The sequence below is a fragment of the Ruegeria sp. CE9 genome (assembly GCF_056537425.1).
This window is the reverse complement of the sequence record NZ_JBQFRO010000011.1, coordinates 1-184,975: the sequence shown is the minus strand read 5'-3', so window position 1 is coordinate 184,975 and position 184,975 is coordinate 1. Positions and strand designations below refer to the sequence as shown.

The 184,975-nt window shown below is 57.0% G+C and carries 157 protein-coding genes, 2 tRNA genes and 1 pseudogene; 73 read left to right on the top strand and 87 right to left on the bottom strand.

The features are described from left to right. Window positions 1-358: 358 nt before the first annotated feature. From katG to ACR0B3_RS18990, 3 genes are all read right to left on the bottom strand, one after another. Complete coding sequence (gene katG / locus ACR0B3_RS19000; RefSeq protein WP_480810417.1) at window positions 359-2,560, bottom strand: catalase/peroxidase HPI; 2,202 nt, start codon at window positions 2,558-2,560, stop codon at window positions 359-361. A gap of 336 nt (window positions 2,561-2,896) precedes the next feature. Further along, the gene (locus ACR0B3_RS18995; protein ID WP_480810416.1) at window positions 2,897-3,880 is read right to left on the bottom strand and encodes a glycosyltransferase; all 984 of its coding nucleotides are present in this window, start codon (window positions 3,878-3,880) and stop codon (window positions 2,897-2,899) included. A gap of 46 nt (window positions 3,881-3,926) precedes the next feature. Beyond that, window positions 3,927-4,784: an SDR family oxidoreductase gene (locus ACR0B3_RS18990; protein WP_480810415.1), complete on the bottom strand. Its 858-nt coding sequence runs from the start codon at window positions 4,782-4,784 to the stop codon at window positions 3,927-3,929. Window positions 4,785-4,871: 87 nt separating this feature from the next. On the opposite strand from ACR0B3_RS18990, the gene ACR0B3_RS18985 reads away from it, so the two are divergent. Continuing rightward, the gene (locus ACR0B3_RS18985) at window positions 4,872-5,504 is read left to right on the top strand and encodes a class I SAM-dependent DNA methyltransferase (protein ID WP_480810414.1); all 633 of its coding nucleotides are present in this window, start codon (window positions 4,872-4,874) and stop codon (window positions 5,502-5,504) included. Between the two features lie 27 nt (window positions 5,505-5,531). Here the strand turns inward: ACR0B3_RS18985 and ACR0B3_RS18980 are convergent, their stop codons facing one another. Both ACR0B3_RS18980 and ACR0B3_RS18975 read right to left on the bottom strand, forming a co-directional pair. Continuing rightward, complete coding sequence (locus tag ACR0B3_RS18980) at window positions 5,532-6,518, bottom strand: sterol desaturase family protein (protein WP_480810413.1); 987 nt, start codon at window positions 6,516-6,518, stop codon at window positions 5,532-5,534. Between the two features lie 25 nt (window positions 6,519-6,543). After that, complete coding sequence (locus tag ACR0B3_RS18975) at window positions 6,544-7,299, bottom strand: class II aldolase and adducin N-terminal domain-containing protein (RefSeq protein WP_480810412.1); 756 nt, start codon at window positions 7,297-7,299, stop codon at window positions 6,544-6,546. Window positions 7,300-7,417: 118 nt separating this feature from the next. Here ACR0B3_RS18975 and ACR0B3_RS18970 point away from each other — a divergent pair, with 118 nt between their 5' ends. From ACR0B3_RS18970 to ACR0B3_RS18950, 5 genes are all read left to right on the top strand, one after another. Continuing rightward, window positions 7,418-8,293, top strand: a complete 876-nt coding sequence (locus tag ACR0B3_RS18970; protein ID WP_480810411.1) for a LysR family transcriptional regulator — start codon at window positions 7,418-7,420, stop codon at window positions 8,291-8,293. A gap of 148 nt (window positions 8,294-8,441) precedes the next feature. Beyond that, the gene (ade, locus tag ACR0B3_RS18965) at window positions 8,442-10,244 is read left to right on the top strand and encodes an adenine deaminase (RefSeq protein WP_480810410.1); all 1,803 of its coding nucleotides are present in this window, start codon (window positions 8,442-8,444) and stop codon (window positions 10,242-10,244) included. After that, entirely contained in the window at window positions 10,241-11,704 is a 1,464-nt protein-coding gene (locus ACR0B3_RS18960) for an AMP nucleosidase (RefSeq protein ID WP_480810409.1), read from the top strand. Before ade ends, ACR0B3_RS18960 begins: the two co-directional genes overlap by 4 nt. A 130-nt stretch (window positions 11,705-11,834) precedes the next feature. Further along, window positions 11,835-12,122 carry an HU family DNA-binding protein gene (locus ACR0B3_RS18955; RefSeq protein WP_170684908.1) on the top strand — a complete coding sequence of 96 codons (288 nt, stop codon included), beginning with the start codon at window positions 11,835-11,837 and terminating at the stop codon, window positions 12,120-12,122. Window positions 12,123-12,233: 111 nt separating this feature from the next. Beyond that, window positions 12,234-13,121, top strand: coding sequence for a DMT family transporter (locus tag ACR0B3_RS18950; protein WP_480810408.1), 888 nt, complete (start codon window positions 12,234-12,236; stop codon window positions 13,119-13,121). Here ACR0B3_RS18950 and ACR0B3_RS18945 read toward each other — a convergent pair. After that, window positions 13,097-13,618 carry a glutathione peroxidase gene (locus ACR0B3_RS18945; protein ID WP_480810407.1) on the bottom strand — a complete coding sequence of 174 codons (522 nt, stop codon included), beginning with the start codon at window positions 13,616-13,618 and terminating at the stop codon, window positions 13,097-13,099. The genes ACR0B3_RS18950 and ACR0B3_RS18945 overlap by 25 nt on opposite strands. A gap of 143 nt (window positions 13,619-13,761) precedes the next feature. Here ACR0B3_RS18945 and msrB point away from each other — a divergent pair, with 143 nt between their 5' ends. Next, complete coding sequence (msrB, locus tag ACR0B3_RS18940) at window positions 13,762-14,208, top strand: peptide-methionine (R)-S-oxide reductase MsrB (RefSeq protein WP_480810406.1); 447 nt, start codon at window positions 13,762-13,764, stop codon at window positions 14,206-14,208. Then, window positions 14,208-14,720 carry a peptide-methionine (S)-S-oxide reductase MsrA gene (gene msrA / locus ACR0B3_RS18935; RefSeq protein ID WP_480810405.1) on the top strand — a complete coding sequence of 171 codons (513 nt, stop codon included), beginning with the start codon at window positions 14,208-14,210 and terminating at the stop codon, window positions 14,718-14,720. The genes msrB and msrA (ACR0B3_RS18935) overlap by 1 nt, the downstream gene beginning before the upstream one ends. Before the next feature lie 22 nt (window positions 14,721-14,742). Here the strand turns inward: msrA (ACR0B3_RS18935) and ACR0B3_RS18930 are convergent, their stop codons facing one another. The 8 genes from ACR0B3_RS18930 to ACR0B3_RS18895 form a co-directional block, all read right to left on the bottom strand. Continuing rightward, entirely contained in the window at window positions 14,743-16,746 is a 2,004-nt protein-coding gene (locus ACR0B3_RS18930) for a hydantoinase/oxoprolinase family protein (RefSeq protein ID WP_480810404.1), read from the bottom strand. Between the two features lie 62 nt (window positions 16,747-16,808). Further along, the gene (gene queG, locus ACR0B3_RS18925; RefSeq protein ID WP_480810403.1) at window positions 16,809-17,846 is read right to left on the bottom strand and encodes a tRNA epoxyqueuosine(34) reductase QueG; all 1,038 of its coding nucleotides are present in this window, start codon (window positions 17,844-17,846) and stop codon (window positions 16,809-16,811) included. 76 nt (window positions 17,847-17,922) lie between these two features. Further along, window positions 17,923-18,588, bottom strand: coding sequence for an FtsZ-binding protein FzlA (gene fzlA / locus ACR0B3_RS18920; RefSeq protein WP_170684896.1), 666 nt, complete (start codon window positions 18,586-18,588; stop codon window positions 17,923-17,925). Window positions 18,589-18,648: 60 nt separating this feature from the next. Then, entirely contained in the window at window positions 18,649-19,389 is a 741-nt protein-coding gene (mtgA, locus tag ACR0B3_RS18915) for a monofunctional biosynthetic peptidoglycan transglycosylase (RefSeq protein ID WP_480810402.1), read from the bottom strand. A gap of 38 nt (window positions 19,390-19,427) precedes the next feature. Continuing rightward, window positions 19,428-20,378 (bottom strand): Hint domain-containing protein, encoded by a 951-nt coding sequence (locus tag ACR0B3_RS18910; RefSeq protein ID WP_480810401.1) that lies wholly within the window; start codon window positions 20,376-20,378, stop codon window positions 19,428-19,430. A gap of 186 nt (window positions 20,379-20,564) precedes the next feature. Next, window positions 20,565-25,097, bottom strand: coding sequence for a glutamate synthase large subunit (gltB, locus tag ACR0B3_RS18905; protein WP_480810400.1), 4,533 nt, complete (start codon window positions 25,095-25,097; stop codon window positions 20,565-20,567). Next, entirely contained in the window at window positions 25,094-25,528 is a 435-nt protein-coding gene (locus ACR0B3_RS18900) for a GFA family protein (protein ID WP_480810399.1), read from the bottom strand. Before ACR0B3_RS18900 ends, gltB begins: the two co-directional genes overlap by 4 nt. Window positions 25,529-25,555: 27 nt before the next feature. After that, window positions 25,556-26,989 carry an NAD(P)-dependent oxidoreductase gene (locus tag ACR0B3_RS18895; RefSeq protein WP_480810398.1) on the bottom strand — a complete coding sequence of 478 codons (1,434 nt, stop codon included), beginning with the start codon at window positions 26,987-26,989 and terminating at the stop codon, window positions 25,556-25,558. A 228-nt stretch (window positions 26,990-27,217) separates the two neighbouring features. Here ACR0B3_RS18895 and ACR0B3_RS18890 point away from each other — a divergent pair, with 228 nt between their 5' ends. Continuing rightward, complete coding sequence (locus tag ACR0B3_RS18890; RefSeq protein ID WP_480810397.1) at window positions 27,218-28,021, top strand: undecaprenyl-diphosphate phosphatase; 804 nt, start codon at window positions 27,218-27,220, stop codon at window positions 28,019-28,021. Here ACR0B3_RS18890 and ACR0B3_RS18885 read toward each other — a convergent pair whose 3' ends face one another. Beyond that, entirely contained in the window at window positions 28,022-29,005 is a 984-nt protein-coding gene (locus ACR0B3_RS18885; protein WP_480810396.1) for a complex I NDUFA9 subunit family protein, read from the bottom strand. Between the two features lie 197 nt (window positions 29,006-29,202). On the opposite strand from ACR0B3_RS18885, the gene ACR0B3_RS18880 reads away from it, so the two are divergent. Together ACR0B3_RS18880 and hmgA are read left to right on the top strand one after the other, a co-directional pair. After that, window positions 29,203-29,289: transfer RNA gene (locus tag ACR0B3_RS18880), tRNA-Leu, on the top strand. A 346-nt stretch (window positions 29,290-29,635) separates the two neighbouring features. Then, window positions 29,636-30,997: a homogentisate 1,2-dioxygenase gene (gene hmgA, locus ACR0B3_RS18875; protein WP_480810395.1), complete on the top strand. Its 1,362-nt coding sequence runs from the start codon at window positions 29,636-29,638 to the stop codon at window positions 30,995-30,997. 77 nt (window positions 30,998-31,074) lie between these two features. Here the strand turns inward: hmgA and ACR0B3_RS18870 are convergent. Continuing rightward, window positions 31,075-31,151 (bottom strand) — tRNA-Arg (locus tag ACR0B3_RS18870). Window positions 31,152-31,266: 115 nt separating this feature from the next. Here ACR0B3_RS18870 and ACR0B3_RS18865 point away from each other — a divergent pair. Both ACR0B3_RS18865 and ACR0B3_RS18860 read left to right on the top strand, forming a co-directional pair. Then, window positions 31,267-32,292 (top strand): LacI family DNA-binding transcriptional regulator, encoded by a 1,026-nt coding sequence (locus ACR0B3_RS18865; RefSeq protein ID WP_170722870.1) that lies wholly within the window; start codon window positions 31,267-31,269, stop codon window positions 32,290-32,292. Window positions 32,293-32,297: 5 nt separating this feature from the next. Further along, window positions 32,298-33,512, top strand: a complete 1,215-nt coding sequence (locus tag ACR0B3_RS18860; protein ID WP_480810394.1) for a winged helix-turn-helix domain-containing protein — start codon at window positions 32,298-32,300, stop codon at window positions 33,510-33,512. A gap of 3 nt (window positions 33,513-33,515) precedes the next feature. On the opposite strand, the gene ACR0B3_RS18855 is transcribed toward ACR0B3_RS18860, so the two are convergent. Further along, complete coding sequence (locus ACR0B3_RS18855; RefSeq protein WP_480810393.1) at window positions 33,516-34,418, bottom strand: helix-turn-helix transcriptional regulator; 903 nt, start codon at window positions 34,416-34,418, stop codon at window positions 33,516-33,518. Window positions 34,419-34,578: 160 nt separating this feature from the next. Beyond that, window positions 34,579-35,013 carry a homoprotocatechuate degradation operon regulator HpaR gene (gene hpaR / locus ACR0B3_RS18850; protein WP_480810392.1) on the bottom strand — a complete coding sequence of 145 codons (435 nt, stop codon included), beginning with the start codon at window positions 35,011-35,013 and terminating at the stop codon, window positions 34,579-34,581. Between the two features lie 129 nt (window positions 35,014-35,142). Between hpaR and ACR0B3_RS18845 the strand changes: the two genes are divergently transcribed. Beyond that, window positions 35,143-36,552 carry a pyridoxal phosphate-dependent decarboxylase family protein gene (locus ACR0B3_RS18845; RefSeq protein ID WP_480810391.1) on the top strand — a complete coding sequence of 470 codons (1,410 nt, stop codon included), beginning with the start codon at window positions 35,143-35,145 and terminating at the stop codon, window positions 36,550-36,552. Here ACR0B3_RS18845 and ACR0B3_RS18840 read toward each other — a convergent pair. Beyond that, window positions 36,549-37,691 carry a DUF3095 domain-containing protein gene (locus ACR0B3_RS18840; RefSeq protein WP_480810390.1) on the bottom strand — a complete coding sequence of 381 codons (1,143 nt, stop codon included), beginning with the start codon at window positions 37,689-37,691 and terminating at the stop codon, window positions 36,549-36,551. The two genes, ACR0B3_RS18845 and ACR0B3_RS18840, sit on opposite strands and share 4 nt — an antisense overlap. Window positions 37,692-37,835: 144 nt before the next feature. Between ACR0B3_RS18840 and ACR0B3_RS18835 the strand changes: the two genes are divergently transcribed. From ACR0B3_RS18835 to ACR0B3_RS18825, 3 genes are all read left to right on the top strand, one after another. Continuing rightward, window positions 37,836-39,008, top strand: coding sequence for an MFS transporter (locus ACR0B3_RS18835; protein WP_480810389.1), 1,173 nt, complete (start codon window positions 37,836-37,838; stop codon window positions 39,006-39,008). Window positions 39,009-39,023: 15 nt separating this feature from the next. Continuing rightward, window positions 39,024-40,058, top strand: coding sequence for a glycosyltransferase family 4 protein (locus tag ACR0B3_RS18830; RefSeq protein ID WP_170722856.1), 1,035 nt, complete (start codon window positions 39,024-39,026; stop codon window positions 40,056-40,058). A 112-nt stretch (window positions 40,059-40,170) separates the two neighbouring features. Then, a complete protein-coding gene (locus tag ACR0B3_RS18825; protein WP_480685220.1) occupies window positions 40,171-41,193 on the top strand; it encodes an aspartate-semialdehyde dehydrogenase in 1,023 nt (340 codons plus the stop codon). 92 nt (window positions 41,194-41,285) lie between these two features. On the opposite strand, the gene ACR0B3_RS18820 is transcribed toward ACR0B3_RS18825, so the two are convergent. The 3 genes from ACR0B3_RS18820 to ACR0B3_RS18810 form a co-directional block, all read right to left on the bottom strand. After that, window positions 41,286-42,860, bottom strand: coding sequence for a hypothetical protein (locus tag ACR0B3_RS18820; protein WP_480810388.1), 1,575 nt, complete (start codon window positions 42,858-42,860; stop codon window positions 41,286-41,288). Between the two features lie 164 nt (window positions 42,861-43,024). Continuing rightward, on the bottom strand, window positions 43,025-43,561 hold the full coding sequence (locus ACR0B3_RS18815; RefSeq protein ID WP_480810387.1) for an SRPBCC family protein: 537 nt from the start codon (window positions 43,559-43,561) through the stop codon (window positions 43,025-43,027). Between the two features lie 103 nt (window positions 43,562-43,664). Then, the gene (locus ACR0B3_RS18810; protein WP_170722841.1) at window positions 43,665-44,315 is read right to left on the bottom strand and encodes a carbonic anhydrase; all 651 of its coding nucleotides are present in this window, start codon (window positions 44,313-44,315) and stop codon (window positions 43,665-43,667) included. 142 nt (window positions 44,316-44,457) lie between these two features. Between ACR0B3_RS18810 and ACR0B3_RS18805 the strand changes: the two genes are divergently transcribed. From ACR0B3_RS18805 to ACR0B3_RS18795, 3 genes are all read left to right on the top strand, one after another. Then, window positions 44,458-44,847: a hypothetical protein gene (locus ACR0B3_RS18805; RefSeq protein WP_170722838.1), complete on the top strand. Its 390-nt coding sequence runs from the start codon at window positions 44,458-44,460 to the stop codon at window positions 44,845-44,847. A 64-nt stretch (window positions 44,848-44,911) separates the two neighbouring features. Then, window positions 44,912-46,294, top strand: coding sequence for a leucyl aminopeptidase family protein (locus tag ACR0B3_RS18800; protein WP_480810386.1), 1,383 nt, complete (start codon window positions 44,912-44,914; stop codon window positions 46,292-46,294). Beyond that, window positions 46,291-47,028, top strand: a complete 738-nt coding sequence (locus tag ACR0B3_RS18795) for a C40 family peptidase (RefSeq protein WP_480810385.1) — start codon at window positions 46,291-46,293, stop codon at window positions 47,026-47,028. The genes ACR0B3_RS18800 and ACR0B3_RS18795 overlap by 4 nt, the downstream gene beginning before the upstream one ends. Here ACR0B3_RS18795 and ACR0B3_RS18790 read toward each other — a convergent pair. The 10 genes from ACR0B3_RS18790 to ACR0B3_RS18745 all read right to left on the bottom strand — a co-directional run bounded on the left by ACR0B3_RS18790 (window position 47,025) and on the right by ACR0B3_RS18745 (window position 57,889). After that, entirely contained in the window at window positions 47,025-47,375 is a 351-nt protein-coding gene (locus ACR0B3_RS18790; RefSeq protein WP_170684839.1) for a DUF2794 domain-containing protein, read from the bottom strand. The two genes, ACR0B3_RS18795 and ACR0B3_RS18790, sit on opposite strands and share 4 nt — an antisense overlap. A 78-nt stretch (window positions 47,376-47,453) precedes the next feature. Further along, window positions 47,454-49,118, bottom strand: coding sequence for an ABC transporter permease (locus ACR0B3_RS18785; RefSeq protein ID WP_480810384.1), 1,665 nt, complete (start codon window positions 49,116-49,118; stop codon window positions 47,454-47,456). 104 nt (window positions 49,119-49,222) lie between these two features. After that, window positions 49,223-50,419: a phenylacetate--CoA ligase family protein gene (locus ACR0B3_RS18780; RefSeq protein ID WP_480810383.1), complete on the bottom strand. Its 1,197-nt coding sequence runs from the start codon at window positions 50,417-50,419 to the stop codon at window positions 49,223-49,225. A 19-nt stretch (window positions 50,420-50,438) separates the two neighbouring features. After that, entirely contained in the window at window positions 50,439-51,272 is an 834-nt protein-coding gene (locus ACR0B3_RS18775) for an ABC transporter ATP-binding protein (protein WP_170684833.1), read from the bottom strand. Window positions 51,273-51,343: 71 nt separating this feature from the next. Further along, window positions 51,344-52,627: an ABC transporter substrate-binding protein gene (locus ACR0B3_RS18770; RefSeq protein WP_480810382.1), complete on the bottom strand. Its 1,284-nt coding sequence runs from the start codon at window positions 52,625-52,627 to the stop codon at window positions 51,344-51,346. A gap of 75 nt (window positions 52,628-52,702) precedes the next feature. Next, complete coding sequence (locus tag ACR0B3_RS18765) at window positions 52,703-53,779, bottom strand: branched-chain amino acid ABC transporter permease (RefSeq protein ID WP_170684829.1); 1,077 nt, start codon at window positions 53,777-53,779, stop codon at window positions 52,703-52,705. Window positions 53,780-53,782: 3 nt separating this feature from the next. Then, on the bottom strand, window positions 53,783-54,040 hold the full coding sequence (locus ACR0B3_RS18760; protein WP_480810381.1) for a hypothetical protein: 258 nt from the start codon (window positions 54,038-54,040) through the stop codon (window positions 53,783-53,785). A 3-nt stretch (window positions 54,041-54,043) separates the two neighbouring features. Continuing rightward, window positions 54,044-55,030 (bottom strand): branched-chain amino acid ABC transporter permease, encoded by a 987-nt coding sequence (locus ACR0B3_RS18755; RefSeq protein WP_480810380.1) that lies wholly within the window; start codon window positions 55,028-55,030, stop codon window positions 54,044-54,046. A 29-nt stretch (window positions 55,031-55,059) separates the two neighbouring features. Further along, the gene (locus tag ACR0B3_RS18750) at window positions 55,060-55,878 is read right to left on the bottom strand and encodes an ABC transporter ATP-binding protein (RefSeq protein ID WP_170722814.1); all 819 of its coding nucleotides are present in this window, start codon (window positions 55,876-55,878) and stop codon (window positions 55,060-55,062) included. Between the two features lie 67 nt (window positions 55,879-55,945). After that, window positions 55,946-57,889 carry an AMP-binding protein gene (locus ACR0B3_RS18745; RefSeq protein WP_480810421.1) on the bottom strand — a complete coding sequence of 648 codons (1,944 nt, stop codon included), beginning with the start codon at window positions 57,887-57,889 and terminating at the stop codon, window positions 55,946-55,948. A 378-nt stretch (window positions 57,890-58,267) separates the two neighbouring features. On the opposite strand from ACR0B3_RS18745, the gene ACR0B3_RS18740 reads away from it, so the two are divergent. Beyond that, a complete protein-coding gene (locus ACR0B3_RS18740) occupies window positions 58,268-59,389 on the top strand; it encodes a serine/threonine protein kinase (RefSeq protein ID WP_480810379.1) in 1,122 nt (373 codons plus the stop codon). A 132-nt stretch (window positions 59,390-59,521) separates the two neighbouring features. On the opposite strand, the gene ACR0B3_RS18735 is transcribed toward ACR0B3_RS18740, so the two are convergent. The 4 genes from ACR0B3_RS18735 to ACR0B3_RS18720 form a co-directional block, all read right to left on the bottom strand. After that, the gene (locus tag ACR0B3_RS18735) at window positions 59,522-60,253 is read right to left on the bottom strand and encodes an NAD-dependent epimerase/dehydratase family protein (protein WP_480810378.1); all 732 of its coding nucleotides are present in this window, start codon (window positions 60,251-60,253) and stop codon (window positions 59,522-59,524) included. A gap of 145 nt (window positions 60,254-60,398) precedes the next feature. Continuing rightward, the gene (mutT, locus tag ACR0B3_RS18730; RefSeq protein WP_170684815.1) at window positions 60,399-60,797 is read right to left on the bottom strand and encodes an 8-oxo-dGTP diphosphatase MutT; all 399 of its coding nucleotides are present in this window, start codon (window positions 60,795-60,797) and stop codon (window positions 60,399-60,401) included. 55 nt (window positions 60,798-60,852) lie between these two features. After that, complete coding sequence (gene argJ / locus ACR0B3_RS18725; RefSeq protein ID WP_480810377.1) at window positions 60,853-62,079, bottom strand: bifunctional glutamate N-acetyltransferase/amino-acid acetyltransferase ArgJ; 1,227 nt, start codon at window positions 62,077-62,079, stop codon at window positions 60,853-60,855. 5 nt (window positions 62,080-62,084) lie between these two features. Next, entirely contained in the window at window positions 62,085-62,933 is an 849-nt protein-coding gene (locus ACR0B3_RS18720) for a peptidylprolyl isomerase (RefSeq protein ID WP_480810376.1), read from the bottom strand. A 176-nt stretch (window positions 62,934-63,109) separates the two neighbouring features. Here ACR0B3_RS18720 and secA point away from each other — a divergent pair, with 176 nt between their 5' ends. The 3 genes from secA (at window position 63,110) to ACR0B3_RS18705 (ending at window position 68,418) form a co-directional block, all read left to right on the top strand. Then, on the top strand, window positions 63,110-65,827 hold the full coding sequence (secA, locus tag ACR0B3_RS18715) for a preprotein translocase subunit SecA (protein WP_480810375.1): 2,718 nt from the start codon (window positions 63,110-63,112) through the stop codon (window positions 65,825-65,827). Window positions 65,828-65,927: 100 nt separating this feature from the next. Further along, window positions 65,928-66,845 carry a hypothetical protein gene (locus ACR0B3_RS18710; RefSeq protein ID WP_480810374.1) on the top strand — a complete coding sequence of 306 codons (918 nt, stop codon included), beginning with the start codon at window positions 65,928-65,930 and terminating at the stop codon, window positions 66,843-66,845. A gap of 25 nt (window positions 66,846-66,870) precedes the next feature. Then, window positions 66,871-68,418: a phosphate ABC transporter substrate-binding/OmpA family protein gene (locus ACR0B3_RS18705; protein WP_480810373.1), complete on the top strand. Its 1,548-nt coding sequence runs from the start codon at window positions 66,871-66,873 to the stop codon at window positions 68,416-68,418. A 3-nt stretch (window positions 68,419-68,421) separates the two neighbouring features. Here the strand turns inward: ACR0B3_RS18705 and radC are convergent, their stop codons facing one another. The 3 genes from radC to dnaK all read right to left on the bottom strand — a co-directional run bounded on the left by radC (window position 68,422) and on the right by dnaK (window position 72,466). Further along, entirely contained in the window at window positions 68,422-69,177 is a 756-nt protein-coding gene (gene radC / locus ACR0B3_RS18700) for a RadC family protein (protein ID WP_480810372.1), read from the bottom strand. A 158-nt stretch (window positions 69,178-69,335) separates the two neighbouring features. Then, a complete protein-coding gene (gene dnaJ, locus ACR0B3_RS18695) occupies window positions 69,336-70,484 on the bottom strand; it encodes a molecular chaperone DnaJ (protein ID WP_480810371.1) in 1,149 nt (382 codons plus the stop codon). Between the two features lie 74 nt (window positions 70,485-70,558). Continuing rightward, a complete protein-coding gene (gene dnaK, locus ACR0B3_RS18690; protein ID WP_480810370.1) occupies window positions 70,559-72,466 on the bottom strand; it encodes a molecular chaperone DnaK in 1,908 nt (635 codons plus the stop codon). A 213-nt stretch (window positions 72,467-72,679) separates the two neighbouring features. Here dnaK and ACR0B3_RS18685 point away from each other — a divergent pair, with 213 nt between their 5' ends. After that, complete coding sequence (locus tag ACR0B3_RS18685) at window positions 72,680-73,282, top strand: alpha-ketoglutarate-dependent dioxygenase AlkB family protein (RefSeq protein ID WP_480810369.1); 603 nt, start codon at window positions 72,680-72,682, stop codon at window positions 73,280-73,282. On the opposite strand, the gene ACR0B3_RS18680 is transcribed toward ACR0B3_RS18685, so the two are convergent. Next, the gene (locus tag ACR0B3_RS18680) at window positions 73,279-74,100 is read right to left on the bottom strand and encodes an ABC transporter permease (RefSeq protein WP_480810368.1); all 822 of its coding nucleotides are present in this window, start codon (window positions 74,098-74,100) and stop codon (window positions 73,279-73,281) included. The two genes, ACR0B3_RS18685 and ACR0B3_RS18680, sit on opposite strands and share 4 nt — an antisense overlap. 123 nt (window positions 74,101-74,223) lie before the next feature. Between ACR0B3_RS18680 and cysQ the strand changes: the two genes are divergently transcribed. From cysQ to ACR0B3_RS18650, 6 genes are all read left to right on the top strand, one after another. Beyond that, window positions 74,224-75,021 carry a 3'(2'),5'-bisphosphate nucleotidase CysQ gene (cysQ, locus tag ACR0B3_RS18675; RefSeq protein ID WP_480810367.1) on the top strand — a complete coding sequence of 266 codons (798 nt, stop codon included), beginning with the start codon at window positions 74,224-74,226 and terminating at the stop codon, window positions 75,019-75,021. Beyond that, window positions 75,021-75,821 (top strand): 3-deoxy-manno-octulosonate cytidylyltransferase family protein, encoded by an 801-nt coding sequence (locus ACR0B3_RS18670; RefSeq protein WP_480810366.1) that lies wholly within the window; start codon window positions 75,021-75,023, stop codon window positions 75,819-75,821. The genes cysQ and ACR0B3_RS18670 overlap by 1 nt, the downstream gene beginning before the upstream one ends. An 85-nt stretch (window positions 75,822-75,906) precedes the next feature. Next, window positions 75,907-76,953, top strand: coding sequence for a glycosyltransferase family 2 protein (locus tag ACR0B3_RS18665; protein WP_480810365.1), 1,047 nt, complete (start codon window positions 75,907-75,909; stop codon window positions 76,951-76,953). Window positions 76,954-77,100: 147 nt separating this feature from the next. Continuing rightward, entirely contained in the window at window positions 77,101-78,087 is a 987-nt protein-coding gene (locus ACR0B3_RS18660) for a glycosyltransferase family 2 protein (protein WP_480810364.1), read from the top strand. Continuing rightward, window positions 78,084-79,784: a DUF5927 domain-containing protein gene (locus ACR0B3_RS18655; protein WP_480810363.1), complete on the top strand. Its 1,701-nt coding sequence runs from the start codon at window positions 78,084-78,086 to the stop codon at window positions 79,782-79,784. The genes ACR0B3_RS18660 and ACR0B3_RS18655 overlap by 4 nt, the downstream gene beginning before the upstream one ends. Window positions 79,785-79,790: 6 nt before the next feature. After that, window positions 79,791-81,224, top strand: coding sequence for a nodulation protein NodH (locus ACR0B3_RS18650; protein WP_480810362.1), 1,434 nt, complete (start codon window positions 79,791-79,793; stop codon window positions 81,222-81,224). 7 nt (window positions 81,225-81,231) lie between these two features. Here the strand turns inward: ACR0B3_RS18650 and ACR0B3_RS18645 are convergent, their stop codons facing one another. From ACR0B3_RS18645 to hslO, 8 genes are all read right to left on the bottom strand, one after another. Further along, complete coding sequence (locus tag ACR0B3_RS18645) at window positions 81,232-81,750, bottom strand: L,D-transpeptidase family protein (protein WP_480810361.1); 519 nt, start codon at window positions 81,748-81,750, stop codon at window positions 81,232-81,234. A 62-nt stretch (window positions 81,751-81,812) separates the two neighbouring features. Beyond that, window positions 81,813-82,598 carry an ion transporter gene (locus ACR0B3_RS18640; RefSeq protein WP_480810360.1) on the bottom strand — a complete coding sequence of 262 codons (786 nt, stop codon included), beginning with the start codon at window positions 82,596-82,598 and terminating at the stop codon, window positions 81,813-81,815. 22 nt (window positions 82,599-82,620) lie between these two features. Next, window positions 82,621-83,844: a class I SAM-dependent RNA methyltransferase gene (locus ACR0B3_RS18635; protein WP_480810359.1), complete on the bottom strand. Its 1,224-nt coding sequence runs from the start codon at window positions 83,842-83,844 to the stop codon at window positions 82,621-82,623. 50 nt (window positions 83,845-83,894) lie between these two features. Further along, the gene (locus ACR0B3_RS18630; RefSeq protein WP_480810358.1) at window positions 83,895-85,727 is read right to left on the bottom strand and encodes an ABC transporter ATP-binding protein; all 1,833 of its coding nucleotides are present in this window, start codon (window positions 85,725-85,727) and stop codon (window positions 83,895-83,897) included. Then, a complete protein-coding gene (locus ACR0B3_RS18625; RefSeq protein WP_480810357.1) occupies window positions 85,724-87,562 on the bottom strand; it encodes an ABC transporter ATP-binding protein in 1,839 nt (612 codons plus the stop codon). The genes ACR0B3_RS18630 and ACR0B3_RS18625 overlap by 4 nt, the downstream gene beginning before the upstream one ends. 194 nt (window positions 87,563-87,756) lie before the next feature. Further along, on the bottom strand, window positions 87,757-88,911 hold the full coding sequence (locus ACR0B3_RS18620) for a CCA tRNA nucleotidyltransferase (protein ID WP_480810356.1): 1,155 nt from the start codon (window positions 88,909-88,911) through the stop codon (window positions 87,757-87,759). Further along, window positions 88,908-89,507 carry a CoA pyrophosphatase gene (locus ACR0B3_RS18615; protein ID WP_480810355.1) on the bottom strand — a complete coding sequence of 200 codons (600 nt, stop codon included), beginning with the start codon at window positions 89,505-89,507 and terminating at the stop codon, window positions 88,908-88,910. Before ACR0B3_RS18615 ends, ACR0B3_RS18620 begins: the two co-directional genes overlap by 4 nt. Then, window positions 89,497-90,483 carry an Hsp33 family molecular chaperone HslO gene (gene hslO, locus ACR0B3_RS18610; RefSeq protein WP_480810354.1) on the bottom strand — a complete coding sequence of 329 codons (987 nt, stop codon included), beginning with the start codon at window positions 90,481-90,483 and terminating at the stop codon, window positions 89,497-89,499. Before hslO ends, ACR0B3_RS18615 begins: the two co-directional genes overlap by 11 nt. A 76-nt stretch (window positions 90,484-90,559) precedes the next feature. Here hslO and ACR0B3_RS18605 point away from each other — a divergent pair, with 76 nt between their 5' ends. Next, window positions 90,560-91,003: an NUDIX hydrolase gene (locus tag ACR0B3_RS18605; protein WP_480810353.1), complete on the top strand. Its 444-nt coding sequence runs from the start codon at window positions 90,560-90,562 to the stop codon at window positions 91,001-91,003. Here ACR0B3_RS18605 and ACR0B3_RS18600 read toward each other — a convergent pair. Beyond that, window positions 91,000-92,274: a PP2C family protein-serine/threonine phosphatase gene (locus tag ACR0B3_RS18600; protein WP_480810420.1), complete on the bottom strand. Its 1,275-nt coding sequence runs from the start codon at window positions 92,272-92,274 to the stop codon at window positions 91,000-91,002. The genes ACR0B3_RS18605 and ACR0B3_RS18600 overlap by 4 nt on opposite strands. Window positions 92,275-92,416: 142 nt before the next feature. On the opposite strand from ACR0B3_RS18600, the gene ACR0B3_RS18595 reads away from it, so the two are divergent. Next, window positions 92,417-92,746, top strand: a complete 330-nt coding sequence (locus ACR0B3_RS18595; RefSeq protein WP_480810352.1) for an Hpt domain-containing protein — start codon at window positions 92,417-92,419, stop codon at window positions 92,744-92,746. Here ACR0B3_RS18595 and ilvA read toward each other — a convergent pair. Both ilvA and ACR0B3_RS18585 read right to left on the bottom strand, forming a co-directional pair. Continuing rightward, window positions 92,743-93,969 carry a threonine ammonia-lyase IlvA gene (gene ilvA / locus ACR0B3_RS18590; protein ID WP_480810351.1) on the bottom strand — a complete coding sequence of 409 codons (1,227 nt, stop codon included), beginning with the start codon at window positions 93,967-93,969 and terminating at the stop codon, window positions 92,743-92,745. The genes ACR0B3_RS18595 and ilvA overlap by 4 nt on opposite strands. A gap of 58 nt (window positions 93,970-94,027) precedes the next feature. After that, window positions 94,028-94,795: a hypothetical protein gene (locus ACR0B3_RS18585; RefSeq protein WP_480810350.1), complete on the bottom strand. Its 768-nt coding sequence runs from the start codon at window positions 94,793-94,795 to the stop codon at window positions 94,028-94,030. A gap of 140 nt (window positions 94,796-94,935) precedes the next feature. Between ACR0B3_RS18585 and ACR0B3_RS18580 the strand changes: the two genes are divergently transcribed. From ACR0B3_RS18580 to msrA (ACR0B3_RS18570), 3 genes are all read left to right on the top strand, one after another. Next, window positions 94,936-96,162, top strand: coding sequence for an argininosuccinate synthase (locus ACR0B3_RS18580; RefSeq protein ID WP_170684764.1), 1,227 nt, complete (start codon window positions 94,936-94,938; stop codon window positions 96,160-96,162). Between the two features lie 135 nt (window positions 96,163-96,297). Beyond that, window positions 96,298-96,579 carry an SCP2 sterol-binding domain-containing protein gene (locus ACR0B3_RS18575; protein ID WP_480810349.1) on the top strand — a complete coding sequence of 94 codons (282 nt, stop codon included), beginning with the start codon at window positions 96,298-96,300 and terminating at the stop codon, window positions 96,577-96,579. A gap of 91 nt (window positions 96,580-96,670) precedes the next feature. Continuing rightward, entirely contained in the window at window positions 96,671-97,342 is a 672-nt protein-coding gene (msrA, locus tag ACR0B3_RS18570) for a peptide-methionine (S)-S-oxide reductase MsrA (protein WP_170684760.1), read from the top strand. On the opposite strand, the gene ACR0B3_RS18565 is transcribed toward msrA (ACR0B3_RS18570), so the two are convergent. Both ACR0B3_RS18565 and ACR0B3_RS18560 read right to left on the bottom strand, forming a co-directional pair. Then, entirely contained in the window at window positions 97,339-98,211 is an 873-nt protein-coding gene (locus ACR0B3_RS18565; RefSeq protein ID WP_480810348.1) for a ribokinase, read from the bottom strand. The two genes, msrA (ACR0B3_RS18570) and ACR0B3_RS18565, sit on opposite strands and share 4 nt — an antisense overlap. Window positions 98,212-98,214: 3 nt before the next feature. Then, window positions 98,215-100,470, bottom strand: coding sequence for an NADP-dependent malic enzyme (locus tag ACR0B3_RS18560; protein WP_480810419.1), 2,256 nt, complete (start codon window positions 100,468-100,470; stop codon window positions 98,215-98,217). Between the two features lie 160 nt (window positions 100,471-100,630). Here ACR0B3_RS18560 and mutS point away from each other — a divergent pair, with 160 nt between their 5' ends. Beyond that, on the top strand, window positions 100,631-103,246 hold the full coding sequence (mutS, locus tag ACR0B3_RS18555) for a DNA mismatch repair protein MutS (RefSeq protein WP_480810418.1): 2,616 nt from the start codon (window positions 100,631-100,633) through the stop codon (window positions 103,244-103,246). A 58-nt stretch (window positions 103,247-103,304) separates the two neighbouring features. Here the strand turns inward: mutS and ACR0B3_RS18550 are convergent, their stop codons facing one another. After that, on the bottom strand, window positions 103,305-103,868 hold the full coding sequence (locus ACR0B3_RS18550) for a nucleotide exchange factor GrpE (protein ID WP_480810347.1): 564 nt from the start codon (window positions 103,866-103,868) through the stop codon (window positions 103,305-103,307). Between the two features lie 10 nt (window positions 103,869-103,878). Beyond that, entirely contained in the window at window positions 103,879-104,943 is a 1,065-nt protein-coding gene (gene hrcA / locus ACR0B3_RS18545) for a heat-inducible transcriptional repressor HrcA (protein WP_480810346.1), read from the bottom strand. Between the two features lie 112 nt (window positions 104,944-105,055). Between hrcA and rph the strand changes: the two genes are divergently transcribed. From rph to ACR0B3_RS18525, 4 genes are read left to right on the top strand one after another with little or no spacing between them, the layout of a single operon-like run. Continuing rightward, entirely contained in the window at window positions 105,056-105,769 is a 714-nt protein-coding gene (gene rph / locus ACR0B3_RS18540) for a ribonuclease PH (RefSeq protein ID WP_480810345.1), read from the top strand. Then, a complete protein-coding gene (gene rdgB, locus ACR0B3_RS18535; protein ID WP_480810344.1) occupies window positions 105,766-106,380 on the top strand; it encodes an RdgB/HAM1 family non-canonical purine NTP pyrophosphatase in 615 nt (204 codons plus the stop codon). The genes rph and rdgB overlap by 4 nt, the downstream gene beginning before the upstream one ends. Next, window positions 106,370-107,524, top strand: a complete 1,155-nt coding sequence (gene hemW / locus ACR0B3_RS18530) for a radical SAM family heme chaperone HemW (protein WP_480810343.1) — start codon at window positions 106,370-106,372, stop codon at window positions 107,522-107,524. The genes rdgB and hemW overlap by 11 nt, the downstream gene beginning before the upstream one ends. 3 nt (window positions 107,525-107,527) lie before the next feature. Beyond that, window positions 107,528-107,881: a YbaN family protein gene (locus ACR0B3_RS18525; protein ID WP_170684724.1), complete on the top strand. Its 354-nt coding sequence runs from the start codon at window positions 107,528-107,530 to the stop codon at window positions 107,879-107,881. On the opposite strand, the gene ACR0B3_RS18520 is transcribed toward ACR0B3_RS18525, so the two are convergent. The 7 genes from ACR0B3_RS18520 to ACR0B3_RS18490 form a co-directional block, all read right to left on the bottom strand. Next, on the bottom strand, window positions 107,871-108,764 hold the full coding sequence (locus ACR0B3_RS18520) for a ParB/RepB/Spo0J family partition protein (protein WP_480810342.1): 894 nt from the start codon (window positions 108,762-108,764) through the stop codon (window positions 107,871-107,873). The two genes, ACR0B3_RS18525 and ACR0B3_RS18520, sit on opposite strands and share 11 nt — an antisense overlap. Before the next feature lie 20 nt (window positions 108,765-108,784). Next, on the bottom strand, window positions 108,785-109,588 hold the full coding sequence (locus ACR0B3_RS18515) for a ParA family protein (RefSeq protein WP_480810341.1): 804 nt from the start codon (window positions 109,586-109,588) through the stop codon (window positions 108,785-108,787). After that, complete coding sequence (rsmG, locus tag ACR0B3_RS18510; RefSeq protein ID WP_480810340.1) at window positions 109,581-110,204, bottom strand: 16S rRNA (guanine(527)-N(7))-methyltransferase RsmG; 624 nt, start codon at window positions 110,202-110,204, stop codon at window positions 109,581-109,583. Before rsmG ends, ACR0B3_RS18515 begins: the two co-directional genes overlap by 8 nt. After that, entirely contained in the window at window positions 110,201-112,069 is a 1,869-nt protein-coding gene (gene mnmG, locus ACR0B3_RS18505; RefSeq protein WP_480810339.1) for a tRNA uridine-5-carboxymethylaminomethyl(34) synthesis enzyme MnmG, read from the bottom strand. Before mnmG ends, rsmG begins: the two co-directional genes overlap by 4 nt. Before the next feature lie 12 nt (window positions 112,070-112,081). Beyond that, window positions 112,082-113,368, bottom strand: a complete 1,287-nt coding sequence (mnmE, locus tag ACR0B3_RS18500; RefSeq protein WP_480810338.1) for a tRNA uridine-5-carboxymethylaminomethyl(34) synthesis GTPase MnmE — start codon at window positions 113,366-113,368, stop codon at window positions 112,082-112,084. A gap of 31 nt (window positions 113,369-113,399) precedes the next feature. Beyond that, window positions 113,400-114,671: a transcription termination factor Rho gene (gene rho / locus ACR0B3_RS18495; RefSeq protein ID WP_170684712.1), complete on the bottom strand. Its 1,272-nt coding sequence runs from the start codon at window positions 114,669-114,671 to the stop codon at window positions 113,400-113,402. A gap of 122 nt (window positions 114,672-114,793) precedes the next feature. Continuing rightward, a complete protein-coding gene (locus ACR0B3_RS18490; protein WP_480810337.1) occupies window positions 114,794-115,243 on the bottom strand; it encodes a CopD family protein in 450 nt (149 codons plus the stop codon). Between the two features lie 405 nt (window positions 115,244-115,648). On the opposite strand from ACR0B3_RS18490, the gene ACR0B3_RS18485 reads away from it, so the two are divergent. Genes ACR0B3_RS18485 through dnaQ form a run of 4 tightly spaced genes read left to right on the top strand, consistent with a single transcriptional unit; the run spans window position 115,649 to window position 118,383 of the window. Next, window positions 115,649-116,248, top strand: a complete 600-nt coding sequence (locus ACR0B3_RS18485; protein ID WP_480810336.1) for a Maf family protein — start codon at window positions 115,649-115,651, stop codon at window positions 116,246-116,248. Beyond that, a complete protein-coding gene (locus ACR0B3_RS18480) occupies window positions 116,245-117,078 on the top strand; it encodes a shikimate dehydrogenase (RefSeq protein ID WP_480810335.1) in 834 nt (277 codons plus the stop codon). Before ACR0B3_RS18485 ends, ACR0B3_RS18480 begins: the two co-directional genes overlap by 4 nt. Then, window positions 117,075-117,668, top strand: coding sequence for a dephospho-CoA kinase (gene coaE, locus ACR0B3_RS18475; protein ID WP_480810334.1), 594 nt, complete (start codon window positions 117,075-117,077; stop codon window positions 117,666-117,668). The genes ACR0B3_RS18480 and coaE overlap by 4 nt, the downstream gene beginning before the upstream one ends. Further along, on the top strand, window positions 117,661-118,383 hold the full coding sequence (gene dnaQ / locus ACR0B3_RS18470) for a DNA polymerase III subunit epsilon (protein WP_480810333.1): 723 nt from the start codon (window positions 117,661-117,663) through the stop codon (window positions 118,381-118,383). Before coaE ends, dnaQ begins: the two co-directional genes overlap by 8 nt. Window positions 118,384-118,408: 25 nt before the next feature. On the opposite strand, the gene secB is transcribed toward dnaQ, so the two are convergent. Together secB and ACR0B3_RS18460 are read right to left on the bottom strand one after the other, a co-directional pair. Further along, on the bottom strand, window positions 118,409-118,912 hold the full coding sequence (gene secB, locus ACR0B3_RS18465; protein ID WP_170684700.1) for a protein-export chaperone SecB: 504 nt from the start codon (window positions 118,910-118,912) through the stop codon (window positions 118,409-118,411). 54 nt (window positions 118,913-118,966) lie between these two features. Continuing rightward, window positions 118,967-119,467: an FxsA family protein gene (locus tag ACR0B3_RS18460; RefSeq protein ID WP_480810332.1), complete on the bottom strand. Its 501-nt coding sequence runs from the start codon at window positions 119,465-119,467 to the stop codon at window positions 118,967-118,969. A 108-nt stretch (window positions 119,468-119,575) separates the two neighbouring features. On the opposite strand from ACR0B3_RS18460, the gene ACR0B3_RS18455 reads away from it, so the two are divergent. The 6 genes from ACR0B3_RS18455 (at window position 119,576) to ACR0B3_RS18430 (ending at window position 140,493) form a co-directional block, all read left to right on the top strand. Next, window positions 119,576-120,235 carry a Tim44/TimA family putative adaptor protein gene (locus tag ACR0B3_RS18455; protein ID WP_170684697.1) on the top strand — a complete coding sequence of 220 codons (660 nt, stop codon included), beginning with the start codon at window positions 119,576-119,578 and terminating at the stop codon, window positions 120,233-120,235. Continuing rightward, window positions 120,232-121,272, top strand: a complete 1,041-nt coding sequence (gene mltA / locus ACR0B3_RS18450; RefSeq protein ID WP_480810331.1) for a murein transglycosylase A — start codon at window positions 120,232-120,234, stop codon at window positions 121,270-121,272. Before ACR0B3_RS18455 ends, mltA begins: the two co-directional genes overlap by 4 nt. Further along, window positions 121,272-121,859, top strand: coding sequence for a Smr/MutS family protein (locus ACR0B3_RS18445; RefSeq protein WP_480810330.1), 588 nt, complete (start codon window positions 121,272-121,274; stop codon window positions 121,857-121,859). Before mltA ends, ACR0B3_RS18445 begins: the two co-directional genes overlap by 1 nt. A 311-nt stretch (window positions 121,860-122,170) precedes the next feature. Next, window positions 122,171-130,138 (top strand): SpvB/TcaC N-terminal domain-containing protein, encoded by a 7,968-nt coding sequence (locus tag ACR0B3_RS18440; RefSeq protein WP_480810329.1) that lies wholly within the window; start codon window positions 122,171-122,173, stop codon window positions 130,136-130,138. Between the two features lie 28 nt (window positions 130,139-130,166). Then, window positions 130,167-137,114 carry a neuraminidase-like domain-containing protein gene (locus tag ACR0B3_RS18435; protein WP_480810328.1) on the top strand — a complete coding sequence of 2,316 codons (6,948 nt, stop codon included), beginning with the start codon at window positions 130,167-130,169 and terminating at the stop codon, window positions 137,112-137,114. Window positions 137,115-137,133: 19 nt separating this feature from the next. Then, the gene (locus ACR0B3_RS18430) at window positions 137,134-140,493 is read left to right on the top strand and encodes a Tc toxin subunit A-related protein (RefSeq protein ID WP_480810327.1); all 3,360 of its coding nucleotides are present in this window, start codon (window positions 137,134-137,136) and stop codon (window positions 140,491-140,493) included. 23 nt (window positions 140,494-140,516) lie between these two features. Here ACR0B3_RS18430 and ACR0B3_RS18425 read toward each other — a convergent pair whose 3' ends face one another. Continuing rightward, window positions 140,517-142,046: a sulfatase-like hydrolase/transferase gene (locus ACR0B3_RS18425; protein ID WP_480810326.1), complete on the bottom strand. Its 1,530-nt coding sequence runs from the start codon at window positions 142,044-142,046 to the stop codon at window positions 140,517-140,519. 367 nt (window positions 142,047-142,413) lie between these two features. Here ACR0B3_RS18425 and ACR0B3_RS18420 point away from each other — a divergent pair, with 367 nt between their 5' ends. The 9 genes from ACR0B3_RS18420 to ACR0B3_RS18380 all read left to right on the top strand — a co-directional run bounded on the left by ACR0B3_RS18420 (window position 142,414) and on the right by ACR0B3_RS18380 (window position 153,089). Continuing rightward, on the top strand, window positions 142,414-143,217 hold the full coding sequence (locus ACR0B3_RS18420; RefSeq protein WP_480810325.1) for an inositol monophosphatase family protein: 804 nt from the start codon (window positions 142,414-142,416) through the stop codon (window positions 143,215-143,217). A 4-nt stretch (window positions 143,218-143,221) separates the two neighbouring features. Next, a complete protein-coding gene (locus ACR0B3_RS18415; RefSeq protein ID WP_480810324.1) occupies window positions 143,222-144,922 on the top strand; it encodes a Na/Pi cotransporter family protein in 1,701 nt (566 codons plus the stop codon). Window positions 144,923-144,929: 7 nt separating this feature from the next. After that, window positions 144,930-145,769: an EamA family transporter gene (locus ACR0B3_RS18410; protein ID WP_480810323.1), complete on the top strand. Its 840-nt coding sequence runs from the start codon at window positions 144,930-144,932 to the stop codon at window positions 145,767-145,769. A 178-nt stretch (window positions 145,770-145,947) separates the two neighbouring features. Continuing rightward, window positions 145,948-146,838, top strand: coding sequence for a DeoR/GlpR family DNA-binding transcription regulator (locus tag ACR0B3_RS18405; RefSeq protein WP_480810322.1), 891 nt, complete (start codon window positions 145,948-145,950; stop codon window positions 146,836-146,838). Between the two features lie 23 nt (window positions 146,839-146,861). After that, window positions 146,862-148,901 (top strand): ABC transporter substrate-binding protein, encoded by a 2,040-nt coding sequence (locus ACR0B3_RS18400; protein ID WP_480810321.1) that lies wholly within the window; start codon window positions 146,862-146,864, stop codon window positions 148,899-148,901. Between the two features lie 61 nt (window positions 148,902-148,962). Further along, a complete protein-coding gene (locus tag ACR0B3_RS18395) occupies window positions 148,963-149,967 on the top strand; it encodes an ABC transporter permease (RefSeq protein WP_170684680.1) in 1,005 nt (334 codons plus the stop codon). Between the two features lie 4 nt (window positions 149,968-149,971). Further along, complete coding sequence (locus tag ACR0B3_RS18390) at window positions 149,972-151,102, top strand: ABC transporter permease (RefSeq protein WP_480810320.1); 1,131 nt, start codon at window positions 149,972-149,974, stop codon at window positions 151,100-151,102. Beyond that, the gene (locus ACR0B3_RS18385) at window positions 151,099-152,094 is read left to right on the top strand and encodes an ABC transporter ATP-binding protein (protein WP_170760869.1); all 996 of its coding nucleotides are present in this window, start codon (window positions 151,099-151,101) and stop codon (window positions 152,092-152,094) included. Before ACR0B3_RS18390 ends, ACR0B3_RS18385 begins: the two co-directional genes overlap by 4 nt. Further along, entirely contained in the window at window positions 152,091-153,089 is a 999-nt protein-coding gene (locus ACR0B3_RS18380; RefSeq protein WP_480810319.1) for an ABC transporter ATP-binding protein, read from the top strand. Before ACR0B3_RS18385 ends, ACR0B3_RS18380 begins: the two co-directional genes overlap by 4 nt. 7 nt (window positions 153,090-153,096) lie before the next feature. On the opposite strand, the gene ACR0B3_RS18375 is transcribed toward ACR0B3_RS18380, so the two are convergent. After that, complete coding sequence (locus ACR0B3_RS18375; protein WP_480810318.1) at window positions 153,097-154,194, bottom strand: alpha/beta hydrolase; 1,098 nt, start codon at window positions 154,192-154,194, stop codon at window positions 153,097-153,099. Between the two features lie 97 nt (window positions 154,195-154,291). Then, on the bottom strand, window positions 154,292-155,599 hold the full coding sequence (hslU, locus tag ACR0B3_RS18370; protein WP_480810317.1) for an ATP-dependent protease ATPase subunit HslU: 1,308 nt from the start codon (window positions 155,597-155,599) through the stop codon (window positions 154,292-154,294). Window positions 155,600-155,795: 196 nt separating this feature from the next. Here hslU and ACR0B3_RS18365 point away from each other — a divergent pair, with 196 nt between their 5' ends. Beyond that, complete coding sequence (locus ACR0B3_RS18365) at window positions 155,796-156,197, top strand: DM13 domain-containing protein (protein WP_480810316.1); 402 nt, start codon at window positions 155,796-155,798, stop codon at window positions 156,195-156,197. A 104-nt stretch (window positions 156,198-156,301) separates the two neighbouring features. Beyond that, window positions 156,302-157,543: an MFS transporter gene (locus ACR0B3_RS18360; protein WP_480810315.1), complete on the top strand. Its 1,242-nt coding sequence runs from the start codon at window positions 156,302-156,304 to the stop codon at window positions 157,541-157,543. A gap of 29 nt (window positions 157,544-157,572) precedes the next feature. Here the strand turns inward: ACR0B3_RS18360 and ACR0B3_RS18355 are convergent, their stop codons facing one another. Together ACR0B3_RS18355 and hslV are read right to left on the bottom strand one after the other, a co-directional pair. Continuing rightward, window positions 157,573-157,926: a hypothetical protein gene (locus ACR0B3_RS18355; protein WP_480810314.1), complete on the bottom strand. Its 354-nt coding sequence runs from the start codon at window positions 157,924-157,926 to the stop codon at window positions 157,573-157,575. Next, complete coding sequence (gene hslV / locus ACR0B3_RS18350) at window positions 157,923-158,480, bottom strand: ATP-dependent protease subunit HslV (RefSeq protein ID WP_480810313.1); 558 nt, start codon at window positions 158,478-158,480, stop codon at window positions 157,923-157,925. Before hslV ends, ACR0B3_RS18355 begins: the two co-directional genes overlap by 4 nt. Before the next feature lie 197 nt (window positions 158,481-158,677). Here hslV and ACR0B3_RS18345 point away from each other — a divergent pair, with 197 nt between their 5' ends. Then, on the top strand, window positions 158,678-158,875 hold the full coding sequence (locus tag ACR0B3_RS18345) for a DUF1127 domain-containing protein (protein ID WP_480810312.1): 198 nt from the start codon (window positions 158,678-158,680) through the stop codon (window positions 158,873-158,875). A 55-nt stretch (window positions 158,876-158,930) separates the two neighbouring features. Here the strand turns inward: ACR0B3_RS18345 and ACR0B3_RS18340 are convergent, their stop codons facing one another. Beyond that, window positions 158,931-159,293: a Lin0512 family protein gene (locus ACR0B3_RS18340; protein WP_480810311.1), complete on the bottom strand. Its 363-nt coding sequence runs from the start codon at window positions 159,291-159,293 to the stop codon at window positions 158,931-158,933. Further along, complete coding sequence (locus ACR0B3_RS18335) at window positions 159,290-159,640, bottom strand: Lin0512 family protein (protein WP_170684662.1); 351 nt, start codon at window positions 159,638-159,640, stop codon at window positions 159,290-159,292. The genes ACR0B3_RS18340 and ACR0B3_RS18335 overlap by 4 nt, the downstream gene beginning before the upstream one ends. A gap of 174 nt (window positions 159,641-159,814) precedes the next feature. Between ACR0B3_RS18335 and ACR0B3_RS18330 the strand changes: the two genes are divergently transcribed. Beyond that, complete coding sequence (locus tag ACR0B3_RS18330; RefSeq protein ID WP_480810310.1) at window positions 159,815-160,171, top strand: hypothetical protein; 357 nt, start codon at window positions 159,815-159,817, stop codon at window positions 160,169-160,171. Between the two features lie 84 nt (window positions 160,172-160,255). Here the strand turns inward: ACR0B3_RS18330 and trxA are convergent, their stop codons facing one another. The 8 genes from trxA to regB all read right to left on the bottom strand — a co-directional run bounded on the left by trxA (window position 160,256) and on the right by regB (window position 172,073). Continuing rightward, a complete protein-coding gene (trxA, locus tag ACR0B3_RS18325) occupies window positions 160,256-160,576 on the bottom strand; it encodes a thioredoxin (protein WP_010442999.1) in 321 nt (106 codons plus the stop codon). A gap of 59 nt (window positions 160,577-160,635) precedes the next feature. Continuing rightward, window positions 160,636-163,995 carry a double-strand break repair helicase AddA gene (addA, locus tag ACR0B3_RS18320; RefSeq protein WP_480810309.1) on the bottom strand — a complete coding sequence of 1,120 codons (3,360 nt, stop codon included), beginning with the start codon at window positions 163,993-163,995 and terminating at the stop codon, window positions 160,636-160,638. Then, entirely contained in the window at window positions 163,992-166,919 is a 2,928-nt protein-coding gene (addB, locus tag ACR0B3_RS18315) for a double-strand break repair protein AddB (protein WP_480810308.1), read from the bottom strand. The genes addA and addB overlap by 4 nt, the downstream gene beginning before the upstream one ends. Further along, window positions 166,912-167,598 (bottom strand): nucleotidyltransferase family protein, encoded by a 687-nt coding sequence (locus ACR0B3_RS18310; protein ID WP_480810307.1) that lies wholly within the window; start codon window positions 167,596-167,598, stop codon window positions 166,912-166,914. The genes addB and ACR0B3_RS18310 overlap by 8 nt, the downstream gene beginning before the upstream one ends. Next, window positions 167,595-168,599, bottom strand: a complete 1,005-nt coding sequence (locus ACR0B3_RS18305) for an aminoglycoside phosphotransferase family protein (RefSeq protein WP_480810306.1) — start codon at window positions 168,597-168,599, stop codon at window positions 167,595-167,597. Before ACR0B3_RS18305 ends, ACR0B3_RS18310 begins: the two co-directional genes overlap by 4 nt. Next, the gene (gene tsaE / locus ACR0B3_RS18300) at window positions 168,596-169,066 is read right to left on the bottom strand and encodes a tRNA (adenosine(37)-N6)-threonylcarbamoyltransferase complex ATPase subunit type 1 TsaE (RefSeq protein WP_480810305.1); all 471 of its coding nucleotides are present in this window, start codon (window positions 169,064-169,066) and stop codon (window positions 168,596-168,598) included. The genes ACR0B3_RS18305 and tsaE overlap by 4 nt, the downstream gene beginning before the upstream one ends. Before the next feature lie 41 nt (window positions 169,067-169,107). Continuing rightward, the gene (locus ACR0B3_RS18295) at window positions 169,108-170,616 is read right to left on the bottom strand and encodes a PAS-domain containing protein (protein ID WP_480810304.1); all 1,509 of its coding nucleotides are present in this window, start codon (window positions 170,614-170,616) and stop codon (window positions 169,108-169,110) included. Window positions 170,617-170,681: 65 nt separating this feature from the next. Next, window positions 170,682-172,073, bottom strand: coding sequence for a sensor histidine kinase RegB (gene regB, locus ACR0B3_RS18290; protein WP_170760898.1), 1,392 nt, complete (start codon window positions 172,071-172,073; stop codon window positions 170,682-170,684). Window positions 172,074-172,166: 93 nt separating this feature from the next. On the opposite strand from regB, the gene ACR0B3_RS18285 reads away from it, so the two are divergent. The 3 genes from ACR0B3_RS18285 (at window position 172,167) to ACR0B3_RS18275 (ending at window position 174,323) form a co-directional block, all read left to right on the top strand. Then, entirely contained in the window at window positions 172,167-172,784 is a 618-nt protein-coding gene (locus ACR0B3_RS18285) for an SCO family protein (RefSeq protein WP_480810303.1), read from the top strand. Between the two features lie 87 nt (window positions 172,785-172,871). Beyond that, the gene (locus ACR0B3_RS18280) at window positions 172,872-173,426 is read left to right on the top strand and encodes an ActR/PrrA/RegA family redox response regulator transcription factor (RefSeq protein ID WP_039542641.1); all 555 of its coding nucleotides are present in this window, start codon (window positions 172,872-172,874) and stop codon (window positions 173,424-173,426) included. 129 nt (window positions 173,427-173,555) lie between these two features. Further along, window positions 173,556-174,323, top strand: coding sequence for a sulfotransferase family 2 domain-containing protein (locus tag ACR0B3_RS18275; protein ID WP_480810302.1), 768 nt, complete (start codon window positions 173,556-173,558; stop codon window positions 174,321-174,323). A 105-nt stretch (window positions 174,324-174,428) separates the two neighbouring features. Here the strand turns inward: ACR0B3_RS18275 and ACR0B3_RS18270 are convergent, their stop codons facing one another. The 3 genes from ACR0B3_RS18270 to ACR0B3_RS18260 all read right to left on the bottom strand — a co-directional run bounded on the left by ACR0B3_RS18270 (window position 174,429) and on the right by ACR0B3_RS18260 (window position 176,949). Next, window positions 174,429-175,394 (bottom strand): glycosyltransferase family 2 protein, encoded by a 966-nt coding sequence (locus tag ACR0B3_RS18270; protein ID WP_480810301.1) that lies wholly within the window; start codon window positions 175,392-175,394, stop codon window positions 174,429-174,431. A gap of 62 nt (window positions 175,395-175,456) precedes the next feature. Continuing rightward, window positions 175,457-176,281 carry an FkbM family methyltransferase gene (locus ACR0B3_RS18265; protein WP_480810300.1) on the bottom strand — a complete coding sequence of 275 codons (825 nt, stop codon included), beginning with the start codon at window positions 176,279-176,281 and terminating at the stop codon, window positions 175,457-175,459. 74 nt (window positions 176,282-176,355) lie between these two features. Further along, window positions 176,356-176,949, bottom strand: coding sequence for an HD domain-containing protein (locus ACR0B3_RS18260; RefSeq protein ID WP_480810299.1), 594 nt, complete (start codon window positions 176,947-176,949; stop codon window positions 176,356-176,358). Window positions 176,950-177,155: 206 nt separating this feature from the next. Between ACR0B3_RS18260 and ACR0B3_RS18255 the strand changes: the two genes are divergently transcribed. The 3 genes from ACR0B3_RS18255 (at window position 177,156) to ACR0B3_RS18245 (ending at window position 179,725) form a co-directional block, all read left to right on the top strand. Next, window positions 177,156-177,470: a hypothetical protein gene (locus ACR0B3_RS18255; RefSeq protein ID WP_170684635.1), complete on the top strand. Its 315-nt coding sequence runs from the start codon at window positions 177,156-177,158 to the stop codon at window positions 177,468-177,470. Between the two features lie 103 nt (window positions 177,471-177,573). Then, a complete protein-coding gene (gene ahcY, locus ACR0B3_RS18250; RefSeq protein WP_480810298.1) occupies window positions 177,574-178,962 on the top strand; it encodes an adenosylhomocysteinase in 1,389 nt (462 codons plus the stop codon). A gap of 13 nt (window positions 178,963-178,975) precedes the next feature. After that, window positions 178,976-179,725 carry an extensin-like domain-containing protein gene (locus ACR0B3_RS18245; protein ID WP_480810297.1) on the top strand — a complete coding sequence of 250 codons (750 nt, stop codon included), beginning with the start codon at window positions 178,976-178,978 and terminating at the stop codon, window positions 179,723-179,725. A 4-nt stretch (window positions 179,726-179,729) separates the two neighbouring features. Here the strand turns inward: ACR0B3_RS18245 and ACR0B3_RS18240 are convergent, their stop codons facing one another. Further along, window positions 179,730-180,377, bottom strand: coding sequence for a DUF899 family protein (locus ACR0B3_RS18240; protein WP_480810296.1), 648 nt, complete (start codon window positions 180,375-180,377; stop codon window positions 179,730-179,732). Between the two features lie 191 nt (window positions 180,378-180,568). Between ACR0B3_RS18240 and ACR0B3_RS18235 the strand changes: the two genes are divergently transcribed. Next, on the top strand, window positions 180,569-180,910 hold the full coding sequence (locus tag ACR0B3_RS18235) for a DUF2853 family protein (protein WP_170397892.1): 342 nt from the start codon (window positions 180,569-180,571) through the stop codon (window positions 180,908-180,910). 218 nt (window positions 180,911-181,128) lie between these two features. On the opposite strand, the gene ACR0B3_RS18230 is transcribed toward ACR0B3_RS18235, so the two are convergent. The 4 genes from ACR0B3_RS18230 to tsaD are packed head-to-tail and all read right to left on the bottom strand — an operon-like array spanning window position 181,129 to window position 183,877. Next, the gene (locus ACR0B3_RS18230) at window positions 181,129-181,551 is read right to left on the bottom strand and encodes an EVE domain-containing protein (protein ID WP_480810295.1); all 423 of its coding nucleotides are present in this window, start codon (window positions 181,549-181,551) and stop codon (window positions 181,129-181,131) included. Continuing rightward, complete coding sequence (locus ACR0B3_RS18225) at window positions 181,551-181,820, bottom strand: YciI family protein (protein ID WP_170684625.1); 270 nt, start codon at window positions 181,818-181,820, stop codon at window positions 181,551-181,553. The genes ACR0B3_RS18230 and ACR0B3_RS18225 overlap by 1 nt, the downstream gene beginning before the upstream one ends. Further along, on the bottom strand, window positions 181,821-182,783 hold the full coding sequence (locus tag ACR0B3_RS18220; RefSeq protein WP_480810294.1) for an NAD(P)H-dependent glycerol-3-phosphate dehydrogenase: 963 nt from the start codon (window positions 182,781-182,783) through the stop codon (window positions 181,821-181,823). Continuing rightward, window positions 182,780-183,877 carry a tRNA (adenosine(37)-N6)-threonylcarbamoyltransferase complex transferase subunit TsaD gene (tsaD, locus tag ACR0B3_RS18215; RefSeq protein WP_480810293.1) on the bottom strand — a complete coding sequence of 366 codons (1,098 nt, stop codon included), beginning with the start codon at window positions 183,875-183,877 and terminating at the stop codon, window positions 182,780-182,782. The genes ACR0B3_RS18220 and tsaD overlap by 4 nt, the downstream gene beginning before the upstream one ends. A 97-nt stretch (window positions 183,878-183,974) precedes the next feature. Between tsaD and ACR0B3_RS18210 the strand changes: the two genes are divergently transcribed. Next, window positions 183,975-184,688, top strand: a complete 714-nt coding sequence (locus tag ACR0B3_RS18210; RefSeq protein WP_480810292.1) for a uroporphyrinogen-III synthase — start codon at window positions 183,975-183,977, stop codon at window positions 184,686-184,688. A gap of 54 nt (window positions 184,689-184,742) precedes the next feature. Continuing rightward, a pseudogene (locus ACR0B3_RS18205) lies at window positions 184,743-184,975 on the top strand (hypothetical protein); the annotation flags it as partial.

The following is a 184,975-nucleotide window of genomic DNA, read 5'->3' as shown; positions in this document are numbered from 1 at the left end:
ACCGTCTCTCCGATGCGTCCAACCGTCTCTCCGGTCCGTCTCCACCGCCTCAGCAGCGCCCCAACACCGCCTCAGCAGCGCCGGTGAAGGGGTATTTACGGATTAGGTCTGGGACCTGCAACCCCCAATTTGAAAAAACTTCACATTTCTGGTCAGTTTCTTCCCTTCCTTAATAATAACAACAGGTTAACTTAATAATCCACCGCACGATCCCGCCAACGAAAGGCTTGAAGATAAGGAATAGATAACCTTTCGGCGGAATCGTACCCAATGCTTGGTAGGCACCCCGGTGTCGGGCGAATGAAAACGCCGCCCGAGTCCCCTCGGGCGGCAAAACTCTCTAGCGATGATAGCGGGATTACTTCAGATCGAAACGATCCGCGTTCATCACCTTGTTCCATGCGGAAACGAAATCGCAGACAAATTTACCACCTGCATCGTCCTGACCATAGACTTCGGCCAGTGCCCGCAGCTGGGAGTTTGACCCAAAGACCAGATCCGCGCGGGTACCTGTCCACTTAACGTCACCGCTGGCACGGTCGCGACCCTCATAGACGCCGTCACCGGACGGTTTCCATTCGGTACCCATATCCAACAGGTTTACGAAGAAATCGGTGCTGAGCGTACCAACCCGATCCGTAAGGACACCATGTGACGTGCCGCCAAAGTTTGTACCCAGCACACGCATCCCGCCGACAAGCGCTGTCATCTCAGGCGCGGATAGCGTCAGCAATTGTGCCTTGTCCACCATCAGGGCCTCGACCGGAACCGAGTACTCCTTGTGCAGGTAATTACGGAAACCGTCAGCGATGGGTTCCATCACAGAGAACGAGTCGACATCCGTCTGTTCTTGCGAAGCATCAGTGCGACCGGGAGTGAAGGGCACGTCAACGTCGTGGCCCGCGGCTTTGGCCGCCTGTTCGATAGCCGCAGCGCCACCCAGAACAATGACATCGGCCAAAGAGATCTTCTTGCCACCCGATTGCGCGTTATTGAACGCGGTCTGCACGGCTTCCAGCGCATCCAGCGCCTTGGACAGTTTCAGCGGCTCGTTGACCTCCCAATCCTTCTGCGGGGCCAGGCGAATACGCGCACCGTTGGCACCGCCACGCATGTCCGATCCACGGAAGGTCGAAGCAGAAGCCCAGGCGGTGGAAACAAGCTCTGAGACCGACAACCCGGTTGCAAGGATCTTGGCCTTCAGATCGGCCGCATCCGCATCGTCAATAAGCGCGTGATCGACGGCAGGGACATTGTCTTGCCATATGAGCTCTTCGCTGGGTGCCTCGGCTCCCAGATAACGCGCACGCGGACCCATGTCGCGGTGGGTAAGTTTGAACCAGGCGCGAGCGAAGGCATCGGCGAACTCTTCCGGGTTTTCGTGGAAGCGTTTCGAGATCGGGCCATAGATCGGGTCCATGCGCATCGCCATGTCAGCGGTGGTCATCATGGTCTTGACCTTTTTCGTCGCGTCGTGCGCGGCTGGGGCCATGTCTTCTTCTTTAACGCCCACCGGCTCCCAAATCCACGCACCTGCAGGGCTTTTGGACAGGTTCCAGTCATAGCCAAACAGCAGATCGAAATAGCCGTTATCCCATTTGATGGGGTTCGCGGTCCATGCGCCTTCGATCCCCGAGGTCGTGGTGTCGCCACCCTTGCCCGAGCCGAACTTGTTGATCCAGCCAAAGCCCATATCCTCGATTGGAGCTGCTTCAGGTTCGGGGCCAACCAGGTCGGGATCACCGGCACCATGCGCTTTGCCAAAGGTGTGGCCACCTGCGACCAGAGCCACAGTTTCTTCGTCATTCATCGCCATCCGGCCAAAGGTGTCGCGGATATCCCGGCCTGACGCCAGAATGTCGGGCTGACCATCCGGGCCTTCAGGGTTCACATAGATCAGACCCATCTGAACAGCGGCCAGCGGGTTTTCCAGATCACGTTCGCCTGAATAGCGGCTATGCGGGTTCTCAGTTGGAGCAAGCCATTCGGTCTCGGCCCCCCAATAGATGTCTTCCTCGGGTGCCCAGATGTCTTCGCGACCGCCAGAGAAACCAAAGGTCGTGCCACCCATGGATTCGATCGCGCAGTTGCCCGCCAGAATATACAGGTCGGCCCAGGAAATCTGGTTGCCGTATTTCTGCTTGATCGGCCACAGCAGACGACGCGCCTTGTCGAGGTTGCCGTTATCCGGCCAGCTGTTCAGCGGCGCAAAACGCTGATTGCCAGTCGAAGCACCGCCGCGACCATCGGCTGTCCGATAGGTGCCCGCCGCGTGCCACGCCATACGGATGAACAAGCCGCCATAGTGACCGTAATCCGCAGGCCACCAATCCTGCGAATCCGTCATCAACGCATACAAGTCTTCTTTCAATGCCTTCAGATCGAGCTTCTTGAACTCTTCAGCATAATTGAACGACTCACCCATCGGGTTCGACGCAGGGCTATGCTGGTGCAGAATCGACAGGTTCAACTGGTTCGGCCACCAATCCCGATTGGTCCGGGCCTCGGCGCCATGCATTACCGGGCATTTGCCCATGTTGGGGGTATCACTTCCGTCCATATCGATCTCCAGTCCTGGCTAGATGTGTGCGTCGCGCGGTTAACTTTGAAACATGAAACAGGGGTTGCAAGTGCCTTTATTTCGAACACGGATATGAGCATTTCGCGCGGTCGCGCAGAAGGGCCCTGCATTGAGTGTAAGAAATGGCATTAACGACTCGGTCTTTCTGTTTGGGCTAGATTTAGCAAATCCGAGCCATTCATATAAGTTTTGTTTTTAGATGATATCGATAACTCAAAGCTATTGAATCGGCGCACTAAGGCAACCCGCAAAAAAACCTGCAGCCGCAGCATCATAACTGCGCTTTCTACAACTCGTTAATCTGCCAGCGCAAAATCAGTGACCACTGACTTTCTTATACAGCGCGGATTTATAGCCAAAGGGGATACCCAAAACCCCGACCAACCATCCAGCCGTTCGGGCGATCTGGATCAACCGCCGGTCCGGTTGAAACGGAAACAACAAGATTGACCCCGACAATGCGACCAAACGAAGAGGCGCGCTGAGAAATCCCAAAACGGCCTTGGCGGGTTTCTGATCCAGCTTGCGGCGCATATGGGTGTTAGACTGATCCCGCCCACGGGCGGCTTGGTACCAGAAAGATAAGCGCTCGGGCGGAATGGTCTCATATACAAAGGCGTCGGAAACCCAACCAACCGGCAATCCGGCGGCCACAGCCTCGGCATAGAACTTTGAGTCGGTTCCACCGGTCATCCGCATGGTTTCATCAAACCAAAGACCGGCTTCGCTGAACAGTCGAGTCTCGCCCAGCCAGTTATTGGTCACGATGGTCACGCCGCCGGTATCGTTCAGATTGGCTTTCTTCGCGGCCGCATTCTCTTTGTCGAGGTATCGGTTGCTGATATTGCGCAACATCAGCAGCTGCATCGCCGTTTCCTGCCCCGTTGGCCCTGCCGCACGCAGCGGGGCGCCCAGCAACACTGCGGAACTGTTGCGATACCCGGCGACCAACCGTTCCAGCCAATCGGGCGCGACCACCTCGTCATCATCAACGAAACACAGCAGGTCCGAGCCATCCTGTATCGCTTCACGCGCGGCGCGATTGCGTCCGAATGGGATGCCGGGCTCGGTCTCAAGAACATAGTCAAGACCTGCGCCGTTAGGCAGCACGTCTCCGATAGCCCGAATGGTTTCTTCGCTAAGCGGTTTGCTGTCGTTTTCCACTACAAGGCATCTGACGAAACAATCGGGCGGCAACGCCATCTCGCCCCAACTTTGGATCAACGCAGCCAGCATATCGGGCCGCTGGCGGGTCAGGGTCGAAACGGTAATCTTAAGAGAGGCAGAGCGTTCCTTCATTGAACTCCTTTACATCCCGCGTCGGTTTCTTGACAAGGCAAGGCCGTCACAAGGTGCTGTTTTGATCTGACATCAGTGCCTCAAGCCCGACACGGTAATTCGGATAGAGCAATGTGATTCCCAGCTCATCCTTGATCCGATCATTCCGAACGCGCTTGTTTTCGTTATAGAAGCTGCGTGCCATCGGGGTCAGATCAGCCTCATCAAAGGGAACGGCGGGTGGCAGGGGCAATCCTTGTAACTCGGCCGCATAGCCAATCACATCCTGCGGCGGCACCGGCTCATCATCGCAGACATTATAGATTGCACCTGGATTGGGCTTGGCCATCGACGCCGTCAGAACCTGGGCGATGTCATCCACATGAATGCGCGAGAAAACCTGACCCGGCTTGATGATCCGCCGCAGCCCTCCGCGTTTGAGTTTCGAAAACGGCCCGCGACCCGGGCCATAGATCCCCGCAAGACGGAAGATATGCAGGGGCAGTCCCGGAATGTCGCCCCATTGCTGTTCGGCACGCACACGCCACCGGCCGCGTTCCGCTGTTGGTGTGGCAGGCGTTGTCTCGTCCACCCAATTGCCCTGATGATCTCCGTAGACGGCTGTGGTCGACAGATATCCGACCCATTCGAACTGCTCGGCACGTGCAGCAATATCGTCTCTTAGCTCTGCCAGCACCGGATCGCCCTCAGCGTTCGGCGCGGTCGAAATCAACAGATGTGTCACGCCGTCCAGATCAGGCCGCTCCCCCGGCCAAACACAAGGCTCCACACCGGAGGCGCGGATGGCCTCAAGCTGCTGAGGATCGCGCGTGGTTCCGATGATGCGCCATGCCTTGGGATCAAGTCGCCGCGAGACAGCGCGCGCAGAATAGCCGTGGCCGAAGGAAAAGAGTATCTGAGTCATACTCCTTTGATGATCCGCCCAATCCTGGGATGCAAGCGCCGGATGGACGCACTTGATTCGAATCCTCCGATGCGCATTCATTAATCCATGAGTAAGAAATCACCTGATCTGCACGCGGCTTACGCCCTGAAATCCCCCGAAGAGAACAAGCGCCTCTACGCGGAATGGGCCGGGGATTATGACGATAGCTTTGCGGCGCTCGAGGATTATCAACTCCACATCCATACCGCGCGGGCCTTTGTTGCAGCGGGCGGGCAAGGTCCGGTTTTGGATGTTGGCGCAGGAACAGGGTTATGCGGTGCGATTCTGGCCGGACTGGGTGTCGGTCCGATCGATGCCACCGATATCAGCGCCGAGATGCTGGATCAGGCAATGCGCAAGGATATCTATCGCGACGCGATTGAGGCCGATTTGAATCACGGTCTGCCTGTCCCGCGCGACAGTTATGCAGGCGTGGTTTCATCCGGCACATTCACCCATGGCCATCTGGGACCAGACGTTTTGCCAGCGCTGCTGCGCGTCGCGCGACCTGGCGCGCAATTCGCCCTGTCGATCAATGCCAAACACTTTGAAGCAATGGGATTCGCTGATGCGCTAGAGAGCCTGCAAGGGACGCAGATCAGCAATCTATCGCTGCCAGAGGTGCGCATTTATGGTGATTTGGCCGCTGGACCAAACAAAGATGACATCGCGCTGATTGCATTGTTTGAGAAGAACTGAAACAGACCCTAACACAGATCTTCTTGCTTATGTGTACATTTGCTTTTTGAACTCACGCGTCCGCTTTGTCGCTTCGGCCGTACCATCGTGATAGGTGCCAAACCATTTGTCGAAGGGAATCTCCGAGGTGCCATAGTTGCACTCAAAATACCGGTGATGCAGCTGGTGAAAGAAATCCCCGGCCCGCGCGGCATCTGTCTCGCCTGCTTTCAGCTTTTCGAAACCCGAATGGGACAGCACCGGACTGATCTGCTGAAAATAGACGTGAAACAGCACATGCAGAGGATGCGAAGGCACGATCAGGTGGATGAAGTAGGTCGTGAAGTAAAGCAGGTTTTCATACCAGTGGTTCGATATCCCCGACCATGGCCCAATGTTAACGTTGCGGTGGTGCACTGCATGGACGTGTTTATAAAGCTTAGGATGATGTTCCAATCGGTGCACCCAATAGAAGTGGAGCCCTGACCACATCGGGATCAGCAGCATCCAGATCACAAACCATACGGGCGCAGCCGCCCAGGTTATGACCGGCACAAATCCATTCGCCATCGCCCAGTAGATAAGCCATTGATAGACCGTCGCCACGGTCATCGCGCTGCCCAACGTCCACCAGATATTATCCAGAACCTGATTGCGAAAAGTAAAAGTTCCATTGCTGCGGGTCAGATCACGCCGATCGAATTTTTTGTACATGCCCTGACCTTTGCGCATGTAAAGCCACCAATGCAGCCCACCTGCCACCAGAATCTGAGGCACCATGTTCAGCATCCAAATGCGGAACATCCATCCGGGTGCGAAGCTTTGCATTGCCTCTAATGGAGGCAAGAATGCAAAATACGCGATCAACGCCAGCACCATGCAAAGCGTCAGAGACGTTAGCGGCAACCAAGCCCCTCTGTACCAACTAAGGATCGCGGCAGGCCGTGGTGGCCAGTTAAATAGCGGGTTCAAACCAACCGGGCCTTCGGGGCGATAATTCCAGCGGGCGGCCTCTGCGTCGTTGACATCGGTCATGGCTGATACTCCTCAGCAGGTATAATCAGGTAGCGTAATCCGAACCTTCGGTGTCCAGAACAGCTTTGATCTCTCGCAGATGTGCTTCTGCCTGACCGGGATAATCATCCAGCTCTTGCGCGGTTTTCTCGGCAATCTCATCGGACAGAACGCGGAGAGGTAGCCCGGTTTGGAGTGCACGAATGTAAGTCTCGGCAGCGCGCTCGAAGTAATAGAGCCTATTAAAGGCGACTGCTGGGTTTTCACCGATCACCAGAACCCCGTGATTGCCCATGATCATGACCTTCTTTTTCGGGTCAGAAAGCATCGCAGCGCAGCGTTCGCCTTCGCTTTCAAACGCCAGACCTCCGAACTCTTCATCGATCACGTAGCGGTTGAAGAAGGTCGCTGTGTTCTGATCGATTGGCGGCAGGGTGCTGTCTGCCAGCGAGGCGAGAACTGTCGCAAAGATCGAATGCACGTGCATCACACAGCGTGCATGAGGACAATGACGGTGGATCGATCCGTGCAACCCCCAAGCCGTCGGGTCCGGTGCACCGGGCTGATCCATAACTTTCGGGTCATTGGCATCCAGCAACAGCAGATTGGACGCAGTGATGCGGGCAAAATGCATCTGATTGGCATTCATCAGAAACTTTGTGCCCTCAGTATTCACGGCCAAACTGAAATGGTTGGCTACGCCTTCATGCATATTAAGGCGCTCTGTCCACCGGAAGGTGGCCGCCATATCCACACGTTCTGACCAATGATCAATGTTGGGGCGCAGGTTGGTGACACGCATGCCGGGCTCCTTAGCGAGATGTTCGCGACGTGCGGAAATCGTGCCTGCGCCGCAAAAGTTTGACCAACGAAAAAAACATGCTTAGTTCATTAGTAAAACTAATGATGAGGTTATGCATATGCAGAAACCGCTACCACCGCTTGGTTGGCTGAGAACCTTCGAGGCCGCCGCCCGCCACCTGTCCTTCACGGGTGCGGCGCGAGATTTGAACATGACGCAAAGCGCGGTCAGCCAGCAGATAAAGTCGTTGGAGGGGTATCTGGGTCAGCCCTTGTTTCTGCGCCGACCACGCGCGCTGGAACTAACCGAGGCAGGGATCACATATCTGCCGGTGGTGCGCGAGGCGTTTCGGACATTGGTGCGGGGGACACAGGCCGTCACAGGTGCGCAACAAAACGCGGTTCAGGTGCAAAGCAATATTACCTTTGCCGTTAACTGGCTTGCGCCGCGCCTGACCCGGTTTCGGGAACTGCATCCGGATATACATCTGAACATCTTCACTGAGCTCTGGGAACCTCGTGAAATGGCCGAGGGTGCAGCCGTGGAAATCCGCTATTCGCTACGTCCCGCTGATACGGTGCGCACCGAATTACTGCGGACCGATCACTACTATCCTGTCTGTGCCCCGGAGTTTTCGGTGACGCTGGAAAACCTGCAAGATCAACCCTTGTTCGATTGCTCAAATTTGTTATCGAACTGGGAAAATTGGATTACAGATCAGGCTCTAACTTGGGAGAAACCTCAGGTAACCTATTCGACGACGTATCTGGTCAGCCTGTCCGTTGCAATGGCGGGTGGAGGATTGTGCCTGGCGCATGATGTGATCGCAAAGCGTCTGATCGAAGAGGGCCGACTGATCGCGCCATTCAGCCACCGTGCCGTGATGCCCGAGGCTTATTATTTGCTGCTGTCCCCTCAGGCCGAAGAGACACCAGGAGCTGTGGCGTTCGCCGATTGGCTTCGCGCCGAGATTGAGGTGGATGCGCAGGTCTGAAACAAGCCCTCCCGCCCATCGTCAATGCCCTTTGGGCATCTCCTCTGGTTGGGCGTGGCAGCGCTGGCGCGCTGCGGAGTTTGTGATGATACGGTGACACCTCACCGGTGGGGGTTGCACCTTCTGTCGCATTCGTGAAAGTTGGGCCATGGAATACACGCCCTTCCCAAGTTGGCCCGATACCGCCCCTCGTCTCATTGCAGTTGCAGCTGGCCGTGAGGCTGCTGATATGGTGATCCGTGGCGGCATTTGGGTAAATGTGCATAGCCGCGAAACCTTGCCTGATCATGACGTCGCAATCGCTGCGGGGCGCGTGGCCTTTGTGGGACCGGACGCATCACATTGCATCGGAGCTGAGACGCAGGTCATCGAAGCCAATGGCCGCTATATGATCCCCGGCCTGTGCGACGCGCATATGCACATCGAATCGGGCATGCTGACCCCTGCCGAATTTGCCCGCGCTGTCATCCCGCATGGAACCACGTCCATGTTCACCGACCCGCATGAGATTGCCAATGTGCTTGGCCTTGAAGGCGTGCGCCTCATGCATGACGAGGCGCTAATGCAGCCCGTGAACATCTTCACCCAGATGCCGTCTTGTGCACCCTCGGCACCGGGGCTTGAGACCACAGGCTATGAAATCACCGCCGAAGATGTGGCCGAAGCGATGTCTTGGCCCGGCATTGTCGGGTTGGGTGAGATGATGAATTTTCCCGGTGTCATACATGGCGACCCGAAGATGCTAGCCGAAATCGCGGCCACGCAGAGGGCAGGGAAAACAGTGGGCGGACACTATGCTTCGCCCGTTTTAGGGCCTGATTTTGCGGCATATGTTGCGGGTGGCCCCGCTGATGATCATGAAGGCACCTGCGAGGCCGACGCCATCGCTCGGGTCCGTCAGGGGATGCGGTCGATGATGCGGCTGGGATCGGCTTGGTATGACATCGAAAGCCAGATTACTGCGGTGACTGAAAAAGGGCTGGATCCGCGCAACTTCATCTTGTGCACCGATGACTGCCACTCGGGAACGCTGGTCAACGACGGGCATATGAACCGCGTGGTACGGCATGCGATTGCCTGCGGCTGCGACCCTCTGGTCGCGTTGCAAATGGCGACGATCAACACGGCGACCCATTTTGGCTTGGAGCGCGAGATCGGCTCGATCACTCCCGGTCGGCGTGCTGACATAATCCTGAGTTCAGACCTGGCAGAGCTGCCGATCGAAACCGTGATTGCGCGCGGTCTGATCGTGGCTGAGGGTGGGGCGGTGACAATCGACTGCCCGCATCTGAACTGGCCCGACAAGGCGCGAAATACCGTTCATTTGGGGCATGCGCTGACATCGACTGATTTTGAGATCGCAGCCCCTGCCGGAGCCAATCGTGTTATGGCCAACGTGATCGGCGTGGTTGAAAACCAAGCCCCCACACAAGCGTTGAAATCCGAGCTGCCCATCATCGAGGGGCTTGTCGAGGGCGAAGGCGATGTATGTCAGATCGCATTGGTCGAGCGACACCGCGCTACCGGAGGTGTAACGAATGCCTTTGTTGCGGGCTTCGGCTATCAGGGCAAAATGGCAATGGCCTCAACCGTGGCGCATGACAGCCACCACATGATCGTTGTGGGCACCGACCGCGAACAGATGGCGCTGGCCGCGAACAGGCTGGCTGACGTGGGTGGAGGCATCACGATCTTCCGAGATGGTGAAGAATTAGCCCTGGTGGAACTGCCCATCGCAGGCCTGATGTCCGATAGCCCGGCTGCCGAGGTGGCTGCCAAAGCCGAAGCGATGGTCGAGGCAATGCAAGCCTGTGGCTGTCAGCTTAACAACGCGTATATGCAGCACTCATTGCTGGCACTGGTTGTGATCCCTGAATTGCGGATCTCGGACCTTGGGCTGGTTGACGTACGCACATTTGAAAAGATCGATCTTCTGGAACCCCTTGCATGACAATCATAAGAACTCCTGACGTTCCTTCCCCTCAGACCTTTACCGACCCGGTAGCGGCAGTCGCCCGCCTGGAAGAGCTGTATACACAGGCAACAGATTTCCTGTGCCACCACTTTGCGCAGGCCCTGGAGAACGGGACTCCAACCGAAAGATATCGCGCATTCTATCCGGAAATCCGTATCAAAACATCGTCTTACGCCCAGGTCGACAGCCGCCTAAGCTTTGGACATGTGTCCGAACCGGGTATGCACGCCACAACAGTGACGCGCCCCGATCTGTTCCGGTCTTACCTAACCCAGCAAATCGCGCTGTTGATCAAGAATCACGATCAGCCGGTAACTATCGGAGCCTCGGAAACGCCGATCCCGGTTCATTTTGCCGTGGCCAACAATCCAGATCTCATTGTCCCGCATCAGGGCGCTGCCGGTTTCACGTTACGCGATGCGTTTGATGTGCCGGACTTGAATACAACCAACGATGACATCGTAAATGGCGTGAACGAGCCTGAAAACGAGGCTGGGCCCCTTGCCCTGTTCACCGCGCAGCGCGTGGACTATTCGCTGGCGCGGCTGTCGCATTACACCGCAACAGACCCCGGCCACTTTCAGAACCATGTGTTGTTCACCAACTATCAGTTCTACGTCTCGGAATTTGAAAACTACGCGCGTGCGCAATTGGCCGATCCCGAAAGCGGGTATACCAGCTTTGTCTCGACCGGGAATGTCGAGATCACAGATGCCAAAGCTGCTATGGAAGAGCCGTTGAAGCTGCCGCAAATGCCTACCTACCATCTGAAACGCGCAGATGGCTCAGGGATCACGTTGGTCAACATCGGTGTCGGGCCGTCAAACGCCAAAACAGCCACCGACCACATTGCGGTGCTGCGCCCGCATGCCTGGTTGATGGTCGGGCACTGTGCCGGGCTGCGCAACACACAGGCGCTAGGAGATTTCGTTCTGGCCCATGCCTATCTGCGAGAAGACAAGGTGCTGGATGACGATCTGCCCGTCTGGGTCCCGATCCCCCCATTGGCCGAAGTTCAGGTCGCGCTAGAACAGGCTGTGGCCGAGGTAACCGAGCTGGAAGGTTATGAGCTAAAGCGCATCATGCGCACTGGCACCGTTGCTTCGGTCGACAATCGCAACTGGGAATTGCGCGATCATTCCGGGCCGGTGCAAAGGCTCAGCCAATCGCGTGCGATTGCACTGGATATGGAAAGCGCAACGATAGCGGCCAATGGGTATCGGTTCCGGGTACCTTACGGCACCTTACTGTGTGTCTCGGACAAGCCCTTGCATGGCGAATTAAAGCTTCCCGGCATGGCTTCGGCGTTCTATACCACTCAGGTCAGTCGTCATCTGGCAATCGGAATCCGGGCGATGGAGCATTTGCGCGGCATGCCGCTCGAGCGTTTACACAGCCGGAAATTGCGTTCCTTCGACGAAACGGCCTTTCTCTGAAGCAAAAAAGCAACGAATTCCCCATATTTTTGGGGTTTTTGGTGCTACTATTCGTTGTGTTTGGCCACAATATCCCGTTACAGTTACGCGGTGAGGCCCTATAGATCGGGCACGTTAAGGAGACCAAGAAATGGCAAAGCCTATGACAAAGACTCAGCTGGTGGCTGCTCTCGCTGAGGAAATGGGAAGTGACAAGAAATCCGCAAACTCCGCGCTGGAGGCCATCACCGGCCTGATCACCCGCGAAGTTTCCGCTGGTGGCGCCGTCACCCTGCCCGGCGTTGGCAAAATCTACTGCCGCGAGCGCCCCGAGCGCATGGTGCGCAACCCCGCCACCGGTGAGCAGTTCAAGAAAGAGGCCGACAAGGTGGTCAAAATGACCATCGCGAAAGCTCTGAAAGACAGCGTCAACGGCTAATTCGCCGACGAGACCGCACAAGATCAAAGGGGTCGCCAACGGGCGGCCCCTTTCTCTTGCGGTCGATGCCAAAATCGGAAACAGTCGCCCGAATTCTTTCAGGAGGCCGAAATGGATCTGCGCGCCATCGCCATGGGGCTTGTATTTGCCCTGATATGGTCTTCGGCGTTTTCGTCGGCGCGGATCATAGTTGCGGATGCCTCGCCTCTGTTTTCTCTGGCCTTGCGATTCCTCATATCGGGTTTGCTCGGCGTCGTAATAGCGCGCGCCTTGGGACAAAGCTGGCATCTGTCACGCAATCAGTGGCGCGCCACAATCCTGTTCGGAATATGCCAAAATGCCCTTTATTTGGGTCTGAACTTCTATGCGATGCAAACGGTCGAAGCCTCGGTCGCCGCGATCATCGCATCAACCATGCCGTTGCTGGTTGCATTGGCTGGATGGCTGGCGCTGGGTGAACGGATGCGTCCGCTGGGCATCACGGGCCTGTTCGCTGGTTTTGTCGGAGTCGCCTTGATCATGGGCAGTCGGATCAACGCAGGGGTCGATCTGTTCGGCGTTCTGCTCTGCGGGATTGGGGCCCTGGCTTTGACCTTCGCAACCCTTGCCGTGCGGGGGGCAACGTCGGGTGGCAACTTTATGATGGTTGTCGGGCTTCAAATGCTGATCGGTTCAGCTGTGCTGTTTCTCGCCGCCCCGATATTCGAGACAATCCATATACACCTTACGCTGCCGTTTGTGCTGGCTTTCACCTACACCACATTGTTCCCGGGCCTACTGGCGACCTTCATCTGGTTTCTTTTACTGGATCGAATTGGCGCGACACGTGCAGCAACGTTCCACTTCCTCAACCCTGTGTTCGGCGTTGCCATTGCCGCTTTACTATTGGGGGAAAAACTTGGTCCGCTGGATATGTTGGGGGTCGCAATTACAACTTTGGGCATTCTTGCAGTGCAGCTGTCGCGAGAGCCCGGTCAGCGGAGCAACGCCTCGACCTGATTGATCAGCTTGGGTGCATCCGGTTTGGTTGCGGATCCATAAGTGGCAACAACGGAGCCGTTTGGGTCAATGAGAATCTTGTTGAAGTTCCAACTGGGAACAAATCCCGTTTCAGCCGCAACCGACCGGTAAAACGGGTGCGCGTTTGGTCCTTTGACCTCGGTTAAGTCTGTCATGGGAAGCGTCAGATCGTAGTTGAGCTCACAGAACTCTTTGACCTCGCCTGCCGAGTCCAGCTCTTGATTGAACGAGTTCGAAGGCACCGCCAGCACAACCAACCCACGCTCCTGATATCTCTCGTGCAAATCCTGCAGGGCCGCATATTGCCCGGTGAACCCGCACAGAGACGCAGTGTTAACCACCAGAACGGGCTGCCCGCGCCAGTCTTCCAGCGACAAAACACCACCGTCGATGGACTGGAAATCAGCAGACAACGGTGCAGCCTGAACGGCCTTTCCCAACAAGATCAGAGCAGTCAACAGAGCCATGCGCAACATCTTCTCACCTCCTGTTGTTCTGGATACGCGTTAAGGTGCCTATTGGATCAATCGCACAGACTCGCGATCAGATTGAAATATGATTTTGAATTTCCAATGGATGTGCCCAAATAGTGCACCACAATCCTAACACCGGAGGAGCCATGCCCCGCTATACCAAAGACCCTGAGGTCATTGCTGCCCTGTCGCCAGAAGAGTTCCACGTGACCCAGCGCAGCGGCACCGAACGCCCGGGCACGGGCAAGCTGTTGAACAACAAAGAACCTGGCATCTATGTGGATATCGTGTCGGGCGAGCCATTGTTTGCCTCGACCCACAAATACGAATCCGGTTGTGGCTGGCCCAGCTTTACCAAGCCGATCATCCATGAACATGTTGAAGAGTTCCGCGATACGACTCATGGTATGATCCGCACCGAGGTCCGCTCGAAACACGGGGACAGCCATCTGGGGCACGTATTTCCGGATGGTCCGAGTGAACATGGCGGGCTACGATATTGCATCAACTCGGCGTCGCTGCGGTTCATCCATCGCGATGAGATGGAGGCCGAAGGCTATGGCGAATTTCTGATCCATGTGGAGGATATCTGATGACCGATGAACGCGCCGTTCTGGCCGGAGGTTGCTTTTGGGGCATGCAGGACCTGATCCGCAAACTGCCCGGCGTGTCGCGCACGCGCGTCGGTTATACTGGCGGCGATGTGCCGAACGCCACCTATCGCAACCATGGCACCCATGCCGAAGGGATCGAAATCTGGTTTGATTCCAACCAGATCACCTATCGTGAACTGCTGGAGTTCTTCTTTCAGATCCACGATCCCACCACCCTGAATCGTCAGGGCAATGACCGTGGGATGAGCTATCGTTCAGCCATCTATTACGTGGACGATACTCAGAAACAGGTGGCCGAAGACACGATCGCCGATGTGAATGCCAGCGGTATCTGGCCCGGGAGGGTCGTGACCGAGCTGGAGCCTGTCGGCGATTTCTGGGAAGCCGAGCCCGAGCATCAGGATTACCTTGAGCGGATCCCCAACGGCTATACCTGCCACTTCCCGCGCCCAGACTGGGTTCTGCCCAAACGGTCCAGCGCAGCAGAGTGAATGATCGGGTAGCCCTTCGGGGCTACCCGACCGCCACCCGAGGCCGCCCGCTGGCCTCAACCGTGATCATCGCCTCAACAAATACTTCCTGCGATTCAACCTTGGCGGTGCGGATGTCGCGGTCGACGGTTACGCGAATATCCTCTGCACCAGCGTCCCGAACGGCCCCTTCGGCCTCACCCCGCAGCGCGTTCTCGAGAACCTGCAAAGCAGAGGTGGAATCCGAGAAATCTTGCGGGCCTTCTTCCAGATGCACCCGATATCGGCCCTCAGCCGGTGAGGTCACCGATCCCGTGCGGCGCAAGGTCAGTCGTCCGACAACCGCCCCGATTGCATTGGCGACGCCGGCATGTTCCGGCAGAACCATTTTACAATGCAGCCGCTCACCAACCGCCGGGTAATAGCTGGGGGCCGATGCGCCGAGTCCCACCACATCCACATTCAGCGCCGCATCCAGCGCAAGCAATCCAAGGTGTTTTGCCAGTCCGCGCTGCGTCAAGACATGCCGCGCAAGATCTTTGGCAGGCAGGCCAAAATCGTCGCTTTCCTCGGCAAAAGCAGTCTCTAACAAGGTCAATGCGGTCTGTTCGGTCAATTGGTCGACAATGACCTGAGCCAGAGCTTCAGGAGATTGTGCCAGCCGATCACCCGACCCAACCCGCTTGCGCGCCGTCAGCTCCAAGGCTTTCAGCGCAGCCGCGCGATCCCAATCGTCAAGTCGCCCCAGTACATGGCTGGCATCCGACGGCGTCACGCCCGAGACCTGCACGATCCCGCGATCAACCAGGCGGGTCAGCGCACCATGCTCCATCCTGGTCTGTAGCAGTTTGCTAAGCGAAACGACCCGATCCGCCAACCGATCCAACAAAACAGCTTCACGCGGGCCTACCCCGTCAGCGGGGATCCCAGGGACTCGGCGCGCAAACCGAGTATCGTGTTCACCCACGGTCGTCGCACGCAATTGCTCGTCCAACGCAGCATGAACAATCTCTGGGGCCTCAGCAGCGATCAGCGACACCGGCAGCACCCGGCGCGGCCCAAGGAAAACACCGCCGCCCAAGCCTTCGGTCACCACATGAACCTGACTATCGCCACCCAAGCCATGGGTGCGCATTGCAACGGCCTCAACCATGGTGCGAAATCCGCCCACCTGCGCACCCGCAGGATCGATTGCTGGCTTGCCGTCACGGATCAACGCTACATCGGTTGTTGTGCCGCCAATGTCGGAAACCAAAGCGTTCTCGGCCTCGGTCAACCAACGCGCCCCGACAATCGAAGCCGCAGGACCACTGAGGATTGTCTCAATCGGTCGCTCCCGCGCTTGCTCGGCGCTCATCAGCGCGCCATCGCCTCGCACGACCATCATGGGCGCGGTAATACCCTGAGCTTGCAACTGATCTTGTGCCCGCCCGATCAACCGATCAATCATCCCGATCAACCGCGCATTCAGCACCGCCGTCACGGCCCGTTTTGGCCCGTTCAGCTTGGCCGACAGGTGATGAGAGCACGTCACCGGAACACCTGTACGCTCGGTAATCACACGCGCCACTTCCAGTTCATGCGCCGGATTTCTGGTCGCAAACTGCGCTGCAACCGCGTAACCGGAAATACCTGAATGTAAGGCTAAAAAGGCTTCAAGCGCCTCAATGTCCAGCTCTGCGACCTGCCCTCCGGCGTGGTTGTGCCCCCCTGCCAGAACCAAGGCCGGATCACCTTTCAATGCGTCTTTCAGCCCATGCTTCTCAAGATCACTATCCCGGAACCCGACATAGATAAGCGCGACGCGCCCACCCTGTCCCTCAACCAGCGCGTTCGTGGCCAAGGTGGTCGACAACGACGCCATACCGATCTGGTCAGGGGCGACGCCGGCCGTTTCAAGCACTGCCGAAACCGCTCGGCTGACACCAATCGCAAGGTCCGCCCGCGTGGTCAGGGACTTGGCCGAGGCGATCACCTCGCGCTCATCCCGGATCAGCACCGCATCCGTGTAAGTTCCGCCCGTATCCACCCCCAAAGCCAGCGCCATCGGGTCCTCCATCTGTTCGCCAGAATCGGGTGTAGCGTTTTCTTGCGGCGCGTCCAGCCTGTTTACGACAACCGGGCTGTTGCCCAGCGCGCAGCATCTGCCACGGTCATGTCAGGATCGCCGGTCAATCCCTGCGCAATTGACAGCAACGCCGAATCGCCGGAATTCCCAATCGCGTACAGAACGTTTCGCACAAACCGATCCCGCCCGATCCGTTTTATCGGCGAACCCGAGAATTTTATCCTAAATGCCGCATCATCCAACTGTGCCAGCTCCGCAAGCGGCGGCGCTTTCAACTCGTCCCGCGCAGCATAGCGAACATCGCTGGCCGCCACCGCAAATTTGTTCCAGGGACACGCGGCCAGACAATCATCGCAGCCATAAATTCGATTGCCCATAAGCGCCCGCAACTCTTCGTCCACAGGTCCCTTATGTTCGATGGTCAGATACGAGATACAGCGCCGCGCATCCAACTGATAAGGCGCCGGAAAAGCATCGGTCGGGCAAGAAGTCAAACATGCCCTACACGATCCACAATGGTCAACTTCTGCGCCGTCCACGGGCAGGTCTAATGTAGTAAAAACAGACCCTAAAAAAGCCCAATTCCCCCAATCCTGACTGAGCAGATTAGTGTGTTTGCCTTGCCATCCCAACCCGGCGGCCTGCCCCAGCGCCTTCTCGGGTACAGGGGCGGTGTCCACAAAAACCTTCACCTCACCACCGCCCTCGGCAATCAACCATCGCGCCAGTCGCTTGAGGCGTTTCTTGACCAAATCATGATAGTCCTTGTTCTGCGCATAAACCGAGATCGCCCCCAATTCGGGATGCGCCAAAACCTCTGTCGGATCATGTTCGGGCGTGTAACTCTCGGCCAACATAATCACCGACCGCGCCTCAGGCCACAGCACCGATGGATCGCCGCGCCAATGGCTTCGATCAGCCATCCAACCCATCTGCCCATGAAATCCAGCCTTCAGAAACGCATCCAACCGATCGGGCACCTCAGGCACATCCCACGGACGACACACCCGGCAGGCCACAAACCCTTCGCTCAAGGCCTGCTCCACCAACCGCTCTTTCAACTCTGATCCGCTCTTCATCTGGCCAAAATATCCTCGGGGGTGAATTGGCCCAATAGGCCAAGAGGGGGCAGACAGCCCCCTGCCCCTCAGCCTATCAGAAATCCAGATCAGCGTAATGCGGTGGCGGTCGGAAACCCGGAACCTGATCCGCCAGAATCGACCGGAACGCGGGACGGGACTTTATCTTCGCGTACCAATCCTTCACCGCCGAACTGCGGTTCCAATCCACATCCGAAATATAGTCCAACGCGGACAGGTGCGCCGCAGCCGCAAAGTCGGCCAGCGTCATCTGATCCCCCGCCAGCCAGCGGCGATGGTCCAGCAACCAAGCCATGTAATCCAGATGATACTTAATCGCCTTTGCACCAGCCTTGACGTTTTTGCTGTCCGGATAGCCCTGACCCGTCACCTTCTTGTTCACCCGCTCATACAAGAGATTTGACGTCACCTCGTGATGAAACTTGTCATCAAACCAGCCAACCAGACGTCGAACTTCATATCGCGCCTCGGGCTTCTTGGGCATCAAAGGTGGCTCAGGGCGGGTCTCTTCGATGTATTCACAGATCGCCGCGCTTTCAGCCATGATCTGACCATCCAGCCGCAGCACCGGAACCTTGCCTGCCGGATTGCGACGTAGGAAATCAGGATCCTGTTCCCAATATCGTTCTTCGACCAGTTCAACCTCGATCTTCTTTTCGGCCAGAGACAGGCGAACCTTGCGGCAGTAGGGAGAGAGGGGAACGTGAAACAGACGCGCCATGAACTTCCAATCGAACCAGTAGACTACTCTTCAAGCTTTAGCGCCTGAGGGGATGTGGTTTCAATCCTCGAAACAGTCGGCGCGTCCATCTGCGCGGATGGTAGCCGCCCCATCCAGGATCGAAGCGGCGCGGCGGCGCGTCCGAACCGATGGATCAGTGACTGATCGATTGCGCGGCGAGGGCAGGATTGCAGCCAATCGTGCCGCCTGAACCGGCGACAGTTTTGCCGCGCTTACTCCGTAATATTTCTGCGCCGCTGCCTCGACCCCAAAGACGCCCGAGCCTGTTTCGGCGACGTTCAGATAGATTTCGAGAATGCGTTGTTTGCTCCAGACTATTTCAACGACCGGAGTCATCGTCGTTTCAAGCGCCTTGCGGACCCAACTGCGCCCCTGCCACAAAAACACATTCTTCACCACTTGTTGCGTGATGGTCGAGGCACCGCGACTGCCGCCATCTTCCAGCGCGTCGCGGATCGCTTCAACATCAAATCCCCAATGCAGGCAGAAATTGGCATCCTCGGCAGCGACCACGGACCGCGCCATGATGGGAGATATCTCCTCGATCGCCACCCAGTCACGCTCGACCTTGCCCAGTCGCCGCCATTCCGACCAGATTGTGTGAGTGACCGGCGGATTCACGACCGAATATATCAGCACCAAAGCCAAAAAAACTGCCGCCAGCACCACCACAGCACGCAATGCCCAGCGCCGAATCTGAGCGATGGGGCGTAATGCATTCTTTGATTTAGACGCCTTGTTTTTCTTACCGCGAGACTTGCGCGCTGCTTTTTTTGCCATGGCTTGCTATACGCCGCCCGGGTCGCATTTGAAACGGATTATTTCGACAACATCTGCCCGTCACGCGGACGTACAACCGGGCGCGCGGTCCTTACCGATGCAGCCCCACGGGTTTTGAGCTCAGGGAACAATTCAAGCACCTCTGCCTGCGTTCGCTCTTCGGCGTGACTTACTGCATGCCCTGGATAATAGCTTTCGCTTTTGGCTCCGTTGGCAATCACAATCTCATGCCGTCGGAACAGCAGATGGATGTATTCCACCTCTCCCCCTTCGACCCGTGTCACGGTTTCGCCGTTTACAAGGCAATGCGCGGCAATCAGTACTTCTTCGTGACCAAAAAGATAAGGCGCGCGCCAATCGTCAATCAGCATCCGATGCTGCGGAGACACCAGAAGCGGCTGCGTAAGACCAAAAACCCCGGCTTCAAACCTGATCGGCGCCAGCTTTCCTTCGGCCGCCACAGTTGTCCGGCCAACCCAGAGCAAAGGTTTTGCACCGCTATCGGCCGTCGTGATCAAATCGCCCGGCTTCAGATCCTCAACCAGCCTTGGCCCGTCAGGTGTTTCGATCAACGTGCCGGGTGTAAAGCAGGGCGGACCCAAATCCCCATTGGCTATGTCCACAGACCCAAAGGACGCGCCATCATCGCTGAAATCGGTGACCGACGAGGATACAAAAGTGCCCTGCTGCAGAACCTGCCCGTCAGTGGGTGTAAAAACCTCACGCCCATCTGCGAGGTAGAATGTCACACCGACGTAAGTCACCTCTACACCGCTCGGCAGCTCGATGGTTACGACGTCGTCAAAGTAGGACGCAGTAATGTCTGAACCGTCGACGGAATCACCGTTCAGCCGGTTGATCAGGTCATCGTCGTTCTGATCGACGATATCAAAGACCTCAACGTTCAGCGTGGTTCCAACCACCGTTCCGTTCGCACCCGGGTTCGCCGGGTCGAGCACAAAAAACTGGTCTGTATAGGTCGTGGGCACACCGATACTCCACTTAACTCACATCATTGGGACGGCATCATGCCTGCATTTCCCGAATAAACTATGACCAAAGCTAGGCGTTTTAACCCGCATTGCACAACAATTGGAAACAATAAGTGCGCACAATAGAAAACCCGGCGTGCTGGAAACGACACGCCGGGTCCATGATTCTCGCTGTATCGGGGCCTATTCTGCAGGAACGGCCGCCATTTCAGAGGTTAGAGGATGGCTGAGTTTGTTCAGCATCTCTCTCGGGCAAACTTGAAGGAAGTTGGCCTTTTCCACTTCCCAGTGCTGCAGGATATCAATTCCCTTGCGGCTGTTGGTTTCTTCCACGTGGCGCTCGACCATCGCTTTCAGCTGCGTTTCCCAATGCTCCACTGTCACAGGGCAAGTGACCAATGTCTCCATATTCATCAGCTGTTCGGCTTTGCCTTCGGGATCGTACAGATAGGCCATACCGCCTGTCATACCCGCACCAAAGTTTGCCCCAATGTCACCTAGGATCACGGCCACACCGCCGGTCATGTATTCACATCCGTTCGAACCGCAGCCTTCGATCACCACCTTGGCGCCCGAGTTTCGCACCGCGAACCGCTCACCCGCGCGGCCAGCCGCGAACAGGTGACCGTCGGTTGCGCCATACAGAACGGTATTGCCGATGATGGTGTTGTCATCTGCCTTCAGCGGGCTGACCTGCGGCGGTCGAACGACAATCATGCCGCCCGAAAGACCTTTGCCAACATAATCATTGGCATCACCCGATACCTCAAGCTTAAGGCCCGGAGCCGCAAAGGCCCCCAGCGACTGACCAGCCGAGCCTTGCAGCTTCACGTGCAGATGGTCATTCTGGAACGTGTTTTGCATCCCGAAATTCTGCACGATATGGCTGGAAACACGTGTGCCAACGGTCCGATGCGTGTTCTGCACTGCATAAGACAGCTGCATCTTTTCACCGTCTTTCAGGAATCGGGCTGCATCGCGCACGATTTCAGCGTCCAGTGTATCCTGCACTGCGTTGCGGTCCTTGTCGCGGTTGTAGACGATGTCATGCGCGCCATCGACGGTGATCAGCAGCGGGTTGAGGTCCAGATCATCCAGATGTGCCGAGCCTCGGCTGACCTGAGCCAACAGATCGGCCCGACCGATGATTTCATCCACTGAACGCGCACCGAGGCTGGCCAGCAGCTCGCGTACTTCTTGCGCGTAGAAGGTGATAAGGTTCACCACCTTATCCGCATTGCCGGTGAATTTGGCACGTAAGGACTCGTCCTGCGTGCACACACCAACCGGGCAGGTGTTCGACTGGCACTGACGCACCATGATACAGCCCATCGCGATCAGGGCGGCGGTGCCGATTCCGAATTCCTCGGCCCCCATCATCGCGGCCATGACGATGTCGCGCCCGGTGCGCAAGCCACCATCGGTCCGCAGGGTCACGCGGTCGCGCAGGTTGTTCATCGCCAGAACCTGATGCGCCTCGGTCAGGCCCATCTCCCACGGCAGTCCAGCGTATTTGATACTGGTTGCGGGCGACGCGCCCGTTCCGCCATTGTGACCCGAAATCAGGATAATATCCGCTTTCGCCTTGGCCACACCTGCAGCAATCGTGCCAACGCCCGAAGACGCCACCAGCTTTACCGTCACCTTACAGCGCGGGTTGATCTGTTTCAGGTCATAGATCAGCTGCGCCAAATCCTCGATCGAGTAGATGTCGTGATGCGGTGGCGGTGAGATAAGGGTCACGCCCTTGGTTGAATGCCGCAGACGAGCGATCAGGTCGGTGACCTTCATGCCGGGTAGCTGACCGCCTTCACCGGGTTTCGCACCCTGGGCTACCTTGATCTCAAGCTCTTCACACTGGTTCAGGTACTCGGCGGTCACGCCAAACCGGCCCGAGGCCACCTGTTTGATCTTGGCCGATGGATTGTCACCGTTAGGCTCGGGCACGAAATGCGCCGGATCTTCGCCACCTTCGCCACTGTCGGACTTTGCTCCGATCCGGTTCATCGCCACGTTCAGCGTCTTGTGCGCCTCGGGCGACAGCGCGCCCAGCGACATGCCCGGTGTGACAAAGCGTTTGCGGATAGATGTGATCGATTCGACCTCTTCAATCGGCACCGGCTTACCCATTGGTTTGAAATCCATCAGGTCGCGCAGGTGGATCGGCGGGTTCGACTGCATCTTGGCCGAGTATTGCTTCCACAGCTCATATGAGGCTCTGTTACAGGCCATTTGCATCATATGCATCGAGGTCGCTTCCCACGCGTGAGTCTCACCCGATTTGCGCGATTTGTAGAAACCCCCGATGGGCAACACGTCCAATCCGCTGTCCCAGCCTTTGGCGTGGATCTCTTCCAGCTTGGTTTGAATACCGGTGACGCCGATGCCCGAGATACGGCTGGTCATGCCGGGGAAGTACTCAGCCACCATCGCGCGGCTGAGGCCTACGGCCTCAAAATTCAGGCCACCACGATATGAGGAAATCACCGAAATCCCCATCTTGGCCATGATCTTCAGCAGGCCCTGATCGATGGCTTCGCGGAACCGTGCAACGTTTTCTGTAAGCGTTCCATCCAGCAAGCCGCGATCAATGCGATCTGCAAGAGAATCCTCGGCCAGATAAGCATTAACAACGGTCGCGCCACAGCCGATCAAAACCGCGAAGTAATGTGGATCGACGCATTCTGCGGATCGCACGTTCAGTGAACAGAAGGTGCGCAGCCCCTGGCGCGTCAGGTGCGAGTGCACGGCGCTGGTCGCAAGGATCATCGGCATGGCCACACGACCCTCGCCCGAATTCATATCCGACAACACCAAATGTCCTGCGCCAGAGCGCACGGCCTCTTCCGCTTCGGCTCTAACACGGGCCAAAGCCGCGCTTAGCGCGCCCTGGCCGGGCTCAAAGCTACAATCGATTTCAGCCAGCGGAGATCCCAGATTTTCTACCAGGATGTCCCACTGCGCGTTCCCGACAAATGGGCTTTCCAGAACGATGATCTCGGTCTGGCTGCTGTCTTCGTCCAACACGTTCTTGAGGTTCCCGAAACGCGTCTTCAGCGACATCACGCGGTATTCGCGCAGGCTGTCGATCGGAGGGTTCGTGACCTGGCTAAAGTTCTGACGGAAGAAATGGCTTAGCGGGCGGTATTGCTTGGACAAAACAGCCGACGGGGTGTCATCCCCCATAGACGCCAGCGCCTCTTTGCCATCCTCGGCCATCGGTGCCAGAATTTGTTCCAGTTCCTCAACCGAGTACCCGGCTGCGATCTGCCGCTTTCGCAGCTCTTCACCTTTGAAGATCGGTGCTTCGGACGCGCCGGCCAGCGTTCCGTCCAGATCATTGATCTTACCAACCCACTCGCCAAATGGAAGGGCGCGCGCCAGTTTGTCCTTGATCTGTGTATCGCGGAACAGTTTGCCCTTCTTCATATCCACGGCCAGCATCTGTCCCGGGCCCAAAGCGCCCTTTTCAGTGACCGATGCCTCATCGATCGGAACCATCCCGGCCTCGGATCCGGCAATCACCAATCCGTCCCCGGTTACGACATAGCGCATCGGGCGCAGACCGTTCCGGTCCAGCCCGGCGCAAACCCAACGGCCGTCGGTCATGGCCAGCGCGGCAGGGCCATCCCAAGGTTCCATCACCGAATTGCAGTAGGAATACATGTCACGCCATGCCTGCGGCAGCTCAACCGCCTGCTTGGACCAGCTTTCCGGAACCAGCATGGTCTTTGCCATCGGAGCCGAGCGGCCCGCACGCACCAGAACCTCAAAAACCGAGTCTAATGCAGCGGAATCCGACGATCCGCCTGCGATGATCGGCTTAATATCTTCGGCATAGTCACCAAAGCTGTCCGAGGTCATGCGGATCTCGTGGCTTTTCATCCAGTTGATATTGCCCTTAAGCGTGTTGATCTCGCCGTTATGCGCCAACATGCGGAAGGGCTGCGCCAGCCACCACTGCGGGAAGGTGTTGGTCGAATAACGCTGGTGATAGATCGCAAAAGCGGATTCAAAGCGCTCGTCCATCAGGTCCGGGTAGAAGACCGCCACCTGTTCGGCCAGCATCATGCCTTTGTAGATAATCGACCTGCAAGACAGAGACGCCAGATAAAGCCCGGAAATGCCCGCGGCCAAAGCTGCCTTTTCGATGCGGCGGCGAATAACATACAGCTCACGCTCAAACGTCTCTTCGTCCACACCCTTGGAGTTCGAAATCAGGATCTGCTCGATCTCGGGTCGGGTTGCGTTGGCCTTTTCACCCAGGCAAGTCACATCCACGGGCACATGCCGCCAGCCATAGATGTAATAGCCCATGCGCAGAACTTCGGTTTCCACGATAGTCCGGCACTGTTCCTGCGCGCCAAAATCCGTGCGTGGCAGGAATACCTGACCAACGGCGATCAGTTCGTCCAAATTGGGCTCATGCCCTGTCCGGCGGATCTGGTCGTAGAAGAAACGCACCGGGATCTGAACATGGATGCCCGCGCCATCACCGGTTTTGCCATCGGCATCAACAGCCCCGCGGTGCCAGATCGCTTTTAGCGCATCAATGCCTGCGTCAACCACCTTGCGCGAAGGCTTGCCGTCGACAGACACAACAAGCCCTACCCCACAGGAAGAATGCTCTTCCTGCTCGGAATAGAGACCATTTTCAGCCATCCATTTGCGTTTGGTTTCTTCGGCCTGCACCCAATCGGCATCATATTTGGTCATTGGCTGTCTCCTTCTTCCGGCTGGGCAAACATGGCTTCGACCTGCGTCTTGGTCATCTGCCGGCGCTCACCTTCGAACGCATACCCGCCGGGTTTTTTGTCGATGTAAAGTTCCAGTTGCAGCGGGTGGCCTGTATCTTCGAACAGGCCTGCTGCCATTTGTGTATGCCCATGCATCTCGCCTGGTAGGGTGATCCGGTACCAAAGCGCTGAACCACAATCGGCGCAAAAGGCACGCTCGGCCCAATCGGACGAGGTGTAGGTTTTGACCGGGCCCAAGGCGGCATAGCCGGGCTCGGCCTGAAACGTCACCAGCATAGAGCTGGTCCAGCGGCGGCATTGGTCACAATGGCACGCGCCCAGCGAGTCTTTCGCCGGAGTCGCGGTCACAGTCACTGCGCCGCACATGCATTGACCTTGCAATTCGGGCATCAGACCCTCCTGTCGCTGGGCATTTAGTTACTCGGCTGCAACCACAGCTTTGCTGTTAAAGCGATCGATGATGGCGTCGGCGCAGTCACGACCGTCGCGGATCGCCCAAACCACCAGTGACGCACCACGCACGATGTCACCAATGGCGTAGACGCCCTCCATCTCGGTCTCACCGGTCTGGAAAGCAGCCTTGACGGTCCCCCAGCGGGTCACCGGCAGGTCGGGTTGGCCGAACAGGGTGGGCAGGTCTTCGGGCTCAAATCCCAACGCCTTGATCACCAGATCGGCGTCTTCCACATAGTCGGCGCCTTCGATCACTTCGGGGGCCTGACGGCCCGACGCATCGGGTTGACCCAAACGCATTTTCTGAACCATCACGCCCGAGACCTTATCATCTCCGGTAAAGCCTTTAGGCGCGCTGAGCCACTCGAACACCACGCCTTCTTCTTCGGCGTTCTGGGTTTCACGCTGCGATCCCGGCATGTTGGCGCGGTCGCGACGGTATAGACATTTGACCGAGGTTGCACCCTGACGGATCGATGTACGTACGCAATCCATTGCTGTATCGCCACCGCCGATCACAACAACCTTTTTGCCTTCTGCATTCAGGCGGCCGTTGTCAAAATCTTCGACTGCATCACCAAAGCTTTTGCGGTTCGAAGCGGTTAGGAAATCGATCGCCTTTTCAATACCCGCCAGACCGCTGCCCGGCATGGACAGGTCGCGCGATTTGTAAACGCCCGTGGCGATGATCACCGCATCATGTTTTAAGCGGATTTCCTCAAACTTGGCGGCGTCTACGTCGCAGTTCAGAACGAATTCGACACCACCATCTGCCAGCAGGTCATTGCGGCGCTGAACGATGTCTTTTTCCAGCTTGAAGCCCGGGATACCGTACATCAGCAATCCGCCAGCGCGGTCATAGCGATCATATACCGTGACCTGAATACCAGCCCGCCGCAACATATCTGCCGCAGCCAAGCCGCCCGGACCACCACCAATGATCCCTACGCTTTCGCCGCGTTCAGCACCGGGCTGAACGGGTTTGACCCAACCTTTGTCCCAGGCGGTATCGGTGATGTATTTTTCGATCGTACCAATCGTGACCGTCCCATGGCCCGATTGCTCGATGACGCAATTGCCTTCGCACAACCGGTCCTGCGGGCAAATACGGCCACAGATCTCAGGAAACGTATTGGTCGCCTGACTGGTCGCATAAGCCTCTTCCAGACGTCCGGTGGCGGTCAGGTGCAGCCAGTCCGGGATATTGTTGTGTAGAGGGCAATGCGACTGACAATAAGGCACACCGCACTGGCTGCACCGACTCGCCTGCTCGGCCGCTTTTTCCGCAGCGTAATCGGCGTAGATTTCATCAAAGTCCTCTTTGCGGTCATTTGCGGCACGCTTTTCAGGCATGACGCGATCGATCTGCACAAATTTCAGCATCGGTTGCTTGGCCACGGGTCAGACTCCATGAATTGGCTTGGTCGGGTCTCTTTAAGTGAAGTCATTGAGGATGAAAAGTCAACTGTACTGACCTAAAATTGGAAAATCGCGGGAAAGGGTGTATTTTTTTGAGGTTTTTAACAACTTTTAGTTCCGATTCGGACCTATATGCACACTTCCCTTTACAGCAGCACGCAAATACCCATTGTTATCGACAAAACGACCAAAGCGTTGGCAGAGCAGATGAGCCTTTTTCACTTGATTCTCGTGGCGATGATTCAGGGCGTCACCGAATTCCTGCCTGTCTCATCCTCTGGGCACCTGATCCTGTTACCCAGCCTTACCGGCGCAACCGATCAAGGCTTGGCAATTGATGTTGCGGTACATGTGGGCACGCTTGGCGCGGTTATTTTGTACTTCTGGTCCGATGTGAAACAAGCGCTGGCCGGACTGCCAGAGGTCTTGCGCGGGCAAACTGATACCCCTCAGGCCCGATTGGCACTGGGTTTGGTCATCGCAACAATTCCCACGGTCATTGCGGGCGCGATTTTGTACCTGACAGGGCTTGAGCAATCACTTCGTTCGGTCGCAGTAATAGGCTGGACAATGCTTGGGTTTGGCCTGTTGCTTTATTGGATGGATCAGAACGGCGCGCAGACCAAAGAGGCCAACGACTGGGGCTTCAAGGACGCATTGATCATGGGGCTATGGCAGGTATTGGCCCTAATCCCAGGCACCTCACGCTCGGGGATCACGATCACCGGCGCGCGCCAATTGGGCTATACCCGAGAAGATGGGGCCCGAATTGCGATGCTGATGTCCATTCCAACGATCATAGCTTCCGGCACACTGTTGTCGGTTGACGTGATCCGAGACTCCAACGCGCAATTGGCCAAGGACGGTGCAATCGCCGCAGCGTTTGCCTTTATCGCTGCGCTACTGGCCCTCAGCCTAATGATGCGGCTATTGCGCAGCGTCAGCTTCACACCCTACGTAATCTATCGGGTGATCCTTGGCGCGATTTTGCTGGTGATCGCCTACAGTTGATCAGATCTTCAGGTTTTTGGCCGAATCCTGAATCTCATCATACTGACCAGAGGGCCGGAACTTCCAGAGATACTCTGGCAATATCGATTCCAGAGTCGTCGGTTCGATCCCGAGATCCACAAATCCCTTGGCGTCTTGTGCAACCACGTTGTCACGCCGCAGGTTCTTAAGCTGGTCGCGGGTCAGAATGTGGTTCGGGAACAGCTGGAAACTGACAAATTTGGCGATATCTAACACGCCCGCCATGATCTTCGCCGCCCAGAAAGGCATGCCGATGATGATCCGGCGACGGTGGATTACGTCCAGCATCTGCTGCATCAGCGCACGGAAGGATTTCACTTCTGGCCCGCCAAGCTCGTAAATACCTGCGGGCGCATCGCCCAAAACGCCCTGAACGGCCGCCTGAGCGACATCATCCACGTATACGGGCTGAAACTTCGTATCCGCCCCGACAAGCGGCAGGAACGGGCTCATCCGGGTCATCCCCGCAAAGCGGTTGAAAAACTGGTCTTCGGTTCCGAATATGACCGAAGGGCGCAGGACGATCGCACCCGGCATGTGTTGCAGCACTCCTGACTCGCCCTGCGCTTTGGTGCGCGCATATTCGCTGTCAGAATCCGCATCAGCACCGATGGCTGAGATGTGCACCATACGCTCAACACCCTGCGCGGCCGCCAGCCGGGCAATCCGTTCAGCACCATCGGCCTGCACCGCGTCAAACGCGTTCTTGCCCAGTTCGTTCAGGACACCCACGCAATTCACCACTGCATCGGCACCATGCATCGCAGCAGCGACCGAGGCATCGTCGCGAATGTTGCACAAGATCGGCTCGACCTGTCCAACCGCACCATAAGGTCTGACAAACATCGCCTCATTTGGGCGGCGCACGGCCACGCGGACGCGCCAGCCCTTGGCAGCCATACGTCGTGCGATATATCGGCCAACAAAGCCTGATCCACCGTAAATCGTGACCAGTTTCGACATGATGGCGCTCCTGCTATCTGGTTCTGAGTTGGTCTAGCGCTCAAGCGTCCGTTGAACAAGGCGCAATAACGCCGCGCGGCTCTGAAAATCCAGCGTTTGAAACCGATCTTGGGTGTTGCGTCAAAAAACTTTTAAAATCACCTCGAATCCGGTTGACGCCTTCCGCCAGTCAGCTTAAACGCCCCTCCACGACACCTGCCCAGGTGGCGGAATTGGTAGACGCGCTAGCTTCAGGTGCTAGTGTCCGTATGGACGTGGAGGTTCGAGTCCTCTCCTGGGCACCAAACATCCCCAAAATTTTAGTATCTCTGCAGCGATTGTTCGTAACATTTCGAAGATTTCGAACGCCTGATAAGAGCTGAATACAATTGGTCGAACTACTCCAAGTTTCGACCATAGATTTATTTCGTGGAAATAGTGTATTCGCCCGGAGTCATCGCGGCCAATTGCGCCCATTTCCAAACCTTAGCTTTCTGGACCAAACAGAGCGCCATGTCTTGCCGTCTCTGACTCCTGCAAATTTCACTCATGTTTTTTCCAGATCATCACCCCTCACGCTTGTTAGTTACAAAGTCAACTATTACCAAAGCGCTCAACTTCGATCGCTTCTGCTCGGAAGGAACGCGCAAAATGAATGAAATATCAAAACCCGAACGTATGACGATTGCCCCTTCCCTGAAGGGTCCGCATGCTGGATATATGCCTGGTTTCGGCAATGATTATGAGACCGAAGCGCTGCCTGACGCCCTGCCGCAAGGTATGAACAGCCCGCAGAAATGTAACTATGGCCTCTATGGCGAGCAGCTTTCGGGCACAGCCTTTACTGCGCCCGCGCACCAGAATGAGCGTACCTGGTGCTATCGCATTCGCCCTTCGGTAAAGCATTCACACCGTTACGAAAAAATCGATGTACCGCATTGGATTTCAGCGCCCAATGTCGACCCCGATGTGATCAGCCTGGGCCAATACCGCTGGAACCCGGTACCCCACACTGAAGAACGACTGACTTGGGTCACCGGTATGCATACCATGACGACAGCCGGGGACGTGAACACTCAGGTGGGTATGGCCAGTCATATCTACTTGGTAAACACGTCGATGGAGGATGACTATTTCTTCTCGGCCGATTCCGAGCTGTTGGTTGTGCCGCAAGAAGGCGTTTTGCGATTCTATACCGAGTTGGGAATCATCGACCTTGAGCCCAAGGAAATCGCCATCATTCCACGCGGCCTTGTGTACCGCGTCGAGGTTTTGGGGGGTCCGGCGCGCGGGTTCGTGTGCGAAAACTATGGCCAGAAATTTGAACTGCCCGGTCGCGGTCCGATTGGCGCCAACTGCATGGCCAACCCGCGCGATTTCAAAGCGCCGGTCGCGGCGTTTGAAGATCGTGAGGTGCCTTCGACCGTAACCATCAAATGGTGCGGACAGTTCCACCAGACCAAGATCGATCACAGCCCGCTGGACGTAGTGGCGTGGCACGGCAATTATGCGCCAGTAAAATATGACCTGCGCACCTATTGCCCGGTCGGAGCGATCCTGTTCGATCATCCGGATCCGTCAATCTTCACAGTGCTGACCGCCCCGTCGGGCCAACCGGGAACTGCCAATATCGACTTTGTCCTGTTCCGCGAACGCTGGATGGTTATGGAAGATACGTTCCGCCCGCCGTGGTACCACAAGAACATCATGTCCGAGCTGATGGGCAACATCTACGGCCAGTATGATGCGAAACCGCAGGGCTTTGTCCCCGGCGGTATGAGCTTGCACAACATGATGCTGCCCCATGGCCCGGATCGCGACGCATTCGAGAAGGCTTCGAATTCAAACCTGGGGCCCGACAAGCTGGACAACACCATGTCCTTCATGTTCGAAACCCGTTTTCCGCAACATTTGACCGCCTTCGCCGCCAACGAAGCGCCACTGCAAGATGACTATATCGATTGCTGGAGCGACATTGAGAAGAAATTCGATGGAACTCCCGGCAAGAAGTGACGGTATATACCCCGACATTTCTCGATAGATCGAGCTTCAGCCGCTAAGGCCTGTAATCAGGATGGTTCGAAAGTCTCTGGCGACCCCGGCAGGATTCGAACCTGCAACCTGCCCCTTAGGAGGGGGCTGCTCTATCCAGTTGAGCCACGGGGCCGCGCGTCGTTTTCTGTAGCGGGGTTTTTACGGATTGTCATGAGCTTTGCGTAACAGTTGAACAGTTTGCCCTGTTCACGCTACCATCGGGGCAAACAAACAATGCAGGTACCCCGGTGACAACAGAAACAAAACGCCCGCTTACCCTTCGCGATGTCTCGGAAGCGTCCGGAGTATCCGAGATGACCGTCAGCCGGGTGCTGCGCAATCGCGGGGATGTCTCGGATGCTACCCGGACTCGGGTTCTGGCCGCTGCAAAAGAGCTGGGATATGTGCCCAACAAAATCGCGGGAGCATTGGCGTCGAGCCGCGTAAATCTGGTGGCGGTGATCATCCCGTCGCTATCGAATATGGTCTTCCCAGAGGTGCTGACCGGCGTTAATCAAGTGCTGGAAGACACTGAGCTGCAGCCGGTAGTCGGTGTCACCGATTATCTGCCCGAAAAGGAAGAAAAAGTGCTGTACGAGATGCTCTCGTGGCGGCCTTCGGGTGTGATCATCGCAGGGTTGGAACATACCGAAGCGGCACGCGCCATGCTGGATTCTGCCGGCATTCCCGTGGTTGAGATCATGGACACTGACGGCAAGCCCGTGGACGCAATGGTGGGGATATCTCACAGGCGCGCAGGACGAGAGATGGCGCAAGCCATTCTAAAGGCTGGCTATGAGCATATCGGCTTTATGGGCACCAAGATGCCGCTGGATCACCGCGCCAGAAAGCGGTTTGAAGGCTTCACGGAAGTGCTGGGCAAGCACGGGATTGAGATCGAGGACCGCGAGTTCTATTCGGGCGGTTCCGCATTAGCCAAGGGGCGCGAGATGACCCAAGCGATGCTTGAACGTTCGCCCGAATTGGATTTCCTGTATTATTCCAACGATATGATTGGTGCCGGCGGGTTGCTGTATCTGCTGGATCAGGGGATTGATGTCCCCGGCCAGATTGGATTGGCCGGGTTCAACAATGTCGAACTGCTGCAGGGTCTACCACGCAAGCTGGCCACCATGGATGCGTGCCGAACCGAGATCGGACGTACTGCGGCAGAAATCATCGCGGCGAAACTGGCCGATCCGGATTCCGAAGTGGAAACCCGCGTCACTCTGACTCCCAAGATCAGCTTTGGCGACACGCTGAAACGGCGTTAAGCCTTATGGCGCTGCAACATCTGGACAATCGGGCTGCGCGTGCCCTGTTTATGGACCGCCATGCGCTGTTAGAGCAGCCCTCAGGCGGGTCCAAGGGTGATGATCTGTTACAGCTGATCCATCGGCTGGGGTTTGTGCAACTCGACAGCATTAACACAGTCGCCCGTGCGCACGATATGATCCTGTATGCACGCAGGCCCAGCTATCGTGCGCGCCACCTAAAACGGCTTTATGAACGCGACCGGGCATTGTTCGAGCATTGGACTCACGATGCGGCCGTGATCCCGATGGACTTTTATCGTCACTGGCATCTGCGATTTCTGCGCGATGCCGAAATGTTGAAAGCGCGCTGGAAAAACTGGCGGCGCGATGGGTTTGAACAGAAATTCGAAACCGTCCTGCAGCATATCCGCGATCATGGCCCGGTCGGGTCGTCCGATGTGGGGAAAGACGAAAAGAAAGGGTCAGGCGGCTGGTGGGATTGGCATCCATCCAAAACAGCACTGGAATATCTTTGGCGATCCGGCGCGCTGACCGTGGTAGGCCGTGACGGGTTTCAAAAGCGATACGATCTGACCGAACGCGTGATCGACACCCATCTTTGTCCTGGCAATTTACCCTGCGACGCCGATGAAACCACCGATTGGCTGTGTAACGCTGCGCTTGACCGGTTGGGTTTTGCCACATCCGGGGAGATTGCAGCGTTCTGGGATACGGTTAGCGCAGCCGAAGCAAAATCTTGGTGCGAACAAGCTCTAACACACGGTATTATTCAGGAAGTTTCCATCGAATGTGCTGACGGGAAGGAGCGAAAGGTATTCGCCCGCCCGGGCACATGTGAACATGCCGCAACGCTGCCCGAAGCTCCGGGCCGGATCAGGGTCCTTAGCCCTTTTGATCCAATGTTGCGTGATAGAAACCGGGCACAGCGGTTGTTCGGGTTTCACTACCGGATCGAAGTGTTCGTCCCTGAACCCAAACGTATCTACGGCTACTACGTCTTTCCTTTGCTGGAAGGAAACCGATTGATCGGTCGTATCGACATGAAGGCGCAGCGTGATCGTGGCATGTTGCGTGTCCGCGCTGTTTGGCCAGAACGGACGGTGCGCTGGTCTGATGCAAGAACCTGGCGGCTGCAGTCAGAACTTGAAAGAGTGTGTCGGTTTGCGGATCTGGATGACGTCAGATTTGATGACGATTGGCTCAAGACTCCCAAATAGCGTCTAGGCGTTGATCAGGAACCCGTGCTCGCTGATGAGGTGCCGCAATTCGCTTAGCGAAACCTCGGGGCTGCGACCAGAGGTATCCAGCTGTGCATCTGCCCGCCCATACAAGGCCTCACGACTGGCCAACATGCTCTTGAGCTGCTCCATCGCCCTAGGGTTTCCGGCCATCGGGCGTTCGTCCCCTTGGGCGCGCACACGATCCATATGCTCTGTCGGCGAAGCCCTGAGCCAGACGGTATGAAATCGGCTTAGCAGCGTGGAATAGGTCGACGGCTCGGAAACGATCCCACCCGCAACGGCAAGAACCACCCGATCATGCTCGTCAATCACTCGATCCAGCGCCTGAGCTTCCAGATTGCGATAACCATCTTGTCCGAAGAACGCCATCACCTCAGACATTGGCATACCCGCCATCTCTTCGATCATGGCAGTCAATTCAACGAAGGGCTGGTCCTGTGCCGCAGCCAGCAAAGCACCAAGAGTCGACTTGCCCGCCCCGCGCAATCCGATCATGCAAACCCGATGCGCGCGCGCGTCCTCTTCTTGATGAGGGAGCAAAGCGCGCCTGACACTCTCTTTGACATCCTCACTGGCTTGCCGAAACAATTCTAAGATCTGCAAGGCATCCGAATCCCACGGATCATCCTCTCCGATCAGCCATTCCGCCTTGTAGTCCAGGGCCTGCGCGACCCGGTACAAAACTCCGATTGAAATATTTCCCTCACCCGCTTCGAGCTGTGCCAAATAGCGTGGAGAGACACCTGAGGTTTCAGACAGGACCCGGCGCGGTATACCGCGCATTTGCCGCGCCCGTCGTACACGCGCGCCCACTCGCTCGCTTAGATCCTGCTTTACGAAATGTGCAGGGGATGCCGGGTCTTGCGAGTTTTGTCCTTCCATTTGACTATACCGTTTGCTCAGTATCACCATGAGGCTACGACGCGAAACAACGACGGGCAACGGGTTTTGCCAAATACGTCCCAAAAGCTGTTTACCTGGGGCATCGAATTGGGTCCGCGGAGCGATTTTTCGCTTGGTTAGAGACTGTACTTTGCTGCGTCTAAGCTTCCAACTCGTGAAGTTCAACCAGCAGGTCCAACAGCATTTCGTGCCGCTCGGCCCCAAGCAATGCGCGCGTGTGTTCTGCCAATTCCAACATCTCCGCTAGATTGGCATCGATAATTTGTAATCCGTTTTCGCTGATTTCGACAATCTGGCGGCGACGATCTTTGGTATCCTGCCGCCTCATGATTAGATTGTTGTCTTCGAGCTTTTTCAGAATGCGGGTCAGGCTGGGCAACAATAGACAAGCGCGCTCGGCGATCTGAGTTGGTTCTTGCGGCCCTTCTTCTTGCAAAACCCGCAGAACGCGCCATTGTTGCTCGGTAACGCCAGCATCGGTGAGCACACCCCGAATTGGCCCCATCACCTTTTCCCGCGCACGCAGCAGCGCAATCGGTAAGGATCGGGACGTCCGTGGTAAGTTTCTGGTCATAAGGAATTTTCGCGCAATTCCAGTAATTTCGCAATAGAACGTTGGTTCAGGACGCGTATCGCTTTCTGGACTTTACTTAACTTGTTTATTATATGCGTCCTACGTGAAGGTTTTTTGGGGGGGCACAAGATGAATTGGAATGAATTCTCCGATTGGGGCAAGAAGGTCGCCGAGTGGACGCAGGACTATCACCTGAAAGTTGGCGACAAACCTGTCCGTGCCCGGACCGAGCCGGGCGATATCCTGAACGCTTTGCCCGCGCACCCGCCTGAACAGGCCGAGCCAATCGAAGATATCTTTCGCGATTTCGAAGACATCGTAATGCCCGGCATCACCCATTGGCAGCACCCTCGGTTCTTCGCCTACTTTAACTCGAACGCTTCGGCCCCGTCGGTGCTGGCTGAGTTCCTCGCCAGTGCGATCGCGCCGCAATGCATGCTGTGGCAGACCTCACCCGCCGCAACCGAGATGGAAACCCGGATGATGGACTGGCTGCGCGAGGCACTGGACCTGCCCAGTGGATTTGCCGGGGTCATTCAGGATTCGGCCTCATCTGCAACGCTGGCGGCTGTGCTGACCATGCGCGAAAAAGCGATGAATTGGCAGGGGAACACCCAAGGTCTGTTCGGCCAAAAACCCCTGCGCATTTATTGTTCTTCCGAGGTTCATACCTCGATCGACCGTGCAATCTGGGTTGCCGGAATCGGACAAGACAATTTGGTGCGCATCCCGGTGCAAGGCGACTGGCGTGGGATGGATCCAGAAGCGCTGGAGGCGGCTATTCAAGCCGATTTAGACTCTGGTTTTCAACCAACAAGCGTGATCCTTTGTGTTGGCGGAACGGGAACCGGTGCAACTGATCCCGTGGATCGCTGCCTTGAGATCGCACAGGAATATGGCCTGTATTCCCATGTCGATGCCGCTTGGGCCGGGTCAGCCATGATCTGCCCGGAATACCGTCACTATTGGCCAGGGATCGATCAGGCTGACAGCATCGTGTTCAATCCCCACAAGTGGCTCGGCGTTCAATTCGATTGCTGCGCGCATTTCCTGAAAAATCCCGATGATCTGGTCCGTACGCTAGCTATCAGCCCGGAATATCTGAAGACACATGGCAAAGACGGGATCATCAATTATTCGGAATGGTCGGTGCCGTTGGGTCGCCGGTTCCGCGCGCTGAAGCTGTGGTTTGTCATCCGGGCCTATGGGCTGGAAGGGCTGAGGCAACGGCTGCGCAATCACGTCAACTGGTCTGTGGCGCTGCATGATCGGCTGGCGTCCGAGCCGGATTTTCGGATCGTGACGCCCCCGATGTGGTCGCTGTGGACTTTCCGGTATGAGCCTGAAGGCGACACGAATCTGGACGATCTGAACCTTCGCTTGGTGAATGCAATCAATGATGACGGGCGGATATATCTGACCCAGACCCGTGTGGACGGTGATTTGGTCATCCGCTTTCAGGCCGGTCAATTCGAAACCACTGAAGAAGACGTCATGATGGCCTATGACGTCATCACCGAGATTGCGCGGAGGCTTTAACTCCGCATCGATGCCGCGGCCTGAGCATACCCGCCCGAGGCCCCGTCAACGAAATGCACATGGTCATCGCGCATGGCCGAGGGCACAAAGCAGGTCATCATCGCCTCTTGCTGGGCATGCAGTCCGTATCGGATTTTTCCCTCTGCCTGCGCGTCGTCCAGCATTTGGGTGAGCTGCCTCAGCGTCTCTAGGTCACAATCCAGCGTCATCTTCAGCCCGTCATCGAACTTGCGAAAATCCGCATTGCGGCTGACCATTTCTTTGTAATGATTGGGTTCGAATTGACCCAGGCGCAGGCCGGTTTTGAACAGCAAACCGATCAGCATGTTGCCAATTGTCAGACGGACCTTCTGCAACAGCAAGTTGCGCCCAGCGCGCGAGACATGGGCGTCAATGTCAACGCCTGGCGGTGGCCAGCTCATCGGTGGTCCTTTAGGTGGCACCGGGTGGCCAGCACGCTCTAACCCTTCGGCCAAGGACAAAACGGATTGGGACAAAGCGGCAAAATCTGCCTCAGTAGACTCTGATGTTGGCTGTATGACCAGCGACACGATCTGACCAAGCCGCGCCGGGCTGTTGGACCAGCGACATGACAGGCCGGTCAGATCTGGCTGCGCGTCAGGGCCAGCGGGCTGAACGGTCAATTGACCGGATTTCATCTGCGCTTCGGCCCAAGCCAGTCCACCACCCGTGAACATCGCATAATCAACCCCAGTGGACGGTGCATAGCGGGCTACCCGAAGGTCATGACCTGCGGCGCGAATGTCGGCCACCGAAACCAGCGCCGCGCGTAGCGCAATATTGAACTCAGCCTCTGCCCAGGTTTGCAATGCCGCCAGTGTTTCCCGTGCGGTTTCAGTCTCTTCGCTAGGCACCGCAAACCCGGCCCCGTCCCCACCAAAAACATACGGGAAGTCACGACCGCTTAACGCGTTGATCATTCCTGAAATCACTGCGGCCCCAACCATATTGACGGTCTTGTACCGACCGCGCGCGATCTCGCCGGTCGAGTCCACGATATCCGCCACACCCATGACCCAGGTATCTGGCAAAGGTATGAACTGCGCTGGATCGCTGAGGCTCAGGAAACTGTCGGAAATGGGTACGGAATCATAAAATACTGAATCTGAAGAGGTCATGGCTCTCTCTGAAAATCCTAAAACTGATCTGAAGATAGCCCAAAGTTGACAGATGTCTGCCCCTACTGAAGCGAGCCGCGCTTGTGCAGGTCTGGTTGACGTGCGAAGCATCGCTGCAGGGCATTCAGGCAGAGAGGGCGCTAGATGCAGGCAGGATTGGTTGTATTATGTCTGGCATATGTCCTCAGCCAGTTCTTTCGTGCGTTCTTAGCCGTGCTCACCAGCGATTTGGACCGGGATATCGGGGCCACACCCGAAGACCTCGCCTTTGCGTCGGGCCTTTGGTTTCTGATCTTTGCGGCAATGCAAATACCCGTAGGTTGGGCACTGGATCGTGTTGGCCCAAGGCGAAGTTCGGCGCTATTGCTGTTGATCGGCGGCGCGGGTGGCGCGGGTCTGTTCGCGGTCGCCACCACTCCACTCCATGTCGCATTGGCCATGGCCCTGATCGGCGTGGGATGCTCACCCGTTCTGATGGCGTCTTACTACATCTTCGCGCGTGAGTTTCCGCCGGCCAAATTTGCAACCCTTGCCGCCGTAATGCTGGGTGTGGGGTCTGTCGGCAATCTGGTCGCCTCATACCCCACAGCGCTGGCGGTTGAATTGATGGGCTGGCGTGCAACGCTGGCTGGGCTGGCGATCATATCGGGCGCGGTGGCTTTAGGCATTTGGATTACAGTTCATGATCCCAATCGTGTCGAGTCCGAGCACAAAGGATCCGTGCTGGACCTGCTGAAAGAACCCGCTCTTTGCGCGATCCTTCCGCTGATGTTGGTGGCTTACGCGCCCTCTGCCGCGCTGCGCGGGCTTTGGGCCGGTCCCTACCTACGCGATGTTTTTGCACTGAATACGACGCAGATTGGCCAGGCAACTCTGATCATGGGGGCTGCGATGATTGCCGGCACCTTTGCGTACGGGCCGATGGATCGCATTCTGAAGACGCGCAAATGGGTGATATTCGGCGGCAATAGCCTAGGGTCGATCGCTTTGGTGCTGCTGTGCTTATGGATTGATCAAGGCATTTGGATATCCATTCTACTGCTCGCTGTGATTGGCTTTCTGGGCGCGAGCTTTCCAGTGATCATGGCCCATGGGCGGGCCTTTGTGCCCCCTCATCTGGTCGGGCGCGGAGTCACGTTGCTGAACCTCTTCGGCATCGGGGGCGTTGGGCTGGCGCAATTTGCAACCGGGCGTATCCATGCAGCCAGCACGGGGATTGATCCCTCAGCGCCATATATCGCGATCTTCAGCTTTTTCGCCGCCACTCTTGCCATTGGATGCGTGATCTATCTATTCAGTCGGGACAGCGTGGACTGAAGCCGGAGACCGCTCGTGCAGGACATTGAGGTGATCGCGCCCAATCTGAAGCATTCCTTGTCGGGCGTGACAACCACGATCGTCCGACTGCTGCCGATCCAGGAGAAGATGATCACCATTCGCGCTACAGGCCCCGGTTTGCCAGCGGATTTACCCCATATCAGGCTCTGGAAACTGCTGTTTCTGCCCAATCGCAAACGGGTTTGGCATGCGCGCCGAAACACTGAGATGCTGATGGGCCTGATCCTGCGCAACCTATTTCGGCGCAAGTATAAACTGCTGTTCACCTCAGCTGCACAGCGGGATCACTCGGGGTTCACCAAGGGTCTGATCCGTAAAATGGACGCGCTGATCGCCACCACGCCTCAGGCGGCTTCATTTCTGGAACACCCCGCGACCGTCATCATGCATGGCGTCAATACCGAGCTGTTCCATCCAACCGAGGACCAGCACGCCCTGCGCCAAAAGCTCGACTTGCCGGATGGGCTGCTCATCGGCTGCTTTGGCCGCATCCGCCCTCAGAAAGGGGTCGACCTGCTGGTTGATGCCGCTTTGCAGGTTTTGCCCAAACATCCAGATGCGCACGTGATCTTCACCGGGCGCGCCACGAACGAATTCGAAGCGTTTCAGGCCGAGCAGGTACAAAAGCTGAAAGATGCTGGGTTGGACGACCGTGTTCATTTTCTGGGTGAGCGCCCCTGGGATGAGATCGTCGAGACCTACCGCGCGCTGGACCTATTCGTCGCTCCGGCGCGACACGAAGGCTTTGGTCTCACGCCGCTTGAAGCAATGGCCTCGGGCGTTCCGGCAATAGCGTGCCACGGAGTTGGCGCGTTCAGCGCGCAGATCAAGGATGGTAAGACAGGGCGTTTGGTTGAAAAAGACAACGCTCAAGCCTTGGCACAAGCGCTAGAAGACATGTTGAAGGACCGCGCAGCATTGGCCGCTGCGGGGCAAACTGCGCGCGCGCATGTGGAACAGAATTTTCGAATCGAAGGCGAAGCAAAGGCGATCGTTAAGGTGTATCGCCGCCTTCTGGACGAGTCCTAATCACCAGCAATCACGACAAATCGGTGTGAGCGGGTAAAATATACCTCAATAGCCCTTTTTTCTTCGCCGCAACGCAGCTATGAACGCGCGTCCTTAACTTTGGAGACATGAAATGGGCTATCGCGTCGTCGTCGTCGGCGCCACGGGTAACGTGGGCCGCGAAATGCTGAACATCCTGGCTGAGCGCCAGTTCCCTGTCGATGAACTTGCTGCACTGGCAAGCCGTCGTTCTTTGGGGACCGAGGTGACTTTTGGCGACAAGACCCTCACGACCAAAGACTTGGACACCTTCGATTTCACCGGCTGGGACATGGCACTGTTTGCTGTGGGATCCGAGGCCACCAAGGTTTACGCCCCCAAGGCGGCAGCGGTTGGCTGCGTGGTGATCGATAACTCGTCGCTCTATCGCTATGACCCGGACATCCCGCTGATCGTGCCGGAATGTAACCCGCAAGCGATCCACGACTACAAAAACAAAAACATCATCGCCAACCCCAATTGCTCGACCGCGCAGATGGTGGTCGCGCTGAAGCCACTGCATGACCGTGCCAAGATCAAGCGTGTGGTTGTATCGACCTATCAATCGGTTTCAGGTGCAGGTAAGGAAGGCATGGATGAGCTTTGGGATCAAACCAAAGCCATCTACAACCCCACGACCGAGGTTGAGCCGAAGAAATTCCAGAAGCAGATCGCTTTCAACGTCATTCCCCAGATCGATGTCTTCATGGAAGACGGTTCGACCAAGGAAGAATGGAAGATGGTTGTCGAAACCAAAAAGATCGTCGATCCGTCGATCAAGGTCACCGCAACCTGCGTCCGCGTTCCCGTGTTCGTTGGCCATTCCGAGGCCGTAAATATCGAGTTCGAGGAATTCCTGGACGAAGACGAAGCCCGCGACATCCTGCGTGAGGCACCAGGTATCATGGTGATCGACAAGCGCGAAGCGGGCGGCTACGTCTCGCCCATCGAGTGCGCAGGCGACTTTGCAACGTTCATCAGCCGTATCCGTCAGGACTCGACCATTGAGAACGGCCTGAACCTGTGGTGTGTGTCCGACAACTTGCGCAAAGGCGCGGCCTTGAACGCTGTACAGATCGCAGAACTGCTGGGCCGTGAGGTTCTGAAGAAGGGTTAACTTACACTCCACAACCAGAGAATTTAACCAAAACCCCGCCACCCAATGGCGGGGTTTCTTGTTTCGATAGTGGAACCAAACGCTCAGCTACGTCACTGAATCTCGACTGCCTTAGTGCAACCATCCGATAGTCTTGCACCTGGTTTATGGTTCTTCGGATTGGGTCCATACAGGTAACCTGTCACGTAGGTGCCCATCCAATCCATTTCAGTGGCGTACATAAGTTCGGCGTTATCGTCTATGTCCGGGCGGGACCGGCCAAGGTCTTCGATGACAGTGCCCATCAGACTAAAGCCAAGCTGCTGCATATAGTGTGCTGAGAAAATGGAATCGTGCAAGTTATCTAAACATCCGTGGCGATAGGTTACGAGCGTCTCATAGACATAAAAATCAGGTAGCCAGTAACCCGTACCGCCGGTACGCAGGTAGATGCGCGGTTGTTCCGACTTACCTGTCTCGCGCCAATGCTCAGAAATCTCGCGTGCATCCTCTCGCAGCATCTCCATGAACTCAGCATATGTATTTGGTGTGATGAATTGATATTCAGCATAAGCACGATCGAGGACCGGTAAACGGTTTAGGGGCGCTGGGTTGATGCCACCAAAGTAGACGACGGCAATCATTACGGTCTGCCACGTCACAATCAGACCCGCAATCAGAGGGCGCGGAGACGGCATTGCCACCACGATGAGAAGGCCAAGTCCGACGACATACGGCACAAAAAGCCTGAAACCGAACATCATGTGCTGTCCGGACGCACGACTCGAATAGATTAGGAACAAAATTACGCTGAAGACGGCGCCTCGAAAAATGGCCTTTGACAAAGGAGCGTCTTGGCGACGACTTGCAGGCCTCACAAAGAAGGCGAGTATTACAAAACCTGAGAGCAGAACAAAGTTCAGAACTGTCGAAAAACTATCGACAGGAGCTCGGCCCCCGAAAGTAAACTTGATGTAGTAAGACGTAGGCAGAATGTCTCCGTAATACAGTTTGGCAAAAACCAACCAGCTTGAAGAGATTGCCAAACAAAAGGCCCCCGCGGCCCAGAGTGAAACACGCCGGAATTCGACCACAGTTATTGTAAGCAAAACTGGGGCAGTAATCAGCAGGCTGTCATGTCGGGTCAAGAACATAAGCGCGGACAATAGGCCAAGCCAGAAAAGGTCTTTTGTTTGAATTTCGCCGTTCCGGTAAACAACGATAAGCCTTGATATGAACAGCGTAGCGAAACAACTCAGTATCGGCGTTTCCAGCCCACCTACTGTCCACAACGCCAAAAAAGGCGACATCAGTGCGAACGCATTGAATAGCGGCAATCGATAACCGCTCAGACCAACCTCGCGCTGAGCGACATACCAAGCTGCCAAGACAAATAAGGGCGAAAGGAATCGGTAGCTGTCAACCGGATCCAAGCCAAGATATGCAAGCAGTGTTTCCAGCAACGCATGCAAAGGTGAAGTTAGCGCTGAAACCTGCTCGCCAATGTTATAAACAAGGCCATGACCAGCGGCGGCGTTCATCGCATAGCGGCCAACGATATAAGCATCGTCGGCCACAAACCCGCTGAAAAGGTAGCAAATCGCGACGAAAACAGTTGCGCTAAAAACGTTGACAAAGCCATCTATGTCGACGGCGGGGCGCTGAACAGGTAGGTCGGTTGTTGTCATGGCCCGGGCTTTTCAAAGAAATTTGGCAATTAAATGACAGAACACCGGACGTACGCGAATTCTTCCTTCTTGTGCAGTGAATACTACACAGGCATCGCTGTTCGATCAGAAGTTGACTTTGGCCCGTTCTTTCCATCCATCGGATTATCGCTACGGGCGTGCGGTCAACCTTGTTGTTCAATGAGTGTCTTCAGATTTTCCAACCCACGCTCGTAATCGCCGCCGACCCAGTTATCCATCATCAAGCCCATCCAACGCGACATGGGGTTCATGCCCAGCTCTGAGACGAAGCCCCAGGTAACTTGCGTCCCCGACCCTTCGGGCTGCAACACGAACGAAGCCGTTGCCGTCCCCATCGGGCCAAAATCCAGGGCGGTTTGCACCGACTGATCCGGTGTACTTTCGATAATCTCCTGCGAACCGGTACCGACCTGCGGATTGTCCGAGCTCCAGTTCAGAGTGTTGCCAACACCTGCATCCGGGCCGCTGTAGCTCAGCTTGGTTTCCGGATCGCGGGACAGCCAAGGGGACCATTTCTCGGTCTCCTGCATGGAATTCACGTAAGGAAAGATTGCCGCTGCCGGAGCATCAATCGTAATGCTGCGCGAAACTTCTGCCTTGCCCGGCAACAAATAAGACACCCCAACGAGCACCAGAATGAGGACAAGCAGGGTGACGAGAATACGTTTAATCAATCGCATGGGTATGATCCGAATCCTGTTAAACAAGAGGATCATATCAAATTATGGCGTGAAATCAGAGCGCTGATCCGATCTTATTCACGCCTCATTCGGCATTTGGCCTTCAAACCGCGACGAATTTCTTCTCTTGCGGATCAAAACACTCCAATCCGCCTTCACCGATATCGGTCCACAATCCATGCAGGCTGAGCGCACCATCTTCGACCGCTGAGGACACAAAGGGGAAGGTCATCAGGTTTTCCAGCGAGGCCACGACAGCCTGCCGCTCGAACTGACGCGCTTGTTCGACGCCGTCTTCAACGTCGGCAACCAACTCGAACTTTGGCTTAAGGATGTCCATCCAGCGGCCCACAAAGCTTTCTTTGGCTTCCAGCTGCGGCGCGTGACCTTTGCACATATCAATACAACCTTGCACGCCGCCGCATTGGGAATGGCCCAGAACGATCAGATGCGCGACCTTCAACGCAGTGACAGCGTATTCAATGGCTGCGCTGGTGCCGTGGTGGTCACCATCCGGGGCGTAGGGCGGCACCAGATTGGCAATGTTGCGGTGAATGAAAAACTCGCCCTGATCGGCCCCGAAAATCGAAGTTACATGAACCCGACTGTCGCAACAGGAAATCACCATCGCGCGGGGGCGCTGACCCTCGGTCGCCAATCGCCGATACCAGACCTGATTTTCGGAATAGGTGGTTGCCTTCCAACCGTGATACCGTTTCACCAGATAGTTCGGCAAAGGTTTGGCAAATTTCATTCTGTCGTCCCGTTCACTTGTTTGACCCGTTCTGTAACCTGAATTCTCACAAAATTCGAGACATTATCCCTCTGCCCGGCAACCAATTGCAAAGATAAATTCGGGCAGAGTAACCCCGTGCCGTGGGGGCATATCAATTGGGGTGAATGTGGTGGATAAGATTATCACACTTGAACAGAAGGAATCCGTGCGTCTGGACCCGGACCGCCTGAGCAGCCTGTATCATCAGCTAGGTGATGCCAATGCGATGGATGTAATGTGCCGTACGGTTGAAGAGTTGGCGCTGCGGCTGTCGAATTGCGAACGGTTCTGGCGGCAGCGGGATTGGGTCGGATTGCGCAAATGCGCCAGATCGCTGGTCGCGATATCCGAACAGATCGGCATGACTGCACTGGCCCGCGTGGCAGGTGACGTTGCCAACACGGTGGATGCCGGCGATGCGGTCGCCACTGGGGCGACATTGGGCCGCCTGATCCGCGTGGGCGAGCGATCTCTGACTGCGATCTGGGATCAGCAGGACCTGTCGGTTTGACGGGGGGTTGCGGGCAGGCTGCAGACAGCTAGTCTGTGCCAAACCTAAATCAACCGAGACATGCATGACACTGTCCTTTGCACCCGCCTCAGAACCTTCGCTGCCGCTACATGTAGTGGCGCAATCTGATCTGGAGGGCTGGCTCACGGATCAGCCAGATCGCGTGCGCGCGTGGGTCGCAGCAGATGGTTTTTCCGCAGCGCTGGGTCAAACTCTTCTGGTCCCGGGCCCAGAAGGCACGCCAGAATTTGCGCTGGCGGGATATGGCAGCGCCGCAAAACGGGCACGCAAGCGGTTTCCATTGGCTGCAGCAGCGGACACGTTGCCTAAAGGCACCTATCACATCGCAACTGGCGTTCCCGACGACGTACTTGAGGCCGAGTGTTTTGGCTGGCTGATGACCGGGTACGTTTTCGACCGCTATGCCGCGCAAAGCCCTGCCACGGCCGCACTGATTGCCCCCGAGGGCATAGATGCGAAGCGGACCGAGATCATGGCCAATGCCGAGGCGTTGACCCGAGATCTCGTCAATACGCCTGCTTCAGACATGGGTCCAGCGCAATTGCAACATGCGGCAGAAACACTGGCACAGGAATTCGATGCCAGCTTCTCGGTCACTACAGGTGATGCGCTGCTGGACCAGAATTTTCCAATGATCCATGCGGTCGGGCGCGCGGCAGAACAGCCGCCGCGTCTGATCGAGGTGAATTGGGGCAATCGCGGACCAAAGCTGACATTGGTCGGGAAAGGAGTCTGTTTCGATACCGGCGGCTTGAACCTCAAGCCCGGTGCGTCGATGGGATTGATGAAAAAGGATATGGGCGGGGCGGCAAACGTGTTGGGCTTGGCCTGCATGATCATGGCGCTGGAATTGAACGTTCAGCTGCGCGTCTTAATCCCGGCGGTTGAGAATTCGGTCGCAGGCAACGCTTTCCGACCCGGTGATATCCTGACGGCACGAAATGGAATGACTGTTGAGATCAACAACACCGATGCCGAAGGGCGATTGGTCTTGGCCGATGCGCTGACGCTGGCACAAGAGGGCGCTCCGGACCTGCTGATCTCGATGGCCACACTTACGGGCGCGGCACGTGTTGCGTTAGGCCCCGATTTGGCACCGTTTTACACTGATGACGACCGGGCTGCCGAAACATTGGCGCGCGCAGGCAAAAAAGCCGCCGATCCGGTTTGGCGCCTGCCCTTCCATGAACCCTACGAGGCCATGATCGAGCCTGGGATCGCAGATCTGGACAACGCACCAGCGGGGGGCTTCGCGGGGTCAATCACTGCCGCGCTGTTCCTGCGCCGGTTTGCCGCCCAAAGCCGCTATCTGCATTTTGATATTTATTCCTGGCAACGCAACAAAGAGCCCGGCCGCAGCAAAGGCGGTCTGGGTCAAGGCCCGCGCGCCCTATTGACTGCTCTACCAGAGATGCTGGGCCTATGACGCAAGCACGAGTCATCCATCCGGTCACCAACCTGTTGCGCCGCCCCGACGGCCCGCGTGACCGGCAATTGCTGTTTGGTGACGTCGTAACGATTGCGGATGAACAAGGCGAGTACAGCAGCGTCACATCCAGCAAGGATGGATATTCAGGATGGATATCGACAGAACACTTAGGGTCGATCGAACCCCAGACCCATTGGATTGTCGCGGCCTCGACCCATGCCTATGAAAAGCCGGACATAAAAAGCCCTGATCAGCTTTCGCTGAGCTTCGGCAGCAAAATCAGGGCGCTGTCAGAACAAGACGGGTTCTTGGAAACGGCGAGCGGATTCATTCCCCGGGTTCACGCCGTCCCCGCCTATTCCCGGCTGACCGATCCCGTTGCAGCAGCCGAGCTGTTTCTGGGCACACCTTATCTTTGGGGCGGCAACAGCCGGTTCGGGCTGGATTGCTCGGGCCTGGTGCAGGCCGCGCTGCTGGCGTGTGGCATTCCCTGTCCCGGAGACAGCGGCGCTCAGGAACGCGAAGTCGGAGAAGTCGTGCCTGCGGGTGAGTCGGCGCGACGGGGGGACCTGTTGTTCTGGAAAGGTCATGTTGCATGGGTCGCGGCCGAGAACCTGCTGCTTCACGCCAACGCCTATCACATGGCCGTTGCGCTTGAACCGATGGATCAGGCGATTGCCCGGATAGCCGCCCAAGGCGATGGGCCGGTTACGGCGCACAAAAGGCTCTAGTCCGGGTCAACAGCGCGGATCAGCTTACGTTCCAAAACCCTCAGAACCGAACGCAGATCGTGCCCGCGTTTCAGAATACGACCATCCATTCCGACCACCGAATACATACCCTGCCGCATCCGCAGGCGCGGGTGTTTCTCAACCCGATAGATGGGATGTTCAGCCGTCCGACGAAAGATGGAAAATACGGCCATATCCCTCAGATTGGAAATACCATAGTCGCGCCACTCACCGGCGGCGACCATTCGGCCATAGACTGACAGGATTTGAGACATCTCGCGCCGGTCAAACGCGACCGGCATCTGGGCAGAGCCGGACCCGAACCGGCTGGGAGGCTGCATGTTCATATGACAAGCCTTGCCGGAAATCGTCGTTGAATCAAGTCCGACGCTATCTGGGTGTTGTATTTTTGATTCGCTCGCATTCTAGCGCCGTCCGACTTGTCGACAGATCAGGATCACCGGCAATAGCCCAACAGCGAGAATAACCAGTGACGGGACAGCTGCCCCCTCAAGCCGTTCATCCGAGGCAAGGCGATAAGCCTGCACTGCCAGCGTGTCGAAGTTGAATGGCCGCATGATCAATGTCGCGGGCAGTTCTTTCATCACATCGACAAAGACGATCAGCAGTGCCGTCAGAAGTGATGGCGTCAGAATCGGCAAATGCACGCGGCGCAAGGTTCCCAGCGGTGTCTGGCCCAATGATCGCGCTGCGGCATCCATATTGGCGTGCACTGTGCTTTGCCCGCCCTCATAGGCGCTGAGCGCGGCTGCAAGGAACCGCACCATATAAGCCGCAACCAACAGCCAGATCGACCCGGTGACCAGCAAACCCGTTGAAATATCGAAGGTATTGCGCATCCATGCGTCCAGCGCATTGTCAAAACCCGCAAAGGGAACAATCAGACCAACCGCGATCACCCCGCCCGGAACCGCATATCCAAGGCGCGCCACATACCCGGTCATTGCTGAGCCCCGCCCGGGTCTTAGGCGTTGAAAAAACCCAATACAGATCGCAGCGCTTACCGTTACGACCGCAGCTGTTCCAGCCAGGATCAGGGAATTGCGGATAAAGCCCAGGTACCGGGGTGTAAGCAGGTTTTGTTCGGATTCAAGCCCCATCTCAACCAGAATGACGACCGGCAATAAAAACCCAAACACCACCGGGATTACACAAAGAGTGAAGGCACCTGCAGCCTGCCAGCCCCGTAATTTGGCGGCCGGCTGCGACCGACCATTTTTGCCTGCCTGATAATACTTTGCCTTACCCCGCTGAGTGCGTTCGGTCACTGCCATGACCAGCGCGAAAGCCAGCAAACAAAGGGCTAGCTGCGCCGCTGCCGCCCGGTCCGCCATCGAAAACCAACTGGTGTAGATGCCAGTGGCAAAGGTTTGAACTCCGAAATACGCCACAGTGCCAAAATCGGCGATGGTCTCCATCACTGCAAGCAAGACACCCCCGGCAATCGCCGGGCGTGCCATGGGCAGGGACACGCGCCAGAACGCATGCCAAGGCCCGTTGCCCAGCGCGCGCGCCGCTAGAAAAGCCGTAGCACTTTGCTGCAGGAACGCCGCACGCGCCAGCAGGTAGACATATGGATAAAGCACGAGGATCAGCATCACAGCCGCACCCTCGGTCGAGCGGATCTCGGGGAACCAATAGTCACGCGGGCCCCAACCTGTCACATCACGCAGCGTGGATTGGACAATTCCTGGGTGGTCGAGGATGAACGTATACGCGTAGGCCAGAACGTAGGCCGGGAAGGCCAATGGCAGTACCAAAGCGATTTCAAGGAACCTGACCCCCGGAAACCGTGTCATCGTGACCAGCCAAGCCGCCCCAACTCCGATCGAGAATGTACCCGCAGCCACAAGCACCACAAGGACAGCCGTCGTCAGTGCATATCTTGGTAAAACAGTCTCTAACAAATGGGATACCGTATCTGTCCCACCGGTGACGGCCGCCAGAACAACGGCCACCATTGGCAAAAGACAGGCCGCTGCCACTGCATAAGAGACGGCTGCCACGAGCCGCGTGCCAAATGCTCCGCGATTGCGTGTTCCGTGTTCTGCGTATTCGATTTCGGCCATGATGCGTGACTGATAGTCCCCGAAGTTCAGCCTTTAATCGACCAAAACGCTAAGAAACACCAGTGCAGCGCGCAACAATTCTCCGGCATACGCTGCCGCAGGTATTACTCATAGACACGCTGATCCTCGATCACCAACCCGTCTTTGGGCAGCGAACCCGGCGCTACAACCTCGATCGCGCCTTTGAGTTTGAGCACCTCAACCACTGATTTGGCATAAGCGGTGTCATTTTCGCGCGGGCTCTCGATCTGGACAGTCATGGTGTCCATCTCACCTTGGCGGGCGGCAATTACGCGGGCCTTGACGATTTCATCATGCTTTTCAACCAGCGCCGCAACCTGTTCGGGTCTGACAAACATGCCTTTGATCTTGGTCGTCTGATCGGCACGTCCCATCCAGCCCTTGATCCGCATATTCGTGCGGCCACAAGGCGACTCGCCGGGCATGATTGCTGACAGATCGCCGGTGGCAAAGCGGATCAACGGATAGTCGGGGTTGAGCGTAGTCACCACAACCTCACCCACTTCTCCAGGGGCAACCGGCGTGCCGGTGCCGGGGGTGACAATCTCGACGATCACATGCTCGTCGATGATCATCCCCTCCATCGCAGGGCTTTCATAAGCGATGTTGCCAAGATCTGCGGTCGCATAGCACTGCAGGCAGCTGATGCCGCGATCCGCGTATTCCTGACGCAAGGATGGAAACAGCGCACCGCCCCCTACCGCAGCTTTTGAGAACTTCAGCGCGACACCCATCTCATCTGCTTTATCAAGAATGATCTTCAGATAATCCGGCGTGCCCGCATAGGCCGTGCAGCCCACATCGCGGGCGGCCGTGACTTGCAATTCAGTCTGGCCCGTCCCAGCAGGTAGCACCACGGCCCCAACGGCCCGCGCGCCGCTTTCGAAAATCATACCAGCGGGGGTCAGGTGATAGCCAAAGCAATTCTGTACGATGTCACCCTTAACAACACCCGCCGCATGCAAGAACCGCCCCATTCGCCACCAATCGTGCGTAATACCGCCAGGTTCATAGATTGGGCCCGGGCTTTGAAATATGTGCGCGACATTTGCAGTGTAGATTCCCCCGAAAGGAGGGTTTTCGGTCTGCCAAGCACTCAGATCCGACTTACGTAGAACCGGAAGTCCACTAAGGTCAGACAGGTCATGAACATCGTGATCTGCAATCCTGCATGCGCCCGGAACAGACGCCGCACGGGTCAACTGCGCCTGCAGAGCTTTGAGATGATCAACCGCGCGTTCATCGGCGGATCGGGTTTCAAGCTTATCGAAATAGGTCATCGAAATATCCTCCACCCGCTTACAGCCATCTCTTGCGGCGGCGGTATGAACGCACGTCACGAAAGCTTTTGCGGCCTTCGTCTGACATGCCGAGATAAAATTCCTTCACGTCCGGATTTTCGCGCAACTCAGCGGCGGGGCCGTCCATCACCACGCGGCCCGATTCCAGGATATAGCCGTAATGGGCAAACCTTAGAGCCACATTTGTGTTCTGTTCAGCCAACAGAAAGGACACGCCTTCCTTCTCGTTCAGATCCTTCACGATGCCGAAAATTTCTTCGACCAGTTGCGGTGCCAGACCCATCGAAGGCTCGTCCAGCAGGATAGTTTCGGGGCGTGACATCAGTGCACGGCCCATCGCGACCATCTGCTGTTCCCCGCCCGAAGTGTATCCAGCCTGCGACCGGCGACGTTCTTTCAGGCGCGGGAAATAACTGTAGACAAGTTCCAGATCCTGTTGGATCGCGGCCGAGCCGTCCTTGCGCGTATATGCACCGGTTAGCAGGTTTTCTTCGACGGTAAGGTGCTCGAAACAGTGGCGGCCCTCCATCACCTGAATAACGCCCTTTTCCACCAGATCGGCAGGGTCGCTTTCATGCACGCTTTCACCGCGATACTTGATCGAGCCTTTGGTAACCTCACCACGTTCCGAGTGCAGCAGGTTCGATACCGCCTTCAGCGTGGTCGTCTTGCCCGCACCGTTGCCGCCCAGCAAGGCTGTGATGCCGCCTTTGGGAACGGTTAGGCTGACGCCTTTCAGCACGAGGATCACGTGGTTGTAGATCACCTCGATATTGTTGACCTCAAGCAGGGTTTCCGCCTGCACGTCAGTGGTTTGTGCCGCATCCAGCATCAGCGTGTGTCCTCTTTCGAGTGTCGGGACGGGGCGGCGGCAACCCGCCACCCCGATTGGTTCAAAGCATCTTAGTTACAGCGGGTCTCAAGGTTGTTCTCAGCCGCGTAAGCCGAGGAATCCTCGTCAATCAATGCGTTGATCACCTCGGCATCGGTTTCTTTAAAGCCGGAGATCACTGACCAAGTCTTGGAATCTGCGTCCCACTGGGACACACCAACCAGCCCCGGGCCGCCATGGTTCTCGCACGAAACGCTGAATTCGGGACCGAACCCAGACATTCCCAGAGCTTCCATCTTAGCGTTGGTCATTTCCAGCGCTTCCATGCCGTCACGCATCATACCGGAATCGATTTCAGCGGTGCTATGAATCCCCTGAGCCGTCTTGGCTGCTTCTGAAGCCAGCATCGCAGCATAGAGCCCACGGTTATACTGAACCGTTCCAAGTTGATCGCCTGCACCAGCTGCTTTCCCTGTATCGACCACATATTTTTGAAGATCAGCGTAAACAGGGAAATCGTTGCCTAAGCCGGTGAACGTGAGCGCCTTGTAACCATCTGCCTTCGCTCCGGCGGACAAAACGTCATGTTCAGCGCCAGACCACCAGACACCGATAAAGTTCTCCATCGGGAATCGGATGTTGGCCGCTTCTTGAACCGCAACTTGGTTCATCACGCCCCAGCCCCAAAGTACGACGTAGTCGGGCTTGTCACGGCGAATCTGCAGCCATTGCGACTTCTGTTCCTGCCCGGGACTGTCGACCGGCAAAAGTGTCAGCTCGAACCCGTGCTTGTTAGACAACTCTTCCAATGTACGGATCGGTTCCTTGCCGTAAGCAGAGTTGTGATATACCAGTGCAACCTTTTTACCGCTGATGTCACCATCGTTGACATCCAGCATATGGTTCACAGCGCCCGAAGCCCCGTTCCAATAGTTGGCGGGGAAATTGAAGACGTGACTGAACACCTTGCCGTTAGCAGCAGACGTACGACCGTAACCGGAAGAAAGCAGTGGAATGTTATCCGCCGTCGCTTTTGGGATCAGCTGGTAGGTAATACCGGTCGATAGCGGTTGATAGATCAGCGCGCCTTCTCCCTTGGTGGACTCATAGCATTCCACACCTTTTTCGGTGTTATATCCGGTCTCGCATTCGACGACGCGGGCCGGAACGCCGCCAATACCGCCATCGCGCTCATTCAGCAGGGTAAAATAGTCTGCGTAACCGTCTGCAAACGGGATACCGCCCGCTGCAAACGGTCCGGTCCGATAGCTGAGCGACGGGAACACGAGGTCGGCCATGACCGGACCTGCGGCCATCACGGCGCCCAGCGCCAGGGTTGCCAGTTTCTTGTTCATCGGGTGTCTCCTCCCTTGATTGATCCGATGTTGGGTTTCGGGCTTTCCACCCGTTTTATTGATTGGACCGGCCCCTTAGTGCGGAAACGGCCAGAGTCTGAGTTTCTCTTTCGCCACGCGCCAAAGCTGCGCCAGCCCGTGCGGTTCGAGGATCAGGAACATGATGATCAGTGCGCCCACGATCACAAGGTTCAGGTGCGCCACGATATCCGTTGGCCAGCCCAGCAAATCGACGCCGAGCAGTTTCAGAACGACCGGCAGCAATACCAGGAATGCTGCCCCGGCGAAGGACCCGAAAATAGACCCTAATCCGCCAATAATGACCATGAACAGCACCAGGAATGATTTCTGGATGCCGAACACCTCGCCAACCTCAACTGCGCCCAAATATACCGCAAAGAACAGAGCCCCTGCGATGCCAACAAAGAACGAGCTGACAGCAAAGGCGGTGAGCTTGGCCTTTAGCGGGTTTACCCCGATGATCTCGGCCGCGATGTCCATGTCACGGATCGCCATCCATGTGCGACCCGTGGTGCCGCGCGTCAGATTACGTGCGATGATGGCGCAGACGGTCAGGAAGATCAGGCAGAACAGATATGTGGCCCAGGCCGGTGCGTTTGGTCCGGTAATGATGATACCGAATACATCCCGTTCCGGTGCGTTGATCTGGCCTGATGCTGAGTAGTTGTAGAACCAGGGCACCCGGTTAAACAGCCAGACAAGGAAGAACTGTGCAGCCAGCGTTGCCACTGCCAGGTAGAACCCTTTGATCCGCAGCGACGGCAGACCAAACAACACGCCGACAAAGGCTGTAATTCCCCCGGCCAGCAGGACATGGATGAACATGCTGACATCGGGAAAGGCCGTCATCAGCTTGTAACAGGCATAGGCCCCCACGGCCATGAATCCACCGGTCCCCAGCGAGACCTGCCCACAATAGCCCACCAGAATGTTCAGCCCGATCGCCGCGATGGCATAGATCAGGAAGGGTAGCAGCAAGGCATTCGCCCAGTAATCGTTGATGATAAACGGAATGATCCCAAACGCCACCGCCAGCACCACATAGTACCGATACCGGTCAAACTTGATCGGGAAAGTCTGGCTGTCATCTATGTACGAGGTTTTGAAATCCCCGGCCTCACGATAGAACATATCTTACTTTCCCCATTCTTCTTGCGCCCGGTTCCGGGCCACAGCGTCCAGTTGGTTAGAGCCTTTTGCATATCCGCTGGCTTCCGACGCGCGTACCAGTTTCATGTAAGCAAGGATGCCCATGATCAGCCCGGCAAATGCCAGAAGCGCTGCGATCACAAGCTGACCTTCGGACAGATCACTCGCTGTCAGGGCGATGTAGCCGAAGGCCCAGAACCCCGCCCATGCGATCACGTTGATGATGGCGATCAGTTTGGTCACGCCCTACACCCTCTCGATGATCTTCTCGCCGAACAGGCCCTGAGGCCGGAACACCAGAAAGATCAGGGCCAACACATAGGCGAACCAGTTCTCGGTCGCGCCGCCAACCAGCGGGCCGATTGCGAACTCGAACAGTTTCTCACCCACGCCGATGATCAGCCCGCCGACAATGGCGCCAGGAATCGACGTGAACCCACCCAGCATCAGCACCGGCAACGCCTTGAGCGCGATCAGCGACAGCGAAAACTGCACGCCCGATTTGGTGCCCCACATGATGCCCGCGACCAGCGCCACGAAACCCGCAACCGACCAAACCATGATCCAGATAAAGTTCAGCGAAATCCCCACCGACAGCGCCGCCTGATGGTCATCCGCCACGGCACGCATCGCCCGGCCTTGCTTGGTGTACTGGCTGAACGCCACCAGAGCTGCCACCAGCAGCGCCGCGATGATCGTCGCCACGATATCCAGATTGTCGATAAAGAACCCATAGTCGAAGATCTGGAACGTCGACTCATCAATCCACAGGTTGATCCCTTGCGGCAAACCCACATCCAGCGTCTTGATCTCGGATCCCCACATCAGGTCGGCCACACCTTCAAGGAAATAGGCCAGACCGATGGTTGCCATGAACAGGATAATCGGCTCCTGCCCCACCAGATGGCGCATGACAAAGCGCTGCACCGCCCAGGCCAGCAATACCATCACCGCCATGGTCAGGATGATTGCCAGTAAGGCAGGCACATTCCAGCCGAAGTAATGAACATGTGTGCCAAAGATCGCGTTGATCAGATGCGCAAACGGCACCTGCCCATTCATGATCCCCACCAGCGTCATCGCCGCGAATAACGCCATAACCCCTTGCGCATAATTGAAAATCCCCGACGCCTTGTAGATCAGCACAAAGCCCAGCGCGACCAGAGCATACAGCACCCCGGCCATCAGACCGTTGAGGATGACCTCCATCGCGAATACGAGTTGTTCAGGCATTGGTGCCCCCCCAGATATCTGCCCCGGTGTCAGTCATGGCTAACCCCCAGATAAGCGTCGATGACCTCTTGATTGCTGCGCACCTCATCCGGCGTGCCGTCGCCAATCTTCTTGCCGTAATCCATCACAACCACCCGGTCGCTCAGGTCCATCACCACGCCCATGTCGTGTTCGATCAGCGCAATCGTGGTGCCAAACTCGTCATTCACGTCGAGGATAAAGCGGCTCATGTCCTCTTTCTCTTCCACGTTCATCCCGGCCATCGGTTCGTCCAGCAGCAGCAGTTTGGGCTCCGCCGCAAGTGCGCGCGCCAGTTCGACGCGCTTTTTCAACCCGTAGGGCAAGCGCGAAACCGGCGTTTTACGGATGTGCTGAATTTCAAGGAAATCGATGATCTTCTCGACCGCCTCGCGGTTTTCGGTCTCCTCCGCTTCGGCCTTACCCTTCCACCAAGCCTGCTGAAATATGTTGGTCTTCATGAAGCTCAATCGCCCGGTCATGACATTATCCAGAACGCTCATCCCTTCGAACAAGGCGATGTTTTGGAAGGTCCGCGCGATGCCCTGCTGCGCCACCTCAAAGGGCCGCATCTGCGGGCGTTTGGCGCCGTGGAACCAGACCTCACCTTCCTGTGGAACATAAAACCCCGAGATCACATTCAGCATCGAGGACTTGCCTGCCCCGTTCGGCCCGATGATCGCACGGATCTCACCCTCGCGGATATCGAATGAGATATCCTTGATCGCCACCACGCCGCCAAAACGCAGGGTGATGTTTTTCATCTCCATCACCACACCGCCAATCTTACGGCCGTCCTCGGTGACATATCCTTCGGAATTATCCAGCATCAGAATCCCCCTGATACGAAAAACGGGATGGCGGGCGGGGCGATGACCGCAGGTCGAGCGGCGCTTGTCATTCCGCGGCCACCTTGTGCTGCGCAACCGGTACAACCGTTGCGTCGACAATTTCCAGCGTTGCTGAAATCGAGCCCTTGCGACCGTCTTCATAGGTCACTTCGGTGGTGGTCGACACACTCTCAGACCCATCATACAGCGCGGCTATGATGTCGCTGAATTTGTCCTCGACAAATCCGCGACGCACCTTGCGGGTCCGGGTCATTTCACCATCATCCGCATCCAGTTCCTTGTGCAGCACCACAAAGCGATGCACCTGACAGCCTGACAGCATTTCATCAGCGGCAACTGACTTGTTCACCTCTTCCACATGGGCCTTTATCGTCTCTAACACTTGAGGATTCGCGGTCAGCTCCTGATAGGAGGCATAGGCGACGTTGTTACGTTCAGCCCAGTTCCCTACCGCGGTCAGGTCGATATTGATGAAGGCCACGCAGCGGTCTTTGCCATTGCCGAACAGCACGACCTCGAGAATATCAGGATAGAACTTCAGCTTGTTCTCGACATATTTGGGCGCGAACATCGATCCGTCGGCCATTTTGCCCACATCTTTAGCGCGGTCGATAATGCGCAAATGACCCGAATTCTCTTCGATGAACCCTGCATCACCGGTCGCAACCCAGCCCTCGGCATCCTTGGTCGAGGCGGTCGAATCCGGGTTGTTGTAATACTCAACAAACACCCCGGGTGAGCGATAGTGAATCTCGCCTTTGCCGTCGATCTTTAACTCGACATCCGGCGCAGGAACCCCAACCGTATCCGCGCGCACCTCGCCATCCGGCTGCACGGTGATGAATACGGTCGCTTCGGTCTGGCCGTATAGCTGTTTCAGGTTGATGCCAAGCGAGCGGTAGAAGTCAAAAATCTCTGGCCCGATGGCCTCACCCGCCGTGTAACCAACGCGGAACCGGCCATAACCCAACGTGTCCTTCAACGGTCCATAAACCAGCAAATTACCCAGCGCGTATTTCAGCTTGTCCCCAAACCCCACCGGTTTGCCGTCCAGCAATAGGCCGCCAACCTTCTTGGCGTGCGCCATGAAATAATGGAACATGCGTTGCTTCAGCTTGCCCGCATCCTCCATCCGGATCATCACATTGGTCAGCTGGGTCTCGAACACACGCGGCGGGGCAAAGAAATAGGTCGGCCCGATCTCGCGCAGGTCGGTCATCATCGTATCGGCGCTTTCGGGGCAGTTCACACAGAACCCGCACCAATAGGCCTGACCGATGGAAAAGATGAAATCGCCCACCCACGCCATCGGCAGATAAGACAGGATGTCTTCGTTCCGGGTCAGATGATCGAACTCGGCAGAGTTCTTGGCGCTTTCAATCACATTCCGGTTCGACAGCACCACGCCCTTGGGCTTGCCCGTTGTGCCCGAGGTATAGAGCATCACGCAAGTGTCGTCATAGGTGATCGCCGCGATGCGACTGTCCAGCTCGGCATCGAACCGGGCGTGTCCGGCGCTGCCCTCGGCCATGATGTCCTCAAGCGCGTTCATCTGGGAATGGTCGTACTTCCGCATGCCGCGCTTGTCAGTATAGAGGATATGTTTGACCTGATGCAGGTTCTGCTGGATCTCTATGACCTTGTCGACCTGCTCCTGATCACCGCAGACAACATATTTCGCGCCGCAATGCTCCAGCACATAGGCCATCTCTTCCGCAACCGAATCCTGATACAGCGGCACCGGAACGGCGCCCACCATTTGCGCGGCCACCATCGACCAGTAATGTGCAGGGCGGTTGCGGCCTATGACGGCGATATGGTCGCCTTTCTCAACGCCCAACTCCAGAAATCCCAGCGCAATGGCACGGATTTCCTTGGCCGTTTCGGCCCAGGTCCAGCATTGCCAGATCCCGAATTCCTTTTCCCGATACGCCGGAGCGTCCCCGAACTGAGCAACATTGCGGTGTAGCAGCGCCGGAAGGGACGTCATCCCTTCGGCGCCTGACTGCGTCTGAGCCAATCTCTTTCTCCTCCCCATCCGGCCCCTCCCCGGGCCGGAAATGGCGGGTTCAGGTCATTGCCCGAACGCCATTGTCCCGATTAGGAACGGTGGAACGATCAACGTCAAGTTTTGCCTAATGTTTTCTCAATTCTTACAAATTGTAACAAAGACCAGCCCATCGATCTGGCGAGTGCCTGATACGCCCGTCTTCCCAATACACAAAAGCAATGCTATGAGCGCTCAAAATGCTCAGGCGATGGCGTCGCCAAGTGTAATTTCAGCGTTGAACCATATCCTGTACGCCGGGACTTTCAATCAAGGGGATTGAGGGCCCGGTCCTGATCTCCGTTATCACAGGAGACAGCGATGGCCTGGTCACCCGACAAAACCGAAGTCAAAAGCTGGAACGAATGGGACACCCTGCGGCACGTTATCGTGGGTCGCGCGGATGACTGCCACATTCCCCCTGAAGAACCCGCACTGGACGCTAAAGTGCCGGAAGACAGCGATATGCGCGGTCAATGGGGCCGACGTCCCCAGGAAACCATCGACCGGGCCAATGAACTGCTGGACAATTTCGCCGATCAGCTGCGCAAACGCGGCATTCGTGTGGATCGGCCCACCTCGATCGATCACTCTCAGCCCGCGACCACCCCGGATTTCCATACTGCTAGCCAGTTTGGCTGCATGCCCCCGCGCGATGTATTGCTGACCGTCGGGCACGAGATCCTTGAGGCCACGATGTCATACCGCTGCCGCTGGTTCGAATATCTGAACTATCGTCCGCTGATGCAGCAATATTGGGACGAAGACCCCAACTTCCGGCACGAAGCCGCACCCAAGCCGCGCCTGACCAATGCGGACTATCACCCCGACTACCTCAGCGACAAGATCGGCGTGGAAAAGCGCCTGCAATGGGCGGCTGAGAAGTTCTTTGTCACCACCGAAGAAGAGCCTTTGTTCGACGCGGCTGATGTGCTGCGCTTTGGCCGCGATCTGGTGGTGCAGCATGGGTTTACCACCAACCTCAAGGGGATCGAGTGGCTGCGCCGTCACTTCCCGGACCATCGCGTTCATACGGTGAATTTCCCGGGCGACCCTTATCCGATCCATATCGACGCCACGTTCACACCGCTGCGCCCCGGTCTGATCCTGAACAACCCGCAGCGCCGCTTGCCCGAAGATCAGCGCGGCATGTTCGAGAAAAACGGGTGGGAGATCGTGGACGCCGCGCAACCGGCCCACAATACACCCCCACCGCTGTGCTATTCCTCGACCTGGCTATCGATGAACGTGCTGGTGCTGGACCCCAAAACCGTCTGTGTCGAGAAATCCGAGGTCTATCAGGCCGAGCAGATGGACAAGCTGGGCATGGAAGTTGTCGAGGTTGAACTACGTGACGCCTACGCCTTTGGCGGTGGCTTGCATTGCTGTACCGCGGATGTCTATCGCGATGGTGAGTGCGAGGATTATTTTCCGAACATGTAGGGTTTGTAGGTTGAGAAGATGGTGCCTGGGATTTCTCAGGCATCCTCGCTTGGATGGATAGAGCTAAATGTTGCGTGAACGGCAACTATGAGCCCAATTCGACCGACGCCGCGAAGTCGGCGAATGTCGGCTTTATGAGGATGGAATCGGAAAGGTCGAATAAGCGTCGTCCTGCGGTGCGTACCCAAGCACTTTGCAAGTTTCGGTTAGATCAAACCGCTTAAATCGATTGTTAGAGATGCCGTGCGCGATAAAGCTCCCTTTGATTTCGGCTTGAATCGCCCGGTCAATCAGATGCGTCGCGTCTCGATGACTGAGCCACGCGCTGAGATCACGTAGGGTTTCAAGTGGCGGGCCGTCGGCAGGCTCAAACGCTCCTATTCTCAATGAGACGCAGGACATGCCGTGCCGCGTCGCATAAAGCGAACACAAGGCTTCCCCATAGCACTTGGAGACGCCGTACAGATTGGCCGGGGCAACAGCCATTCCCGGAACGATTTGCCGGTCTACGGGGTATCCTTCGATGGTTTGCGCACTGCTCGCGAAGACGAAGCGGCGGACGTTTGCCTGACAAGCAGCTTCGATCAAGTGGGTCGTCGCCAATATATTGGCAGGCAGCACATCGTCAAATAGTGCGTTCGGGTCGGGTACGCCTGCGAGATGCACAACGGTATCCACGCCTTGGCACAAATCCGCTGCGGCATTTACCTCTGAGAGATCAGATCGCACGAAATGATGCTGACCCGTAACAGGGTACGTGGGTTCATTCAAATCGGACAACACAAACTGATACCGCTCGTGATATGCGGCAAAAAATGCCCGCCCAATCCGACCCGACGAACCAGTTACAAGCACCTTCTGCATGGTCGGTCCTCCCAACCTCTGCGACACGGTGGTTAGCTCTAAAGCGACCGTAAGCCGAAGGAAAGCAGACATTCAGTTCGGTCTGCTTTTCGGTAACTTTGTCCGCAGTCCAGACACTAAACTACAACGCGGTTTGATCCCGAGACTACAACCAGTCCCGCAAAATCGGGATCAGCGGGATATCCGCCGCGGGCATCGGATAGTTCCGCAGATCATTCGCGCGCACCCATTTCAACGCCTGACCCTCTTTCGATTGCGGAATCCCCTCCCATTTGCGGCAGGCGAATAGGGGCATGAGCAGGTGGAAATCGTCATAGCTGTGGCTGGCGAATGTCAGCGGCGCGAGGCAGGAGGCCCAGGTGTCGATGCCCAGTTCTTCATGTAATTCGCGGATCAGTGCGACTTCGGGCGTTTCGCCGGGTTCGATCTTGCCGCCGGGGAATTCCCAGAGGCCGGCCATGGATTTGCCCTCGGGCCGTTGAGCCAGCAGGACCCGGCCCTCGATGTCGATCAGGGCGACAGCAGATACTAAGACAGTTTTCATGGTCGCAATCCCGGACGCAAAACCGGGCTCCACTTTTGCTGGAATTGCTCCGGTTTCACGAGCGATAATCCGCGTTGATCTCGATGTAGCCGTGGGTCAGGTCGCAGGTCCAGACGGTGGAAGTCCCCTCGCCCAAGCCCAGATCGACGGCGATCACGAGGTCTTGGCCTCTCATATAGGCGGCGGCATCTTCCTCGCGGTAGTCGGGACTAACCCAGCCTTTTTCGGCCACAAGCATGTCTCCGAACGAGATGCTCAGCAGGTCGCGGTCGGCGGCAGCGCCGGATTTGCCGATGGCCATGACGATGCGACCCCAGTTCGGGTCCTCGCCTGCGATGGCGGTTTTGACCAGAGGCGAGTTGGCGATGGCCAGCCCGTGGGTTTTGGCGTCGGCGTCCGTGGCGGCGCCGGTCACACGAATTTCAACGAATTTCGTGGCCCCTTCACCGTCGCGCACCACTTGCTGCGCGAGGTCCAGCATCACCGTTTCCAAAGCCTGCTCAAACGCGGCGTTGCCGGTGGCGTCGATACCCGAGGCTCCGGTTGCACAGAGCAGCAGGCTGTCAGAGGTCGAGGTGTCGCTGTCCACAGTGATGCAGTTGAATGTGCGGTCGGTCTGCGCGCCAAGCATCGCCTGCAAGGCGGATTGGTCGACCTGCGCGTCTGTAAAGATATAGACCAGCATTGTCGCCATATCAGGCGCGATCATGCCGGAACCTTTCGCAATCCCCGCAATAGAGACTGTTTTGCCGTCGATCTCGACCTGAGCGGACGACCCTTTCGGGAAGGTATCGGTGGTCATGATGGCGCGGGCGGCGTCTTCGATGGCGTGGCGGCTGAGGCTGGATTTCAGCTCTTCGAGCTTGGCCACGATACGCTCATGCGCCAGCGGTTCGCCGATCACGCCTGTCGAGGACGTAAAGACCCGCTGCTCGGCCACACCGGTGGCTTTGGCGACGGCCTGCGTCACCTCGGCCACCGAGGTTTGGCCGTAATGGCCGGTAAACGCGTTGGCGTTGCCCGAGTTCACCAGGACCGCCGCTGGTCCGTCTGACGACCCGCCAATCTTGTCCTGACAATCAAGCACAGGTGCCGCGCGGGTGGCCGAGCGGGTGAAAACACCCGCCACCGAGGTGCCAGGATCAAGCACGGCGAGCATCACATCGGTGCGACCCTGATAGCGAACGCCCGCTTCGACCGTGGCAAAGCGCACGCCATCAATGGCAGGCAATTCGGGGAAGGCCGCCGGGGCCAGCGGGGAAACCTTGGTGATTGTGGCCACGGGGGTTACTCCTGCAGCAGGTCGATCTGGCGCATGATCTCGGGGCCGGCACCTTCCAGCGCGGGGCGTTCGATCGTTGCCTGTTGGGTCAGTTCGTCGACCTTGGCCTGGATTGCCTCTTGCCGGAGTGTCTGGGCAAGTTCTTCGCGCACGGCGTCCAGTTCTGGCGCCTGGGTTTTGCGTTTGTCGTTCAGGGTGACCAGATGCCAGCCGAATTGCGTCTGGACCGGATCTGACACGCTGCCCTTTTCCAGTGCGACAACGGCATTTTCAAACTCGGGTACCATCTGGCCCTTGCCGAACCAGCCCAGCGCGCCGCCATTGGGACCCGACGGGCCGGTGGATTTCTCTTTGGCCAGCTCGGCGAAATCCGCGCCGTCGTCCAATTGCGCTTTGATGGCTTTGGCTTCGTCTTCGCTTTCGACCAGAATATGGCTGGCGTTGAATTCGTCCTCGCCTTCGAACTCGGCGAATTGTGCGTCATAGGCGGCCTGGATGGCCTCATCCGTGACTTGGGCGGCGGTGACCGCTTCGACTGTTTGCACCGCGCGCAAGGACCGGGTTTCGTTGTCCAGCCGTAGCGCGTTCAGGGGGCTCAGCGTTTCTTGCTCTTGCCCAAGAAGATGCTGCTGGACCAGTTGTTCAACTATGAAGTCATACAGAACGTCGTCTTCCAGTTGCTGATACTGCGCAGGCAGGGCAGACGCGGTGGCGATGACGTGACCCAATGTGATCTCATCGCCGTTCACACGCGCCACAACGGTCGAGGCATCGGGCTTGGTTTCGGCGGCCAATGGCAGGGCCATCACGGCGGTCAGAGCCAGCGATGGCAGAAAAGTGAGGCCTTTGGGCATGGAATCATCCTATTTCTTGGCCGCGACAGGGCGCAGCGTTGACACTGTGGAACCTGCCGCTTACATCGCTTTGAAGCCTTGGACAGGGCCGCCTTTCACCCCCCGTATCTATGGGTTGCGCGCAAGGTGGGCAAGCCTGTCGCAACCACGATAAGAACAGATCCGCTGGAGTGAACATGCTGGGACTCGGAACGCTCGCCAAAAAGGTGTTCGGAACACCGAACGACCGCAAGATCAAGGCGACCCGCCCCCTGATCGATAAGATCAACGCGCTGGAACCAGAGTTTGAGAAACTGTCGGATGAAGGCCTGATCGAAAAGACTGCCGAACTGCGCAAACGGGCGCTGGATGGTGAAAAGCTGGATGACCTTCTGCCCGAAGCCTTTGCCAATGTCCGCGAAGGCGCCAAACGCGCGCTGGGTCTGCGGGCCTTTGACGTGCAGCTGATGGGCGGCATCTTCCTGCATCAGGGCAATATCTCGGAAATGAAGACGGGCGAAGGTAAGACCCTGGTTGCCACCTTACCTGCCTATCTGAATGCGCTGACCGGCAAGGGCGTGCATGTGGTTACGGTAAACGAATACCTGGCCAAGCGCGACTCGGAATGGATGGGCAATGTGTTTGCCGCCGTGGGCATGACCACCGGTGTGATCTGGTCGGGCCAGCCCGATGCCGAGAAGATGGCGGCGTATAACTGCGACATCACCTATGCCACCAATAACGAGCTGGGCTTCGATTATCTGCGCGACAACATGAAGGCCGATCTGGAGCAGGTCTATCAAAAGCACCACAATTTCGCGATTGTGGATGAGGTGGACTCGATCCTGATCGATGAGGCGCGAACGCCGCTGATCATCTCGGGGCCAGCGCAAGACCGGTCAGACCTATACACGGCCATTGATGCCGTCATCCCGACGCTGCAGGATGATCACTTCTCGCTGGATGAAAAGACCCGCAGTGTAACCTTTACGGATGAGGGCAACGAGTTCCTCGAAGAGCGTTTGCTGGCCGCAGGTCTGCTGCCCGAAGGGCATTCGCTGTACGATCCCGAAAGCACGACAGTTGTGCACCACGTCAATCAGGGGCTGCGGGCGCACAAGCTGTTCCAGCGGGACAAGGACTATATCGTTCGCGACGGGAACGTGATTCTGATCGACGAATTCACCGGCCGCATGATGCCGGGCCGCCGTATGTCCGAAGGTCTGCACCAGGCGATCGAAGCCAAGGAAGGTGTTCAGATTCAGCCCGAGAACGTGACGCTGGCCAGCGTGACCTTCCAGAACTACTTCCGTCTTTATGACAAGCTGTCGGGCATGACCGGTACGGCACTGACCGAAGCGGAAGAATTCCAGGAAATCTATGGTCTGGGTGTTGTCGAAGTTCCAACCAATAAGCCGATTGCACGGGTGGACAAGGACGATCAGGTCTATCGCACCACGGGTGAGAAATATGACGCCATCATCAAGCAGGTCAAAAAGGCTGGTGAAAAGGGTCAACCGGTGCTGGTCGGCACCACGTCGATTGAAAAGTCCGAAGTGATCAGCCAGTTGCTGACCAAGGAAGGCATCGAACACAACGTTCTGAACGCCCGCCAGCACGAGCAGGAAGCCCAAATCGTGGCCGATGCCGGACGTCTGGGCGCTGTGACCATCGCCACCAACATGGCGGGCCGCGGCACCGACATTCAGCTTGGCGGCAATGTCGAGATGAAGGTTCTGCAGGCGCTGGCCGAAAATCCCGAGGCCGATCCAGCCGAGCTGCGCGCGGCGGAAGAAGCCAAGCACGCTGAAGAAAAAGACAAGGTGCTGGAGGCCGGTGGTCTTTACGTCATGGCGTCCGAACGCCACGAAAGCCGCCGGATCGACAACCAGCTGCGCGGCCGGTCGGGCCGCCAGGGTGACCCGGGCCGCACTGTGTTTTATCTGAGCCTCGAAGACGACCTGATGCGCATTTTCGGCTCGGAGCGGTTGGACAAAGTCCTGACCACGCTGGGCATGAAAGAGGGCGAGGCGATCATTCACCCCTGGGTGAACAAGTCGCTGGAACGCGCGCAGTCCAAGGTCGAAGGTCGCAACTTTGACATGCGCAAGAACGTTCTGAAGTTCGATGACGTGATGAATGACCAGCGGAAGGTTGTATTCAGCCAGCGGCGCGAGATTATGTCAGCGGATGATTTGTCGGATGTTGTATCTGATATGCGCGAACAGGTGATCGACGATCTGATCGACGAATACATGCCGCCGAAATCCTATGCCGATCAGTGGGATACCGATGGTCTGCACGAGGCGATCAAGGACAAGCTTTCCATCGACGCCCCGGTTCAGGACTGGGCCGCCGAGGAAGGTGTGGACGATGAACAGGTGCGCGAACGCCTGATCAACGCCGCCGATGAGATGATGGCGCAGAAGGCGGCTGCCTTTGGCCCCGAGAACATGCGCAACATCGAAAAGCAAGTTCTGCTGCAGACCATCGACGGAAAATGGCGCGAGCATCTGCTGACGCTGGAACATCTGCGCTCGGTCGTTGGCTTCCGGGGTTACGCCCAGCGTGATCCGTTGAACGAATACAAGAACGAAAGCTTCCAGCTGTTCGAAGGTATGCTCGACAGCCTGCGTGAGACGGTGACACAGCAATTGTCGCGCGTCCGCCCGCTGACCGAAGAAGAACAGAAAGAGATGCTGGCGCAAATGCAGGCACAGCAAGCGCAGGCACAACAGGCAGTGGATCAGGCGGCAGATCAGGCCGAAGCGGTTGCCGAAGCCGAAGCTTCGGGCGATGCACGACCGGGGTTTGTCGAAGATGATCCTTCAACCTGGGGTAACCCCTCGCGCAATGACAGATGCCCCTGTGGATCGGGCAAGAAATTCAAGCATTGTCATGGTAGGCTGACCTAAGGTCACCTTCTATCCGACACAATGAGTCCGCCTCGCGGCCACATATTGGCCGTGATTGAGGGTCAAATTGCGACTCGCTCCTTCAACTGGGGAGGGTGTCTTGTTTGTAATAAAGAACTACGTGACCACGGGCGGAACCGTTGCCTGCGCCTTGGCCATTGGATATTTAATGCAAAACGGATCGGCGCAACAACCCGGCGCTGAGCCAAGTGGCGCGCGCGTAGCGTCGATTTCCGAGCAGGGTGCAGACCTTGCCGGGCTTCAGAGCGTTGTGCTGACGTCATCTTCCCCATCTGATGCGCGCGACGATGTGCTACCCACACCCTCGCTTCCAGCACCTGCTCAAAGCCGTTTGCCATCAAACTGTGATCTGAGCGCGCGTGCCTTGGCTGTGCCCGGTGCAAATGCGCGGCTGCGGGTCAAAGCCCCGTGCCATGCAAACGAAACCGTCGAGGTTCATCACAACGGACTGATTTTCAGCACCGAAACCGACGCACTTGGTGGCTTGAACCTGACTGTCCCGGCGCTGTCTGAATACGCCATTTTCCTGATCTCACTTCCGGATGGTAAAGGCACAGTTGCAACAACCCACGTGCCCGAGATCAACAAATTCAACCGGATCGCGCTGCAGTGGCAGGGCCAAACTGACCTGCAACTGCATGCATTGGAGTTCGGTGCGGGCTATGGTGAAGCGGGCCATGTGTGGTCCGGCTCTGACACCGGGGCGGGGTCTGTGATCCACTTGGGTCAGGGCGAATCTGAGTCTGTGCGCAACATCGAAGTGTATTCCTTCCCGATCCAGTCGGTCGACCAAGACGGATCAATCGCATTGTCGGTCGAAACCGAAGTGACCGAGGTGAACTGCGGCAAATCCCTGAACGTGCAATCGCTGGAATGGCGTACGGATCAACGCCTGCGTTCGCGTGAACATACGCTTGAATTACCCGGCTGCGAGGCGACCGGTGATTTTCTGGTGTTGAATAATCTGTTCCCAGACCTGACAATCGCTGCAAAATAAGCAGCAGGCAGGACTTAGGTCTCACATGAAAACTGTTCGTGCGGTTCTGGCCGCGCTTTTCACCATGTTGGCAGCGCATGGAGCGCAGGCGCAAGACATTACCCTCACATCTCATGATGGTCAGGTTGAAGTTGTCGGCACGTTGCTGGGCTATGATGGGGAGTTTTATCGCGTCGATACCCAATTTGGTGAGCTGACAATCGATGGTTCAGGCGTCACTTGTGATGGCCCCGCCTGCCCCAGCCTGACCGATTTCGTCGCCGAGATTCGATTGTCGGGCGCATCGGTCATGGCCGAAACTCTGCTGCCCGCATTGATCCAAGGTTTCGCCGCACAAGAAGGGCTGAGCGTCAAACAATCCAAAGAAGGGTTCACATTTGCATTGTACCAGCCAGATCGGCAGGCTCCGCTTGCGCGTTTGATCCTGAGGGCGACTGATACAGGTCAGGGCTTTACAGATCTGGCCGAGAATGCCGCGGATGTAGTTCTGGCTCAGCGTGAGATTCGCCCGGCCGAACAAGAACTGACGCAAGAGGCCGGGCTGGGAGATTTGACGCGCCCACAACGTTCTCGGGTTCTGGCATTGGACGCGATCGTGCCCGTTGTCGCAGCCGACAATCCGGTACAGCAAATCTCAGCGGCTGATCTGGCGCGCGTGTTTGCTGGTGAGATCACCAATTGGGTTGATCTGGGTGGTCCGGATGCCCCAATTGCCCTGAACCTAACTGGTTCAGCATCAGGCCTCGCGCAAGCGGTGGACGATCTGCTTATGAAACCGGTTGACTCCACCGTTTCCAAGGCGATCAAGCGCCATCCCCGAAACAGCGATCTGGTCCGCGCCGTCTCGGCTGATCCCTTTGCCATTGGCATCGCCAGCCTGGCCGAAACAGGTGCAACGCGCGCGCTGCCGCTGGCCGGAGGCTGCGGCCATACGATCATGGCAACGCGCCAATCGGTAAAGACCGAGGACTATCCACTGACCTCGCCGATGTTTCTGTATTTGCCACAGCGCCGCCTGCCTCGAATGGCCCGTCAGTTTCTAGCATACACACAAAGTCATGACGCGCAGAGTGTGATCCGGCAGGCCGGGTTTGTTGATCAATCGACGGAAGAGATCCGAATAGGCCTGCAAGGGGACCGTTTGGCAAATGCCATCGCAACTGGCGGGGCAGAGGTGGGTTTGGACACGCTGCAACGCATGATCGATACACTGCGCCCGATGACACGCCTATCACTGTCTTTCCGGTTCGAGCCGGGTTCATCCCGCCCGGATGCCCAGTCACGATCAAATATCCTGCAACTGGCCCAAGCCCTGGAAAGCGGCGCTCTGGACTTGCAGAAGCTCAGCTTTGTGGGTTTCAGTGACGGCGTTGGCGGCGCTAAGGCTAACACAAGCATTGCGCTCCGCCGTGCTCAGACTGTCCGCAACCTTGTGCTGGCGGCGGTTGAAACCAGCATACCTGAAAGCATTGAGATTACGTCCGAAGGTTTTGGCGAAGCCATGCCCATGGCGTGCGACGACACCGAATGGGGCCGCAAAGTAAATCGCCGGGTCGAGGTTTGGGTGCAATAAGCGTCACAGATATCCCTGCGACCGAAAACTCAGTTCCGTCGATTTGCCAATGATCAGATGGTCATGCAGCGTTAGCCCTAGTGCCGAGCAGGCATCCTGTATCCGGTTGGTCATATCGATATCAGATTGTGAGGGCGTTGGATCGCCCGACGGATGGTTGTGAACCAAAATCAGTGCCGAGGCATTTAATTCCAACGCCCGTTTTGCTACCTCTCGCGGATAGACTGGCACGTGGTCCACGGTTCCTTTGGCCTGCTCTTCATCGGCGATCAGCACATTCTTGCGGTCCAGGTAGAACACGCGGAACTGCTCAATCTCGCGATGGGCCATCGTAGTGTGGCAATAGTCCAGCAACGCGTCCCAACCCGAAATCACATGCCGCTGCATCACCCGCGCCCGGGCCATGCGATGGGCACAAGCCTCAAGGATTTTGAGATCGGTGATCACCGTGTCCCCGACACCTTTAATCTGACGCAACCGTTCCTCAGGCGCGGTCAGGACCCGATTGAAATCACCAAACGCATCCATCAGCGCTCGCGCCAGCGGTTTGACATCTTGTCGCGGGATAGATCGGAACAAAGCAAGTTCTAACAACTCATAATCCGGCATCGCCGCCGAGCCGCCGGACATGAAGCGTTCGCGCAGCCGCTTACGATGATCCTTGATGTAGGAGGGTAACCGACCACCGGGCAGCGGCTGCGCAGGCGCTTCGTCCGTATCGAACAGCATAAGAGCTTCGGCAAAGGCGTCTTGGGTCATGGGTTCACCCTGACGCAGAATCGGTTTCCGAATAGTTAACGCGCCTCAATTGAACGCCCTAAAGTGCAAAACTGGGGGATGAGAGCGGGGATCCGGTCTTCATCTGGCTAGAAGTATCCCGGGGGGGTCGCCCAACGGGCGGCGGGGGCAGAGCCCCCTTAGCCTTTCATCCCATCCCAAAAGGATTTGACGGATGAGAAAAAGCTTTTTGATTCCGGGTGGTTATCCTCACCCAGATCATCAAACTCACGCAGCAGCTCTTTCTGGCGACTGGTCAGATTGACCGGGGTTTCCACGGCCAGTTCGATGAACATGTCGCCAATACCACCCCCACGCAGCGCGGGCATACCTTTGCCACGCAGACGCATTTGGCGGCCGGACTGGCTACCTGCAGGAATCTGAACGCGGCCTCGACCGCCATCAATGGTTGGAACCTCGATCGAGCCACCTAACGCAGCCTTACCCATGCTGACCGGGACGCGGCAATAGAGGTTCACGCTGTCACGCTCGAACAGTTTATGCTCGGACACTTCGACAAAGATATAGAGATCACCCGGAGGGCCTCCGCGCATACCGGCCTCACCCTCACCCGCCAGACGGATGCGGGTGCCGGTTTCAACGCCTGCCGGAATGTTCACCGACAGCGCCCGATCCTTTTCAACACGACCAGCGCCGCTGCATGATTTACAGGGGTTTTTGATGATCTGACCCAGACCGGAGCAGGTCGGGCAGGTGCGTTCAACGGTGAAAAAGCCCTGCTGTGCGCGCACCTTGCCCATGCCGGAACAGGTCGGGCAAGTAGTTGGTTCTACGCCGCCCTCTGCGCCGGTGCCTTCGCATGAAGAACAGGCGACAGCGGTTGGGACGTTGATGGTTTTCTGCAGGCCTGCATAGGCCTCTTCCAGTGTGACACGCAGGTTATATCGCAGGTCCGAGCCGCGTGCGGCACGGCGTCCACCACCTGCGCGTTGGCCACCCATGAAGTCGCCGAACAAATCGTCGAACACATCTGAGAATGCGCTGGAAAAATCCCCTTGACCGCCAAAGCCGCCGCCGGGGCGACCTCCACCCCCCATGCCGTTTTCAAAGGCAGCGTGGCCAAAGCGGTCATAGGCGGCTTTTTTATCGGCGTCGCGCAGCACGTCATAAGCCTCGTTGGCCTCTTTGAACTGCGCTTCGGCATCCGGATTGTCCTTGTTGCGATCGGGATGCAGTTCCTTGGCTTTCTTACGAAAACCTTTCTTGATCTCATCCGAAGAAGCGCCCTTGGACACGCCGAGCACTTCGTAGTAGTCGCGTTTGGACATCAGTATTTCCTTCTGCCTCAACGTAATCGGGCCGGCCCGGCAACCGGACCGGCCCTAATTGGCCCGGTTACCCGTTAGTTACGCTTGTCGTCGTCCAGATCTTCGAACTCGGCGTCGACGATGTCATCGTCACCCGGCGCGGCATCTGCGGCTGCGGGCTCATCTTCGCCCTCTTCCGCTTGTGCCTTATAGATCGCTTCGCCAAGCTTCATGGCCGCTTCGGTCACGTTCTGGATGCCCGACTTGATCTTGTCGGCATTGTCCGTTTCCAGCTCATCCTTGAGCGCGGCAACAGCCAGTTCTATCGCTTCGACGGTCGACGGGTCGACCTTGTCGCCATGTTCCTCGATCGATTTCTCGGTCGCGTGGACAAGGCTTTCGGCCTGGTTCTTGGCTTCGACCAGCTCTTTGCGGGCCTTGTCTGCCTCGGCGTTTTCCTCGGCGTCCTTGACCATCTTGTCGATATCTTCGTCCGACAGCCCGCCCGATGCCTGAATCGTGATCTTCTGCTCTTTGCCGGTGCCTTTGTCTTTGGCCGAAACCGAGACAATGCCGTTGGCGTCGATGTCAAAAGTCACCTCGATCTGAGGCAGGCCGCGCGGTGCGGGCGGGATTTCTTCGAGGTTGAACTGACCCAGGATCTTGTTGTCCGCAGCCATTTCGCGTTCCCCCTGGAAGCAGCGGATGGTCACGGCGTTCTGATTGTCCTCGGCGGTCGAGAAGACCTGAGACTTTTTGGTCGGAATGGTCGTGTTGCGGTCGATCAGGCGAGTGAACACGCCGCCCAGCGTCTCGATGCCCAAGCTGAGCGGGGTCACGTCCAGCAGGACCACGTCTTTGACATCACCCTGCAGAACACCGGCCTGAATGGCGGCGCCCATGGCAACAACTTCGTCCGGGTTTACACCCTTGTGCGGCTCTTTACCGAAGAACTTGGTGACCTCTTCGATCACTTTCGGCATCCGGGTCATACCACCGACCAGAACAACTTCGTCCACGTCGCCCGCCGACAGGCCTGCGTCTTTCAGAGCGGCCTGGCAGGGCTTCATCGACTTCTTGATCAGGTCGCCAACCAGCGATTCCAGCTTGGCACGGGTCAGTTTCATGACCATGTGCAACGGCTGACCGTTCGAACCCATCGAGATGAACGGCTGGTTGATTTCGGTCTGCGAGGTCGAAGACAACTCGATCTTGGCTTTCTCAGCGGCTTCTTTCAGACGCTGCAAGGCCATCTTGTCTTGCGACAGGTCGACACCGTGTTCCTTTTTGAACTCATCCGCCAGGTAGTTGACGATGCGCATGTCAAAGTCTTCACCACCCAGGAAGGTGTCACCGTTGGTCGATTTGACCTCGAACAGGCCGTCGTCGATTTCCAGAATGGTCACGTCGAAGGTACCGCCACCAAGGTCATAAACCGCGATGGTTTGGGTTTCTTCTTTGTCCAGACCATAGGCCAGCGCAGCCGCTGTCGGTTCGTTGATGATCCGCAGCACTTCCAGACCGGCGATTTTACCGGCGTCTTTGGTGGCCTGACGCTGAGCATCGTTGAAATAGGCCGGAACGGTGATGACCGCCTGCGTGACTTCCTCACCCAGATAGCTCTCGGCGGTTTCCTTCATCTTGCCCAGAGTGAAGGCCGAGATCTGGCTTGGGGAGTACTTTTCACCGCGGGCTTCGACCCACGCGTCGCCATTGCCGCCATCAACGATAGCGTAGGGCACCATTTTCTTGTCTTTTTCGACTTCGGCATCATCCACACGACGACCGATCAGACGCTTGACGCCAAAGATGGTGTTGTCGGGGTTGGTGACCGCCTGACGTTTTGCAGGCTGACCGACCAGACGCTCATCTTCGGTGAAGGCGACGATCGAGGGCGTGGTCCGCGCCCCTTCGGCGTTTTCGATGACCTTCGGCTGCGAGCCGTCCATGATGGCCACACACGAGTTGGTGGTACCGAGGTCAATCCCGATTACTTTTCCCATATTTTCAATCCCTTTCTCTTCAAGGCGATGTCCCGAGGGTTGGACCCGTTGCGGCATCCTGCCCCCGATTGTTGTGCGCGACAGCACTACACCATCGCGCGTCGAGGCGTATATAAGGGCGAGATGACGGGCCTGCAAGCGTTCAGAAACGCAGGTTTTCGGGAATCTGTGGCCTTTTTTGGCAAGGATTTGGCAAGGTTTGGGGATTCTGGAATGGCGCGGCTGTTATTGCGCGGATTTGATATCAGGAAAGGCTATTTGGATGTGGCGGCGCAGGCCCAATTGATTGACCTGCTGAGACCGATCCTGAAAGCCGCGCCGCTCTATCGGCCTGTTACGCCGTCGGGCAAGGAAATGTCAGTGCGCATGACGTCGGCCGGGGCGTTGGGCTGGGTCACAGATCGGGCTGGGTATCGGTATCAGGACACGCACCCGAAGGGCATGACTTGGCCCGCCATTCCGGATGAAATTCTGACGATCTGGCAAGACCTGACCGGTGCCGATCGGCAACCCGATTGCTGCCTGATCAATTATTACGGCGAAGGCACCAAGATGGGCCTGCATCAGGACAAGGACGAGGCCGATTTCTCGTGGCCCGTTTTATCGATATCACTGGGCGATGACGCGTTGTTCCGGATCGGTAACACCACGCGTGGTGGCAAGACCGAGTCGATATGGTTGAACTCGGGCGATGTGGTGATCATGGGTGGCCCTGCCCGGCTGACCTATCACGGGGTGGATCGTATCCGGTTCGGATCATCCAAACTGCTACCCAAGGGTGGGCGCATCAACCTAACACTGCGGGTCGCAACCTAACGACGCGCATCCCAACTTTTTGACACCTGCTTGCGGGTGTAGAATTCGGCCAGCAAGCCAATCATGGTCAGAACAATGCCCACCCACAGCGCGTATTCCCAGCTGGTATTGCGCGGAAAATAGTTGCGAAACACAAAACCCCGGCATTGATCAATGATGTGAAACAGCGGGTTCCAAGCAAACATGGTCAGCATGAACCCACCAAGGGCGTTGCCAACGAACATCTTACCTGAGAACACCATGTTCATACGGCGATAGACATTCGTCAGAATGGATACTGTATTGGGGAACCAAGGCTTGAGCGACAAAAACACCAGGCCCACCGAGCACCCTGTGAACCAAGCCAACGCGAGCATGGCAAAGGCACCCCCGGGTTCCTGAATCTCTAATGGTGAAACTGCAACGCTATATACAAACAGGATCACCAAGATCGAAACAAGTTGCGTATAGAAAGTGCCAAGCGCAGCAGCAGACAACATCACCATCATGGTCATCGGCGAATGCAGCGTCATAGGGTTGTTGCCATCCCCGACACCCGCGATGGCACTAACCGACTTGATATGAGTCAGGAACAAAAACACACCAGACAGCAGGAACAGAACGAACTCTCCCCGTATCTTGGCGATACGAGTACCCATGAAGGAAAGAATGAGATAGAAAGCAGAGGCGACAATGACGACCTGCAGAATATTGATCAGGATCGCCATGACCGCGTTTGAATGCTGCGACCGGATGTTGCGCACAACTGCATGAAATATCAGTTCAGCGGTGGTGAACGCCCCGCCAAGCAACGACTGATTTCGTTTATAGTGAAACACTCGAACGCTCTTTCCTGCTCATGTCGCCCGCAAGATGGCACGAAATTCTTGCTGTTCCGTATCCGTCGCATCATAAGTCCGTCAGATGCCCTAAGCAACAAACCACAGGAACGGAGCTTTTTTGTGACTTATGACGCCCTTATTCCCGTCATCCGGCGGCTGGCCTTGCAGGCCGGCGATAAGATCATGCAGATCTATGAGGCGGATGATTTCGACGTCAAAGTCAAATCGGATGCCAGCCCTGTGACCGAAGCGGATGAAGCGGCGGATGCGCTGATCTCAGCCGGGCTGCGCGACGCCTTTCCGGATATTCTGCTGGTGACCGAGGAACAGGCAGAATCGCATACCGAAAAGGGCGACACATTCCTGATCGTTGATCCGCTGGACGGCACCAAAGAGTTCATCAACCGGCGCGGTGATTTCACGGTGAATATTGCACTGGTCGAGAACGGTGTTCCCACGCGCGGCGTTGTTTATGCACCCGCGCGGGGCCGAATGTTCTATACGCAACCCGATGGGCAAGCGGTTGAGGAAATCGGCACACTGGACAAGGATCAGGCGGGTCATGTCACGCCAATATCAGTCTCTAAACCAGATAATTCGGCGCTGATGATCGTGGCCTCCAAGTCGCACCGCGATCAGGCGACCGAAGACTACATCAACAAATATCAGGTGCGAGGCAGCAAAAGCGCCGGTTCCTCGCTGAAGTTCTGTCTGGTTGCGACGGGCGAAGCTGATCTCTATCCGCGCGTGGGACGCACGATGGAATGGGACACTGCCGCAGGCCACGCCGTTCTGGCCGGGGCGGGTGGCGAAGTGGTGCGTTTTGACGACCATTCCCCGCTGACCTATGGCAATGACGGCTATGCCAACCCGTTTTTCATCGCCTATGCTCCGGGCGTTGAGTTGAAGGAGGCCTGATGTCCGTTCTGATCGCCATTCCCGCCCGTTATGCCTCATCCCGTTATCCGGGCAAGCCTTTGGTGCCGCTGAAAGGCGCTAATGGTACAAGCATGACCCTGATCGAACGCTCGTGGCGCGCTGCGATTTCCGTTTCAGGCGTGGATCGCGTGGTTGTGGCCACAGATGACGATCGCATCCGCAAAGAAGCCGAAGGTTTCGGGGCCGAGGTTGTGATGACCTCGGAGGCCTGCCGCAATGGCACCGAACGCTGTGCCGAAGCACATGCGGCGCTGGGCGGCGGCTTTGACATTGTAGTCAATCTGCAGGGCGATGCGCCGCTGACACCGCGCTGGTTTGTCGAAGACCTGATCTCGGGCCTGCGCGCGGCACCGGACGCGGGCGTCGCAACGCCGGTACTGCGCTGCGATGGCGACGCGCTGAACGGGATGCTAAACGACCGCAAACATGGGCGCGTGGGCGGTACAACAGCCGTGTTCGGCAATGATCACAGCGCGTTGTATTTCTCGAAAGAGGTAATCCCGTTCACCTCGGACACCTATGCCAGCGCCGACCCCACGCCAGTCTTTCACCATGTCGGCGTCTATGCCTACCGGCCCGATGCGCTGGCGGCCTATCCCTCGTGGACCAGCGGACCGCTGGAGACACTGGAAGGCCTGGAACAGCTGCGCTTTATGGAGAATGGGCGCAATGTTCTGTGCGTCGAGGTCGAGGCCAAAGGCCGCCAATTTTGGGAGCTGAACAACCCGCAAGACGTGGCCAAGATCGAAGCGATGATGGCTGCGATGGGGCTAGAATGACTGGCAAATTGTTCAAAGCCCCTAAAGGAATGGACCACGGGACCGTATTCACCGGGCGCAGGCACCAGAACGTCAGCTACGAAACGTGAGCATCGATGTGCAGCCGCTAGATTGGGTGCAGCGCTATAAGTTGCGCCTAAAGCGCAAGCGGTTGCTGTGGCGGTCGTTTCGCAGCCGTCATCAGCTGAAATCGCTGAGTGACAAAACGCAGGCCATTAAGCCGGGGGCAACTTTGGCCTTCACGACGCTGCGGAATGAGATCACCCGGCTGCCCTGGTTCTTTCATCACTATCGCGCGCTGGGTGTCGACCACTTTCTGATGGTCGACAATGGCAGCCATGACGGCTCGGTGCCGTATTTGCTGGAACAGCCGGATGTATCTCTTTGGCAAACCGATGCAAGTTATCGCGCATCGAGGTTTGGGCTGGATTGGCTGACGTGGTTGCAGTGGCGGTACGGGCACGGGCACTGGACGCTGATGGTCGATGCTGACGAGTTGCTGATTTACGCCCATCACGATACGCAAACGCTGCATGACCTGACCACGTGGCTGGATGCACGCGGGCAAATCGCTTTTGGCGCGTTGATGTTGGACCTTTATCCGAAAGGTCGCCTGGGCGATCAAGCCTGTGATCCGCAATCCGATCCAACTGAAATACTGAACTGGTTCGACGCCGGGCCCTATCGCGCCCAGCGCCAGATTCCAATGTGCAATCTCTGGGTTCAGGGCGGAGTGCGTGAGCGGGTGTTTTTTTCAGACCAGCCTGAAAGATCACCGACTTTGAACAAAATCCCTCTGGTCCGGTGGTCGCGTCATATGGCCTATGTGAATTCGTGTCATTCTGCGCTGCCCCGATCCCTGAATTTTGACTATGACGGACCAGGAGGGCGGGCCCCTTCCGGTGTGTTGTTGCATACAAAATTCCTGCCTGAAGTGATCAAAAAATCTCGGTCCGAGAAACACAGGCGGCAGCATTTTCACGATCCCGATCAGTTTGGCGCGTATTATGACGGCATCATCAACCAGCCCGATCTGTGGACATCTGCGTCGGTCAAGCTAGATGATTGGCAACATTTACAAGACCTTGGGCTGATGAACGGGGGCGGATTTCCGGCCACAGCGGGGAAGTAAACCGGATTTAAACCCGTTGCCTCACACAGTGCAGAAATGTCATAAAACGGTAATGGTCCGGCACCACTCAGGCCCCAGGCGGCCCCGGGCAGACGCGCGTATCAAAAAAGGTTGGGCAGCCGCGTGAGCCTTTTGGATTCTTATCGCATGAGATTGCGGCGCAAGCGCCGACTTTTGCGGTGTCTGCGCCGTCGTCGAGATCTGAAAGCGGTGCAGAACAATACGTCAAGCATCAAACCAAACGATATCCTTTCGCTCAGCGTGGTGCGGAACGAAAAGATCCGCCTGCCCTATTTTCTGGAGTATTACCGAAAGCTTGGCATCAATCACTTTCTGTTCGTGGACAACAACAGCGACGATGGCACGCGCGAATTCCTCAGTAGCCAACCGGACGTGTCGCTTTGGTGGACCGATGCAAGTTACAAAAGATCGACCTATGGTCTGGATTGGTCAAATTATCTGCTACGCAGATACGCCCATCGGCACTGGGTGTTGACCGTTGATCCCGATGAATTCTTCATTTACCCGTTTTGCGATACGCGCCCGATCAGCGCGCTGACCGACTGGCTGGATGACACTGGCGTGCGTAGTTTCGGAACCATGTTGATCGACATGTATCCTGAAACGGCAATCGAGGATGCACCTTATCACGAGGGCCAGAACCCATTTGAAATCGCGCCGTGGTTCGATTCTGGCAATTACATGATTACCCGCAACCCGACCTATGGGAATCTGTGGATTCAGGGCGGTGCACGTGCGCGGGTGTTTTTCAAGGACAAGCCAACAAAAGCCCCGGCGCTGAACAAGATCCCGCTTGTGAAATGGCATCGGCGCTATGCCTATGTCAGTTCAACCCATGCGCTGCTACCGCGTGGACTTAATCAGGTTTATGAGGAACAGGGCGGCGAAAAAACCAGCGGTGCCCTGCTACATGCAAAGCTAATCGATACGCTGGGGGATAAAGCACGGGAAGAGATCGAGCGCGGACAGCACTATGGTGCGTCGGGTGAATACAAGGCCTATGCCGAACAGTTGGATGAAAAGCCGGTATTCTGGAACACATGGTCCGAGAAATACATCAACTGGCGGCAGCTTGAGATCTTGGGCCTGATGTCCAAGGGGAATTGGGCATGAGCGGCCTTGGCATCGTAATGCTGGTGCACACTGCGCTGGATCGGGTCGAGCAGGTGGCGCGCCACTGGACCGCCTCGGGCTGCCCGGTGGTGATCCATGTGGACCAAAAGGTAGGGAATCCGGCATATTCCGATTTTGTGGCCGCGTGTGCGGATGATCCACTGATCCTGTTTTCGGACCGTCATGTTTGTGAATGGGGCGGCTGGGGGATTGTCGCCGCGTCGCAATCTGCTGCCGCTCTGATGCTTGAACGGTTTCCCGATGTCCGACACGTCTACCTCTCGTCCGGTGCGTGCCTGCCACTACGTCCGATCTCTGACCTGCTTGACTATCTGGCCGACCGCCCCAGGGTCGATTTTATCGAAAGCGCGACTACTCGGGATGTGAGCTGGACCATAGGTGGGCTGGATTTGGAACGGTTTACGCTGCGGTTCCCTTTCTCGTGGCGCAAACAACGAAAGCTGTTCGACAATTATGTTCGGCTGCAACGTGCCCTTGGACTGCGTCGCCGCATTCCCGAAGGCCTTGTGCCACATATGGGCAGCCAGTGGTGGTGTCTGACGCGGCAAACCCTGTCAGCCATTCTTCAAGACCCAAAACGCGTGGAATATGATCGCTATTTCCGTCATGTATGGATACCGGATGAAAGCTATTTCCAGACTCTGGCGCGGCTTTATTCCACGCATATCGAAAGTCGGTCTCTGACCCTGTCCAAATTCGACTATCAGGGCAGACCGCATATGTTCTATGACGATCACCTGCAACTGCTGCGCCGATCTGACTGTTTTGTGGCGCGCAAAGTCTGGCACCGGGCAGACCGGCTGTATCAGGCCTTTCTGACCGATCAAGACAGCGCCATGACCCCGGCCGAGCCCAACCCGGGCAAGATTGATCGGGTGTTTTCCAAAGCGGTTGAGCGGCGGGTACATGGCCGGGATGGGCTGTATATGCAAAGCCGCTTTCCAAACACCACGACAGGGCGCAGCCTGACGGCCTTTCCCTATACTGTGTTTCAGGGTTTTGCAGAGCTGTTCGAGGACTTTGAGCCCTGGCTTGCAAACACCACCGACGGACGTGTGCACGGTCATCTTTTTGATCCGGAACGTGTAAAATTTGCCGAAGACGCACCGATGATCAATGGTGCGCTCAGCGACTGTGCCACGCTGCGCGACTATAACCCCTCGGCCTTTCTGTCGAACCTCATCTGGAACACGCGCGGCGAGCGGCAGTGTTTTCAGTTTGGGCCGACCGATACGCAGGAAATCAATGACTTCCTGGCGCGGGATCAGAATGCACAGATTGCTGTGATCTCGGGCGCGTGGGCGGTACCACTATTCCGCTCGAACCTGAACTTCGCCGATATCCGGTGTGAAGCTGCCCGCCTTCAGCAGATCGAAAGCAAACAGCTGAAACTGCTGGATGCCGCCCGCGCTAAGGCGCGTATCCGGATATGGACGATGGCAGAATTTGTGGAATCTCCGATGGAGCAATTGCAGACTGTGCTTGAGGATATGGGCGCGCCCAAGCTCACACACCTGACTGAGGCGCCAACGATGGTCGATCTGACCGGGTTCGGAAAGTTCCTGCAAAATCTCAAGAACCAGGGGATGCACCCTTATCTGATGGGGGATTTCCCGGTGAACGACGTGTTTGGTGCGCAGTCCAAATCGTTCAAAAAACCCTATCTGGTGCAATAGCGCAAAATGACCCGCCGTTTCGATTACTTCATCGTGCTGGCCGATATGCGCACCGGGTCGAACCTGCTGGAATCTCAGTTGAACGCGATGGAGGGCGTTGCTTGCCATGGTGAGGCGTTCAACCCCTACTTCGTCGGCCTGCCAAAGCTGGATAGCCTGCTGGGATTTGACCTGGATGATCGCGAGCGCGCCCCGCTGGCCCTGATCGACGCGATCCGGAATGCGCCGGGTGAGATGAACGGCTTCCGCTTTTTCAGTGACCACGATGCGCGCGCATTAGAACCCGCGCTGGATGATCCGCGCTGCGCCAAGATCATATTGATGCGCAATCCGCTGGATAGCTACATCTCGTGGAAAATCGCGATGGAAACCAAGCAGTGGCGGTTGGTAAACATCAAACAGCGGCGAGAGGCGCAAATCACCTTCGACGCCGAGGAATTCGCAGACCAGCTTGACCGGCGGCAGGCGTTTCAGCGGACCGTCCTCAGGCACCTGCAGACCACCGGGCAGACGCCGTTCTATATCGACTATGACGACCTGACTGATTTGAACGTGCTAAACGGGCTCGCCGCATGGCTGGGCGTCAGTGCCCGCCTTGAAGAGCTGAACCAACACCTCAAACGCCAGAATCCTGCACCGGCCCTATCGAAAGTCTCTAACCCGGATGAAATGGAGCAGGCCCTGTCTCGGTATGACCGGTTCAATCTGCACCACATCCCGAATTTCGAGCCCAGCCGAGGGCCATCCGTTTCACGCTATGTAGGAGCGGTGGAAACGCCGCTGATGTACCTTCCGGTACGTGGAGGACCCGAGGTTGAGGTGGCGCAGTGGCTTGCCGAGCTCGACGGGGTCGCGACCGGCGATCTGATCACCGGACGTAATCAGAAGCAGACGCGGAAATGGATGCAGGACCACCCCGGTCATCGCAAATTCACCGTGCTGCGCCATCCGTTGGCGCGCGCGCATGCCGTATTCTGCGACCGTATCTTGCACACAGGTCCCGGCGCATATGTGAGCATCCGAAACATGCTGAGCCGAAGATACAAAGTACCGCTCCCCGCCAAGGGAGATCTAAGCGCATATACGCGCGATCAGCATTACGAGGCGTTTTCCGCATATCTGGGCATGTTGCGCAGTATTCTGGCAGGTCAGACCCCGATCCGCGTGGACGGAGAATGGTGCGGGCAAGCGCAGACACTTGAAGGTATGGCCGGTTTCACCATGCCCGATCTGATCTTACGAGAGGATGAAATGGTAACGGCCTTGCCCGAACTCGCCCGTCAAGTAGGCCACAAGACCCCACCAAATCCGGTCAAAGCAAAGCCGGATGCGCTATATTCGCTTGAACAGATTTACGACGCACAGCTCGAAACGCTGGCAAGAGAGGCCTACCTGCGCGATTACACGGTCTTCGGATTTGACGATTGGAAACCGCTATGACCTCTGCCTAGGGACGCAGGGTGATCACGGTTCCTTCGTTTACCATTGCGTAGATCTCTTCGATCTCGTCATTCTTGACTGCGATACACCCCGCCGTCCAATCCGGCGTCTTCTTCGCCCGTTTGAACTCGGACCGCAGATTGGGCTGCCCGTGTATGAAGATGTCGCCCCCCGGATCAACACCTGCGGCCTTGGCTTTGGCCCGGTCTTCCGAATTGGGGTACGAGATACCCAGCGACAGATGATAGCGGCTGCGGGGGTTGCGGCGATCGATCAGATACGTGCCCTCGGGCGTGCGACCATCGCCTTTTTTGGTTTTTGTGCCGTTAGGGGCAAAGCCCAAATCAACATCATATTCCCGCAAAATCTGTTCGTTGTGGAGAAGGTACATTTTGCGCGCGCCCTTATTGATGACCAACGAGGTCACCTCGGGCCCGCGATAAGAAAGAAATCTGGGTTTAGCTGAAGCGCATGCTGAAAGGCTCAGCGTTGCCATCGCACCCATTCCAAATGCTCGACGATCCATAGTTTTCACTGCCTGATGCTCTTTTTTGCTAATTATTATGCCAGATTTCCGCGAAACTTAAATCACTTTTTGCTGTTCGACTGTTCCATCAGGCGGCGTTCAATCGATTCCAGCCGTTCCAGAACTTCGTCACGATACGCATCGGTTTTGACCTCATCCTCCGCATGGTGCGCGTCTTGCATCGAGTTCACGATCAGACCAACCAGAAGGTTCACCACTGCAAATGTGGTCACCATGATGAAGGGAACGAAGAACAGCCAGGCGTAAGGATAGACCTGCATCACCGGGCGCACGATACCCATGGACCAGCTTTCCAGCGTCATGATCTGGAACAGCGTATAGCCCGACAGCCCCAGATCGCCGAACCACTCTGGAAAGCTGCTCGAGAATAGCTTGGTCGAGATCACAGCACCGATATAGAACAGGATCGCCATCAACAGGAACACACTCGCCATACCAGGTAGGGCCGAGATAAAGCCTTCCACGACACGGCGCAGCCGCGGCGCAACCGAGATGACACGCAGGACCCGCAGAATCCGCAGCGCCCGCAGAACCGACAACGCCCCGGCACTGGGCACAAGTGCAACACCCACGATCACGAAATCGAATATATTCCAGCCACTTGTAAAGAACCTGCGTCCCGTAGCGATCAGTTTCATCACGATTTCGATGACAAATATGGCCAGGCACAGTTTGTCGAGTGTCACGATCAGCGGGCCTGCGGCCTCCATCAACGTAGGCGACGTTTCCATCCCCAGCAGAACCGCGTTGAACAGGATCACACCGGTGATGAATTTCCCGAAAACCGGGGCTTCGATGATGGGCAGCAGACGTTGGGCGATCCCCATATGGGTGGTCCTTAACTCAGATTTACGGGTTCAGGGTGAACCGGGCGGCAAGTTCGGTGTGTGACGACCATCGAAATTGGTCAACCACCTGTACCCATTCAAGGGTATATCCGGCGTTAACCAGCATTTTTGCATCGCGGGCGAAGGTCACCGGGTTGCATGAGACATAGGCGATCACCGGGCGTTGCGCCTGTGCCAGCTCGGTCACCTGCGCCTCGGCGCCCGCGCGCGGCGGGTCAAGCACAACGGCATCGAATTTCCGCAGTTCATCGGGCATGAGCGGTCGGCGGAACAGATCGCGCGCCTCGGTTGTGACCTGTTTCAGGCCTTGAGCCCTGCGCCAGCCCTGATCCAGAGCCTTGGTCATCTCGGCCCCGCCTTCGACAGCGTGAATTTCAGCCATCTGAGCCAGCGGGAGTGAGAAGGTTCCGCACCCTGCGAACAGATCGGTGATGCGCTTGGCCCCCTGCGTTGCCTCCATAACTGCCTTTAATAGAGCCTGTTCTCCGTCTTTTGTGGCCTGCAAGAAGGAACCGGGAGGAGGCCCAACATCAGCCACGCCAAAGCGCTGCACCGGAGGTGCGCGCATAGCGATAACCTCATCGTCCCAGCTGAGCCGAGCAAGGCCATGTTGTTCGGTCGCCTGAGCCAGCGCCAGTTCCAATGGGCCATCCAGCGGCTTGCCGCCTTTGACCGACACATCCAAGCCACTCTCGGACAGAGTCAGCGTTACGGCCAGCACACCTTTGCGGCTGCCACCCAGAAGCGCCAATGCCTCGGCCACCGGGATCGCTTTGGTCAGGTCTGGGTGCAGCAGATGGCAATCAGGTATCTCGGTAATCGTGTCCGAGGCGCGGCCGTGAAACCCGGCTAGAGTTCCCCTTTTCGTTCGACGCACTGCGATTGTGGCGCGGCGGCGCGAACGTTCAGGTGAGGTATGAATGGGCCGCATCGGGGCATCGAGCCCCTGCGCGGCCAGCGCGTTGCGCACCACGTCGACCTTCCAATCGGCAACAAACTCATCAGCCGCGTGCTGCAATTGGCAGCCACCACAGGCTTTGTAGTGACGACAAGGGGCTTTGACCCGCTGATCCGAGGGCGTTTCAACGCGGATATCTGTCAGCACCTGCCCATTGAGCACACCGCTCACCACTTCGCCCGGCAGAGTGCGCGGGGCATAGATCGGACCATCGGCGATCCCGTCGCCCTGATGACCAAGGCGGGTTATGGTGTAGTGCTGCGTCATAGGGGCCTGATAACGGGGGTTTGGGCGCAACAAAACCCCTCCGAGGTGATTTACTCCGCCGCTTCCGCCTGAATGAAACCACCCGACTGACGGTGCCAGAACCGGGCGTAAAGCCCTCCGCGCTCTAACAGGGCCTCATGCGTACCGCTTTCGACGATGTGCCCGTGATCCAGGACGATGATCCGGTCCATCTCGCTGAGTGTGGACAGGCGGTGCGCGATCGCCAGCACGGTCTTGCCCTGCATCACCCGGTGCAGCGCGGTTTGGATCGACGCCTCAACTTCAGAATCCAGCGCCGAGGTTGCTTCGTCCAACACCAAAATCGGGGCATCTTTCAGAATGGCACGGGCCAGCGCGATCCGCTGCCGTTGACCACCGCTTAGCTTCACGCCCCGTTCGCCAAGATGCGCATCATAGCCCGTGCGGCCCTGCGCGTCCTGTAGCCCAAGAATGAACTCATGCGCTTCGGCCTTTGTGGCCGCCTCGATCATCTCGGCTTCGGTTGCATCGGGGCGACCATAGAGGATGTTCTCGCGCGCTGAACGGTTGAACATTGCGGTTTCCTGCGTGACCATCCCAATCTGCTGTCGCAGACTGTCCTGTGTCACTTGGCTGACATCCTGGCCATCGATGCGAATTGCGCCTTTTTCCCCGTCATAGAGCCTAAGTAGGAGCGAAACCAAGGTCGATTTCCCGGCACCCGATGCCCCGACGATGCCCAGCTTTTCGCCCGGCGCAGCGGTGAAATGCAGATCGGACACGCCTCCGATATCGCGGCCATAGGCAAAACTGACATGATCAAAGGCGATCTCACCTGTTGAAACGGTCAGCGTCGAGGCATCTGGTGCGTCCTCAACCCGATCGCGTTTGGTCAAAGTGCGCATGCCGTTCTCAATCTCACCGATATTGGCGTAAAGGCCCATCAGGGTAAAACTGACCCAGCCTGTCATTTGTGAGATGCGGATCGCAACAGCCCCGGCCGCCACGATATCTCCGGCAGTGGCGGTGCCAGCCTGCCAAAGCCAAAGCGTCGCGCCAATAAGCAGGATGGGTAGAACCCCAGCCAGCGTCATCAAAATGAACCGGAAACTGGCCGACAACTTACCGAATTCAAGCGAGCGTTCACGCAGATCGACCATCGAGTTCCGCGCCGCATGATCTTCGAATTCGGAATGGGCAAATAGCTTGACGGTTTTGATGTTGGTGATCGTATCCACCACCTGCCCTGACACCATCGCCCGCGCCCCGGCCCGTGCCGCTGAGCGAAGACGGATACGAGGCAAGTACCAGCGCACCAACAGGAAATAGACCCCGAGCCACGCCACAAACGGGACCATGACCAGGGGGTGAATAGACCCTAACAAAAGCAAAGACCCCGCAAGTGAGGCCAAAGCGAAGACAATCGCGCTGATCGTTTCCGAAACCACTTGCGTCATTGCGTTCGAGGTTTGCATTTGTTTCTGAGCAATACGCCCGGCGAAGTCATCGTCGAAATAGGTTACCGACTGGCCCAGTGTCCATCGGTTCAGCTTGGCCAGCACCAGCGGTGTGATGTTGGGCATAACGATGTAGTTGTTGGCCACCGAAGACAGGCCGAACAGCGCTGGGCGCAGCAACATAAAGAATGCAATAGCGCCCAGAAGGATCGCTAGATTACCCCCGGCCAGTATTGCCTCTGGCCCATTGGCGGTGACCAGGTCGATGACGCGTCCCAAAACCCAAGCGTTGCCCGCCTCCATCGCGCCTGCAATTGCCGAGAACGCAGCGGCGAGGAATAGCATGGGCCAGGCGCCGGTCAGGCTCCAGCGAATGAACGCCCCCAGCGTTTGCGGCGGGGGCGTTTCGATGTTTTTGAACGGTTGGATGAGGTCGGCAATCCTCATTCAGCGGCCTCCGGGTTCAGGAAGCCCCCAGATTGCCGCGCCCAGAACTGGGCGTAAAGCCCTCCTTGCGCCAGCAGGTCAGAATGGCCGCCCTGTTCAACGATCCGACCACCATCCATCACCAGAATACGATCCATCTGCGCAATCGTGCTGAGCCGGTGCGCAATGGCGATCACGGTTTTACCTTGCATCATGCCGTAGAGTGTTTCCTGAATCGACGCTTCGACTTCGGAATCTAGGGCGGATGTGGCCTCGTCCAACAGCAAAATCGGAGCATCTTTGAGGATCACCCGCGCAAGCGTCACCCGCTGCCGCTGACCACCCGAGAGTTTCACGCCCCGCTCGCCCACATGCGCATCGTAGCCAGTCCGGCCTTCCGGATCCCGCAGGTCAAGGATGAACTCATGCGCCTCGGCCTGTTTCGCAGCGGCGACCATCTGTTCCTCGGTCGCATCAGGGCGACCATAGAGGATGTTGGCCCGCACCGATCGATGCAGCAGAGCGCTGTCTTGTTGGACCATCCCGATATGGCCACGCAAACTGTCCTGCGTGACCTTCGAGATATCTTGGCCATCAATCAGGATCGCGCCCTGCTCGACATCGTAAAACCGCAAAAGCAGCTTTACTAGAGTCGATTTTCCGGCACCGGAGCGGCCGATTAATCCGATTTTCTCACCTGGTTTGATCGTCAAGTTGATGTGATCCAACCCCCCGGCTTCACGGCCATAATGGTGCGAAAGATCACGGATTTCGATCTGGCCATTGCCCAGCCGCAAGGGTTTCGCATCGGTCTCATCCAACAAGTCGATGGGCTGTGCGATGGTCTGCATACCCTCGGCAACGATGCCCAATTCCCGGAAGAAGCTGGTCAGCGCCCACATGATCCAACCAGTCATGGCATTCAGCCGCAGCGTCAAGGCTGTGGCGGCGGCCACCACACCGACCGTAGCGCTACCTTGCGCCCAAAGCAGGATCGCCCAGCCAACGACCCCCACGATGAGCACACCGTTCAACGCTACTAGGGCGGCATCCATAATGGTGAAAATCCGCATCTCGATCTGGAATGTGCGGCGGGTTTCTGCAATCGCCTCGCGCGCATAATCCTGTTCCTGCGTGTCATGGGCAAACATCTTGATGGAGTGAATGTTGGTATAGCTGTCCACCACGCGCCCCGTTACGGTCGAACGCGCATCGGATGCGGCTTGCGACGCGGGTCCGACCCGCTTGACGGTCCACCGAACCAAAGCGCCATAAAACACCAGCCAGATCAACAGCGGCAACAACAGGTGCGGATCAGCCGCCATCAGCAGAATGGCCGCACCGATCATGTAGGCGATCGAGAACGAGATTGCGTCGAAGACCTGAAAGACGACCTCACCCGCGGCGGGCGGAGTCTGCACGACCCGGTTGGCGATACGCCCGGCAAAGTCATTCTCGAACCAGCCAACTGATTGACGCAGAACATGTTTATGGGCCCGCCAACGGATCAGAGTACCAAAGTTCGGCAGGATCGTATTGTTGAGGAGCAAGACATCGACCAATTGCAGAACGGGGCGAATGAACAGGATCAGCGCGGCGACGACGATCAACTCAGTCCCGTGCGCTTGCCAGAATTCAGCAGGTGTGCTTCCCAACAGGTCCACAACGCGGCCCATATAGAAGATCAGCCCGACCTCAACCGCAGCAACGATCACGGACATCAGCGCGGCCAGCACAAAGACGCGTTTGAAAGGCTGTGAATAGCTCAGCATGAAGGGCCAGAGCTGCGTCGGCGGCCTGTCTACCTGTTCATAGGCAACAAAAGGGTCAATGAGATTTTCAAAGTAGCGAAACATGGAGAGTGCTCCGATTGAGCAGGTAACTTGGAAATGCGAAGAAAGATGGCGCTAGAACACCACCCCAACGGGTCACGTGTTCTGCGCTTTAGCCGAACCAGATCCCGTAATACATTCGCATTCCTCCCTCCATTCGAGTCACGCGCACCCTGCCAAATCAAATCGGGTTTGTCATCCCCTTTTGAGACTTCAATTTATTCGGCCAGCAATTCTTCGCGGCTGAGTGCAAAATCCGACGCGATCCAGCGCGCCTCAAGCTCGGCCAGTTTTCCGCCCAGCGCAGGGCCGGTGAATGCGGGTATCAAATCCGCCGCTTTGATCGGGAAACTGGCTGCGGCCCCTTGTTGCAAGGCTTGGCTCAGGTCTTCTGACCAGGGCTGTTCAAGAAATGCGTGACGCAATAGCGTCTCGTGCAATCCACCTTCCGATCCATAGCGATACCCCAGTTCTGCGACGCTGGTTGTTGCCATCGCTTCGTCGCGCATCCGGGTCAGGCGCTGCAATTGAGCCCGGCTAAGTCGCAATGTCTTGGCCACTTCGGGTGGCGCAATCGCAGCCAAACGGCGAATCGCTTCGGGTGTGGCATGGGCGTCATGTTCCAGCTGAATCAGGATCGCCAGCGCCCGGTCATCCGCTCCGGGCAAAAGCTGCGCCAGAACGCCGGTGCTGCGCATGGCGGCAACTGATGGTGCAGGATCGGGCGCAGCCAAAAGTTTAAGCATCTCAGCGCCGACCCGTTCGCGCGAAAGTGTCTCTAACCCGTCCAGATTCGCGGCAATAGCATCTAGCGCATCGGGGTCAAAGCCCAGATCTGCGTCGCCATACCAAGCGTGAAACCGGAAGTATCTGAGCGATCTCAGATAATCTTCTTTGATACGATCACTGGCCTCGCCAATGAAGCGCACCCGTCGCGCCTGCAGGTCCGGCAAGCCATCCAGGGGATCGAAAATCGTGCCATCAGGCTGGGCATAGATCGCGTTCATAGTGAAATCGCGCCGCGCGGCGTCTTCTTCTACCTTGTCGGAAAAAGCCACAACCGCACGCCGGCCATCCGTCTCGACATCGCGCCGGAATGTCGTGACCTCATGCGGGATGCCTTTGCTGACAACGGTAACAGTGCCGTGTTCTATTCCAGTCGGGATCGGCTTAAGCCCAGCTTTCTGCGCCAGTTCCACTACCCGTTCCGGCCTTGCATCTGTAGCAATATCAATGTCCGAGACCGGAGCATGCAGCAACGCATTGCGCACGCAACCGCCAACAAAAAGCGCTTGTGCCCCGCCATTCGTCAAAGCCGTGCACACATCCTGAGTGGCTTGTTCTGTTAACCAGTCTTCCGTGATCCGCTTCATACACTCATCCGCGCTGCCAGTCCCCGCAGCATCCGCGCCGTCGCGCCCCAGATATAGTAGGGCCCATAGGGTACGGCATAGTAATACCGTCTTTGACCGCGCCACCGGCGCGACTCGACGACATAATTCTCTGGGTTCAGAACATGCGCAAGCGGAACTGAAAAAACCTCCTCAACCTCTCCGGGCTCAGGGATGGCCTCGAAGCTAGATTCAAGGATCGCAACAACCGGCGTGACGGAAAAAGAGGTAACGGTTTCATGGATTGGCAGATGACCCAGAATGCGCGGCATCTCGGGTGGCAGGCCAATCTCTTCCCGGGCTTCGCGCAGGGCTGTTGCGGTGACATCGGAGTCGCCTTCATCCTGTTTTCCGCCGGGAAAGGCGATCTGGCCGGGATGGTGTTTCAGCGCCGAAGAGCGCTTGGTCAGGATCAACCGCGCCGTGTCACCAACGACAGAAACAGGCACTAACACACCTGCAGGGCGCAGTTTTCGCCCCGCAGGCAGCACCGTTTCCGGGTTCAGGTCAAAGTCACTGGACGCTGATCCATCACGGGTAAGCGCCGTCGCCAGTTCCGAGATCAGGTCACGCGCCATCCGAACCTTCGGCCTCGAACCCGACGGTTGTCGGGTCCAGCACGTAATGTGCACCACAGAACTGGCAATCGGCTGTAACGGTGCCCTCGTCTGTCGTCATTTTCGCGATGTCCTGCGCCGAGTAGATCGACAGGCTTTGGCGCACACGCTCTTCCGAACAGGTACACCCGAACTGCACCTGCTGCGCGTCATAGACACGCGGTTGTTCCTCGTGAAACAGGCGCACCAACAAGTCGGTCGGCGCGATCACTGGCCCGATCAGTTCCAGATCATCCACCGTGTCGAGCAGGATGTTCACACGACCCCAGTTTTCACCTTCTTCACCTTCGACCAAATCAGCGGCAGTCAAAATCTCACCACTGCCTTCGCTGGATGCTGCAAAAGGCGAAGCTTTGGGCATGTGCTGCAGCATGATCCCGCCCGCACGCCAGTGTTCACCGACACCGGGCTCAGTCGATTTGCCGAAACTCAGTGAGAATCGCGTCGGCAGCTGTTCGGACTGCGCAAAATAAGCCTCGGCACAGGCGCTGAGCGATCCACCGGCCAACGGAGTGATGCCTTGATAGGGCTGTGTGCCCTCACCCTGGTCGATCATGATGGCGAAATAGCCCTCGCCCACCTGATCAAACGGTGCTACATCGGTCAGCCGATCGCGGTCAAAGCTTGCATAGGCCCGGATCTTCGCGGGCTCACCCTCGACCTGCGGCGCATAATAGTCGGTGGCGATCATCCGCACGGCGCCTTTGGACTGTACCTGCAAGGACAGTTTCCAACGCAGCGAAATGGTCTGGCCGATCAATGCGGTCAGCAAGGCCATCTCGGCCACCAGCGCCTCGACCACCTCGGGGTAATCGTGCTGTTTCAGGATGCCATCCAACACGCCATCCAGCCGCGCCACGCGGCCGCGCATGTCCGAGACATCGAGTTGAAAGGGCAGGACCGTATCGTCCCACGCGATTTTGGTTCCAATAGACATGGGGTTTCCTTAAACGCCACAGGTTGGCATACCGCCACCATATAGGTTGAACAGTTTTGGTTGAAAGGGGCCTTACATGATCAGACGGTTCGGCGAAAGCCCCGAAGCCGGTCGCGCCTACACGCGGCGCGTTGGCGTATATGCTCTGCTACCTCAGGGCAATCGCCTGCTTCTGACCTGTCAGCTGGAACCCGGGCCCGATTTGCAGCTGCCCGGTGGTGGCATCGATCCGGGGGAATCACCCATCACGGCGCTGCATCGCGAAGTCTATGAGGAAACCGGCTGGTTGATCGCCACACCCCGCCGCGTGGGTGCGTTTCGCAGGTTCACTTATATGCCCGAATACGACCTTTGGGCCGAGAAAGTGTGCCTGATCTATCGCGCCCGCCCCATTCGCCGCATGGGGCCACCAACCGAAGACATTCACGAAGCCATGTGGATGGAGACCGCAGATGCCGTGCATCTGTTGGGCAACGAGGGTGACGCCCATTTCGCCCAGCGCCACCTGCAAGGGCTTTAAGGACCGTTATATTCGAAGAACACGGCTGACACATCATCCGTCATTCCGCTATCGGGTGACATCACCTGAGTAAGCCGCCAGAACATGTCGTCGAGGAACTCTGGCCCTCCGTGGTCTGCGACGCACTCAGCAGCCATTTTCCTTAGCCCGTCATCATCCAGCAAGCTGCCATCGGCAAGCTGGCATTCGGTGAAGCCGTCCGAGTGCAACAGCAGCTTGTCGCCCGGCTGCATATAGGTTTCGGTCTGCTGAAACTGCGCCTCAGGCAGCAGACCAATCGGCAACCCGCCTTCGCCCAAAAACTCGGTTTCTCCAGTATGGCGCATCAACAGCGGATGCGGGTGCCCCGCCTGTACCATTTTCAGATGCCCGTTGCGCAGATCAATGATGGCATAGACCATCGTGAAATACTCTTCGATCCCCGCATCTGCGATCAGGCGAGAATTGAGCAGACACGCAACCTCTTCCGGCGGCAGTAGGGCGTAGAATTTGTTGAACCGACGTTCCATCGCGATGTTCTGATCGAAATGTTTGCTGGACAGATATCCGCCCAGACGGGCCGTCATCATCGCGGATGTAATCCCGTGGCCCGAGACATCGATGCTGTAGAATCCCAGCCGATTGACACCGGGTGAGAACATTCCCACCAGATCACCGCCGATATGACCACAGGGCTTCAGCAACAGGCTGACCTGTGATTTGCCAAACGCCCCCTTTAGCTCGGGCACCAGCGATTCCTGAATCTTTCGGGCCTGCATCAGGTCCTTGTCGATCGCATCATGGGCAAGCTTCAACTCGTTCAGCGCTGTTTCGATCATCTGGTTCTTTCGCGACAACTCGCGCTGCATGTCCAGAATGCGCGCACCCGCCGAGATGCGTGCGCGCAGCTCATCCGCCTCAAGCGGTTTGATCAGAAAGTCATCAGCCCCGGCATCCAGCCCCTTCGCGACCTCTTGCTTTTCGCTTTTTGAGGTCAGAAGAATGAAATAGCTGTATTGCTCGCTATCCAGTTCCCGGAAAGCGCGACAGAATTCCAGCCCGCTCATGCCCGGCATGACCCAGTCACTGAGCACCAGATCGGGCGGGTCGGTCACACAAAGATCAATCGCTGCTTCACCATTGTCTGCCTCAAGCACTTCGAAACCCCACTTCTTTAGCGAGGCGACCAAAATCCGCCGCTGCAGACGACTGTCGTCCACAACGAGAACCTTGCGGATCGCGCCAAAATCCAGCTCGACCCGGGTCTCGACATGACTGGCATCCGGCACCATGAAGTCCCTGTACTTGTTCAACTCTCCTGTTGTCGCCAAGCTAAGGTTGGCAGCTTAACATCCTATGAAAAATCAAGTGGCCGGGGTTTAACCCGGTCTTTACCTTCAGCAAGCTACCAATATGCAACCGCAAGAGGGTGGCATGATTCAGTGGTCCAGAGTCAGACAGTTGCGCGATGAGGTTGGCGCAGATGAGTTCGACGAGGTTGTCGAAATCTTTCTGGATGAGGTTCAGGAAGTCATCATCAAGCTGCGCACTGATACGGCGCGCGCCGAGATTGAGCAAAACTTGCATTTCCTGAAAGGCAGCGCTCTGAGTCTGGGTTTCGACAGCTTTTCAAAGCTGTGTCAGGATGGCGAGCGCCGGGCCGCTGCAGGCGACCGTGCTGCGGTAGACCTGCCCGAGATCATCGCGGCCTATGACGAATCAAAAACGCTGTTTCAGGCCGGTCTGGCCGAGAACCTGCGCTAGATCACAAACTGCGCCAGCGTCTCGTTTTCGGTGATGTCCGTGTAGGTAAACCCGGCCTCGTCCAGATGGGCGAACAGACGCATGAAATTCTCGGGTTTGCGGGTTTCGATACCAATCAGGACCGAGCCGAAGTTGCGCGCTGATTTCTTCATATATTCGAACCGTGCGATGTCATCATCGGGGCCAAGGATATTCAGGAATTCCTTCAGCGCGCCAGGACGCTGCGGCAGGCGCAGGATGAAGTATTTCTTCACCCCGGAATAGCGCTGGGCGCGCTCTTTGACTTCGGGCAGACGTTCGAAATCGAAATTGCCGCCAGACGTCACACAAACAACGGTCTTGCCACGGATAAAGCTTTGGACATCGGCAACAGCCTCAATCGCCAAAGCGCCGGCCGGCTCAAGCACGATGCCTTCGACATTCAACATCTCAATCATCGTGGTACAGATGCGATCCTCGGACAGGACCAGAACGTCGGACAGGTGGCGATCTTTCAACAGCTCAAAAGGTTTCGCGCCGATCTTGCCAACCGCTGCGCCGTCGACAAAATTGTCCACGTGATCCAGCGCCACTGGGTGCCCTGCCGCCATTGCCGCATGCAAGCACGCACCACCCTTTGGTTCCACGAACAGGCAATGCGTTCGATCACCATACCACGTCGCCACACCCGAGGACATGCCGCCACCGCCAACAGGCAGGATCACATGATCGGGTACGCGGCCCAATTGCTCTTCGATCTCGACCGCCAGCGAGGCCTGCCCCTCGATCACATCCGCATCATCGAACGGAGACAGGAAGTACCCACCCTGTTCTGCGCACCAGGATTGAGCAGCGGCCAGCGTGTCGTCGAAATAGTCACCGGTCAGATGAATCTCGATATTATCGCCACCAAAGATGCGGGTTTTCTGAATCTTCTGCTGCGGCGTGGTCACTGGCATGAAGATCACACCCTTCACCCCCAGATGCTTGCACATATAGGCCACGCCCTGCGCATGATTGCCCGCACTAGCGCAGACAAACAGCTCTTGCCCTTGCTGTTTGCGCATCGCATTGAACGCACCGCGGATTTTATACGACCGCACCGGGCTGAGGTCTTCGCGCTTGAGCCAGATATCCGCCCCGTAGCGATCAGACAGATGGGCATTCCGCTGCAATGGAGTTGCCGGAAAGACGGAACGCATCGCCTGTTCAGCGGCGCGGGCACGGGTTGCGAAATCAGTCATGCTGGAGTCCCTGCCCCATCATCGCTGAAAGGGCAAGGAATACATATGTGTACGCGGGTCAGGAGAGTTCGCGTTTCTCGATGAAGACGCCGTACATTGTGGTAAATATGCTGACGTTGATCATCGGAAGGACAAGCGTGCCGAAAAACACACTCAACAAAACTCCTAAAATCGGAATGAATGCCAGCGCCATGAATACCAGTTGCACCAATACCTGAAACAGGAAGGCGACAAGTAAAAGCAACAGGATCGCACCGCCGACCCCTGTCGTATTGTTCCAAGCATCGCTGAAAGAGATCGGGCTTCCTATCGCAGCGGCCGGTAGAATAATCGACAATCGGTAGAAGCATATGATCAAGAAAACCGTGTAGGCGACCGTCAGTATGACTGAAATCCCTGCAAGGCCCTGTCCCAACACTACAAAGATCAAACCCATAGGGATATACGCGACCATCATCAAAATCCCCAGCAAAAGAATACGTCCGAAATAGGCGAGGATTCGATCAAACCGGAATGTCGGTAGAATTCCAGTGGGATATTCTTCCAGCAGGATGAAACGGTGCCAGGAAACTGCAATCCAGAACATCGTGATGAATATCACCACGAGCAAAGCGAACACGAAAACAAAAACTGAGCCTGCGGATACACCCGGCGGCAGATCACCCGCATTCTCGTCAAGCGCCTCAAGCGGGATACCAAGCGCCACAAACAGACCTACGATGACGATGGTCGCAATCAGCGCAGGGCCAACAGTTATCTGCAGAACCTGCTTCAGGTTTCCAAACACCATCCGCACCGAATGCACAAATATCTGCCATCCCAACATATGAATCTGCCCTCTCAACCAATCCTTGTTCTCTATCCGCCCGTTTCACCCCAATTCCCGGGCTGCGTCAATCCACACAGCTTGCCCCCGCGTCCAAAACCCGTTAGGGGCCAAGCGTTCTACGCATAAAGGGAAGTCAGATGTCCGCGCCCAAGAAAGTTGTTCTGGCCTATTCCGGTGGCCTTGATACCTCGATCATTCTGAAATGGCTGCAGACCGAGTATGGTTGTGAGGTCGTGACCTTCACCGCCGATCTGGGTCAGGGCGAAGAGCTTGAGCCAGCCCGCAAGAAGGCTGAGCTGCTGGGGATCAAGCCCGAAAACATCTATATCGAGGACATCCGCGAGGAATTCGTTCGCGATTTCGTCTTCCCTATGTTCCGCGCCAATGCGCAGTATGAAGGCCTGTATCTGCTGGGTACATCGATTGCGCGCCCGTTGATCTCGAAACGTCTGGTTGAGATTGCCGAAGCGACCGGTGCGGATGCCGTCGCCCATGGTGCGACCGGCAAGGGCAACGATCAGGTGCGGTTCGAACTGGCCGCTTACGCGCTGAACCCCGACATCAAGGTCATTGCTCCTTGGCGTGAGTGGGATTTGACCAGCCGCACCAAGCTGCTGGAGTTTGCCGAAGCAAACCAAATTCCGATTGCCAAGGACAAGCGCGGTGAGGCTCCGTTCTCGGTCGATGCCAACCTGCTGCACACCTCGTCCGAGGGTAAGGTTCTGGAAGATCCTGCCGATATGGCACCCGACTATGTGTATCAGCGCACCGTCCACCCCGAAGACGCGCCGAATGAGCCTGAGTTCATCGAGATTGGCTTTGAAAAAGGCGACGCGGTCAGCATCAATGGCGAGGCGATGAGCCCCGCAACCATCCTGACCAAGCTAAACGAATATGGCGGCAAGCACGGCATTGGCCGTCTCGATCTGGTCGAGGGCCGTTTCGTGGGCATGAAATCACGCGGTATCTATGAAACCCCGGGCGGCACCATCCTGCTGGAAGCGCATCGTGGCATCGAATCCATCACCATGGATCGCGGCGCGATGCACCTGAAAGACCAGCTAATGCCGCAATATGCCGAGCTGATTTATAACGGCTTCTGGTACAGCCCCGAGCGTGAGATGCTGCAGGCAGCCATCGACAAATCTCAGGAACATGTCACCGGCACCGTTCGCGTGAAGCTGTACAAAGGTCTGGCCTCAACCGTTGGCCGCTGGTCGGACCACTCGCTGTATTCCGAGGCGCATGTGACCTTTGAAGAAGATGCCGGTGCGTATGACCAAAAAGATGCGGCTGGGTTCATTCAGCTGAACGCCCTGCGCCTGAAGCTTCTGGCTGCGCGCGACAAACGACTGAGCAAGTAAGCAGTCAGAATTCTAAGATTGGCCCCGGTGTCCCGTCAGGCACCGGGGTTTTTCTTTGCGTGGTTCCCGTGAGGTCAGTCTTGTCCCGATCAGATGTTTGTCTTTACGCGTAGGTCAATCAGAGAAGGATAGATCATGCTGCAAGACATCGCTGACGGAATTCAGAAGGGCCTGAACGGAAAGAGCTTTGACGGCTCGCTAAAATTCGATTGTGGTGATGAGGGCGTGATTGTTTTGGCGGACAATACCGCCTCGACTCGGGATCAAGATACAGACTGCACCATCCGCATCTCGCGTGAGAACCTGTCCAAACTGCTAAGCGGTAAACTGAACCCGATGACCGGTGTCGCGCTGGGCAAGCTGAAGATCTCGGGCAACATGGGCGTGGCGATGAAGTTGGGGCAGTTGCTGGGCTGATAAACTCGTCTCACCAGCGCGTGACAAATCATGTCAGTGCATTGCACGGATGAAAATCTGAGGGCAGCTTGGTATCGGAAGGAGACAAGCCATGACCCGGACCATCTACCTTGAATTCTTGAAGCCCTCACTTCTTTTTGCGCTGATCCTGTTGGTCGCCATGCTGCGTGCCTTGCCAGCCCCGGCGGCTGGGACCGAGACTCTGACGGTCGCTGGCGGCTGTTTCTGGTGCGTCGAATCCGACTTCGAATCCGTACCTGGGGTGATTGGCGCGGTTTCGGGCTATACCGGCGGCAAAACGGAAAGCCCCACCTATGATCAGGTCTCGAAAGGTGGAACAGGGCATTACGAAGCAGTACAGATCACCTTTGATCCCGCTCGCGTTTCTCGTGAAACCTTGCTGAACATGTTCTTCCGCTCGGTCGATCCAACAGATGCAGGTGGCCAGTTCTGCGATCGGGGTGAGAGCTATCGTACCGCCATTTTCGTCTCTAACGCAGGCGAAAAGGCGCTGGCCCAGAAGGCCAAGAGCGGTGCGCAAAACGCGCTGGGGCAAACTGTGGTAACACCAATCTTGCAGTCTGGTACATTTTATCCAGCCGAGGCATATCATCAGGATTACTATAAGGGCGACAAACTGGTTCTGACCCGGTTTGGACCCAAGCGCCAAAAGAACGCATACAAAGCCTATCGCAAAGCCTGTGGTCGCGATGCGCGCGTCAAACAATTGTGGGGAAGCCAGGCGCCCTTTGCCGGATCCTAGTCGAACTCCGCTTCGCAAATTTCTTTCAGATCAGGAATGACATCCGCTGTACCGTGCCGCGTGACCATCAGGGCCGCGGCACGGTTTGCTTGGGCAATTGCCTGTGCCATCGGCATACCCCGATCCATGCCAGCCAGCACATAGCCGGTAAACGTATCGCCTGCACCGGTGGTATCCACGGCAGTAACCTTATGGGCCTGAAATGCCTGAGGGTCATGTCCTTGCTGATAGTATCGCGCGCCTTTTGAGCCAAACGTGACGATCACATGTTCAACCGGTAAGTCTGACGGTGCAATGCCTGTTGCATCCTGCAATTGCTCGGCCTCAACCTCGTTCAGGATCAAGAAGTCCAGATAGGGCAGAACCGCTTGTACCGCCTTGGCCTGAAACGGGGCGGCGGCATAACAGACGGTCAGCCCCATTTCGCGCCCCAATTTGGCGGCTTCAACCTGTGCATTGGTTTCGTTCTGCATCACCAGCAGATCACCCGAAACAGCCGACGATAACGCCTGCCCAATTTGGTCATCCGAGATGGCATGATTGGCGCCTTGATACAGAACGATCAGGTTTTCGCCCTGCGCATCTACGGCGATGATCGCGTGACCCGTGGGCACATCCACCTCCGCAATATGCCGCGTGTCCACGCCGTATTCTGTCAGCCTATCCCGTGCCCAATGGCCATCCGACCCAACTGCACCAATATGCGCTACCCGCGATCCGGCCCGGGCTGCCGCCACCGACATATTGGCACCTTTGCCGCCCAGAAACCTCTGCAATCCGTTGGCCGCAAGGGTTTCACCCGCCTCGGGCAAATGCGGAAGCGAGTACACCATATCGGCATTGATTGAGCCAAGGTTCCAGATCGTCATGAGTCACCCGATATCGCAGGAGGCCAGAATGGCCATGTTCAGAATATCATTCGCGGTTGAAACCGTCGAACAGATCTGGATCGGCTTGTTCACACCGGACAGGATTGGGCCAATCACAGTGGCCCCGCCCATTTCCTGCATCAGCTTTGTCGAAATCGACGCCGAGTGCCGCGCCGGGACGATCAGAATATTGGCCGGTCCGGTCAGACGTTGGAAAGGGTACGCAGCTTGTTGATCGACATTCAGGGCCACATCAACCGTCATCTCGCCCTCGTATTCAAAATCAACGCCACGCTGATCCAGAACCGCAGGCGCGCGATGCATTTTCTCGGCACGCTCAGACACCGGGTAACCGAAGGTCGAAAAGCTCACAAACGCCGCCCGAGGTTCCAGCCCCATATGGCGCGCCACCGCTGCGGCGCGTTCGGCAATATTGGCCAAGTCGTTTTCATCGGGCCATTCATGCACCAGCGTGTCGCCAATCAGAACGATCCGTCCTTTGTGCAAGACGGCGGTGACCCCTGCCGCGCCATGGGCGGCATCCGCATCAAACACATGGTTGATACGGTCAAGCACATGGGCCGACTTACGCGTTGCACCGGTCACCAGACCATCCGCATGGCCATGCGCCAACATTAGAGACGAAAAGACGTGCCGATCCCGTGCCGCGAGGCGGTGAATATCTTTGTGATCAAAGCCCTTACGCTGCAGGCGCTGATACAGAAAATCCTTGTAGGTCTCCAAATGCGTGGTATTGGCAGCGTTCACCACATCAATCTCACGCACCGCATCCCCCAGACCTGCGGCTTCGAGCTTTTCTTTCACATCATCTGGCCGCCCAATGACCAGCGCCTTACCAAATCCCGAGCGCTGATACATGACCGCGGCGCGCAGGACGCGTGGATCGTCACCTTCGGCAAAGATCATCCGGCTTTGCGCCTGACGCGCGCGTGCGTTCAGGCCGCGCAGGATGCTGGCCGTCGGGTCCATGCGGGATTTCAGGCTCAGCTCATAGGCGTCCATATCGATGATCGGACGACGGGCTGCGCCCGTATCCATCCCGGCCTTGGCGACGGCGGGTGGAATGCGGTGGATCAAGCGCGGATCAAATGGGGTCGGGATGATATAGTCACGGCCAAAGGTCAGCGATTTACCATAAGCCATGGCAACTTCATCCGGCACATCCTCGCGCGCCAGACGCGCCAATGCGTGTGCACAGGCAATTTTCATTTCGTCATTGATCGCACGCGCATGGATGTCCAGCGCACCGCGGAACAGGTAGGGGAACCCCAATACGTTGTTGACCTGATTGGGATAATCGCTGCGCCCTGTGGCAACGATGGCGTCCACACGGACCTCATGCGCCTCTTCCGGCGTGATTTCCGGATCGGGGTTCGCCATCGCAAAGATCACCGGATTGTCAGCCATACTGGCGACCATTTCTTGCGTCACCGCACCTTTGACAGATACGCCCAGGAACACATCCGCGCCCTTCATGGCCTCTTCCAGAGTGCGCAGGTCCGTAGTGATGGCGTGGGCCGACTTCCACTGGTTCATGCCCTCGGTCCGGCCCTGATAGATCACGCCTTTGGTGTCGCAGACGATGCAATTCTCATGCCGCGCACCCATGGCTTTGAGCAGTTCGATACAGGCAATCCCAGCAGCCCCCGCACCATTCAGGACGATTTTAACATCTTCGATCTTTTTGCCTGAGATATGCAGCGCGTTCAGCAAACCCGCCGCACAAATCACCGCCGTGCCATGCTGGTCATCGTGGAAGACCGGGATATCCATTTCTTCCTTCAGGCGCTGTTCAATGATGAAACACTCCGGCGCCTTGATGTCCTCAAGGTTAATCCCGCCAAAGGTCGGCCCCATCAGGCGCACGGCACGGCAAAACTCATCCGGGTCTTCAGTGTCCAGTTCGATATCGATCGAGTTCACATCGGCGAACCGTTTGAACAGAACCGATTTCCCTTCCATGACGGGTTTCGAGCCCAGCGCGCCCAGGTTCCCAAGGCCCAGAACCGCAGTTCCGTTCGAGATCACGGCGACCAGATTACCCTTATTCGTATAGTCATACGCCGTCTCGGGCGCCTCGGCGATGGCTTCACATGGTACCGCAACGCCGGGGCTGTAGGCCAGCGACAGATCGCGCTGCGTGGTCATAGGTACGGTCGCCTGCACCTCCCACTTGCCGGGGGTGGGATCCAGGTGAAAGGCCAGCGCCTCTTCTTTGGTGATCTTCGCTTTGGGCATCTTTTCGGTCGTTTCCATGGCTTAAGGGCTGTTGCGTCATAGCGCAGGCAAGGCCGCGCCTCAACGAGAATACTTTTCGCCTTTCACAGCCAAGGCCGGGTTTGTAAGGTCGCGACCGGAATACGCCAGAAGGGGGCCGGTTTTGTCCACAGTCACGCCGATGATGGCGCAGTACCTTGAGATCAAAGAGGCTCATGCTGACGCCCTGCTGTTTTACCGTATGGGCGATTTCTATGAGATGTTTTTCGAGGATGCGGTGAACGCGGCCGAGGCGCTGGACATCGCCTTAACCAAGCGCGGCAAACACAATGGCGAAGATATCCCGATGTGTGGCGTACCCGTGCATTCGGCCGAGGGCTATTTGCTGACCCTGATCCGCAAAGGATTTCGCGTCGCGGTTTGCGAACAGATGGAAAGCCCGGCGGAGGCGAAGAAAAGAGGCTCTAAATCAGTCGTAAAGCGCGATGTTGTTCGTCTGGTGACACCCGGCACGTTAACCGAAGATGCCCTGCTGGAGGCGCGCCGCCATAACTTTCTGGCCGCCTATGCCGAGGTGCGGGACGAAGCCGCGCTGGCCTGGGCCGATATCTCAACCGGTGCGTTCCACGTGATGCCGCTGACGTCGGTTCGGCTCAGCCCCGAGCTAGCGCGGCTGGCCCCGTCTGAGTTGATCGTGGTTGGTGGGTCCGAGGAAAAGCTGCATGAGCCCGTTGTGGACCTTGGCATATCGCTTACCCCGATCGGACGCGCCAGTTTTGACAGTACGGCTGCTGAAAAACGCATCTGCGGGCTGTTTCATGTGGGCGCGCTGGATGCGTTTGGAAATTTTGGGCGCGCCGAAGTGTCTGCGATGGGTGCTCTGATCGACTATCTAGAGATCACGCAAAAGGGCAAACTGCCCCTGCTGCAAACGCCACTGAAAGAATCCGAAGATCGCGTGGTTCAGATCGATGCCGCCACGCGGCGCAATCTGGAACTGACCCGGTCGCTGTCAGGTGGTCGCGCTGGTTCGCTGCTGTCGGTCGTCGATCGTACCGTCACACCTGGCGGTGCGCGGCTGCTGGAACAACGCCTGTCGAGTCCCTCGCGCAATCTGGATGTGATCCACGCCCGACTAAACGCGGTAAGCTTTGCAGCCGAGGACAGCCTGATCGCCTCGGACCTGCGCGAGGCTTTGCGCAAAACACCCGATCTGGATCGCGCCTTGTCTCGCCTATCACTGGAGCGCGGCGGCCCGCGGGATCTGGCGGCAATCCGCAATGGATTGGCCCAAGCCGCAGCAATTGCCGAGACTTGCGCCTCAAAGGAGCTACCGGTTCTGCTCGCCACCGCCGTTCAGAACCTTGTCGGATTTGACGATCTGTTGGCCTTGCTGGACGATGCGCTGGTTGCCCTTCCACCCTTGCTGGCACGGGATGGCAGCTTTATCGCACCCGGTTTTGATCCAGAGCTTGATGAGGCACGTACCCTGCGTGATGAAGGCCGTTCGGTTATCGCGGGTTTCCAGCAAAAATATGCAGAACACACCGGCATCACGTCGCTGAAGATTAAGCACAACAACGTGCTGGGCTATTTCATTGAAACTACAGCCACCCATGCCGAGAAAATGCTGAACCCACCGTTCAGTGAAACCTATATCCATCGCCAGACCACCGCCAATCAGGTACGCTTCACAACGGTGGAGCTGTCCGAGATCGAAACACGAATTCTGAATGCGGGCAATCGGGCGCTGGAGATTGAAAAACGGCTCTATCAAAGGCTTTCTGGCGCAATTCTAGAGCTTGCCGCACGGCTGAATCAGGCCGCGCGCGGGTTGGCCGAATTGGATTTGACCACCGCGCTGGCTGATCTGGCGCGCGGTGAAAGCTGGTGCCGCCCAAAGGTCGACGGATCCCGGGCCTTTGACATTCACGGGGGGCGACACCCAGTGGTCGAGCACGCCCTACGGCAGCAAAACGGCGATGCTTTCATCGCAAATGACTGCGATCTGAGCGCCGATACTGGTGCCGCTATCTGGTTGCTCACCGGCCCCAACATGGCCGGCAAATCGACCTTCCTGCGCCAAAACGCCCTGATCGCCCTACTGGCCCAAATGGGCAGCTATGTTCCGGCAGAACAGGCGCATGTCGGGCTGGTCAGCCAACTTTTCAGTCGCGTCGGAGCCTCAGACGATCTGGCCCGCGGCCGCTCGACTTTTATGGTCGAAATGGTTGAAACGGCTGCGATCCTGAATCAAGCAGACGACCGGGCGCTCGTCATCCTCGACGAAATCGGCCGCGGCACCGCCACCTATGATGGCTTGTCTATCGCCTGGGCCACGCTGGAACATCTGCACGCAGCCAACCAATGCCGCGCATTGTTCGCCACCCACTACCATGAACTGACGGCGCTCGCTGGTAGCCTGGACGGCGTAGAAAATGCAACCGTTGCCGTCAAAGAGTGGGAAGGTGAGGTCATCTTTCTGCACGAAGTCCACAAGGGTGCAGCTGATCGGTCTTACGGCGTTCAGGTGGCTCAATTGGCTGGCCTTCCCACTTCGGTCGTAGACCGGGCGCGTATCGTGTTGGACCAATTGGAAAAAACGGAGCGTGAAGGTGGCAAGCAAAAGGCTTTGATTGATGACCTGCCGCTGTTTTCAGCCGCGCCATCACCGCCGCCACCCGCTCCAAAGTCCTCGCCCGTAACCGATATGCTGGAAAGCGTCCTTCCTGACGAACTCACCCCCCGCGAAGCGCTCGACCTGATTTACAAATTGAAAGAGGCGGCCAAACCCTAACCGCCCCTTCATCTTTTCACAAATACTCTCGCCGAAGGCTTGGCTTGCCAAAGGCCAATCAGCTTGCGGGCATCGACGACACGCCAACCTGCGCCGGGCGCAGCAAACGGTCGTGCAGCATGAACCCTTCGGCTGAAACCTGAATGATGTCGCCGGCCTTGGTTCCGGGCACCGGGGCCTCGAACATCGCCTCATGCACATTTGGATCAAACCGATCACCCACTTCAGGAGTGATCACCTCGATCCCATGTTTCTGGAAGACATCCTTCAGCGCCCGCATGGTCAGTTCGACACCTTCCAGCAAGCCCGCGGCTACTTCTTTTTGCTCGTCCGTCGCAGCCTCAAGCGCGCGCTTCATGTTGTCGTAAACCGGCAGCATATCGCGGGCCAGCTTCGACCCGCCGTACTGTTCCGCATCCCGACGCGCCTTGTCGCCGCGTTTGCGCGCGTTCTCGGCATCGGCTAGCGCACGCATGAATTTGTCTTTGTAATCATCGCGCTCTGCGCGCAGTTGATCGACCTCAAGCGCCTCATCGCTGATCTCAGCAAATTCCTCGGCAAACTCCTCCGCCTCAGCGGACATGATGTCGTCCAGAAAATCTTCGTTCTTGGGCTCTGCCATCTCTTACCCTCTAGCTCCGGTCGGAAATCAGCTTGCCAACCAGTTGCGCCGTATAATCCACGATCGGCACGATCCGTCCGTAATTCAGACGAGTGGGCCCGATGACCCCTACCGCACCGATTATCTTACGATCAGCGTTCATATATGGAGACACCACCAAAGAGGAACCCGAAAGTGAGAAAAGTTTGTTCTCAGAGCCAATAAAAATGCGCACACCCTCTCCTTCCTCGGTCAATTCAAGGAATTCAGCGATGTCACGTTTGCGCTCAAGGTCATCAAACAGGGTGCGGATTCGGTCAAGCTCTTCCGCTTGGCCTGGCTCATTCAACAGATTCGCCCGTCCGCGCACAATCAACCGGGCCGAGTCGCCGCCATCCCCGTCCCAGGCGGCAATGCCGCTTTCAACCATTTCACGCGCCAAAACATCGATTTCCTGCTTCCGCGCATCGATCTGTGACAGCATCTGACGGCGCACTTCGCTTAGCGTGCGCCCTTCGATCAATGCATTGAGGAAGTTCGCAGCCTCACGCATCGAACTTGGTGTCTGCCCGGGCGGAGGTGTGAACAGCCGGTTTTCCACCTGCCCGTCCGAAAACACAAGAACCACCAGTGCACGATCATGACCAAGCGAGACGAACTCGATATGTTTGATTTCGGCCTCGTGCTTAGGTGTCAGAACCAGTGAAGCCCCTTGAGTCACGCGCGATAGCGCCGCGCCCACACGATCCAGCATACCGCCCACATCGCCCGCGTTAGAACCTAATGTCTCGTCCAGTTTCTGCCGATCATCCGCACCCAGATCACCCATTTCCAGCAAGCCGTCTACGAACATCCGCAACCCTTGCTGGGTTGGAATACGACCCGCACTGACATGAGGGCTGTCGAGCAGACCCAGAAATTCCAGATCCTGCATCACATTGCGGACGGTTGCGGCGCTGACTTTTTCGGACAAAGTACGCGTGAGAGTCCGGCTGCCCACGGGCTCACCGCTTTCCAGATAGCTCTCGACAATCAACCGGAACACCTCACGCGACCGGTCGTTCATCTCGTCCAGAATTTTGCTCGCTTCGCTCATCGGCGGCTCCCTGCTGGGTCGTCATTAAATCGCAGGAAAATGAAAGGTCAATCGGGGTTGCATCGTAACGCTTGTGGGCGTTATCCCCAAGCCAGCAGATAAAGGAATTCCCATGCGACCCTCAGGACGTGATCTAAACGAAATGCGCGCCGTTTCAATTGAGACGGGGTTCACCAAACATGCCGAAGGCTCTTGCCTGATCAAGATGGGTGACACCCATGTACTGTGCACCGCCACGATCGAGGACCGCGTGCCACCGTTCATCAAAGGCTCGGGGCTTGGCTGGGTCACTGCAGAATACGGCATGTTGCCCCGCGCGACCAATACCCGGATGCGGCGCGAGGCTGCCAGCGGCAAACAAGGTGGCCGCACGGTTGAGATTCAACGCCTGATCGGCCGCGCCTTCCGCGCCGGTGTGGATCGGGTTGCGTTGGGTGAGCGTCAGATCACCGTTGACTGTGACGTCATCCAGGCCGATGGCGGTACTCGCTGTGCTTCAATCACCGGCGGTTGGGTGGCACTGCGCCTTGCCGTGAACAAGCTGATGAAAACGGGCGATGTGATATCTGATCCTTTGTTAGACCCTGTTGCGGCCGTGTCCTGCGGAATTTATGCCGGCCAACCCGTGCTGGATCTGGACTATCCCGAAGATAGCGAAGCGGGCGTGGACGGCAACTTCATCATGACCGGTTCCGGTAAGCTGATCGAAGTGCAGATGAGTGCCGAAGGATCCGTTTTCAGCCGCGCGCAGATGGATCAGTTGATGGATCTGGCCGAAAAAGGCGTTGCCGAACTGGCGGCTGCACAGAAAGCCGCCACCGCATGATCCGCAGGTTCGATGGTGACCGGTTGCTGGTCGCCACCCACAACAAAGGCAAGCTTGAGGAGATGGCGCATCTGCTTGAGCCCTTCGGCGTGACGGTTGTCGGCGCGGGCGAAATGAACCTGCCCGAACCGGAAGAGACCGAGGACACCTTCGTCGGCAACGCCCGGATCAAGGCACATGCCGCCGCCAAGGCCACAGGTCTGCCCGCCCTGTCAGACGATTCCGGGATCACAATCGACGCGCTGGACGGTGCGCCCGGTGTCTACACTGCTGATTGGGCCGAAACCGGCAATGGCCGCGATTTCCTGATGGCCATGACACGCGCGCATGATGAGCTTGAGGCGAAGAACGCGCCTCATCCACGTACGGCTCAGTTTCGCTGCACGCTGGTTCTGGCCTGGCCGGACGGGCATGACGAGGTGTTCGAGGGCATCGCACCCGGACATCTGACCTGGCCGATCCGTGGCAAGGACGGGTTCGGGTATGACCCGATGTTTGTCCCCGAGGGACACGACATTACCTTTGCCGAGATGGATCGCTGGGAAAAGAACAAGATCAGCCATCGCGGCCGCGCGGTTGAGATGTTCGTGAAAGGCTGCTTTGGCGGATGATTGGCGCAACGGGGGCTTTGGCCTGTATGTGCATTGGCCCTTTTGCGAGGCCAAATGCCCCTATTGCGATTTCAACAGCCATGTTTCAAAGAATATTGATCAAAAACACTGGCTTGAGTGTTATCTACGTGAGTTGAAACGCTCTGCCGCCGAGACGCCAAATCGGGTGTTGAACACGATCTTCTTCGGCGGCGGAACTCCATCGTTGATGGCCCCCGAGACTGTCTCTGCCATCATCGACGAAGCCCGCGCCCTTTGGCGACCCGCCAACGATATGGAGATTACGCTTGAGGCCAACCCCGGTTCGGTCGAAGCCGGAAGATTTGCAGCCTATCGTGATGCTGGTGTAAACCGCATCTCGATGGGAGTGCAGGCCCTAAACGATGAAGACCTTCGCCGTCTGGGCCGAATTCACACATTGGCCGAGGCCCGCGCCGCTTTTGATATCGCGCGTAACTGTTTTGACCGTGTCAGTTTTGACCTGATCTATGCCCGCCAGCACCAGACCCTGGACGCCTGGCGTGCCGAGTTGATCGAGGCATTGTCGATGGCGGTGGATCACCTGTCACTATATCAACTGACCATCGAAGACGGCACCGCCTTTGGCGACCGCTATGCTATCGGCAAGCTGCGTGGTCTGCCCGAAGATGACAGCGCCGCTGATATGTATCTGACCACGCAAGAGGTCTGCGAAGCACATGGGCTGCCCGCTTATGAAGTTTCAAACCACGCCCGGCCCGGAGCCGAATCTCAGCACAATCTGATCTATTGGCGCTATGGCGATTACGTTGGAATCGGGCCCGGCGCGCATGGTAGGATCACCCTTGATGGCCGCAAGTTCGCGACCGAAACTCACTTGGCGCCAACGAAATGGCTGGCAGCGGTGGATCATGGGACCGGGGAAAGCAGCCGGTTTGAACTTGCGCCTTATGAGCAGGCCTCGGAATACCTTATGATGTGTCTGAGGATCACAGAAGGCCTAGATATTGAAAGGTACAAGCAACTCTCAGAAAAAGAGCTGTCGCTGGAAAAGATTGATACCCTAACTGATCTGGGCATGCTGTCACTTGAAGGCAACCAATTGCGCGCCACGTCTGATGGGCGCGCGGTGCTCAATGCCGTGATCCGCGAGCTATTGGAGTAACAGATGCAATTTCTCTGGGCCGGATTAGGGTTGTTGTGCGTTGCGCTTGCCATGATCGGAGTGGTCCTGCCTTTGCTCCCGACAGTACCGTTTCTTCTACTCGCCGCGTTTTTCTTCGCACGTTCTTCATCTCGGCTGCATAATTGGCTGCTGAGTCACCGTACATTTGGCCCACTAATTGTCGATTGGCAAAGCTCGGGCGCCATCCGACCGGCTGCAAAAAAGGCGGCTACCCTTTCGGTCGCCGCCGTATTTGGTCTGTCGTTCTTGCTTTCAGCGCCGTCACACGTCCTGATCATTCAGGCCGTCGTGTTAAGCTGCGTCATGATCTTTATCTGGACCAGACCTAACGGCTGAGCTTGGCACACAGATCATCCAGTTGATCTAGGTTTTCATAGGACAACACTACCTGTCCCGATTCCGCACCAGCCTTGTGGTTTATGCTCACCTTCATTGCCAGAATTGCAGACAAGTCTTTTTCAAGCGCGCGCGTATCTGCATCTTTCCCTGCATTCAAGTTACGGGACTTTGGCGCCGGCCTGTCATCACCACTTTGCTGCTTCTTTACCAATGCCTCGGTCGCGCGTACTGAGAGCCCGTCGCGAACCACTTGTTTGGCCAATTCTGAAGGGTTTTCCGCTGTGATCAGAGCCCGCGCGTGTCCAGCGGACAATTTTCCTTCAATAACAAGGCTTTGTACATCCATCGGCAACGACAAAAGGCGCAGAAGATTGGCAATATGGCTGCGGCTTTTTCCCAAAGCTTCGGCCAATTTTTCCTGCGTGTGTCCAAAGCGATCCATCAACTGCTTGAACCCGGCGGCCTCTTCCACCGCATTCAAATCTGCGCGCTGAATATTCTCGATGATCGCGACTTCAAGCACTTCGGTATCGTCAAAATCTCGGACTATAACCGGAATATCATGGAGTTGTGCCATCTGTGCCGCGCGCCAACGGCGTTCACCGGCGACAATTTCATATTGACCACCAGCAATACTACGAACGATCAGGGGTTGGATGATACCTTTCTCTTTGACTGATGCCGAAAGCTCTTCTAGCTGCTCCTGTGCAAACCGGCGTCTGGGTTGATCAGGGTTCGCCTGCAGTTTCTCAATTGGTACAGTTAAATCAGGACGGCGCGGCTCAGACGAAATCCGGCCGTCCGCGTCCGGCGCAACATCCGCCATGAGCGCCGATAATCCGCGACCCAACCCTCGGGGTTTACCTTTCCTAGCGTTCATATTGCCCTCCTCACGGTCACTTAGACGGCGACCTTGTTGTTTTTGTACATAACTTCGCGGGCCAAATGGCGATAGGCCATCGCCCCGAGCGAACCCGAGTCATATTGCAACACCGGAAGCGCATATGAGGGCGCTTCACTGACACGCACATTTCTGGGTATCTTGGTTTTAAATACCATCTCACCCAGATTGTCACGCGCATCCTTTTCAACCTGACGGGACAAATTGTTGCGGTTGTCATACATGGTCAACACAACACCTTCGATTCGAAGGTCTGGATTGGCAGTTTGGCGAACCTCGCGAATGGTCAGCATGAGCTGTGACAATCCTTCGAGGGCAAAGAATTCGCTCTGCAGCGGCACAAGTACGGAATGCGCCGCGACCATAGCGTTTACCGTCAGCAAATTCAAAGACGGCGGACAATCGATCAGTACAAAGTCCAGATCAAAAGCATCAATCGCAGTTTGACGAAGCGCATCATGCAGCAGATAGCTGCGCTTTTCGTTCGCGATCAGCTCAATATCTGCTGAACTGAGATCTACGGTCGCCGGAACCACAAAAAGATTGCTGATTTCGGTTTCCTGGACCACCGCTTCAAGCGATGCGTCATCCAGTATAAGATCGTAAGTTGTCCAATCCCGATCTTCTACCCCAAGGCCTGTAGACGCGTTTCCCTGAGGGTCAAGATCGACCACAAGAACCTTGCATCCAGCCTCGGCCAGTCCAGCTGCCAGATTGATCGCTGTCGTGGTCTTTCCAACCCCGCCCTTTTGATTGGCAACCGCGATAATCCGAGGTCCAGCAGGACGAGACAGATCAACCACGAGTAACTCCTTTGATTTTCAGGATAACAGCTTGGGGTTCTGTTAAACTTCTAATCGGTTCGACCTGAAATTTCCATTCCTTGCGGGCGTCTTCGAGTTCTTTTTCCCAGGTCGCGCCTTTTGGCAACAAAGCCACGCCATTGTTACTTAAATGCCTGTCACAGAATGATAATAAAGTGGTCAGATCGGCCAATGCCCGCGCGGACATAACGGCCGCATTTAACGGATCAATCGCCTCAATCCGTTTGGAGATCACAGAACAGTTCGCGCCGCACTCTCTCGCCACATTGCGCAGAAAGGCTGACTTTCTTTGATCGCTTTCAACCAGTGTAAACCGGGTTTCCGGGGCAGATTCAATTGCCATGATCGCACAGACCATGCCCGGAAAGCCCCCTCCGCTACCTAAATCCACCCAATGATCTGTGGGTTCAGAAATCTGGAACACTTGTATCGAATCTTTAATGTGGCGAACCCATATATCGGCGAGGCTGTTTCGTGACACCAAATTGATTTTTGGATTCCAGCGTTCAACGAGCGATACATAGTTGGCTAGGCGCTTAAATGTTTCACGTGAAACATTTAGCGAGTCTGCGGTAACCGAATTTTGCCCGATCATGCTTTTCGGGCTTTCACATCACGCCGCAGTTTCGCCAGTACTAAAGTTAAAGCTGCAGGAGTGACGCCTTCAACCCGCCCCGCTTGGGCAATATTTGCTGGCTTAGCCTTTGAAAGCTTCTGCTTCATCTCTGAAGACAGTCCATCGAGTAGAGAATAGTCGAAATCTTGGGGGATTATATGCGCTTCATCGCGCTTCATCGCTTCGACATCTCTTTTCTGGCGCTCGATATAGTTGGCATATAATGCGTCACGCTCGACTTGGCGGCGGATCTCTGCATCCGTGTTCTCAAGTTCGGGCTCAAGCAAGACCAAATCTTCGAATGACACGTCTGGAAAAGCCAACACGGCCATTCCGTCGCGCCGATTACCATCTTGGTTGACGCTGATACCTGCAGCGTTGATTTCTTTGGGCGTGTAGGTTTTGGCCGTAAGCACATCTTTTACTGCGGAGAGTTTCTCCAGCTTTTTCTCGAACATCACGCGACGCTCTTCGCCAACACATCCCAGATCTTTGCCAATCGGAGTCAACCTTTGATCAGCGTTGTCGGCACGAAGGGATAACCGAAACTCAGCCCGCGAGGTAAACATACGATAAGGTTCGGCTACCCCACGGGTTGTCAGGTCATCAATCATCACACCAATGTAGCTGTCCGAACGGGTGAAGTGGATCGGCGATCTGGACTTTGCTTCGAGCGCAGCATTCAATCCGGCGACAAGGCCTTGTGCGGCCGCCTCCTCATATCCTGTGGTTCCGTTAATCTGACCAGCTAAATATAGCCCGGGCACGTCAGGTAACGACAGCGAAGCTGAAAGTACCCGGGGATCAACGTAATCATACTCAATCGCATAGCCCGGCTGCAGAATCTTTGCGTTTTCGAGGCCTAATATCGACTGGACATAATCAACCTGAACATCCTCGGGCAAGGATGTAGAGATTCCATTAGGATAAACCGTATGGTCTTGCAAACCCTCTGGTTCCAGAAAAATCTGGTGTGATTGCTTATCCGCAAATCGGATGATCTTATCCTCTATCGACGGGCAATATCGCGGGCCAACACCATCAATGTGCCCGCCATACATAGCGGATCGCGAGAGATTCCTCTCGATAATCTCATGCGTTCTTTCGTTGGTATGCGTGATCCCACATGCAATCTGCGGTGCCGACGGTTTTATCGACATGAACGAAAACAGGGTTGGGTCTGCATCACCATCCTGCTGTTCCAATATGTCCCAGTCGATTGTTCGCCCATCCAACCGCGGCGGTGTTCCCGTTTTCAACCTCGCCATGGGCAGACTGAAACCATCAAGGCGTTCAGCCAGCCTAACGGAAGGTCGGTCGCCCATGCGCCCGCCGGGTCTGGATACGTCACCGATGTGAATTACACCCCGCAAAAACGTGCCAGATGTCAGAATGACTGTCTGTGCTGGTATCTCTGAGCCGTCTGCCAACTTGATCCCGACCACCCGTTGACCATCCATAAGAAAGTCGGTCACTTCACCGGTTATGATCGAAAGGTTGTCTTGCTTCTGAGTTTCTTCAGCCATCGCGGCGCGATACAGGGCTCGATCCGCTTGGGCCCTTGGGCCTTGTACCGCTGGTCCTTTACGTCGATTCAACAGGCGAAACTGAATTCCAGCACGGTCCGCGGCACGCCCCATCACGCCGTCCAGCGCATCGATTTCACGTACAAGGTGCCCTTTTCCCAGGCCTCCAATTGCGGGGTTACAGGACATCACTCCTATATCCCGTTCGGACAAAGTGACCAACGCTGTGTTTGCGCCCATACGGGCTGCGGCATGGGCGGCTTCGGTACCTGCATGGCCTGCACCAATGACCGCTACATCAAATCTCGAATGTTTCACGTGAAACACTCCTTATTTTCCCAGGCAGAAACTCGCAAAGATTTCATCCAAGAGGTTTTCAACATCAATCCGACCAACCAAAGCTTCAAGAGATCGAATGGCCGTCCTCAGCTCTTCTGCGGCTATATCATACATATCCGGTCCCGATTCCAGAACCGCTTGAGCGGCGGCAAGTGAGTGCGACGCTTTAGTCATCGCAATACGATGACGCTCACGCGTTGCTATACCATGGCTTGCGGCTCGACCGCTAAGTACACACGATATATTGTCGATGAGTTCATCTATCCCCTGACCAGTTTTCCCCGAGATCCCGTTCAACGTCACACCTCGAAGGTCTGATTTCGGGAGCACATGTATATCATCGGCTTGCATTGGGACACCCAAGGCCTCTGGTGTCTCTGTTAAAAACACCCGTAGATCGGCAGCTTCCGCGCGTTTACGGGCGAGCTCAATTCCAAGATTTTCAACATGGTCTTCGGTTTCCCGCAAGCCGGCAGTATCCAACAAGGTGACGGGCAGCCCTGCCAAGTCCATTCGAACTTCGATTACATCTCGCGTGGTCCCCGCATATTCGGATGTAATTGCGGCCTCTCGTCCAGCCAGTGCATTCAGCAACGTCGACTTACCGGCATTCGGAAGACCAACGATTGCAACTTCAAATCCTGATCGTATCCGCTCGGCGATCCGAACACCTTTCGCTTCCTGAGTAAGCTCGTCCATGACCCCTGAGGTCAGCGAGCGAACTTCGGGCGTTACATCTGTCGGGACTTCTTCATCTGCAAAATCAATCACGGCTTCCAGCAAGGATGCCGCCCGTATCAGATCTTTACGCCAACGCTCAGCCAATGTACCTAACGCACCGGCTAAAATCGTCTGCGCCTGTTTTCGCTGTGCTTCCGTTTCCGCATCGATCAGATCGGCAAGACCTTCGACCTGCGCCAGGTCCATTTTTCCGTTTTCCAGCGCACGGCGCGTGAACTCACCGGGCTCTGCGAGGCGTAGGTCATCCATATCCGAAAGGGTTGCCAGAACTGCATTGACCGATGCCAAGCTGCCGTGAATCTGCAGTTCAGCCACGTCTTCGCCGGTAAAGCTGGACGGAGCCTTAAACGTAAGAACCAAACCTTCGTCCAGCCGCGCCCCATCGGACGCGTTGAGCGTTCGAACCGTCATCCCACGCGGCGGCAGGCCTCCTCCGGCCAGCTGATTGGCAGCCTTATGAGCCTGCGGGCCGGACAACCTGATCACCGCAACGCCTGCTTTGCCCTGGGCGCTGGCCAGGGCGAATATCGTATCCATTGATAGCCCCCGCGTCAGTGCCAGAACCGGATCAGGTGTTCATTGAATCGAAGAACTCGCCGTTCGTCTTGGTTTGTTTGAGCTTCGACAACAAGAACTCGATCGCGTCGGTCGTGCCCATTGGGTTGAGGATACGGCGCAGGACAAAGGTCTTGGCCAGATCACCCTTATCAACCAACAGGTCCTCTTTCCGGGTGCCGGACTTGAGGATGTCGATGGCCGGGAACACCCGCTTGTCTGCGATCTTACGATCCAAAACGATTTCCGAGTTACCCGTGCCTTTAAATTCTTCGAAGATCACTTCGTCCATCCGGCTGCCGGTATCGATCAGGGCGGTGGCGATGATGGTCAGCGAACCACCTTCTTCAATATTCCGCGCCGCACCAAAGAACCGCTTGGGTCGTTGCAGAGCATTTGCGTCCACACCACCGGTCAGAACTTTACCCGAAGACGGCACAACTGTGTTAAACGCCCTACCAAGTCTTGTGATTGAGTCGAGCAGGATAACAACATCTCGTTTATGCTCGACCAGACGCTTGGCTTTTTCGATCACCATTTCCGAGACAGCAACGTGGCGCGTAGCTGGTTCGTCAAAGGTCGAGGATACAACCTCACCCTTCACCGAGCGCTGCATATCCGTCACTTCTTCCGGGCGTTCGTCGATCAGCAGAACGATCAGGTAACACTCAGGATGGTTCTGTTCGATCGAATGCGCGATGTTCTGCAGGATGACTGTCTTACCGGTCCGCGGAGGCGCTACGATCAGCGACCGCTGCCCTTTTCCGATCGGTGATACCAGATCGATCACTCGGGCCGATTTGTCCTTGATGGTGGGATCTTCGATCTCCATTTTCAGACGCTCATCGGGGTACAGAGGCGTCAGGTTGTCAAATAAGATCTTGTGCTTGGCCTTGTCCGGATCTTCAAAGTTGATCTTGGTGACATTGGTCAGGGCAAAATAGCGCTCATTCTCGTCAGGCGCTTTGATCTCACCTTCCACCGTGTCGCCGGTGCGCAGCGAATGCTTGCGGATCATGTCGGGCGATACATAGATGTCATCTGGGCCTGGCAGATAGTTCGCCTCGGGCGAGCGTAAGAAGCCAAACCCATCCTGCAGAACCTCAAGCACCCCGTCACCACCAACGGTCCAGCCCTCATCCGCGCGTTCACGCAGAATCTGGAACATCATTTCGCCCTTGCGCATGGTCGAGGCGTTTTCGATCTCTAGGTCTTCGGCCATGGCCAGCAGATCTTTGGGGCTTTTGGCTTTCAGATCGGCCAGATTCAGGGATTCATTGGACATGATACATACCTTCACCGCTATGGGCGCGGCTTGAAGTGGAATTTCAGTACGGAAAATACGCCGCCCGGACGGGCGTGTTGTGCCCTACATATGCGCCCAGACGAGCGGAGTCAAATAGGCCTTCAGAACTTCACTACAACCGCCAGAACGATCAAAACCATCAAAATGGTCGGAACCTCGTTCATCATGCGAAACTGCCGCCCTGTGAGCTTATTTCGCCCCTCTGCGAAATCCTTGCGCCGAGCCATCAGCCAATGATGAAACCAAGTCATGCCAAGTACGGCAGCACCCTTGACCCAAGGCCATGACCAATCCCAGCCGACAATACCCGGCGTGAAGACCATGATAAGACCACAGACCCAGGCCACGATCATCGCTGGGCGCATGATCACGCGCATCAGCTTTTCTTCCATTTCAAAGAAAATCTGTTCTGCCCCATCCACTGACTGGGCCTTTTCCACGTGATAGACAAACAGTCTGGGCAAATAGAACAACCCTGCCATCCACGCGATTACGGCCATGATGTGCAATGATTTCACCCATGGAAAGATCGAGAAAAGTAAATCGGTCATTCAGGCTCCGAATGTTGTTCGGGACCCTCCCTAATAAAAAAATAAGAAAAGAAAAAGGATGATGGTTTTGTAGGGTGGTCAGATTCCGTGGATTACTTTTTTACTCATGTGTTTTCCCCAGCAAGGATAACATTGCCTATGGCTGCTCTGATTCTGTTGATGGCGAAATTAATGTAATTATTTCAATGTATTATTATCGAATTGGCGATCATGCTATGTGGATAACTGATAGGGTAAATTGGGACATCCAGGTTATCCCAAGGATTGAAGTTATCCTTGTCCCGGATGGATAGTATCCGGGCGACTCGGAGATGTTTTTGACGAAACTCTTAGGGTTGCGTGTCAACCGGAAAACCATACAAAACACCCCAGATCAGTCATCGATTTGCACACGGGGTTTTCCACATGTCTGTCCCCATCATTCTGGCTTCGGGTTCAGAAATCCGCGCGCAACTGCTGCGTAACGCAGGTGTGCCGTTTATGGTCCAGTCAGCGCGCGTGGATGAAGATACTGCAAAACGCGCATTGCTGGCTGAACAAGCCTCGCCTCGTGATATTGCAGATACTCTGGCCGAAATGAAAGCGCGCAAGGTCAGCGACAAATCCCCCGGCGCGATGGTGTTGGGCTGTGATCAGGTGTTGGATTTTGAGGGTCAGCTGCTGTCTAAGCCGGAAACGTCTGAGATGGCGCTGAAGCAATTGAAGATGATGCGGGGCAAGCGACACTCGCTGCTTTCAGCTGCGGTGATCTATCAAAATGGTGAACCGATCTGGCGGCATGTCGGGCAGGTGCGGTTGCGGATGCGGATGAGTTCGGACGCTTATCTGCGGGACTATGTTACGCGGAACTGGGATAACATTTGCCACGCAGTTGGGGCCTATAAGCTGGAAGAAGAAGGCGTACGCCTGTTCGCCACCATTGACGGAGACTATTTTAACGTCTTGGGTATGCCCCTGCTTGAGCTACTGAATTTCTTTGCGATCAAAGGTGTGATTGAACAATGACCAAGACCAAAATACCTCTGGCCGGTGTCATCGGGCACCCGATCGCGCATTCGAAGTCTCCCGTTTTGCACGGGCATTGGCTGAAATCCTACGGGCTGACCGGTAACTATATACCGATGGATGTGGCGCCAGCGGATCTGGAGCTGGTGTTGCGTACGTTGCCAAAGGCCGGCTTTGTGGGTGCCAATGTCACCGTCCCCCATAAAGAGGCGGCGTTGCGCATTGCAGATCACGTCTCGGACCGCGCCTCGGTTATTGGGGCCGCGAATACGTTGGTGTTTCGCGAGGATGGCTCGATCCATGCGGATAATACGGATGGCTATGGGTTCATACAAAACCTGCGCGGCGGTGCGCCAGATTGGGTGCCGAGCGATGGCCCTGCAGTGGTTTTTGGTGCCGGAGGTGCCGCGCGGGCTGTTTTGCAGGCATTGGCCGACGCTGGTGTGCCAGAGATTTTGCTGACCAATCGAACGCGCGCCCGTGCGGATCACCTGAAAGAGGAATTTGGCCAGCGGATCACCGTGGTTGACTGGGTGCAAGCTGGAAATGTGATCGAAAACGCGGAACTGGTGGTCAACACAACCTCATTGGGAATGCAGGGCCAGCCGGAACTGCGCGTTCCACTGGATGGGTTGCAGCCTGGAACCGTGGTGACCGATCTGGTCTACGCGCCTTTGAGAACGCGTTTGCTGGGACAGGCGGAAGAAGCCGGATGCACAACTGTCGATGGCCTTGGAATGCTGCTGCATCAGGCAGTTCCGGGATTTGAAAGGTGGTTCGGTATTCGTCCCGAGGTGAATGACGATTTGCGCGCGGCTGTGTTGGCATGAATTTTGCTCTGGGGCTGACGGGCTCGATCGGGATGGGCAAAAGCACCACCGCGCAGATGTTCGTTGATGAGGGCTGTGCGCTTTGGGATGCGGATGCGGCGGTGCATCGGCTCTACGGAAAAGGCGGAGCCGCTGTTGGACCAATGGGCGAAGCTTTTCCCGAGGCGATAATTGATGGTGCCGTCAGTCGCGACGCATTGAAGCGGATCATCGCAGCGGACACCACAGCGCTTAAGCGAATCGAGGCAATTGTGCACCCTTTGGTGGCAGCGGACCGAGCGGCATTCCGGGATGATGCCGCAGTCGATGTTCTGGTTTTTGACATTCCGTTGCTGTTCGAAACCGGAGGAGATGCCGCGATGGATGCGGTTGCCTGTGTCTCGATCCCAGCGAATGAACAGAAACGACGAGTGATGGAACGCGGCACGATGACCGAAGCGCAGTTCGAACAAATCCGCGCCAAGCAGATGCCGAATGACGAAAAATGTGCACGGTCGGATTTTGTGATCGTCACAGATACTCTGGACCATGCGCGCGCACAGGTGCAGGATATCGTCAGGCAGATACGGGCGGGGATGGCAGATGCGTGAGATCGTACTCGATACCGAGACCACAGGGTTTGATCCCGAAAGCGGCGACCGGATTGTTGAAATCGGTGCGGTTGAACTGTGGAACCACGTAGCCACGGGTGAGACCTATCATGTCTACATCAACCCCGAACGGTCCATGCCTGATGAGGCCTTTGGCGTGCATGGCATCGGCCCCGATTTGCTGGAGGCACCGCGCCCGCCGGAAAAAGGTGAGGTCACGCTGAAGGATAAGCCGGTCTTTGCCAAAGTAGGCCAGGGGTTTCGCGACTTTGTCGGTGACGCGAAGCTGGTAATCCACAACGCTTCGTTCGATATGAAATTCCTGAATGCCGAATTGGGCTGGTTGGGTGTCCCGCTGATTCCAATGGATCAGGCGATTGATACGCTGGCTATTGCCCGCAAGCGGTTCCCGGGTTCACCTGCATCACTGGATGCCCTGTGCCGCCGCTTTGGCATCGATAACTCGAACCGCGTACTGCACGGCGCTTTGCTCGACTCTGAAATTCTGGCCGAGGTGTATCTGGAGCTGATCGGAGGTCGCCAGCCAGACTTTGGCTTGTCCAACTCGACCTCAAACGCAGCCGGTGGTGCCGATGAATGGCGCCCAACGGCACGTCCTACCGCTCTGCCGTCCCGGATCACCGAGGATGAACGTGAAGCTCATCAGAAATTTGTAGAGAAACTGGGCGATAACGCCTTGTGGACCCGCGCCTGACCACAACCAGCCGCGGGTCAAAGCCTTAGGCGTCGGTCTTTTGTTCTTGCGCTGCGGCCTGACGGCGCGCCAGTTCGTTGCGATACAGGGCAACGAAATCGATGTTGTCCAGGTTGACCGGCGGATAGCCACCGTCGCGTGTGATGTCGCTGACGATACGGCGCAGGAACGGGAACAGCATGCGCGGGCATTCGATCATCAAGAACGGGTGCATCTGATCTTCGGGCACGCCTTCCACGTGGAACAGGCCGCAATAGTCGATCTCGCACAGGAACAGAACGTCTTCCAGACCCTTGGCCTTGGACGTCAGCTTTAGCTTGATTGAAACTTCGTATTGATGATCGGGCGTGCGTTTCTTCGCATCCAGATTGACTTGAACAGCAATCTCGGGCTGCACGTCGCCTGAAACGCCTTTTTGCGCCATGACATTTTCAAAGGACATATCGCGAATGAACTGTCCCAGAACACGCATCTGGATTTGCGGGGCTGCCTGTGCGGCGGTGTTTTCTGCGGGGCTTTCGTCAGCCATGAAACTTCTCCGGAAATGAAATTCGCCACTGCTTAACAAGTTGGGCCGGATAGCTCAATGCTGGTGCGGGCCCTCGACCCATTTCGAGGGCTTGGCAGGGTTCTGGCGCGGGCGAACCTCGGTGAATTCGCCATCTATCACATCGTCTCGATCAAACGGGTTTGGCCGTGATCCAAACTGGGCGCCGGTGCCCATCTGGAAGTGCGTGATGGTGGCTTTGGACTTGAGATAGCGGAACACCGCGACCCGGATGCCGGGAACAAGTAAAGCAAACCCAACAGCGTCGGTGAAAAATCCCGGTGTTAGCAGCAATACACCCGACAGCAGGATCATTGCCCCATGGGCCAGCGGTTCGGTCGGGTCGTCCAGATCGGCGAAGGATCGCTGCAGATTGGCCAGCGCCGTGCGACCTTGTGTCCGCACCAAAACAGTGCCCAGAACGGCGGTCAGAACAACAATCGCAAGTGTCGGCCATAGCCCGATCAGACCGCCAACCTGGATGAACAGGGCGATCTCGATGATCGGAACCAATAAAAAAGCCAAGAACAGGTACATATGCGGTATCCTTTAGCATGTCTCGGGCTGTGGACTTGCACCCGACTGTCACCTACATAGTGACAGAGGGCAACGTATACAAAGCCCGGGTTCTGAAATGAGGACAAAATGAACTCACCCCTGATCCAGCTTCTGGTGCTTGCCGGAATTGCCATTTTCCTGATCCTGCGGCTGAAAAGCGTGCTGGGAACACGCGAAGGTTTTGAGAAACCACCCCTGCAGCAGCAGCCAGATACCAATGGCGCACGCCGCGATTTCGAAGTGATCGAAGGCGGGCCGGATCATGACATCACTGACCATGTGGCAGAAGACAGCGAACAGGCGCAGACCCTGGCCGCGATGAAGCGGGTCGAGCCCAGCTTTTCTGTCAGCGAATTCGTACAAGGCGCGCGCGGCGCCTATGAGATGATCGTGATGGGGTTCGAAAAGGGCAATCTGGACGAAATCCAGCCCTTCTTGTCCGAAGAAGTATTTGACAGCTTTGTCTCGGTGGTTGCGGATCGCGAAGATAAGGGTCTGACCATCGAGGCCGAGTTTATCGGCGTGCGCGAAACCACTCTGGCAGACGCGTCGTTCGACAAGGATAGCAATCAGGCCGAGATCACGATGCGCTTTATCGGTGAGCTGACCTCGGTCGTGCGCGATCGTGGCGGGGATATCATCGAAGGCAATCCGAACACCGTCAAACGTCAAAAGGACAGCTGGACCTTTGCCCGCGTCATGGGCTCGGATGATCCAAACTGGCTGCTTGTCGCCACGGACGCATGATTGCAGCGCTCCGGTCGCTTTTACTGGGGGTCGTCATGACCACCGCCAGCGCCGCCGGAGCCGAGGCGACGCGATCCATCCTGTCATTCGATGACCTCGATGGCTGGGCCGCCGACGATCACGGGGCGGCCCTTTCGGTTTTTCTGAACACCTGCGGTGATCTGGATGATCCAGATTGGCAGGCGCTGTGTGGCGTAGCTCAGAGTTATGAACCTGATGCGGCGCGGGCTTTCTTCGAGCTGTTCTTTCGCCCTGTTCTGGTCGAAGACGGCGATGATGCCCTGTTCACAGGGTATTTTGAACCTGAGCTGGATGGCTCGAAAACTCCAACCGAAAAATACCGCTATCCCCTTTACCGGATGCCACCCGAAGCGCGCGAGGCGGGCCAGTGGCTCAGCCGTCGCGACCTGCTGACCAGTGACGCAATGACGGGTCGGGGCCTTGAGATTGCGTGGGTCGATGACCCGGTTGAGCTGTTCTTTCTGCAAATTCAGGGCTCAGGCCGGATTCGCTTGCCCGATGGCAGCGCAATGCGGGTTGGGTATGGCGGTGCGAACGGGCATCCTTATCGCTCAATCGGCGCGGAACTGGTCCGACGGGGTGCGCTGGGCGCGCATCAGGTCAGTGCGCAGATGATCCGGGCCTGGGTGCGTAAGAACCCCGAAGCCGGGGCCGAGCTGTTGTTTCACAATCCCTCTTACGTGTTCTTCCGTGAAGTGACACGGGTTGCGCCCGAGTTTGGGCCTTTGGGCGCCATGAACCGCTCAGTGACCACTATGCGCAGCATTGCGGCCGATCCTGCATATACGCCTTTGGGCGCGCCTGTTTGGGTTGAAAAGGATGGCAAAAACCCACTGCGGCGATTGATGATCGCGCAAGATACCGGTTCGGCCATCAAGGGCGCGCAACGCGCCGATATTTTCTTTGGCACAGGGGATGAGGCCGGGCAGGCTGCCGGTCGTTTGAAGGATCCCGGCCGTATGGTTGTGCTGCTGCCGATCCAGCGGGCCTATGCCCTGTTACCGGATGAATTCTGATGACACGGCGCAAACTGACTGCGGATGAGATCGATCTGTGGCGCAAGCTCGCCAAACAGGCTGAGCGGTTGCACCCCGAACTTCCCCAGACCGTGTATCCCACCACTCTGCCCAAGCCCAAACCGACCAAAACACCCAAGGCGCGGATCGAAACCTTCGAACTGGGTCAGACTGCACCAACCGAGCCGTCGCGGCACAACCTGAAGCCATCGATCACCGAAGGTTTGCGGGCAAATCCGGTGCAGATGGATACAAAGGCGTTTGGTCGGATGAAGCGTGGCAAGCTGAAGCCCGAAGGCAAGCTGGATCTGCACGGGATGCGGATGGCTGCGGCACATCCCGCCTTGGTGCGGTTTATCCTGACCGCGCAGGCTCAGGGCAAGCGGCTGGTGTTGGTCATTACTGGGAAAGGCAAGGATCGCGACGAACCTGGACCGATCCCAACGCCACGTGGCGTGCTGCGAAATCAGGTGCCACACTGGTTGTCGATCCCGCCTCTTGCGCAGGCGGTGCTACAGGTGACGCCCGCTCATATCAGCCATGGCGGAGATGGGGCTTACTACGTTTATCTCCGGCGCGTGCGTTAGAATTCGCGTGCGATTCATCTATGCGATTCGATCCGAATTGCGCGGGAACCGCGATCGTAGCAGACAGTGATATTGACCAGACCTAGCTAGGTCCGGACGACCCACGACCAGTAGCGGATATCGCAAAGGCATTGAAACAATGCCGCCTTGTCCGAGGCTTGTGAGATAGTACTTAACACCACAACCAGAGCGATATGGCAGACTATCGCCCATTCCGTTTGATTGCATTGACCGGACGGATTTCGATTGCTTACCCTAGGTAAAGCGTTGTTTCAGCGCTGATATTTTTATGACGAAATTATGGTGGCCGAATGTTAGGCTCCGCTTCTATTTCCCGACCGCAAAGGTCGGACGCATCCGCCATTTCCAGCGATAATGGCGCGGGCAAAGATGCGCTGTCTCTAACGCTCCCCAAGGGTGGCGGCGCGATTTCTGGCATCGGTGAAAAGATCACCTCGAATCCGGTCAACGGGTCGGCTTCCTTGTCGATCCCGATCCCGATCAGCCCAGGGCGCGGAGGCTTTACGCCAGAACTGCAACTGACTTATGAGGCTGGAACCAGCAGCGGCATCTTTGGCTTTGGCTGGACTTTGTCGCTGCCGGAGATTTCGCGCAAAACCGAAAAAGGCCTGCCCCAATACGACGATGCCGCAGGATCGGATGTCTTTCTGTTATCGGGGTCCGAAGATCTGGTGCCCTTGCTCGATCCTCAGGGTGCAAGATGGGAAGACCGCGCGCGCGTTCCGGGAATGACCATCCACAGGTTCCGCCCGCGGATCGAAAGCACCTTTGCCCGCATTGAACGCTGGACGGACGAGGCGACCGGCATCGCACATTGGCGTGTTACGTCACGTGAAAACGTCACGTCGATCTATGGCGCGTCAGACCTGTCAAGGGTTGCTGACCCGGATGATCCCGCACGGGTGTTTCGCTGGCTGTTGTACGAGACCTTCGACGACAAGGGCAACGCCATCCGCTATGAGCATGTGGCCGAAGACGCGGTTGGCGTCGATCAGGCGCAGGCGCACGAAGCCAACCGGGTTCGCACTGCCGAGCGGTATCTGAAGCGCATCCGCTATGGCAATCGGATCTCTCGACTGATCGATCCAGATGTGATTGCGGGCGGGTGGTTGTTCACGGTCGTGTTTGACTATGACGAAGATCATCTGTTGCCAATCGCACCCGATCCCAACGTGGCGGCAGATGCACAGCATGACCTCGTTCAGGCCTCCGCTGACCCGGGCCAAGGCTGGCAGGTGCGACCCGATCCCACATCCAGTTACCGCGCGGGATTTGAGATCCGGCGCTATCGCCGCTGCCATCGCGTTCTGACCTTTCACGAAATCCCTGACTTGCCGACGGGCGAACCTGGCTATCGCGGCCTCGTCAAGGCGACCGAGTTTTCTTATGGCGATTTTAGCCCTCCGGGTGCTAACACGGATGCCGAGCGCGAGCATCCCGGCAGCACGCGCTATGGTTCATTCCTTATGGGGGTTGCGCAGTCGGGCTTTGCGCCCGAGGCCTCTATCGCGCCGCGCGATGTGAATGGTGCCACATTTCATGCCTATAGGCGTCAGGCGATCCCGCCGGTCGAGTTCACTTATAGCCGGGCTGAAATAAACGAGATTTTGCACAGCCTTGACCGGGATCAGACCGAAGGCGCTCCGGCCGGGCTGACCAATCCGGCAAATTGGGTTGATTTGGACGGTGACGGCGTTGGCGGGATTCTGAATTCGACCCCAGGTGCCTGGCATTTCGCGCGCAACCTCGGGCCGATGAATGGCACGGCGCAGTTCGCGGCGCCTGCACAGGTTGCCGAAAGACCCGCGTTCGCGGAAGCAGGTCAATGGATGGACCTTGCCGGGGATGGTCGCCCTGATCTGGTGGTGATGGACCGTGCCACTCCGGGATTTCACGAGCGCGACGCGCAATCCGGCTGGTCTGGCTTTCGCGCGTTTGAGCATTGGCCACATGTGGATGCGTCGGATGACAGCATGAAGCTGGTGGACCTTACCGGCGATGGCCTTGCCGATATTCTTCTGACCGAAGACGCCGCTTTTGTTTGGCACGCTTCCGAAGGAGAGGCCGGGTTCAGCCCCGCGCGCAGGCAGGCGCAGCCTTGGGAAGACAATGACGGACCCCGACTTGTGTTTTCCGATCCGGAGACCGCAATTTTCCTGGCCGATATGTCTGGCGACGGTTTGTCGGACCTGGTGCGCATCCGCTGTGGCGAGGTCGTCTATTGGCCCAATTGCGGTTTCGGGCGTTTCGGTGCCAAGGTGACGATGGACGACGCGCCACAGTTCGACCGCCCCGAGATGTTTGACCGCAGCCGCCTACGCCTGACGGATATCGATGGCTCGGGTACTACGGATATCGTCTATCTGGGTGCGGAAGGTGTCGATCTATTTTTCAACATGTCGGGCAACCGACTGGCCCCGCGTCGGCGCCTAAGGAATGTGCCACCGATCGAAACAGAAACGTCGGTTGATCTGATTGATCTTTTTGGAACGGGTACGGCCTGTCTTGTCTGGTCCTCGGCCCTGTCCCGCGATGCAGGGCAACCGCTGCGATATGTCGATCTGATGGGCGGACAAAAGCCGCACCTCATGACCCGATATGTCAACAATTTCGGAGGCGAAACCGAACTGCGCTATACCTCGTCTTCGCGGTTTTATCTGCAAGACCTTTACGAGGGGCGCCCTTGGGCCACGCGCCTGCCGTTCCCGGTGCAGGTGGTTGATCGCATCGTCACACATGATCGCGTGGCGCAAACCCGGTTCGTATCCCGCTTTGCCTTTCACCATGGCCACTTCGACGGAGTCGAGCGCGAGTTTCGCGGTTTTGGCATGGTCGAACAATGGGATACCGAGGAATTCGCAGCGTTGTCTGCAAACGAGCTCGAACCTTTGGCCGCCAACGAAGACCCAGCCTCACATGTGCCGCCTGTGCTGACCAGAACATGGTTTCATACTGGCGTCTATCTTGACCATGGCAGCCTGCCCGACGTTTTGGCCGGGCTGGTTGATGGGCAGGATCGAGGAGAATACTGGCGCGCACCCGCATGGCGCGATGATGATGTCGAAGCGCGACGGCGGCTCTTGCCCGATACAGTGTTACCGCCTGGACTGACCACAGAAGAAACACGCGAAGCGGCCCGTGCGTTGCGTGGCACTGTGCTGAGACGCGAAATCTACGCGCTGGATGGAGTGACCGAGCCTGACTATCCCAATGGGCACCCCTTTCAGGTGGTCGAGCAATCGCAGACCGTGCGCTTGCTTCAGTCCCGTGGCCTCAACCGCCATGCCGTGTTTCAGACTCATGCAAGGGAAAGCCTGACTGCGCATCACGAGCGGAGTCCCGACGATCCGCGCATTCAGCATCAGCTCATACTAGAGGTTGACCCATTTGGCACCGAACTGCGTCGCGTCGATGTCATGTATGGTCGCCAAATACCTGATCCCGCGCTGATGCCTGAAGATCAGGCGCGGCAGGCGCAGTTACATGCAGTGCTGCATACGCGGCGCGTCACGGACTTGATCGCGACTGATCAAACCTATCGCGCTCCGGTGTCATGCGAAGAACAAAGCTTTGAACTGACCGGACTGAGCCCCGCACCGGGTGCGCGTCTGTCATTTGACGAGATCGAGAGAGAAGCCAGCGCAGCGACTGACCTTGCCTATGAGGCGACGCCAACCCCGGGTCAGGTGCAGCGTCGCCTGATCGAACATCGTCGACAGTATTTCCGGGATGATATGCTGACCGGGCCACTGCCGCTGGGCCAGATGGGCAGTTTGGGTCTTCTTCATCAAAGCTTCCAATTGGCCTTCACCCCGGGCCTTGTCACACAGGTTTATGGGGGGCGTGTTGGTGCGGCCGAGATGGCGCAGGCGGGATATACCGAGGTTGACGGTGATGGCCAGTGGTGGCGTCCATCGGACCGTCAGCTTTTGTCGCCCTCAAGCTCAGACACCCCCGCGCAAGAGCTGGCTTTTGCGCGTCAGCACTTCTTTCGACCACACCGCCTGCGGGACCCATTCCATCGGCCTGCGACACCAACCGAAACAACGGCCCGATACGACGCGTACGATCTGCTGATCGAGGAGACGCAGGATGCCTTGGGCAATCGCATATCGGCTGGCCTGCGCTCGGCTGGTCCCGATGGTCCGATCACTGAACGGCGGCAGGATTATCGCGTTTTGCAAGCCTCAGTTCTGACGGATGAGAACGGCAATCGCGGCGAGGTCGCTTTTGACGCCTATGGGCGGGTGACTGGCATAGCCCGAATGGGCAAAGTTGATGGGTCTGACGAAGGCGACAGGCTGGATGGCTTTGATCCGATGCTGGTGCCCGCGATCCGCGCCCAAGTGTTGGCCGACCCGCGTGGACCTGCGGCTTTGGAAGCCCTTGGGCGTGCCACGATGCGCTATGTCTATGATCCTTGGACCTATCATCGCACGCGCGAAAATCCTGCCCCTTCTCCGGTCGTCGGCCTTTTCTTGCAGCGCGAGGTTCACGACAGAGATCTTGCACCGGGTCAAACCACTCCGTTTCTGGCCGAGTTAACCTATTCAGACGGGATGGGTCAGGAAATTCAACGCAAGATTCAGGCCGAGGACGGCCCAGTCCCGACGCGCGATGGATCGGGGAACATCGTGCTGGGCCCTGATGGTCGACCGGTCATGTCGGCGGCAGCGTCGCCGCGCTGGGTCGGCACAGGCTGGCAGGTGCGCAACAACAAAGGCAGTCTTGTTCGGCAGTTCGAGCCTTTCTTCACCGATCGCCCAAACTATGAATCCGACATTCGTATCGGGGTCAGCCCGATTTTCTTCTATGACGCTTTGGGGCGCGAGATCGGGATTCTAAACCCCGATCATACCTGGAGCAAACACCGGTTTTCCGTTTGGGAACAAACGACGTGGGATCCGGGTGATACAGTTCTAATTTCTGACCCCGCCGAAGACCTTGATCTGGGCGATCACTTCAGCCGACTACCTCAAGCAGATTATTTGCCAACCTGGCACGCACTGCGTTCTGATCCGGCGCAGGCCCAGGCTCTGGCGGCCCGTTTTCCCGATGCCGAAGACCGACAGCGCGCCGCTGAGGCTGCATCAAAATCGGCGCTCTATGATGACACGCCGATGCGGGCGGTGGCGGACACGCGCGGTGCGCTCATCGCGCGCATAACTTTAAACCGCACGCTCTACAGCAACGCGGCCCCGGGTACATTGCCGACCGAGACGTTCCACCGCGTAGAGACCGAGGTCGATATCGAAGGAAACACGCGCCGCACCTGGGATGAACTTGGGCGCGAAGTTCAGCACACGGCCTACGACATGCTCGGCACAGCCGTCCGAACCGAAAGCATGGAGGGTGGAACCCGTTGGCGATTGACGGATGTGAGCAGCGAAACCGCGTTTACGTGGGACGCGCGTGACCACCGATTGCGCAATGAATTCGATGTGCTGCGCCGATCCATTGCCACGCATTTAAGCACCGATGGTGGCGCGGAGCTGCGGATTGACGAAACGATCTATGGGGAAACGCTGCCGACACCTGAAGCATTAAACAGACGCAATCGTATTGCGATTAGCCGCGACCAATCCGGTACGATGGAAGTACTGGCCTATGATTTCAAAGGCAACGCAATTCGCAGTCAACGTCAACTGGCGCAAGAGTTTCGCGCTACGATCGACTGGGCAACGCCCGTGGCAACAGAGCCCGAAACATTCGCCGGGCACACACGGTTTGATGCACTGGATCGACCAATCCAGGTGGTGCCAATGCAACCGCAAGGGCCAGGCGCGCGTATCCAGGTTTTGCAATACGGCTATAACCCATCTTCGCGGCTTGATCGCATCGATACCTGGCACGCGCAACCGGTTGCGCCTGATAGATTGTTAGACCCCGCAACAGCGGATCGTGCTTTGGTCACGGGCATCAACTATAACCCGTGGGGAGATCGCGAACGCATCACCTATGGCAACAATGTCGAATCCGAGATTCTGCGCGATCCGCTGACCCGCCTGACTGAACGCATCGTCACCCGGCGCGATGTGGCAGGGTTCCCCTCGGACTGTCCGAACCCACCGGATGCAGGCTGGCCCGGATGCCATCTGCAGGCTCAGCATATGGTCTATGATGTATCCGGTCACGTGACCCACATTCGTGACAGTGCGCAACAGCAGATCTTTTTCCGCAATCGCCGTGTCGATGCCTCGAACGACTACATCTTTGACGCCCTTCATCGATTGATCGAGGCGACTGGCCGCGAACATCTGGGTCAGCTGGGCGGCGTGCCCGGGACCCACAGCTATAACGATGCCGCCCGAACCCGGTTGCCACATCGAAATGACGGCCTCGCCTTGGGCCGGTATCTTGAGCGTTTCCGCTATGACGATGCCGGTAATTTGACTGAAATGCGCCACCGGGGCTCTGATCCCGTGGCGCCCGGTTGGACGCGGATTTACACTTACGGCGAGGACAGCGACTTGTCTGCGGGGGTCACTTCGAACCGGCTGACTCAGACGACGGTCGGGGCGGTGGATGAGATCATCAGCATGGCCGGAGATGGCTATGACGCAATGGGTAACATGCTGCGCCTTTCCCATATTGATCAGATTGAATGGGACCATGACAACCAGCTGCGCATGTGCCGCCGTCAGGCAATTGGGCCCGATGATCCTGATGGTCTGGCGCACCAGGGGGACCGCACGTTCTTTGTTTATGCCTCTGACGGCACGCGCATTCGCAAAGTGACCGAAACCGCCGCAGGGGCAATCCGGCGCGAGACGATCTCACTGGGCGGGTTCGACATTGTCCGCGAAACGGGCGCAAACCCGCGTATGCGTGAGACCCTGCATGTGGGTGACGAAGCTGGTCGTATTGCGCTGGTCGAGACGACGATCGCCGGTGGTGCGGTCAGCCGCGTCATCCGGTTCCAGCACAGCAACCATGTGGGCAGCGTAGGGATCGAACTGGATCAGAACGGCGAAGTTTTGTCTTACGAGGAATACAGTCCCTTCGGCAGTACCACCTACCAAGGCGTTTCCGATGCGGGTCTTGGGCCGAAGCGATTTCGATATACCGCGATGGAGCGGGATGCGGAAACCGGCCTTACCCACCACGGTGCCCGCTATGCGGCCCCTTGGCTTGGCCGATGGATCAGTGCCGATCCCATTGGCATTGAAGGTGGACTGAACCTCTATGCCTATGCTTACAACAACCCAGTTACGCTCAACGATCCCGAGGGTACGGCACCACCCACTGTTCCTGCCGGAGGACTTGAAGTCGCGTCATTGCAGAAGGGTCTTGAGACGCTTGATGAGCTGGCAACGCATGTCAGAAACACCGAGGGCAGCGTACAGGAATTTGCGCTGATCAAGGAAAACAACACCTACAAGATTCTGAAGGGGACGGCTGCCAGGCCTGAGGTCTCAATCCCCAAAGGCACGACGGCCATCGCGCACACACATCCTCCCGGCGCTATGGTTTCCTTTGCAGACGTCAACACCACCCATGCACAGGGCGTTAAGGTGGCCGGGGTACGGTCTCACCTGGTGGCGCATGGTAACGGCGGTTGGACGCTGATTGAGATCCCCAAAAAGGGGAACGGTATGCTCACCTCATTCAATACCAATACTGGTATGATCGACGGCACCGTACAGGTCTATCGCCCAGGTGCTGCGCCGAAGGGCGCGATGTTGGTTCACGACCTCGAAACGATGCGCAACGTGAACAAGCCGGGCAAGATTACCTCGATCTCGAAACTGGCCAAGGCCCTGAAAGGCAGCAAAGCTGTGTCGCAGACCTTGTCCGGGGGCCGCGCCATCTTGGGGGTCTTGGGCCGTGGTGTCATGGTTATCGGAATGCTCGCCAGCGGCATTCAGGTTGGCACAGGGATCACGCAAATCGCCGAGGGCGAGACCGGTGTAGGCACTGCGAATGTGGTCGAGGGTACAGCCTCGGGCTCGCTCAACGTGGTCTCAGTGTCGGGCAAGCTGGTCGCTGGTGGCGGTGCTGGTTCGCTCTTTGCTGCTGGGCTCGCCGCGTTTGGCTCAATTGCCTTGGCTGGATCCGAAGCCCGCTCGGCCATCAAAGGCGAAAAGACCGCCGCGCGCGAAGCAGCCGATTTTTGGGTGGACCAGATCGATGCGGGCAATCGCCAGGGCGGCGTTGGCGGCTTTTTCCGCAGGTCGGCCGGCTATGTCGGCCTCGGTGCTTCGGGCACGATGTCGATCCTGCAGGGTCAAGGTATCAAAGGCTATTTGAAATGGTGAACGCAGTTGTCAGAAAGGGTATCTCCTCATGACCAAAGTTACGCATCCGCTTAAGCCCAGAATGCGCCGTGCTACGGTGGGCGATCTGCAATCCGCTTTGCTGGCACTGCTGCGCGAGAGCCTTTTACTGCCCAATGACGCCAGCACGCGTCGCGCGTTGATCGACAGCGTATCGCGCGAAAGAGATGGCCGCACAGCGATCTATGGCAAAGGCACCACCGAGGCGGTCCGCCTCGTTCAAAAAGAGGCCGATCTGCCCCCGATCGGAAGTGTCGACAAAAGAACTGCGGCTGTGATCAACGATCTGGTTGCCCGTCTGGATACACCGACGGATTTTGGCACCTATCGCGTCAGTGGCAGCGTGATAAGTGCGCAAAGTGCGGCAGTTGATGGCCTTGCCGTTGTTGTTGTCGACAAAGGTGTCGGTGGGGACGTTGAGCTGGGTAAGACGATAACAGGTAAGCGCGGCGCGTTCGAGATTGTGTTCTCGGGCGACCAGATCGCAAAGCGCGACAAGGATGCCCCCGATCTGCAGGTGCAGGTTCGCTTGGATAGCGACGTGGTTGCCACGTCCGAGGTCGCCTATGACGCCGGACCGGATACTGAGTTGTCCGTAGTTCTGCCTGCGGAAACTGCCGCGAAGCTGTCGTCTGAACACGCCACGCTGACCAAGGCCATCTCAGGCCAGTTCAACGGCACGCTGTCGAAGCTTGAAGAAAGTGATACCCGGCAGGACATCACCTATCTTGCCAACAAGACGGGTTGGGATGCGCGTGCCGTGGCGCTTGCGTCTTTATCACAGCAATTGTCGGACAAGACTGCTGGCCAGCGGGGTCAGCGCATCGACTCTGGTCTGTTCTATGCGCTGTTACGGGCAGGTGTTCCCGCTGATGACACAGCGATATTCCGAACACCTCCGGCCAAAGTGGCACAAATCTGGAAATCCGCACTGGATGAGGGTGTGATCGACGCCAAATTGGCGGGTCAAACAGATGCGGCGCTTGCCCGGTTTACCGAAATGTCCGCGCGCGTCCGGCTGGATACGCCACCGCCGGGCGCTTTGGCCGGAATGCAGCCCTTGCTTGCGCTGTCTTTGGCGCGGGACGATGAGCGCGAAACATTTTCCGCGCTTCATGCCGCGCATGGAGATGACCTTGATAAATTCTGGACCGAGGTTGAGGGCAAGTTGGGCCGGGACAAAGCCGCCCGGCTGCAGACCGATGGCAAGCTCGCCTACCTGACGCTCAACAATCCCAAGCTGGTCGAGCGTTTGCACCGCGACACCGATGGGGATGCCGACGGTACATTGGATGGGCTGGTAAAGTCGGGCTTTCACAAAGCCGACGCCTGGGCTGCGATCATGGATGACGCTGACCCTGTACCCGAGGCGGTACAGGGCCGGGATGCAGCTGAGAGGCGCGCCAATTATGCCGAGTTCATGGCCGCTCAGGTCCGGCTGTCATTCCCAACCGCCGTTGTTGCGGAAATGGTCCGGGCGCAGGAAACACCATTGGCTGATACTGGGCTGTCGAACAACGTGCATGATTTCCTTGCGAAACATGCCGATACGTTCCAGATCGGCCAGCAGCCCATCGCGCGCTTTGTTGCGCAGAATGCGCTGGATGAACCGCCTGAGGTGGTGCGAGAAATCTCACGCATTCAGCGGGTTTATCAAATCACGCCGGACGATAGCAGCATGAACGCCATGCTGGGTGCAGGGTTGGATTCAGCCTATGCCGTCGTCGCGCTGCCACAGGATGAATTCCTGCGCGCCCATAAGGCGGTTCTGAACGAGGCCGTCGCGATGCAGATCTATCGCAAAGCAGAACAGGTCCATGGCGCGGTTCTGAATTTGGCGACCGCCTATATGACCCATCGGATGATGCCTGCCATAGGCCCCAGCGTGAATGCCGCCGAAGGGTTCCTGAATCCCTCACCGGGCGGGTCAGACAATTTTGGCGATGTGCTCGCCTACTCCACATTGGAAGAGCTTTTTGGTTCGATGGATTATTGTGGTTGCGAGCATTGCCGGTCGGTCCTCAGCCCCGCAGCCTATCTTGTGGACCTTCTGCTGTTCCTCGATCGTCCCGCAACCGAGATCCCGAATGGCTTCACCAATCCGCTCGATGTATTGCTCGATCGGCGGCCTGATATCCAACACCTGCCGCTGACTTGCGAAAACACTCTGACACCCGTTCCATACATAGATCTGGTGAATGAGGTGCTGGAGCATTTCGTTGTCAACGGTATGTCATTGGGTGGATATCAGGGTCATTCGACCGATGGTCAGACCCCACCCGAAGAACTGCTGGCCAGCCCGCAATTTGTGCGTGACGCCGCTTATGCCACGCTGGCCACTGCCCAATTCCCCGCCCCGTTGCCGTTTGACCGGTCTTTGGAGACGCTGAAGGCCCTATTCAATCGTTTTGATGCGCCGTTGCACCGGGTTATGGCTGATCTGCGTTCTTCAGACGCGCTGGACGATGCACAGTATGGTTGGCGGGATATCTGGCTGCAGCGATTGAACATCTCTCGCGGCCTCAACACTGTCCTGACCGAAAGCGTATCGGTTGCAGGCGCGGCGCGGCCCGATCTGACTGTGCGTGCGCTTTACGGGTTCGATGCGGGTGCCAGTGCCGCCGAAGTTCGCGATGGGCTGGAAAGTGTGCGCGATCTGTGTCGCCGTACCGAGATCACACCGGTTGATCTGGTGAATATCCTCAAGACCGAGTTCATAAACCCCGGTGCGGCGCTGATCTCGAAGCTTGAGCATTTGGGATTGGGTTTCGACGACATCCGCGCCTTTAGGGAAGGTGCGATCAACTCGGCCGAACTGCAAAGCCGGATGGCTGCCGGGGTCGAACCTGAACGCTTTGGCGGCGATATCGAGGCATGGCTGCTTGATGACACCACGTTTGATCGGATTATGGGGCTGATTGTGCTTACCAATCCGCAAGACCCGTCGGATATGTGTGACTTAAGCGCGCTTGAATTGCGTCATCCAGACCCCGACCCACTGTCCAACCGCCTTGACTGGAATGAGTTTATCCGGATCAACCGGTTTGTGCGCCTATGGCGTGTTCTGGGTCTTAGCATTGCCGACACGGACGCCATAATCTCGGCACTTTATCCATCGGATCAGATGCCAGATGGTGCCGATGCGCAGGTTGATCTGGGTCGCATGGATGCCGGATTTGCAGTGCTTCTTTCGCAATTGGGTATCGCAATGTCGGCCCTTGATGCATTGGAGCTAAAGCCCGAGAAAGCGTTGCGCCCGATCCTGGCCCTGTTTGGACCCATCGGCACCCACGGAACCACCGACCTGTTCCGCGAGATGTTCCAACGGCCTGCCCGTGAAAACCCCACATTTGCCGAAGATGGTTTTGGCGGCGTTCTCACCGATCCCGCTGCCCTGCTGCTGCCCGAGGCCGAAACCTTGCGCGCAGCCTTTTCGCTGACGGGGCCGGAATTCAACCGGATCGTAGCTGTTTTGGGTTTCGATGATACGACGCCCCTGACGGTTGAGACTGTCAGCGCCATCTATCGGCGCGGTTGGCTGGCGCGTGCGCTTGAGCAAAGCGTGCCCGGGTTGGAGCGTCTGCTTCAAGCCACGGGACTTGATCCTTATGGTCCGCAGGATGCCACTGGACCTGCCTTGCTGGCCGTCATTGATCTGGTGCATCGCCTGTCCGAGATTGGCTTATCGCTGGAAACTGGGCTGGCGCTGTTATTGAATCACGATCCAAGCGGCCAAACGATCCCCCCTGCGGAAAACATCACCACCCTGGCGCGTGATCTGCGTGCAGGGTTTGCTGCAATCACCAGTGATTTTGTGCTGGTGGATGACCCCGATGGTGGGATCGCCCGTTCCCACATGTCTCTGGTCTACGGGGCCGAGGCGACCGAACAGTTCTTTGGATATCTCGAGGCGACGTCCTCAACTGAAGTTGCATATGATCATTCTACGCCTGTGTTAGAGCCTGCAATTCTAGCCGAGGCGCCCGGTCAAATTGCTTATGACGATTTCCGCAAGGTTCTGACCTTCAATGGGCTGATGTCGACCACGATCAGGGATGCCCTGCAGGCTGTGGGTGGAACACCTGCTGCCTTTGGTCCCGCGATCGATGCCCTGTTCAATGCCAGCCAAGTGCAATCACAGCCGTTCTTCACCCGGTATCCCGAGCTGCTGCCGCTTCATGACGGGTACCGCAACTCGACCGCGCCAAAGGCTGAAGCCTATCGCGCCCTGCTTGAAGGCATCCTGCCACAGTTGATCTCAAGGCGTAAACGTCAGGTGGCGCTGCAGCTACTGGGAACCGCGATCGAGGTTGAGGCCGACATGGCGGCCGCCCTGTTCGAGAAGGCCGAGGTTTTGCATGCAGCAACCGATCCGGCCAATCCCGCGCTTGAGGATGCGTTGACGCTCGAATCCGGGGGCTTGAGCGCTGAAATCAGTGATGGGCCCGCCCACACTGCGCCGCCTGCGCGGGTCGAAACCTTGATAGGCGCGATTGATTTTGCGTCTGGTGGAGCGCCGCTGCCGGATAATCCAACCACACCGGGTGCCCCGATTTCGATCCGCTTGCGGGGTTATCTGGAAGCGCCTGAAAATGGGAACTTCAACATTGCCATCGAAGCCGATGCAGGCGCGACCGTAACGCTCAGCATCGCTGGTGACCCCGTTCCCTTGGCCGAGGCGGGCGGTATATGGACCAACACCAGCGCCATCGAACTGCGCGCGGGTGCTCTGGTCGAGATCGCGCTGGGCGCAGCGAATGTAACCGACCGTTTGGCATTGCGTTGGAGCGCACCGGGGCGCGGAACCGAGGTTATCGGCGCATCGCATCTTTACCCGGCTGATCCTGTTTCGCATCTGGGAGCGACCTACCTGCGCACACGCCGTATTGCACAGCTGTCCGAAACTTTGAAACTCGGCGTCGCCGAGGTCTTGCATCTGACGACACATGGCGATCTGCAAATCGCTGGTGCGGCGTGGCCCAACAGCTTGCCGGTCGTTGGTACGCCCGATGACCCGACCTCTGCCGCTTTGATCGAAGTGCTGATGGCCCACCTGCGTATGGCCCGGCTAAAGACGGCTTATGCTCCTGACAGCGCCCGGCTGATCTCAATTGCAGCGGATCCCGCAAACGCCATCGCGGATGCCGAGGCGGAACTGTTCCAGGTCACGCGCTGGAATCCCGCAGACGTTTCGGCTCTGCTGGCGCATTTCGGATTGGCCTCGGCTGACATCGGCGATCTGGCCGTCTTGGAGCGGCTTCACGATATCGCCCAGTGGCTTACGGCACTTGGGATACCGGCAACCGCGCTGATCTCTGCGGCGACACCCGCGCCGACTGGACCCGTTGTGCGGAATTTCCGTGCCGCCCTTCGCGCGCGCTACAGCCCGGATGACTGGCTGAAAATCCTGCAGCCGATCAATGACCGCCTGCGCAAACGTCAGCGGGACGCGTTGGTGGCGCATATCCTGCATGATCTACGCGGGCGTCCGGATGCAGCGCATATCAACACGCCTGAAAAGCTGTTCGAGTACTTCCTGATGGACGTGCAGATGGAACCCTGCATGCTGACCTCACGCGTCCGTCACGCCTTGTCCTCGGTCCAGATTTTTACCGAGCGCTGCCTGATGAACCTTGAACCCCGCGTGGCCGCGTCCAGCCTCAGGTCCAAGCACTGGGAGTGGATGAAGCGTTATCGCGTGTGGGAGGCGAATCGCAAAATATTCCTGTACCCCGAAAACTGGATGGAGCCGGAATTGCGTGACGACCAGTCGCCCTTCTTCCGCGAAGCGATGAGCGAATTGCTGCAGGGTGACATCACCGAAGAACGCGCAGCCACCTCGCTGATCGGGTATCTGCAGAAATTGGAAGAGGTCGCCAAGCTGGAAGTATGCGGCCTCTACCAGATCGAAGGTGACCCGGGTGCGGCGGACGATGTGCTGCACGTCATCGGACGCACCGCCGGGGCCAAGCGCAGCTATTACCACCGTACCCGCGCCTATGGGTCCTGGAGCGCGTGGGAGAAGATCCCACTGGACATCGAGGATAACCCGGTGCTGCCGCTGGTCTGGGACAATCGCCTGTTCCTGTTCTGGATCAAGATGATGCCGGAAAACACGGCGCAGGGAACACCCAACGCGGGATCAGGCCCGCTGGCCGAGGTCGAGGCATCATCGCTGATGGATGTTGATGAGCCCACCTTTGACGTCAAGGTCATGCTGAACTGGACCGAACGGGTGGATGGTGTGTGGCAACCGCCCCGCAGCTCGGACCCGGATGAGCCTTTGTTGCTGCGAGATAACGTGCCAGCCCGAGAGATGCGCACTTTCCGCAAAGGCATTCGCCTGTCGTCATTCCCATGGACCAATGGAATGCGAATTTCGATCTCGTACAAGGATTGGCTGGGCGTTTCGTTCTTCATGTATAACACGTTCAGCACACCCGATACGCGGTCGCCTAAGAAGGCACCCCATTTCATGCCGAAACGTATCACATCAACCGGATCGAACCGCCTTACCACGATCTATTCCCATGACGGGATTACGCATCGGTTGCTGTCCAACAAAGCGCCTGATCAGGCCACGCAGCCACATCATCCGACCAAAGGCGAAGCCTGGGAGCCGCCGTTCTTCTATGCTGACCCGCGGCATGTGTTCTACGTGTCCACGAAACAGAAGATCGTCGAAGTTGTAACCTGGCTTGATTTTGGCCGTGTGGCCGAGGTTGACCCAACCATCGAAAGCATGGTGCTGGCGTTTGAACCATTGGACAAACAGCCGGACCGGATCGAAACCGTGACTGCCATCCCCGGCTTTGGCAGCGCCGATCTGAGCACTCTTCGTGCATTCGTGACTGAAGATGCATTTGTGCACACGGCCTTGGGCACCGGTGGCACGGTCCGTTTTGGTGATCGTGAGATCGGCCCGATGGGCAGCACTGTCCGCATGCGTCGCACTTGAACCGGAAAGGATTTTGATCATGGATACCAGCAAGATCAGCACCTACGGCTATCATCACCTGCTTGATCAGAACATTTTCGGCCCCCAAAAGGTCAAGCTTATCAGCTATGAAAAGCACTGGGACTATACGTTCGAGAACTTCTTCCACCCCTTCGTGTCACAGTTGATAGAGCGGTTGAACACGCAAGGCGTGTCCGGGATGTTGTCCCCGGATTTCCACAAAAGCCTGCGCAAATCGTTCTTCAATTCACTCTATTCCCCGCAGGAAACCGACAAGATCGATATCCATTCGTTTCCAAAGGAAATCGACACGCGGATGGGTGGGCCTTATGCCAACTACAACTGGGAATTGATGTTCCATGTGCCGCTGACCATCGCGGTGCACCTGTCCAAGACCCAACGTTTCGCCGAAGCGCAGCGCTGGTTTCATCTGATCTTCGACCCAACCGAAAATGACCCTAATGTGCCGGTGCCCACACGGTATTGGCGTTTCCTCGCGTTCCGCGAGGGCGAAGCCCAATCCATCGATACGCTGCTGGCCCTTCTCAGCAAGCCGAACGACGAATGCACCGACGCGGAACTGGCCGAGAAAGAAGCCATCCTCAACGGCTATGAGGCGGTGCGAAACACCCCGTTTCAACCTTTTGCGGTCGCGCGGACCCGGATCATTTCGTTCATGATGCATGTGGTGATGAAGTACCTCGACAATCTGATTGCCTGGGGGGATCACCTGTTTCAGCAATTCACGCGCGAAGCGATCATGGAGGCACTGCAGATCTATGTTCTCGCCTCGAACCTGCTGGGGGACAAGCCGCAGCGCTCACCTGCAGGCGGAACAACTACGCCGCGGACCTTCGCGCAACTTCGCGCCCAGGGGCTTGACCCGATGGGCAATGCGTTGGTCGAGCTTGAAGGCGCTTTCCCTTTTAACTTCACAACGCCTACCGGCGCAGGCACCAGCGAGAGTTCCGCGCCGCTGTTTGGCATGGCCCGCACGCTGTATTTCTGCATCCCGCATAATGAAAAGCTGCTGGGCTATTGGGATACGGTTGCGGACCGATTGTTCAAAATCCGCAATTGTATGGATATCGAAGGGCAGGTCCGTCCGCTTGCCCTGTTCGACCCGCCAATCGATCCCGGAATGCTGGTCAAGGCGGCAGCGGCTGGGTTGGATATCGGCTCTGTCGTATCAGGCTTGAACCAACCGGTCAGCCCGGTTCGTTCGCGCGTGCTGATCGAGAAGGCGGCAGAACTGGCCGGTGAGGTTCGCAATATCGGATCGGCCTTGCTGACCGCCTTGGAAAAACGCGACGCCGAAGCGCTTGCCCTGTTGCGGCAAGGTCATGAAGTCAGTTTGCAGAAACTGCAGGTCGATCTGCGTTATCTGCAATGGAAAAACACCGAGGCAGCGACCCAAGCCCTGATCGGCAGTCGCGGCGCGGCCGTTGAGCGATTGAACTATTACAAGCGCTTGCTGGGTCAGGAAGCTGATCCAAATGCACCCGAGACCCTCGAGTTGACCCGCCAGACCCTAACTAAGGCAAATTTCGACGAAGCCTATGAGGCGCTAGTTGCGCAGTATGACGTACCGGTTCAGCAGTTGGAATTCTCAAACCTCGAACGTCCGGGCGATGGCGATGGTGCGCAATCGTCGGGTCAGACCGGAGGTGGTGACCTCCACCTGTCGAAGAAAGAGGATGAAGAGCTTAACGCTCTGCTGCCAATAGCCCGAGACACGACGCTGGCCAAATCGGTGTTTCACTCGATTTCCGCGACCCTAACCCCGATCCCCGATCCGAAACTGGATCTGCATTACTGGGGCCTTGGCGGAACCATCGACTTTAAGGTGGGAACTGTACTGTCCTCGGTCATGCGGATTGCAGGGGACGTGTCCGGGATGGTCGCAGACTGGAACCGTGATCAGGCCGGGATGGCTGCCCGCACAGCCGCTTATGAACGCCGCGCCGACGAATGGATTCTGCAGCACAATCTGGCGGCCCATGATGTGATGCAGATCGGGCGTCAGATCCTGACATCGCTGATCGCGGAACAGGCGCAGCATCGCGAGTATCTGAATGTGAAAAAGGCAATTCGCCTGACGGAACAGGCTCGCGATTTCCTGCAGGAGAAATACACCAACGAAGAACTCTACGGTTGGCTGCAAGGTGAGTTGTCAAAGCTGTATTACGAGTACTACCGCTTTGCATTCGATACCGCGCGGCGCGCCGAGCAAACCATGAAGGCCGAACTGATGCGGCCCGAGCTGGATCAGAAAACCTTGGTGCAGTTCAACTATTGGGATGGCGGTCGCAAAGGGCTGCTGGCAGGCGAAGCACTACTGCTGGACATCAAGCGGATGGAGCTTGCGTATCACGAGCATAATCGCAACGAATACGAGCTGACCAAACATGTCAGCCTGCTGCAAATCGATCCGTTGGCTTTGGTCAATCTACGACGAACAGGTCGGTGCACCTTCAAAATCCCGGAGGCGCAGTTCGATCTTGATGGGCCGGGGCATTACTTCCGCCGGGTCAAGAGTGTCGCGCTCAGCCTGCCTTGTGTCTCCGGTCCTTATATCGGTACCCATGCCAAGCTTGTGCATGTCAAAAGCAGCATTCGCCAAAGGCCGGATATCGGGGATGGCTATGTTCGTACCGGTCCCGAAGACGCCCGCTTTGCCGATATTCACAGCGCCGAAAGCAATGTGTTCAGCGCGGCGCAGATGGAGACCGGTCAGTTCGAGGGCATGCCGGATGATCGCTATTTGCCATTCGAAAATGTGGGCGCGGTCAGTGAATGGCGGCTGGAATTGCCGGCGGACCCAACGCAGGGTGATCCGCAGCAGTTTGACTATGATACAATCTCGGACGTGGTCCTGCACCTGCGCTACACCGCGCGCGATGGTGGCGGGCCTGTGCGGACTGCAGCCGTTGATCACCTGAAGGCAGATATCGCCGCAGATGGAACCGTCGGTAACGTGCGGTTGTTCTCGCTGCGGCACGAGTTCCCCACAGAATGGGCACGCTTCCGCCGCGAAATTCCTGCTGCGGGTGCACGCCATGAATTACGTCTGACGCTCCGACCTGAGCATTATCCCTTTTGGTCGGCTGGACGGCTCACGACGCTCAAACGGTGCGATTTGTTTGCCGAAAGCAGTTTGGATGCAGTACCGGCAACTGTCACCGTGTCCGATCGCGTCGACACCAGTGACGGGGGCGTGGTTCAAGACACGCTGACCCGCCGTCCCGAACTGGGCGATCTGGCGGTTGGTCAGCTGGCGACCGTTCCGTTGCCCGCAAGTCCGACAGGTGAGATCGTACTGTTTTTCGACACCGCAGAGTTCGAGGATATGCTGATGACTGTGACGTGGGGTGGCTGACAATCGTCAGCAGTAGTAAGGCACTATGGATGGCGCGGCCCGTCAGGTGTGATCATCCAATTCGACAAGGTCTTGTCCATGTTCCGCATTCGGTGGCGCAACATGTCACGCGTCATGCGCGCTAAAGTAGCAGCATGTTCAGAACGTTCGGCCACATTCTCCATCTCTCCTTGCCCGTTGCTGTCGAACAGCAGAGGTGGGAGGTCTGCAGCGAATTCGATCAGAGTGAACCGATCGTCGCGCAAGATGCTTAGGCAACTGTCCTCCAGTCCTGTGCCCATATCGTGTTGCCAGCGTGTCGGAGTCAGTGGATCAGCGAAGTCCAACTCCGAGAATGAATAGTGCCGCCAGTCATCCGGAGATGAAGGCTCCCTCTGAAGGAAAGGCATCAGCGAGTACCCGTTAATGGAGTCCGGTATGGCCTGACCAATCCAGTCGAGAATTGTTGGAACGATATCAATCGATTCCGTGGGTGCAGTAACTTGCTTATCACGGGCACCATCGGGCATGCGAATGATCAATGGCGTATGATAGGCTGCATCATAGACCGACATTTTGCCCCAGCTGTGTCGATCCCCCAGCATCTCGCCATGATCTGCGGTGACCACCAGCAAAGTATTGTCGTACTGCCCCGTCTCTTTCAGGAATGACACCACGCGACCGATGTTATGATCCACTTCAGTGGCCAAGCCCAGGTAGACCGCGCGCAGCGTCTGAACCACCTCGTCCGTTGGTTCAAGATCCGGGAAACCTTCGACAAATCCGGCAACCGTGCTGTTGGCGCGTGCTGGGGCGAAAAACGGATGCAGCGCCTCCTCTGCCTCGGGCGTCGGCAGGCGCGATGGCATAGGCAGCGAGGCGGGATCGTACATCCGGTTGTACGGAGCCGGGGCAACCAGCGGCGGATGCGGGCGCAAGTAAGTCAAATGCGCAAACCACCCCCGGTCAGCATCTGCATAGGCTGGCATGGTTTCCAGAAACCGGTCCGTCAGAAAAGCGGTATCGCTGTCCTCCGCCTTGTACATGGCGGGATCATTCAGCGCGGGCGCGTCGCCATCCGGGGAGACAGGTTTGAACACGTCGAAATAGGTGTCGAATTCGTACCCACGGTTTTTCAGATGAGATCGCCACGGAAAGGACATCTCCATCCGCATTTCCAGCATCTCCTGAAATCCGGCCATGTGGAATTCATACGACCTGAGCGCCGGGTCATTTGCATCGAATACGCGCGGGTCTTGCGAGGTGTCGGTGTATCCGAACAACATCGGCAGATAACCGGCCTTGCGCATCTCGCTAGCGATGGTCGGTGCGTCGTGGCGCAAGGGCGTGCCGTTTCGCACCGACCGGTGGTTCATCGCGTATTGCCCGGTCAGTAATGATGCGCGCGATGGACCGCAGGGGTTGGTCACTGAAAAATGCCGTGTGAAGGAAACACTGTCCTTCATCAACGCACGCATGTGGGGCAGGTCTACATGTTCTGCAAGGGCGCCGAACAGGCAGTCTGCCCGCATCTGGTCGGTAATGATGAACAGGACGTTGCGTTTAACGGACATATCCCGGTGCTCCTGATCGCCGAGCCGAATTTAGGGCCCAGCGCGTGTATCTCTGCAAGCGTAGGGTGTGCTCGCTTTGCCTCATGATGGCGGTTGCCGCCTTTCAAAATCCACAAAAGGACTGCCCAATCAACCAAAAACGGAACAAAAATATTGAAGAAGTTGGTTTTTGTGGATTATTGTCGATGTGTTTTGTGGAGTTTTATGACGTTGATTCCTCTGATGTGCCGCGCAAAGCAGCGTTTCAAAGTGACGATACAACTGGAAAGCCTGTGTACAACAACGATCTGCTATGCATCCGGTTTTCCCGTCACATATTCGCGTGCCGCAACAGGGTACCGGGTGCCGTGATGAGGGATAGATCCAGATGCTAACGCCACCGGATACGATTACCACCCCAGAGGGCATGACAGATATCGCTTCCCACGCCGCCGAGATCGCCCGTATCGCGGCGCAGGCTGCACGTGGGTTTTTTCGCGGACGGCTGGGCGTAGAATTCAAGGCCGATGAAAGCCCGGTTACACAGGCCGATAGGGGTGTCGAAGCCGTGGTGCGGCAGTATCTGGCTGACCACTTCCCCGATGACGGTATCTTTGGCGAGGAACAGGGATTTGACGGGCAAGACCGGCAGAATGTCTGGATCGTGGATCCGATTGACGGCACTCGCTCGTTCCTGTCGGGGCACCCTTTGTTTGGGTTTCTGTTGGGATATCTCAAAGATGGCGCACCTCAATTGGGTGTGATCGGAATGCCCGCGCTGGGCGAAGTTCTGATTGGGGTCAAAGATCAGGGGACAACGCTAAACGGCGAACCTGTATCGGTCGGCGCGACTCGGTGCCTCAGCGATGCGGTCCTTTTCGTCAACGAAGGGGATAAGATCTATCGGGATCACCCTGCGCTATTTGATCGGCTGATGAACTCGGGACAGACCCGACGCTTTGCCTATGACTGCTACCCGCATGCGCTGCTTGCGATGGGGCATGTGGATGCGGTGATCGATTATGATCTGCAGCCTTACGATTACCTGCCCGTCTCAGTAGTTGTCCAAGCGGCAGGCGGTATCATGAGCGATTGGGACGGCAATCCGCTTAACCTGAACTCGGACGGTCGGGTGATATCCTCCGCCACGCCGGAACTGCATGCTGAGCTTCTTAATCTGGTGAACGGATAACGGGATGGCGATTGTCAGTTTCCTCATAAGTCTGGCCGGTGCAACGATGCTGCTGCTTTTTGCCGTGCGCATGGTGCGGACCGGGATCGAGCGCAGCTATGGTGCTTCATTTCAGCGGGTGATGACAGGGCAACGCAGCTATGCTCAGGCGTCGATGGTGGGCGTTGCCATGGCGGTTGTTTTGCAAAGCTCAGCAGCCGTTGCCTTGCTGACTTCAGGTTTCGCCGCAGGGGGAATGCTGGCCTTTCCAACCGGGCTGGCGATGGTGCTGGGCGGGGATCTGGGCTCAGCACTGATCATTCAGGTGCTGTCGTTCAAACTGGATTGGCTGGTGCCGATGCTGCTTGCGATCGGCGGCTATCTGTTCGTCAAGACCGAGGCTAAGAAGGCGCGCCAACTGGGCCGCATTCTGATGGGTATCGCCTTCATCCTGATCTCGCTGCGCTTTTTGCGCGAGGCGATGGACCCGATCCGTGATAGCGCCTTTCTGCCTGCTATTGCCGAGTATCTTGCCCGCGATTACATCACGGCATTCCTGGTCGGCGGGGCGCTGGCTTTTGTCATGCATTCCTCGGTCGCTGCGATTCTGATGTGTGTGACATTGGTGCAGATCGGGGCGATCCCCTTTGCTGCCGGTCTTTCACTGGTGCTGGGTGCCAATTTCGGCTCTGCTTTCATTCCGGTCTGGCTGACCCGTGGTATGGACCTGTCCGCACGGCGCATTCCCTTCGCTAATCTTGCATTGCGGGGTAGCTGGTCAATCGTCTCGCTGTTTGCCGCCAACCTACTGCTGCGGACCGGGGTGTTGGGCGAGTTGCAAGGTGGGCAAATGCTGGTGAACGCGCATCTGTTATTCAACGCCTCGCTGCTGATCCTGGCCCTGCCGTTCTGCGGCATGTTGTGCGCCCCGTTCGAGCGGCTATTGCCCGATCCCAAAAGCACTGAAAACAGCGCGCAGCCCGGCCAATCGATCAGCGCCTTGGACCTTGGCACCATTGGGCAGCCCAGTCAGGCGCTTCCAAACCTCAAGCGCGAGCTTTTGCGGATGAGCGATATGGTCGGTTCGATGTTCCGACCGATACTGGAGCTCTACCGCAGCGGCGAGAGAGAGCAGATCAGGGCGATCCGCGACATGGACACAAATGTTAACGAGTGCCTGTCTGGCATCCGGCAATATGTGGCGGCGATTCCTGCGGATGCGTTTGGCAAGGAAAACGCCAAGATCGCGCGGGATCTGATGGAATATGCGATCCGTTTGGAAACGGCGGGCGACGTCGTGGCCAAACGCCTGACCGCCCTGGCAGACGAAATGCGCAAAAAGGGCGCTTCGTTTTCGAAAGAAGGCTGGTCCGAGCTGATCGCGATGCACGAAGGTATTATGGCCAACCTGAAACTGGCCTCAAACGTTCTGATCTCGGACGATCTGGAAAGCGCGCGCCTGCTGAGCCTTGAGAAGACCGAGATCAAACGGGCCGAGCGTGACAGCCGCAAACGCCATCTGAAACGTCTGCAACATGGCAGCGCGGAAAGCTTCGAGACCAGCGATATCCACCTTGAAACCCTGCGCGCGTTTCGCGAGTTCAACAGTCACATCGCAGCGGTCGCCTATCCGATCCTGTACCGCAACGGGCAGTTGCTTGAAACGCGACTGATCGAGGAACTGCCGCAGATGGAGCAGGACCAGGATACAGAGATCAAAGGGTGATCTGACGGTGAACACCGGCATCGTTCTCATAATCCTTGCCGCCGCAATGCTGCACGCGATCTGGAACACCGTCGTCAAAACTGCCACCGACCGGACCGTCACATTGGGGCTGGTCGCCTTGGGTCACGTGATACCCGGCGCGTTGATGGTAATGGTTTTGCCGCTGCCCGATATCGCAAGCCTGCCTTATCTCGTGGGCTCGACCGTTGTGCATTTCGGGTACTTCTACATGCTCAATCAGGCCTATCGGCATGGGGATTTGAGCGTTGTCTATCCGATCGCGCGCGGGGTTGTGCCTGCGCTTGTGGCTCTTTGGGCGGTGATCTTCGCAGGTGAGCATTTGCCCATGCAGGCCTGGATCGGAATAGCAGTCATCGCTGCGGGCATTCAGGTGTCCAGCTGGTCGGTCCTCAGGCAAGGTGTTGGCAGGGCATCGCTTGTTTTTGCGTTGGGAACAGGCTGCTGCATTTCCGTTTACTCACTCGTCGATGGGCTGGGTGTGCGGGTCTCGGGTAACATCCTGAGTTACTGGGCCTGGCATTCGGTTCTGCACATATTCGTTGTTGGCTTCGTCGCAATGCGCAGGGGCACGCAACTGCTGGCTTTGCCGACGCGAACCTGGGTGATTGGACTAGCGGGTGGTATGGTTTCGATGACCGCTTACGGCCTGGTGCTATACGCCAAAAATTTTGCGCCGCTTGGCGTTGTCTCAGCTTTGCGCGAAACCTCGGTGATCTTCGCAGCCTTGATCGGATTCCTGTTCCTGGGCGAAGGCAATCCGATGCGCCGCCTCCTAGCGGCCGTGATGATGGCGGTTGGCGTCACCATGATAGCATTGTCGTCATGAACACGTGCTGGACTGGCTTGGGTGATTCTTGTTCGAGGATTGGAATCCAACCGCTGCCGCACCTGAAAATGCGGGTTTATTTTGCCCAGATGACCGAAAAAGGCAAAAAAACCAAAATTGTCGCAAAAGATTTACATTTATTGTGGATTTTTGCGCGGAAATGTGACCGAGTTTGAATATGGATGATGACAACGTAACCATCCCACATCGCGGCCGAGAGCTGTTGGATGTCCTTGCGCGGCTGGGGGGATCAGCGCGCAACACTCAGATCGCCCAAATCATGGACGTTTCTGAGGAAACGGTGCGTCGGCTGGTCAAGGCGTTGGCGCGCGTCAACAAGGTCGAGCGTGTGCATGGTGGCACCTATTTGTCCCGCGCACAGGATACGCCCATGTTCTCGGGTGCGCTGGAACACAATGCCGACGAGAAGACCAAAATCGCCAAGCGCGTTTGCGCGCTGCTTGAAGATGAGATGGTGCTGTTTGTCGCCGTCGGGTCTACGATGACCCATGTGGCCGAGCAGTTGCGCGAATTGCGTGGATTGACGGTCGTCAGCAATTCGCTTTCGGTGGTGGCCTCATTGGCCGATCACAATGGCACACGGGCCGTTCTGGCCGGTGGCGAAGTGATCCGATCCGAACGCGGAAGCTTTGGCCGCGCAGCTGAAGAGCTGGCCTGCCAATACAGCTATGATGCGGTGATCTGCGGTGCAGATGCGCTGTCGCTGGTCGGTGGTGTGTTGGCCTCTAACCCGCTTGAGGCGGATCTGACCCGCGCGTTGCGTGGAAACGCACATCGCATGATTGTTGCGGCAGACCATTCGAAATTCGGTGCGAGGGCAACCAACGTGTCGTGTCCGTTCGACAAGGTAACCGATCTGGTGACTGATATCGCCCCACCTGACGCCTTTGTCCCGGTCCTCAAGGATGCCGGGGTCAAACTGCACATTGCGTCGCATCACGAGGTCAAATCCGGGCCGGAAAAAACAGAGCCTCGGAAGCAAAAAAAGAACAAGGAAGCCTCCGACAGCAAATCGACCAAGTCGAGCGCTCGGAAACGCAAAGCATAATGAAATAAACCTAGGGAGAAACCATGAAAAAGCTTCTTATGTCTGGTGTGGCCTTTGCCACAATTGGGGGCGCGGCCTGGGCCAACTGCCCCGCTGCAACCGTCGCCGATATGCAGGGTGTATCTGCAGGTGCTTATCCGCAGCAGTTTGATCTGTCCGAGTTTCAATCGGCTGCAAACTGCACGCTTAGCTTTGCCGAGAATCCGACGATTGGGGACCTGAACGGTATGATCCGCGGCAACGGCGATTTGCCCGCCGTGGCAGATCGCCTGCCTGCTGATCCGCTGGTCATCGTACCCTATGACTCGATCGGACAGTACGGCGGTGTTTTGGATGCGCTGTCCAACGCCACTGAAAGCGGAACATCGGACTTCCTGTCGGTACGTCACGTGAACCTGTTCCGGTATTCGGATGACCTTCAGACTCTGGTGCCCAATGTGGCGAAATCCTGGGAATGGAATGATGCCTTCACCGAGCTGACGGTGACTTTGCGCGAAGGTCACAAATGGTCGGACGGTGCACCGTTCACCTCAGCGGATGTTGTGTTCTGGTACGATAATCTGATGATGGACACCAATGTCATCGCCGAAGCGAAAGACTATGCTTTGGCAGGCGGCGAACCCATGAAGGTTGAGGCGGTGGACGATACCACCGTTCGCTTTACCCTCGCTGCGCCCAAGCCGGGCCTGACCGAGACATTCTCGTTCACCTATGTGCAGCCTTACCAGCCCAAGCACTTCTTTGAAAAGTTCCACCCGGCGCTGGATGAGAATGCGGACGCCAACGCGCAGGCGCTTGGATATGAAAACGGGTACGAGCTGATCAAGGCCTATTATGGCAACTCGGACTGGATGGATACACCCTCGCCGATGCTGACAGCAGGCGACAAGCTGGCCGGTCTTCCGACCGACACCATGCCAACGCTTGAAAGCCACATCCTTGTGAAGGAAAGCACCGAGGGTCGCCATTATGTGGCCAACCCCTATTTCTTCCAGGTCGACACGCAGGGCAATCAGCTGCCTTACATTTCGGAAATGGACGAAACCTATGTTCCGGATGAAGAGGTCCGCACGCTTAAGCTGTTGAATGGCGAGGTCGACTATAAGTCGCAGGGTGTGAACCTCACATCGGCTCCGGTGCTGCTGGAAGGGCAAGAAAACGGAAACTACACCGTCGAGGTTAAGCCTTCGATCGGCTACCCGGTTCTGACCTTCAACGTGACCGCAGAAGACGAAGCCAAACGAGCCATCTTCAATGACATCCGCTTTAGAACCGCGATGTCTGTTGCTATGGATCGGGATCAGCTGAACGAGGTTGTTGCCTTTGGACTGGGAACGCCGACGCAGTATATCGGCTTCTCACCGCGTCCGGATTTCATCGACGAGAAATGGTCGAACCATGAGATCGCATTCGATGCGGAGCGTGCCAATGCATTGCTCGACGAGATTGGCCTGGTTGATCAGGACGGCGACGGTTTCCGCGATCTGCCAAACGGTGATCCGTTTGTTCTGGATTGGCAGTTCTCAACCCAGTCCGCTTCGGCGCAACTGATCGAACTGATCGCACAGAACTGGAAAGACGTTGGCGTCAACACCGCGATCAAAGAGGTCACTTCAGACGAGTTCCGCGCCGCTCAAACGGCGAACTCGCTGGATATGGGTCTGTGGCTGAAAAGCCAGCCTGCCGGTTCGATCCTTGGGGATGGCGAAATCTGGGTGCCTCCGTTCGACGGTTATTTCGACGTACGCACAGGGATGCTCTGGGCAGAATACATCAGCTCGAACGGCGAAAACGGCGTTGAACCGCCAGCTTGGGTTGCCGACCTGAAGGCGGCTCTGGATACTTATCAGTCCAGCGCACCCGGCTCGGATGCATCGGTTTCCGCCGCGCAGAAGATGGTTGAAATCATGACCGGAGAGCTGCTGTTCCTGGGCACTGTGAACGCCCCAGCGCCGATCTATCACTCGAACAATCTGCAGAACTTCACCGAGTTCAAAACGCAGTCTTACGAGTTCTATCGGACCTATCCCTACCGCCCCGCCCAGTGGTGGCTGAGCGAGTAAGGGTCAGACGACAAGAAGGTGGGCGCCTGCGCCCGCCTTCACGCATCCTGCGGGGACAGACATGTTGCAATTCGGTCGATTTGCCGCCACCCGGGCGGTCATGGCGTTGGTCACTTTGGTCATCGTTTCGCTGATCGTTTTTTCATTGATGGAGCTGGTGCCCGGAGACTGTGCCGAGCGCTATTTGGCGTATAAGAACACCCAAGGTTCCGCGATCACCGTCGCAGATGTTGCAGCCGAACGTGCCCGGTTGGGGCTGGATCAACCGTTCCTGACCCGTTGGGCCACGTGGTTGTCGGGGGCGTTTCGTGGTGATTTCGGCGAAAGCTGCATTCTGCGCGTGAACATCGCCCAGCTTCTGGGCGACAAGTTCTGGCTGTCGCTGTGGATCTGCCTTGGCGCTTTGACGCTGGCTTATGCCATTGCCATCCCTGTGGGTATCATTTCCGCTGCCTCGCGTAGTGCGGTGCTGAACAATTCGCTGCGGATTGTCAGCTATCTGGGTCTGGCGATGCCGAACTTTCTGCTGGCCCTGATGGTGATGCTGGTTTCGACCGTCTATTTCGGCGAGACGCTGACGGGCTTGTTTTCACCCGAATACAAAGAAGCGCCTTGGTCATGGGGCAAGTTTCTGGACTTGCTGAAACACGCTTGGCTGCCAATCTTCATTCTTGGCTGGTCGGCCACCGCCTTTGCGCTGCAAACCGTTCGCGCGTTGATGTCGGATGAGATCGGCAAGCTATACGTTACGGCCGCTGCCGCGCGGGGCATTTATGGCCGTCGCCTGCTATGGCGCTATCCGGCCCGTCATGCGCTGGGGCCGATCGTCAACAGCCTTGGCTTTGACCTGAACCGGATTTTCAACGAACTCCCCATTGTGGCGCTGATCCTGACATTGACCGAAGCCGGGGCGCTGTTGTTGGAAGCGCTGGCACGGTCCAACGACCAGCAACTTGCTGGGGCCATCATCTTTCTGCTGACCGCCTCCATCGTGACGTTGAACTTCTTCACAGACATTCTGCTTGCGGCCATCGATCCGCGCGTCCGCAAAAGTATTCTCAGGTGACAAGATGACCGCGACATCCACCAACCAAAAGGCGAAAGAAGCCTATTTCACCGCCTCGCAGCGTCAACTGATCTGGGCAAGGTTCAAGAAACAGCGCGCGGCCATGATTGCGGCCACTGTTCTGGTTGTGCTGATCCTGTCGGGTATCTTCGCCCCGTTCCTTTCGCCATATGATCCCACAGCAGCGGGGCGCGACAAAGACTATCTGAACGGCGCCCCGCAGATCCCGAAATTCTGCGACAAGAATGGATGCTCGATCCGCCCGTTCTTGCACGGGGTGACCCGCGAACGCTCGCTCGCGACAAACTTCCGCTGGGTCGAGAAGGTGAACGAGGATGAACGCAGGTACATCCAGTTCTTTGTGCGGGGCGATAAATATAAACTGTTTGGCTTCATACCCGGCGATATCCACCTGTTTGGCGCCGATGAGGGCTATGTTCATCTGTTCGGAACCGACAGTGCCGGCAAGGATATTTTCAGCCGCACGCTGCATGCGGTTTGGACGTCGCTGCAGGTTGGAACGCTGGGGGTCATGATCTCATTCGTACTGGCGCTCGCGATCGGCGGGGTCGCCGGATACTACGGTGGAATGGTGGATAGCGTGATCCAGATGATCACCGACGCGATCCGAACGGTTCCGGCTATACCCCTTTTCATGGCAATTGCTGCCTTTATCCCGCCGGAATGGTCGGCGGAGACAAGGTTTTTTGTGATAACGGCGATATTGGGATTGGTGGGCTGGCCCACGCTGGCACGACGGGTGCGCACCCACCTGCTGACGGAGCGCAATCAGGAATACGTGCTGGCGGCCCAGCTATGCGGTGCGTCTCCGGGTCATGTGATCCGGCGCCATCTGTTGCCCAGCTTTACCAGCTATATCATCGTCGATCTGGTTATCTCGTTTCCCTACATGGTACTCAGCGAAACGGCGCTCAGCTTTATTGGGCTTGGGCTGAAAGACCCGGTCAACTCACTGGGTGTGATGCTGCAGAACGTGACCAAGGCAGATGTTCTGCTGAACTACCAATGGTACTTTATCCCGGTCATCTTTTTCGTCGTTCTGGTGATGTCATTTGTGTTCGTGGGCGATGGCCTGCGTGATGCGGCCGATCCATACTCGGAGACCCGCAAATGAGCTTGATCGATGTCAACAACCTGACCGTCCAATTCAAAACCGACGAAGGGCTGATAACGGCAGTTGAGGATGTATCGTTCTCGCTGGCTCCGGGTGAGATCATGGGGTTGGTTGGCGAAAGCGGTTCCGGTAAATCGGTGACGGCCAAATCGCTGATGAAATTGAATCCGGCAAACACCGTTTATTCTGCTGAAAGCGGCATCACGCTGCATCTCGACAGTGGACCCGTCGACGTGATGGCGCTGAATCGGCCCCGCGATATGGAGGTCGTGCGCGGCGGCGCAATCAGCATGATCTTTCAGGAACCGATGGCCAGTTTTGCCCCTGCCCTGACCATTGGCAAGCAAATGGTAGAACAGCTTTTGGTTCATTCCGATATGAACAAAAAACAGGCCAAAGAGCTGTCGATCGAGATGCTTGATCGGGTTGGCATCTCTGACCCGTCGACCCGCATCAACCAATATGCGTTCGAGATGTCGGGCGGCATGCGCCAGCGGGCGATGATCGCCATGGCGCTTTCAACCAGACCCAAGCTGCTGATCGCGGATGAGCCAACTACCGCTCTGGACGTGACGATCCAGGCGCAGGTCATCGATCTGATGAAAGACTTGGTATCCGAGTTTGGCATGGGCATCATTTTCATCACCCATGATCTGGGTGTTGTGGCGCAAACCGCCGACAAGGTGGCGGTGATGTATCTGGGCAAGATGATTGAACAAGGTCCGGTGCGTGACGTGATCCGCAACCCGTATCACCCCTACACGCAGGGCCTGATCGATGCGCTGCCGCAGCTTGATGATCTGGACAAACCTCTGACTCCGGTGCCGGGAGATATCCCCTCACCTCTGGAGCGGCCCGAAGGCTGCGTGTTCCACACCCGGTGCGGCAAGATCGTTGGCGATATCTGCCGCACAACCCCACCCGATTGGGCGCAGACCGGAGAAAATCACCGCACGGCATGTTATCTTTGTCACGAGGGCCAACACGCATGAGCGGCGATAACCTGATCGAAACCCACGACCTGTCGGTCGGCTTTCCAGTGGGTGGAAAAGTATTCAACAAGCGCATATTGAAGGCGGTGAACAAGGTTTCGTTGTCGATCCCGCGTGGTTCATTCTTCGGTGTTGTAGGCGAAAGCGGATCGGGCAAAACCACATTTGGCCGTGCCCTGCTGAATGCAGCGCCGATCACCGAAGGCACGGCGCAGTATGACGATGGCGAGGTCAGCTATGATTTGGGCGCTTTGGAGGGTGCGGATCTGAAAGAATACCGCCGCCGTGCGCAGCTGATCTTTCAGGACCCCTATGCCGCCCTGTCCCCACGGATGACCGTGCGCGATATCATTGCCGAACCGCTCGAGGTCATGGGCCTATGCAAATCACGCGAGGAAATCGACGAACGCGTACGCGAGATCGCCAGCCTGTGCCGGTTGAATCTTGAGCATTTGCGCCGCTTCCCTCATGCCTTCTCAGGCGGTCAGCGTCAGCGTATCTCGATTGCCCGTGCACTGGTCTCACGCCCGCGCTTTGTGGTGGCGGATGAAAGCGTCGCTGCGCTGGATGTTTCGATTCAGGCGGATATCCTGAACCTGCTGAAATTACTTCAGGACGAGATGGGGCTGACCTATCTGTTCATAAGCCACGATCTTTCGGTCGTGGCGCACACCTGTGATCATGTGGCGGTGATGTATCTGGGCCAGATCATGGAATCCGCGCCTACCCGTCGGTTGTTCCAAGCTCCGCGCCACCCCTATACCAAGGCCCTGTTTTCAGCGATCCCTTCGCTTGATCCCGACGATCGCGGCAAGGCACAAAAACTGGTGGGTGAGATCCCCTCGCCCACCGATCGGCCGACCGGGTGCCAGTTCCATACCCGCTGCCCCTTTGCCACCGATCTGTGCATTCGCGAGGAACCAAAGATGGAAACCTGCGAGAATGATCACTCAGTGACCTGCCATCGCTGGCGCGAGCTTCAATTGGCAGAATAAGGTGGCGTTACGGTGTGCTGACTTGCGCCTGCCCTGTTTCGGTCAGGACGATCTCGGTGGCGCCGTCTGTGTTGCGCTCGCTGGGCGGCACCAGAACATCGATGCCGGGTCGATCGGGGCCGAAGGTGTTGCTGACCCGGCGGACCGAACTGAGAATGGCCAGTAGCGCCGGAGAGGTCGCCGCCACGAAATGCGAAGACCCTGCATCGCTGTTGAACGCGGTCGTGTCGACTACGCTGATCGGGTATTCGGCCAGTTCGTCGACCGAGCTGATATTGCCCAATCTTTTGCTATCTGCTGTGCCGCGCAGACGGGCTGACAGGTTCAGGATCTTGTCCTTCTTGGACACCATCACCAGAAACGGGTCGGGCGGCTTCTTGATGGCATTCATCTGGGAGCGGAACAGATCGACATCCAGATCGGGCGAAATCAGGATGACCCCTTCCAGATTTCGGTGTGACCAGCCAGGTTCGCGCAGTTCAGCCTGGCGCATCATTTCCATCGATAGGGCACCGCCCATTGAATGCGCGAGCAGGATGACCCGTTTCACGCCCATGGACTTGAGTGTTCGAATTGTCTGCTCCAACCCGTCACGGGCAAACAGCATACTGTCCAGATCATAGGCATAGCCAGTACCCCGCGCCTGGCTGGGCCATGAATAGATCAGCGTGGTTCCAGGAATACCGATATCATGGCTCAGCTGAGCGGCGCGAAAGGCGGTTTCGGTTTGCGTCGCGTTATAGCCGTGGACAAAGATCACCACGTCATCCACACCGCGCAGCCGGGATTTCAGATCTTGTGGACCTGAAAACTCGGTGACATCGGCCACAACGAACTGTTTGTTCGGGTTTGGGTTCGAGTATGAGAACTCAAGCGCACCCGGCGTGTGCGACGGCGGGATCGAAACGGTCATCTCAAGATACCGCAACGCCTCGGCTCGGTTGGCGCCATAGCTGCCATCTGGTTCGCGCGCGCGGGTGGTTGCGGCAAAGACCGTGGCGGGGGTGCCGACTTTCAGGGCTTCGGGTGTGATCTCGGTAACGGACCGATCTACACAGGCACTCAGCCCCAACAAGGTTACAAAGATGATCAGATAGCGCAGCACGGTCTGCCCTTACACGGTTACAGCACTACGCTATCTCATTCCCAACTCGCGTCCAGCCCGACGGCACAGGCAACCGGCAAAAACCGGCTGGCCGCTGTTACAAAACGTAACGGCTGAGGTCGGTGGATTTGGTCAGCTCACCCAGATTGTCGTTCACGAAACCTGCATCAACGGTGATTTCAGCGCCTGCCTGATCGGGTGCGGTAAACGAAAGTTCTTCGAACACCCGCTCCATCACCGTGTAAAGACGCCGCGCGCCGATATTCTCGATGCTTTGGTTCACATCCGCTGCGATCCGTGCCAGCGCCGCGATGCCGTCGTCGGTAAAGCTGACCGTGACCTCTTCGGTGCCCATCAGGGCGGTGTATTGGCGCGTCAGAGCGTTGTCGGTCTCGGTCAGGATACGCACGAAATCTTCTTCGGTCAGGGCGCGCAGTTCCACGCGGATCGGCAGACGACCCTGTAATTCCGGCAAAAGGTCCGAGGGCTTGGCGATGTGGAAGGCACCGGATGCGATGAACAGGATGTGGTCGGTTTTTACCGGACCATGTTTGGTGCTGACAGTAGTGCCTTCGATCAATGGCAGCAGGTCGCGCTGCACCCCCTCGCGGCTGACGTCACCACCGCGTGCTTCGGCCCGCGCGCAGACCTTATCGATCTCATCCAGAAACACGATGCCATTCTGTTCGACCGACTCCAACGCTACGCGGTTGACGGTTTCATCATCCAACAGCTTGTCAGCCTCTTCTCCGATCAGAGCTTCATAGCTGTCGGCCACGGTCATACGCTTCTTGACGGTGCGCCCGCCAAAGGCCTTGCCGAATATATCGCCCAGATTCATCATCCCCATCTGGCCACCCGGCTGACCCGGAATGTCGAACATCGGCATCGGGTTCGGCGTGTCGGACAATTCCAGTTCGATCTCGGTATCGTCCAGCTCACCGGCTTTCAGCTTCTTGCGGAACATCTCGCGCGTGGCTTCACGGGCGTCAGTGCCTGCGATGGCCTCGATCACGCGATCCTCGGCGGCCTGATGGGCGCGGGTTTTGACATCCTCACGCATATATTCGCGGGTTTGCAGGATTGCCGCATCAGCCAAATCGCGCACGATCTGTTCCACGTCACGACCAACATAGCCAACCTCGGTAAACTTCGTAGCCTCGACCTTGATGAAGGGCGCGCGCGCCAGTTTCGCCAAACGGCGGCTGATCTCGGTTTTGCCAACTCCGGTGGGGCCGATCATTAGGATGTTTTTTGGATAGACCTCATCGCGGATATCATCCGGCAATTGCTTGCGCCGCCAACGGTTGCGCAGCGCCACAGCAACAGCGCGCTTGGCATCTTTTTGCCCGATGATAAATCGGTCCAGTTCCGAGACAATCTCGCGCGGGGTCAGGTTGGTCATATCAGGTTCAATCCGTTTGTTTCAGCGGAACCTAATCATAAGGCGCGAAAACACAAGCCGATCACAGAAACATCACGACAATACACAGAGTGCACACGGAAATTCGTGATGATGTGAATCGTCACAAAGCACCTGGATGATCCATAACCGCAGGGCATGCATTTCTGCCTGCAAAGTTATAACGGAGAACCAAACAATGATGACTCGTCGTTCGCTTTTTGTGAATGCAGCCGCGGCCGGTGCGGCGGTAACGCTGGTTGGCGCAAATACAGCGCTGGCCGGAGGCGCCAAGAAAAAAGGCCAATTCGAAGGCCGCTCGAACCATATCACAACAGGTTCGGTAAAATTGGTCAAAGATGGCGAGCGCTACATCGTTGAACTGGGCGAGGACTTTTCCTTGGACAACGGTCCCGACCCGCGCGTGGCCTTTGGTAAAGACGGCACACACGCCCCCGACAGCAAACTGGGCGCGTTGCTACACCTGACCGGCAAGCAATCCTATGCCGTTCCGCCGACAATGGATGTCTCGGGATATAATGAAGTCTACATTTGGTGCGAGGTTGCGGGTGTCCCGCTGGGCGTTGCTTCGCTGAAGTAATCAAATGAGCAGAGGTCGGCGCACCCGACCTCTGTCACGCCATTAGGTAACAGCGCAACTGTCTGTTACACTTGCCCCAAGGTATTGGAACTGGGGGCGTTTTCATGACCAAGATTGCCAAGATCACCTTGCTGTTTGTGGTCTTTGTCGACCTGATCGGGCAAGGGCTGGTGTTTCCTATCATCAACTCTTTGATCATGGAAACAAAGTCGGGATTCCTGCCGGAAAGCACGGCCATGGGCACGAGGCATTTCTATTATGGTCTGGTGATCGGCTGCTTCTTTCTGTCTTGGTTTCTGGGTGTGGTCTATGTTTCGAAAGTCTCAGATTCCATCGGGCGCAAGAATGCCCTTCTGGTCTGTCTGACCGGAGCGCTGGCCGGCTACGCCCTGACCATCGCCGCGCTTTATCTCAACAGCCTGCTATTGCTGATTATCGGTCGGTCGATCACCGGGTTTACCGCAGGCAATCAGCCCATCGCTCAGGCGGCAATGATTGACGGCAGCACAGATGCAGCCGACCGAGATCGCAATATGGGCTACATCGTGACCGGTGTCAGCTTTGGCCTTGTGGGCGGCCCTATTATCGGCGCGGTCCTGTCCGATGCCGCTTTGTTGGGCAGCGCGGCAACGCTGAAGACGCCGTTCTACGGGGCGTTTGTGTTGGTCCTGATCGCCATCTTTCTCGTCACCATGTTCTTCAAGGACACCAGAACCGAGCGCGAACCCTTCGTCTTCCGTCCCCGTGACATCACCGACAGCCTGATTGCTGTGCGCGAGCACCCGCTGGTTCTGAAGATTATGCCAGTCTATGCGCTGTTCATGGTTGCCAATGTCACCTTCTATGTGTTCGTCGACAACTTTCTGACCAGCGCGTGGGGCTATGGCGTGATCGGAGGCAGCATGGCGATGGTGGTTATCGGCGTTGCGCTGGCCTTTTCCAGCACCTTCCTTGTGAAACCAGCGCAAGAGAGGTTCAGCAAGCACCAGATCATCTACACCTCTCTGGTTATTATGGTCATCTGCGGCTTTGGCTTCGCCTTCAGCCCAAGTGGCGTGCTGAGCTATGTGCCAGTCTTCTTCTTCTACTTCTTCTTCGGCGTATCTTATCCGACGCTGCTGGGCCTGTTCTCTTCCAGCGTTGCTGAAACCGATCAGGGCTGGGTCATGGGCGTGACCACAGCCGTATTCTGCCTTGCAGGCGGTATCATGTCCCTGATCGGAGGCGGATTGATGAGCATCGACATCCGCGTCCCCTACTACATCGTCATCGTGACCGCACTTATGGGCCTGATCGGGATGCATCTCAGGTGGAAGGGTAAAGAGATCAAAGCGCTACTGGCTTAAAGAACATACGCTGAAGCGGAAAGGGTTACCTACTCCTGCTCTTCCTCGATTACTTCTTCGTCAAGTTTGCGCTGGCTTTCCTGTAGTGGCGCGCGCTCGATCAGTGCCCAGATTTCCTTTTTGGTCTTCTTTGAAACAGCGCCTCGGGCTCCCAGCTCGATCAACAGCGAGCGCGTTTGATCTTCTGTACAACCTATTGTTCTGCTGAGCCGTTGCAGAGTTTTGAACTTGTATTTCGTATCCCTCAACATGGACTCAAGCAGCTTCTTGCGCGGCTCTTTCCATGTCTTGGCGTGCTTCCGGCTTCGATATTCATCAAGCACAATCGGCCCAACAATGCCGCCAATCAGCCCACCAAATATCGCTGCCAGAACTGCACTCATGATCCGATCGTCTCAACCGTCAGATTGCCATTGGTATAGACGCAGATATCCGCAGCAATTGCCATGGCTTCACGCGCCACATCTTCGGCCGGCTTATCGCTGTCCATCATCGCTCGGGCTGCGGCAAGGGCAAAGTTGCCTCCTGATCCGATGGCGGCGACGTTATGTTCGGGCTCAAGCACGTCCCCTGCCCCGGTGATGACCAGCAGATCCTTCCCGTCTGTCACAATCAGCATCGCCTCGAGCTTCTGCAGATACTTGTCGGTGCGCCAGTCCTTGGCGAGCTCGACCGAAGCGCGCGCCAGTTGGCCGGGCGTCGCCTCAAGCTTGGCTTCCAGACGTTCCAGCAGCGTGAACGCATCTGCCGTAGATCCGGCGAATCCGGCGACCACTTCGAAGCCGCCCGGTGACAGGCGGCGCACTTTTCGCGCAGTGCCCTTGATCACGGTTTGGCCAAGGCTGACCTGCCCGTCCCCGGCGACGACAACCTGCCCGCCCTTCTTGACGCCAATGATGGTGGTGCCGTGCCATCCGGGAAAATCGCTGTCTGCCATGAATGCCTCCGTTATCCGTGCTGCCATATATGGGCCGGGTACGGGTTCTGCGCAACCGGTTCTCAAACCGCTCAAAAGATATGCAGAAAACGCAAACCGGGGCTGTTGAGTCAGCATTTGTGAGACTCAGCCGCCGGAGTTACATGAGGCTCACAACCGACAACGGGTCGGCTGTTTCTGTTAAAAGGACTACGCACATGGCAAACGCAATCGCAAAAACCCATGCGCCGCGCGGAGCAGTCACCATCCTGCACGCAGTGGACGCATTCTCGCACGCATTCGAAAACGTTGTCGAATGGTACCAGTCTTACAAGACACGCAAAGAGCTGTCGGATCTGTCCGACGCGCAATTGGAAGACGTCGGCCTGACCCGCGCCGATATCGCCAAATTCTGATCCGCGATCAGATAAACCGCAAGCTGAGCCGCTCAAACGAGCGGCTTTTTCTTTGTCAGCTTTGTGTGAACTTTCCTGTCAGATCAGGCAGATAGGCCTCGATCGCTGCGGTGGCGACCACATGGCGCGTACTGGCCTCGGCGTCATCAACATTCAGCCCGCCTTTGACCGCCCGGACCGATGCGCGTCCACGCGGCAAATCAGCGGCAACTAGATCGCAATCGACCGCATCGGGCTGTTGAACACCGATCGTAAGCTCGACGCGCATTTCTTCATGGCTGATGCCCAGTTTGGAAAACAATGTGATCGACGAGTGATGCAGAGCATCCTGCACCGCGCGGCGCGCGGCTTTGGTATAATCCTGACCGTACAGGTCGTTCCCGGTTCCCATCTCAAGAATGATACGCTTCTCGGTCATTGCGCGGGCTCCATATCGAACGAGACGATGATCGCGGCATTCGCGATCACTGTGTGGCCATCGGTGTGGGGCTTGTCGATATCCAGCCCTCCATGCGTGACCGTGATATTTGGCTGCCCATAGGGAAACACAGCCTTCAGCACCTCGGTATCCACGCGATCCGGCTGCTGAACCCCAATCTCGGCGTCAATGATCATGGCTTCCTTCGGAAACCCGAACAGCTCGGCCATATTGACCGAGTTATGCCAGAGCGCATCCTTAAGCGCCCGCAGCGCTGCTTCGGTATAGTCTTCACGCCGCAACGACGTGCCCATCCCGAATTCCACCAATACCCGTGTTTTGGGCATGTCGCCTCCTTATTCCTGATGACCGGACAATCTGCATGAGTCCGTACGAATTGAAAGAACCAAAACAAGGAATTGCATCCGGCCAATCCACAAAACCCGAATGTTTGGAGTATGTCGCCCGATCAACTAGAATTCGGATTGTTTAAGCACGCGATCAAAGAAAGGCTTGTTTCCATGGCGATTTTTCGGCTCATGTCATCATTGATCATGTTTGGATTTCTCGGGGCTAATGTGTCCGCCGAAGAAATTGAGAGCAAAACGAAGTTCACAAACCTGATCGTTGGTAAAAAGCTGGTTCAGGGCGAGACTTGGGTGATCATTCACAAGAACGGGACGGTTGAGGGCAAAGGCCCGAATGGTGGCAGTATCAGCGGTACATGGGAGTGGAAAGACATGTATTACTGTCGGGAAATCGTAATCGTAGGCGAAGTGATGCCCCATGACTGTCAGGTGGTGTCTATCGAAGACAACGCCGTCACATTCACTCACAAAGATGGTGCCGGAGTATCGGTGAGTTGGACAATCGAATGAGTCTGACTTCGTGTCACATAAGGGTCTCAACGAAAAAAGGCGCCCAAAGCAGGACGCCTTTGTGATTTCGTGATTTAGCGAAACTCAGATCGACTCGTCGATCCAGCTTTGCAGTGCGGCTTTGGGGGCAGCGCCTGCGCGGTTGGAAACCACTTGGCCATCCTTGAAGATGAACAGCGCCGGAATGCCGCGAACACCCATCGCAGCCGCCGCGTTCGGGTTGCTGTCAACGTCCACTTTGGCAATCTTCACCTTGCCGCCATATTCGCTTGCCAGCTCTTCCAGGGCGGGGCCGATTTGCTTACAGGGGCCGCACCACTCGGCCCAGAAATCCACCACGACGGGGATATCGGAATTCTTGACTTCAGCGTCAAAGGTGTCGTCGGTAACGGCTACGGTCGACATGTCTGTCTCCTGACTCGGGAATGCTTGGGCTCAGAACCTAGGTGCGGCACCGGGCAAGGTCAAGATATAGGGTTTCGTCTCAGGGCGTCTGTCACCATATCGTGTGGCAGCCACATCAAACGCGCGGTTCGGGTCCACAGTATTGCGGTGCGGATCTTGTGGTCCGGATAGATTTGCGATAGCGCATGGGCATAGGCTCCCATCTGGCGCAACAGCCCCTCGGGGCAGGCTTCAGGCCGGTCCGGAACCGTGGCGTTTGATTTGAAATCAATCACATGGGCCTCAGTATCCGTGACAATCAGCCGGTCGATGACCCCATGTAGTCGTGTGCCATTCAGATCGGCCGTCACCGGAACCTCGGCCAGCGTTTCCGCGGCAAAGACAGGTTTCAGATGTTCGGCCGTCAGGACTGCGTTGGCCTCCGTCAGCAGCTCTTGCCGCTCCACCTCTTGTATATCGGCCAGAAGCCGCGTGCAAAGCTGTGGCCATTGATCACGCGCTACTGCTGGAAGGTGTTCCAGCAGCAAGTGCAGCTGTGTTCCACGCCGTTTCGCAGTCTCTTCATCTTGCCCCGCATCTCCGGGCAAGGCCTTCGCACCCCCTAGATCAGAGGGGCTGAGCGTTTCGGCTGGCGCGGGTACATTTGGCGCGGGGTGGTCGAAAAACGCAGGCAAATGCTGTTCGTTGTGCGGGATGCTGCCCTGTTCAACGGCGGGCAAAGCCTCCCAATCTCCATGCGCCAGTCGAAGGGTCTGGGTGCCGGGCAGCAACGTGGCCCCTGCCCGCGCCATCGCGGTCTCAACCATCTGATACCAGCTGTTGCCATCCTTACCCACATCCCCGGCAGCGGCCACAACCAGCCACTTTTCCGCCCGTGTTAGAGCCACATATAGCAGCCTCAACCGTTCATTTTCTTCGCGCGCTCGGGCGTCCTCGCGAGCTGTTGCAACCAGCGCGGGTGAGGCATCCGAGGGCACTTTCCACAGTGGTGTCTCGCCTGCCATCATGATCTCGGCATCGCGTGGCGGTTGGCGTTTACCGGTATCCGGCAGGATCACAATTGGTGCTTCCAACCCTTTTGATCCATGAACGGTCATCACCCGGATCATGTTGCCGACACCGCTCATCTGGCGCTTGATCTCCAGATCGTCGGTTTGCATCCAGACCAGAAATCCGGTGAGGCTGGGAATATCGGTGCGCTCATAAGCCAGCGCTTGTGACAAAAGCGCGTTGATGCCGTCTTCAGCTTCGGCCCCCAGACGACCCAGTAGTTTCCTGCGCCCATCATGGCGCGTCAGTATGCGCTCGATCAGGTCATATGGGCGTAAAAAGTCGGTTTGCCCGCGCAGATCGTTCAAAACGGCCAGCGTTTCGGGGAATTCCTCAGATCGATTGCGCAGCGCGGCCCAAAGGTAAGTTTCCTCTCGGCGATGGGCCAGATCGAAGAGCTGTTGTTCCGTCCAGCTGAACAGCGGAGATTTCAGCACTGTCGCCAGCGACAAGCTCTCCTCGGGCGTGGCCAGAAAGCTCAGCAAGGCGGCCAGGTCCTTAACCGCCAGTTCTGCGCCCACTTTCAGGCGGTCTGCTCCTGCGATGGGCAGGCCCTCGCTTTTGCAGGCGCGAATGATCTCGGCAAACAGGTCCGAGCGGCGCTGGACCAGGATCAAAAAGTCCCCGGGCCGAACTTTTCGCCGAACAAATTTTCCGGAAGTGTCACCATCGTCAGGGATCGTTGTGCCATCCCTGATCATATCTCTGATAGACCGCGCGATCTGTTCGGCCAAAATGACCGTGTGATGCCGTGCGCCGGGCCGGTCAACCGGGTCGGTCCAGTCGGCATCATCGTCGTCTTCGACTTTCTCGACAACAGGCCAAAGGTCTACGCGCCCCGGAAGATCAGCCTTGAACGCGCGGTGCAGCGCATCCTTGTGAAACCCTGCCTCGGCACGGTTTTCGAACAGAATATCAACCAGCCCAAGGATCGCACTGGACGAGCGGAAGGAATATTCCAGCGTCGAATCCAACAGTTTAGAGCCTGATTCCTGCAGTTTTCGCCCAAATTCGGCCTGCATCCGGTCAAAGGCCTGTGGATCGGCGCCCTGGAAGGAATAGATCGACTGTTTCTTGTCCCCGACCACAAAGATCGTCCGCTCGACCCCGGATCGAGCCCCCTCACCGCTGGTGAATTCCTGCGCCAACTTTTCGATCACATCCCACTGATCTGGGCTGGTGTCTTGTGCCTCGTCAACCAGAATATGGTCGATGCCACCGTCCAATCGATACAGAACCCATTCCGCTACTGCCGGATCGTTCAAAACCTGCCGGGCGCGCAGGATCAGATCGTCGAAATCCAGCCAGCCGCGCAGTTGCTTCCGCCGTTCGTATTCCGGCAGGAAGGCTGCAGCAAAGCGATGTAATACATGGGTTTTCTGTGCTGCAACCAGCGCCAGACGCTGTTCCCGCGCGGCCTCAACACGCAGCATCAAGGCCTCAAGCTGAGGCATCCGATCAGCCAGGGCACCTTCGCGGAGCGCTTTGGTTGGAAAGCTGCCGAGTTTGGCGGTAAAAGGTTCTTTCGCTGACTTTCCCGTCAAAAAAACACTTTCAAGAACTGGCAGACTGCTGAGTCTCGCCTCTGTGAAAGTAGCAAGTTTTTCAGCCGCTTTGGCATTGTTGCCCCCGCTTTCAGAAAGCGCGGGCAGGATGGATTGGGCCAACTCGACCTCACCGCCCAAGAACACGCTGTGCAGCAAAACCTGCTCATCAAACCCATCTGGAAGATCAAAGCGTCGCAAAAGCTCTGGCCATTGCAGCGCATATTCGAACTGGTTCCTCCGCTGCGCGGCAGCAGCGGTCAATTTTTCAAACCCCGTATCGGTGACAAACCGGGCCACATCCTCGATCAACGCTGCCTGAGGACCTTCGGCGAAATCCTCGATAATCTCTTCGCGCAACAACGCAGCAGCGCGATCTTCCATTTCAGCAAACTGAGGGCTGACCCCGGCCTCAAGCGGGAACCGTCGCAGCAGCGAGGCGCAGAACGAGTGAATCGTCTGGATCTTCAACCCGCCGGGCGTCTCGATGGCGCGCGCGAACAAAGTGCGTGCTTGCGCCAACCGATCGGGATCGATCACTCCGGGTACGCCGAGTTCGATCAGCTCGTCCTGAAGGGCATCGTTGTCCAGCATCGCCCATTTGCCCAGACGCTTGAACAATCGGTTCTGCATCTCGCTGGCGGCGGCTTTGGTATAAGTCAGGCACAGAATGTGCTGAGGTTGTACGCCGTCCAGCAAAAGCCGCGCCACCCGGTCGGTTAACACCCGTGTCTTTCCCGAGCCCGCATTGGCCGCCAACCAGGTCGAGGCATCCGGGCGCGCGGCCTGAACCTGCCGCTCGGTCGCGTCGTTGCGGGGGGTCATGTTAGATCCTCCGGAGCGGTTTCCGCAGAACGATCCCACTCGCCGAACCGGGCGAGTTGATCGTAATCCCCGATATCGGCGTCTTTGTGCAGCATTCGACGGGATGAAAACCCCTGATCAGGCTCTAAATAGGCCGAAATCAGTTCCTTAAGCTCGGCCAGAACCTTGTCGGTCGGCTCTTTCTGCAATGGTGCAGGCACCTCTTTGTAGGATCCCCCCATGCCGATGAAGATCGCCTGTGCAACGGGCAAAGGGTCGAACCCGTCGATTCCCCCTTGCTCGGCCATTGCGGCCTCGATCAGCAATTGCTTGTCGAATTTGGCCTGCTGACTTTCTGTTGGCGGGGTGCCGGTCTTGTAGTCGATGATCCGCAATGCGCCCTGCCCGCTTCGGTCGATCCGGTCGGCGCGTCCGACTATCGTGAAATCCAGCGGGGTCAGCTCTGTCCGCATTCCCACTTCAAAGGCCACCGGGCCACCATCAGAGCGGCGCTGAATTTCGGCAGATAGAAAACTGTCGGTAATCCGCTCCAGTCGTGCCAGCCACAGCTTCCGCGCCGTCGGCCATGCAACGTGATCCTCAAGCAAAGCCTCTGCCCGTTTCAGAAAATTCTCGCGGTTCAGCAATGCCGGATCCAGAACGCTGTCGCGCACGAATTGTTCCATTACTTCGTGGATCACAATGCCGCGCAACAGCGCGTCCGGCGCCTGGACCAGCGGGTCAAGCGGTTTCAGGCGCAGGACATGCCGGGCGTAGATGGCATAGGGATCGCGGATAAGCCGCTTGATCTCGGTCACCGATAGCCGCCTCGGGCGCGCAGCTACCGGCGGACGTGGGGATGGGCGAAGTGCAGGCGCAATCGGGGGCGCCTTTTCCAGAGCATCAGCCCACTCCAACCATTGCTGGCCCCGCGCGCGCATCGCAGCCAATGCGTCCGTTCCGCCCTGATTCGGCAGGCCCTCCATCAGATTGGTCATGCGGTTCAACCAACGGGACGGTACAGTTTCCGCATCATCCGACCGGATGGCGCGGGTCAAAACCACCTCGGGTGCACCTGCGGCTTGCTGGAAGTCATGCGCGGACAGGCCGATCCGGCGTTCTGGCAACAAAAGCCCGGCGTCATTGCGCATCTGGCGGTTCAGCCAGGGGTCGGGCGCCGCGGCCTCGGGCCAACTGCCTTCGTTGAGGCCACCCAAAATCAACAGATCAGCGCCTTGCACACGGGCTTCTAACGTGCCCCAGATCATCAGATGAGGGTGCGGCGCATCGCGATCGCGCACCTCTTCACCTGCCAGCAAAGCGCCCAACAGATCGGCGAAATCATGGGCGGTCATCGCACCGCCGTGAGGCGCTTCGTCTTCCAGAGAGGTAATTACGGCAAGCGCCTTCTGACCCGCATTCTTGTCCCACAATGTCCCCGGCTCGCCTGTCGTACCGGCCGAAATTGCTTCGGCTAGTGTGCGAAGCCGGGCAACCCAGTCAGAAAGAGGTCGCTCGCCCAGGCCGTGATTATCGCAGAAGGCATCAGTGACCCAGCGGATCCAGCCCTCAGGCGCATCGGTGCGGATGGCAAAGGCGGTCAGGCTGGCGCTGTCGGGAAAGGGCGGGCCATGGCGGCGGAGATCTAGTTCCAGATCGCGGGTATGCAGTAGGTGGCTCCCCCGATCGCCGCCATCATGGCACAGCGGATGTTTGAGCAGCGTCAGCAGTGCCTCACCATCCAGACGACGCGCAAACAAACCGGCGACATGGCGCAGAAACCGCCCGGGCGGAGACAGCTGCAGCGGCAGGCCCGCGCTGTCATCAGGTAATATGTTCCACCGGTCCAGCGCGGCGCTGACCTGACGCGTCAACATCCGGTCCGGCGTGATCAGGGCTGCCGTTTGTCCGGTCTCGACCGCCTGACGCAAGCGCAATGCAATCGCCAAGGCTTCAGCGCGAGGGGAAGACGCCTCGATCAATGTAACATCCTTGGTGGCACCGCTCAGATCGGGCAGGTTCGGGCCTTCTGTCATCCATGCGTCGGTTACCGGGGCAGGGCGTAAGGCAAGCGAAATCAGCTTGTTACGGGCGGGCGAAGGGGCTTCAGCCGCCGTCCATGGCCGGATTTGTTTCGGGCCAAGGCCAAGTTCCAGCATCAGTTTGCGAAAGCGATATTGCGGATGATCCTCTGACGTCAGCGCGTCATCCAGATTGCGCCAGACATGCTCGGGCTGGTCGAAATCATAACCCGGCAGCACCAGCGCCCCTTGCGGCAGGCGGGCGATTGCCTGCATCAGCATCAGTGTCGTCCCGCGCGACCCGGTGGAGCCCGCCAGTATGACCGGATGCTGGGGCGGGGCGACCTGCCAGCGTGCAATCAGGGCTTCGACCACACGTCGTTGCCGGGCCTGTGCGTCAAGCGCGTCCGCCCCGGACTCCATGAACTGGTCAGCGATCCCGATAAAGGCCTGTGCCCGCGCCCAGTGTCCGGACATGTCGCTGACATCTAGTTGCCGGATCGCCTCGGGTGAGACGCCTTCGCCCTGCATCTCATCGATCAGTGCGGCCAGACTGTCGGACAGATCGAACAATGAGGATCGCGCGGCCAGATCGGGTTGCTGGTCCAGCAGTTTGGCGATCAGCTGTGTCAGCTCAAGCCTTCGGCGCAAAGGAGGGATCGCGCGTGGGATCTGCGCCAGGTCTGCGCTTTCACCCAGATCGGTGACCAGCGATAATCGAGGCAGCAGGCACGGGGGGCCTTGATCAAACAGATCCCGGACCCGGCGCGCCATGCGACGGGTATTGATCACCAGCTGAACCCGGGCCAGCGCATCTGGCGGCTGACCAGCAATCCGCTGACGCAACCCATCGACCAACACCTTCGGGAAATCCGCACCCGGCGACACCGCGAAAACCCGGGGCAGGGTGCTGGGTTCAAACATTAGCAATCAACCCCTCGGCCAGCGCAATACCCTCGGGCCGCCCAACGTCGCACCAACGACCCGGGTAGCGCAACGCAAACAGGCGCTCTTGCTGTCGCATTTGATCCCACAATACGTTCAGCGAAAACACCTCGTCGCCGATATCACGCAAACCATCGGTTTTCAGGATTTGCGCTCCGCCGTAAACCAAACCGGCCCCGCGGGTGATCCGCTCCGAGCTGTCCTGCGTGAAATCACCCGGACCTGCATGGCCAAGAGTTTGTTCCACCGGAATGCACATTAGCAGCGCATCCATCTCATCTGGATTCCAGTGATTCTTTAGCAGATTCAGTGGGTTAGGTCCGACCCAGATCGCGTCACTGTTCAGGGTGAAAACCGGACCCGACCCAAGCAGCGGCAGCGCCGCGCGCAACCCTCCGCCCGTATCCAGAATGTTCGGCTCTTCCCGCGACAACGCCACGTCGCGGCCTGCTAGATGATCCGCCAGCTGATCCGCGTGATAATGCAAGTTGGCAACAATGTTCAAAGGACGCAATGCATCGAACAGATCCAATGTGTGATCGATCAAAGGCCGCCCGGCGACCTCGATCAGCGGCTTGGGCCGGTCTTTGGTCAGCGCGCCCATACGGGTACCAAAACCAGCGGCAAATACCATTGCAGCTTCGGGCGTGCCGGTCATTGCGATCTCAGCTTTGCAAGGTTTTTCGGGCTTGGTTCGGGCAGCGCATTGCGCAGCAGGTCAGCCACCGGAACCAACGCGGGATGTTCCAGATCGCGCATCAGATGTGCCCAGGCAGCCGGGATCAGGTCCACATAATGCGGCTTTCCATAATCCGTCGCCAGTCGGGCAAAACCGCCCAGAATCCTAAGGTTACGCTGCGCGCCCAGCACCGCGTAGGCTGTGCGGAAATCATGCCCATCGACGCCGGTTGCGGTGATATAGCGGTCGATCATCCGCATCTCGATTCCAACAGGGACCGTCCGGCGCACATCTTGCAGCAGCGACATCAGGTCATACGCAGGATGCCCCAGCATGGCACTTTGAAAATCCAGCAGGCCCACGCGCGCCAGACCGTCACGTTCGGGCAGCCAGATCAGGTTTTCCGCGTGATAGTCACGTTGCACAACCACACGCGTTCCGCCGGTTTCGCGGTGCAGGATATCGGCAAAGCGCAGTTCGAACCGGGCGCGCGCCTCTTCATCATGCGAGCTTTGAATGCCCTGCGCATATTTCGTGAACGAAAGCGCCGCAAGTTCGGTCATCAGGGCCGGGTCATAGCTGTCGAGCGAAATCGTGGGCGCCGCGTGAAGGTGTACAAGCACGTCGGTTGCCGCGTCATACAGGGTACGCTCAAGCGATGGATCATCCCGCAAAACGCGGGCAAACAGCGCGTCCCCAAGATCTTCGAGCAACAGAAAGCCGTATTGACTGTCCTCGGCGTGAATCTCGGGCGCGCTCAGTCCGATCGAGCGCAAATACTCCGACATACGCACAAAGGGTTCGACATCCTCACCCTTATCGGGCGGGGCGTCCATCAAAACTGCTGTCCGGCCCGTCGCTGGGTCGGTCAGCCGCTCGTATCGGCGGTTCGAGGCGTCACCCGCCAAAGGTGCGTGTTGAGCACCGTTCCAGGGGGTTTGCGCGATCAGGGCTTCAGCCAGAATGGCCCGGTTCGTCATTGGATCCTCTCCAGCATGGCGCTCCATTTCGGGTCTGACCAACTCAGCGCAAGGTGCCGCGTGTCCTGATCGTCGGGGTCGGTGGTGAATCGGATCAACAGGGCCGAGGCTGGTGTAAGCGGGCCCAGCTTTTCGGGCCACTCAACAAGGCAGATACTGGTTTCGAAGGCCTCGACCAGACCCAATTCTTCGATCTCTTCTACCGAAGTGAGCCGGTAGAGGTCAGAATGCCAGACCTCCCCAATTTCTGTTTCATAAACTTGAACCAGAGTGAATGTGGGCGAGGGTACATCCTCGGGAACAGACAGGGCCGATTGTATCAGAGACCGCGCAAAATGGGTTTTGCCACTGCCGATTGCACCTTCCAGCAAGATGGTATCACCAGCACGCAGCGCATTGCCCAATCGGGCAGCAAGATCAGCAGTGTCCTGAGGGGATTTTGAGGTCAATTCGAGCGGTGCAGTCATGGCGCCACAATGAACCTGCGCCCGGTTGGCTGCAACCCGGTTCAGGCGCTGATTTTTCGCATATCCGCCATGTTGTCGACCGCGTTATCCGTCGCGAAGCGCACGATCGTAGCCCCGTTTTGCATGGGGCTGACTGTGCAAGTCAGTTTCCCGCCTGATTTCAGGGTCAATTCGCCCGACCATTCGGCTCGGTTCTCACGCGCTGTGACGAATTCCCGAATTTCTCCGAGGATAGGTGAGGCGGCGCATTGGTCCTGCCACTGGCGGGTGATCTCAAGCACGGTCGCTGGTTCAAATCCGGTCTCGTTGCTGTCGCCCCATAGCTTTTGATAGGCGTAATTTGTCGTAGCTAAGATCCCGTCATCCGAGAAAACGGCGATGGGATCAGCCAGCTTGTCCAGGATGGATTGCATCAGATCCATCTCTGCGCGAAATCGCCGGGTCAGAGTGATTTCTGCGGTGATATCCTCAAACAAAAACGCCACGGCCCCGTCAGGGTGGGGTCTGCCGCTGACGGAATAAACCGAACCCGAGGGCAACGACCATGTTTCCTGATAGTTCCCGTCCCGGGCCGCTTCGAGCAGATCATTCATCTGACGCCGCCAACTGCGATAGTTCTTGGGTTCAGGCATCATATGCTGATCGCGCAGCCGATCGAAGAAGCTGGACAGGCTTGGACGTACGCTCAGAAAATCCGGGGGCAGGGTGGTCAGGTCGATGAGTGCGGGATTGAACAATGCCAATTGTCGATTGCGGTCGAATATGGCCAAGCCGATCGAAAGCTGCGCAAAGGTCTTTGTCATGGTTTGCACAAATTTGCGCTGGGCAATTTCCGCTTCGACAATCGCATTTATATCGACCGCATAACACAGCTGATCCCCATCGCGGGTCACACGCGTCAGATCGAACCAAAGCTTGGCGTCGCTGTCTTTGACCGGGATAGACACGCGGGTTTTCCAGCCCAACTGCGCCTCATCCGTGAGCGATGGAAACAGCGGATCTGTCAGATCTGCGTCTTGGCCGGAAATTTTGCGCACTAATGCCACGTAAGCTGCATTACACCATCTTACTTTGTTGCGATTATCAACGGACCATACTGGATAAGGGGCCTGCTCCATTGCCAATCGAATTGGATCGCTGGGGTCACGGCGCGGCGCACGCGAATTGCCCGTCAGATCGCGCAGTTGTACGCGGATAATGCCATCGATCCATTCGCACAAAATCTCGCGCTCAACTGTGCAATCAATGGCGGATACGGAAATGCTCCCTTGTGATCGAACACTTTCGGGTGTTTCGGGGAAGGCGGGGAAATCGCGCTGAAGCAGACGCCTAAGGTCTTCCCAGTTTCTGACGGATTCGTATCCCGCCAAGGCAACGTCCGAATGGCTGATCAATTGATCGCCATCGAATAGAAAGACTACGTCGAACAGCGCGCCGGGGGTTGATAGCCCGTAGTCACTTGCTCTGGCCTGTCGGTGCGGCAGCAGCCATAGTATTGCAAAGCAGGCCGAAACCACGCTGATTGTGGCCAGCACGATCCAATCGGCCATCGATCCTACGCCCTTGTCAAAAATCCCGAACCTGTATGAACAACAATAGTTAACAGGGTCTTAACTCAGATCTGGAACGGTTGATTTGCGCCGGACGGGACCGGTGTATCACCGGTTTGCGCATCAATCAGCTTGCGCGGCCAGACAACTTTGACAATTGCACCTTTGCGGTCAGGCTGATCGCTCAGGGTCTGATAGGGATCTGCTCCATTCGCGAAGTAAAGTTCAGCCCCGCTGCGTTCCAGCAAGGTCTTGGCAATGAACAGTCCCAATCCCATCCCCTCATATTCAGGTCGGCTGCTACGGTCGGCACGGCGGCGGCGCATGAAGGGATCGCCGATGCGTCCGATGATATGCGATGGATAACCCCGCCCATCATCCATGATTAAGACGCTAATCTGATCCGAGGTCCACTCGGCCTCGACCCAGACATTCGACTTGGCAAAATCCACCGCATTCTGGATCAGGTTACGCAAGCCGTGGATGATTTCGGGCTTGCGCAGGATTGAAGGCTGCTGAACATCACCATCGGCAACAGGCCCTTCGTCGAAATGCACCGCTTTGCCACGGTTGATATGCGGCTCGGCCGCCTCATGAATCACGGTAGACAAGGGCGCCTGCCGCAGGTGCAGATCATCTTTGCCAGCCCGTCCCATATCGCGCAGGATGTCCCTGCAGCGATCGGCCTGTTCACGGATCAGAGCGGCGTCTTCCTTTAACTCGGGCTTATCGTCCAGCTCTTCGATCAATTCAGAACTGGCCAGCTTGATCGTTGCCAGCGGCGTACCCAACTCGTGCGCCGCCGCAGCCACGACGCCGCCCAGATCGGTCAGCTTTTGCTCGCGCGCCAGTGCCATATGAGTGGCCGACAGCGCTTCGGACATCGACTGCACCTCGGAACTGATGCGATGGGAATAGGCACCAATGAAGACGATGGCGATGATGATCGCAGCCCAGTTTCCGAACAAAAGAACATCGGGGATATCCAGCACAAGGCCCAGATCGGTACGCAGTGGCAGATGGAACTGCGCCAGCAACGTTGTCAGGATCACCGCGACGCTGCCGATGATCAGGGTCGAGCGTGTGCTCATCACATTGGCCGAGATCGTCACCGGACCAAGTAACAGCAGCGCAAACGGGTTGTTCAGCCCCCCTGTCAGATACAGAAGAACCGACAGCTGCAGCAGGTCGAACAGCACCATCAAGAAATTCTCGAATTCCGACAGACGCTTGTTTTCCGGGAAGAGCAGGATGGCCGTCAGGTTGCCCATGACCGAAACGCCGATGGCGAAGTAGCACAAAGCCAGTTCAAGCTGAACGTGGTAGTATTTCTGAGCAACCGTGATCGCGGTGAACTGGCCGATAATCGCGACCCATCGCAGCAGGATCAGCGTGCGCAGCCTGATCCAGGTGCTGCGCTCCTGCCCACGCCAAAGACTGGTGTTGGAATCCGTCATCTGTCGATTATGTCCTATTGCGTCGGTCCGCCATGTTGATAGGTGTCCCGGCGGAAACGATCAACAACCCCTTTACGTATCAGGATACGCACCATGATCCGCCTTTATGCTATTCTTGCAACCGTTGTGCTGGCCGTAGGCCTGGGTGCCATGTGGCTGCTGACACGTGGCGGGGGTGACGATAAATACGCACAATGCCGATCATCCCAGATCGCGGGGGGGAGCGCGGCAATCGGCGGGCCGTTCGAATTGATCAACGCCAACGGCGAGACGGTGACCGACAAGGATGTGATCACCGAACCGACGCTGGTTTATTTTGGTTATACCTTCTGCCCGGATGTCTGCCCCTTTGACATGTCGCGCAATGTCGATGTGGTTGATTTGCTGGCAGAGCGTGGCCAGTCTGTGACGCCGATGTTCATATCCGTTGATCCCGACCGCGATACCCCTGAGGCGGTTGGCGATTTCGCCTTCAACCTGCATGAGCGCCTGATCGGCCTGACCGGAAGGCCCGAGCAGGTCAAAGCGGCGAGCAAAGCCTACAAGGCCTATTACAAGGCGCATGAAAAAAGTGATGAGTATTATCTGGTCGATCACTCAACCTTTACCTATCTGATGACGCCCGAGGATGGGTTCCTTGAATTCTTCAAGCGCGACGACACGGCCGAGCAGATGGCAGACCAGATTGGCTGCTTCCTTGACAAGGCCTGATCCAGAACAGCCGGTTTGACGTTTGAAATGGCGCTGCTATTACTCTTCATTAAGCCAATCGGCATGAAATAGCGGAAAGACCCACATATGGCAGACAGTTCCCAGCTTGAAATCGGCCCCGACAAATCGCTGCTGCTGGTCGATGATGACGAGCCGTTTCTGAGGCGTCTGGCCAAGGCTATGGAAAAACGCGGGTTCGAGGTTGAAACCGCAGGCTCAGTCGCCGCAGGCCGGGCCATTTCCACAGCACGCCCCCCTGCGTACGCCGTGGTTGATCTGCGGCTCGAGGACGGCAACGGGCTGGATGTGGTCGAAGTGCTGCGTGAAAAACGCCCCGACAGCCGTGTTGTGGTTCTGACCGGATACGGCGCGATTGCCACCGCTGTGGCCGCTGTCAAAATCGGTGCAACCGACTACTTGTCCAAGCCCGCCGATGCCACCGACATCACCAATGCGCTGCTGGCCAAGGGCGATGAACTACCTCCGCCACCGGAAAACCCCATGAGCGCCGACCGCGTCCGCTGGGAACATATCCAGCGCGTTTATGAGCTGTGCGACCGCAACGTCTCGGAAACTGCGCGCAGGCTGAACATGCACCGCAGAACGCTGCAGCGGATTCTGGCCAAGCGTAGTCCGCGGTAATTCAACTTTCTGGGAATTCTTGTACAACCCGCGCTTAATCGTAGCGTCATTGTGCGTCTTATAAGTGTTTAGAGGCCAGAAGGCAGAGTATCCAACCAGATCGATAACTCTAGGCAAGGGAACATCTTGATGGAATCTGTCACGCCCAATGCCTCGGGTATCCTCAATAACTATCTGCACGACAGGCATTTTCTGCAAACTGTTCATTTACCTGCATTCGACCCACCTGCACGCCCATTTGTGTATATGAAAAACCACAAATGCGCATGTTCAACGATTTTGGCTTCAATTCTGAACCAGTTAAACGCCGAGACCGGGGGTTCTGTGCAGATTGATATGAAAAGCATACATAACCCGCCGAAATCGCTGATCAGAACAGGTAGGAAAGCTCTGAATGTTCCAACAGCAATCGAAGCACTAAGGGATGATGCGCGGTTTCGCTTCTCGGTGGTTCGTCACCCAGTTGAACGCACGCTCAGTGCTTTTTTTGGCTATCTTCTGAAAACACCGGGCCAAAAGGAGAAGTTTCTACAGCATGTTGGCAGAGCGCCAGATAGCGACATTCATTTGTCCGACTTTCTCGACATTGTTGCACGCGACGAGAAGGCGCGTGATCTGAACCGACATTGGCGCCCTCAACGCAAAGAAATCAGTTATGATTTCATTGACTTTGATTTCGTTGGACGTGTCGATGAATTAAATTCCGCGCTGGATCATATTTCCTATGAGATATTTGGAAACCACATAGACATGCAGGATACGCGCAGTTCATTGGGTCATTCGTCTTCTTCCAAAGACGCCATTAAAGGTTTGACGAAGTCTGATCATTCAAACCTTGAAGCCGCGTTTTTCATGGACTTCGAAATGTTTGAGGACGCAAAGAAGCGGTTTGGCTAAAGCTACGTGCTTTGGATGGATCGGTATGAGCGTGTAAAATCGATCGGGCAAGTTGAAGTCTGAAGTTGCCTCAGCAGCAATAAGCCGTACTGGTCTATGACCTGTTTATGAGCGACGCACATGTATCAACTGTATACGTTTTGCGCATGTTTCTAGTAAAGTCTCATATGCTTGACCAACTTCCGGCAATGATAGTAGCTCATCCACCTTTGTCTGCAACCGGTCGCTCATGATCAGCATTCGGTCATCCAAAACGCCATTCTGATTGTATTTGTTCCAATACTGTTCGCGAAACCGGCTGTTCCGGTCAGGCGCATCAATGGGTTTCGTGCCCTGTCCGCGCTGGCGTTTGAGTTCGAAACTGTCTCGTGTTTTCACTGGGTAGTGAAAAACCGCCGCCCATTCGTGCGAGACCAAATGTTCGGGCGCGGCCCCAAAGGCATGGCGCCTGCGCACGCCCGAGCGATAAATGTCCTCATGCATTGGCTGCCCAGAGGCATTGACGAACTGCCCGCCATCACGCTGAAATCCCTTGAATAAATGCGGTCGGTGGATCCCGAACCCTCTTATCTTTTCCGAGGTTTTAAACAGGGTTTTATAGCGCCGATGCAGACGGTGATCGTTCTCGGCACGCCGCAGAAATCGCTGAGTGACAAGACCGGGCTCCCAGTGGTCATGATGCCCGTCTCCGAAGATCAGCCAGTTTATCGCCACCCCTTCGGCAATTCCTTCGCAGCGTTCGATCAGGTTCGTGACCCGATTGTCAGCGCCCGCGCAATATAGAAACTCATCACTATCGAGCCACATCAACCAGTCGGTATAGACAAGTGATGGGTGCAAATAAGCTTTGTCGGCGGCTGCGTGTTGCGGAATTTCGCCCGGCTTCAGGTCCTGCAGCACATGAGAGATGACCCCGTTCTTATCCAGCGCATCCAACAGCTCGGTTGTGCCGTCTGTCGAGTCATTGCTGTAGATCAGGATCGGATCAAACCCGGTCAGCAGATGATAGGCGATCCACTCAAGGACAAACGGCCCTTCATCCTTGGCGCAGGAGAACAGCCCGACATTCATACCGGCTCGATCTGTTGCAGGCGAAGTGGTCCGGTCATAATCAATGTTCGGTCTGGCACGACCTACCTTTTGAAGATGATATTGCGCTGGGTTTGAAAGACATTCTCGTATCCACGATCAGAAAGCGAGGCAAACAGGCCTTTGGCCTCATCGCCAAGATTTACGGTTTCCAGTTGAAGATAGCAGGGCAGGGCTGCGTCTTTGGCATCCTCAAGGAATGGCAGGAGGATATTCGGCTCATGCCCTTCGACGTCCAGCTTGGCAAAATCGGCGCCATGCAGATGGGTAAGCACAAGCAGCGTTCGGGTCTGCACCTCTATCGTGTCGTGTTTTGACGTATCTACGCCGACGGCATTATTCGCCAACCATGCCTCGCCAAGATTGGTGGCTGTGTCACCCCGGCTTTCTATACAAAGCGTTGCCTTTCCGGAAGTGCCAGACAGGGCGAATGTGTTCAGCTCAACATGGCTAAATCCATTGAGAGCGCAATTTTTCCTAAGGCGTTCGGCCAACGTCGGGTTGGGCTCAAACGCATGAATTTGTGATCCTGGGCCCAAGATCGACGCGAGAAAAAGCGAATACAGGCCAAAATTGGCCCCGATATCCAGAACTTTTAGCGTTTTTCCTTCAAAGCGCTCTTTCAGCCAATTCAATTCAAGCTCTTCCGGAGATCGGCCCTTTCGCCACAGTGTGAACTCGCTGAAATTGTCATGAGGATGCAGGTGTATCTTGCAGCCCCGATACATGATCATCTGTGGCAGCAGTGATCTGCGGATCAGATTGCGCACCCGGCCACGGCCCGTCAGATTATACGCCTCGCGCAAGCATGCGTTGGCGTATTCCATCTGTGCGTTGGACAACGAGATTTGGTTATCTGGATCGCTCACTTGAACCTGCGTCGGGCTATAGTCTTGTTTTGACAACAAATTAGCACATGCCAAAGCGCTGATCTACTGGCGTTCTAGATACCGTCCAGCAGCGCTTTGTGCCGCGCGGTATAGGCTTGCCGTACTTCAATCGGGGGGCGCAGTTTGATTTGCAGACCTTCCAAAATCGTTTTGTCCGGGCGGCCGAAGAACTTTGACGCCTCAGCCTCAGAGAACCCCGCGATCTGCGTGGCTTCCATCCACGCGCTGATCTTGTCTGCTTTCTTGATCTGGCGCTTGACCGTCTGTGGCACCGCAGCGGGCAGACCAAAGCGGATATGGATCGCCGCTGCCAGCCGATCATCCAAGGCACCATAATCCGGGCCAACAGCGGACTTCACCGGCGAAATCATGTCGCCGATCACGTATTCCGGCGCATCGTGTAACAGGGCCGCCAACCGCCACTTTGCCGGTGCATTTGGGGCGATACGGCCAAAAAGCTCTTCCACCAGCAGCGAATGCTCGGCCACGGAATAGGCGAAATCCCCGTTGGTTTGCCCGTTCCACCGCGCCACAAAGGCCAGACCATGGGCAATGTCTTCGATCTCGATATCAACCGGGGTCGGGTCCAGCAGATCCAGTCTGCGACCCGACAACATTCTTTGCCACGCTCTGGGTTGTGTTGCCATTTTGCCATGCCTTGTGAACTGGGACACGTTCAATTCGCGTTCTTGTGGTATGATGTATCTGTCTGGATCACATGCTGCCAACATTTTCTTGAGCATTCGTGCTTTGAACCTACACGATACGATCCCGACATAAAGGACTGAGGGGGGTGCTGACTCCTCCCAGTTGCGCCCTCTCGAAACGAAACACGTATCGAAAGGAGCTTGTTATGTTCAAGCGTTTAGTTGCAACCGCCCTGACCTTTGGAATGGCCGCCACTGCGCCGCCCGCTTTTGCCCAGAATTGTGCAGAACGCGAGCACGTGATTGCTAAACTGCAAGACAGTTACGCCGAGGAATTAGCCTTTGGTGGTCTGCAGAAATCACGCGGCACGCAGTCGGTCATGGAGGTTTGGACCTCGAAGGAAACGGGAAGCTATACCGTTTTGGTGACCCAGGCGAACGGCATCAGTTGTATTGTCGCCGTTGGCACGGATTTCTTTGAAGCAATACCAAAAATCAAAGTCGAGGGTACGCCAAGCTGATATTTTAGCACACGACTTCCCGTTTCTGGCCATCCACATTGCCACCTGCCCCAAGGAATGCTAGGGGCAGCCCGGATCAAGATTTACCGGAATGGAGCACCTGATGGCCGGGGACTATATCGTCAAAGACATTTCGCTGGCCGGGTTTGGCCGCAAGGAACTGGATATCGCTGAAACGGAAATGCCGGGATTGATGTCCCTGCGCGCGGAATACGGCGACAGCAAGCCCTTGAAAGGCGCCCGCATTGTGGGTTCGCTGCACATGACCATCCAGACTGCCGTACTGATTGAAACGCTGGTGGCGTTGGGCGCTGATGTGCGCTGGGCCTCATGCAACATCTTCTCAACTCAAGATCACGCAGCGGCGGCAATTGCCGAGGCGGGCATTCCGGTGTTTGCGATCAAAGGCCAGACGCTGGAAGAGCATTGGGATTATCTGGACAAATCCTTCCTGTTCGAAGACGGCCCCAACATGATCCTCGATGATGGCGGCGACGCGACGTTGTATATCCTGTTGGGTGCGCGTGCTGAAACCGGTGAAGACATCATCCCCGTTCCGGGGTCGGAAGAGGAAGAGGTCATCAAAAAGCAGATCGCCAAACGTATGGCAGCCTCACCTGGCTGGTTCACCAAAATGCGCGACCAAATCCAAGGCGTGTCCGAGGAAACCACAACCGGTGTGAACCGCTTGTATCAGCTGGTGAAAGACGGCCACCTGCCGTTCCCGGCGATCAATGTGAATGACTCGGTCACCAAGTCGAAATTTGACAACAAATATGGCTGCAAGGAATCGCTGGTCGACGGTATCCGCCGTGCCACCGACACCATGATGGCCGGGAAAGTTGCAGTTGTATGTGGTTATGGCGACGTGGGCAAAGGCTCGGCGGCCTCGCTGCGTGGTGCAGGTGCCCGTGTGAAAGTGACCGAGGTTGACCCGATCTGCGCCCTGCAAGCCGCGATGGACGGGTTTGAAGTCACCCTGCTGGAAGACGAAGTTGCCAGCGCGGATATCTTCATCACCACCACCGGCAACAAGGACGTGATCCGCATCGAGCATATGCGCGAGATGAAAGACATGGCCATCGTCGGTAACATTGGCCATTTCGACAACGAAATTCAGGTGGCCAGCCTGAAGAATCACAAATGGACCAACATCAAGGAACAGGTGGATATGATCGAGATGCCTTCGGGCAATCGTCTGATCCTGCTGTCCGAAGGTCGCTTGCTGAATCTTGGCAACGCCACAGGGCACCCCTCGTTCGTGATGTCGGCCTCCTTCACCAACCAGGTTCTGGCGCAGATCGAGCTGTTCACCAAAGGTGACCAGTACAAAAACGACGTCTACATCCTGCCCAAGCATCTGGACGAGAAAGTCGCTCGTCTGCATCTGGACCGCATCGGCGTAAAGCTGACCCAGATGGACAGCGATCAGGCGGCCTATATCGGGGTGAAACCCGAAGGTCCCTATAAGCCGGAACACTACCGCTACTGAGTGCGAAAGACGCATGACCAAGCCTTCCAGACGCCGCCGAATCTTGCTTTCGGCGGCGTCTTTTCTATTTGGCCTCTTAACGCTGTTGATCGTGTTGGGCGGTGGCGTTTGGTGGCTGCTTGCCCATCCCAACACGCCGGTGTCCCCGCACTGGAACCCGCTGCGTGATCTGACCGTGACGGCCCCGGTGACTCCGGTCACAGCCTACCAGTTGAACCGAGCACTGGCGGATGATGTCATGTGCCGCGCCGCTCTGGCTGAGGCTGGGGTGCAGTTTGAACCGATGGAAGATCTGGTCGTGGACGAGAACTGTGGGATTGCGGGGCGGGGCCGGTTGACCAACCTGGTGCAAGCACGGATCGCGGCGATCGAGACCCGGTGCGCCACCACCTTACGACTTGCCATGTGGGAACATCATGTGGTGCAGCCTGCTGCGCAGGCATTGTTGGGCACCACAGTGAGCCGATTGCGTCAGATCGGCAGCTATAATTGCCGCCTGATGCGCACTGTGCAGGGGCAAGACAATGGTTGGAGCAGTCACGCCACTGCGGACGCGATCGACATTGTTGGGCTGGACCTCTCTGATGGACGCAGCCTGAACCTGTTGTCGGACTGGGCTAGTGACGGCCCCGAGGCTGAGTTTCTGCACCAGATCGGGCGCGGAGCCTGTGATTGGTTCCGCGTGGTCCTTGGGCCCGATTTCAACCGTTTACATGCCGATCACTTTCACCTTCAGGGGCCCGGCTGGGGCTATTGCCGATAGCTCCTCAGCGCAGTGGCGGAATGAAATCACCACGGCCTTGCGGTGTGAAATCCAGAACATTCCACAGCGGCCAAGCCGCATCCACGTGCCGGGGATGCCAGTCGCTTGGTTCAAAGAATAGCTCGGAACTCCAGAAGTGATGAATGCCATCCGGGAGTCGCTGGAAGACATTCAGGATAGGAAGTTGATCGCCCCCTTCGGTCTCGGCCAGATAGTCGCTCTGGTAGCTCGTCCCCAGTGCAGAATAGAGCGGCAGCGCATTCCAACCCATCTCATCCTTGAGCGCCGAGAGTATTTCGGGCGTATTCTGCGCCACTACGGCAACCGAGGCGTTCTGTATGAGATGGTGGATCTGAGAGTTCAGCCCATCCAGAAACGCCGAACACATAGGGCAGGGGCGTTCCGCGTCGGGTCCGTACATCAGCGAATAGATGATCAGCGTATCCTTATCGCCAAACAGCGACGACATAGGCGCACCCTCGCCTGCCAGATCTCGGAACGCATAATCGTTAGGGGTTTTGCCTCCGGTTGGAAGAGAACGGCGCAAGGCCGCGACCTCTTCAACCTTTGCTCTCAGGTCCCGCTCGGCGGATAGAAGTGCATTACGAGCTGACCGATATTCGGTGGTTTCATTCGGTAACGTTACGTGCATGGGGACCTCCGGGAATCATAATTAACAAAAATGTTAAATAATAAATCTGAAAAAATCAAATCACCAAGTCCCGCGAAGTTCAGCCTAGGGGGAAACCTTGTGATTTTTCCCTTTTGGGAATTCCGCCGACAAGGCTAGTCTTCTGCGCATCGGTAAAAAGTTCCGTGACAATGGATTAAGGAGATTGGGACATGGGCAAACGCGACGAATTGATCGCCAAATACGCTGAAGATCTAAAAGGCAAATGCGGGATGGACCCCGATATGGACCTGCTGACCAAGGTCACCATCGGTTGTGGTCCGGCGATCTATGACGCGGATGCGTCGACAGTGGCGGCCAGCCAGGAAGGCGAGCTTGAGACGGTCAAGAACAACTTCCTGATTAAAAAGCTGGGCCTGTCGGATGGTCCCGAACTGATGGAAGGGATCAACAAGGCCATGGAGACCTATGGCATGTCCGAGCGTAACAAGTACCGCGCTGTCGTCTATTACATGCTGACCAAGCATTTCGGCAAAGAATCGGTCTATAGCTGATCCAGCCAAGAACCATTTCAGCACCCGTCGGTCTTACCGGCGGGTGTTTTGTATTTGATTGAAACTCTAAATACTTGGCGTTTGAAGCGCGGTTCTGAAATCGGCTAAGTTCAGGATATGACCAGGACGGTCAGAGCCAATAGATTTCCGTATGCGTGTGGTGAGCTTGGGAGCACGCGGGGTAGGGAAGGTTCTGCATCCGTCAGGACCTTCCCTTTTTAGTCAGCGTCTGTTTGGCCCAGCATGCAGATCACCTGCCATTCAGCGTCGCTAACCGGCTGCACCGACAGGCGCGAATTCTTGACCAGAACCATCTCACCCAACTGTTCATCCGCCTTGATCTGGTCCAGCGTGACCGGAACAGCAAAGGGCCGGACGGCCTTGATATCCACGCATTCCCAACGCTCGTCATCGGTGGTGCTGTCTGGATGGGCCTCGGCGCAGACCTCGACAATGCCAACAATCGCCTTGTCCTTCTGCGAGTGATAGAAGAACCCCCGGTCGCCAATCTGCATCTGGCGCATGAAATTGCGGGCCTGATAGTTGCGGACACCGTCCCATTCCTCGCCTGCGTCCCCTTTGCCGACCTGCTGATCCCAGCTCCAGGTCGAGGGTTCGGATTTGAACAGCCAATACGCCATCAGCCGATGACCTTTTTCCACGGGATCAATTCGACCGAGTCGAACAATCCGGCCAGCGCATAAGGATCGCTATCTGCCCAGGCCTGCGCGGCGGCCAGATCTTCAACCTCCAGAATGATCAGCGAGCCGATCATTGCATCGCCATCCAGCAAGGGTCCTGCCTGTGTCACCACACCTGTTTCTTCGATATAGGCCAGATGGGCCGCGCGATTATCCAGCCGGGTTTGCAGAGCGCCGGCTTTGTCCCGGGCGATGAGAGCGATGAGCATTTATTCCTCCTTGAGTGGGCGGCCCAGCAGGGCCTGAATCGCATCGGTGACACTGTAGGCACCACTGCTGAGTTTCGCCACCGTAGCGCTGATGGGCATGTCCAGCCCTTCGCTTGCGGCGATCTCTGACATTGCCTGTGCCGTGGCAACACCTTCGACAGTCGTTGCGGAGTCGAACGGCTTATTTAGACCCAAACACAGGCCAAAACGGTAATTTCGTGACAATTCGGATGAGCAGGTGAGTACCAGATCACCCAGTCCCGACAGCCCCATCAGCGTATCGGGCTGTGCCCCGCGTAAGGCCGCAAAGCGCTGCATCTCGGCAAATCCGCGCGTGATCAGCGCAGCGCGGGCGCTGTCACCCAGACCCGCACCAATGGCCGAGCCGCAGCCAATGGCCATCACATTCTTCAGGGCACCGCCCAGCTCGGCCCCGACCGTATCAGAGGTTCGATAAAGGCGTAGGTTGGCGGTTGTCAGCTCTTGTTGAAGGTTCTCACCAAGCGTTGCGTCGGCGCAGGCCAACGTCAGCGCTGTGGGCAAACCGCGCGCGATGTCGTCGGCAAAACTGGGTCCGGTCAAAAGGGCGGCGCGCGCGTTTGGAACGGCTTCGTTCATGAGCGCAATGGGCCCAAGCCCCGTGGTCAGTTCAATTCCTTTGCAGCAGGCCACCAGTACCTTGCCATTCAACTGCGCTGCATGCAGGGCCAGCGCATCGCGCAGTTTTTGCATCGGGACGGCAAGAAGCAATACCTCGGACTGAGTTGCCTGCCCGATTTCAGCGGTAACCGTAATATTGGAAGGCAGGGCAACACCCGGCAAGCGATGCGCATTCTCGCGCATTTGTTGTATTTGCTCTGCCTGATCGCCGTTTCGCGACCACAGCGTAACCGGCCCGTTCCCAGCCAATGAAATGGCCAGCGCAGTTCCAAATGCGCCTGATCCAAGGATGGATACGCTCATGCCTTGGCCCCCTTTTTACCACCACCCAACATCGCTGGGCTGGTTTGGTCCAAGGGCCAGCGGGGCCGTGCTATCAGGTCCAATCCGTCCCTTGCGCCATTCAGAAAACGCTCCAGCCCAGCGTAAGCTATCATCGCGGCATTATCGGTGCACAAAGCCAGTGGAGGGGCAGTGAATCGGGCGCCCAATTCAGCTGAAACGGTCTCTAATGCTGACCGAATGGCGGTGTTCGCAGCAACGCCTCCTGCAACGGCAATAACCGGCTCGGACGGCGACGACTCAAGATAAAGTGCTATCGCGCGGCGGGTTTTTTCAGCCAGAGTATCGACGATAGCCTGCTGAAACCCAGCACACAGATCGGCGCGGTCCTGTCGTGTCAATCCACCCTTTTCGATTACGACCTGATCGCGCATGCGCATCAATGCCGTCTTGAGCCCCGAGAAAGACAGATCACATCCCGGACGATCCAGCAGTGGGCGGGGAAAGCGGAACCGCTTGGCATCACCCGCGCGTGCTTCGGCCTCGACCGAGGGGCCGCCGGGTTGCGGCAGACCCAGCAGTCGGGCGGTCTTGTCAAAGGCTTCACCGGGGGCATCATCGATTGTCCCGCCCAGACGGGTGAATTGTTCCGGCCCATGGGCGATCAGGTATTGGCAGTGGCCGCCCGAGACCAGCAGCATCAGGTAGGGAAAGGCAATTCCGTCGGTCAGGCGTGGCGTCAGCGCGTGTCCGGCCAGATGGTTCACCCCGATCAAAGGCAATCCGGTGGCCGCGCTCAGCCCCTTTGCGCACATCACGCCGGACATTACGCCTCCAATCAGGCCTGGCCCAGCGGTCACGGCGATCGCGTCCAGATCATCAAAGCCAATCTCAGCCTGTGTTAGAGCCTGCTTGACGCAGATATCCAGCTTTTCCGCATGTGCACGCGCTGCGATTTCGGGCACGACACCGCCATAGGCGCTGTGCAGCTCGGTCTGGCCATGAACCACGGAGGACAGAATTTCGGCCTGCGCGCCTATGCCCTGCCGCACCACGGCGGCGGCAGTATCGTCGCAGCTGCTTTCCAGTCCGAGGACGGTAAGTGTTTGCACCATAGGCCTGATCCGTTGCATCATGATTGCCAAGCGGGGTATCACCCCGCGCGGATGCAAACAATCCCAAGGCCGAAGGCGCCTACCGTTGTATTTGTTGATGACTCGCCCTCGCGCCGCCTCGAACAGGTTCGTCGCGCAACTGCCAGACCGTATTCGGTCACAGGTCGAGGTTATCCATTCACCTTTGTTAAAGATCGAACCGCTAGCGGTTCCGGTTGAACCCGGTGACGCTGCCGGGTTGATCTTTTCCTCGGCCAATGGCGTGAACGCCGCCGCCAAGTTGAATGTGGATCGCAGCCTTCCCGCCTATTGCGTTGGTCCGGCGACTACGCAGGCCGCGAACGCAGCGGGTTGGGACGCACAGATGCTGGGCGCAACTGCTGAAGAACTGGTCGCCAATCTTCTGAAACGTAAGCCACACAGCCCGCTGTTGCACCTGCGTGGTGAACATAGCCGAGGCAACGTGGCTGAACGCCTGACCGAATCTGGCTTAACAACCCTCGAACAACCGATTTATCGGCAGCAGCTTCTGCCGCTGAGTGATGAGGCGTGTCTGGTCGCCACGGGTGATCAGCCGATTATCGCCCCGATCTTTTCCCCCCGCACAGCGCGACATTTTGCCGATCTCTGGTCTGGATCTGCTCCCTTGTGGCTGGCCGCAATCAGCGAGGCCACCGCAGAACCCCTTAAAACATTGTGTTTTGAGCGGATGAAGATCGCGCGTGAGCCGACACCGGACAAAATGCAGAAAGCCGTGAAAAAACTTGTGAAATACGTGATGCGGGTTGAGAGCGCGCCGGGTGCAGATTAACTTGGGTAAGTCTGTTGTTCATGTGTTTTGGGAATCGATAAGGGGATTAGGACGGTGGCTGATAAGAAGAAACCCGATCAGGAGCCGGTCGAAGACCCTAAAGTCGAAGAGGTGGCAGAGGCCACCGAGACCAAAAGTGATGCAGTCTCGGATGAGAAATCTGTTGACGCGGAGGAGACTGCAGACGAGGTGACTTCCGAAGCCGAAGCCGAAGCCGAAGCCGAAGCCGAAGCCGAAGCCGAAGCCGAAGCCGAAGCCGAAGCCGAAGCCGAAGCCGAAGCCGAAGC

What these genes read in the sequence shown, in the direction of transcription:
- katG (WP_480810417.1), bottom strand. Translation starts at nt 2,560, where the DNA reads ATGGACGGAAGTGATACCCCCAACATGGGCAAATGCCCGGTAATGCAT.
- ACR0B3_RS18995 (WP_480810416.1), bottom strand. Translation starts at nt 3,880, where the DNA reads ATGAAGGAACGCTCTGCCTCTCTTAAGATTACCGTTTCGACCCTGACC.
- ACR0B3_RS18990 (WP_480810415.1), bottom strand. Translation starts at nt 4,784, where the DNA reads ATGACTCAGATACTCTTTTCCTTCGGCCACGGCTATTCTGCGCGCGCT.
- ACR0B3_RS18985 (WP_480810414.1), top strand. Translation starts at nt 4,872, where the DNA reads ATGAGTAAGAAATCACCTGATCTGCACGCGGCTTACGCCCTGAAATCC.
- ACR0B3_RS18980 (WP_480810413.1), bottom strand. Translation starts at nt 6,518, where the DNA reads ATGACCGATGTCAACGACGCAGAGGCCGCCCGCTGGAATTATCGCCCC.
- ACR0B3_RS18975 (WP_480810412.1), bottom strand. Translation starts at nt 7,299, where the DNA reads ATGCGTGTCACCAACCTGCGCCCCAACATTGATCATTGGTCAGAACGT.
- ACR0B3_RS18970 (WP_480810411.1), top strand. Translation starts at nt 7,418, where the DNA reads ATGCAGAAACCGCTACCACCGCTTGGTTGGCTGAGAACCTTCGAGGCC.
- ade (WP_480810410.1), top strand. Translation starts at nt 8,442, where the DNA reads ATGGAATACACGCCCTTCCCAAGTTGGCCCGATACCGCCCCTCGTCTC.
- ACR0B3_RS18960 (WP_480810409.1), top strand. Translation starts at nt 10,241, where the DNA reads ATGACAATCATAAGAACTCCTGACGTTCCTTCCCCTCAGACCTTTACC.
- ACR0B3_RS18955 (WP_170684908.1), top strand. Translation starts at nt 11,835, where the DNA reads ATGGCAAAGCCTATGACAAAGACTCAGCTGGTGGCTGCTCTCGCTGAG.
- ACR0B3_RS18950 (WP_480810408.1), top strand. Translation starts at nt 12,234, where the DNA reads ATGGATCTGCGCGCCATCGCCATGGGGCTTGTATTTGCCCTGATATGG.
- ACR0B3_RS18945 (WP_480810407.1), bottom strand. Translation starts at nt 13,618, where the DNA reads ATGTTGCGCATGGCTCTGTTGACTGCTCTGATCTTGTTGGGAAAGGCC.
- msrB (WP_480810406.1), top strand. Translation starts at nt 13,762, where the DNA reads ATGCCCCGCTATACCAAAGACCCTGAGGTCATTGCTGCCCTGTCGCCA.
- msrA (WP_480810405.1), top strand. Translation starts at nt 14,208, where the DNA reads ATGACCGATGAACGCGCCGTTCTGGCCGGAGGTTGCTTTTGGGGCATG.
- ACR0B3_RS18930 (WP_480810404.1), bottom strand. Translation starts at nt 16,746, where the DNA reads ATGGCGCTGGCTTTGGGGGTGGATACGGGCGGAACTTACACGGATGCG.
- queG (WP_480810403.1), bottom strand. Translation starts at nt 17,846, where the DNA reads ATGAAGAGCGGATCAGAGTTGAAAGAGCGGTTGGTGGAGCAGGCCTTG.
- fzlA (WP_170684896.1), bottom strand. Translation starts at nt 18,588, where the DNA reads ATGGCGCGTCTGTTTCACGTTCCCCTCTCTCCCTACTGCCGCAAGGTT.
- mtgA (WP_480810402.1), bottom strand. Translation starts at nt 19,389, where the DNA reads ATGGCAAAAAAAGCAGCGCGCAAGTCTCGCGGTAAGAAAAACAAGGCG.
- gltB (WP_480810400.1), bottom strand. Translation starts at nt 25,097, where the DNA reads ATGACCAAATATGATGCCGATTGGGTGCAGGCCGAAGAAACCAAACGC.
- ACR0B3_RS18900 (WP_480810399.1), bottom strand. Translation starts at nt 25,528, where the DNA reads ATGCCCGAATTGCAAGGTCAATGCATGTGCGGCGCAGTGACTGTGACC.
- ACR0B3_RS18890 (WP_480810397.1), top strand. Translation starts at nt 27,218, where the DNA reads ATGAGCCTTTTTCACTTGATTCTCGTGGCGATGATTCAGGGCGTCACC.
- ACR0B3_RS18885 (WP_480810396.1), bottom strand. Translation starts at nt 29,005, where the DNA reads ATGTCGAAACTGGTCACGATTTACGGTGGATCAGGCTTTGTTGGCCGA.
- hmgA (WP_480810395.1), top strand. Translation starts at nt 29,636, where the DNA reads ATGAATGAAATATCAAAACCCGAACGTATGACGATTGCCCCTTCCCTG.
- ACR0B3_RS18860 (WP_480810394.1), top strand. Translation starts at nt 32,298, where the DNA reads ATGGCGCTGCAACATCTGGACAATCGGGCTGCGCGTGCCCTGTTTATG.
- ACR0B3_RS18855 (WP_480810393.1), bottom strand. Translation starts at nt 34,418, where the DNA reads ATGGAAGGACAAAACTCGCAAGACCCGGCATCCCCTGCACATTTCGTA.
- hpaR (WP_480810392.1), bottom strand. Translation starts at nt 35,013, where the DNA reads ATGACCAGAAACTTACCACGGACGTCCCGATCCTTACCGATTGCGCTG.
- ACR0B3_RS18845 (WP_480810391.1), top strand. Translation starts at nt 35,143, where the DNA reads ATGAATTGGAATGAATTCTCCGATTGGGGCAAGAAGGTCGCCGAGTGG.
- ACR0B3_RS18840 (WP_480810390.1), bottom strand. Translation starts at nt 37,691, where the DNA reads ATGACCTCTTCAGATTCAGTATTTTATGATTCCGTACCCATTTCCGAC.
- ACR0B3_RS18835 (WP_480810389.1), top strand. Translation starts at nt 37,836, where the DNA reads ATGCAGGCAGGATTGGTTGTATTATGTCTGGCATATGTCCTCAGCCAG.
- ACR0B3_RS18825 (WP_480685220.1), top strand. Translation starts at nt 40,171, where the DNA reads ATGGGCTATCGCGTCGTCGTCGTCGGCGCCACGGGTAACGTGGGCCGC.
- ACR0B3_RS18820 (WP_480810388.1), bottom strand. Translation starts at nt 42,860, where the DNA reads ATGACAACAACCGACCTACCTGTTCAGCGCCCCGCCGTCGACATAGAT.
- ACR0B3_RS18815 (WP_480810387.1), bottom strand. Translation starts at nt 43,561, where the DNA reads ATGCGATTGATTAAACGTATTCTCGTCACCCTGCTTGTCCTCATTCTG.
- ACR0B3_RS18810 (WP_170722841.1), bottom strand. Translation starts at nt 44,315, where the DNA reads ATGAAATTTGCCAAACCTTTGCCGAACTATCTGGTGAAACGGTATCAC.
- ACR0B3_RS18800 (WP_480810386.1), top strand. Translation starts at nt 44,912, where the DNA reads ATGACACTGTCCTTTGCACCCGCCTCAGAACCTTCGCTGCCGCTACAT.
- ACR0B3_RS18795 (WP_480810385.1), top strand. Translation starts at nt 46,291, where the DNA reads ATGACGCAAGCACGAGTCATCCATCCGGTCACCAACCTGTTGCGCCGC.
- ACR0B3_RS18790 (WP_170684839.1), bottom strand. Translation starts at nt 47,375, where the DNA reads ATGAACATGCAGCCTCCCAGCCGGTTCGGGTCCGGCTCTGCCCAGATG.
- ACR0B3_RS18785 (WP_480810384.1), bottom strand. Translation starts at nt 49,118, where the DNA reads ATGGCCGAAATCGAATACGCAGAACACGGAACACGCAATCGCGGAGCA.
- ACR0B3_RS18780 (WP_480810383.1), bottom strand. Translation starts at nt 50,419, where the DNA reads ATGACCTATTTCGATAAGCTTGAAACCCGATCCGCCGATGAACGCGCG.
- ACR0B3_RS18775 (WP_170684833.1), bottom strand. Translation starts at nt 51,272, where the DNA reads ATGCTGGATGCGGCACAAACCACTGACGTGCAGGCGGAAACCCTGCTT.
- ACR0B3_RS18770 (WP_480810382.1), bottom strand. Translation starts at nt 52,627, where the DNA reads ATGAACAAGAAACTGGCAACCCTGGCGCTGGGCGCCGTGATGGCCGCA.
- ACR0B3_RS18765 (WP_170684829.1), bottom strand. Translation starts at nt 53,779, where the DNA reads ATGTTCTATCGTGAGGCCGGGGATTTCAAAACCTCGTACATAGATGAC.
- ACR0B3_RS18755 (WP_480810380.1), bottom strand. Translation starts at nt 55,030, where the DNA reads ATGCCTGAACAACTCGTATTCGCGATGGAGGTCATCCTCAACGGTCTG.
- ACR0B3_RS18750 (WP_170722814.1), bottom strand. Translation starts at nt 55,878, where the DNA reads ATGCTGGATAATTCCGAAGGATATGTCACCGAGGACGGCCGTAAGATT.
- ACR0B3_RS18745 (WP_480810421.1), bottom strand. Translation starts at nt 57,889, where the DNA reads ATGACGTCCCTTCCGGCGCTGCTACACCGCAATGTTGCTCAGTTCGGG.
- ACR0B3_RS18740 (WP_480810379.1), top strand. Translation starts at nt 58,268, where the DNA reads ATGGCCTGGTCACCCGACAAAACCGAAGTCAAAAGCTGGAACGAATGG.
- ACR0B3_RS18735 (WP_480810378.1), bottom strand. Translation starts at nt 60,253, where the DNA reads ATGCAGAAGGTGCTTGTAACTGGTTCGTCGGGTCGGATTGGGCGGGCA.
- mutT (WP_170684815.1), bottom strand. Translation starts at nt 60,797, where the DNA reads ATGAAAACTGTCTTAGTATCTGCTGTCGCCCTGATCGACATCGAGGGC.
- ACR0B3_RS18720 (WP_480810376.1), bottom strand. Translation starts at nt 62,933, where the DNA reads ATGCCCAAAGGCCTCACTTTTCTGCCATCGCTGGCTCTGACCGCCGTG.
- secA (WP_480810375.1), top strand. Translation starts at nt 63,110, where the DNA reads ATGCTGGGACTCGGAACGCTCGCCAAAAAGGTGTTCGGAACACCGAAC.
- ACR0B3_RS18705 (WP_480810373.1), top strand. Translation starts at nt 66,871, where the DNA reads ATGAAAACTGTTCGTGCGGTTCTGGCCGCGCTTTTCACCATGTTGGCA.
- radC (WP_480810372.1), bottom strand. Translation starts at nt 69,177, where the DNA reads ATGACCCAAGACGCCTTTGCCGAAGCTCTTATGCTGTTCGATACGGAC.
- dnaJ (WP_480810371.1), bottom strand. Translation starts at nt 70,484, where the DNA reads ATGTCCAAACGCGACTACTACGAAGTGCTCGGCGTGTCCAAGGGCGCT.
- dnaK (WP_480810370.1), bottom strand. Translation starts at nt 72,466, where the DNA reads ATGGGAAAAGTAATCGGGATTGACCTCGGTACCACCAACTCGTGTGTG.
- ACR0B3_RS18685 (WP_480810369.1), top strand. Translation starts at nt 72,680, where the DNA reads ATGGCGCGGCTGTTATTGCGCGGATTTGATATCAGGAAAGGCTATTTG.
- ACR0B3_RS18670 (WP_480810366.1), top strand. Translation starts at nt 75,021, where the DNA reads ATGTCCGTTCTGATCGCCATTCCCGCCCGTTATGCCTCATCCCGTTAT.
- ACR0B3_RS18660 (WP_480810364.1), top strand. Translation starts at nt 77,101, where the DNA reads ATGAGATTGCGGCGCAAGCGCCGACTTTTGCGGTGTCTGCGCCGTCGT.
- ACR0B3_RS18655 (WP_480810363.1), top strand. Translation starts at nt 78,084, where the DNA reads ATGAGCGGCCTTGGCATCGTAATGCTGGTGCACACTGCGCTGGATCGG.
- ACR0B3_RS18650 (WP_480810362.1), top strand. Translation starts at nt 79,791, where the DNA reads ATGACCCGCCGTTTCGATTACTTCATCGTGCTGGCCGATATGCGCACC.
- ACR0B3_RS18645 (WP_480810361.1), bottom strand. Translation starts at nt 81,750, where the DNA reads ATGGATCGTCGAGCATTTGGAATGGGTGCGATGGCAACGCTGAGCCTT.
- ACR0B3_RS18640 (WP_480810360.1), bottom strand. Translation starts at nt 82,598, where the DNA reads ATGGGGATCGCCCAACGTCTGCTGCCCATCATCGAAGCCCCGGTTTTC.
- ACR0B3_RS18635 (WP_480810359.1), bottom strand. Translation starts at nt 83,844, where the DNA reads ATGACGCAGCACTACACCATAACCCGCCTTGGTCATCAGGGCGACGGG.
- ACR0B3_RS18630 (WP_480810358.1), bottom strand. Translation starts at nt 85,727, where the DNA reads ATGAGGATTGCCGACCTCATCCAACCGTTCAAAAACATCGAAACGCCC.
- ACR0B3_RS18625 (WP_480810357.1), bottom strand. Translation starts at nt 87,562, where the DNA reads ATGTTTCGCTACTTTGAAAATCTCATTGACCCTTTTGTTGCCTATGAA.
- ACR0B3_RS18620 (WP_480810356.1), bottom strand. Translation starts at nt 88,911, where the DNA reads ATGAAGCGGATCACGGAAGACTGGTTAACAGAACAAGCCACTCAGGAT.
- ACR0B3_RS18615 (WP_480810355.1), bottom strand. Translation starts at nt 89,507, where the DNA reads ATGGCGCGTGACCTGATCTCGGAACTGGCGACGGCGCTTACCCGTGAT.
- hslO (WP_480810354.1), bottom strand. Translation starts at nt 90,483, where the DNA reads ATGTCTATTGGAACCAAAATCGCGTGGGACGATACGGTCCTGCCCTTT.
- ACR0B3_RS18605 (WP_480810353.1), top strand. Translation starts at nt 90,560, where the DNA reads ATGATCAGACGGTTCGGCGAAAGCCCCGAAGCCGGTCGCGCCTACACG.
- ACR0B3_RS18600 (WP_480810420.1), bottom strand. Translation starts at nt 92,274, where the DNA reads ATGGTGCCGGATGCCAGTCATGTCGAGACCCGGGTCGAGCTGGATTTT.
- ACR0B3_RS18595 (WP_480810352.1), top strand. Translation starts at nt 92,417, where the DNA reads ATGATTCAGTGGTCCAGAGTCAGACAGTTGCGCGATGAGGTTGGCGCA.
- ilvA (WP_480810351.1), bottom strand. Translation starts at nt 93,969, where the DNA reads ATGACTGATTTCGCAACCCGTGCCCGCGCCGCTGAACAGGCGATGCGT.
- ACR0B3_RS18585 (WP_480810350.1), bottom strand. Translation starts at nt 94,795, where the DNA reads ATGTTGGGATGGCAGATATTTGTGCATTCGGTGCGGATGGTGTTTGGA.
- ACR0B3_RS18580 (WP_170684764.1), top strand. Translation starts at nt 94,936, where the DNA reads ATGTCCGCGCCCAAGAAAGTTGTTCTGGCCTATTCCGGTGGCCTTGAT.
- ACR0B3_RS18575 (WP_480810349.1), top strand. Translation starts at nt 96,298, where the DNA reads ATGCTGCAAGACATCGCTGACGGAATTCAGAAGGGCCTGAACGGAAAG.
- msrA (WP_170684760.1), top strand. Translation starts at nt 96,671, where the DNA reads ATGACCCGGACCATCTACCTTGAATTCTTGAAGCCCTCACTTCTTTTT.
- ACR0B3_RS18565 (WP_480810348.1), bottom strand. Translation starts at nt 98,211, where the DNA reads ATGACGATCTGGAACCTTGGCTCAATCAATGCCGATATGGTGTACTCG.
- ACR0B3_RS18560 (WP_480810419.1), bottom strand. Translation starts at nt 100,470, where the DNA reads ATGCCCAAAGCGAAGATCACCAAAGAAGAGGCGCTGGCCTTTCACCTG.
- mutS (WP_480810418.1), top strand. Translation starts at nt 100,631, where the DNA reads ATGATGGCGCAGTACCTTGAGATCAAAGAGGCTCATGCTGACGCCCTG.
- ACR0B3_RS18550 (WP_480810347.1), bottom strand. Translation starts at nt 103,868, where the DNA reads ATGGCAGAGCCCAAGAACGAAGATTTTCTGGACGACATCATGTCCGCT.
- hrcA (WP_480810346.1), bottom strand. Translation starts at nt 104,943, where the DNA reads ATGAGCGAAGCGAGCAAAATTCTGGACGAGATGAACGACCGGTCGCGT.
- rph (WP_480810345.1), top strand. Translation starts at nt 105,056, where the DNA reads ATGCGACCCTCAGGACGTGATCTAAACGAAATGCGCGCCGTTTCAATT.
- rdgB (WP_480810344.1), top strand. Translation starts at nt 105,766, where the DNA reads ATGATCCGCAGGTTCGATGGTGACCGGTTGCTGGTCGCCACCCACAAC.
- ACR0B3_RS18525 (WP_170684724.1), top strand. Translation starts at nt 107,528, where the DNA reads ATGCAATTTCTCTGGGCCGGATTAGGGTTGTTGTGCGTTGCGCTTGCC.
- ACR0B3_RS18520 (WP_480810342.1), bottom strand. Translation starts at nt 108,764, where the DNA reads ATGAACGCTAGGAAAGGTAAACCCCGAGGGTTGGGTCGCGGATTATCG.
- rsmG (WP_480810340.1), bottom strand. Translation starts at nt 110,204, where the DNA reads ATGATCGGGCAAAATTCGGTTACCGCAGACTCGCTAAATGTTTCACGT.
- mnmE (WP_480810338.1), bottom strand. Translation starts at nt 113,368, where the DNA reads ATGGATACGATATTCGCCCTGGCCAGCGCCCAGGGCAAAGCAGGCGTT.
- rho (WP_170684712.1), bottom strand. Translation starts at nt 114,671, where the DNA reads ATGTCCAATGAATCCCTGAATCTGGCCGATCTGAAAGCCAAAAGCCCC.
- ACR0B3_RS18490 (WP_480810337.1), bottom strand. Translation starts at nt 115,243, where the DNA reads ATGACCGATTTACTTTTCTCGATCTTTCCATGGGTGAAATCATTGCAC.
- ACR0B3_RS18485 (WP_480810336.1), top strand. Translation starts at nt 115,649, where the DNA reads ATGTCTGTCCCCATCATTCTGGCTTCGGGTTCAGAAATCCGCGCGCAA.
- ACR0B3_RS18480 (WP_480810335.1), top strand. Translation starts at nt 116,245, where the DNA reads ATGACCAAGACCAAAATACCTCTGGCCGGTGTCATCGGGCACCCGATC.
- coaE (WP_480810334.1), top strand. Translation starts at nt 117,075, where the DNA reads ATGAATTTTGCTCTGGGGCTGACGGGCTCGATCGGGATGGGCAAAAGC.
- dnaQ (WP_480810333.1), top strand. Translation starts at nt 117,661, where the DNA reads ATGCGTGAGATCGTACTCGATACCGAGACCACAGGGTTTGATCCCGAA.
- secB (WP_170684700.1), bottom strand. Translation starts at nt 118,912, where the DNA reads ATGGCTGACGAAAGCCCCGCAGAAAACACCGCCGCACAGGCAGCCCCG.
- ACR0B3_RS18460 (WP_480810332.1), bottom strand. Translation starts at nt 119,467, where the DNA reads ATGTACCTGTTCTTGGCTTTTTTATTGGTTCCGATCATCGAGATCGCC.
- ACR0B3_RS18455 (WP_170684697.1), top strand. Translation starts at nt 119,576, where the DNA reads ATGAACTCACCCCTGATCCAGCTTCTGGTGCTTGCCGGAATTGCCATT.
- mltA (WP_480810331.1), top strand. Translation starts at nt 120,232, where the DNA reads ATGATTGCAGCGCTCCGGTCGCTTTTACTGGGGGTCGTCATGACCACC.
- ACR0B3_RS18445 (WP_480810330.1), top strand. Translation starts at nt 121,272, where the DNA reads ATGACACGGCGCAAACTGACTGCGGATGAGATCGATCTGTGGCGCAAG.
- ACR0B3_RS18440 (WP_480810329.1), top strand. Translation starts at nt 122,171, where the DNA reads ATGTTAGGCTCCGCTTCTATTTCCCGACCGCAAAGGTCGGACGCATCC.
- ACR0B3_RS18435 (WP_480810328.1), top strand. Translation starts at nt 130,167, where the DNA reads ATGACCAAAGTTACGCATCCGCTTAAGCCCAGAATGCGCCGTGCTACG.
- ACR0B3_RS18430 (WP_480810327.1), top strand. Translation starts at nt 137,134, where the DNA reads ATGGATACCAGCAAGATCAGCACCTACGGCTATCATCACCTGCTTGAT.
- ACR0B3_RS18425 (WP_480810326.1), bottom strand. Translation starts at nt 142,046, where the DNA reads ATGTCCGTTAAACGCAACGTCCTGTTCATCATTACCGACCAGATGCGG.
- ACR0B3_RS18420 (WP_480810325.1), top strand. Translation starts at nt 142,414, where the DNA reads ATGCTAACGCCACCGGATACGATTACCACCCCAGAGGGCATGACAGAT.
- ACR0B3_RS18415 (WP_480810324.1), top strand. Translation starts at nt 143,222, where the DNA reads ATGGCGATTGTCAGTTTCCTCATAAGTCTGGCCGGTGCAACGATGCTG.
- ACR0B3_RS18405 (WP_480810322.1), top strand. Translation starts at nt 145,948, where the DNA reads ATGGATGATGACAACGTAACCATCCCACATCGCGGCCGAGAGCTGTTG.
- ACR0B3_RS18400 (WP_480810321.1), top strand. Translation starts at nt 146,862, where the DNA reads ATGAAAAAGCTTCTTATGTCTGGTGTGGCCTTTGCCACAATTGGGGGC.
- ACR0B3_RS18395 (WP_170684680.1), top strand. Translation starts at nt 148,963, where the DNA reads ATGTTGCAATTCGGTCGATTTGCCGCCACCCGGGCGGTCATGGCGTTG.
- ACR0B3_RS18390 (WP_480810320.1), top strand. Translation starts at nt 149,972, where the DNA reads ATGACCGCGACATCCACCAACCAAAAGGCGAAAGAAGCCTATTTCACC.
- ACR0B3_RS18385 (WP_170760869.1), top strand. Translation starts at nt 151,099, where the DNA reads ATGAGCTTGATCGATGTCAACAACCTGACCGTCCAATTCAAAACCGAC.
- ACR0B3_RS18380 (WP_480810319.1), top strand. Translation starts at nt 152,091, where the DNA reads ATGAGCGGCGATAACCTGATCGAAACCCACGACCTGTCGGTCGGCTTT.
- hslU (WP_480810317.1), bottom strand. Translation starts at nt 155,599, where the DNA reads ATGACCAACCTGACCCCGCGCGAGATTGTCTCGGAACTGGACCGATTT.
- ACR0B3_RS18365 (WP_480810316.1), top strand. Translation starts at nt 155,796, where the DNA reads ATGATGACTCGTCGTTCGCTTTTTGTGAATGCAGCCGCGGCCGGTGCG.
- ACR0B3_RS18360 (WP_480810315.1), top strand. Translation starts at nt 156,302, where the DNA reads ATGACCAAGATTGCCAAGATCACCTTGCTGTTTGTGGTCTTTGTCGAC.
- ACR0B3_RS18355 (WP_480810314.1), bottom strand. Translation starts at nt 157,926, where the DNA reads ATGAGTGCAGTTCTGGCAGCGATATTTGGTGGGCTGATTGGCGGCATT.
- hslV (WP_480810313.1), bottom strand. Translation starts at nt 158,480, where the DNA reads ATGGCAGACAGCGATTTTCCCGGATGGCACGGCACCACCATCATTGGC.
- ACR0B3_RS18345 (WP_480810312.1), top strand. Translation starts at nt 158,678, where the DNA reads ATGGCAAACGCAATCGCAAAAACCCATGCGCCGCGCGGAGCAGTCACC.
- ACR0B3_RS18340 (WP_480810311.1), bottom strand. Translation starts at nt 159,293, where the DNA reads ATGACCGAGAAGCGTATCATTCTTGAGATGGGAACCGGGAACGACCTG.
- ACR0B3_RS18335 (WP_170684662.1), bottom strand. Translation starts at nt 159,640, where the DNA reads ATGCCCAAAACACGGGTATTGGTGGAATTCGGGATGGGCACGTCGTTG.
- ACR0B3_RS18330 (WP_480810310.1), top strand. Translation starts at nt 159,815, where the DNA reads ATGGCGATTTTTCGGCTCATGTCATCATTGATCATGTTTGGATTTCTC.
- trxA (WP_010442999.1), bottom strand. Translation starts at nt 160,576, where the DNA reads ATGTCGACCGTAGCCGTTACCGACGACACCTTTGACGCTGAAGTCAAG.
- addA (WP_480810309.1), bottom strand. Translation starts at nt 163,995, where the DNA reads ATGACCCCCCGCAACGACGCGACCGAGCGGCAGGTTCAGGCCGCGCGC.
- addB (WP_480810308.1), bottom strand. Translation starts at nt 166,919, where the DNA reads ATGTTTGAACCCAGCACCCTGCCCCGGGTTTTCGCGGTGTCGCCGGGT.
- ACR0B3_RS18310 (WP_480810307.1), bottom strand. Translation starts at nt 167,598, where the DNA reads ATGACCGGCACGCCCGAAGCTGCAATGGTATTTGCCGCTGGTTTTGGT.
- ACR0B3_RS18305 (WP_480810306.1), bottom strand. Translation starts at nt 168,599, where the DNA reads ATGACGAACCGGGCCATTCTGGCTGAAGCCCTGATCGCGCAAACCCCC.
- tsaE (WP_480810305.1), bottom strand. Translation starts at nt 169,066, where the DNA reads ATGACTGCACCGCTCGAATTGACCTCAAAATCCCCTCAGGACACTGCT.
- ACR0B3_RS18295 (WP_480810304.1), bottom strand. Translation starts at nt 170,616, where the DNA reads ATGGCCGATTGGATCGTGCTGGCCACAATCAGCGTGGTTTCGGCCTGC.
- regB (WP_170760898.1), bottom strand. Translation starts at nt 172,073, where the DNA reads ATGACGGATTCCAACACCAGTCTTTGGCGTGGGCAGGAGCGCAGCACC.
- ACR0B3_RS18285 (WP_480810303.1), top strand. Translation starts at nt 172,167, where the DNA reads ATGATCCGCCTTTATGCTATTCTTGCAACCGTTGTGCTGGCCGTAGGC.
- ACR0B3_RS18280 (WP_039542641.1), top strand. Translation starts at nt 172,872, where the DNA reads ATGGCAGACAGTTCCCAGCTTGAAATCGGCCCCGACAAATCGCTGCTG.
- ACR0B3_RS18275 (WP_480810302.1), top strand. Translation starts at nt 173,556, where the DNA reads ATGGAATCTGTCACGCCCAATGCCTCGGGTATCCTCAATAACTATCTG.
- ACR0B3_RS18270 (WP_480810301.1), bottom strand. Translation starts at nt 175,394, where the DNA reads ATGAATGTCGGGCTGTTCTCCTGCGCCAAGGATGAAGGGCCGTTTGTC.
- ACR0B3_RS18260 (WP_480810299.1), bottom strand. Translation starts at nt 176,949, where the DNA reads ATGGCAACACAACCCAGAGCGTGGCAAAGAATGTTGTCGGGTCGCAGA.
- ACR0B3_RS18255 (WP_170684635.1), top strand. Translation starts at nt 177,156, where the DNA reads ATGTTCAAGCGTTTAGTTGCAACCGCCCTGACCTTTGGAATGGCCGCC.
- ahcY (WP_480810298.1), top strand. Translation starts at nt 177,574, where the DNA reads ATGGCCGGGGACTATATCGTCAAAGACATTTCGCTGGCCGGGTTTGGC.
- ACR0B3_RS18245 (WP_480810297.1), top strand. Translation starts at nt 178,976, where the DNA reads ATGACCAAGCCTTCCAGACGCCGCCGAATCTTGCTTTCGGCGGCGTCT.
- ACR0B3_RS18240 (WP_480810296.1), bottom strand. Translation starts at nt 180,377, where the DNA reads ATGCACGTAACGTTACCGAATGAAACCACCGAATATCGGTCAGCTCGT.
- ACR0B3_RS18235 (WP_170397892.1), top strand. Translation starts at nt 180,569, where the DNA reads ATGGGCAAACGCGACGAATTGATCGCCAAATACGCTGAAGATCTAAAA.
- ACR0B3_RS18230 (WP_480810295.1), bottom strand. Translation starts at nt 181,551, where the DNA reads ATGGCGTATTGGCTGTTCAAATCCGAACCCTCGACCTGGAGCTGGGAT.
- ACR0B3_RS18225 (WP_170684625.1), bottom strand. Translation starts at nt 181,820, where the DNA reads ATGCTCATCGCTCTCATCGCCCGGGACAAAGCCGGCGCTCTGCAAACC.
- ACR0B3_RS18220 (WP_480810294.1), bottom strand. Translation starts at nt 182,783, where the DNA reads ATGAGCGTATCCATCCTTGGATCAGGCGCATTTGGAACTGCGCTGGCC.
- tsaD (WP_480810293.1), bottom strand. Translation starts at nt 183,877, where the DNA reads ATGGTGCAAACACTTACCGTCCTCGGACTGGAAAGCAGCTGCGACGAT.
- ACR0B3_RS18210 (WP_480810292.1), top strand. Translation starts at nt 183,975, where the DNA reads ATGACTCGCCCTCGCGCCGCCTCGAACAGGTTCGTCGCGCAACTGCCA.